Genomic DNA, 230686 nt, shown 5'->3' with positions numbered 1-230686 from the left:
CATTGCCAGTGCGGCCCCTTCTTTGGGGTCGGTACCGGCACCAAGTTCATCCAGCAAGACCAAGCTGTCTTTACTGGTCTGTTTTAGAATGCTGATGATATTGTCCATGTGTGATGAAAAGGTACTCAGATTGGCTTCAATTGACTGCTCATCGCCAATATCGGCAAAGACGTTATCAAACACACCAATCTGGGAGTCTTCATTGGCAGTAATAAACAGGCCTGACTGCCCCATTAACTGCAGGAGGCCGACAGTTTTAATGGTAATTGTTTTACCACCGGTATTCGGCCCGGTCACAATAATCGTATTGTACTGATCGCCAAGTTCAATGTCGTTGGCAACGACTTGATCTCTGGGAATTAACGGATGGCGAGCCTTTCTGAGATTAATAACATTTTTCGGTGATACTTTGGGCATCACACTACCAGTGGCATGAGCAAATTTGGCTTTGGCATTCACAAAGTCCAATTGGCCAACCAAATCCATGTTGGCCAACAACTCGTCACGATGCGGGCGAATTAAATTGGTTAACTCTGCCAAAATCCGCCGAACTTCAGCTCTTTCAGCAAGCTGATCCCGACGCAATTGATTGTTCATTTCGACAACGTTGTTTGGTTCCACATACAACGTTTGGCCAGAGGCACTTTGATCATGAATGATGCCGCCAAATCGCTGCTTATATTCGGCCTTGATTGGCAGGACAAACCTGCCGTCACGAACGGTAATAATCGGCTCAGAAAGGTATTTGGCATCCGATCCCTTAATAAACTTCCCCATTTTCGAACGAATATTACTTTGAGTGGCCGCAATGGTCCGGCGAATTGAACGTAATTGCGAAGAAGCGCCATCCAGAATGCGGCCGTCTTCATCAACCGAAGCCACCATTCGTTTGGTCACTTCAGGCATCAATGTGAGCCGATCGACAATTGAGGGAACGGATTTTAAAGTCACTTCTTCAGCCGCCAAGCCCCTAAAAAATTCAGTGACGACCTGCACAGCGCGTAGTAATTTGGTGATATGAGACAGCTCAGTTCCGCTTAATGACGCATTTTCAATCCGCAGGCGTTTCATATACGGTGCAATATCTGCGAGTTTTGGAATCGGAATTTCTCCCTTTAAGCGGACAATGTCAGCCCCATCGGCCGTCTGTGCCAAGCGTTGAGAAACGGTTTCAAAGGAAGGACTGGGTGTCAATAAATCGACAATTTGTCGGCCACGGTCGGTCGTCAGATATTTGGCCAGCTGCTCCTTGATTTTTCCATACTCTAATGTTTCTAAAACTTTTTCGTTCATACATTAACCTCACTAGAATGTTGATTCCAAATCTGAATCATTTTATCTGAGAGAATCGGTGTTTTTTTCACAATCCACTGGGAAACGTCAAATTGTTGGTACTGTTCTTGAATGCTCTGATCAGGGAACATCAGCAGAAAGTTCAGCAAGATGAAAATGAACAAATACTTGATGAGAAGATCTGCGGCTGCACCCAGTAGTGCGTTCAATTGATGTAATAATGGCAGGCGGGTGATCGGAGATAATAGATCACTCAGCAAACGAACAATCCGCCAAACAAACCCAAAAAGGAAGGCAAAGATCACCCATTTGATAATCAACTCAGCAGTTTGATTGCCGCCGTTTTTAAAAATTGCCTGATTAATAAAGTCAGCAATTGGACTGGTTCCAACGATACTGACGATGGTTGCCGCCAAAAAGCCAATCAGACTTAAGACTTCATTCACGAAACCTCGATGAAGGCCGCGGAAAAAGCCAAATATTAAAATCAGAATGATCCCAATTGTAAAAATCATCTAATGAACCTCTTTACTGTGTGCTTTTTCCTCAACATCAAATTGTTTGGAGATTGCATTAAAGGCAATTAGGATTGCCCGCTGCTCATCAGTGGCAGTTGGCATCGCCTCATGAAGTTGCTTGAGCTGCTCATTTAATAAATCGGACACCGCCTGCATATGATCAACCGATCCCTTACCGACAAGCACGTAATCCTTGCCATCAATGGTTGTTTTGAAGCGACGTTTTTCGTTACTAGACATTACATCACATCCTAAATTCTTTCAATTAAAAAGGACTGAGACTCAACGATGCTTCGCCTCAATCCTTTCGCAATAGGGACAATCTTTAATTATTGATTGTCGTTGCTGTCATCATCCTGATCGTCGCCATCTTTACCCAAGAAGGTGTTCAAAACTGATTCGATCATATCCCATTCTTTGTCAGTTTCAATTGCTTGAAGTTCTCCACCTTGAGGGTCACTTGGATCATCACCCTTTGGCAGTGCATAAGCTTGAATTTCGACTTCTTCATCTTCACCTTTGCCATCTGGATAAATCAGAATGTACGACCGATCAAAGTCCTCTGATTTAAAAGTGAATAATACGTCGTATAAAGTTTCATCGCCGTTTTCGTCGACTAATGTAATTTGTTGTTGTACTGGTTCTTGGTCTGCCATAATTGTTTACCTCGCTATATTTTAGTTAATTTACCATTGCGGTCCAAATAATTCTGAAGTATCAAGCCAGCGGCCAGCTTATCGATCACTTTTTTGCGCTTGGCTCTGGAAACATCTGCTTCTTCTGTCAACATCCGCTGAGCCTCAACAGTCGTTAATCGTTCATCTTCAAAATCAACTGGCAAGTTAAACTTGTCTTCAAGTCGTTTGCCATACTGTTGCGAAGCTTCAGCCCGGGGGCCTAAAGAATTGTTCATGTTTTTGGGAAGGCCGACGACAAATCCATCAACTTGGTACTTTTTAACCAACTCGGAAACCCGATCTAAACCAAATTCCTTGTTGTCCTCGTCGATTCGAATTATTTCAACCCCTTGTGAGGTCCAGCCCAACTGGTCGCTAACAGCAACCCCGACGGTCTTTGAACCAACATCTAAACCCATTAATCTCATTTTTTACCTTTTTTCGTTTCGGTTGGATGATTATCCAAATAGAAACGAACTAACTCTTCGATTATTTCATCACGTTCATGTCGGCGGATAAGATTTCGCGCATCAAGGTTACGTGGAATGTATGCTGGATCGCCAGAAATCAAGTACCCAACAATCTGATTATATGGATTGTAACCCTTTTCTTCCAGTGCTGCATACACAGTCAACAATGTTTCGCGGACGTCTTTTGGCTGATCTTCATTAAAATTAAAAAACATGGTTTTATCTAACGAACTCATACAATTCACCTCTATGACTTAAGGTCATTTGTATTAATTTTAACTGATTATAAGTGAAACTACAATCAAGTAAGCCAATGTAACCGACATGTAACCGTGGTGTAATAATTATTTATTTGCCAACCAATCAACCGCTGCGCTCATCGCTTTATCAAGGCCAGCAGGATCTTTGCCACCAGCCTGAGCCATGTTTGGACGACCGCCGCCGCCGCCTTTAATATTGCCCGCGATCGATTTGATCAGATCACCAGCCTTAATGCCCGCCTTGATCTGTTCATCTGCCACTGCGACAATCAAGTTAGCTTTGTCGCCGCTGCCGGTTCCAAGAACCAAGACGTCAGACAAATGCTTAGAGCGCCAAGTATCAGCTAATTGGCGCAGCTGATCCATTCCGGCATCTTTGATGATTCCGGTGATAATGGAATACTTACCGGCAGTTTTCTTGTCGGCAAAAACATTTTGAGCCTGTTGTCCAGCCAATTTGGCTTCCAGTGACTGTTGTTTTTGGGTAAGATCCTTAATTTCGCCCAGCAGTTGGTCAACCCGTTTGGGTGTGTCTTTAATTTGGGTGACTTTCAAGTCGCCGGCAATTTGTTTCAGTTCCTTTTCATGATCGTTCAGCAACTTGAAAGCATCTTTGGCTGTGACCGCTTCAATTCGGCGGACACCAGCCCCAACTCCGGATTCAGAGACAATCTTGAATAAGCCAATGTCGCGGGTATTGTTAACATGAGTTCCGCCACAGAATTCAACTGAGAAGTCGCCAATGCTGACAACACGTACTTTATCGCCATACTTTTCACTAAATAAGGCAATAGCACCCATCTTTTTACCGGTCTTAGGATCCGTGACAACAGTGTTGACATCGATTTCATTGAAGATTTGGCGGTTAACCATATCTTCAACCTTCTGTAAATCTTCATCCGTAACCTGGCCAAAGTGGTTAAAATCAAATCGCAAATAGTTAGGTTCAACGAGTGAACCAGCTTGTTGGGTGTGTCCACCCAAAACATTTCGCAATGATTGGTCCAACAAATGGGTTGCTGTGTGATTCTTCTCAACGCGACTGTGGAATAATTTGTCAACAATCAAGTGATAGGTCTTGCCCTTTTCGAGGGGTTCCTGAGTTTTTAATGTGTGCAGGTTCTGACCATTGGGTGCATGCTGGACGTCAACGACATCGGCAACCTTGTCTCCCTCTTCATCAAGGACAACTCCCCGGTCAGCAACTTGGCCGCCCATTTCCGCGTAGAATGGTGTTTTGTCAAAGATCACTTCAACAGAGCCACCCTTTGAATGATCGACCAGTTTTTCGTTCTCGACAATTTCCAAAAGCTCGGCGTGATCGACATCCAAGGTATCGTAGCCAACGTACTCGCTTGGATCCTTGATTTCAATTAAGAGATCCCGTTGAACACCCATTGACTTGGCACCACTTCTGGCCTTTCGGGCACGATCTTTTTGTTTTTGCATTTCAACCTCAAAGCCTGGCTTGTCAACGGATAAGCCGGCATCATTGGCCTCTTCTTCAGTCAACTCAACTGGGAAACCATACGTATCGTAGAGTTTGAAGGCAGTTGGGCCATCGATGGTCGTTTGATGATTTGCTTTGGCGTCTTTTACCACTTGATTGAACAGTTTCAAGCCGTCAGTCAGCGTTTCGTTAAACCGATCTTCTTCTGAACGGACAACTTTGGCAATATAATCCTTTTGCTTAAGAACATCGGGATAATATGATTCCAAAGTCTGGCCGACAACTGGAACCAATTTGTATAAGAAAGCTTCGTTGATTCCAAGCCGCTGACCGTTAACGATTGCTCTTCGAATCAAGCGACGGATAACGTAGCCGCGGCCGACGTTGGAAGGCAATGCGCCATCGCCGATAGCAACCGTGATTGCCCGGGCATGATCGGCAATAATTCTGAAGGCTTCGTTATCCTTCTTGTTGGTATCGTATTTCTTATTGTCACTTAATTCTTCAGTCTTGCGAATCATCGGCAAAAAGAGGTCGGTTTCGAAGTTGGTTCGGGCATGTTGGAAAATTGAAACCACTCGTTCAAGACCCATTCCGGTATCAATGTTTTTTCGAGGAAGTGGTTCATAAGTATCTTGTGGGGTGTGATTGAATTGTGAGAACACAATGTTCCAAACTTCCAGCCAGCGGTCGTTTTCACCACCGGGGTAATTTTCCGGGTCATCAGGGGCTAGATTGTCAAAGTCCTTGCCGCGATCATAGAAGATTTCTGAATCGGGGCCGGATGGTCCCTGGCCAATATCCCAGAAGTTATCCTCAATTTCAATGATATGATCAGGCGCAACGCCCACTTTTTCCCAATACATTTTGGCATCTTTATCTTTCGGGTAAACCGTCATATAAAGCTTATCGGGATCCCAGCCGAACCACTTGGGTGAAGTTAACAGTTCATAGGCCCAGGTAATGGCTTCTTTTTTGAAATAGTCACCAACTGAAAAGTTCCCTAACATTTCAAATAAGGTATGGTGCCGGGGTGTTTTACCGACGTTTTCAATATCGTTGGTTCGAATACTCTTTTGTGAACTGGTCATTCGTGGGTTTTTCGGGACAACTGAACCGTCAAAATACTTTTTCATAGTGGCAACACCCGAATTGATCCAAAGCAAAGTTGGGTCATCGACTGGAATGAGTGAGGCACTTGGTTCAATGGTATGGCCCTTTTCCTGGAAAAAATCGAGGTACATCTGTCTGATTTGACCACTGCTTAACTGTTTCATGTTCTCTTCTCCTTTGACAAAATTAAAACACCGTTGCTCACAGAGACGCCCATTGACGCGGTACCACTCTGATTGCAACGATGTTTATCGTTAACCACTTGATCTCTATAACGCAGAGTTGCGTTTGATAATTTAACTTTTAAGAGAGCACCGTTTAATTTTCGTCGCTTTTCTCACCAACCAAAACGTCTCTGAAACAAAAAATTAAACGGCATGTTCTTAACACATCTCAAAGTATACTTTTTTGTGAATATGGTGTCAATACAGACCTATTGATACCGTGAAGAACTATTCTTACGTTGTTTCCGTTTGGCCCGTGCTTCCTCACGTTTAGCAACCCGACGATCCATCTCGTCCTTTCGGGCAATGGTATTTTTAATTCGCCGTTTGTAGCCCGGCTTGATCTTCTTCTTTTTCTTCTTGATCATGCCAATCATCGTTGGATCCAGCTTATCGTGTTTCTTTCGATGAGTCTTTCGACGGTTTCGATCATAAGAATCCACAATTTCGCCGTTCTTAAGGGCTTTCGGCTTGAAATGAATCCCCATATCTTCAAGTTCTTCAACTTCTTTTTCCTCATCAGGAGAATACAACGTAATCGAAGTCCCGGACATCCCGTTTCGGCCGGTTCTACCAACACGATGGATGAAAAATTCCAAATCCTCGGTGGGAATATCATCATTGATAACATCCGATACCCCTTCAATATCAATCCCTCGAGCAGCTAAATCAGTTGCGACAACGAATTGAAATTCGAGGTTTTTGACCCGCTTCATGATTTGCTTACGTTCACGAGGCTTGAGACCGCCATGAATCATCGCAACTTTCAATCCCTGGCCCTTCAAATACTCGGTTAACTCCTCGACTCGTTTGCGGGTATTGGCAAAAATCAGGACCAAATAAGGTTCCCCAATGGTCAGCAATTTATAAATGAGTTGATTTTTGTCCTGCCCCTTCGTCGAAATCAACCAATTATCGATCGTCGGACTGATAATCGTTGACACCGGAATCTCTTCGATAAAAGGATTAACCATATATTTCTTCAAAAAGACGTTGATTTTTTGTGGGATCGTTGCCGAGAAAACCATCATCTGAACATGTTTCCCGAAACTGGCAGCGATGTTATCAACCACATCCAAGAATCCCATGTCCAGAGTCATATCTGCCTCGTCGATAACTAACTGAGAAGCCGTGTGAACATCCAGTCCACCGTTTTGGATCAGATCCCAAATCCGACCCGGAGTGCCGACAACCAGTTGAGGCTGCTCATGTTGAATCTTTTTTTCCTGACGCGCCTTGTCAGTTCCACCAATGTAGGCACCGGTAGAAATTGGTTCTGGTGAGTGCTTAGCCAACTGCTTAGCGGCATCAATGATCTGATAGGCTAATTCCCGGCTGGGGGTGGTGATCACCGCTTGAACCTCATCTTTTGCGGGATCAAGCTGGTTAAAAATCGGCAGCAGAAAAGCATGGGTCTTACCACTACCAGTAGCGGATTGGCCCACGACATCTCTTCCCTGCATGATAACGGGCATCACCTTTTCCTGGACGGGTGTCGGGTGGCTGAAGTTCAGCTCCTTAACGGCATCCAATAAGAATGGCTTTAAATTAAACTCTGAAAAATTACTCATATAATCTCCTACTTGTTTTTGGCGACTAAATCATTCAAATCGCTCACAAATTCCTTGATGTGGGCTTCATCTTCGACAACAGCACCACTTGCGAGTGGATGGCCACCGCCGCCATACTGCTTGGCCAATTCGTTGATTTCTGGTCCTTTAGAGCGCAACCGAATCCGAAAGGAGCCATCTTTTTGTTCGACGAAAATTGCCCAGGAAACCACTTGTTTGATCTTGCCAGGTAATGGCACGACGGCAGAAGTACTTTCGTCCCCTAACTTGAAGGGCTCTAATACTTTATTGGACAAAACCAGATAAGCGGCACCGCTATCAAGAATATTCAGGTTCTCATAAACATAAGCGGACAGCCGTGCCAGTGGAATGTCGATCTCGTCTTCTATTTTGTTGACTTCACTGGTTGAGAAATGATATTCAGCAAGTTTTGAAGCAACTGCCAAAGTATGTGGCGACGTGGAAGGATACATAAATCTGCCAGTATCACCGACGATCCCGGCATAAAGGAGTCGGGCAACTTCATCGGGCAAAGTTAATTGATCACGATTGGCATCATAAAAATCATAAATCAGCTCAGATGTACTTGATGAATCCGGCTCAACCCACATAATGTGACCAAACTGATCGTCGTTTGGGTGATGATCAATCTTAATCAATTCTTTTCCCGTCGTATAACGTTCGTCATCGACACGCGGCTGATTGGCAGTATCAACAACGATCACCAAAGCATCTTTATATTGCTCGTCGGCAATTTCATCGGTGGTTCCCAACCAGGCAAAACTATCATATTGTTTACCAGCACACAGGACTGTCTTATCAGGAAATGACCCCTTAATTAGTTGAGCCAGTCCCATCTGTGATCCGATCGCATCTGGATCCGGCCGTTTGTGACGATGAATAATAATGGTTTTAAATTTTTTGATTTCACTTAATATTTGATCTTGAATTGACATTTTATTTGCTCCATAACTTTATTGTCGAACACTTAAGTATACATTACTTTGTGAATAAGATAAACCGTTGGGGTGGTGAATTAATCAAACAGGTGAAGAACAATGTTCTCGTAAGTTAAATCATCCAGGTTGGTAATGGTGATTCCCAACAGGCGCACCCCTTTTGAAATATCCGGCATATCGACCAGTAAATCGTTGGCAAGGGTAAAGTATTCTTCGGGGCTATTTTTAAGATAGTTATCCATCGTGACCCGCTTGGTAAACGTTGAAAAGTCGGCATACCGGATCTTAAGAACCAATGTTTTACCGTGCTTCTTTTTGTCATCCATTGCCTTGACCACCATCGCAGCAATTCGCTGGAGTTCGTCATCGACTTCGGTTTGTGTGTCAATCGCCGGGCCAAATGTCCGCTCCTTGCCAATCGATTTTCGAACCCGCTGATACTCAACTGGCCGATCGTCAATGCCTCGAGCGCGCTGATAGAGAACGTAACCAAATTTACCAAAGTGCTTGATCAAATCCATCTGCGACCACTGAATCAGATCCTGACCGTTATTGATATTTAATTCATGCATCTTGGGAACGGTCTTTTTCCCGACGCCGCGGAACTTTTCAATTGGCAAACGGCTTAAAAATTCTAATGCATCTCGCTGTCCAATCACTGTAATGCCCACTGGTTTGGCGTAATCAGAGGCTTCTTTGGCGAGAAACTTATTGTAAGATACTCCCACGGAACAGGTTAAGTGGGTGGCATCCCAAATTTCATTTTGGATCATTCGGGCAACTTGAATCGGGTCTGTGAGATGTTTTTTATTATGAGTGACATCCAAATAAGCCTCATCCAAGGCAACGTACTCAATCACTTCCGTGTACTCATGAAAAATCTCGTGGATTTGATTGGAAACTGAGCGGTAAAGATCAAATCCAGAGAACCGAAAAACCGCCTGGGGACAAAGTTCCAGCGCCTTCATGGCACTCATTGCGGAATGCACCCCGAATTGACGGGCCTTATAGTTAGCCGTTGCAACCACTCCCCTGCCGCCGGTTTTGCGCGGATCCTTGGCAACAATCAGGGGTTGAGACTTGAGAGTGGGGTCTTTGCGTTCCTCAATCGACGCATAAAAGGCATCCATATCCACATGGATGATGTTTCTAGCCGATGTTTTCACTGAGATCACCCCAATCAAACGTATGTTCTTTGCCGGGTAAAAAAATGGTCGGGATTCATAAAAATCAACTTCCCAACCGACTTCGTCAAACTATTTGTCTTCCGACTTTGTTTCATCTTTGGTATCAGAATCTTCGGTAGCATCCTGATCGCCCTTTGATGAAGCAGCATCATCTTTGTGATCATCATTTGCAGTAGTAGTTGTATCGTTGTTTGCTGCAGGCGCAGCAACAGCAGGCTGCTTAACCGAAGCAATTGCGCTCAGATCAAATACCAAATAGATACCATCACAATCCAAAGTCACGGTTTTTTCGGCTTCGTTGATTTCGTCAACGACACCATGGAGCCGGCCAATCGTAATCACTTGGTCGCCTTCCTTGATCTTTGAAAGTTGATCCCGACGCTTTTGTTGTTGCTTTCTTTGAGGACGGATCATTAAGAAGTACATCACCGCAAACAAGACAACAATCATTAAAATTGAGTAATAAGATTGATTCAAAATTTTTCACCCACACTTTCCATAGTAATACTTTACCAAATAAGCCCTGAATAGTCTACACCTAAAAGTTTTTTGGATTTGGTTTGTTATAACCATACTGTTCAAAAACTTCTGCCCGCAAGTCCAACAGATTATCGTCCATAATTGCCTGTTGAACCCGTTTCATCAAATGGATTAAATAATAAAGGTTGTGGTAACTGCACAACCGCATCCCAAAAGATTCGTCGGTCTTCATCAGATGACGGATGTATGCCCGGGTGTAGTTGCGGCAGGTGTAACAGTCACAATGATCATCCAACGGTGTGAAGTCACGGGCATACTTGGCATTCTTAACAACCAGTCGGCCATGGGACGTCATCACCGTTCCGTTACGGGCAATTCGAGTCGGCAGAACACAATCGAACATGTCAATGCCCCGAATCACACCGTCAATCAGCGAATCGGTTGCTCCAACGCCCATCAGATAACGCGGCTTATTCTCAGGTAAAAGTGGACTGGTGGATTCCAGGATGCGATTCATTTCCTGTTTGGATTCTCCTACTGACAATCCGCCAATCGAATACCCCGGAAAATCCAGGCTGACCAAATCGCGGGCAGATTGTTTGCGAAGATCTTCAAAGCCGGCGCCTTGGACAATCCCAAACAACCCCTGCCAGTCAGGATTTCGGTGAGCTTTCAGTCCACGTTCTGCCCAGCGACTGGTCCGTTCAACTGACTTTTTGACGTAATCATACGACTCAAAAAATGGTGGACATTCATCAAGGCTCATCATGATATCAGGACCCAAATCATTTTCAATCTGAATCGCCTTTTCGGGAGACAGAAACATTTTTGAACCATTAATTTCATTTTTGAAGGTCACGCCTTCTTCGGTAATATCACGATTTTTAGCCAGTGAAAAGACTTGAAAGCCACCGGAATCTGTCAAAATCCCCTTGTGCCAATTCATGAATTTATGCAGACCGCCGGCCTCTTTGACGATGTCTTCTCCGGGTCTCAACCATAAATGATAGGTGTTCGCCAAAATAATCGTCGACCCCATTTGCTCCAATTCTTCCGGAGCCAGAGTTTTCACGGTTGCCTGGGTGCCAACCGGCATAAACATCGGCGTTTTGAAAGTTCCGTGAGGCGTGGTGATTTCTCCCAAACGGGCCCCGGTGTGCTTCTCCTTTTTAATCAAGCGATAACTTATCGCTGGTTGCATATAATAATCCTCCTAGTGAATGTACATTGCATCGCCAAAACTAAAGAAGCGATATTTCTCGTCAATTGCATGCTGATATGCGTTCAGAATATTTTCCCGTCCGGTAAACGATGCCACCAGCATCACCAAAGTTGATTTAGGCAGATGGAAATTAGTGATAAATGAATCAACCACCCGCCACTGGTATCCCGGTTTGATAAAAATATCCGTCCAGCCGGAGTCAGGGCGAATTTGACCGTCAAACTTAGTTCCGACCGTTTCCAGCGTTCGAATTGACGTAGTTCCGGTTGCCACAATTTTTCCGCTATTATCCCGGACAGCATTCAACGTGGCCGCTGCCTGGTCTGATAAACGGTAAAATTCGCTGTGCATTTTGTGATCTTCAATATTTTCCTCATCAACTGGGCGAAATGTCCCCAAGCCGACATGAAGCGTCAGATAAACCAAATGAACGCCCTTATCTTCGACTTTTTTAAGTAGATCTTTGGTCCAGTGTAAACCAGCCGTGGGAGCGGCAGCCGAGCCCATTTCTTTGGCGTAAACCGTTTGATAACGATCAGGATCATCTAATTTTTCTTTGATGTACGGCGGTAAGGGTGTCTCACCGAGCCGCTCCAGAATTTCGATAAAAATGCCATCGTATTGAAATTCGATTTCCCGGCCCCCGTGATCCAATTCCTTGGTTACAACGGCTTTAAGCTGGCCATCACCAAAATTGATAACCGTGCCGACCTTGGCTTTTTTGGCTGGCTTCATCAAAGTCTCCCAACGGTCGCCCTCAATATTATGAAGCAGCAACACTTCCATGTGGCCGCCGGTATCGGCTTTGACACCGTATATTCGAGCGGGCATGACCTTTGAGTCATTCATCACCAGGGCATCCCCGGGATTCAAATAATCAATGATGTTGTAAAAATGACGGTCCTGCATCTCACCGCTTTCTTTATCCAACACCAGCAGTCGTGATTCATCGCGATCTTTAATCGGCGTTTGGGCAATCAATTCATGTGGCAGATCATAATCAAAGTCTTCAAGGGTATAATTTGTTTTCAAGATTCTAATTCCTTTCGTCCTGAGGTGGCATTGGATAACTCAAATGAGCGTATCCCTTGGGAGTCACAATTCTTCCTCTGGCTGTCCGTTTGATTAAACCGATCTGGAGCAGATAAGGCTCATACATCTCGGCAATCGTGTCGGTTTCTTCGCCAATATTGGCGGCCAGGGTGTTTAAGCCAACTGGTCCACCGTCATAATACTTGATCATTGTCGTCAACAGTTTCAGGTCGGTTGCATCCAACCCTAAGTCGTCGACTTTTAACTTTGCCAACGCGTATCTGACAATTGACAAATCAACTTGGTCTTTGTCAGATACCTGAGCAAAATCTCGAACCCGTTTTAACAAGCGATTGGCGACTCGAGGTGTTCCTCGGGACCGCAAAGCAATCTCATGGGCACCGGAGTCCTCAATATCAATTTGAAAAATATCCGCAGTTCGGCGAACAATATCCTCCAAATCCGTCGCATTGTAATAATTCATGTGCTCTACAATTCCAAACCGATCACGCAGTGGTGCCGACAGCATTCCTGCTTGGGTCGTGGCACCAATCAGAGTGAATGGCGGCAGTGGGAAATGAATTGGGTGGGCGCCTGAACCCTGCCCAACGATAATATCGACAAAAAAGTCCTCCATGGCTGAATAAAGCATTTCTTCAACCACCTTGGGCAGTCGATGAATTTCGTCGATGAACAAGACATCACCAGGCTGAAGTTCATTGAGTAAAGACAATAGATCCCCAGGCTTATCAATGGCAGGACCGCTGGTCGTTCTAATATTAACGCCCATTTCATTGGCAATCACCATCGCCAACGTTGTTTTTCCAAGTCCAGGAGGCCCATAAAGCAGCACGTGGTCTAGTGACTCCTCACGTTGCTTAGCAGCCTTGATATAGACTCTTAACTCGTTTTTAACGTCATCCTGCCCAATGTACTCACTTAAAACTCGGGGACGAAGCGATTTTTCAATGCTGTTCTCATCGGCATCCACATTCTCTGGTGAAACCAATCGATCATCTTTTTCATTGGCCAATGGATCATCTCCTCATCCCTAATGCATTAACAGTTTCAATCCTAAACTTAAGTATTCATCGGTTGACAAATCAGCTTGCTTAACTAAATCCGGCTCGATGGCGGCAATCTGTTTGGCACCATAACCCAGCGCCTCCAATGCCGATAACGCATCGGCCAATTCAGGAGACTTTTCGTTACTGCCAAGCGGTTGGGCCAGCGAAACACCATTAGTTGCAATGTCGTCGAGCTTCCCCTGCATATCCAAAATAATCTGGCGGGCAGTTTTCTTACCAACTCCGGGGAACTTCGTCAAAAACTTGACGTCTTCATTATTAATTGCGGTGATCAATCCATCCCGGTCGTTGCCGGCCAAAATTGCCAAAGCGCTTTTGGGGCCAATCCCGGAAACCGAAATCAACTTTTCAAAGATCTGCTTGTCTTCAATGGTCGCAAAGCCAAACAGCAAGATAGCCGTATCGCTCACTGACTGATAAATATAGACTCTGATGACTTTTTTCTCATCAACATTAAAACGGTACGGGTCTGCGGTATTGATCAAATAACCAACGCCGCCCACTAATAAAACGATGTGGGTGGGTGTGATATCAACAACCGTCCCTTCCAAAAATTCAAACATCAACTTCTCCTCTTCACTAAAACGTATGTTTGCCAATAAATTGTACCATATCTCACTCGGTACTGGGCAACAATCTAGATGATTTCTTGGTCTGTATGATGGGGGTCTTGAATCCGTTTGAACATTTTTTCAATATCCTCATTGGTAAATTTCACCAGAACCGGCCGGCCATGGGGGCAGTTATATGGATTCTCGCACTCAGGCAGCCGTTTCAGTAACGCCTTTGCCTGGAGCTCATCAAGATGATGGTTCGCCTTAATGGCCCGCTTACAGCTCATCATGATGGCCGTTTTTTCGCGGAAGGCGGCCACGGAAATTTTATGATCGGATAAAATCCAGTCAATCATTTCTTTAATGGTGTCTTCTTCCTGCCCGGCCTTAAACCACATTGGGTGCTCACGGACGATGAAACTGTTCTGTCCAAACGGCTCCAAATGAATTCCAAGTTTGTCCAGCAGGTCCAAACGGTCGCTAATCATCAAGAAATCCGAGGTTGAGTAATCGAGCACAATTGGCACCAATAATTTCTGTTGGTCATCAGAAACTTCGCCAATTTGCTTACGGTAAAACTCATAGTTAATCCGTTCTTGAGCTGCGTGTTGATCCACCAGATACATATTATCGGCTGTTTCAGCCACCAGATAGGTGCCATGAATTTGACCAATGTAGTCCAGATGCGGAAAACCGGTTTCCACTACCAGTTCAGACTGCTCAGGCTTGGCACTCGGCTGGTGATTGTCAATCGTTTTTGGCTGGGTTCCTTCAAATGCAGGCAAGCCACTCGGCTCATTTTTAAGAAAGTCATCAAATTGAGCAACTTGTGAGCTGGCAAGGTCGTCTCTGGTTTTGACCACCACCGGCGTTACTTCAGGTTGGGAAATTGAAGGCGTCGTTGGTGTGTCGACGGCAAACAGCGGTGGATTTGTTTGAGCCTGAGTGGCAGTCGAAACATCAAACTGTCTTGGTGCAGCTTGAACCGGCTGTTTGAAATCCCTGGTTGCATCTGGAATCAGCTGCTTGTCTCTTAGCATGTCGTAAATGGCATTGGCAATTAATTTACCAATCATCGGTTCGTCACTAATCCGAACTTCCTGCTTGGTTGGATGAACATTGACATCGATCAAAGCGGGATCGGCGTCAATGTTGATTACGGCAATTGGAAACCGCCCAATCATTAATTTGGAACCATAGCCCGCAATCACCGCTTTGGTTAACGGAAAGTTGCGAATAAAGCGTCCGTTTAAAATCAGTGAAATATAGTTTCGACTTGAACGGGTCAATTCCGGTAAACTCACATACCCACTGACTTTGATGTCCAAATCATTTCCCTTAATTGCCGCCATCTTTGAAACCGTCTTGACACCATAAATTGCGCCCAAAACCTGGCGTAAATCCCCACGTCCGGAAGTTCTTAACAATTCACGGCCGTTACTGATAAATGAAAAAGCAATCTCAGGATGACTCAATGCCAAGCGGTTGACAATGTCTGATATTTTGGAAAGCTCTGTATTCGGTGAACTTAAATACTTCAAACGAGCCGGCGTGTTATAGAACAGTGATGCCACTTCAACAGTGGTCCCTTACCGTGATTCAGAAGCCTTTTGAGTGACAAGCTTGCCGCCTTTGTATTCAACTTCCGTTCCAATCGAACCGGTTGACGTCTTCATCCGAACGTTAGCGACGGAACTGATACTGGGGAGTGCCTCGCCACGGAACCCGAGTGTCCGAACGCGGAACAAATCCCGTTGCTCAGAAATTTTGCTGGTCGCATGTCGTAAAAAGGCCGTCTGAACTTGAGAGCTGTCAATTCCGTTGCCGTCATCGACAACTTTGATCAACTTCAAGCCCGAATTTTCAACGGTGACATCGATTTCCGAACTCTTGGCATCTATTGAATTTTCAACTAATTCCTTAACCACTGATGCCGGTCGTTCAACAACTTCACCGGCGGCAATCTGGTTGGAAAGGATTGTTGGTAGCTTATGAATTTCATTCAAATCAATCACCTTAGTCTCCGTTTATCTTCTGCTGCCATTTGTAAACTTGATTCATCACTTGCATGGGAGTCTTCCCCATCAAGTCCAATTTCTTTAATTGTGACACAACTTCGGCTTGTTTATCATCAATTTGCTCAAGGGGAAATAAAGACGTCTGCTGCTCAGCTGCCTGCTGAGGCGCCTGCTTTGGTGCGGAGGCCGTTTGATGCTCTTTATCGGCCTGTTGCTCAAGGTTGGTTAAAATGTCGTTAGCACGGTGTAATAACCCTTCTGGCAGACCTGCCAATTTAGCCACATGGATTCCGTATGATTTATCGGCAGGGCCCGGCTGAATCTTATGCAAAAAGACCAGTTCGCCATTGGATTCAGTCGCGCCGACATGGACATTTTGCAGGCGTTTGAGAGACTCATCCAAAACAGTTAATTCATGGTAATGGGTTGAAAACAGGGTTTTAGCACCAATGTTGTTATGAACATATTCGATAATTGCTTGGGCCAACGCCATCCCATCGTAGGTTGCAGTCCCCCGACCAATTTCATCAAACAAAATCAAACTGTTGGGAGTGGCATTCTCAATGGCATCGTTGGCTTCTTTCATTTCGACCATGAACGTACTTTGGCCCGAGATTAAATCATCAGCGGCCCCAATTCTAGTGAAAATTTTGTCAAACACCGGCAGTTTGGCATGTTTGGCAGGCACAAAACACCCCATTTGGTTCATGATGACGCATAGTGCCATTTGACGCATATAGGTACTTTTACCAGACATGTTGGGACCGGTAATCAGTAAGATGCTGGTATCTTCGCCCAGATTAACGTCATTTGGGACGTATTGCTGGTGGCCCAAAACCTTTTCGACAACTGGGTGGCGACCGTCTTTGACTTCAACCACATGCTGCGTCGTAAGCGTTGGTCGAACAAATCGGTACTCCTCGCTGACGGCGGCAAAGCTCTGTAAGACATCGATTGACGCTACGGCATCTGCTAAATCCTGAATTCGTTTGATGGATTTTTTAATGTCATCACGGATCTTAACGAATAGCTTGTATTCCAAAGTTTTACTTTGTTCCTGGGCCTCTAAAATCAACGCTTCTTTTTCCTTCAGCTCCGGCGTCGAGAATCGCTCGGCGTTGGCCAGGGTTTGTTTGCGCTGATAACGGTTTGCAGGAATCTTGTCCAAGTTGACCTTGGTGACTTCAATATAGTAACCAAAAACGTGATTAAAACCAACTTTCAAGTTATTAATGCCGGTAATTTTACGTTCTTTCGCTTCCAGTTCAGCCAACCATTTTTGACCGTTATTGGTAGCGTCCCGGTAAGTGTCCAGCTGTTGATTGTAGCCATCCTTAATCACCCCACCATCAGTAACTGAAATTGGCGGTTCCTCGACGATCGCAGAATCAATTTCGTCGACGACATCATCCAATGGAACCAGATTTTTGAGCATATCCTCAAAACTCTTGTCGGCGATTTGCTCCAAAATATATTTAATCTTCGGGACCTGCTTGAGCGAAGCCTTGAGTTGAATCAAATCACGGCCATTGACACTGCCGAAGGAAATCCGACCTGCCAATCGTTCCAGATCGTAAACCTTGATTAACTCGTCTTGGAGTTGATTTCGTTCGAAATAGTGATCCAGTAACACGGCAACTGCATCATGGCGTTGATTAATCAGTTTGCGGTTCACCAAAGGCCGCTCAATCCATTGTTTGAGTTTTCGGCCGCCCATCGCAGTTTTGGTTTGGTCAAGCAGCCACAATAAAGTGCCGGCTTTTTTACCTGTGCGAATATTGCGGATTAATTCCAAATTGTATTGAGAATTGTGGTCGAGTTCCAAAAAATCTGAGGGTTCATAAATCACTGCCCGCTTTAAATGCTGCAGGCTTCTTTTTTGGGTTGCCTGGATATAATCCAACAGGAGTTTGACAACCCGTTTCATCAAGTCGTCATCAACGTCCTGGCTTAAGTAACTGACTGAGGCATTGACCGGCAGAACCGATTGATGGGAAATCAAAATCCCCAACTTTTGAATCGTATCTTGAATTGACTCCGGTAAATCAGTATCAACGACAATTTCCTTAGTCTGTAAAGAAACCAGTTCGTTAACAAATTCAGCCTGTGTGGTTAATTTGGCAACTTTGAGTTCACCAGTGGAAAGATCGGCGTATGAGAAGGCAAACTCATGGTTTTTTTGATCATCCACCACCGCAGTCAGATAGTTATTGGACTTGGCGTTTTCACTGCCAACATCCACCTGCGTACCCGGTGTCACCAATTGAATGACTTCTCGTTTGACCATTCCCTTAGCCAATCGTGGATCTTCCATTTGTTCACAGATTGCGACTTTGTATCCCTGGTCGACTAGAATATCAATATAATTTTGCACCGCTTTGTGGGGCACACCACACATTGGAACCGGATTGGCCGCATTCCGGCTCCGGTTCGTCAAAGTTAATTCCAATAACTGTGAACCCTTGATGGCATCCTCATTGAACATCTCGTAGAAATCACCGAGACGGTAGAACAAAAAAGCATCCGGATACTGGTCCTTGATTTTTTGATATTGCACCATCATTGGAGTTAATTCTTTTTTTGCCAACTGAAAGTCCCCTTAAATTCTCACTGAATTCGATTTCAGTATCGTCTAAACTATTATAAAACACAATTAAATTTGATCATCAGTCATCGACACGGTTTCAATGTGGGTCGCGTGACCGGTCTTATCGTCAATATCGACGAAGCAGCCGGAAATGATTCCCCGACCGGTTTCCATAACTTTAAATCGGGCTGGTCGCTGATCTAAGAAGCGTTGAATCACACTGTCCGGCTGCATGCCCAACATGCCGTCAGCCGGCCCGGTCATCCCGGCATCGGTTAAAAAGGCCGTCTTGCCTTGGAGAATCCGTGCGTCATTTGTTTGAACATGGGTATGTGTCCCCACCACCGCTGAAATTCGGCCGTCCAAATAACGGGCGATTGCTAATTTTTCGCTGGTGGCTTCGGCATGAAAATCCATAAAAATGCAATTGGTCGTCTTTCGAATCTCTTCAACCAGTTCGTCAGCCAGCTCGAATGGATCGTCAAGGTTGTCCATGAAGACGCGCCCTTGAAAATTCAGGACAGCCAACTGTTTGCCGTTGACATTGACCATGGTATACCCTTTTCCGGGTGTTGTTCGCTTGGGAAAATTGTACGGCCGAATCAGCCGTTTAGTATCATCGATGAAGTCGAGAATTTCATTATTGCTCCAAGCATGGTTTCCAAGCGTGACCACATCCACACCATCACTCATCAATTGCTTATAGATACTCAAAGTGATGCCGCGACCCATTGAAGTTGCATTTTCGCCGTTCACTATTGTGACCTGGGGTTTCAGATCCTGCTTGAGTCTTGGCAGATAATTGCCAATCATTGAAACACCCTTGTCGCCAACCACGTCACCGATAAAAAGAATTCGCATGTATTTTTCCTCGATACTTTCTGAATAATATAAAATAATTCTAACATTTATAAAAGAAAAAAGACCAGAGACTCTGATCTTTTATCTTGCGTATTCGACTGAACGAACTTCCCTGATCACCGTTACTTTAATGTGTCCAGGATACTTCATCTCAGTTTCAATCTTTTGTTTGATCTGACGGGCAAGCACAATTGCCTGTGTGTCCGTTATATCTTCGGGCTTTGCAATCACACGGATCTCTCGACCTGCTTGAATTGCGTAACTCTTTTGTACTTCGTTAAAGCTGTCAGTGATCTTCTCAAGACTATCAAGTCGATGAACAAAGCTTTCAAGTGATTCACTGTGTGCGCCTGGACGCGAAATCGCGATCTTTTCCGCAACAGCAACCAACTCAGAAATGATTGTTTCTGGATTGTGGCCTTCTTCATAACCTTTGATAGCATCAATGACAACGGGACTCTCATGATACTTCTTGGCGAAATCAACACCAACCTGTACATGTGATCCCTCAACACCATTATTGGCAGCTTTACCGATATCGTGTAATAATCCTGCGCGTTTAGCTAAAGTAACATCCTCACCTAATTCTGCTGCAAAAGCACCCGCCAACTTGGCGACCTCAATTGAATGACTCAGCAAGTTCTGCCCATGATCAATCTTAAAGTTGAGTTGTCCAACTAATTTGATCATATCTGGGCTCATTGAATGAATCCCAAGGTCGAATAGCGTCTCTTCCCCAATTTCTTGGATACGTTCGTCAAGCTCTTTACGGCTCTTTTCGACCATTTCTTCAATTCGTGCCGGATGAATCCGACCGTCCTTGATTAACTTTTCAAGTGTCATTTTGGCAACTTCTCTCCGAATCGGATCAAAGCCGCTCAGCACAACTGCTTGTGGGGTATCGTCAATGATTAAATCAATGCCGGTCAACGTTTCGAAAGTCCGAATGTTACGGCCCTCACGGCCAATAATTCGTCCCTTCATGTCTTCGTTAGGAAGACTAACAACGGAAACGGTTGTCTCTGAGACAACGTCCGCTGAACTCTGTTGAATAGCTTCAATTATCAGATTTTTGGCATTTTCATCAGCTTCTGTTTGGGCTTGGTAATAACTTTCTTTTACCATCCGAGCCTTTTCGTCAGCCAACTTTTCGCTAGTTTCTTTCAAAATCAGGTCCCGGGCTTCTTCTTGCGTTAAAGCAGCAACTTTCTCAACTTCGGCCTGGCGTTTTGCGATAAGTGAGTTTGCTTCTTCTTGTTGTGTAACTAAATTCTGTTGTTCACGATTAATCTTCTGCTCTTTTCGGTTCAACGAACTTTCACGACGTTCGAAAGCCGTGTCTTTACGATCAAGAGCCTCTTCTCGCTGCAGCAAACGATCCTCTTGTTTTTGAATCTCCGCACGCCGAGTCTTCAGTTCTTTTTCAACCGATGAACGGTAACGGTGGTTCTTCTCCTGAGCTGATAGAGTTGCTTCTTTCACAACCGTCTCAGCCTTCTTCTGAGCTTCGGTCAAAATGTTCTTGGCCGACCCATTGGCGGAGTCAAGATCTTTCTCGTGGATCTTCTTTTGTGCAGACTTGCCGATTACAAAGCTTAAAATACCAACAAAACCAACAACAATTATAGCGATGATTGCGAGGATTATCCCAGCCATGGTCATGGCTTTTCACCTCCAAATCATCAAAAAATGATTATTTGTAAACCAATTAGATGTTATTTGATTATTGACACAATTCTTATTTTAATGTTTGTTAACACTAGTGTCAATCATCTTTACGTTGCGGTTTTTGGTATTTGTATATAACAAGATTTTTGAGTGACCATATTTTCTTTTAAAATGTTTCACAAAAGCCTGCTGTGCCTTGATTAACTCACAAAAAATGGGCATCTCCTCTGAGTGCCCATTAACGAAATCTATTTGCATTTGGTAGTGCCAATTACTTGCCAATATCAAGATCGATGCTATCAGTTTTGGTTTCTTTTGAAGAACCGGTTGCCGATTCCTTTTTGGAATCCTTTTTGTCGGCTTTTTTATCGGTCTTCTTATCGGAACTGGCTTTGTCATCAGAGGTGTCCGAGTCAGTTTCATCAGGAATGTCGTAGGCAGCCCTGACTTTCTTCATCACCTCGTCATACATATCTTGATGTTCTTCAAGATAAGTCTTGGCATTCTCACGGCCTTGACCAATTCTTTCTTCACCATATGAATACCATGAGCCGGACTTGTTAATAATGTCTTTTTCAACAGCCATATCAACCAATTCGCCAGATTGGGATATACCCTTGCCATACATGATATCAACTTCAGCACGTTTAAATGGCGGTGCAACCTTATTCTTAACGACTTTGATGCGGACACGGTTACCAATGATGTTGGTACCGTCCTTAATCTGTTCAGCCCGACGAATTTCGAGTCGAATTGTCGCATAAAACTTCAAGGCACGACCACCGGGGGTAGTCTCCGGATTACCAAACATCACACCAACTTTTTCACGAATCTGATTAATGAAAATGGCAATCGTCTTGGTCTTACTGATCGTTCCAGAAAGTTTCCGGAGGGCTTGCGACATCAGTCGAGCCTGCAGACCAACGTGGGCGTCCCCCATTTCCCCTTCGATTTCAGCTCGGGGAACCAATGCAGCGACTGAATCAATGACAACGATATCAATTGCCCCACTGGTAACCAATGCGTCAGTAATCTGGAGGCCTTGTTCACCAGTATCTGGTTGCGAAAGTAACAGATCGTCAATATTCACACCCAGGTGGGTTGCATAAACCGGATCCAGGGCGTTTTCGGCATCAATGTAGGCAGCTGTGCCGCCGCGCTTTTGAACTTCGGCAACCGCATGAAGCGCCACAGTGGTCTTACCTGAACTTTCAGGTCCATAGATTTCAACGATTCTGCCCCGTGGGTATCCCCCCACTCCCAGCGCATCATCAAGCGCTAATGAACCAGATGGAATTGTGGAAATTTGAGTATCGGCTTTGTCGCCCATTCTCATGATGGATCCCTTACCAAATTCTTTTTCAATATTCTTTAAGGCTTTATCTAAAGCTACTTTTCTTTGGTCAGCCATTAAATTCCTCCCACTATCCTTAACGGAAAAGTTTACTTACTAACTATACTAATGATTATCCAAAAAAGCAATCAAAACGCGAACAAAAGTTCGATTAATTTAATAGCGATGAATCATGTCCAACGCCATCTCCAAGCCGGCCTTGACTGCAGCGGCCCGAATCTGATTTCGATCACCCGTGAAATGAAACTGTTTCGCATAAGTATATTGGGTTCCATAGGCAATGCCAATCCAGACCGTGCCAGCAGGATCGCCTTCCAACGTGTCCGGCCCGGCCACTCCGGTAAAGGATACGCCCAGATCTTTATTCATGATGCTTCGGGCCTGATTTGCCATCCAAATGGCAGTCGGTTCACTCACGACACCATTTTCATCAATTACTTCACTTGGTATCTGCAGTAGTTGTTCTTTAACCTGATTTGAGTATGTGACAAATCCCCCCTCAAAAACTTCTGAGACGCCGGGCACATTACCGAGAGTGCTCTGAAATTCACCGGCAGTTAAACTTTCAGCCGCTGTAATTGTAATGTGTCGGGATAATAGTTCATTTACTAATGTCTCTTCCAATGTCATCTTACTTGCTCCCTCTAGTTCATAAGTACGTTAAATACTTGATTTTTATCTAACAAGACACAAATACCGGAAGACTCATTTTCATGAACCCTCCGGCAGCTGTGATTAAAATGAATCTGAAAATACTGAGCGATTTTTTACAAAGTAATCAATTCCTGAGTAAATCGTGAAGAATAGGCAAATGTATAACAGAATTAAGCCCATTGGAATGTTGACTGCATCAAATAAAACGTTGTTCAAGAACAGTAAAATGATCGCCAGCATTTGAGTGGTTGTCTTGATCTTGCCCGGCCAGGCCGCAGCAATGACTTGACCTTCGTTCTCGACAATGATCAGCCGCAGTCCGGTTACCGCCAATTCACGGCAGACAATAATCGCGGCGACCCATGCCGGAACATCCCCCAGGCCAACTAAAAACAGAAATGCCGTCATTACCAGCATTTTATCTGCCAAGGGATCGGCGAACTTTCCAAAGTTGGTTACCAAATGATTTCGTCTGGCAATCTGACCATCTAAGAAATCGGTTAGAGAGGCGACCACAAAGATAATTGTCGCCCACAATCTGGTCATACTGATCGTGGTTCCCGCCCAAACAACGCTGCCGGAAAAGATTGGGACCGCGAGGATCAGGATAAAGAACGGAATCAGGATGATTCGAAATAGTGTTAATTTATTCGGTAAATTCATGTTAAACCTCCAGCTGACTAATAGCCATTGGTGGTACCGGTATTATTATTCGTACCAGTGCTGCCAGTTGTTGCATTCGTGTTGCCGGTTGTGTCAGTACCAGTCGTTGAGGACGTTCCAGTGGTGCCGGTCGTCCCGGTTGTGCTACTGGTAGTTGAGGCACCCGTCGTGGCACTACTTGAACTAGAGCTGGTTGAAGCAGATGAACTTGGCTTGCCAAACTGCAATGTGACAACTCTCACCTGAGTTGAACCGCCATTTAACGGTGCCGCCAACGTCAACTTCTTGCCGCCCACGGTAATCCGGGTCGCTTCAGCGTTGCCAGTATTAATCGTAACGGTATTGGTCGAGCTTGGAAGCGAGATTGTATGTGAATTACCACTGGTTAATGAAGCTTGCCATAAAGAAGTGCCATCTGCAGAAACCGACGTCCAGGCACTCCCGGAACCGGTTACGGAAATCTTCAGTGGCGTTGTACCGGAAGTTCCGGTGAATCGGTAGGTCAGATTGCTGCCAGAAGCAGTAACCTTCTTAAAGGTAATCCCCTTGGCCTTCTTAGTCGTCTTGGCTTTCTTCGAACTGGAAGCCTTGGAACTGGATGATTTGTCGCCGGAAACGGAAACTTTGCTGGTCTCAATTTGCGTTTTGGCAGTGTTTCGGGTACTTCTGGCCGCAGCCACCCAAATGGCAATCAAAATGATTAAAACGACGACGGACACCGAAATAATCGGAATATAGCGCCGCAGTTTATCATTGCGTTCTTCAACCTTTCGTTGAGCAGATCTCGTCTCAGGGTTGTCATCATTGACCCGATCCACATATTCCGGGTCTTCGGTATCGGGCAATTTAGTATCAAACTGGCTTAGCAGCTCACTTCCGTCCAGACCAACCGAATCGGCATACTGCTTAACAAATGCTCGAACATAAAAATCACCCGGCAAGGCGTCAAAATCATTATCTTCGATCGCAATTAGATAGCGTTTCTGAATCTTAGTGTTCTTTTGTAAATCATCCAGCGTGTAACCTTTGGCCACTCGTGCGTCATGTAGTTTTTTCCCAATTGTTAAATTATCTTTTTCGTCGCTCATACTCATTCTCCATTGAATTTTTTGTATTCTCCACTAAGTATATCATAAGGAAAGCCTTGATTATTTTAAGTAATTCATAAACTATAATTTATCAACTATCCCTTTGGCTGGTCGGAATTTTGAATCATCACTTCTTGAACTGTTGCTTGGTCCAAAAAACTGTGGGCCGCCTCAAAAACATCCCCCAAGGTTAATGATTTGAGAATCTCAACCTCATCATATATTGTAACAGGTTCACCGATAAATCCATCAAACTGGCCACTGATTGCTTCTTCAGAATCCATCATTTCAATGTAGTTGCCAAATAACTCGTTTTTTTGCAACTGAAATTCGGCTTGGAGGTGACCAATCTTGGTTGGAATATCTGCAATGATTTGTTTGAGCCGGTTAATGAGTTCCAATGGCTTATCAGTATCGCCGTTAATCACGGCAAAATGAAAGCCGCGTTCATTTTCAAATTCCCATGAAAACGTGTCATCAATGATTTCATCATGATACAGTTTATCATATTCCACGGAGTTTTCACTCAAAAACAGATCAAACATCACAGAGATGGCGATTTCGTACTTTAGTCCATCCCGGCCTGTTGGTACTTGGTCGCTTCCCCGTAGCCCCAGCGTTATTTTAGGCCTGGAAACATCCATTTTCGTGTGGAGAACGGTTTCTTTGGATGCCTCGGGGAGCGTCAGTCGGCGTTGCAGGTTAATGGGTGCCGGTGTCGATTTTCGCCGTTGATTATCCTCAATCCAGTTCATAACTTCGCTGGGATCGAGTTTGCCGGTGATAAACAGACTCATATTTTCCGGCCGGTAAAAGGTTCGATAAGCCAACTCAACATCTTCCAGGGTAATCTTATCAACCGTCTGAATGTCGCCGGCAATATCGTTTGCCAACACCGAGTTTGGATACAAACTGGCAATCGTTTTAAAGTACGCCTGATTGTCCGGATCATTTTGATACATATTGATTTCTTGATCAATAATTCCCTTTTCCCGTTGGACTTTAGCTTGGGTAAAATATGGAATCTGGACAAAATCCAACAAAATATCCAAATTTTCTTTCACGGATTCGGCAGTTGAGAAGAGGTAATTCGTCTTGGTAAAACTTGTGAAGGCATTCGAACGCGCTCCGGTTTTATTGAACAGCTCAAAAACGTCGTAATCCTTTTTATCGAACATCTTATGCTCCAAAAAATGGGCAATTCCTGCAGGTTGAACGACTTTTTCGCCATTCAGCATGAACTGACTGTCAACGGAGCCATAATTCACCCCCAAAACGGCGGTCGTCTTATTAAACCCTGCTTTGGGTTGGAGATAAACGGTCAATCCATTTGAGAGGGTCTGAACAAATAGTTTTTCATTGTAGTTTGGATAGTCAATCAATTCCATTATGCATCCCCCCTGCTGTTCAACTGATAAATGGCTCGTAAAGTCAACCGTTTGGCAACTTGGGCAATCTGCGAACGCGTCACAGAAGCGACCTGTTGCTCCCATTTGGTATCACTCAAACTAAAGCCCATCATCTGCTGGAGATACTGCTTCTCGATCAATGATCCGAGGTGATCGGCTTCTGAACGATGTTGGTTAATCAATGCCTGCTTGACACCGTCGAGCAATTCATCGGAATACTTCCCGTCGCTGGTCTGCTGCAATTGATCGGCGACCATCTGAATAACGCGATCTTCATCTTTAAAATCAATCCCCGCCTGAACGGTTACCATTCCGACTAATGAATTATAGCCACTATGAATGTCGTAGGCCAAACTGTTCTTTTCACGAACGTTTGTAAATAGCAACGATCTGCTTGACCCACCAAATAACTGATTAAAAATGATGGAAGCAAAGTAATCATCGTCCCCAAAATAGATTGGTAGTTCGTAAGCCATGCTGAGAACTGACTGAGAACCGGCAATCACTTTGGTTCCTTGTTGGACCTGCAATATTGGTGCCGGCACAACTCTTAATTGATAGTCTTCCGGCATTCGATCAGTAAATGAGGCAAATTCTTTAAATCCCGTTACAAGTTGGTCGTCAATTAAATCGCCACCAGCCAAGATGGTAATCTTCGCTGAGTTAAGGACCCATCGATAAAATGTGTACAGCTCTTGAGCAGAAATTTGGCTCATTTCTTGATGACTGCCCATCAGGAAGTGACCATGGTCAGGATCATTTGGGTAATACAAACGTTGAAGCTCCAAGGTTGAGAAGAACTCCTTGTTATCTTGGATCGAATCCAGATAATGAACCATATTCCCTTGATGAATTTGAAAATATGCTTGGTTGAACTGATCGCCTTCAATAAATGGATCCTCAATCATTTCCTTTAGAAATGCCAATATTTCACTAGTTAGCTCACTTTTTGGCGGTAGGTACTTGTCATTGGGAAACGTAATCGACACCTGCAGGGTATGCTGATTGCCATACCTTAAGACAGTCACACCAAAACTGGCCCCGTACATTTTTGACAGTTGGCGGGAAACCAACAACTCACTGTTGTATTGGGCAGAGCAATTTTCCAGCAGTTCAGCCAACAGTGCCAATTTGGCGTAGTTTTGATGTTGGGCCGGAAAGGTGAAATTCATCACCAATTTATTATTTTTGAATTTTGTGGTGGGGATTGTCGTCAAGCTAATCCCTTTTGCAATCTCGTATTTCACTGAGTTTCCTCCTCAATTAGTCACAAATTTTATCATAAAATAAAATCATTAAAATCTCAATATAATCTGCCAATAATAAGGAAAAATAGAGAATTGATCGGCAAAGGATTCGAATACAAAAATGGTCTGTTGACAAATCGTGTTTGCCACAGACTATTGATGATCAAAATTATTTAGCATTCTTAATGAGCGGACTGTCACGATCAGTTCCAAACCACTTCATGTTGATTTTGTGAAGCTCGCCATTTTTGGCTAATCGATTGAGACCTTGATCAATTTTCCGCTTCAAGACCGTATCACCTTTTCGCATGCCGACACCATATTCTTCTTTAGGAAATTCACTGGGAATCGATTTAAAACTGGATTGATTTGGTTGATGTTCCAAATAATAACCGGCATAAATGCTGTCAATCAGCAATCCCTGAATTCGGTTGGCATTCAAATCGATGAACGCGTCTGTAAAAGTGTCGTATAAGATTGGCTCGTGGCCCTTGATCTTATCTTTCAGCAATTTAGGTTGGTTATCAATATCCATGGCCCCTGCCGACCCACTCTGGACGCCGGCGACTTTTCCCTTCATATCTGCGAAACTGTTGATATGTTGATTCTTTTTGGAAACCAATACTTGATCATTAATTAGATAGGGTTCACTGAAAGTAATCTTCTTTGCTCGCTGGGGATTAATAGAGAACCCATTCCAGATAAGATCAATCGTGCCGTTTCGAAGCTCGGTGACGTTCATCGACCAATCAATTGGCTGAAAGTCCACTTTGATGCCGTACTGTTTAAACACGGCACGGGCCAGATCGACATCATAGCCGACAATCTTGCCGCTCTTGGTCTGAAAGCCCATTGGGACAAAACTGTCATCCAGACCAACCACGATTCTTTTTTGCTTGGAAACCGTCGACCACGTATCCGGATTTTCCTGTGAGCCTTGGCGACTGACATAGCGTACCCCGCAACCGGATAACCCAACGGTCACGAGTAGGAGACTGGTAATGAGTAATAATCGTTTCAAAGATTTTAACATTTTACCCCTCCTACTGAATTTGTTTGACCTGCTGAATTTCATCCGCAACGTTTTTAGCAAAATCCATATCATGAGTGACGACGATCTGGGTCATTTCCTGCTTCTTAAGATCCAAGATGATTTGGGCAACTTCATCTCGTAAAGCGGGATCAAGGGCCGACGTTGGCTCATCATAGCAAAGGATCTTCGGTCGCATTGCCAGTGCCCGAACGATTGCGACCCGTTGCTTTTGGCCGCCGGAAAGCTGATAAGGATATAAATTTTCTTTGCCTTCCAAGCCCAAGCGACTCAATAATTCCCGCGCATATTTTTTGACGTCAGCCATCGGTTCTTTTTTGACCATCGTTGGTGCCAAAGTAATGTTTCCCAGGACCGTTAAGTTTGGGAATAACTGATAATCTTGGAAAACTACCCCGATGATTGTGTCTTTTTGAGTCGTATTGGTTGGATCAAACTGAGTGCCATTCCAGTAAAATTCTCCGGTATTCACCGACTCCAAACCGGTAATACAACGTAACAGAGTCGTTTTGCCGGCACCGGAAGGGCCAACAATTGCCATAATTTCATTATCTTTAACGGTCATCGACAAGTCATCAATAATGGTTCGGCTGCCAAATCGTTTGGTTAAATTCTTAATCTCTAACATCGTAATCCCCTCCTAATGCCAAACATTTTCACGTTTCTCGATTAACTTCAACACAATCGTACATACAGCGGTTAATGCCAGATAGATAATCCCGACCAATATCAGCGGCAACAGTGTGACATCCCTGGCCGTTGCGACGTTACCGGCTCGCAGTAAGTCGCCCAACCCGATAACGTAGACCAATGAGGAATCCTTGACCAGGTTAATCACTTCATTACCAATTGATGGCAGAACAATTTTGAAAACCTGGGGAATCACGATCTTTCGAATCGTTTGGCCATAACTCAATCGCAGCACCTTGGCACTTTCAAATTGGCCCTTGGGAACTGATTGGAAACCGCCTCGAAAGATTTCACCGAAATATGCGGTGTAATTCAAGATGAAAGCAAACATGGCAGCATCGTAACGTTGGAACACAATGTGAACAATCGGTAATCCATAAAACACAAAAATTAATTGCAATAGCAGTGGTGTGCCCCGCATAATCCAAACGTAAAAGTTAAGCAGCCAGGTCAGCGGTTTAAATTTTTGGATGAGTCCTAATCCGACTAATGCCCCTAATGGAATTGAACAAATCAATGTCCAGAAGAAAATTGATAAAGTCATTTTGGTTCCAGATAATAAGGCCGGTAAAATTTCTTGTATATATTGAATCATTTGACATCCCTCCATAAAAAAATCCCCTTGAGTACACATTGACTCAAGAGGACGATGGTTTTCGCGGTTCCACCTCAATTCGCAACAGATTCACACCTGCTGCCTCGTGAAGTTTAGTCTTGTTTTAAAATAAAAAATCCTCTTAAGCCATGATGACTTAAGAGGACGATTATTCGCGGTTCCACCTCTGATTCACCTCTCACTCACATGAAAGGCCTCAATGGGTTTAATATGCAACATACTAAACTTCAGCAATAACGTGCTTACCGCTTTTTCCTACTCAGCTTCAGAAAAATGACTCCCAGATGTGACGATTAACGCTCAAATGCTTAACTCCCACCTTGATAAGCTCTCTGTGATTTGACTCATTAATCGGTTCTGATCAACGTCTTTAAAAATCTTTAATTAAGTTAGATTTATAATAATATTAATTCTGCTTCCCGTCAAGGACTTTTATCCTTTACGGAACCAATGACTGACTTTTTGCCAGAATGAAGGCTGCTGTTCATCTTTGATTTCCATCAATGGCACAGATTCACCGACTAGTCGTCGGGCAATGTCTCGATATCCCTGACCAGCAGGGTTTTCCGCTTGAAGAACAACGGGTTCGCCGTTATTGGAAGTGGTGATAACTGCATCATCATCAAAGACAATCCCCAATAGTTCAACCCCTAAATGATGGGTAATTTCATCAACATCCATCACCGAACCGTCTTTCATCATATGTTGACGAATTCGGTTAATAATCAGATGCGGCTGTTCTTGAAGCGGATGCTGCTCCAAGAGACCAACCACCCGGTCAGCATCTCGGACCGCAGAAATCTCAGGAGTCGTCACAATAATGGCACTATCGGCACCAGCAATTGCGTTCATGAAGCCCTGCTCAATTCCGGCAGGACAATCAATTAGGATGAAATCAAAGTCAGGCTTCAATTCATCAACAATTTCGCGAACCTGGTCTTCATTTAGGGCCGTCTTGTCAGTATTTTGAGCTGCCGGCAATAGGTAAAGCAAGTCATCAAACCGCTTGTCTTTGACCAGTGCTTGACTGAGCTTGGCTCGTCCAGCTGCGACATCGACAATATCGTACATAATCCGGTTGTCGAGTCCCAAAACAACATCCAAGTTACGCAATCCAATATCAAGATCCAAAAGAACCACTTTTTTACCGAGCATGGCCAGTGCAGTCCCAATATTAGCAGAAGAAGTGGTCTTACCGACTCCTCCTTTACCTGATGTTATAACGTAAGCCTTACCCATTGATGACTCCTCCTATCTGATTGTAAAACTTGGGATTAATCTGCTTAAGATTCTCAACTTTACCATAATCCAGTACATGCAGATCGTTCACATAAATCACTGTGCCGCTGTTCATTTCACGTTTCATGTCAGCAACTATTTCGAACTGTTCGCCGATCCGGACTTGTTGTGCGTTATGTACATCCCCAATAATCATCTTGTCCTCAAGATCCGGTGCGCCGGCTTGAATAATTCCCTGGACGTTGCCCAGAACAAAAATGTTACCGCCGACAAACAGTTTGCCGCCCTCATGAACCGTGCCGAGAAATAAGACGTCGCCTTGGATGTGAACTTCCTGCCCGTTTCTAATCACCCGATCAACAATGTGGACGCTGGACTGTTCCAAAATCCGATTGGATTCCTCTTTAGTGATCACATCTGACGTAATCTTATGCACTGAAAACGTCGAATAATCCGAAAAGATTTTCTCAAGCTCAGAACGGTCAGCAGCTGGCCATAACCGCATTCCGGTATAAATATCAAAAGCAATGGTTTGCGGATTAGTTGATGCCGTCTGGGTTTTCAAATTATCCAGAAGTTTTCGAAGTGAGGAAAAAATATCCTTTAGATTGGCATTCTCATCCAGAATGATTTCATAACCATCCTTGGTGCCCTTTAATACAGCTGCATCTTGCATTGTCTACTCCCCTTCTTATTGCCTATGAGTCCTATAGAGTGCCTCAACCGGAAAGTAAACAATTGTCAATAACACCAGATTGAGAGCCAGTGTAGGTGCCAATGTGTTAACTAAGAACTGAGCAACGGATGAGTCCGTCTCCCCAATAAAGACATTGGCCATGTATCCTAGGCTAACTAAAACTGTGATTCCTAAAAAATACACCAAAAAGCCACTCATGAAATTTGGTGGCAAAATTTGGTAAACCAATTGGCATAAATAAACGACTAATGGAAAAATAAACACGTATACCCCAAGCAATCCAGTGTAGTACATATCAAAAATAAAGCCAATCACAGCGGACCAGGTGTATAGATGTAATTTTTTGCCATTACCAAAGAAGGCTGCCAAAATCAACCAGAGGACGGTTAAATACGGCACCATCGTGTTGGGATATTTAAACAAAATACCGGACATTGTCTGGCTGATGGAACCATCAAGAAAGAACGCAATGAATTGACCAATTACAAAGTAAACTGCAATGGGAACTTTTCGTTTCACTTAATTGTCCCTCCCATCAATCTCTGATTGCAACTGAAACAACTTCAATGTCGTTTAAGTTGGCAGCCGGTTTAATATAAACTTTTTTGGCAAGGCCATAATCGTCTTGGGTCACTTTTGAAACAGTACCTACGTAAATCCCCTTGGGAATGACGCCCCCAAGCCCACTGGTTGTCACCCGATTGCCAACTGATAATTTGGCGTTCGAAGTAATATTCCCCATGATAATCCGGTTGGCAGCCGAATCATACGAGGTGATAATACCATTAACAACTTTGGAATTATCGCCAAGCACTTGGATGGCAAACCGGTTGGAGTTTTCGGCGGTGTTGGAAATTAAAACCACCTTGCTGTTGGTTTTGTTGACTTCAGCAACTGTCCCGATCAGTCCAGGACCGGCGATCACGGGCATATCCTTCTTAATTCCAGAAGCTTGACCCTTATTAATGATCACCTGACTTGCCCATGATGATGGTGTTCGGGTAATGACAGCTGCGTTAATTTTTTCATATCCGGTCAAAGTGCTGCCGACGTTTAATTGACGTTTCAATTGTTTATTTTCTCGCGACAAAACCTGATCCTTGACCTGTGTTTGGGTCAATTGATCAACTTTTGACTTGAGACGTTGGTTTTCCTGATAAGTGTTCAAAAGATTCTTAGTTGAAACAAATCCGTGATGAATACCGTTCATTGGGGCGGCAACAATCCGATCAGCAAAACCAACAATATCATTTCCAAATTGTTGTACCAACGGCGGTGTGCTCCGCTTGTCCCGAATGGCAACCGACAACGACATTAAACCAAAACTGACGATCAAACAGATTACGACAATCACAAGCTTTCGACTGGAGAAAAATTTTTGCATAATTGCCTCCATTCGTTATTCAATAATGAATCGATATAAACGATTAATTATTGTTTTTTCTTCATTACATTAATGCTCTTTAATGATTCTCCAGTACCGATGGCAACACAATCAAGTGGATCAGATGCAATGGAAACCGGAACCTGAGTGGCTTCCGCAATCACATCAGTAATATTTCTGAGTAATGCGCCGCCGCCTGTCAGAACAATTCCATGATCAATAACATCGGCTGCAATTTCAGGCGATGTTTCTTCAAGGGTTTCCTTAATCGTGGCAATAATGGCCAACACTGATTCGTTAATTGCTTTGTTGACGTCCGTTCCACTAATTTCAACTGTGGTTGGCAAACCGGTTACCAGATCACGGCCACGAACCGGAACGGCTTTGATTTCTTTAGCTTCCTTGGCAGAAGCGGAACCAATATCAATTTTAAGCTGTTCGGAAGTCCGTTCACCAATTAACAAATTGTACTTTTGACGAACATATTGAGCAATCGCTTCGTTAAGCTTGTCGCCGGCCATTCGAACTGAGCGGCTTGAAACAATGCCGCCTAAAGAAATGGTTGCAACGTCAGTCGTTCCACCACCAATATCAACAACCATGCTACCGGTTGGATCCATGACTGGAAGTCCAGCACCGATTGCCGCAGCGAATGGTTCTTCAATGACATAGGCATCTCTGGCACCGGCTACCCGGGTGGCATCAATGACAGCCCGTTTTTCCACGGCAGTAATGCCAGTTGGCACACAAACCATGACGTATGGCTTACCTGATGAGTGTCCCAAGGCTTTTTGAATGAAGTATTTCATCATGGCAACAGTGGTATCGTAATCCGCAATGACACCGTCTTTCATTGGTCGAACAGCTTGGATACTTGCTGGTGTGCGCCCAATCATTGCTCGCGCTTCTGCACCAACGGCGATTACCTCGCCTGTTTTAGTGCTCTTGGCAACCACTGAAGGTTCGCGAAGGACAATTCCTTTGCCCTCGACGTAAACGATCGTATTAGCGGTTCCAAGATCAATTCCTATGTTTTTTTCCCCAAATCCAAACACGTTATCCATCCCTTCGTTGTCTATCAACTAAATTTAGTTCGATTTTTATAGATTTATTTATTATTGTTTAACGAAACAAGTATATCATAACGCGTCCAAAAATAAATAAAATCAAGTGAAACGACGCCCGATTTAATAGATTATTTGAAATTGTGATCGGGATTCAACAAGAACTTTCGAGCATCGGAAATAAAATATAACGATCCGGTAATTAAGAGCATATCATCCGGCGTCAGTTTCCGTCTCAATTCCCTGATTGCGTCTTGCCAATCATCAATAGCGGAAACATTTTCCGGTTGGGTTTTCAGTTGACTTTCCAATTTTTCTGGATTAGCTGCGAGCCGTTTTCCTGGTCCGGCGAACCGGGTCAAGATGATCGATGCATTTTGAACGGTGGCCATCTTGTCCACCATTTTATCAGCCTGCTTGTCTGCCAGAATGCCCATCAAAATATAAATATGGCCCTGGGGAAAATCGTTCTGCAAGGTATCGACAATCAGGTTAACTGCCGAGATATTATGCGCACCATCCAAAACGATGGTCGGCTTGGTGGAAATTTTTTCAAACCGGCCCGCCCACCGTGTTGCTGCAATTCCCTTTTGAATGTTTCTGACATCCACAGCGCGCTTTGTGAGCTGGTGGTAGTCAATGTATGCCTGGATCGCCAACGCAGCGTTGTGAGTCTGATAATCACCAATTAAGGCTGTTTTTAAATCATGCAATTGAAAGTCAGCGGAACTAAAGTCAAATTCTTGATTCCAATTGTGCTCACCGCGATCATTGACCTTAAAATTCTGTCCCAGAATCTGAATCGGGCTTTGCTTGTGCTCAGCTTGGTTCACGATCACCTTGAGCGGTTCGGGGTCAACTCCGCCGACGACTACGGGAACGCCCGGCTTAATAATCCCTGCTTTTTGGAAAGCAATTTTGGACAAAGTATCCCCTAAAATGTGCATGTGGTCCCAGCCAATCGACGTAATAACCGAGACTTTGGGGATAATGACATTGGTTGAATCATACAGCCCACCAAGACCCACTTCAATCAAAACAATATCAGCGTGTCCTTCAGCAAAGTACTTGAACATCATAGCTGTCACAATTTCAAATTCGGTTGGGCCGCCTTCCGGCAACTCGGCGTCAAGTTTGGCAATCGTCGGATAAATTTCCTGAGTGAGTCTTAGAATTTCATCGTCAGAAATGCCGACGCCGTTAACGCTGATTCGCTCATTAAATTTAATCAAAAACGGTGAGGTAAAGCTGCCGACTGTTTTGCCTTCCGCTTGAAACAAGTTCCGTAAAAATGCCAAGGTCGATCCCTTGCCATTAGTGCCGGCAATGTGGATCGCATTGACATGTTTGTCCGGGGCACCCAATTCGTCTAAGAATCGCCGCATCCGTTTTAAGGTTGGAATTTTCTTGAATTTGGTCCGTCCATGAATGAAAGCCAAGGCTTCATCATATGTGTTAATCATTATTTTCTCCTTAAAAAACGTGGGCAAAAATGCGGCTTATAGCCTGGCATGTGCCAGGAAACAGCATTTAGTCCCACGTTTTTAAAAATTTAAGTCAGTTAAATCACTTTACATCTCGCTGGAAATTTGTTGGAGCCGGTCTTTGGCTGCATCCAATTTTGATTGGTAATCAGCCTGCTTGGCCTTCTCTTCAGCAACCACTGCATCCGGCGCGTTCTCCACAAACCGTTTGTTAGCCAGTTTCTTATCTGAACGGGCCACTTCGGCTTCAAATTTATCCACATCTTTTTGAACCCGAGCCTGCTCATCCTTCAAGTCAACCAATTCGGCCAATGGAACAAAGACAGTCGCATCCGTAATCACCGCAGACATTGACAGCTTAGGCGCTTCAATATCTTTGCCAATTTGCAATTCCTGAGTGTGGCAGAACCGGTCAATGTAGTCGCGGTTGGATTCAAAGATTGATTTGAGGGTCTGATTGTCAGTTTGAATTAACATATCAATTGGTGATGACAGCGGTGCGTTGGCTTCATTTCGAATATTCCGCACTGCCGTAATCAAATCAATCAATGACTGCATTTGATGCTCAGAAGTTGGGTCGTCAAATTCTTTGTGGTCCACTGGGTAGTCGGCGGTTACCAGTGACTTGCCAACGTGTGGCATCATCTGCCAAATATATTCGGTGACGAATGGCATGATCGGCTGCAGTAAGCGAAGGGTTTGATCCAAAACGTAAGCCAAAATGTTTTGGGTGTTCTTCTTCAACTTCTCATCGTCACTGTTGAGAGCTTCCTTACTCATTTCGATGTACCAGTCACAGAAATCATTCCAGATGAAGTCATACAAATAACGGTCGGCTTCACCAAAGTTGTACTTCTCGAATAAGTCTGAAACGTGGTTCACAGTAGCGTTCAGTCGACTTAAAATCCATTTGTCAGATAATTGCCACTCGGACTTGTCGGGTAATTCCGGCTTGTCAATCCCATCAAGGTTCATAATAACGTAACGACTGGCATTCCAAATCTTGTTAATGAAATTCCAAGCAGAGTCCATTTTGTCATAACTGAACTTCAAATCTTGGCCAGGCGTCCCACCGATTGACAGGAACCAGCGAAGGGCATCGGCACCATATTTATCAATGACATCCATCGGATCAATACCGTTTCCAAGGGATTTGGACATCTTGCGTCCCTGAGAATCACGGATTAAACCATGAAGTAATACATCTTTAAAGGGTCGTTCATGAGTGAATTCCAAGCTTTGGAAAATCATTCTGGAAACCCAGAAGAAGATGATATCGTACCCGGTCACCAAGGTGTCGGTTGGGAAATAGCGCTTCATGTCTTCTGTATCATCGGGCCAGCCCATGGTTGAAAATGGCCACAGGGCAGACGAGAACCAGGTATCCAAAACATCTGGATCCTGCTCCCAGTTTTCGGCGTCTTTAGGCGCTTCCATCCCAACGTAGATCTCACCGGTCTGCTTGTTGTACCAAGCAGGAATTTGATGACCCCACCAAAGTTGACGGGAAATAACCCAGTCGTGAACGTTTTCCATCCACTGTTCAAAGGTTCCTTCAAAACGGTCGGGGAAAAAGTTGACCTTGTTATTGGTATCCTGGTTCTTAATGGCCTGTTCAGCCAGCGGTTTCATCTTAACGAACCACTGAGTTGACAAACGGGCTTCAACTTGAACCCCAGTCCGTTCAGAATGGCCAACTGAATGGACAATTGGGTCGATTGAGAGCATCAAGCCTTCATCCTGCAAATCCTTGACCATAGCTTTTCTGGCTTCAAAACGATCCATGCCTTTATACTTACCGGCATTTTCGTTCATTGAAGCATCTTCGTTCATCGTATTAATGCGTTGTAAGTTGTGACGATTACCAACCTTAAAGTCATTTGGATCATGGGCTGGGGTGATCTTTACCATCCCTGTCCCAAAGTCAGGGTCAACGTACTGATCGGCTATAATCGGCACTTCACGATTAATCAATGGAACGCGGACTTTCTTGCCAACGATATCTTTGTAACGTTCATCAGAAGGATTAACGGCAACCGCGGTATCACCCATCATCGTTTCGGGACGGGTGGTCGCAATTTCGATGTAATCTTTGCCGTTGAAAGTCGTCCCGTCGGTAAATGGGTATTTAACATGGTAAAAGGCACCTTTATCGTCCTTATGGATCACTTCAATGTCTGACAAGGCGGTTCTTGCTTGCGGATCCCAGTTGATAATGTATTCACCGCGGTAGATCAGGCCTTTATTGTAAAGCGTAACAAAGACCTTACGAACAGCTTTGGACAATCCTTTATCCAAGGTGAATCGCTCACGACTGTAGTCCAGAGAAAGACCTAATTTGGCCCACTGTTCCTTGATGGTTCGGGCAAAATCATCTTTCCATTCCCAAACCTTTTCAACAAACTTTTCTCGGCCCAAATCATACCGGGAAATACCCTGTTTACGCAGCTTGGCTTCAACTTTAGCTTGGGTAGCGATCCCGGCATGATCCATTCCTGGGAGCCATAAAGTATCGTATCCCTGCATTCGTTTGCGGCGGATAATCATGTCTTGAAGGGTTGTATCCCAGGCATGGCCCAAATGCAGCTTTCCGGTAACATTTGGCGGCGGCAACACAATTGAAAATGGTTTGGCCTTTTTATCCCCACTCGGTGTAAATACCCCTTCATCAAGCCATTCATCATATCTGCCCTTTTCGACGGCAGTTGGATCATACTTCGTTGACATTTCGTGCAATTTGTCTGACATAACGTCACTCCTTCCAAAATTCAAATCGTTTTTATGTAATAAAAAAACACCCCATCCTGTAAATTAGGACGAAGTGTTCGCGGTACCACCTAAATTGGGCTGAAAAGCCCCACTTAATATCATAATAACGGTCTGATAATACCGACTCATCTTCAATTGAAGATAAGCAGCTCACAAGCTACCTTCACTCAACGCCCGGTAAAAATCTCACAGCAATGATTTTCTTTCTGAAACCGAAACGTTGGCTACTCTCTTGCTCAACACTTTAATTTAATTTTAATCTTAACTAAATATCTGCTAATCGTCAATACGCTGAGCAACTTTTTTCAAAGCATTTAGTGCATCATCGTAATCAGGCTCATTACCAATTTCCGGAACAATCTGGCGGTAAATAATCTTACCGGTGGCGTCAATAATAAAAATTGTTCGCGCCAACGCACCAAAGTTTGGCAGATAAAGTTTCATTGCGTATCCCAACGAGAGGTTTTCGTCCGACAGCATCTGCAGATTGGCAACTCCCTGAGCAGCGCACCAATTCTTCTGCTGTTCAATCGTATTGTTGGAAACCGTCAAGAACTGGACATCAGGAAACTTATCCGCTTCTTGATTAAACTTGCGGGTTTCAACTGAACAAACCGGGGTATCAATATCCGGAACCGTTGACAGCAGGGTAATTCTGCCAATAATGTCAGCAGTTTTCACCTTATTGCCATCTGCATCCTCAAGTTTAAACTTTGGCAGTTGTTCACCGACTTCGGGTGGATTGCCAAACATACTCTCTTCTTTACCATTGATCGTGATTTTCATAAAAGCACTCCCTTGGTCTAACGACTTTATACATAATGTAGCCTAAACAAACGGAATACGCAAGTCCCCGATCATTAAAGCAGCTCAGCGAAGACGTCCTGGTTTTGGTTTAGGAATTCTTCGCCAGGTTTAATATCGGTAATTTCAATGTTGTCGATTGCTTTTTTCATCAACCCTTCAACATCGATATACTGTTCAAACTTACGTGACTTGGCCAAATCAGGCCGAGTCTTTGGTGCCGGCGGTGTAAAAATCGTACAACAGTCCTCAAATGGCAGAATTGACAGGTCGTAAGTCTTGATCTGCTTGGAAATCTTAATAATCTCCGTTTTGTCCATTGAGACCAGCGGCCGAAGAACCGGCATCGTGGTGACGTCGTTAATTGCCATCATACTCTCTAAAGTCTGTGAGGCAACTTGTCCCAGTGCTTCGCCGGTAAAGACGCCGGTACAATGACGATTTTGAGTAATTTGGGCAGCAATCCGCAGCATCATTCTCCGCTGGATGGTCATCAAATAACCTTCAGGGACCTTTTCCTTGATGGTTTCTTGAATCTCGGTGAACGGTACCTGAATGAACTGAATATTACCCGAGTACTTGCCCAACACTGAGGTTAACTGTTTGGCCTTATTCAGGGCTTGCTCGCCGGTATATGGCGGACTGTAAAAGTGAATCATATCAATTTTGACACCACGTTTCATTGCCAAATACGTGGCAACCGGCGAATCAATTCCACCAGACAGCATCATTGTGGCCCGACCACCGGTACCAACCGGCAACCCGCCGGCACCATGAATCTTTTCTGATGAGAGAAAGGCACCATTCATTCGAATTTCTACTCGAATGGAAATATCGGGGTGTTTGACATCAACCGTGATTCCGGGCACATTTTCGAGAATATAATCGCCTAACTGGTTGTTGATCTGATTGGTATCGTATTCAAAATGTTTATCCTGACGTCGGGTGTTGATTTTGAACGTCGCTCCGTCATGATACTGTTCTTTCACCATTTCAAGGGCGGTCTGCTTGATGATTGCCATATCCTTTTCAAGCCGAACAGAAGGATAGAAATTTTCGATCCCAAAAACACCCTTCAGGCTTTCGATCACCTGCTGGTCATCCTCACCGTTTAAAGCCACATGAAGACGATCCCGTTGCGGTTTGACCTCAAGCTTGGGAAATGGATGGAGAACAGCCCGCACATTCTTGCCAAGCTGCTTAATAAAGTCTTTTTTATTTTTGCCCTTTGTGGACAGTTCGCCGTAACGAACCATAATTTCTGTATAGTGCATAGTTACTCCTAACTTAATTTGTCAAATTCTTCATACAACTGGTCAAATACTTTTACGAATTGTTTGGCTTCATCAAGTGTGTTGTGATCTCCAAGTGAAATTCGAACGGCACTGGTGGCAATATCATCGGGAACCTGCATGGCATTCAACGTGCCGGATTCAGTATGATCCTTTGATGAGCAGGCACTGGTTGTTGAAATGTAAATCCCCTGCTTTTCAAAAGCATGAACGATGGTTTCTCCGCGAACCCCCTTGATTGCAAAACAAAGAATATGCGGGGCAAAAGTATCATCATTCTTAGAAAAAATGGTGACTTTATCAAACTGACTGATGTGATCCATAATCAACTGCTTAATCTGGCGCTCAGTATCAATTGCACTGGGCTCTTTTTCAAGCACCAATCGGATCGCTTTGGCCATGGCAGCAATTCCCGGCAGATTTTCAGTACCGGAACGTTGATTCTTTTCCTGGCCGCCACCGTTCATTAACGGTGCAATTCGACGGCCACGTCGACCATAAATAAAGCCGGTTCCCCGTGGGGCATGGAATTTATGCCCAGAAAATGCTGCAAAGTCAGTTCGGTCATTGAAAATCTGATCCTGAATTCCCTTGCCGAGGCCCTGAACAGCATCGACGTGAAAATGAATTTTCGGGTAGTTCTTCAGCAGTTCGCCCGCTTCTTTGATCGGCTGAATCGTCCCAATTTCATTGTTGACCGCCATAATTGACACCAGCGTTGTATCCGGACGAATTGCCGCTTTCAAATCAGCAATCGAGATCCGCCCCTCATCATCAACCGGTAAATAAGTCACATCATATCCGAGCTGTTTAAGTTGCTCAAAAGAGTTGCGCACTGCTGCATGCTCAACTGAGGTGGTAATCAGATGCTTCCCAAATTCACGTTTTTCAATTGCAGTCCCTTTGATGACCCAATTGTCACCCTCAGTTCCGCCACTCGTAAAGTAGATTTCATCTGGGTGAACGTTTAACAAATCAGCAATCTGTTTTCTGGACTGTTCCAACAGATTAAACGCCTGTTCACCAAAGTTGTGTAAGCTCGATGGGTTGCCCCAAATCTGCTCACTCACTTTGTTATAAGTGTCAAGAACTTCTGGTAAGACTTTTGTGGTGGCACTATTATCAAAATAAATCATTTGAAACCTTCTTCTCTAAATTTATTGGTTCGACTCCAACAAATATAACTCCCACGATGATACACCCAAACTGTGAGTCTCACAAGCATTGTCGCTGGGCAATCAATGATGGAAAACAAAAGGCGAAGCTGTTGGTGAACATTCAGCTTCGTCTCATACGTCATATTATGATTCATCTTCATCGGTTTTTTCTGTCTTTAAATGTTTCTTGGCATTGAAATAATCATCTTTGATCTTGGCAAACATCCCCGACGATTGTTTTTCCAATGCTTTGGAAATGATATTCAAACTCTGCTCATAATCATATTTTTGGTCAAAATACATCTGGGCCGTTTTGCTGGCCGCCGCAATTTCAGAGTTGCTGCCAATAAACCGATTGGCATACTGCATTGTCTGTTCGGCCAAAGCGGCATCATCAATCAACTGGTTGGTCTTTTCATCCAAAGTGTCCATATCCGATTGAATAATTGTTAACTGTTTGGAAATGTCATCGACATCAATCTGCGGCTGATTCATGGCATCGTCCAGGTGATTGATTTCCCTAATGACTGCTGCAAAAGCATCTTGATAATCGTTGGATAGTCCAGGAAGATTGTGATTATCAATTCGCCGTTTGGTATTGCGCATTGCCAAATCAAATTTGGCCAATGCATTTCTGGCTGCCTGCTCTTGCTCTGGCAACTTAACTGTTGCGGAGAATAAATCCTTTTGTTCAGACTCGATCTGACCCAGCTCTTTGATCATGTGAGTTTGGTCGGCGTCAATCGTTGAATAAACAGCCGTCCCATTTTGCATGGCGTTGACTTCATCCTGGTACTTCTTTTCAATGGTGGCAATTTGTTGATCAAATTGATGATTATTCTCAATTTCTTGATGGTTCAAAATATAGCTTTTATTTAATGTTTCAAGCCGCAGCTGCAAGTCGCTGTTCTGTTTACGGACATGTTCGATATATTGGCCGATAATCTTGGTATTCTTCTCGACCTTGGGACGGGCTTGGAATTCTTTGTCGATTGCATCATACAATTTGTCGATCCGGTCGGCAATATCTTGAGTGGCCTTTTCCACTGAATCAACTTCCAAAGTCTTTAACTTATTGGTGTTGACTTTTATCTGATCTGAAATCCCCTTAAGCGTTTCATCGAACTTATCGTTGGGGAAATTATACTGTTTTCCTTTGAGTTCTTTGTAACCACTGGTGATTTCGTCAACCTGCTCAACAAATTCCTTTGAAAGTAGTTGATATAGTTTGGGAATTCGCCCCATATAGGATTCTAATTTGTCAGTCGAATTGTTGAGGTCACTCAACACTTCTTCGGCGCTGTTGGGATCCCCACTCTTGGTAAGTTGCGTAAATTCATCGAAAGTTCCCTCAATGTCCGAGAGCATTTTTTCCAAGCTGTCGATACTCGGGCCAAATGACTCGTTCTTGTTAAGGATGTCCTCTCGCAAGCGTTTGTACTTCTTTTCAAGTTCTTCCAGCGCTAATTTGTGCTGCTTGTTTAAATCATATAGTTGAGCAAGGCCGGCCTGAATTTCTTTTAAGGTGGCGTCGGCGTCGGCGATGGCCTGATTAGCACTCTGCCAGTCACTCTTGGTCTTTAAAAAGTTAATGCCCTTACCGTCTTCTTTGACTGCCGCAATCCCCTCATCAATATTGGGCAGCATTTGGTTCTTGTAGTGCTGATACTTATTGTATAATTGATCATATTTCTTGTGAGATTCACCGGTTAAGTTCATTTTCTTAGCCAGCGCAAACTCATCATCCAACGGAATTTTGTTTAAATCCCGTTTGTTCTCGTAAACATCGGTTGCCATCTTGATTGTTCTTCTTTGGTAGAAAACAAAACCAAGATAACCCGCCCCAACCAACACGATAACTCCAATCAACAAAGTAAGCATTCGATCCCATCCTTCAGAAATAAAGATATATAATTGAACATTATGGTAGTAAAATTGCCCAAAACAATTTAATATGTATGAATAATCAATTAATGTGCTCTAAGTTGAATTATATCATAGTAGGTCCTTTTCACCATATTATTTTTGAAGTGAGGAAAACAATTATGCAAAACGTTACCAATTTAGTGAATCAACAGCTTGATTCACTCTTAGAAAATGAAACAGATTTGATCTCCAACATGGCTAACGCCGCTGCATTGCTCCAAGTCAGCCTCGAAGATATCAACTGGGTCGGCTTTTATCGTTATGTGCCCGCTAACGATGAACTGATCCTCGGCCCCTTCCAGGGAAATGTTGCCTGCATGCACATCAAAAATGGTGATGGTGTCTGCGGAACGGCTCTCAAACAAAAGCATTCACTACGAGTCGCCGACGTTCATCAATTTGCCGGCCACATTGCTTGTGATGCCAATTCCAATTCTGAATTGGTCGTCCCACTGTTTAAAGACGGCAAAGCCCTTGGTGTCTTAGATATTGATTCGCCATCACTCGATCGTTTTTCGAGTGAAGACGAGCAGGTTCTTAACCAGTTTGCCGACATCTTCGTCAAACATGTTGACTTACAGTAGAAATCTTTATAAAATGATGGTTGTGTAAAATAACGCAGCAGTAGACGGTAAGCTCGTCAACATGTTGTTGCCATTCAATTGGTTCTGCAAGTAACTCAATCGGCTGCTTGAGCGAAAGAGCAAAGCAACATGCACGAATACTAAGTCTGCAACGGCTTATTTTACTCCAAAAAAATATTGGAGGATTACTTATGTCAAGATATACAGGTCCAAGTTGGAGAATTTCACGTCGTTTGGGTATCTCTTTGTCAGGTACTGGTAAAGAACTCTCACGTCGTCCTTATGCTCCTGGTGATCACGGTCAAGGCCGTCGTTCAAAACTTTCAGAATATGGTTTGCAATTACACGAAAAGCAAAAGCTTCGTTACATGTACGGACTGACTGAACGTCAATTCAGTAACTTGTTCGTTCGTGCCGGCAAGATCCGTGAAGGTAAGCATGGTGTTAACTTCATGATCTTACTTGAAGAGCGTTTGGATAACATGGTTTATCGTTTAGGTTTGGCCACTACTCGTCGTCAAGCTCGTCAATTAGTAAACCATGGCCACATCACTGTTGATGGCAAACGTGTTGATATTCCATCATATGAAGTTCAACCTGGTCAAGTAATCTCTGTTCGTGAGAAGTCTAAAGACCTCCAAGTTATCAAGGATGCTGTTGAAGCTGTTGTGGGTCGTCCACAATACGTCAGCTTCGATGCAGACAAGCTTGAAGGATCATTGGTTCGTCTTCCACAACGTGAAGAACTTGATGCTGATATTGATGAATCACTGATTGTTGAATACTACAACAAGTTGGGTTAATCATTCAGCGAGCGTTTTGCTTATGCAAAACGCTTTTTTTGTGCCCTCACGATCATGTTATAATTTATAGGATTTGATTTTTAACCATCACAATTTGAGAGGAGGATGAGTATGCAACAACCCCTTGCCTATCGAATGCGACCGACCAAGCTTGAAGAAATTGTCGGCCAGCAGGATTTAGTCGGCCCAGGTAAAATAATCGACCGGATGGTGCGTGCCAAGATGCTGTCGTCAATGATTTTATATGGGCCGCCGGGAACTGGGAAAACCAGCATTGCCAGCGCCATTGCCGGCTCGACCAAATATGCATTTCGAGTTCTCAACGCTGCTACCGACACCAAAAAAGATTTACAGGTTGTCGCCGAGGAAGCCAAGATGAGCGGCACGGTCGTCCTGTTGCTCGATGAAATTCATCGACTCGATAAAACAAAACAAGATTTTCTATTGCCATTACTTGAAAGCGGCTCAATTATTTTAATTGGGGCCACCACTGAGAACCCATACATTAACATCAATCCGGCCATTCGATCGCGAACCCAAATTTTTGAGGTACATCCCCTCACCCCAACTGATATTCAAAAAGCCCTCAATCGCGCGTTAAACGACAAAGAAAAAGGTTTGGGTAATTATCCGGTGTCGATTACCAAAGAAGCGTTAAACTTTTTGGCAACTGCCACTAATGGTGATTTGCGCTCATCGTTAAATGCCTTGGAACTTGCAGTGAAGTCGACACCCAAAAATGATCAGGGAAAAATCGCCGTCACCCAGGCAATCGTCGAGGAATGCCTTCAGCGAAAAGCACTCAATTCCGATAAAAATGGTGATGCCCATTACGACGTCATTTCTGCTTTTCAAAAATCGATTCGCGGCTCGGATACGGATGCAGCCCTACATTATGCCGGCAGATTGATTGAATCCGGTGACTTGGTTTCGATCATGCGGCGATTACTGGTAATTGCCTATGAAGATGTCGGCCTGGCTAATCCAGGAGCATGTCAAAGAACGGTTGCTGCTGTTGACGCTGCGCGTCAACTGGGGCTTCCCGAAGCACGAATTCCACTTGCTAACGCAATCATTGAGCTTTGTTTAAGTCCCAAGTCCAATTCCGCGATGGCCGCAATTGATGGTGCCGTAAGTGACATTCGATCCGGTAACTATGGTGATGTCCCACTGCACCTCAAAGATGCGCATTATCAAGGTGCCAAGAAACTTGGCCGCGGGGTGACCTACAAATACCCCCACGATTTTCCCAACGACTGGGTTAAACAACAATACCTGCCTGATAAAATCAAAAATGCTCAGTATTACCACCCGAAAGAAAACGGTCGAATTGAGGCCGCGTTTAAAGAACAATATGCCAAGCTTAGAAAATCTGCCGGTCATAAATAGCCGGTCATAAATAGTATTGGAGTGTAATAATGATAATTAATATTTTAGTAGCTGTTGCCGTGTTAATTGCCCTATATATTGGCTACTACTTACTTTCCCACCTTCACAAAACCATGTTTAATATTTCAGTTCAAGATGATCCCCGCCTGAAAGGAGCTGCCAAAAACGGCGGCATCATGTTCATCATTTTGGCAGCCTTGGGCGTTCTGGCATTAATCATTCAAAATGATATTCTCATTTTAGTGGTTCTTTTGTGGATGACTGCACATGGTCTGGTTGTTGAATTCGCAATTCTCAACGTCATTAACCATAAACAACGGTAATAGATTTATTCCTTTGTATTTTGCCGAAAGTAAAGTACAATTAAGTTAAACAGATAGAAATGAGGGTGGGCATAATGTTACAACAACAATATAAACAAATTTTGGTCCCAGTTGATGGTTCCTACGAGGCTGAATTAGCTTTTAAAAAAGGTGTAGCAGTTGCGATCCGTAATAATGCATCTCTTCACTTAGTCCACGTTGTTGATACACGTGCATTTCAAAATATTTCAAGTTTTGACACATCAATGGTCGAACAAGTGACCGATACTGCAAAGGAAACTTTGGACAAATACATCGAAGATGCAAAAAAAGCGGGGCTCAACGATGTTGATTACTCAATTGAATATGGTGCACCAAAGACCGTGATTGCCAGAGACATTCCTCAAAACCTCAACATCGACCTCATCATGATTGGTGCAACTGGTTTGAATGCCGTCGAACGACTCTTAATTGGTTCGGTTACCGAATATGTTACCAGAACTGCGGTTTGCGATGTCCTGGTCGTTAGAACTGATTTGGACAATAAGCCGGCAGTTAATCCAAGCAAGCACGTTTAATTTTTCCAATTTCGATCATCAAATTGATTAAAGCAAGCTAAAAAGGCAGTTAAAACAAAAGTCAAATCCTGGTTCTACAATATCTGTTGTTGGTAATAGATTTTTATCTATTACTGATGACAGATTTTTTGTTTATCATTAGAATAAAAAAGCGGACATCTCCCGTCCGTTAACTTGCTCCCACCACAGAATTAAGTCAAGAAAGGAAATGCCCTATGTCAAATGATACTACGAAAATGTTGTTAGGAATAGATGATGAACACTTAATAATTGAGGAAGGACAAGTGGGTGATGATGGAGTGATTCGATTGGTGGGGTCCCTAAACTACACCCCCAAGGCATGCCGCAATTGTGGGATTATCAATGATCACCAAATTATTGGCTATGGTTGGCGGAAGACCACCATTAGATTCGCAAAAACATTGGGCAGCACCGTTATCCTGTGTCTCAATCGGCGAAACTTTCACTGTAAGGCTTGTCATACCAATTTCCTGGCGCAGACGAATGCGGTGCCGAAACACTGCACGATTTCAAATACGACCCGCAAACAATGCTTAGAAAAACTGACCGAACCGGTTTCGCTCAAACACATTGCCGATGAGTTATCCACTTCGGATTCATTCGTTGGTCGGCAGCTCTTGCGCGCTGAACGGGACTTTCAAACCAACTGGCACTATTTACCAAAAGTTCTCCTCATGGACGAAGTTAAAAGCACTAAGAGCGCCACCGACGCGATGAGCTTTGAATTTATGGATGCGGAAACCCACGAATTGATCGACCTGTTACCCTTTAGGACCATCTATCAGCTTCAAAAGTATTTCCAGCATTACGACCAGGCTGCGCGAGAAAATGTGAAAATTATCGTCACCGATATGAACTATACCTATCCCAAATTGGTGGGGCAGATCTTTCCGAACGCCATCGTTGTCATCGATCCGTTCCACTTGGTTAACGCTTTAAATCGAGCTTTTAATAAGACGCGGGTGCGCCTCATGAAAACCCTGGCGACTTCCTCACGCGAGTATCACGCCCTAAAACGCTATTGGAAACTATTATTAACGCCGGAAAATCACCTCAACTACGAAGCTTTCCGTAAGTGGACAAACTTCCCTTATCCAGCGACTGCCACTGATGTGGTTGATGCTTTATTGGACATTGATCCCGAGCTCAAGCAAACTTACAACGTGATGAATCGGTTACGTGAAACCATCAAAAACCGTGATTGGCCCAACTATAATCAAGTATTCCATCACTTAGAGGGCTGCTCGGAAGAGATGTTGGCAACCCTCCAGACCCTAGCGACTCATCATGATGAAATTGGCAATACCTTTACTCACCATTACACCAACGGGCCCTTAGAAGGTTCAAACAACAAGATTAAAGTCATTAAACGCACTGGATTTGGTTACCGAAACTTCTTCAGATTCCGGCTAAGAGTGCTGTTCGCTTTTCGAGTTCATACAAAAAGAGCTCTAATCACCAAGTGATTAGAACTCCAATATTTTGTTCACCAACAACAGTTGACGAAGAACCCAAATCCTTTTGTTTTAACTGCCTTTTTGCAGCTAACATCCTAGCCATCACTTAACAAAGGTCGGATGCCCCTCACTTTTTGCAAGCTCGTTTTTGACCATCTCGACAATATGGGACTGGTTGCGCTTAAGAATTTTCTCAGCCAATTCCGTGTTCCCGCGAAGTTCCGCAATAAACATCGCTGCAAACTGCTTCATAGTGGCCTGGACGACCTATCCTTTGGCATACAGGCATTTTGATTCCAACTCCGCCAGCACGTCCACCTTATAAATCAAATCCTGCTCCGTCAATTCGTGTAAAATTTCATGAATGAGCGGCAGCGCCCGATCATATTTACCCAACTCGGCGTACGCGGCAATAATGTCCACATAGAGGTCAACAATCACGATCATATCGTGCTTGCCGGCCTTTTTGACTTTAGCCAAAATTTTGGCACTGGAATCAATGAACCCTTCGGCGCGATCCAATTTCCCCAGCTTTTGATAAGCCAGACCAATGCCCAAATTGGACCAGGCTTGGTAAAAGGTAAATTCATCAGCGGAATACTGCGTCAATTGAAGATTGAAGTTGAAAATGGCCTCATCAATATCATCATTGATATACAATTCAATGAATCCCCGATAGCAATGATACTTGCCCAACATATATCGGGTATTCAACTTTTTGCAGTCAATCCGACCAATTTGTCTATTAGCGTCGGCATACAAATGATTCCGCATATCGTCTTCAATGTAAGAGAAGACTTTATCACCATATCGCGTATTCTTGGCAACATCGGTAATTTTTAAATCCAGTTTTTGGCAGAGGTTGACCAGAATGTCAACACTGCTGCACGTATTTTGATTTTCGATGGAACTGATGGTTGCTTGGGTACAAATCCCTTCAGCGAGCTGAACTTGGGACATCCCCTTATCTTTTCTTGCCTTTTTGATCAAGGCCCCAGTAATCACCATTGTCATACAACGACTCCCTATAGTTAACATGCTTAACATACAACCTGAGTATCATATTATATTTATAATCGACAATCAAGAAGATTTTTCCTCATTTTTGGTGGGAAATTCCTCATGAAAATCACAAGTGATCAGATGATCATTCACAACGCCAACCGCTTGCAAATAGCTGTACACAGTAATTAAGCCAATCCGTTGGAGGCCCATATTTTTAAAGGCCTTCACAAACTTTTCGGTAAATTTTTGATACATTTTTGGGTCTGGCGCTGCTTTTAGTAAATGATCCAGTGAAACCCCATTAACTGGTCCCCAGGTTGCTTCAACTAACATTTTAGGATTCGGTTGAATGACTTTGGCGTTGGCAATTATCGCACTGACCTTTGCATGATTACGGATAATTCGACGATCTTGACAAAACCGTTCGACATCTGACTGGTCACACTTGGCCAAATAATCCAGGGAAAAGTGGTGAAAGACTTCATCCATTCCCGGTTCAAATTTTAAAATCGTTGAAAAAGACAATCCTGCCTGCATCGTCTCAAGACACAGGGCTTTGAATAGTTTTTGCGGATCCTTTTGTACCCGCCCCCAAATTGTATCGTGATAAACCAATAGTTCAGGGCTGGTAGTTGCCCAAGGGCATCTTTTAACCATCACTACACCTCCTACTATAAACCTACGAAAAAGTCACAAATAATTCTGCAACGAGTTCAAAAGTAGAATCCAACGGTCCCTTTGATAGTTAACCCGTAATTTTTGAAGACGCAGCGCTTGATCGGTGACCTGCCCGGTGATGCCCAGCATTTCCATTCGCATCATTGATAACTGACTATCATCTGTCCAGGAATAGACTGGCCGACCGGTTCTGCCAACCGAGGAAATCAAGAATGGATTGGCGGTCAGATGCTGCAGCGTGTAAAAATCGACCTTGTACTTGCCAATATTACCAAAATTAAGCATAGTCACCAGACCAACATTGATTTGTGGAATCCGTTGTTTAATTTGTCGGAGAAATGGATAACCAACCGAATGAACCCGGTGTGGTAAAACCGTCAGTTGAGAGGCAAACTGTTGGGCAAATCGAGTCCCCATCTGTGGGTCACTGCTGTTAGTTACCTTCAATTCAATGATGAGCGGCTGCTTTAATCGGTTCGCAGTTCGCAGATAATCAGCGAACATATCAACGTGATGGAATCTGGTAATTTCTGCCAGATTGAGGCGGTTAATCTCCTGATCCCCGTGGCCTGGAATTGGCACATCGTTATCATGGGCACAAATAAAGTGATGATCTTTGGTTTCTTGAATATCCATCTCAACAAATGGAAAGTGATAATGGCTGTTACGCTTCAAAGCAGTAATTGTGTTTCCCTGAGCGTTATGATTAATGACCCCGCGGTGAACAATGATCGTGGGATGGCCGACCGGTCGAACGGAAAACGCGGGATTGATCCCGGCAAACAGCGCTGAGAAGATAATCAGACATCCGCCCACACCAGTAATCAGCCCCTTTCCTGTCAGCCGGGCAAACTGAATGCCCAGCAGGCGACCAATCACAACGATTTCGACAAATGGAGCCACCACATCAATCGTTCCTTGTGACAAAAAGAATAGGACGGAATTGGGAAGCAATCTGTTCAACCAGCCCAGCCCAAGAATCAACAGGCAGATGCCAACCAGCATTGAAAATAATAAGAGCAGCTTTTGGCCATACTTTTTCAACGTCATCAATTTAACAGTCTGTTTCAAACCTTGAATTGGATGATCGCCATCCGCAGCAAGCAAGTTCAACGCAAAATGAGAAAAATAAATCCCAACCAGCACTAGGCCAAAATAGCCAACAATGGCCGTCAGCGCAAGCGGATAGCGATTGACTGTCAGCCAGGAAAACTGATTTCCAGAAATCGGCACCGAAAACTTAATGAAATTTGAGAAGCCAAACAGGCCTAATGGCACCAGCAGAACAAACAGGTAAACACCGCTTCCCAGCAACGCCAATAGTGACCACGGTCGGCTCAAAATTGTCTTGTGAACGGTTTGGACGATCCCATAATAAAATAGACCGACCAACAGTAAAAACATCGTCAGCGAACAAAATACCACCGTTGCGAAGCTTTGGTAAGTGTCCAAAAAACGTCTCAACAGCAAAATAAGGACGATCAATGCCCCCGTTAAATAATCATAAAGTTTCGTTTCATTATTCCCCATCAAAAAACTTCCCTACATGCAAAAAAACCGGCAGCAGAATTCTGCGCCAGTTTGATTATGCTATTTGTTAATATTTTGATCGCGTGGTGGCAATGGCTTAAAGTCATATAAGATTTTTGACTGACGTTCAAACTCATCAATGGCGAGTTGGATCAAGCGATCGATTAATTCAGAATATGAAATGCCAGAGGCGGCGAACAGCTGCGGATACAAACTGATGTTGGTGAATCCGGGCAGCGTATTAACCTCACTCATATATGGCTTGTCATCTTTAGAAACCAGATAATCGATCCGAGCCATCCCCTTGAGTCCCAATGCCCGATAAGTCGTCAAGCCCATTTCGGTGATCTGTTGGGCAAGTTCTTCCGAGATGTCCACTGGAACGTCAAATTTAACCTGACTGGCATCAACAAATTTATTGTCGTAAGTATAAAAGGCGTCGTCTTTGGGTACGCGAATGGCCCCAATCTTGGATGCGATTGGATGATCATTACCCAGAATAGAAATTTCCAGCTCTTCCGGCCCCTCAATCGCTTCTTCGATCAGGACTTTGCTGTCGTATCGGAAAGCATCGCGAATCCCTTCGGAATATTCCTCGGCATTTTCAACTTTGTGAATCCCAACAGAAGATCCCTGGTTAGCCGGCTTGATGAACAAAGTCTGTCCCAGTTCATCACTGAGAGAGTCATAGCTGTACTGCTCGGCCGTCAGCGGGGTAATCACTTCATAGCGGGTGGTTGGTACTCCGGCCAGTTTGACAATCTTCTTGGTAATATCCTTATCAAATGACATGGCTGACCCTAAGATCGCCGTTCCCACATATGGTTTGTGCAGGAGACGTAATAGTCCCTGAATCGTTCCGTCTTCACCCAAATTACCGTGAATAATCGGGAAGAAAACGTCAATATCGGATTCTTCAGCCAGGTTGATTATCCGAGCCAAAGGATTCTTGAGGTCCAATTTAGCTAATTCCTGCTTGGCAACCTCGTCTTCCGGTTCTCCGTCGAAAACCCGAGAGGAAGCTTCATGATCCAGGAAGTAGCCGTTCTTAGTCATCAAAAACAAACTCACATCGTAACGTTCTTTATCCATTGCGTCATAAATGTTATGAGCAGAGCGTTTTGAGACATCATGTTCCGAAGAGTTACCGCCAAAAATGAGGCCAATGTGTTGCTTTTTGTGTTTTTCCATGAATTCTCATCCTTTTATAAATTCGTATAGTTTCCAGAAACTTAAGTATATCACGGAACTTCACAGTTGAAAACATTTACAAACGCTTCTCATCACATTTTTAGGTTGAATTCACCGATCACAATTATTCACGTTTTAATTGTTTCTTACTGAACAAGTAGCGGGTGATCAACAACAAGATCACAGAAACGATCAGCATGCTCACAATCATCGGAAATGGATCGTAGGCACCCGTTGCCCGGTATCCGAGGACAAATTTGGCGAAATTGGCAACCCAAGTCATCTGAAAATTGCGATCCAAAATAACCCGAGATGCAGTGTACATCACGGTGATGTAGCCGATGACCGGCGTGGCGATCAAAATGATCCGCTGGACAAATTTAGAGAATAACGTTAGAAAGTTCCCGATAACCATCCCGCTCAAAGCGCCAACGATTAACAACAATCCGCTAAAAATAAAGTTGAACAAAAATGCGACAATTGGGTTATTAAAGTATCCAGCGTACGAGGACATGTAGATGTTGGTGTCTCTGGCATGCCCCAATGGCATCAAGACGGCGTACTGATACACCAAGTTAAAGGTATTGCCGATCAGGATTAACAAGCCATTGACAATGACTTGCGCATTGAAAAAAGTTTCTCGGGAAATCCCGTTTTGAATCAAAAACTTGAAATTTTCATAGGACAGCGTTGAAATAACAAACATATACAGGCCAAACGCCGCTGTCACCCAGGACCCCTGCATCTGATTGGTTAAGGAATAATCATTCAGAGATCCTGAGATGGCAGAAAACAGAAACGGTAGTACCAAAAAGGCGGCAAACAAGAACAGATACATTTCCGCTAAGCCGATAATCTGTCGTCGAAACAGGAATTTGGTGACTTTATTTGTCTTCATTCTTGGCACTCCCCTCATATTGATTGGTTAGGAAAATAAACAGTTTCTGCAGGTCAAAGTTGGACAGCTGGACTGTGTCGGGCAGGATGCGGTCGTCAAGGTCACCATAGACGTAGTTGGCCCGGATGGTGCCCATCATGTCGTGGCCAATGACGTTTAAGCCCTTGGTATATTGCTCGACGTCTTTTTCTGGTCCCACGACCGAATGAGTCTTGGCCAAGACGTCTTCAACCGGCTGGTTTAAAATCACTCGCCCCTGATCCAAGACGATCACGTCGCTGATAATATTGGCAACCTCTTCGATAAGGTGGGTGGAAACGATAAATGTCCGCGGGTTATCGGAATAAGATTGAATCAATTCACTGTAAAAGAGTTCCCGATGGTTGGCGTCCAACCCCAGAACCGGCTCATCCAGCAAGACGTATTTGACTGGGAGGCACAAGGCCAAAATGAGTTTAAAAATCGAGTTGTAACCGGTGGATAATTTACCAAATTTTTGATTGATATCCAAGCCAAATTCTTTGATCAAGTGATCCGCTAATTCATGGTTGAATCCGCCATACAGAGATTCGGAATCCTTGAGAATTTGGGTCAATTTCCAGCCGTCAGCGTAAAGATTGGCCTCGCTCATCAAATACATCAAACCCAGCTTTGAGTCGTTATCGCTGACATCCTCAGAATCAATCTTAACTTCGCCGCTGTCGGCAAAAATCCGGTCGGTAATAATACTGAGCAGTGTGCTTTTCCCGGCACCATTTCGCCCAAGTAAGCCGTAGATTTTGTTGCCGTCAAATGACAAATTAATGTCTGACAAGACGTGCTTAGACCCAAATGATTTCGAGACGTGACTGACTTCCAATACGCTCATTGCTGGTAACCTCTTTTCACTAAATTCAATAACTCATCTTCAGAAATATCCAGATTCTGGGCTTCCCGAACCAGATTTTCGACAAACTCATCAAAAAAGCCATTCCGCTTTTCTACCAAGATTCGCTGCCTGGCGCCTGCCTGGACAAACATTCCCAGCCCCCGCCGTTTTTCGATCAAATTTTTAGCAGCAACGATGTTCATCCCTTTTAAAACAGTCGCCGGGTTGATATGAAACTCCTTGGAAATTTCTGTTGTCGACGGAATCTGGTCGCCTTCAGCAAAGCCTCCCGAAGCAATCGCGTCCTCAATTTGTTCGGCAACCTGGCGGTAGATGGGCTCTGAACTATTAAACTCAAACTTCATATTTATCAACCCATTCTATAATTTCTTTCATTTAACGCTCCACCTTCGTCTTTGGAACCACAATTCGGGAATAAATCAGGACGGTCACGGCAAAGTAAATCAAGTAAAGAACCAAGAAGCCGACTGTCGTCAGTCCAAAGGTTTGGTAGGCGCCACCCATCAATAGACCACTCTTGGCGAACATTTGAAGGCCAAAGGCAACGTCGACAATTCCCAAAATTCCGGGCAGTGCAAACAAGCCCAGGATTTGAACAACGATTGAGTGGTTTAAGACTGATCGACGAGTCCCAATCTTATTGAGCATATCAAAGCGGATCTTGTCACTGGCTGCCCCACTCAAAATCTTAAACATTAAGCAGCTGGCAAGCATGGCCAGAAAGGCAATTCCTAAGAAGATTCCCATAAACTCAAGACTGCCAAAGACACTCTTCAGGGATTGATACATCGTAAACGAACCGCCGACCTGTTCCCCGTTTCGATAGCCGTACTGCTTGGACTGAATGTTGGTAATTTTGGTCAGTGGCGTTGCGGCAGCGTCCATATCATTTGCGCGAACCAACAATAATTGATTGGTCTTGGCATTAATTTGATTGAATGTCTGAGAACTGACCACTTTGATTTGGTAGGCTTTAACCGTTGGTACCTGTAGTCCCCACAGCTCTTGGTATGCCGATGAATCGCTTCGCTTGAACTGGGAAACTTTGGCGGTGAAAGCTTTTGACGCCAGTGTCTTTCGACTCACAAACGCCGCGTACTTCAATGGTTGGCGCTGAAGCTGGTCACTCCGGTAATAAACCCGCTTGGTCGTCGGATCAACTTTTTGTTGGTAAGTGACAGTGGATTTATCTTGAATCTGGCCAACCAGTGAACGCATTTCCTGATTGGGGTTGGTAATAGCAACTGAATAGTAGCCATTTCCAGAAGCTAATTTAGGTACCATGTGTTGAAAACCGGTTCCCACAGTAATTGCGCCTAGTGCCAATGCAAACAGCAGTGAGACAACTGAAAGGATTTTGGTATAATCACGAATTCTAAATTTAAGCTGGGCCAATGTGAAACTGTTCAGGCCCTTGGTGCTCATATTAGAACGTTGAAATGCCTGGAGCAGCATCACAAAAAATGAGTTGAAGACAAAGTAGGTCCCTAGAACAATCGTGATGAGCGCGATTGGAATAGACATGACTTTCAGTTTTTGAATGTCATACATCGCATAATATCCACCGGCCAAGAGAACAACTCCAAGAATTGCTTGAACGCCAAGTGTCAAGGCCTTAGGCTGCTGCCAATCACTTTGTTGTCCGGAACGCAAAAGCTGCAGGGCGGAGGTCTTGGTGAATGTCCTGGCATTTAAGAAACCAGCAACCAGAAACAAAATCGCAAACAGGATAATCGTTGCAATGATAGCTGGCATATAAAATGCCGAGAAATTAGTCAATGACATGTGAATGAGGCTGGCCAGAAAATGGCTGAGCACTTGGGTAAAGCCAATGCCAATGACAATCCCGACAACTGTGGAAATTAAACCGATCGCAATGGTCTCAAGGATGATCAATTTACTGATGACTCCTGATTTGGCACCCAGCATCATGAAGAGTCCATAATCATGTTCACGCATACTCATCAAGAAATTATTCGCGTAAAAAACATATACCAGTGTGATGATTGCCAGTAAGATGGATCCGAAGATGAAAACGATCTTGGCATTTTGTCCCACCGCACTGCTGGTGGTAAATTTATCGTTTGTTGAAATTGCTTCAAACATGTAGAAAATAGCTGTGGTAATGATCATCCCGGAAAACAGAACCAGATAATCTTTCCAACGAGCCTTGATTCCTGAGATTGAAATTTTAAATAACATCGCTAAGCTCCTTTGATTGATTACTGTTCAAATGTACCGAGTTTTTCGAGGATTTCCTGATAGAATTCATTTCTCGGCTTATCGCCGGCGTCTACCTCATCGCCAATTTTTCCGTCTTTGATAAATAAAATTCGTTTACAGAAACTAGCGGAGAACGGGTCATGGGTCACTAAGAGAATTGAGACCCCCTGTTGATTGATGTTCGTTAAGGTGTCCAGTAATTCACGGGCGTTGGTTGAGTCAAGCGCTCCGGTTGGTTCATCCCCAAAAATAATTGACGGATTTGACACTAAGGCTCTGGCAGCGGCGACCCGTTGCTTTTGCCCACCGGATAATTGCGTTGGGTACTTACTCAGCAAGTCATCAATTCCCAACTTGCTGGCGGCTTCCTTGACAGCAGTTTGGATCTTAGCCGCCTTGGCATTTTGAAGCGACAACGGCAAAGCAATATTTTCTTGGGCGGTTAAGGTTTCCAATAAGTTAAAGTCTTGGAAGATGAAGCCCAATTTTTGAGAACGAAAATCTGCCATCTGGTTGGCAGTTAAATGAGTTACGTCTTGGCCGTCAATTTCGACCGAACCGCTGGTTGGTTGATCGAGAGTTGCCAAAATATTTAGCAAAGTCGTCTTTCCGGAACCGGAGGCGCCCATGATTCCGACAAATTCGCCCTCGTTAACCGACAAGCTGATCCCTTTCAGAGCTTCATATGGTTTTGCGCTGTCTTTATCGTAGGTTTTGTGTAAATCTTCTGTTTGAACGATTTTAGTTGTCATAAGTGTTCCTCCGTGTGTTAGTTAATTACTTATGTAACTAACTATATATGCTAAGAATCCGGATGTCAACCAAAAACAAAAAAGCGTGGGCCAATAAGTGGTTAGCTTCCAGAGTATAAGGGGATTACCCGAATATCCGGAATTTGGATGTTTGGGTAATCCCCTTATACGGCCGGAAGCTGCTTATTGGCCCACAGTTCTGCTAGATAACATTCAGCCTCTTAATCGTCTAAAAGCGTTAATTAATCTAGATTATCAGTATTAATGACATTCTGGGTCCCTCGTTCAGTGATGATGGAGACCAAGACGTTATTGATCATTTTCATCCGCTGTTCATCTGTAATCGATGATCCCAAATCCTTTTGCAGCTGGGAAACGGCATCCTCGGAAATCGCCACGGCTCCTTGAACAATAATTTTTCGCGCCGACAAAATGGCGGTTGCTTGTTGTCGCTGCAGCATGGCGTTAGCAATTTCAGTTGCATATGCCAAATGCGTCAACCGGGTCTCAATAATTTGCAATCCGGCGACGTCCAAACGGTCCTGTAATTCTTTTTGTAACGCGACCGACACTTCGGTTGCATTCCCCCGCAAGGTCAATTTGTCTGTACTATCATCAAAACTGTCATACGGATACTGGCTGGCAATATGTCGAATAGCGGACTCACTTTGAATCTCAACGAATTGTTCATAATCTTCCACGCTAAAAATTTCTTTGGCAGAATCAACGACTTTGTAGACAATGACAGCGGCAATTTCAACTGGGTTCCCTTTTGAATCGTTCACTTTGATAATTGAACTATTAAAATTGCGAACCCGCAGTGAAATCGTCTGCTTGCTGGTCAATGGCACGGTCATGAATAATCCGGAAGTCCGAATTGTCCCAATGTAGCGACCAAAGAAGGTCAACACTTTGGCTTCGTTAGGTTGGATAATCGTTAATGAACTTGCAAATAACAGATCCAAAACAATGATGATTGTCCCAAAAACGATTGAGCCAATTGAGCTGCCTTCCCCGCCAATCCAGAGCAGATAACCGCCAACTCCCAGCAAAATCAAGGCAATAATTAAGCCCACATAACCATTAACATGAAATACATTTTTCTCTTTCAAAAAAGCCGCCCCCTATAAACTCGGATTAGTAAACAGGTTCTACAATATCTGTTGTTGGTAATAGATTTTTATCTATTACTGATGACAGATTTTTTGTTTATCATTAGAATAAAAAAGCGGACATCTCCCGTCCGTTAACTTGCTCCCACCACAGAATTAAGTCAAGAAAGGAAATGCCCTATGTCAAATGATACTACGAAAATGTTGTTAGGAATAGATGATGAACACTTAATAATTGAGGAAGGACAAGTGGGTGATGATGGAGTGATTCGATTGGTGGGGTCCCTAAACTACACCCCCAAGGCATGCCGCAATTGTGGGATTATCAATGATCACCAAATTATTGGCTATGGTTGGCGGAAGACCACCATTAGATTCGCAAAAACATTGGGCAGCACCGTTATCCTGTGTCTCAATCGGCGAAACTTTCACTGTAAGGCTTGTCATACCAATTTCCTGGCGCAGACGAATGCGGTGCCGAAACACTGCACGATTTCAAATACGACCCGCAAACAATGCTTAGAAAAACTGACCGAACCGGTTTCGCTCAAACACATTGCCGATGAGTTATCCACTTCGGATTCATTCGTTGGTCGGCAGCTCTTGCGCGCTGAACGGGACTTTCAAACCAACTGGCACTATTTACCAAAAGTTCTCCTCATGGACGAAGTTAAAAGCACTAAGAGCGCCACCGACGCGATGAGCTTTGAATTTATGGATGCGGAAACCCACGAATTGATCGACCTGTTACCCTTTAGGACCATCTATCAGCTTCAAAAGTATTTCCAGCATTACGACCAGGCTGCGCGAGAAAATGTGAAAATTATCGTCACCGATATGAACTATACCTATCCCAAATTGGTGGGGCAGATCTTTCCGAACGCCATCGTTGTCATCGATCCGTTCCACTTGGTTAACGCTTTAAATCGAGCTTTTAATAAGACGCGGGTGCGCCTCATGAAAACCCTGGCGACTTCCTCACGCGAGTATCACGCCCTAAAACGCTATTGGAAACTATTATTAACGCCGGAAAATCACCTCAACTACGAAGCTTTCCGTAAGTGGACAAACTTCCCTTATCCAGCGACTGCCACTGATGTGGTTGATGCTTTATTGGACATTGATCCCGAGCTCAAGCAAACTTACAACGTGATGAATCGGTTACGTGAAACCATCAAAAACCGTGATTGGCCCAACTATAATCAAGTATTCCATCACTTAGAGGGCTGCTCGGAAGAGATGTTGGCAACCCTCCAGACCCTAGCGACTCATCATGATGAAATTGGCAATACCTTTACTCACCATTACACCAACGGGCCCTTAGAAGGTTCAAACAACAAGATTAAAGTCATTAAACGCACTGGATTTGGTTACCGAAACTTCTTCAGATTCCGGCTAAGAGTGCTGTTCGCTTTTCGAGTTCATACAAAAAGAGCTCTAATCACCAAGTGATTAGAACTCCAATATTTTGTTCACCAACAACAGTTGACGAAGAACCAGTAAACAATTACTAATTCAAGTATATAGCGGACGGCTTTTAATTGATATTAATTACTTAACATTCTTCTCAGGTAAAACGGCACCTTTATAGTGATGCAAGATCCATTTTTGAGTCTTGGTTGATTGAAGAACCTTGACTAATTTCTTGATGGCTGGCTTGTTCTGATCACCTTTACGGGTGGCGATGATGTTCACGTATGGTGAATTCCGTTTTTCAATCGCAATTGACTGCTTAATTGGATTCAAGCCGGCACCAACAGCGTAGTTGGCGTTGATGACAACTGCATCTCCTTCACCATTCTTATAAATGGTTGGCAGTAATTTTGGTTCATAGCTGTGCTTGAATTTCAGATGACGTGGGTTTGAAGCAATGTCACTGAAGTTGGCAGAAGTAATGTCAATGCCCTTTTTCAGTGTAATTAAACCGGCGTCTTTGAAGATCTGAAGGATTCGGCCATAATCGGGAACATTGCTGCTGACAATGATTGTGGCACCCTTCTTGAGATCTTGAAGCTTCTTAACTTTCTTCGAGAAAACAGCGATCGGTTCCAAGTGAACACCACCGGCATTGACTAATGTTCCGTGGTTCTGCTTGTTCCAAAGCTTTAGGAAAGGCACATGCTGGAAGTAATTGGCATCCAGTTCGCCGTTGGCCAAAGCCTTGTTAGGCATCGTGTAATCTTGGAAAGTGGTAATCTTCAGATTGACGCCTTCTTTTTTAAGTTCTGGAGCCACGTGGCGCAAAATTTGTGCATGGGGCACGGCTGAAGCACCAATTTTTAATGTGGTCGTCTTTTTGCTGGAATTAGACGATGATGAACACCCCACCAACAAAAAGGCGGTAAAGACAACTGCGAATAAACTCAATAATTTCTTCTTCATTTGAAACCCTCCCAAATATTATAATGTCCGTTTGTCGGTAATCTTGACAAAGACATCGCCGACAAATTGGACGACAAATACAAATAAACAAATGATGACCGTTGCGACTAAGGTCACTGTGTTGTTGCTTGCCTGGAAACCATCTTGATAAGCTAAGTTTCCAAGGCCACCGGCACCAATGGCACCTGCCATAGCGGTGTAGCCAATCAACGAAATGGTGGTAACAGTAGCTCCGGCGATCAATGCCGGCTTGCTTTCTGGTAACAGGACCTTGGTGATAATTTCCCAGGTTGTGGCACCCATAGATTCGGCAGCTTCCAAGACCCCGGAATCAACCTCACGAAAGTAGGACTCAACCATCCGAGCGTAAAAAGGTGCCGCCGAAATAATCAAGGATGGTAACGCGGCCCGCGGCCCAATGATCGTTCCAGCCAATTTCATGGTAATTGGCAGTAACAAAATGATCAGGATGATAAATGGAATTGACCGGAAGATGTTAACGAACAAGCCGACCAGCCAATTGAGAATTCGATAGCCAATGCCCGGCTTGTTGCGAGTCTCGTATAAGATCAGCCCCAAAATAATTCCTAAAATAACAATTGCAACCATTGATAACAGGGTCATCCAAACGGTTTCCCAAGTTGCCGACATCATCGAACCCCAATCGACGTTATGAAACTGGAAGTAAGATTTGAATCCAGTTGAATTAGCCATGATGAATCACCTCCGTTCCAACCCGCATCTTTTTCAGGTATTCCAAGGCATCGTTAATTTGATTGTCATCGCCGACAAATTGCAGATCCAGCGACCCCAACGCGCCTTCTTGAGTTTGATGGATGGCACCGGAAATAATGCTGATGGTTAATTCCGGGAACCGTTTGACAACATCCGAGACAATTGGCAGTTCCGCCTGTGGTCCATGGAAAATCAGTCGGATGATTTGCCCATCAGGATATTTCTTAACCAATTCATCAAGGGTCATCGTGTTGTCACTTTGTTGTGGTGTAAATTCTTCACTGACAAATTTTTTAGTGATTTCTTGTTGTGGATGACGGAAGACCTCAAACACTGATCCGGTTTCAACAACTTTGCCGCTGTCCATAACTGCCACCCGTTCACAAACCTTGGCGATGGCGTGCATCTCATGGGTGATTAATAAAATTGTGAGGTTCATTTCTTTATTAATCTTCAGTAATAAGTCAAGGACTTCATTAGTTGTGTCAGGATCCAAGGCACTGGTTGCCTCGTCTGAAATTAAGATTGTCGGCTCGTTCGCCAAGGCTCTTGCGATGCCAACCCGTTGCTTTTGACCACCGGATAACTCGGAAGGATAGGAATGCTCACGGCCCTCCAAACCAACCAACTTGATCAATTCCTCTGCGCGTTGCTTTCGTTTGGCTTTGGGAACTTTGGCAATCTCAAGCGGTAAAGCAATGTTGTCCAGCACCGTTCGTGACCACAATAAGTTGAAATGCTGAAAGATCATGCCAATTTTTTGACGTTGCTTTCTTAATTGGCTGCCGTGGAGCTTGGAAACATCCGTTCCGTTAATGTCAATTTCACCGGTCGATGGTGCTTCAAGTCCGTCCAGCATTCTCACCAAGGTACTTTTCCCGGCGCCTGAATAGCCGACAATCCCGAAGATCTCACCATCGTTAATCTCAATGTTGACATCATTGACCGCGGTTAGACCGCCATCCTTGGTACTGTACTGTTTGGATACATCTTTAAATCGAATCAATCTTTTCACCCCTTATTAGACAAAAAAAGCTTTTCATCCTCCATAAGTCTTAATTGACTTATGAAAGGACGAAAAACTTCGCGGTACCACCTTTATTCGCGATTGTCTTTCAACAATCGCCTCATGAGTATCTTCATACTCAACGAAATAATGGTCGTTACCCATTATCGGCTTGCAATTGCTCACCGACACATTTTTAACCAAGACCATCTTCAATAACGATGATTGACCCTTTCCCACCAGCCGGGCTCTCTTGACAATCTCTAATTATCTACTCATCTTGTAATTTTTCTATCATCAAACTATCAGTTAGTGTACCTAAAAAAAGTCCTAGCGTCAAGAACTTTTATTTTTGAATCTTAGCAATCCATGAAGTTGCCTTGTCAGTCCCGTTTAATACTGAAGGGTCATTAACGGCATTACTGTTGACAGCAGTCACTTTCCCAGCAACTGGACTTGGAATATCCGAAACGGCTTTGTCAGCTTCAACGTTTAATAAAGTATCGCTGGTGGTTAATTGAGCACCAACCTTTGGAAGGGAAACAAAGGTGATGTTACCCAGTTCGTTCTTGCCTGCTTCGGTCAAGCCAACTGTGACTTCCCCGTTATTTTCTTCAGTCCAATAATATTTTGTATCCATCATTAATTCCACCTTTTCTAAAAATTATGAGAATTCTTTGTCTTCTCCAAACATGTAACTCTTATTATGATACTGCATTGACATAATTAAGCCAATCCCAATCATGTTCCCAATCAACGCCGATCCCCCGGCACTAACGAAGGGCAATGGAATACCGGTCAATGGCAACAGGCCAATACTCATCCCGACATTTTCAAAAACATGAAACAGAATCATCATAATCACGCCAGTGGAAATGTAAGCGTAAAAAACATTCCTCGTATCGAATGTAACCTTAATCATTTGATAAATCAACAGGAAATACAATAAAATCAAAATACAGCTGCCAATAAATCCAAAGTTCTCGCCAATAACCGAGAAAATCATATCAGATTCTCGCACCGGCACATACACATGTGACTGATTAAATCCGGTTCCAAAAATCCCACCAGATCCGATGGCCTTCATACTCTGCCACAGCTGATACCCCTGATTGGAAGTATCGGCTGACGGGTTGAGCCAAGTGTCAACTCGGGCAAACTGGTAGGCTTGAAAACCAAACTTCTCCAACAGATGACGCCCGGACTCCGGAATAACCAAAGCCAAGATGGTTCCGGCAAATCCAAAGATGGTAATCACCGCTGGCAGAATAATCCGCCATGTCACTCCTGAAACGATGATCAAGCCACCTAAGATGGCGAAGAAAACCAACATCGTTCCAAAATCATTTTGCAGCTTTAACAAGACGGCTACCGGAACTGTCCACAGCAACATTTTCCCAATTAATAGGAAATCACTTCGAACAGTCCTGATTGGGTAATTATCGTTATGTTGAACAATCACCCGCCCCATCATCAAAATATAGGCCGGTTTCATCACTTCAGACGGTTGAAAGGTCAACCCAAATAGGGAGAACCAACTTTTGGCACCCGTATTAATGTAATAGGTCCGACTGTATAACACCAAGACACTCGCCAGCAGGGCAATCCCCAGCCAGTAAGTAATCGGGGCAACTTTCCATAACTGCTCGGAATCAAACTGCATAATAATGACAACGGCGATAATTCCGATGACGTACCAAACCAATTGCGAAACCACCTGTCTCATGACGCTGGTAGAACTTGAATCATGGGTGGCTGCAACGTAAATCGATGCCAGCCCAATCAACGCCAGCATTAAGACACAGAAAATAATTCCCCAGTCAATTCGCGATTGGTCGTCTTTAGAGGTTCTGCGACTGCTATCCAAATTAGACCCTCCTCGTTTTCGATCGCCAAATTAATGGTGAAGATGAAAATCTTTGATTAATTGTGTCACACCCTCATCGAAGGTTTTAACATGAAACGCTTCGTCGTGAGTGTTGACTGCTTGAAATTTAGTTTCGCTCAACTGCTTAATTGAGCCAATCAATTTCTTGCCGATAAATAATTCGGAGATCGATTCTCCATTTTGATCCGTTCGATCTTTAATTTCAACGTTGATACTTTTATTTGCTTTACTCATCATATTCTCCTTGTTCAAAGATCATTTCAGGTGCATGGATTTCCGGTATTCATCGCGTGCGTCCTTATTCCGAAAAATGGTAAAGTGATCCGGAACCGGATCATAGCCGCCCTTAACAAACGGATGGCAACGCAGAATTCGGGCAATGCCCATAACGGCCCCCTTGAACGCACCATGCTTTTTAAGGGCAGTTACCATATAACTGCTGCAAGTTGGATAATAACGGCAGGTAGGCGGGAATAAGGGCGAAATAAAGCGCTGATAACCATGAACAAGACTAATCAGAATGTTTTTCACTTTGACTCCTGTTATTTTTGATCTTTTGCCTTCAACTTAGGGTTCTTAATATAGTGCTCCAAAAGGATCCCGGCACCCTTGGCAACATTGTCCAAAGGATTTTCGGAAATAATCACGGGAACTGTTAGCGCATCGGCAATTACTTGATCGATGTTTCTTAATAAGGCACCACCACCGGTCAGCATGATTCCACGGTCAACGATGTCAGACGCCAATTCGGGTGGAATCACTTCGAGAACTTCTTTGGCACCACTGATGATTAATTGAACGGTATCGTTGATTGCTTCAGCGATCTCATTGCTATCAATCGTAACCGCCCGAGGCATCCCGGAAACGGCATCCCGACCACGAACTTCCAACGTTTTAACATCTGAATCGTCTTTCTTAGCGGTTCCAATTTCAATCTTAATCTTTTCAGCAGTATGCTCACCAATAATCAGGTTATGCTTTTGCTTGATATAGCTGGCAATCTCGGTGTTCATCTTATCACCGGCAACTCGAATGGATTTGCTGGCAACAATATCGCCCAGTGAAATGATGGCGATATCACTGGTTCCACCACCCATATCGATGACCATGTTACCACGAGGCTGGAAGATATCCATTCCAGCACCAACAGCGGCCACCTTGGGTTCTTCTTCCAGATAGACTTGTCCGCCACCAGCCTTTTCAGCAGCCTGCATGATCGCATTCCGCTCAATTTCCGTCACGTTGGTTGGTGCACAGATCATAATTTTTGGTTTGGACATAAATCCTTTAACATCCAATTTGTTAATGAAATATGTCAGCATTTCTTCAGTAATATCAAAATCAGAAATAACGCCGTCTTTTAATGGGCGGATCGCACGAATGTTACTTGGCGTCCGACCAACCATCCGATAGGCTTCGGAGCCAACTGCCAAGACTTTACCAGTCCGAGTATCGACTGCGACAACTGATGGTTCGTTCAATACAATTCCCTTCCCGGCAACGTAAATGAGTACGTTGGCAGTTCCTAAATCAATTCCAATGTCTTTTGCCATCTGTGTAGGTTCCTCCTGAAAAACTTTAATCTCAAAAAATAATTATACCACATAAAGTTTGCGTTTCTAATAAGTCTCCAAACAATAAAGGGTTGAGATCAAGTAACGATCCCAACCCCGAAAAATTATGAACGATTCTTGAGCGATTGATTCAAGACGATTGAGTCGTCTTCAACGTTGACTCTTTTAATTTCAGCACCTAAATTAGCGAGCTTCTTGTGGAAATCGTGGTAACCACGATCCAGGTACTGTAAGTTGGTAACGGTGGTATAGCCACTAGCGGCCAAGCCGGCAATCACCAAGGATGCGGCGGCCCGCAGATCGGTGGCCGCAACTTCGGCGCCATTAAAATCAGTTGGGCCATCCATGATGACTGTTCGACCGGAGATCGTATATTGAGCATTCATCCGGCGCAGCTCTTCCATGTGCATGAAACGATTTTCGAAAACGGTTTCAGTCATTGAGCTGCTGCCATTGGCCGTCAACTGTAAAATGGTCATTTGCGGCTGCATGTCGGTTGGAAAGCCGGGATGCGGCATTGTCTTAACGTCAACCGGTTTGAGATTATCGTGGCCGATGACTTGAATGCCATCATCGCTTTCGTTGATGGTAACGCCCATCTCGCGCATTTTGAGAATCAGTGGTTTGTTATGCTCGGGAATAGCACCATCAATCATCACGTTACCACGGGTAACCGCAGCAGCGATCATGAATGTTCCGGCTTCAATTCGATCTTGAACCACCGCGTGATCGGTCCCATGAAGTTCAGGAACCCCTTCCACGCGAATCTGTTCGGTTCCGGCGCCGACAACTTTGGCCCCCATCTTGTTTAAAACGTTAGCCAAATCAACAATTTCCGGCTCGCGGGCAGCATTCTGAATGACTGTTTTGCCCTTAGCTAATGTTGCAGCCATCATAATGTTTTGAGTGGCACCAACGCTTGGAAAATCCAGATAGATTTCAGCGCCGGTAAGGCCATCCGGGGCGTAAGCTTCAACGTAGCCGTCATGCTGTTCGATCCGAGCACCTAAAGCTTCAAATCCTTTTAAATGCAGATCAATCGGTCGTGACCCAATTGCGCACCCACCGGGTAAAGCAACCTTTGCGTGCCCGAGTCGAGCCAAAAGCGGCCCCATGACAACAATTGAGGCACGCATCTTTGAGACATACTCAAAAGGTGCTTCACTGGAGATATCTTTTGAAGCATCAAACGTAATTTCGTTATTGGCTTCATCAAAATCAACCTTCACATTTAAGAACCGCAACACTTTATTCATGGTATACACATCAGACAACAATGGCACATTTGAGATAACCGTCTTTCCCTCACCGGCTAAAATAGTTGCAGCTTGGATTGGTAAAACGGCATTCTTGGCCCCATCAATATGTACTTTCCCTCGAAGTGGCTTACCACCATGTACAATAATTTTTTCCACAAGAACGCCTCCTACATCACTTAATTAGATACATCAAATTCTGAATGTTAAATATTACAGAGAGGAAAAATGAACTGCATGCGTACCCAATCGCAATTGAAACGAGCACGATCAGTAATTTCCCCGGCATTGCCCTCAATGGGATATAACGCTCGATGTGGATTTCTTGAACTGTCCAAAACGCCATAGCGATAAACAAAATGTATGTAATCAATGTAATCAGCGCTTGAATGCCAATCGTATTCATTTGAGTCTTCCCCCAATTCACAGACAACTATATCATAAAGACGCGAACTTGTCTTACCTTTTCGGTTTCTTTTACAAAAATATAAGCAGAATTGCTATCTAATCGGCACATTCGGATAACAATGACTGTATATGATTCCGACCAAACTGGAGAAAAACGCAAACATAAATACATCATTCACAAATCACGATAAAGGAATTCTAACCTGATTCACCGGTAATTTCAAGGATTAACTCCGACTAACCAAAAAAGCTGCTACCCAAATGGGCGCAGCTTTTGAAGTACCATATTCAGTTTCCGGAAACCGCAATCAGAAATAACGGTTATTTCCCGGCAACGTTGATTCGGTTAATTGCACGGCGAAGAGCAACTTGAGCACGATCAAGAGCGGCCTTATCCTGTCGTTGACGGGCTTCGGCAATTCTTTGTTGCGCGTTCTTCTTTGCTTTTTCAGCACGGGCAATATCAATATCATTTTGAGTTTCGGCACTATCAGCCACAATTGTCGCAACGTTGTTTGAGAATTCGATAAAGCCACCGTTGACAGCAATATCGTCTTCCTTGTCGTCGTATTTAACTCGCGTTTCATCAACGTCAAGTGTTGCAATAATCGGAACGTGATTAGCCATAATTCCTAGTTGTCCCGACTGAGTTGAAACAACTATCATACTAGCAGTATGCTCGTAAACTTTTCCATCGGGAGTAACGATACTAACGGTAATAACTGAATTATCAGCCAATTAGAATCCCTCCTTAGTTTGCAGCACGCTGCTTTTCGTTGTCTGATTCCTGTTTCATAGCCTTGGCTTTTTCAACAACATCTTCGATAGGGCCACAGTTACGGAAGGCATCTTCTGGAATATCATCGTATTTACCTTCAAGGATTTCCTTAAAGCCTTTAACAGTATCCTGAACTGATACGTATTTACCAGGTAAGCCGGTAAACTGTTCAGCAACTGAGAAACTTTGAGATAAGAAGAATTGGATCCGACGAGCACGGTTAACAACCGTCTTCTCTTCGTCTGACAATTCATCCATACCAAGAATTGAAATAATATCCTGCAGTTCACGATATCGTTGCAAAACATGTTGGACTTCAGTGGCAACTTCGTAATGTTCTTGACCAACAATTGCTGGATCCAAAGCTGATGATGTTGAAGCTAAAGGATCAACGGCAGGGTAAATACCTTGTTGAGTCAATGAACGTTCCAAGTTGGTTGTGGCATCCAAATGGGCAAATGTCGTTGCAGGAGCAGGGTCGGTATAATCATCGGCAGGCACATAAACGGCCTGGATTGATGTAATGGCACCCTTCTTGGTTGAAGTAATTCGTTCCTGCAGTTGACCCATTTCAGTAGCCAACGTTGGCTGATAACCAACGGCTGATGGAATACGGCCGAGCAAGGCGGAAACTTCAGAACCAGCCTGAGTGAATCGGAAGATATTATCAATGAACAACAGAACATCTTGGCCTTCTTCATCACGGAAGTATTCCGCAATTGTCAAACCAGTCAGGGCAACACGCATACGTGCACCAGGAGGCTCGTTCATCTGACCATAAACCATGGCCGTCTTCTCGAGAACCCCTGACCCTTTCATTTCGTAGTACATATCGTTACCTTCACGAGTCCGTTCACCAACACCAGTAAACACAGAAATACCATTGTGTCCCTGTGCAATGTTGTGAATTAACTCCTGGATCAAAACGGTTTTACCAACTCCGGCACCACCGAACAATCCAACTTTACCACCACGAGTGTATGGTTCCAATAAATCAATCACCTTAATCCCTGTTTCAAGGATTTCAGTTGATGGGTTTAATTGATCATACTTAGGAGCATCGCGGTGAATTGGCCAACGCTCAGCGTCAGGGCCAAATTCTGGGCCGCCATCGATTGGATCTCCAAGAACATTGAATACTCGACCAAGAGTATCTTTACCAACCGGAACACTGATTGAAGATTCGGTGTTTTCAACGTCCATACCGCGACGAAGACCATCGGTTCCATCCATAGCAATTGTCCGAACAACGCCATCACCCAAATCAAGGGCAACTTCGACAATCAAATTCTTGTCTTCGCTGACGTGAATTGCTAAAGCAGTGTTAATTTCTGGTAATTTATCGTCCAAGGAGAATTCAACATCAACAACTGGTCCAATAACTTGTATAACTTTACCAGTAGAACTCATGTTAGTTAATTCCTCCATTCAAATCTTTCTAGTGACTAAGAGCCTCTTGACCACCAGTAATTTCAGTAATTTCAGTGGTAATGGCAGCCTGTCGAGCACGGTTATACTGCAATTCCAATGAGGAAATCAAATCGTCAGCATTATCAGATGCCGACTTCATTGCAGTCGAACTTGAAGCATGTTCTGAAGTCTTGGCATCAAGGATTGCCCCATAAACCAAGCTTTCAGAATACTGTGGTAATACAACATCCAAGACTTCTTTTTCAGAAGGCTCAACATCGTATTCAGCACTCATCGGCTTAACTTCAATGTCCTGGCTGGCAGCTGACGCAATGGCTTCATCATCGATTGGCAGCATCTTCTCAGCTCTGAAACGGGAAATAAGACGGTTAACGAAATGCTCGTAACAAACGTACAATTCATCGAATTGACCTTTATCGTACATTGATGTCACCATCTTGACGATTTGACGAACTTCGTTAAAGGTTGGCACATCGCTAACGCCCCGGTATTCATAAGAAACATTGTCGCCGCGTTTCTTATAAAAGTCGGATCCGGTTCCACCAACAGCGAGAATTTGATAATCATTCGATCCCGAATGCTTCTCAATAAACTCATTGGCTTCACGGATAACGTTACTATTATAACTACCAACCATCCCACGATCAGAGGTGATAATTAAATATGCGCTTCTCTTAGTCTTAGATTGATCTTGATCAGCTGAATGACCTGAGGATTTGTTTAGCCCATCTAAAATGTGAGATTGGGCTAAATGCAATACAACAGATTTGATTTGGCTTGCATATTCCGCATAACTAACCGTATGCTTTTGGATCTGGTTCAGTTTTGCCTGAGAAACCATTTCCATGGCATTGGTAATTTGTCGCGTCTTCTTAGTAGAAGTAATCCGATGTTTAACATCGTTTAGCGAAGCACCCATGTAATCTCACCCTCCTTAAAACTAGTCATTTGAAGCAGCTGATTGATCATCGTTTGATTGTTGATCATCGTGCTTGCTTGGTTGGAAAGTTTGTTCAAAGTCTTTAATTGCAGCATCCATTTTACTTGTATCAGGCAATTGACCGGTCTTAGCGATATCTTCCAACAAATCTTTGTGATTTTGATCGAAGTAATCGAAGATCTCGGTTTGATATCTCAAAATATCATCAATTGCAATTTTATCCAAGAATCCATGGGTTAAGCAGTAAAGAATGACAACCTGTTTTTCAACGGAAATTGGCGAATGAAGTGGTTGCTTCAAAACTTCAACCGTTCGGGCACCACGATTTAATTTGCTTTGAGTTGCTTCATCAAGATCTGAACCAAATTGTGCAAATGATTCCAATTCATGATATGAAGCCAAATCAAGACGCAAAGTACCGGAAACTTTCTTCATTGCCTTAACCTGCGCATCACCACCAACACGAGAAACAGAAGTACCAGCGTCAACGGCTGGACGAACACCAGAATAGAAACTATCGGCATCCAAGAAGATCTGTCCATCGGTAATGGAAATAACGTTAGTTGGGATATAAGCTGAAACGTCCCCTGCTTGAGTCTCAACAATTGGCATCGCGGTCATTGAACCGCCACCCAACTTGTCACTTAACTTAGCAGCCCGTTCCAACAAACGTGAATGGGTATAGAAAATATCACCAGGATAAGCTTCACGACCTGGAGGACGACGAAGAATAAGTGACAGCTCACGATAAGCATCAGCCTGCTTTGATAAATCATCGTAGATAATCAAAACGTGTTGACCCTTGTGCATGAAGTACTCACCCATCGTTGCGCCGGCATAAGGTGCAATGTAAAGCAATGATGCAGGTTCGGATGGCCCAGCTGAAATAACAGTTGTGTAATCCATGGCACCGTACTTTTCAAGGGTACTTACGGCAGTTCGAACAGTTGATTGTTTCTGTCCAATTGCAACGTAAATACATTTCATATTCTGACCCTTTTGGTTCAAAATCGTATCAATGGCAATTGAAGTCTTACCAGTTTTACGGTCTCCAATGATCAACTCACGCTGACCTCTACCAATTGGAATCAATGAATCGATCGCTTTAATACCAGTTTGTAATGGTTCGAAAACAGATTGACGGTCCATAACACCTGGGGCCTTATGTTCAATCGCTTTGTGATCGTCGGCCTTAATTGGACCTTTACCATCGATTGGTTCACCGAGTGAATTAACAACTCGTCCAATCATCTCGTCCCCAACAGGAACTTCCATAATTCGGCCGGTTCTCTTTACAGAATCACCTTCACGGATATTCGTGTCATCACCTAAAATCATGATACCAACATCATTGGTTTCCAGGTTTTGTACCATTCCATAAACGCCGTGGCCGAAGTCGAGCAACTCTCCAGACAACGCATTTTCGAGCCCATGAGCACGAGCAATACCATCACCAACATATGTAACGATACCTGTTTCTTGAACGTCGAGCTCGTTCTTATAGCCTTGTAATTGTTGCTTAATAAGAGCACTGATTTCCTCAGCTTTAATGCTCATAAGTTTCACCTCTTTAAATAGATATCGTTAATTCAACAATAATTCTTTAACTTTATTAATGCGAGTTTGAACACTTCCATCGATAATCACATCGGATGATCGAATCACGATCCCGCCGATGAGTGATTTATCAACTTTGGTATCAAAAATGGCTTTAACCGCACCTACCCGCTTCTCAAACGCTTTTGCCAAACGATCAAGCTGATCGTCATCAAGCGGCGTTGCCGAAACAACTTGCGCCCGGACAATCTTCTTGTCATCTTCGTAAACCTTTTGGAACTGATCAATAATGCTCAGAACCTGTGGGAAACGGCGATAGCTGGCAACAACCTTTAAAAAGTTATTAATAAAGTCTGATGCATTTTGGGTGATAGGAGCCAGCAGAGACTTTTTCTCGTCATCTGAAACTCGAATATCATCGAGAATTTCAATCAACCTTGGATTAGCAGCAAAAATTTTACGTAATTCAAGCAAATCAGCGTAACCAGATTCAAGTTCATTAGAATCACTCAGAACTTCAAACATGGCTTTTGCGTATTTTTTTGAAGCGCTCATATCATCTAATGTCATTTCTGCTTACCCAACCCTTCAATATAAGAGTCAACAAGTCCTTTTTGATCATCTTCGTTTAATTCTTTTGAAATAATCTTGGATGCAATTTCAACAGAAAGACTTGCCACATCTTTTCGAGAATTAGCCAAAGCTTCTTGTCGCTCTTGTTCAATGTCCTTTTCAGCAGAACTCTTAAGATTCGATGCTTCATTTCTAGCATCTTCAACAATCTGTTCTTGTTGTCTTTGTCCATTCTGTTTGGCAGTGTTAATAATGGTATTTGCGTCATCACGCGTTTTGTCTAATTCAGCCTGACGTTTTTGAGCAAGTTCAGCTGCTTTAGTCCGTGATTCCTTGGCAGAATCAATATCATTAACAATCTTGTCTGAACGGTCTTGCATCATCTTCGTAATTGGCTTCCATGCAACGATCTTGACCAACCACATTAAAACAAGAAATGTGATCATGACAAACAGCATATCACCAACATAAAGCTGAGCTCCAACTACTGAATATGAAAACATCAATTGGCACCTCCTTCTTTGTGTATTTGACTAAACCGGTTATTACTTGTTCATAACCAGCAAAGCAACAACGAAGGCGATGATAGGCATAGCTTCAACCAAACCAACACCGATGAACATGTTACTACGCAGTTGTCCGGATAATTCTGGCTGACGTGCCATTCCTTCCAACATCTTAGAAATTAAAATACCATCACCAACAGCTCCACCGATAGCGGCACCGGCCATTGCAATACCTGCAGCAATTGCTCCCATAATTAAAAATCCTCCTTATAGTCTCCAAAAATATTTTTGCTAATCTTCAAGCTCGAGCTTTCGTGAAATGTATACGGATGATAATGTCACAAAAACATAGGCTTGGATACATCCGATAAAGACTGAGAAACCTGTCCAGGCCAATTCAAGAATGAATGAAACGACCCACATAACTGCTCCACCATGCGACATGCCAAGGATTATTCCAAGAAGCATTTCACCTGAAAGGATGTTCCCAAATAGTCGCAATCCCAACGTTAAGAAATTAGTAAACTCTTCGAATAAGTTAATTGGCAGGAAAAATACGAATGGCTTTAAATAATTCTGAAAATGTCCCTTGTAACCTAACTGCCGAATTCCAAGGAATTGTGCAAGCGTTAGAGTCATCAGAGCCAGAGTCATAGTAACAACCGGATCAGAAGTTGGACTTTTGACATATGTTACACCAGAAATGTCGATATGCAAGAAGAGTCCCTGCAAATTCGCAATAATGATGAACATAAACAGAGTAAAGCCCCATAAACCTAGTGTTCTACTTGTTTCACCGGAAATCGAGCTTCGGACAATACCATTGGTAAAGTCCACCGCATATTCTAAAACGTTTTGTGCCTTGCCCGGTTTGATTGTCAAGTGCCTTGATAAAGCATACACCAGAACAAAAACCACACAAGCAGCCAGTAATATCGAAATTAAATTACCAACGTTAAACGTCAGTCCTAAGAATTCAAAAGTAGAAGCAGCTTCTCCCACAAAATCTCACCTCTTTCCTCCACATAATCACGCATGCAAATCAATCTGGTTTTGGTCCAGAAGACAGTAATACCAAAGTGAAACATTGCGATGGTACTGAACACAGACCCGTGTTCAAATACAATTGAAATCATACCACCATTTATTACAAAATTCAAAACAATCTTGACAGGGAAACTTCGCGTGAGCAGTAGTGTTCAACGGCATGCACAACGAATGTCACCCAAGGGTCTTTGATTAGACTTAATTCGTTGGCTATCAAAGCCAGAATCCTTTTGTAAATAAAATAAAAAGCTGACGACAAAATTTTCATTTTGTCTCAGCTTCAATCAATTATTTGGTTCCAAACAAACGGTCACCAGCGTCACCGAGTCCAGGAACAATGTAGCCCTTATCATTTAATTTTTCATCAAGTGCAGCAGTATAGATATCCACATCAGGATGAGCCTTTTGAAGTGCTTTGACCCCTTCCGGAGCAGCTACTAAGCAAACGAACTTGATGTTGGATGCGCCGCGCTTCTTCAAGGCATCAATCGCCATGATTGATGAACCACCAGTTGCAAGCATTGGATCAACGACAAAAATCTGCCGCTGGCCAATGTCTGATGGCAGCTTTACAAAATATTCGTGAGGTTCGAGGGTCTTTTCGTCACGATACATACCGATATGACCAACTTTGGCTGCTGGAATCAAATCAAGCATCCCATCAACCATTCCGATACCTGCCCGTAAGATTGGTACGATGGCGACCTTTTTACCGGAAATCTGCTTCGCATGCGCAATCCCCTCTGGTGTCTCAATATCAACATCTTCCAAAGGCATATCCCGTGAAACTTCAAAAGCCATTAAAGTGGCAATTTCGTTGACGATTTCCCGAAACTCTTTAGTCCCGCAATTCTTGTCCCTAATCATTGACAGCTTGTGTTGAATCAACGGATGATCCATAACTTGAAACTTACCCATTATTTTCCAACTCCTTTTTGTATTCCGAAATAATTGTATCACATATACGCGATCGGAAAGTATACAAAAAGGCTTGAAACCACAATTAGTTTCAAGCCAGTCAAAATTATTGATTAATTGGGTGAGCTGCAGTTAATTGTTCAACTTTGGCAGCGACATCCTTTAAGTTTTGGTCATCATTTGGTTTGTCAATCACTTGTAAAATCAAATTGGCAACCGCTTTGGCATCGTCTTCCTTGAAGCCTCGGGTGGTAATGGCTGGCGTTCCCAACCGCAACCCGCTGGTCTTCGAAGGTGGCAATGGGTCATTTGGAATCGACTCTTTATTAGTGGTGATGTGAACAGTATCCAGCAGGTTTTGCAGCTCTTTACCATTCAATGAGGTCTGCGTTAAATTAAGCGTCATTAAATGATTGTCAGTTCCACCGGTAAGAACGGAGACTGACTTGGAATTCTGGAATACGTCGGCCATTGCTTTGGCATTTTTAATGATCTGCTCGCCGTATTCTTTGAATGCCGGCTGTAAGTCTTCATAAAAGGCCGCCGCTTTTCCGGCAATTACGTGTTCCAAAGGACCACCCTGGCTGCCAGGGAAAACAGCTGAGTTCAGCTTCTTGGCATACTTTTCTTTGGCCAAAATCAAGCCGCCGCGAGGTCCCCGCAACGTCTTATGAGTCGTCGTGGTGACAACGTCTGCAACCGGAACTGGACTTGGATGCAAGCCAACTGCAACCAAACCGGCAATGTGGGCCATGTCAACCATCAGATAAGCGCCAACAGAATCGGCAATATCCCGGAACTTCTGCCAGTCAATGATTCGACTGTATGCGGAGGCTCCGGCAATGATCAGTTTTGGTTGAACGATTTGGGCAATTCTGGCAACTTCATCGTAATCGATCAATTGGGTCTTTGGATCAAGACCATACGAGAAAGAGTCGTAGAGCTTGCCTGAAAAGCTGACTTTGGCACCGTGGCTCAAATGGCCGCCGGCGTCTAATCCCATCCCTAAAATCCGATCACCGGGCTTTAGGAATGCGGCATAAACCTCTTGGTTCGCTTGTGAACCTGAGTGAGGCTGCACGTTGGCATATTCGGCACCAAATAATTCTTTGGCACGGTCAATCGCCAATTGTTCAACAACATCAATGTACTCACAGCCGCCATAATATCTCCGGCCCGGGTATCCTTCAGCGTACTTGTTGGTCAGTACGGAACCCTGAGCGGCACGAACAGCGTTTGATACGATATTTTCAGACGCGATCAGTTCGATATTATGCTCCTGACGGTTCTCTTCGTTGGCAATGGCATCCCAAAGTTCTGGATCCTGCTGTTTATAATCGTAGTTCAACTGCAACACCTCACTAATTTATTTGGTACAAATAAATTATAACTGCTTGAAATGCATTTGCCCAGCTGATTTATTCAAACGATTCATGTAAGCCTCACCAATTCCCTTTGGATCAATTCCTTGGGTAAAAATAATTTTATAGGCAGGGTGGTTATCAAAATCCCGTAATTCGGCAAACAGGTCATGAGCTGCTGTGCGGGCGTCGTTGCCAAGTGAAATCACATCGACATTATCCGGCCAATTAATCGTCTTGATGATGTCATCAAAGGCCATCACCCCAATTGGCTGCGGGTGCTGCTTGATCCAGGCGACCACATCGTGCCAATCATCATCAGGATCGACAATGTAGACCTGAGCATTGGGGGCATAGTGCTTGTACTTCATCCCAGGGGCTTTAGGGGTTTGTTTGGCGCCCACATGGTGGAGTTCATCAATCACCGGTCGATGAATAACGGCCTCAATATCCTCTTTGGTCACAGCACCCGGGCGCAAAATCGACGGGGTTGCCACAGACATGTCAAGAATCGTCGATTCGACACCAACCGTGGTCGGTCCATCATCGACAATTGCGGCAATCTTGCCGTTTAAATCATGATAAACGTGCTGGGCAGTCGTTGGACTTGGCTTGCCGGAAGTATTGGCTGACGGACCAACAATTGGTACGCCGGCCTTTGAAATCAAATCCAGCGTGGTTTGGTTTTTCGGGAACCTGAACGCTGCGGTGTCCAGTCCGCCGGTAACCGATTTGGATAAAGCGTTTGGCTTCAGCTTGAAAATCATCGTCAAAGAACCCGGCCAGAATTTGGCCATCAATGCTTTGGCGTCGTCGGAAAATGGTTGGGTGTATTTTTCGACCATCGCGATGTCAGATACGGTAACGATCAGCGGATTGTCACTGGGACGTCCCTTAGCGGCATAAACTTTCTTAACAGCCGTTTCATTGGTCGCGTCGGCCCCCAACCCATAGACGGTTTCGGTGGGAAATGCCACCAGTTCGCCTTGACGGATAAAGTCCGCCGCTTGGTCTAGTTGCTGCTGTTTTAAAATTAAAGTTTCCATATTATATAGCCTTCATTTCTTTACTTGAATCATTCGCTGATGACCGGAGACATCGTGTTTGGCAATTACTTGAGCGTCGGGCATCGCTGCTTGGAAGATCTCGGTCACAGCCGATTGTTGCTGAAACCCGATTTCCAAGTACAACCTGCCCTTTGAAGTTAAGTGACTCTCCGCATCGGCAGCAATTTGTTTGTAAATAGCAAGTCCCTGATCTTTTGCGTATAGTGCCAAATCAGGTTCGCTTTTGATCACGCTGGCATCCATATAGGACTGCTCATCTTTGGCAATGTATGGCGGGTTTGACACGATGACGTCAAATGACTCATCGATTGCGGCAAAAACATCACTCACCATAAAATGAATTGCCGTGTGATTGGCAATGGCATTTTGCCGAGCCACTTTAATTGCCGGCAGAGAAATATCACTGGCAAATACCTGCCAGTGGGGTCTGGCATGCTTGAGAGCAATCGCAATCGCCCCACTACCGGTACCAATATCCAAGACCTTCAACTTGGAATCCGAGTTGTCTGCCAATATCCAGTCAACCAACTCCTCGGTTTCAACTCGGGGAATCAGCACAGCTGGTGTGACTTTCAATGATAAACCGTAGAAATCTGCCTCGCCAACAACGTACTGTGGCGGCACCCCTTTTAGCAATTGACCGATCGCGTCTTGAAATACTCGCCACTGCTTGACTGGCATCTGAGTGTGGTAATGAATCAACAGATCGGCAGCCGACATCTTAAACAGTTTCTCTAACAAAAAATCGACGTCGTACATGTCAATGTCATTAGATTCCTTAATACGAAAAGAAGCCCACTTCCGGGCTTCAAAGTAGGTCACGTTCTCTTGATTATTCATTGGTTAAATTCTCAAGTTTCTTGGCTTGATCAGAAACAATCAAAGCATCAATAATTTCGTCCAGCTCACCGTTCATGATCCGGTCTAACTTGTTCAAAGTCAAGCCAATTCGATGGTCGGTCACCCGATTTTGCGGGTAATTGTAAGTTCTGATCCGCTCGGACCGGTCACCGGTTCCAATGGCCGATTTACGTTCAGCGTTGTATTGATCCTGTTCCTGTTGGGCATAGTAATCATAAACCCGGGCCTTTAAAATCTTCATGGCCTTCTGGCGGTTCTGCTGCTGGGATCGTTCATCCTGCATCGCAACTACAATGCCGGTTGGCAAGTGGGTCATTCGGACAGCTGAGGAAGTCTTGTTAATATGCTGACCGCCGGCACCAGATGAACGGTAAACATCCACCCGGATATCCTTGGGATCGATATCAATATCAACATCCTCTTCTTCAGGCATCACACCAACCGTCGCCGTGGAAGTGTGCACCCGGCCGGCAGATTCGGTCACCGGCACCCGTTGAACTCGGTGGGCACCGTTTTCATACTTGAGTTTTGAATAGACCTTATCGCCGGTAATCATCAAAACAATTTCCTTGAAACCACCAACTTCAGTTTCGTTCTTATCAATTATTTCCACTTTCCAGCCCTGACGTTCAGCATATTTGGAATACATGCTGAATAAATCGGCAGCAAATAAGCTACCTTCATCACCACCGGCGGCGCCGTGGATTTCCATAATGATGTTTTTGTCATCATTGGGGTCTTTTGGCAGCAGCATGACCTTCATTTGGTCTTCGAGCTTGTCTTTTTCGTCGGTTAGGCTGGTAATCTCATCTTTGACCATCGCTTCAAGATCATCATCAATCTTTTCTCGAAGCATCTCTTTGTCATCATCGAGCTGCTTGCTGACTTTTTGATACTTCTTAAAAGCAGCCACAGTGTCTCGAAGGTCGGCTTCTTCCTTAGATAGTTTCATGAATTTTTGAGTATCGGCAATCACTTCCGGATCACTGATTAACTCGTTTAACTCATCATATCGATCAACGACCGATTGTAATTTGTCGAAAATTTCGTCCATTTAATATTCCTCACTTTTGTTACTTAATAGGTGGATTATAGTAGTGCTTTCTGCAGACCGGATAATAGGATTCGTTGCCACCCATTTGGATTTGTTCACCCTCATACACCGGCTCGCCGTTGTGAAAACGCAGGTTCATGATAGCCTTCTTGCCGCAGAACCAGCAAATGGTTTTCATTTCTTCTATCTTATCTGCGTATAACAGGAGGTATTTGGAACCCTCAAACAAGTTGTTTTGAAAGTCGTTCTTCAAGCCAAATGCCATCACCGGCACGTTCAGCTCATCGACGATCCGGGCCAGTTCCATGACGTGCTTTTTCTTTAAGAATTGTGCCTCGTCAATTAAGATACAACTGGCGTGGGGATTTAGTTCCTGTACCAAATCAAAGACATTGGTATCCTCGCGAATCGGTTCGGCTTTTCGTTCCAAACCGATGCGCGATTCAATCATGCCCTGCTTTTCTCGGGTGTCCAACGCACTGGTCATAATGATAACACTTTTATTTTGCTCTTCATAATTATGAGCAACCTTGATAATTTCGATTGTTTTGCCGCTATTCATTGCACCGTACCGATAAAATAGTTGAGCCAAAATATCCACCTTTTTCCTTAAGAGCTTCTCTTCCATTATACAGAAAAAGTTTTGAAAATCGATAATAATGAGAAAATTCGCCAGCACCCTCATTATTGTAAACCCCTTAAAGAACGAGCGTATATATGTTCAAACAGTTGAGCATATGCTACACTTAATGTTTGATTAGGTTCATTATGTACTTCATTTTAAGGGAGTAAAGTTTATGTCATTAAAAAGTTCAATTGCGACTGCGGCCGGTAAGTCGTCTTACTGGTTTCTGCATACATTTTTCAAGGGCGGCAGTTCGCTTCCCGGTAAAATCACCAAACGGCTCGATCCAGAAATTTTGGCAACCCTGGGCCGTGACTACGACGTGATCGTCATCACCGGTACCAACGGTAAAACGCTGACGACCGCTCTGACGGTTCAAGTACTCAAAGAAAAGTATGATAACATTTTGACCAACCCCACCGGCTCGAACATGGAGCAAGGGATCATTACCACTTTCCTTCATGCACCAAAGTCAAAGGGCAAGCGGCCATTGGCTGTACTGGAAGTCGATGAAGCCAATGTCATCATGGTTACCAAATACATCAAACCAAAAGCATTTGTTTTCACCAACATTTTCCGAGATCAAATGGATCGTTATGGCGAAATCTATACGACCTATAATAAAATTTTGAATGGGGTCGCCTTAGCTCCCAACGCCACCATTATCGCCAATGGTGACGCGCCGATTTTTCATTCAAAACAACTGCCGAACCCGATCGTCTACTACGGCTTCGACAATCAAAAAGATGGCGACATTAAGGCGACGCCCAACACGGACGGCGTTCTCTGTCCCCAATGTCAGCATGTCCTGCACTACCATTTCATCAGCTATTCCAATCTGGGCAAGTACTTCTGCCCCAACTGTGGTTTTGAGCGGCCCGAATTGAATTTTGCGCTGAACAAAATTAACGACTTGACCCCGAAATCATCTACCTTTGAAATCGATGGTGAGCCGATTAAAATTGGGATCGGTGGGGTTTACAACATCTACAATGCCCTGGCAGCTTATTCAGTTGGCCGATTCATGGGAGTCTCCCCTGCTCAGACCAAGAAAGCCTTTGAAAAAGGAAAACGGATCTTTGGCCGCCAAGAAGAGATCAACGTTGACGGCAAGCTGGTGACGCTGATTCTGGTTAAAAACCCCGTCGGCCTCAATCAGGTGATCGACATGATTTCCACTGACAAGGACCCGTTTACCTTCATCGGGCTCCTCAATGCCAATTACGCAGATGGCATTGATACCAGCTGGATTTGGGATGGCGATTTTGAACGACTGCCCAAGATGAACATCAAACAGTTCATTACTGGCGGTGAGCGGTACAAAGATATCACCTACCGCCTCCAAGTTGCCGGAGTCGACCCAAAGAAACACTTGGTTGAACCGGATTTGGACAAAGTTGTCGAAATGATCCCCAAGGCACCAACCAAAAAGGTTTATATCCTCGCAACTTACACCGCTATGCTACACTTAAGAAAAGTATTTGCAGCCAAAGGCTTTATCAAGGGAGGAATGGATTAATGACCTATTCTTTAAACGTCTGTCACCTTTACGGCGATTTGATGAACACTTACGGTGACTTAGGGAACATTTTGGTCCTCAAGTATCTGGCCAACAAAATGGGCGTTGAACTGACGTCTGAAGTTGTCAGCTTGGATCAACCATTTGATCCTGACAAATATGACATCGTCGTCTTCGGCGGTGGCCAAGATTTCGAACAATCAATTATTTCTAAAGATATCCAAACCAAAAAGCAGGCTTTAACCGACTTTATTGAAGATAACGGCTCCGTGGTCGCAATTTGTGGCGGCTACCAATTGTTGGGTCACTACTATATCGGCGCTAACGGTGAAAAGCTGATGGGCATCGGTGCGTTGAATCACTATACCGACAAACAAAAGGACCACCGTTTTATTGGTAACGTCGTGATTGAAAATGAAGAAACCGGCGAAAAGTATCACGGCTTTGAAAATCATCAGGGAATTACCTTCTTGGGTCGCGGTGAACGCCCACTGGGAAAGGTTCTGGAGGGTCACGGCAACAACGGCCAAGATAAGACTGAAGGGGCAATTTACAAAAACGTCTACTGCACCTATTTCCATGGTCCAATTCTTGCCAGAAACAATGATATTGCTAAACACGTTTTGATGAACGCGCTGAAGCGAAAATATCCTGACGCCGATTTAACAGCACAAGAGAATCTGAAAGTTGGCGCAACATTTTAATACAACAATAGGAGTCACAGCATCCGCTGTGACTCCTATTTTGTCTGAATATTATTGATATGCAATCTCGTTTTCTTTCACAAAGGTTCGAATTAGTTGGCTGCGATATGGCAAAAACAACTGGTTGCTTGGATCCGGGTGGACCCGGTTGGACAAAAAGACCAACGCCTTATGCGAATAGCGATCGACCACAATCAGGGTGCCCGTGTAGCCTGTGTGGAGAATGTATGGATGACCATTATAATGACGCAGGATCCAGCCAAACGAACGATTCTTCATGTGTCCCGGCGTTTGGTCAACGAAGAGCTGGTCAACCCAGTCTGCCGGCAGAAAGTTGGGATATTTGACATCGCCCAACAACCACTTTGAAAAATGAATCAGATCGCTGAGCGGCGCAAACAAGCCGGCTGAACCACAGTCAGGACCAAGGATTCGCGCTTTGGGATCGTGAACGGTGCCGCGGATCAAACCCTTACTGGGAATTAATTCGGTCGGGACGACATTGTTAACCTGATCCGGGGTGAATGTCGCTTGGTTTAGTTCCAACGGTCTTAACACAAACTCACTAATCAGCTGTTGAACGGGCTCGCCCATCACCCTTGAAGCAATCCAGCCTAAAAAGATAAAATTGTAGTCTTGATAGTGAATAACTTTGCCGATATCTGAACCGCTTTTCAGGGCCAACAACGCCGGCATCAGTTCCGACTTGGGCAGTTGATTGCGGTTAGGAATATAGCCGACAATGTCTGAGGTATGCGTCAGCAAATGTCTGATGGTGACCTGGGGCGACTGCCATCGAGGAAAATACTTGGTCAAGGAATCATCTAGTGAGATTTTCCCGGAAGCCAGTAGTCGTAAAATTAAATTGGTGGTCCCAATCACTTTGGTCAAGGAGGCTAGATCGTACAATTCACCACTGTGAAGCGGCAATCTTTCCGGTAACAGTTCCTGTTGACCAAAAACGTTTGTTTGAAGGCCATCCCGATCAATAATCGCGTAACTCACGCCGGGGACAATTCCGGCGTCCACAAACTGATGAATTTTTGTGACCGTGTTTGGATAATCCATGGACAGCATCCTTTCGCATTGAGATGCATTCATTGTACCGCTAATCCACAACTGGATAAAGGAGCCCACTGGCGGTTGCTTGAAAACATTTTCCCCACTCTGCTCAGATTTGTTACAATAGGAACGTAGGATTTTTAAGATCGGAGGAAGTTCAAGTGGCAAGTAACTCAGACACAATTTATCACGTCTTATCATACATTAAGGCCCATCCGGATAAAGTATTCACCAAGCCGGACACCTATGACAACGTCGTGGAAATGTACCTTGATGACACCGTTAAATTAGGGAATCCAGAGATTTATTTCCCTGAACAAAAACTCGAGGTTAATCGAATGTCTTCAGATTTTCTGTCAATGTACAGTGATTTGCTGGACTATTTTCATGAGATGACGCAGGTCAAAGACGCCAATTATCACGAATTGTGGATCACCACCTCGCATTTAGTGGACCAACACAAATACCTGGTGGACCTGTCATTTGAATAACCAGCCAAATAAAGGAGACCTTCACTTTGATTAGCACAATGTTTGATGTCATTACCAAGCTGTCGTCTTATGCGATGGTGATTTTTTTCGCCATGTTTGTCTACTTTAAGACCACTGGCAAGCACGGTAAATACCCATACGGCAAGTATGCACTGATTTCGTTGGTGCTGATGGCTGTGTTTGGCACGTTGTTTTTTAATTCCCCCAAAGGAAAAGAAGTCATCAAAAAGGGCAATGCCGAGCAGGCCGAGCGGACCGAAAAGGCCGTGAAAAAGCCGGCTAAAAAGTCGACTCAAAATACTGAAACTGCCGTCAAGAAAGAACTGAACGCCACCCACACGCTTCTATTTGATCATCAAGTCAAGCTGCATGCCAGCCAGAAAGCACTCACAGTGGCCGTTACCGATAAAAGCGATACGACCGAGTCATTTCGGTTAACCACGATTGGTATTTTGAAGGCAATTAAAAAGACCGACTATGACCGTTATGATCAATTCACCATTATCTTCAATCGAAATGTTGGCAACGGTCGGAAACGAACCATTGTCAAAACCATGGTGACCAAACAGACGCTGCGGAAGCTGGATCTCAACAAGCTTGAGACTAATCAGTTAAAATCTAAGGCCGATGATTACTATGAAATTAAATAAACCCTCAATAAAATGAGGCATCCCTCCAAGGAAAAGTTTACCTTGGCGGATGCCTCATTTTTGGTTATTGAGTTAACTGATAACTAGCTTCGATTAGGTCGTGAATTTGCTTTGGATCCACCTGGTTCAACCGAATGGCTAACCAGTTGGTTTTGTTCATATGATAAGCTGGCAGAAACTCCAAACTGGTTTGTCGAAACTCAACTTCTTTGGGATCCAATTTGACATCCAGGATGTCCTCCTTACCCTGCCCATCAAGTCCAAGTTGCGACTTTTCAACCTGCATGACTAAGCCGAACCATTTCCGGTTCTCCTTGTGACGCAGAACGGCAAAGCTCGGATACTTTTTCCACAGGTATTCAGGGTGAACATGATATTTTTCAATCACATAGTTGGTAACATCTTGGTATTTCATTCGTAACCTCTCTGATTAATCAAAGGATTCCAAGTCAAGGATCTGGTAGTCATAGCCCATTTCCTTCACGAATTTTAAAACGTCCTTGGAAGCGACAAAAATTGTTCTGGTGTTGACATTGGGATGGAAGGTCATTGTCTTTTCATCTAAAATGGCCCGATCGAAATAAACATGAATATTCTTCTCGTGATTGTTGATCAATCCAAAAATCGAGACGATCCCCGGCTCCAACCCCATTTGTTCTTTAAGTGATTCCGCTGAGGCCATCTTGATCCGTTTAGTGTTGGTCAAGTCTTGAAATTCATGAAAGTCTAGACGTTTGGCATCGTCCATTACCAACAGGTAAAACTCGGTTTTCTTCTTGTTGGTCATAAACATTGTTCTGTACGAACGCCCTCTTTGCCCTTAATGTACTCATCGGCTTCCTCAGTGGTGTGGGCAGCAGGATGTTCAACAATCTCATAGGGAATTCCCATCTTATCCAGCGTTTCTTTGACTAACGTAAATTGATCCATTAATATCGGCTCCTATCTGCATGAATATGCGTGAATCATTAACCATTTAATTCTAGATCAGCACACTTTGGGTCACTGTGGTGTAAGCAATTTCAATCTGGGACGAGTATGAACGGGTAACGGCTAAAGATCCCCTTCTGCACAGGATGATAGTGGGATTTATGGAATATAAAAAGGTCTGTTACATTGTCTCTGATTAGAGAGAAACATAACAGACCTTGCAAAAGATTGGGTATACTGGGGTCGAACCAGTAAATTACGGATTCAGAGTCCGTTGCCTTACCATTTGGCGAATACCCAATGAATATCACAACTAAATATATTAAAGATTTTTCTGCGTTTTGTCAACTTTATATTTCAGTTTCCTTTGTTGACAAATCTTTCTGATTTAGATACACTATTATAGTGAGTTTGATAGCATTGCCCGCTGGTCAAACTGGTTTAAGACGTCGCCCTCTCAAGGCGGAGTTACGGGTTCGAGCCCCGTGCGGGTGATAATCGTTGATTTGACAAGGATCAGCAAGGTGTTAGCCAATTTTTGGCTAACACCTTTTTTGTTGCAAAATCCGCTAGACAGTTTCAATAAATTGTCTAACAAAAAATGCCACAACAAAAATTTCACACTGATGCAATTTCTGGTTGCAAAAAAAATAAAGAGGTTGGGACATTAATTGCTACGGTGGATTTGATTACCACTTTTGTATTGATACAACGTGCAGCGACGGCCGGCTGAAACCCTGCCTGGCCTACTTGGCGATCGACTGATCCCCAAAAAGCGAGCCACTCCAAAATAGGAATAGCCCGCTTCTTTGCTTAAATTCTGGGATCAAAACGCCTCTCGTCGCACTGTCTAATGTAAATTATCGAATAATTCTGACATATTTAGAGTTACCGGTGATATACCCACCAGCCACACGGTATCGCAAGGCACCGTGCTTCTGTAGATTATGGCCATGGGAGTAATCATAATTGGATACTTTGATGATCTGGCCCTTCTTAATAGTGTGAGGCCGTCCGCTCAAGTTCACGTTCTGATAACGATGAATGGTTGTCTTGGCACGAACCTTCTTAACGGTCCGATGCCGACCCATGTTAACCAGCTTTCGGTTAGCGGTGACATACCTGCCATTCGTCAAGATATAACGGGTGGTCAGATTGTGCTTCACGATCCCTTTAACTTTGAGGATGGTTCCCTGTTGATAACTTTTGACCTTACCAGTCAAGTCTTTGTGCTTATAGGCATTAACCCCTGCCGGAGAAATGACCGTAATGTGTTTGTGCAGAGTAGCGTAATAAATTGGACGGACATATCGCCAATTGTCGGTGATGTAGCCGGTCTTGCCCGCCGTTTTCGATAAGTGGTTGACATCACGGACATGGTAACGCATCTTCCCACTTGTGGAACGAGCATACCCCGTCACCACAAACATTGGCCGGTAAATGCGCGGTTTCTTGATATATTTGGCAATTCGCTGGCCTTTGGTGAAGTTAACCGTTCGATACAAATAGACATTATTAATGGCAGCGACTGCCGCGCCCTTTGTCACCGCGTAATCAGGAAGCTTTGGATTAGTTGGTTGAGTCGGAACCGTTGGCTGCGTTGGTGTGACTGGATTGATGGGGTTGGGCGATGGTGATGGTTGCGGATTTGGCACAGGCTGGGGGGTTGGCAGTGGAGACGGTGTTGGCGTCGGCTGGGTAACCGTCAATTGAACGTCCTTTGAAGCTGACCCATTACTGTAATGGATTGTGTAAACGCCTGGCGTTTTATACAGATTACTCAGGTCTGAGATGATCTTTCCAGAGCTGTCTTTAGCCGTCACCAAAATATCTTTAAAGGCTAGGTCTTTTCCACTGGCATCTTTGGCATTATCAAATGCATCTGCCGGTTTCCATACCTGATTAACGGGGATTGTCAGCTTGCCATACTTGAGATTGAGGGTACTGCTGTCAGTCACGTTGATGGTGAGCTTCCCTCCCAGGGGCTCGTTACCACTTAGCAGCTGATTGGTAACAATGTCGACCGTGTATTGACCAACCTTTGATTTGACGTCATCAAGCGAAACAGTTTTGCCAGTTGCATCTTTGATGGTGTAAGTGTACGGAAGAGCCTGGCCATCGGAATTGACCGCCAAAATTTTACTTTTCAACACATCTTCAGTGAACGCCTGGTTTAAATAAAGATCAATATCCGTCGTCTTCAAGCTGGCCTGATCGGCCTTAATTGTTAAGGTAAATGGTTGTTTCTGATCACCATTCTGATAAGTCAGCGAGTAGGTTCCAGGATCCAGTGCATCAATAGTTGCCTGGGTGACCGGCTGGCTATTGTCATCAGTAATCGTAACAGCAGACTTATCATCGGTTCCATTGTGAGTCGCTAATTGAATCACACTGGTCGGATCCCAATTCTTAGCTTGAAGGCCCTCATATACTGAAGCCGAACTATTAGTCAGGTTCAGCATATATTGATTGATGGGCGTGGTGTCTTGCTGCCAGACATAGGTTTCGTCTTCAGCAGGCCGCTTAGCCACAAAGTCCTCAAGGGTTGGATAGAGCTCGCCCTGTGGATTGTTGACCGTTCCATTGGCACCAACTGCTTGCCATCCTGGACCGGTGGCGTCCTTCAAGGGATCAATGGGGATTTCATCGCCTTTTTGATGCGGCGGGAGAGTGGCCAAAGCTGAATTTTTAAAGGTTGGCCCCAGTTTCAGATTCGATAGTAACGTATCCTCGGAAAACATACTGCCAATAGCCGTGACATTGGTCATGTCAAAGTCTGAAAGGTCCAATGTTTTCAAGGAGTGATTCCCGTAAAACATATCCAGCATATTATCAATCTTAGAAGCTTTCGAATGAGGAAAAGTGATATTCGTTAATACATAATCCCCCCCAAACATGTGATCCGTATTTTTTAATTGAGAAAAATCAAAATTAGAAAGATCGACTTGTTCAAGCTTCCAATCACCAAAAAACAGGCCACTCATCGTGATGACATTGGGTGTCCGAAAGCTGGAGACGTCAATGGATGTTAAATTGCCATCTTGAGCAAACATATAATTCAGCGTTTCGGTTTTTGATGTATCAACGTTTCTTAAGCCGGATATACTTTCAAGATTCCCCAACGCCTCAAAAAATTCATAGGCACCATCCTGTTCAAATTGAAGCGGGCCATCAATCTTAAGCTTTTTAATGCGGTCACGGACCCCATCCTGTTGCCAAGGAAGTGAAAAGTTCTCGTGAATTTTTTTGATCGTGCCGCCATATAAAGTCAGCTGGTCATCCTTAACCGTGTAGGAGACATCTTCGACCTTTCCCGATAGGTCTGGGTTTGCCTGCTCGTCTTTTGAAGGGTCACTCGTGGGAGAAACCACGGCACTATTGGAACTTGGGGCGGCTTTCACCACGTTGGTGGACATTCCCACTCCTAATGAGAGACCGAGAATGGTGCTATATAAATATTTCTTTGCTAGTTTCATAATTAGCCTTCTCACTATCTTGATATTTTGATTTGCGCAACTTCGGTTTGGTGAGCAGTTGTGGACATTTAATGAAAACGCTACTAATTTTAAAATATTGTATCACTTTAACCATTTATGCGGTGACAACTTGCTCATCGCAATGGTCCGTGCTAATAATCCCAATCTTTAAGGGATGAAGTCAGTGTCTTATGCCACCAAACAAAATTCACCGCCCACACCCGTCCTGGTGGTATCATAAATGCATCAAGATTAGGAGGCTTCATCATGGAATTAACGGCAACAGACTATGAAATTTTAAAGGCAATTTATACCGGCCGGGTATCATCCGGCACCCCGGTCAACCACTTCGTCGATTATTGTGACAACGTCATTGGCGGCGATCCCAAGCCACTGGTCGCAGCCGGGTACATCGTGACCGACCACAACGAAATCAATGGTTTAACAGAAAAGGGCACCAAGGCTTACGAAGCCCATGCAGCCCAAGAATCAAACAGCTAACAAAAAGTCATCATTTTGCATCCTTGAGACTCTCTCAAGCAAATGCAAAATGATGACTTTTAATTTAGTGATTTTCTTGTTCTTTTTCGGCAGCTGTCGCATCCGGAATAATCACGGTAAACGTCGTGCCCTCACCCAATTTGGATGAAACCGAAATCTTGCCGCCATGGGACTTCACCAACTGGTGAACAATCGCCAATCCCAGCCCCGACTCACCGTACTTACCGGTTCTTCGTGAGGCATCGGCTTTATAATAACGTTCAAAAATATTTTTTTGCTGATCCTCGGACATGCCAATACCAGTATCGGCAACCTTGATGATGGTCTCGTTGTAACCCCGTTCACCGGTTACGGTAATCGTACCGTGATCAGTAAACTGGATCGCATTGGTCACAATATTGAAGACAATCTGGACAAACCGATCATAATCTGCATAAATTGACAGGTCTTTAGGGGCGTTCAAAACGAGCTTGTCCTGCGATTCTTCTGCTTTACTGTCCAACTGGTCGATGACATTTTCAAGGACCTTAGCAGCGTTAAAATGACGCTTATCGAGCTGAATAGAGTTGGAGCGAATCTTTTCGTAATCCAAATTCTCATTCACCAACCGAATCAGCCGCTGAGTTTCACTGCTCATCAAGTCGATGCTCTTGGCCCTTGACTCCTGGGGAATCACATCGTACTTGATTCCTTCCAAAATGCCCGAGATTGTTGTGAGAGGAGTTCGCATCTCATGTGCCGCATTGGCCAAGAATTCCTGGCGGCGTTCTTCCTGCCGCTGAATTTCATTGTTGGCCTGCTGCAAGGATTGGGTCATGTGGTTGAAATCGACGATCAATTCACCAATTTCATCTTTCCCACCGGGTTTCAAGCGAATCTTGTAATTGCCGTTTGAAACCTGATTGGCCGCACTTCGCAGTTTGCTAATCCGTCGATTCAGCCGTCTGGCGATGAAGTAACTAATGAGCATCGAAATGAGCAACGCCACAAACAGCGCCTTTAACAAATCGCGGTTAATCCGCTTGACGTTGGAGTTAACATCCGAAATAAAGGCACCAACCGTCACGGCGGCCACTAGTTTTTTCTTATAATAGTATGGCTTTAAAACTTCAATCATTGCAGGCCGGGTCTTGCCATTGCTGAGCTTGAAATTCTTATTATTGACCTTGCGAACGATCTGATTGCGCCGCAAATGCTCCCAGTCTTTCTGGGTAATTCGGGGGGCAACGCCGTTATTGGGATAGATCACCTGATCTTGTGGACTGAAGACGGTAAAATGGACCGCTTGGTTCTCCAACAAGGCTTCAGAGTTCTTCAACTTTTCTTCGTCAAAGGTCACTTTGGCCTTATTTTTGGAGCTAATCGTCAGCGATTGTTGAATCAAACTATCCGAATACTTTTCCAAGTTATGCCAGGTTTGGTCATATACAAACGTTTTTGACATGCGGCTAAATGAAAAACCCAGCAATAAAATTGTACAGCCAATTACCAAAAAGAACGCCAATAATTGCTGATAAATCATTTTCATTTCTTCTTGCCCACTTCACTATCATCAAATTTGTAGCCAACGCCCCAAACGGTTTGAATCACCTGGGTGCCAACCTTCTCAATCTTTTGACGCAACTTTTTGACGTGCGCATCAACAGTTCGTTCATCACCATAGTACTCATAATTCCAGACCGTTTCCAAAAGCTGCTCACGGGAAAAGACCTGACGTGGCTTTTGGGCCAACGTCTTTAACAGTTCGAACTCTTTGGGAGTCAGATCAGAAATCCGCTTGTCATCCAAATACACTTCTCGGGTACTGGAGTTCAATTTAAAGTGATCAGTTTGAACGTCAAAGACATTTTTGGCCTTCTCGTCCTCAGATTCCTCCTCAGTTTCAGTGTGAGCCCGTCGCTGCAAGGCTTTGATTCTGGCCACCAAGGTAATTGGGGAAAATGGTTTGGTGACGTAATCGTCTGCGCCCATCTCAAATCCCAAGACCTGATCACTGTCCGAATCACGGGCGGTCAGCATAATAATCGGGACTGTTTGTGACTTGGCCCGAATTTCTTTGGCGACTTCCATTCCGTCTTTTTTAGGTAAATTAAGATCCAGAGTAATCATGTCCCAACTATCAGGATCTTCGTTAAATTTGTCCATTGCCTCAATGCCGTCATAAGCAAATGTGACATCCCAGCCTTCTTTTTGGAAGAACATCTGCATCATTTCCGACACTGATTTGTTATCTTCAATCATCAACAATTTCATTCTAAAACCCCACCTTCAATAACTGATTGCTTCCAAGTTCCCGCGTTTCCAATGCTTTCTTAAATGATTTTGAGAAATCGACTCTAGTTTGCCGGTCCACGGATCGTTGTAGTAGTAAAGTTTTCTGTTAAAACCGGTCAACAAGATCAAGCTGGACTTTAAATTATCGAGGCCGGCAACTTTGACTAAAATCGGTCTTCTGCGCAAAAGCTGCTTATCTAATTTGCGAAAATCAACGCCGTTCAGATCGCGAATTGAGTGGGTTAACGAAATAATTAAGTCACTCAAATCCATTAGGGTTCCCGATTGCGCGTGCCACTTCTCAACTTTGTCTCGGATATCACTGACGTCGACACTAATGCCGGCGCTGTTCAGCAGCATTAAAATCGCCGTACATTGATTATCAATATCGGATTGGGTGGGCTGCTTAATCGGTTCAACGTCCAATCGGCGAAATGTCTTTCGAATATTTCGTTTGGGCAGCCAGCCTTCCAGATCACCACAAGTGAAGTGGTACCAGACTAATTTGTTGAAGAAGCTAATCTCATCAATCAAAAAATCCTGTGCCTTGATGCTGTCCGGAACTTTAATTTTATTTTTTGGATTTACATTTTTTTCGTTACCGTTTGCTAAATACCAATGTTCGCCGGGAATTCTTCTTAGTCGAACGAAGAAACGGCTGGTCTTTTCATTCGCAATGGTTGTTTTTTCCAATCGTCTCACCCCATATATAACCCATTTTACCAATAATTAGAAGAACTTGCTTGGAAAGTCGCAATATTGTTATGATAGTAAAGTATATGATTATAAAATTGATAATGAAAAGGATGGCTTATCTATGTATAAAGGAATTGCGTTCTTTGACCTTGACCATACTTTATTTAATGAACACACGCGTGTTGACGACGAAGTGGCTGACGCGATGCACCAATTAAAAGCAAATCAGGTTCTCCCGGTGATTTCGACTGGCAGAAATTTATTTGAAATCCCCAATACAATGCAAAAGACTGGGATCGACACAGTGGTTTCCGCAAACGGGAGTTACGTTATTTTCGAAGGCCAGCCGGTTTACAAAGCTGTCCTGGAAAAATCTGTTGTTAAGGATTTTGTGGCGTTTGCCAAATCCAACCACGAAGCAACCACGGTTATGAACAGCCAGGGTGCCAAGATTAATTTTATCAATGACATCGTCCGCGGCAATTATAACTTCATTAACTCCCGGATGCCAAACTTGGGCGTGGATGATTTCATCGAGAATCAAGAAGTGATCATGATGCTGATTAACACCAAGGGGCCTGACGAAAGATACATTGACCGGTTCGCCGACACCCTGACATTCTTCAGAAATACCCCGTTTAGCATGGATATTGTTCACAAAGGCAGTTCCAAGAAAAAAGGCATCCAGGAGTTGATTGCCAACGCCAATCTCTCCGGCATCCCAACTTATGCGTTTGGCGACGGCAACAACGACATTCCGATGTTGGATTTCGTTGACCACCCCGTCGTGATGGAAAATGGGCTTCCACAGGTGAAAAAGTATGCCGAGTTTATCACGACCAAGAATACTGATCATGGTATCATTAACGGCCTCAAACATTTTGACCTGTTGTAAGACACAATTCTTCTCAGTTCCCGTGATTTATGATATGATACGTATTGTATCGGGGTCGTTATGGATTCGACGGGTATAGGTTGAGTCTGGATTGCGTTTCGTGCAGCGCCACGTTAAACCGCCCAGTTTATTATAACTGCAAAAAATAATAACAATTCTTACGCTTTAGCTGCCTAATAAGCGCTTAACGTAGATCCTCCTAATCTCGCCCATGGGTTAGATCTGGGTCCTAAATTTAGTGGGCTCACGCAGTTTGCTCCCACCTGAAGTGAACTGAAGAGACTAATCAGGTTAGCCTGCTGTGGGTGCCTTGATTTATGGCGTTTCAGTAGGTGAAATTCAAATAATATATCTATGAACGTAGATATCTAGGTGGCAATATGCTCGGACGCGGGTTCAACTCCCGCCGACTCCATCAATATACTAAAAGGTCAGCCATGACAGTGCACAAAGCATTGTCATGGCTGACCTTTTTATGATTACATTGATTTGGTCATTCAAAGTAGCAATAGAAAAAATAATAAAAGACGAGAAATGTCGTCTTGCAATCGTTAATCAAAACTCTTTCGTACCCGGTTCAAAACAATTAAAATTGCCAAAGCCACAACCGTATACACAGCCCCACTGTATCCCAGAGATTTTAATCCTAAGTGATTGAACAAGACCCCACCGGTTGCAGATCCTACCGCGATTCCTACGTTATTAAAAATCGAAATCAAGGATGAGGCCAAGACCATCGACTGCGGATAGTCTTTTTCAGCCACCGCCAGGTAGAAAATCTGCATTGGTGAGTTCAGCAAGTACATCGTCAGGCCCATGATAATTAAGGCGGCCAGTGCAGCCCACGGCAACCCGAATAACAGCGAAATCGCCAACATGGTCAAAGCTTGAATCACAAACACCGTGACCATTGATTTTAAGCCATCCCGATTCGCCAACCGGCCGCTGTATTGATTACTGAACAACGATGCCAGTCCAAAGACAAACAGAAACGGTGTCACAAAACTGGTTGGAAAATGCAGTCCGGATGTCACAATTGGTCGAAGGTAGGTATAAACAACGTAGACCCCGCCTAAATTAAGAATTGGCAGACAAATCCCCAAGAGAATGCGGGGATCTTTGAAAAGGCTGAATTGTTCACCCAAACTCTTTGCTTTCCCTTGCCGCAAATCTCCAGGCAGCGACAACATGAACATGACCGTAATCATGACTGAGATGAGGACGATTAACCAAAATGCTTAACGCCAGCCGACCTGATCACTAATCCAAGTCCCAATCGGTACCCCAAAAACCGAGGCGACACTGTACCCCGAAAAGACCCAAGAAATCAACCAGGCCCGTTTATCCCGCGGCGCAATAACCGCCGCAAAGGTAATCGCAATTGAAACAGTTATCCCGGCAACCACCGCATTCAGCACTCGGGACAAGGACAGAATAAAGAATGAGTTGGCCAGAGCCGTCATGACATTCGAAACGGTGAAGACACTCAACAACAGCAACATCACCCGCTTGAGTCGATGCTCCCCTACCAGAATCGTCAAAATTGGCGTCACAATCGCGTAAACAATCGCAAACATCGTCACCAAGAAGCCGACGTTGGAAATGCCCACATCAAAAGAATCGGCCAGATCATTGATGATTCCAACAATAATAAACTCGCTCATCCCTAGAATAAATCCAATTGAAATGAGAATGAAGCTTTGCACTTTAAGTGATTTCATGTGTTTCCCCCCCGCGTCAAAAAATTTTATCAAAAACGATTATACATTATCTGGCACTGTGGTTATACCTCAATCGAGCAAACAGTTGCATTTGTCGAAATCAGAGCCCCCGTTCATAGATTTGCTTGCATCTGCCAAGTCAGCCATGCTATAATCATTTCTGGTGCCAAACCACGGTGAGTAAGTAACGATCGGCGCGTATGCGTTCAGAAGGTCGAAGCTGCTTGCCATTTTTTTGTTTTAAGGAACTTTTAAATTCGCATGCCTGGTTTCCTTCCCAGATTGAATCATGATTAAAAATGTTATAATCGTATCGTAAATTGTTTGAGGGGGATTCAACATGCAAAATCAAACACCATCACGATTGCAGCAGAAGCAATCCAAACAAGAACAGAAAAAATCTAAGCACACCAAGTTAATTGTTTGGTTAAGCGTCTTGGTGATTGTCCTGGCCGGTTTTCTTTACGTTGGTCATCAGGTTCACGAATTAACCGACGCTCAGCGGCAAACCAATACAATTTTGGATAAACCAATTAAGAATACGGTCGTGAAGGTTGTGGAACCCAAGCTGCCCGAAGAGGTCCGTCCACAAGTTGTCAAAATCATCCAGGAAGAACCGCTCTATCGCCTGCAGCAGGCAGCCGACAACCCAACGACTTTCCAGCAGATTGCTGACAAGTATCAGGTGCCGGAAACCTACGTCGCCCCTGCCAAGCAGTACTGGTTTAGCCAGCAGAACGACGCGTTGAGATCAGACATCTATCATGCCAAGCTCATGCAGATTATGTCTGAACTACGAGCATTAGATAATTCAAATCAGTAGCATTCAGGGGGAATAATTATGAAATTGAAATCATTTTTGGCCATGATAACCACTGCAGTCGCGCTTGGTCTGGGCATGATGGCATCAGCTCCTGCTACTTTTGCTGATGGCTATCAACGAGTCAAAACGACTTGGCAGAGTTCCCCAAACGTTTTCCAAGTCAAATCCCAATATAAGAATCGTAAAGTCTACCTTTGGAACAGCACGCACACTAAGAAAATCCTTCAATTAAACAATTACCCCAACACCAACTGGTATCGAAATCACACTTATACGTACAGGCATAATGGTAAATTGTCTGTCTACTATGGCATCAATGGCTGGACTCCAAATAATCAATACACCCAAAAAGGAATCGTTTGGCGTGGTTATCTGCGTCCCGGCTATAACACAAATTACAAAGTGTGGAATAACCTACAGCCGGGCAACTTTTCAAATAATCAAGAATATGCCAAATACATTCAGGAATCTCCTTCACAGCATTTCTCTAAAATGGTCTTAAAACTATTTCCAAATACACCATTATCGTGGAAACTAACCAGCGAAAGGGATGCCTTCCCTGTTCAAACCAATCCAACTACTGGGGTTAAGTCGCTTCCTTCATTCACTGATGTTATTGTGTTCCCATCTGTCGACAAATACTTTGACCGGGCGTTCTATAAACAGGACGTTTCCGATCAAAAACGTTTGAAATTGGTTAAGGCCGCACTGGAGAAGGCGGGCTACAATCAAGCCAAACGCAATACCTTAAAGGATTATCAAATTGGCATCTTCTATTTTGACAAACATCATCAAGAAGCCGTTGACCAATACCCAGGGATTGTCCTCGGCAAACCAATCAACAAATAATCGCATCAAATCATCCAGCAGCGTCCATTCATGGCGTTGCTTTTTATCTGCCATCATTTTATCCAATGTCAACTTTCCTCATTTTGAGTTTCTTTATTGAAAAAAACATGTAAAATATTAATAAATCATCATTTTCATAAATACATAAGCATTGGAGCTCAGAACATGAAAAAAATATTCGCACTCGCATTGACCTTAATCGCCGTCATCTCCCTCTCAGGATGTAGCGGTCAGAATAAAAGTTCTTCAGACACGGCAAGTTTTCGGAAGAACTTTCTTCAAGTTAAGAATTTTCAGCTGAAAATTACCAAAACCGCTGTGATTCCAGCTGGTGAGACTGGTAATGAATTTGGCAAGAAACCCATTTTTGCCCTTTGGTACACCATTAAAAACACTGGCAACCATAAAGTCTCGCCAGTGTCTGCCGCTTCCGTGCTCCGCGCCTACCAGCCTGCTAAATCCAAAAAGCAGTTGGTCGCCGCCCCACTTCCGGATCAAGATTTAGCGCCCAAATACAAGGTGGCTATCGAGAAAAATCAATCAGCCAAAGGCTCAATGGCCTGGAATCTGTATGATACCAAATCTCCAATCAAGATCCACGGCGTGAAAGCCGGCACCAACCAAATCATCGGGGTACAAACTTACAGTATTAAATAAGTCGACTTTTCAGCCAAATATCCAAAAAAACAGGACCCCCAACACGCTATCATCTTGCATGTTGGGGGTCCTGTTTTTTCAATTTGCTTTATTGCTGAGCATTAAACTTCGTAAACAGTTTACTGAAGTCGACGGTTCCCAGACCAGTTGCTTGGTTATAAACCTTGCCCGGCTGGCCGGTATAGTACAGATTGGTATTATCCATCGTCGCGTCATCTAAAACATGGAACGGTGTGTCGGATTGAACAGCAAACTTATACAGCTGTGGGTTCCAGAATCCGGCAGAAGTCTTTAAACCACTGTTGATAACAGCACTGGCGCCAGCCATTTGTGGGGCAACAAAGCTGGTTCCGCCTGCATTCATCCAGATGGGAACCTGGGTATTCCCGGCTTTATAAGTAATGTATACGCCATAACCAGTTTTTTCATCAGCGTTCCCGGAAATGTCCGGTACATTTCGTCCCTGATGAGTCCCAGAAATCATTTCAGGATCTGGGTTGACCAAGTAACCACCCTTGGTATATTTCAACATGTTAAATGCGTTGTAAGTGTTGACGCCCGGAACACCAAGCTGATAAGCAGGGGTTGGATTGAGAGTTGAAAAACCACCGCCGCCACCAGGGAAGACAGTTGGCTTGGTAACCGTACCTTGTGAATAGGAATCACCCCAAGCACGCTCCTTTTTAACTTGAACCAATTGGCCGCCAATAATTTTGGTATAAGGCAACGTCGTTCCGCCCACTTGAACGGCATATTCCGAGGTTGGGAATGGCAAGTTGGTTGACTTATTTGCGACTTCATACGGTCCACTGTCACCGGCAGCGTTAAAAATGACTGTTCCTTGAATGGCTGCCTGCTCAAAAACCAGGTTGATAGCATCATTGAATTCTGAAGCTGTTTCACTCAGCCCGCCACGACCGAAGCCATTCAATTCATTACCAAAGGACGAACTGGTCGTCAATTGTTTGTCACGGTTATCACCAATCGCAGTGGCAAATGCGTCCAAATATTGAACATCCGGCGTGGTGTCTCCGTTGCTGGAAACCCCGACATAAGCGTCGATTTGTGCTTGATCAGCAATTCCTCCGGCTTGTTCAACATCCAAACTGGCTTCTTCCTGGGAGGTCACATCATCATTGTTCTTTGGCTTTGGCCCACCAGTATTATCGGTGGTGTAAATCTTGTGAATTCTGGAAACGTCGCTGTTGACCCCCATTTGTTTCCAGTAGTCGGCAACATCACTTGGGTTGAAGTCGTAAGTCACAATCACCCCAAAGCGCTGGCCGGCTCCATGGAGATTCTGGTCGTACAGCTTATTAACCCCATATCGATCAGCAAACTTAGTCGGACCATATTTCTTCGCCAGCTGATTTTGACTGCTGGCGACAATTGGCGTGTCGTCTTCAATTAAGTTATGGGTAAACTTTAACGCCTTCTTGTCGGTCTTCGTTGAAGTCTTTTTCTTGTCAACAAACAATCCCAAGACTGACGCAACTTGACTGGACAGCTTACCAGGCAATTTAGTGCCGGTCACGTCCCAGTCCTTGTTGGTCTTGGCTGGGGTCGCCTTAAAGGCCTTCACCAGATTCTTTTGAGATCCCTGGACTTTCATCACAAAGTTGCCAGGATAAGCCGCCGATTTGAGGTGATATTGACTGAAGTACCTGTTAAAATCAGAAATTTCGGCGTTGGTTCGGCCAAAACGGTCAGCCACCTGTTGTGGTGTTAAGTACTGATGATAATTAGCGGATGTTGGATCTACCGTTTGGCTGACATAAGTATTCATTGCATTACGGTCGCGAACATTAAAGACAACATTCACCGTCACCGGGGTCTGTTTTGCCTTGGCCGAAGCTGTCGTTGAAACTGCCCCCAAAGTTACGAATCCAGTCAGCACTAAGAGTGCACTTTTCCATTTTCCCATAATCTTTGACTCCCCTCATTTATATACAATTAATTATAATTCAATGGTATCCGGCTTGCATGATTGAGGCCTTTTAATCTTTTGTGAATGAAAACAGTCATCTCCAGCATATTTAATCAGTATCAAAATGACACACAAAAGAGGCTAAAACATCAATTGACACTGATGCTTTAGCCTCTCACTTAGCTATAGAACGATTTATTTAACTCCGTGTTGTTTCAAAAAGGCACTCAACGGAACCAAGTCTTCTGCGTAGTAACGTTTCTTGAAGTCGTCAATCGTCTTTTGATCGAATTTATCCGGATCCAAAGTCAATTTTTCAACTGGAATCGGACGCTCGTTGGTAATCTTGACATCGATCAGCACCGGTTTACCGGCCTTGGTCTCTTCAACGGCCTTATCGAAAGCCGGCTTCATTTGATCAACGGATGTCACCGTGATTCCAAGCATCCCTTGAGCTTCGGCGACCTTGGCGAAATCGGTCTGCGGCAAACTAATTCCGAACCACTCGTGACTGTCATCCTCTTGCTCATCTTCAATGAAGCCCAGTGCTTCGTTAGAAAAGACGACGTTGATCACTGGCAGCTTGTAGCCAACTTGGGTGCTCAGGTCCTGCATCACCATAGCTGCGGCACCATCACCGGTCAGGTTGAATACTTGACGATCTGGGTAGCTCAACTTAGCAGCAATTGACCCTGGTAATCCGACGCCCATGGTGGCAAATAATCCGGAAGTAATCCAAGGCTGATGGCCGTTGGTCTTCAACAAACGAACAGCATTTTGGGTAACATCACCAACATCAATGGAGAAGATGGCATCTTTTTCAGCGATCCGATTGATCTCTTTAAATGCCGGTTCGAAACGCAGCTTGCCTTCCGTCCGGTTCATCATATGGTCATTGTATTCGTGCCAATTTGTGACGTTATCAACGTTGGCTGCGTACCAATCTGATGGCTCTTTAGTTTGACCCATATCGATGAATTTCTGTAATGTCTTCTTGGCATCTGCAAGAATGGCAACATCCGTCTTGTGACGTTTGCCAAGCACTTGTGGATTGTTATCAATTTGAATGAATTTAACGTCCGGTTTGAACATGGCTTCTGCAAACGGATAGTTGGAGCCGACAAACAGCATCAAATCAGTTTGCTGTAACGCCTCGTTGGCTGGCTTGGAAGCAACCCGGGCAGCGGAACCCAGTAAGGATTCAAAGTCATAAGGGATAATTTCCTTGCCCAGTGCGGTCGTGATCACTGGAATTTGGAACTTCTGGCAAACTCCATTACCTCATCGGCAGCGCCGTAAGTTCCCTGGCCGACGTACAGGACTGGCTTTTTAGCCTGATCAATCAAGTCCAATGCTTGTTGGACCTGCTCGTCTGAACCGGCACCTAGTTCTGGTTTGGCAAAATTGGCAGCTGAACTATAATACCCATCTGCTGGAATTTCCTTGTTAGCCAAATCATTTGGAATCGTGACGATGGCTGGACCGTGTTGCGCAAACGCCCGACGAATGGCTTCGTCTAAGATGTGGGGCAGACTTTGAGCAGTCATGACGGTTCGAGCATAAACCCCGGCATCCTTAAACCATGGGTTCTCATCGAATTCCTGGAAGAAGTCCTGGTTCATCAGAGCTTGTGGATTTTGACCAACAATCAAGAGAACCGGAACTTTGTCAGCCATTGCGTCATAAGCCCCTTGATACAAGTGAGTGGCACCAGGGCCGGCTGAGCCAAAGGCAACCCCGATGTGACCGGTTAGTTTCGAATCGGCAACGGCAGCCAAGGCACCCACTTCTTCATGACGAACGTGAACATAAGTGATTTTGTCTTTTTCAGCATCTAATGCATACATTAAATTGTTAATGGTTCCGCCTGGGATCCCGTAGATGTGATCAACACCCCAGCTCTCAAGTGTGTGTAATGCAGCAATCCCCGAATTAATTGTTTCAGCCATAATTAAAACCTCCCTGTAAAATAAGTAACCAATTACTGATTAACATCATATTAGTTTTGTGCAATCGAAAATACAATTAAAACGACTTTTTGATTGAAAGCGGTTAATCGGCTATTATAAAAGGATTCCCAAGAGATGATAATATAACTTTCCGGCTATCAAACCATTAAATAATCGTCAAAAAGTAGTTGACGCAGGTATTGCGGTTTGGGTATAGTTAAATGGCACTTTCAACGACCAGCTGAATGCACTTGAAAACTCAGAAGCATCCAGTCATGCTCCTGAGTCATTTTGTCCAAAACTGACGACGCAAAAAGCTGAATACATATTTTGGGGGATTATCATGAATCAAGAAACAAAGTTCTGTTTAAGTTGCGGCAAAGAGATTCCATTTGCTGCATCGTATTGTCCCTACTGTGGCAAACCACAAGTAGGATTGGAAAATCAACCATCGTCACCATCGCCCACTTTAAAGCAACGGACACCCGTGGCAGCATCTCAAAGACAACTTTGGTATAAAAACTGGATGATTTGGGCCATTATCGTATTGGGAGTTGGCCTGGTAATCTGTATCGCCCTATTGAATAGTGCGAAAACAACGGTTGTCATGCAGCCTGCAGCGAGTTCGAAGACCGCTAAGACCAAAGCGAAGGCTAAGAAAAAGGATCCAAACCAAGTCTCTTCAAACCCTCTTATCCATCTGTCAAAAGTTGGGCAATGGAAAAATAGCGAAGTTCCAGGAAAAATTTCCATGACCGGACTAGGAACTAAACCGGATACGACAATCCAAAATGGGCCGCTTTCTGTTAAATTTAAACACGCTGAGATCGACAAAGTTCATGCAAATACAGAAGATCAGCTTGATCAGGCACTGACTTCGTTTAACAAAGATAGTATGCCTAAAGACTACACGCGAATGAAAATTGAGTATGTTGTTACCAATCATTCCACAACAACGATTGACTTTGGCGGAATCAAGCAAATTGTATTTTCCAACGGTTATCAAATAAACTTCGATGACGATGCGATGGCTGATACAGGTTCTGAAGAAGAGTTGGCTCCCCATGCCAAGCGGGTGGAATATGACTTAGTCTTATTATCTGAGTCCACTACGACACTGAAGCCCAAAAGTATTAAGATCATTACAGATGAGTCTGACGATTCAAAATCTTTAGATACAGTTTCTGATGGATCAAGTTTCTCAGAAAGTATCAGTTATCAAGCCTGACTCGTAATAACAAGCATAATAGTCTTTATTTGCACGTAACCTTGAAACACAAAAACCAGCAACGATGAAATAATCATCATTGCTGGTTTTATTTATTATTTAAGAGTAAAGTAGGCCACTATTCTTCAAATAGCTTTCCTGCCTTAGGACCTGGATCCAATGTCCAAATCTTTTCAATGGTAATCACACCGGCACCCTTGGGAGCTGGGAACTTACCTTCTGCCCATTTGGCAGCTTGATCAAAGTAGTCACCGTCCGTGTAGAGTTTCGCCGTTCCACCGAACCGGAATCCTTTTAATGCCTTGGCGTTGGCAACGGCCACAATTGCTTTGCCGTTATTATTGATGTTTGCTTGGGTTTGGCCGCCGGTCATTTCGTTATAAATCAGATGCTCATCATCCAGAACCCGCATCGAAATTTTGGGTCCAACATCTGGATTACCATCTGCATCAACAGTTGAAATATACGATAATTCTCCGGCAATCATGTCTTTCATTGCCTGGTTCAATTTAGCCATCATAACATCTCCCATTAATTTAAAGTAAGCTTATTTTAGTGCCTCACTCCTGAAAGGGCAATCATTTACCCTTTTGGTGTGAAAATGCTGTAATCGCAAAATGACTCAAGAGTCGCTGAAAGATCGTGTGCATCAAGCCTTTCAAAATGAGCCAGCCGACGATCACCCCAAACGTGTTGGTCAACACGTCGTTAATATCGACCCATCTGGACAGCCCGACCGACAGATCCAAAACGAACTGCAGGCTTTCAATGGTCAAGCTGACACTCAACCCGGTCAATAAGACTTTTCGCAGGTTGAACTTTGGCAGCAGCAATCCCAAATACACGCCCATCGGCAGCATCATCACCACATTTTGATAAAAATCAGCAGTGGTACTCCAAAATGGGATCAAATTAATGGGTGCCGAACCGATCATCATCGGTGAGACTTGTTGGGGTCCCACGAACGCGTATGATGTCGGCGCCAAGGTAAGATAGCTCACAACCAAAATATAGATGATTGAAGTGACAATTGTGAACAGTTGGCACCAGGTCAATTGCCTCAAGTTCCTTGATTGAATCTTCAACCAGACCAATACACCAGTAATATTTAATAAATATGGCAACCATTTAATCATCGTCTCCCACCTTTCTTCGAGCAAATTCGTGACTAAATTTCATTTGTTAAATTCATTCTAGAAAGGCGTGGTTAACTGAAACTTAAACCTTAAGCGATCATAATCGGTTTTAGAAAAACGTAATGATCATCCCCTGGTTGCCATTGCCAGTTGTGAATGCTATCTTTACAAGTATCATTATTGACGGAGGCTATCATGGATATTGTTTTAGCAGTTGTCTGGATTTTACTGGCCACAGCGGTGTTTACCATCGTCGTTGGTGCCTTTTATCTCATTTATAAAAATGCCCGCGGCCAGCCGGCACCTTTCAAATGGCGCCACCTGTTCGTCGCCCTGGCAGTATTAAGTCTACTTTTCACTCTTTTTGGCGGCTTAATGTCAATTATTACGAATCTCCAATACGGCAATCCTTGAACCCATGAGGATTGCTTTTTTTATCAAATCGCCGAATAAGACTTTGGATCCTGGATCTGTTATAATAGAAGTAGGTTATATAATTAAATAGTTATACCTAATATAAAAAATGAAGGAGTGTCCTACTTATGGCAACTATTATTTCTGTTTCAGATTTGGCGAAGTTACCTGACTTACAAGCACCGGTGATTACTTTGAATCTTAACTTGCGTAAGCTGTCGTTTGACCAAAGTGAACAACTCCGAGTTAAGAATATGCTGAAAAAAATCCAAAAAGAAGTCGGAGACGATATTGCGCCATTTATTGCCGATGTCAATGACCTGACCCGTGAGCAGCTGCCTTATGAAGGCATGACGGTGATTGCCGATCACCTTGGCAAAAATGTTTATCATTTGATCCGAACCAGTGTCGATGAGCCGGACTATCGAATTGAAGATGCAATTGACTTCCTGTTATTACTCAGTGAAGCACCTAATCAGGATTACACATTGATCGAATTAAACCGTGACAACAGTAAACTCTATCAACTTTCCAACAAGCGGGTCACCGCACTTGATGTCAAAGAGTATCCAGCCAATGTTAAAGAAGCCCTCGGTGAGGAATTGCGTGGCGGTGAACTGAACTTTAGTGCCCGCGGCGGCAACGCCCAATACCACGGTCATAACGAAACCACCCAGGAAAAGAAAATCGACCAGGAACGTTACTACCGGGTCATAATGGACTTCCTAAAGGGAAACGTGGAATTGGCACAACACCAATTCGTCTTGATGGGCCTATCTCAAAATATTAACCTATTCAAGAAAGTCAATAATGGCTTACAACTAGCCGACTTCGAGGTGGATCAGTCCGTTCAAAATGACACCACCACTGAGATTGCCAAATTGGTGAACACGGCCATTGAGACCTACAACCGTGAAAACACAGCTGAAGCCATTACCAAGATATTTAAGGACCAACTATTCACCGACTTCCAGAATATTGAAAATCTCTTAAAGTCCAGAGAAATTCGTCACCTATTCGTTGCTTCCCGTAACGAAATCAAGGCTGCGGATCCAAAGGTTTACACTAAAATCAACCAGATGATTAAGCAGGCATTAGCCCAGGATACCCGTGTGACTGTCGTTAATGACGATCCATCGGTTCCATTAGTCAGTGCGGTTTAACCAACTTCATGAATAATAAAAGGGAACGGCAAAATGCCGTTCCCTTTATTGTTATTGATTAGCCGACAGACGTTCTGAAATATCTGCCGCAATTTTTTCCAGTCGGCCTTCATTTTGGACTTGTGCAATTTTATAGCCCACAAAATATGGTGAGGTCGCATAACGTGGCACAATTTTGCAGTAAAATTTATTGGCCATTTCGTAGAAAAATAAGTTGTACGATGACAGCCGGCCACCCATGTAATCGTTCAACAGATATTTGACAATCACTTGGACAGCATCGGCCAAATCGTCAATATGACCAACTTCGTCGATGGCAATATTGATTTCGACAAACCCAATAATCGGTTGCGTGGATAATGTGATTTCACAGCGCTCATCATGAATCACTTCAACTCCGGTAAAATTACTGATATCAATATTTTGATAAACATCATAATTATCCAATCCGACAATTTGAAAATGTGGATGTCGTAAACTGCCGCCGGATAACGGGCCATAGTTCTTGTACATAATCGTGCTTTGATATTTATTGGACACAATCATTTGGTGCCAACATTTAAACGCAAATTCGAACACTTGACGATTCTGCTCAACTGAATAAGTGGAGGGTCCGCCAAGATGGTCACTGGATTCGATCACCACAGTCTGAAAGGTATCTTCAAGGGTCCGAAACTTATTGACCAGCCAAATTCGATCGTCGTCCTGTGCCAAAATGTTGGTCAAATGCTCAACATCACAAAACGGGCAGTACCCTTCCGGATGGCGAATATTCTCCGGCTTGCCTTGAGCCGCTTGATAATCAAATACTAACGGTTGATTTGCCAATTGATTCACCTGTCTTTCATTGAGAACTTTGTATGTTCATTATATTCGAAAACTGGCCGCGACGGTTAAAAAGTCCACGACTCGCCGCCCAAATAAGTATATAATGTTGTCAATCCAGCCAACATTTAGAACCATCTTGTCAGGGGGAATTTTATGGGAAAACCAATTACAGTTACACTCGCATTAATGAGCACACTGTTGCTATCAGCGTGTGGCACTTCGAATTCAGCCAAAAAACAGGTTGATCATCATTTTGACAGTCAAAAAACCGCCGCCGAATATAAACACGATCGAGAAGCTGAAGGGATCAATCTGGCCAATTTTAATCGGATTAATATTGGCGACATTACCGATGCCGCCTATGGTTCCTCGGAAGACCAAGTCCTCAAACTCTTCGGGACTCCTTCCCACGTTGGCACGGTCACCGTCAACGGCGTCACCAAGAAGACGACGCAGTATACCTGGAAGGATGTTTCTGCGACTTTCCCGGTTGCCAAGGTCAAAGTACAGTTTCTCAATCACAAAGCTGTCGGGAAATCCTATACGCCAGCTGCCAAGCGCAAGCAGCGAATCACTGCCAAATCAAAAATTAACCAGTTGGGTCTTGGAACTACATATCAAGCTGCGATTAATGCGTTGGGCACACCAAACGGCCAGTCGATTATCGGCCAGGGACCGATGTCAGCCAAATACTTACTCTATGTCACCGATAAAAACGGGACGGCGTACGATCTCACATTTACGGATGATAAATTGAACAATAAGTTCAAAACTTCGATATACTAAGGGTGTACATGCCCAAACATTTGATAGGAGGCTGCAAAGATGAAAGTTATCAACGTTGAATTGTCAGTTAAACCAGGGATGCAATCGGACTACGAAGCATTTATTGATGAATTGGTCGATGGCTCCCGTGGCGAAGCAGGCAACGTCAGCTACGACCATTTCAAGAAGCTCCATAGTGACACTGAGTATGAAATTATTGAACATTGGCAGGATGAAAAAGCTGTTGAATTCCACAACAATACGCCCCATTTCCAAAAATTTTTATCCGGGGTTGGCGACTTTTTGACTAAAGATCCTGTGATCATTCGAATGGATTATAACGAATAACGGCTCAAGAGGCTGGGACAAAAGTATACGCTTTTGCCTCGGCCTCTATTTTTGTGATCCCATATTATTTATCAAAAACGTGCGACGACGGCCAGCATGCTTGCCTAGCCTACATGGCAATCGGCTGATCCCGGCCATTTAAGCGCACAGATCAATCATTCCAAAACCAGGAATAATCGATCTGTGCGCTTAAATTCTGGGATCAAAACGCCTTTAGTCCCACTCTTTTTTTGATACCAACCTTTTTCTTTTTAATTTCATTGAAAGCGCTTATAATCGAGGTTAAAGAAATGTAGGAGGTACTAACAGAATGCAAGATGAAAGATGGAATAACCCGTTGTATCAAACCGAAGCTGTGAATGATGAAGGTCTGAACGGCCATGCTTATGTGCCGGATGGCATCAAAGTGGAAACCAGCAGCCCATTGAATTCAAAGCCGGGCACCAACCCGGAACAACTTTTGGGCATGTCTTTGGCCACCTGCTTGGAGGCAACCCTTCAAGCCGTTGAAAGAGAGCATGGTGTCCCCCACACCGCCGAGGTCCACGTCAAAGTGGCTTACATTGGTGAGCGGGCTGAATACCAATTCTTAGTTCACGCTCAGATCATGGTCAAAGGTGTTGACTTTGAAACCGCTGATCAATTTGCACAAGAAGCTGAAAACCGCTGCCCAGTTTCAAAATTACTTAAGAACAGCGGGAACTACACCGCTGAAACAGTTACGAGCTTTGATTAACCCAAAGAGATTGGGACGAAAGGCGATTTGATCCCAGAATTTAACGAATAAACGCAGTTATTCCGGACTTTGGAATGACTGCGTTTATTCGTTAAATGGCCGGGATCAGCCGTTTGTTGCAAGTTTTATCTATATAAAAGTGGTAATGAAGGTTGCAATGAAAACCAGCGTAACAATTAATGTCCCAACCTCTTTGATTGCGATAATGTTCTCAATCTCATCTAAAAAGCTGGTAATGTTTTCAAATAAGCTGTAATATTTAGTTGAAATAATTAATTAACTGTTTAAATTATTCATTAATATTCGGGTATTTAATTGTTTTATGAATTTGCACAATTTGCTAATATTATTTTCATGTTCACATTTTTTACTGTATAATCATTCTAAATGAACTTAATCAAATCTCAGGAGGCTTTCTTTTATGGATAGAAAAATCCCTAATATTATGGGTACTCAACATCCAGATAACGCAGGAGTTCCATTCTTCAAGCACAACGATAATGCATTTGTATCCGCATTTCGTGAAATTGATGAAGCTTACCAAAACTTTTCCAAGCTCGATGCCGATGAGTATATGTGGGACTGGGAAGGCAAACACGCCGATGCATCCGTCATTGACCGTTTGTACTCCGAGCACTACGAATATTTCCAAAAGCATCCCCTTGGCAAAGATAAGTACCTCACTTTCCGTCTGCCAAACATTTGGGAAGAAAAGGGCTACAGTTTGATGCAGGCAATGACCACCATCTTGTCCGCTGAAGACTTTGCTTACGATTTGGGATTCAAGGAACGACCGTTATTCGAAGCTATCTTGCCCATGACCCAATCAGCCGACCAGCTGATTTCCATGGAAGACAAGTTCGCCAGCCTTTCCCACTACAAGTCAACTGAATTTAATACCGGGCACAAAGATTCAGATACTCTGCAAATGATTCCATTGTTTGAAGGATTCGAATCCCAGTTACACGCCCCACAAATCCTGAAAAAATACCTTGAAATGTACAAAGACCACTTTGGCCGTGAATTAAGCTACATGCGGGTCTTCTTGGCGGGATCCGATTCCGCCCTTTCAAACGGTTTCTTGAACAGTATCATTGGGAACAAATTAGCCTTGACCGGCTTGGCAGAATTTGAACAAGAATCTGGCTTGCCGATCTATCCAATTGCCGGAACCGGAAGCACCATCTTCCGTGGCGGCCTATCACCAATGATGATTGACCGTTACCTCGAAGAATTCCCCGGTTTGAAGACGGCAACGATTCAATCGGCATTCCGTTACGATTACCCATTGGATGTGGTTGAACCAGCGATCATCAAACTGCGCGACGGCCTTCAAAAGAGCAAATTTGAAATTATCGATCACGACGACCAAGACATTCTCTTGGAAATCGCTAAAAAAGCCGCTGCAGAATATCACGAAACTTTGGATCCACTCATTAACGACTTACAGCCGGTATTTGATGCCTTTCCAAAGCGTCGGGACCGTCACCAACACGTCGGAATCATCGGTTACTCACGTGACGTTGATGGCTATAAGATGCCTCGTGCGATCACCTTTACCGGTGCCCTGTACTCAGTTGGGGTTCCGCCAGAATTCCTTGGAACTGGCCGCATCTTGAACAAGCTCAGTGACAAAGAACTGAACACCTTAATGAAATACTATCCAAATATCAAACACGATTATGCCCACGTTGCCAAATACTTCAGCAAGGACGCCTTGACTGCTCTTCAAGCCAAGAACCCTGCCTGGAAAGCGGTTGACGAAGATATTGAAGCAGTTGAACGACTATTCGATATTCAGGCCGGCCCACAGACACCTGAACAAGAGAAGCATGCCCAACTAGCCGCTGATCTGGTTAAGATTTCTGATAAAGAAACCAAGACCACCTTAATCAGTCGTCAGGCAATCTTGCGTAAGTTCTTAGGCTAATCACTAAAATTCCAGCTAGTCGGCTGGAATTTTTTTAACCAGACTTTTATACTAAAATTAGTTGAATTTTGAAAGGAGATTTTTTAGATGTTTAAGAAAAGTATCTTGTTGGCGGTAACAGCCCTGGGCCTTGGTGGTCTCGTATCTGTCACTCAATCCCCCGTTTCAAGCGCTGCCAGCATGCCCGGATCCTTGAGTTATCACAAAGCTAATTTTAATGCCAAAATCGGCACCAACTACAAATCATTTAAGCTCACTAATCACGCCCCCAACAGCAGCTACAAAAACATTAAAACCACTTCATGGAAGAAGAGCGGCTTAAAGGCTGGCACCAAAGTCCACGTTGATTTGTACGCCAACCAGGGATTGCAGTTCAACTGGTACCGGATCACCAAATACTCAACCAAGAAGGCCACTAAACACACCAAAGTTCAAAAATATTGGATTTACGGCCAAGCACTGGTACTTCCTAAATCAATCACCAACCAGTTAGCTTTAAGTTACTAAAATTTCTACCGTACCAAGCACCGCTTCCCAATCGAATCGATGTATTAAATTGAGAAGGAATGATTTGATTGAATAAATTTCAAACGACTTCCAGCTGTACCGCATTTTTAGCTGGAAAGAATGCTACAACTGACGGATCGACGATGATTGCCAGAAATGAAGATGCCGGCGGAGGCGTGAATGCCAAGCGCTTTGTGGTGGTGAACCCGACAGATCAACCCAGCGAATACGTTTCGACCTTTAACCAATTTCGGGTTAAGCTCCCAAACAATCCGCTGCGCTACACCGAAACACCCAACGCTGACGTTAGTGATGGCCTCTGGGGCGAATCCGGGATTAACACTGACAACGTTGCCATGAGCTCAACTGAAACCGAATTTACCAACACCACCATGCTGGGGTTGGACCCGCTGGTGGCTGACGGTATCGGTGAAGAGGCCATGCTGACTTGTGTCCTCCCCTACATCCATAATGCCCGTGAAGGCGTCAAACGTCTGAGCGATTTGGTCACCAAATTTGGCACTTGTGAAAGCAACGGCATCGCCTTTTCAGATTCAGATGAGGTCTGGTACTTCGAAACAGTCGGTGGGCACCATTGGGCTGCCGAACGAATTCCGGATGACGCTTATGCGGTCGCACCTAATCAAACCGGCATTCAAGAAATCAACTTTGATGATCCTGACCACTATATGTACAGCGACGACCTGAAAGCATTTGCCGATAAGTATCACTTGAACAAGGCCCGTTCCGGCTTTAACTTCCGTGATATTTTCGGTGAGGACGTTCAAGCGGATCACTACTACAACACCCCGCGGGTTTGGTACGGTCAAAAAATGTTTAACCCGGAAATCCAGCAGAATCCCGAAAGTCGGACAATGCCATTTACCAGAGTTGCCGATCATTTGATTTCAGTTGAAGACATTGCCTTCTTTTTGAGCAGCCACTATCAAGGCACCGAGTTTGATCCTTATGGGAAGACCGGAACTGAAGAATCACGGTTGCGCTATCGACCAATTGGTATGAACCGCAACCAAGAGATACATATCCTGCAAATTCGTCCCGATTTTCCAGCCGAACACGCCGCCATTCATTGGCTGGCCGAAGGTGTCAATGAGTTCAACGCGCCAGTACCATTCTTTGCCAACTGCACTGATACCCCGGATAACTTTAAGCACACGCCGCTGCGAACCACGACAGAAAGCTTTTATTGGCTGAATAAGTTGGTTGCCATGTTGGCTGACCCCTTCTTTGCCGAGCATGATCTCGAAGCAATGACTGCGGTTTCTGAAAGCCGCAAGTTTGGCTTTGCCAACGGCCGGGCTGCAGTGGCGACTGCAGATGCAGAATTTAAAAACATTGCCAAGGACAAGTTACCTGAGTGGCATAATCAGGTTAACGACAAGATCGCTCACGCAATTACTGAGAACGTGAAGGATTTGCTGCATCAATTGCTGTTGCTGCGAGCTGAAAAGATGGTACCAACCTTTGAAAAAGGCGGGGAATTATAACCGGTCCACGACCCGCAATTCGTCAGATAAAGAATCCCCAGCTTAACTGTCAAATCAAAAATGGATTAGCACCCAACAAATCGTTGAGAGCTAACCCATTTTTTTGAATATCATTTCACAGTATTTGTCTTAATCCGATCCAACGGAATTTCCCGTGGTGTGAATGTATCGTTGGTCTGGCCAAGGGTCAAGGCAAATGCCGGCTTAAAACCATCTGGAACGACTCCGCTTGGAATGGATTCCAAACTGGCCATATTATAGTTGGCACCTAATCCCTGATCTTCAGCGGCCAATTCCATGTTGTGAACGATCGCGCCGGCTGAAATCTCATCGGAGGCACTCTCTTCCTTCACTGAAACCACAATCACCGTTGGGGCTTCATAAATGCCAGTCATTTTTGACAAAACAGTTGGATCTTGGATCACCGTCAATCGATAATCATCATAGCGCCCCATCCCAACCGGACTGGCGTTGGCTGCAACCAAAATTTCGTGCAGCTGATCATCGGACACTTGGCCCGAATACTCACGAACTGCTTTACGTGACTGAATCATTTTCAATGTTTCCATCAACTATCACTCCTCCAATTTTGTTTCCACTTCTATTGTAAACGCTTTTTTAGGAAAATGAACCAAACATTTTCACCTGGAAATTTTAGGTTTGTTTGGTACACTCAAGGTATTAATCATCATCAGGAGGTCTCATATGACAAAATATAATTTCCTACAACCAACCCAATTAAGAAACGGTGTCACCATTAAAAATCGCATCGCAATGTCACCGATGACCGAGATGTCCAGTTTTGAAGACGGTTCGATCACCGGAGACGAAATCGACTACTTCCGATTGCGTGCCGGTGGCCCCGGCATGATTATTACCGGCTGCGCCAACGTCAATGATCTGGGCAAAGGCTTTGAAGGCGAACTCAGTGTCGCACATGACAACATGCTGCCCGGGTTGTCGCGGCTTGCCAACGCCTTCAAAATCAATCATACCAAAGCAATTCTTCAAATCTTCAGCGCCGGTCGAATGAGTAACTCGCGGGTACTGCGCGGCCATCAAACCGTCTCTGCCAGCGCGGTCGCTCCACAACGCTTGGGTGCCGAAACCCCTCGGGCGCTTTCCGCTGAAGAAGTTGAGCAGACCATTCAGGACTTCGCCAACGCCACTCAATTGGCCATTGACGCCGGTTTTGATGGCGTCGAACTCCACGGTGCCAACACCTATTTGATTCAGCAATTCTTCAGTCCCCATTCCAACCGCAGAACAGACCACTGGGGCGGCTCCTTGGAAAAACGGATGAACTTCCCTTTGGCGGTTGTTGATGCATGCGCAGCCGTCATCAAGCGTTCTGATAACCCAAAGTTTATCTTGGGCTACCGGATTTCGCCTGAGGAACTGGAAAAGCCTGGTATCAGAATGACCGACACCCTGGCCTTGGTGAAAGAACTCAATCAAAAGCCAATTGATTATCTGCACATGTCATTGGCGGATGCCTGGCAGGGATCAATTGTCGATCGCGATGACCAGCAGCCGCTCTTCGAAAAAGTCCAAGCAGTCCTGGCGGATGATTTACCATTGATGGTTGTCGGCCATTTGGCATCCCCAGCTCAAGTTGCCAAGTTGATTGACGCCGGCGTCCAATTTGCCGCCATGGGCCGTGAGTTGATCCGTGAGCCCAAGTGGGTCCAAAAAGTTGAAGCTGGTGATGAAAAGGCAATTCGCTATACCTTCTCATTGCGGGATTTGGACGAATTAAAGGTAACTCCGCCCCTGCTTAACTTCTTGCGGACTGCGTTTAAGAAGGGCTTCCCGATCTCGACGGATGAGAAGCAAATTCGAATTTAATTTTATTGATTATTATGCCAATGAGCCATTATTTGATAACTGCAAATTCCAACGATTACAATGAATCCCAACCAGGTACAAGCCCACAATACATGTGGTAATGACACATAGTAATCAATCAAAAACATGACGATCGACGCAATAATGATGGTGAAAATATAGACCGTGCGCAATTGCTTCACTCCTATTCAATGTATTTTATAAATTCATTGTCCCCTAAAAATATGAATAAATTGTGAATTGGTAGATTGTAAAATTAATCCGAACGCTGTTCGGGCAAAAAAGATCAGCTTCCTTTAAAATGGTGTTTACCACAAACCCATCTTTTAGGAGCTGATCTTTTGTCTAGTATAACCTATTCCGAACGAATTAAAATCGAAACCTTTTGTGAACTAGGGCTGTCCAATATCCAAATGGGCGTTCGGCTGAACCGATCACCGTCAACAATTTCTTATGAATTATCTCGATGTCAACCTTATCAGGCTGAATTAGCACAAACAGATGCCGAATACAAGCGATCACGATGTGGTCGGAAAACTAAGCTGAGCGATGAGTTAAAGCAAAAAATTCTCAACCATTTACGTCTAAGCTGGTCACCAGGAATGATTGCTCACGAATTTAAACTAGCTACTAAATCTATTTATAATTGGCTAAATCAGGGGAGAATTGATTTCTCCTTGAATGATCTACCTGAACATGGCGTACGCCAACGGCGTAACGTTGACCAACGATCCAAATATAATCAATCTTTGGGGCGATCAATTGAACAGCGTCCCATGATGATTAATCAACGTAATCGCATCGGCGATTTTGAACTAGATACAGTCGTTGGTCCTCGTGGGCATAGTAAGGCAGTTTTATTAACTTTAATCGATCGCAAATCACGGTTCCTTTGGGCATACCGGTTAAAAGATCGGACGACAGCGACTGTTAATGAAGCACTAACTAAGTTCCTAACCACTTTTAATGGTCCGGTGCACAGCTTTACTGTGGACCGTGGCACTGAGTTTAGTGGGCTAGTATCACTTGAATCACAATATGGTATTAAGACCTATTACTGCCATGCTTATACGCCAGCTGAGCGCGGCAGTAATGAACGATTTAATCGGAACTTACGCTATTTTTATCCTAAGGGGACTTATTTTGAGCACATTAGTGCTCAAGGCTTGAAAACCACCTTACTCGAAATTAATCAGAGACCACTTAAAATACTTGACTGGCAAACACCTTATCAGGTCATGCTGACCAATTTGTCAAAAAATTCGGATTAAATTTGCAATCTACCAATTAGCCAAATAAACTGTAACATTTTCCCAATCCCAAGGCCAGCAATCACTTCGGCTCCAGGCTTCATTTATTTAAACTGTTCCCCTTGACGTTTAGAACATATGTTCGTATATTAAACGTATGGGGGTGTTCAACATGATTCGAGACGTTCCACGCGACCAATGGCTCTACAACGACCGCGGCATGGTGAAGTGGCTGGGTTACTTTTTGAGTGACCATACCCAGGATATGGCTGACAAAAAAGTCGACGAGGTCCCGACTCATCGATTGCCGGAACAGGATCCGGAAGTCATCGACCGCGTTTTGCAGGACAGTTGGCAGAATTCCAAACAAATTACCCTTCAATTAAATGATGACGGCTACTTAAACGTTTATAATATAAGTGGCATTGTAATTGGCACTAATGGTGATCTAATCTATCTTCAAACCGACAAGCTGGTGACCATCAATGTCAATGATATTCGCCACGCGAAACTCAAAGAAGGAAGTAAATCAATTTGAAACAGACCATGAGCGTTCCCTGCACCAACAATGAAATCACCATTATGGTTGACTCGATCAACTACCAGTACCTGGCATTACGCCGGGCATCCTTAGACGTTGCCCCACTCGAACAGGTCAACGTCACGTTAACCGACGAAGACGTCGACGGTCACGCCTACTACGAAGTGGCCGGCTTTAGCGTCGCCCAAAAAGCCCAGCTGGCATCCGTTGATTTGGTTCCGGGAGACTACGTCGTCTATCGGGCAGTCCCCGGCAGTGAGCCAAGCATGGTCATTCAATTGGTTAATAAATTTGACCAAGCAAATTAATTGGAGATGACAGTCATGAACAAAGGCACGCAGTTAATCGTAACGGCGATTGCGTCACTTGGCTTTTTGGGAGCAGTAACGACATCAACACAAGCGGCAACCTGGCACAAGGGAACCCCAACAGCACTACGCGGTCACTGGAAAGACAAAACGATTAACATCGGTAAATACTTTGGCATGAAGAAGTTTGATAGCTATGAATCTGTCCGGGTTCGTAAAAGTAGTGTGAATGCCTATTTAACGCAGTCAGCGGGCTGGCACATTACCGATACCAAATGGAAAGCGATTGGTAAAACCGCCTACACCATCGTCGGCAGAAACGAACTGAACAAATTGCACCAGGCCCGATTCACTTTCAAACGAGTTGGTCACGGATACGTTCACGTGTATTATGACGGTAGTAACATTGCGGCAGAAACGCCATTTTCACCGAACTTTTATCGGGTATCTAAGAAAGCTTAATAAAAGCGTGGAATTGCATGATTACAATTCCACGTTTTTATTTATTCTGCGATTAGTGATTAACTATATTCCTATTGCAATTATCCATTATTAAAATTACACTATTTAGAGTTGCTATTTTTCGAAATGCAAAAAATACATATTTGGAAGTCCTGTTAATGTCAAAGCAAAATCGTTATTCGCTCATCATTATGATCTTCGGTGCCTTCTTCGGCATTCTCTGTTCAACGCTCATGAATGTCGCTTTGCCAACCTTTATGAAGGTGTTCGCCATTTCGTCCGGTACGGTTCAATGGATTAGCAACGGCTACACCCTGGTCAACGCGATTATGATTCCGGTCAGTGCTTATCTGACCAAGAAGTTCACATTTCGTTCTCTGTTTATTTTTTTCGTCAGCGTCTTTTTAGTTGGAACGATTTTTGGTGCCTTGGCACCTAATTTCTTCACTCTCATCATCGGCCGCATGATCCAAGCAATCGGTGCCGGAATGATGATGCCCCTGGTAAATACCCTGGCAATCCGCTACGCCGAGCCCGGCAAAAAAGGTGCCGTGATGGGAATCGTCGGCTTGGCATTTAACTTTTCGCCGATCATTGGCCCAACACTTTCCGGTGTTATTTTGAACTATTTCTCATGGCGCTACCTATTCATTTTGGTGCTGCCGTTTATCGTCATTGATTTGGTAATGGCCACGATTGCCCTGCCCAAGATCCCTACTAACCAGGAACCTCAATTTAACACCGAAGGCCTGATGACCATCAGTTTTGGTTTACTGGGACTTCTATGGAGTTTTTCAAACGTTAGTCAGTTCCCTATCACATCTCTAACAGTCTGGCTGCCATTCGTCGTCGGTGTTGTCTTAATCACGATGTTTGCCGTCACTCAAGGAAAATCCGACCATCCGTTTGTTAATTTGGCCGTCTTCAAAAACAGTCAGTTCACCACTGCCACTTTGGTCAACTCACTGATTGTCTCGACGATGTATGGTAATACGATTCTGTTGCCGCTGCTAATCCAAACGATCATGGGTAAGAGTGCCATCATCTCCGGACTCTCTTTACTGCCGGGAGCGCTACTAACTGGTTTTATGTCACCAATCAGTGGCCGGCTGTTCGATCGTTATCCGGTGCGGATCATTGTGACCACGGGTATTCTAATCGATTGTTTTGGTACCATGATGCAGGCATTCATTGACGTTAACGCTTCGGTGCTGATGTTGACAATGGGCCAGACAATCCGCCAGCTTGGACTGGTCTTAATTCTCATTCCAATTCAGACCCAGGCACTATCCTATCTCCCCAATGAACTAATCGCTGACGGGGTCGCTGCCTTCAACACCTTGCGACAAATCGCGGCATCGTTTGGAACGGCCATTATTGTGGCCACCATCAACATTGCCAGTCACTTTTTTGCTGGCCACGCCAATTATCAACAAATGGGCATTCAGGCCGGCTTTACCATGTGTTTAGCCTTCTTGGTCGTCGCGCTCTTTATGTCCCGAAAACTTTACACCAAACAATCACCAAAGCTTCACCGGAAGTCTCAGAGGAACTTATCACACGTCTCGTAACGGAGATGACTTGAGAGGAGGATGGTCATGACTAATTTCATATTCGTGCTCCTGCCCGCTGTCCTTGCTGGGATTGTCCAGGGGGTTACCGGATTTGGCTCAGCAATTGTCTTGATGGTCTTTTTACCGACAATCTTGCCCATCCCCCAAAGTGCCGGGGTCGCATCCCTGATTATGTCGGTTTCCAACATCATGTTGGCTTGGCGTTATCGGCACAGCATCCAATTCAAACGAATCATCTGGCCGTTTGTCGTCTATGCCAGTGTGGCCTTTATGGCATTACAACTAGTCAACTCAATCAATGTCCATTTACTGAAATCCATGCTGGGTGGTCTGTTGGTTGCCCTCTCACTGTACTTTTTGTTCGTCAAATCAGAAGGCCGGAAACATTATCCCATTTATATTGCCATTATCTTTATGATCGTTTCCGGCTTCTTCAACGGCTTGTTTGGAATTGGTGGACCGTTGATGGCGCTCTACTTCCTGTCCTTGGCAGATACAAAAGAGGAATATCTCGCCAGTATTCAGGCTTTCTTCTTGATTGATCAATTGTATATCACAAGTATTCGTTTCTATAACGGTATTTTAGGTTTAATTGACGTCCCCCTCATATTGTTGGGAATCGTCGGTGGCGTGATCGGAACCATGATCGCCAACCGGATTACGGTCCACATGAATATCTCAATGATTCAAAAATGCGTGTTTGTGTTGATTGGGGTCAGTGGCGTCTTTTACCTGGTTCAATGATTCAATCTTTACTGTATGTATAATATAGCGGCCTGCGCTTGGTTGAGACCAGTGCAGGCCGCTATTTTGATGGGATATGATATGAACCTTCAAGCTTTCAAAAAGACAACAAAATAAAAGACTAGGCACAGGACGCCGAGGATGATATATAAAATACCAATGGCTTTCTTATGCCGACCAACCGACTTTTGATCATCGCGGAAAAGATTTCCAGCAACGATTCCTGACCATTTTCCCCTGATCACCATTAAGCCTGCGACAATCAAAAATAGGCCAACACCACATGTTAGTATCCCGCCGATGATATTGGATGGTGTCATTGTGTCTGCCTCCTGTGGGTTTGTTGGCTTTATTATATGCCAGGATGGTGTGGGAGTGTCATTTTTTCTATTTATCACATCGGTTAATATTCGTTCGGATTTCAGCTATTTTAGTCATACATAAAAGGCATCCACCGACAAACTTTCTTGTGCGTTTGCTGTGGGTGCCTTTTTGGTGGGTGGTTCACTGTTATTTGGATAAAATGTGCTCCGACGGGCCAGAGGCTAACTTCTAAGCGCACTTTAATTAAAGTTCCAAACCCAGGAACTTCAATCAAAGTACCCTTAGAAACCGCCTCTCCCGGCCCTCGTCACGCTCTAGCCTTCAGCCTTCTCCGGATGCCCTTGCAGGTAAATAACATGAGTATTCAAGAATTCTTCGATACCATGACGACCATCATCGCCGCCGATACCTGATTCTTTCCAGCCTGAGTGTGAACCATTCATAGCTTCAAAGTTGAATCGGTTGATGTAAGTTTCACCATCTTCGAGTTCGTTGGCAGCACGCATTGCGTTGTCCAAGTTCTCGGTGTAGATTGATGAAGTCAAACCGAAGTCAGAATCATTAGCCATTTCAATGGCATCGTCCAAAGTCTTAAAGGTCAATACTGGCAGTACTGGGCCAAAGATTTCGTCTTGCACAATTTCTGAATCTTGTTTGACGTTGGTGATAACCGTTGGTTCGTAGTAGAAGCCATTTTCGATGTTCAACTTGTGACCACCGGCTGTGACCTTGCCACCAGCTTGAACGGCCCGATCAACCATGCCAGAGACTTTGTCCAAAGCTTCTTGGTTAATCAGTGGACCCATACCAACGTTTTCATCTTTCATAACGTTACCGACAGTGATCTTTGACATCTTGTCTGATAACTTCTTGATGAACTCATCGGCAACATCTTCCTGAACGTAGACCCGTTCACAGTTGTTGCAAAGTTCACCATTGTTATCAACACGTGAGTCAATGATTGATTGAACTGCCAAATCAATGTCAGCATCTTTGCAGACAATGGCTGGTGCTTTACCACCTAACTCCAATGAAACTTTAGCCATGTGGGTTGCAGCACCTGCCATGACCCGTTTACCAGAATCAACAGAACCGGTCAAACTAATAATGCCGATCTTCTTGTTCTTGGTAAGTTCGTCACCAACAACTGAGCCACGACCTGAAATAATGTTGACAACACCCTTTGGAATCCCAACTTTTTCAACAATCTTGGCAAATTCAAGTCCCAAGTTTGGTGTGTCTGAAGATGGCTTCATCACAATCGTATTACCAGTTACCAAAGCTGGACCCATTTTACGGGCAATCAGGAAGAATGGGAAGTTCCATGGTAAGATGCCGGCGGCAACACCGATTGGCTGCTTGGCAATCATGATATTTTCATTCTTGTTGTCGGATTGAAGAATTTCACCTTCATAAGTTCGAGCAGCACTGCCCATGTAATCGAAATAGTCAGCTGAGAACATGATTTCAGTGGTTGCTAATGACTTGATTTTACCTTGCTCTTCTTGGAGCATTTCAACCAAGTGATCCTTCTCGTTACGAATTTCAGTGGCAACATCGTGTAGATATTGACCACGGGTAGCAGCTGGAACTTTCTTCCATGATTTTTCAGATTCGTATGCAGCATCGATGGCTTCTTTGGCCTCTTCACGAGTTGCAGCTGGAACTGTCGAAATCTTCTCACCAGTTGATGGGTTTAAAACAGTAATTTCGTTACCTGACTTTGAATCCATGAATTTTCCGTTAATGTACATTTGATAATGTTTTAATGCAACAGCATTTTGTGCCATAATAGTTGCTCCCTTTCAAGATACCTGTCGAAAACAGTGTAATTGAACGCCATCTGGCAGGAACAAATATTTTTATTGTTTTAATGAAACTTTTGGATGCCTTGATGTGAGTTTGTGGAAACGTGTTACTTACCAGGCTTGTAGTCTTCGTCAATAACCAGTACTGGCTTGATCGTCTTACCACTGACAGAATCAGCGTTAGCTTGGTTAATATCATCGAACTTGTAGAACTTTTCAGTCTTGTCGAAGTCAAACAATCCCATCTTGTAGAACTTGATCAAACGAGGGATATCGACTTGAGGAATTGAGTCACCCATGTTGACACCAACGACTTTCCGGTCGCTGACACATAGATCGTTCCAAGTATCCAGATCAACGTGTTGGTCGGTAACGGCGATTGTTGCAGTGGTGCCGCCTTGTGCCAAGGCCTTGATTGATGCTTCCATGACAGATTTAACACCAGTGGTATCAACCGCATAGTCAACACCATAGCCGTCAGTCAAATCTTGAATAGCTTTAACCGGATCAGTGTCTTTACTGTTAATGGTATCTGTCGCACCTAATTCCTTGGCTAACTTCAAGCGGTCAGGAACGATATCAACGGCAATGACTTTGGTGCAGCCGGAAATTCGGCCGGCCATCATTGCGGCCAGGCCAACGGCTCCAGTACCAAAGACAGCAATGGTTGAACCTGGTTCCGGCTTCAAAGTGTTGAAGACCGTGCCGCTACCTGTGACATAGCCACAGCCAAGAGGTCCTAATTGACGCAAATCCAAGTCCTTATCAACTTTAACCGCGTTACGTTCACGGACAACAGTGGTCGTCGTGAATGAGGATTGGTCAAACATGTCGGCAACTTGGTGACCATTTTCAGTAAAGTGGGCACTACCGTCAGGACGAACACCTGACAAGTTGTTTGCTGCGTAATTCAAGCATTGGGTTGGAATTCCCTTTAAACAGTTGATACAGTTGCCACAGCCATAAAATGACAGAACAACGTGATCACCGGGCTTGAAGTCTTTAACTTCAGGGCCCACTTTTTCAACAATTCCTGATCCTTCGTGGCCAAGAACGATTGGGTAACCAATTTCGGCAGTTCCTTTTCGTAAAGCTTCGTCTGAATGGCAGATCCCACTGGCAACCATATGAACTTGTAAATCGTCAGCCTGCATATCTGCTAATTCGACGTCATCTTTCATTTCGAAGTCTCCGCCTTTTTTGTTAACAACAGCTGCTTTAATTCGCATAATCACATCTCCAAATACTATATTTGTTATTTAGTGAGCAATTGCAAACAACAGAAAAGCAAATGATTATCCAGCGCTTAAATGAGTGCGAATATGTGAATTAATCATTTGCTTTTTTCAACTAACAACCGCTTACAATGCTTATTATAGGCGGCTGAAAATTAATTTCAATACTTCTTTTGCTTTTTATTTGTGAAACGAGCTCGTCAAATCACGAGACCCGTACTCCCACTTTCAGTCTCATAATTTCAAAAAAATTCGAAGGTTGTGAAACACTTACTAAAGTTTACTGCCATTCTCCCTGGGTTGGGTTGTTCAACAACCTGACCCGAATCATCCCGTCAATCTGATTAAGTTCATTTAACAAAGTCTGTGTTTGTTGCTGCGTGATTTCCGCCAAATCGGTATTCACAATCGTATAGCCATAACCGTCCATGGTGTTTCCCATCATTTCTTGAACCGGCAAGTCATAGCGACTCATAATACCGGCAACATCCACCCAGAATGTGTCTCTGGCGTGGAAGAAAAACGTCAGCCGTTGATTACTCATGAACGGCAAATCAACCCGGGGAAAGTTGACCGAGCTTCTGACGGTGCCATATTCCAAAAAGTCCAGCAGGTTCTGCAAAATCAAGTTCGCAGAATGGGTCAGCGCCTCAATCGTATTGCCGCCTAAATGTGGCAGCAGAGTAATCTTTGGATGATCCTGGAGTTCCGTTTTCGGAAAGTCACACACGTAACCGGCAAACTCGTTATGATTCAAGGCCGAGACCACCGCCTGATTATCGACAATCTCGCCGCGGCCAAAATTCAGCAGATAAGCGCTATCCTTCATCATTTCAAATTGCTTGGTAGACAACAGCTGGTTGGTTTGATCGGTCAGCGGGAGTAAAATCACCACAAAATCGGCCTGCTCCAACACTTCATCAATGGTATCCAATTGCTGGACGTGACGTAGATTCTTGAAGCTGCGGTTATAGCCGATAATCTGCATCCCCATGTGGTAGCAGGCATCCGCCAACCGCTGGCCGATCGTTCCCAAGCCAAGGATCCCAAGTGTCCGTCCATAAAGTTCCTCGCCAATAAAATCGCCCCGTTTGGCTTCGGCAGCGGCCTGCAAATCCTCACCCGGGGCAACTTTGAGCTGCTGCATCATTTGAACGGCACCATTCAGCGGACGCAGACATCTGAAAAGGTTTTGAATAATGAGCTCTTTGACGGCGTTGGCGTTAACCCCCGGCGTGTTGAAAACGGCAGTCCCGTTGGCGGTTGCCGCATCGACGTTAATCGTGTTCGTGCCAGTCCCGGAACGGGCGATCAGCAGCAATCGCTTGGATATCAAGCTATCATCAACCTTGGAACTCCGCACTAAAATGGCATCCGGGGTATCGGTGTTGGAGGTACGAAAGACGTCTCCAGCAAAATCGGTCAGGTCAAACCGATCAATAGTCTTTACTTCAAACATTTGTAAGCTCCTTTTAACTAAATAGTGTGAAAACATATTATAATAGTTTTTAGAAATTATTTTGAGAAAGAGGTTGGTCGTATGCATATTGATTTTGTAAAGTTGTCAAAAGATAAACCAACGATTGGAAAAATGACTCAAACCAAGAATACTACATTCGGGGAATGGGTGGAAATAGGAAGCAGCAATTTAATCGATAATAGTTCAATTGGTGATTATACCTACACCGGCCAATATTGTTTTATTCAAAACAGTGACTTGAAAAAGTTCATCAGTATGGCAGCGATGATTCGAATCGGACCGACCAATCATCCCTACGACCGGCCTGCCCAACACATCTTTGCCTATAACGGCGGCGCTTACGGTTTCGATCATCCAGACACCGAATTCTTGGAAAAAAGAACCCACCTGCGGACAACCATCGGCAACGATGTCTGGATTGGCCACGGCGTGATCATCCAAGCTGGCGTGACAGTTGGTGATGGTGCCGTTATTGGTTCAGGTGCCGTGGTGACCAAAGACGTGGAGCCCTACACCATCGTCGGCGGCATCCCTGCCAAACCAATTAAGGATCGTTTCCCTGACGAAATTAAAACCGATATGGAAAAAATTGCCTGGTGGAATTGGTCTAGAGAGGATCTTGAGAAATATTACCTCGATTTCCGGCTGCCGGTGAAAGAATTTATCGATAAACACCTGCCTAATTAACGATAATTTTGCACTTACCTGTTCCCACCAAGCAAATCTTTGCTATAATTAATTGGTATATTCGCAAAGGTACATATTGGAGGAGCATGAGAAATGTCTGAAGAAAAGACTAAGTCCTGTGTCATGTGTGGGAAAACCATCCCGGCATACTCAAACTTTTGTCCATACTGTGGCGCCAAGCAGCCATGGCTTGAAGAAGATGAAGTTCAGAATAAAGATGTTGAACAATTTATGAAGTGGTACCAAAAACCGGTTGGCAAGTTTATCTCACTGGTTGCTGCCGCGCTCGTCATTTATTTTGTCGGCAGTCTATTCACCCTACAGGATGGCCCGGGTCATAAAACGGTGGCTCGTGAACTGAACCAGTATCTGTTCAATGCCCAAGATAAGACGCCCTACGGCAAGAAACCATCCGTTGAAGCCGATAAGAACAAGGGCGTTACCATCAAGGTCAGTCAGAACAGCCAAGCAGTCAAAGAACTCAAGGCTGGTAAGCCCGATAAGTGGAACTATTTGGTTAATCGCTCGCGTAACCGTTCGAAGGCTTTCCACAAGGTTTACGCTAATCAGGCCTACGCTAAGTTCAAAGTAATTGATAAGCATGATAAAAAGAAAGTTTTGCTGAAAGTTGATAGCGGTGATATTAAGTATAATATTGCCGACAAGTATCACAAATAAGCTCGGAACCAAAATTAAAGGCGGTTGTCACATCCCCAAGCAAGGGAATGTGATAACCGCCTTTTGAATTTATTTAGCAATGACAATCTCAGGATTTTCAGCATTCAATTGTTGAAGCTGACCAACAACTCCAAAATATTCTTTGCAGAGACGTTGAATTTCTCTGATGGCAACATCTGAGCGGGCCGACTGATCCTCATTAATCGATTCAATATCGATGATCGGATTGGTGGTGTCCTCGGTCAATTCAGTCCGCTGATTTTCGCGCCAGTTAAAGCAACGACAAACTGCGCCTTTATCGTCCATATAACAAATCTCACCGGGTAAAGCCGGCATATCTTCGGTCTCACCGTATGGCAGGAAGGATTCGCCACCCTTGGCTTCTCCCAGGTGCATGTCCCCAGCAATGGCGTCGACGTTTTCACCACCAACGGAGACTCCGTACTTCAGTGATTGGCTGTTATAAATATCGACTAACGGTGCAATCGGTGAAAATCGTTTTCCGTGACTGACCCGTTTTAATAAGGCCTCAATCGTTGAGCGGGCGCCCTTCTTGGTTTTAAACTTCCGGAATGCTTCCCGCCACTCGGCAACCACCGGATTATCACGGAATGGGTCGACGGTGATAAATTGTTCGGCCGCCTCGGTGCCCTCATCCAGGAGTTTCTGGAAATACGGGTCGTCCTTTTCATTCACGTGATTATCGATGCCATGTAAGGTCATCACGTCAATATGGATGTCTGGAAATAATTCGATGGTTTTGGGATCTAAAATGAATTTTTTCATGAATGCTGGCTCTCTCCTTCAATTGTTCGGCTCATAATGAGGTCGCGTTGGCGGCTCTCGCCCAGCGTGAAGACATGATCGCCAGTTTGTTTGAAACCAAATTTTTGATATAACTGTTGAGCGACAAGATTATGCTCCCAAACGCCCAGCCAAACAGTCGAACGGTGTTTATCTTTTGCCACCGCCAATGCTTGAGCCATCAATTTCGATCCGATTCCCTGCCGTTTGAAAGCTGGCTTAATATAGATGCGTTGAACTTCCAAGGCATGGTTGCCCATCGCTTCTGTCTGGGCATTGCCGACGTTGACCTTCAAATAACCGGCTACTTGGCCATCCACCAAGGCGAAAAAGAAATCGGAATCCGCATCGGTGAGTTCTTGTTTGAGCCGGTCAAGATTATACGATTCATCCAAATACTGATTCACGTTGGCAGGACTATTTTCCGGACCAAACGTGTCAGCAAAAGTCTCTCTGCTGATCTGCTGCAGTTCTGAAAGATCTGCCAAAGTACATTTTCTAATCACAATTGTCACAAGTTCATCCTCAATACTTTCTAAGATTGCCTTTTTTAACATAATGCCAGTCATCGTCAATGTTGGCACTAACTTTATGCAAAAGGCGTTCCAGTTGGTCGGCCTCATCGTCGGTGATGGACTTTAGCGCCACCTGGTTGGAATACTGATTCTCCCGCAAAATATTCGGATAGGTCGCCTGTCCTTTTTCTGTCGGAAACAAGCGCCGAATCTTTTGGTTGGTCGAATCAGGCCGTTTAACCACAAAGTCCTTTGCCGCCAGCTTATCAATTGCTCGGGCAGCCGTGGTTCGGTCGACCTTGATCATTTCTGCCAATTGGTCTTGAAAAATCCCGGGGTGCTCACAAATCCGGGCCAAATATAAATACTGGCCCTTGGTAAGATCAAACCGTTTAAATTCAACGTTGGCAATTGAATCCAAGGCTCTGGCAATCGCACCGATGGGTCGTAAAATCTCTGCCACTTAATCAGCCCTTTCTTGATAGAATTGATTCTAAACTATTTTTGTTGTAAATGCAACATTATTATCAGACTGAAATCTTCGCCCGTCGCTTTTTAATCTGGCGAACCACATATTTCCGCAGCTCTTCAACCAGGAAGATCGGCACCGGAATGCAGAATAAGAAGCCCCATTCTGTGACGTTTAGCGGTCCGGTGTTGAAGACGCCCTGGAGAAATGGAACATACATCAACAGTGCGACTAAGACAACTTCCACGACGATCCCCAAAAGAATGCGGTGATTGCTAAATAATCCAATTGAAAAGACTGATGAAATCTGCGTTCGGCAGTTCATCGCCGCTGCAATCTGGGAGAAGACAATGGCTGCCAATGTAATCGTCGTCGCTTCCGCGTATACCAAACCAGATCCGGCCAAGGGTACTTGAGGCCAGCCATTGACGTGGTTGACAAAGAAGTAGGCAAACGTCGAAATTGCCGAGGCAATCAAGCCGTACCAACCAAAGGCTTTCCAGATAATTGATCGGTTCAACAAGTGACTGTTCAATGGACGGGGCGGCTGATCCATGATGCCTGGCTCGGCTTTCTCGGTTCCCAGTCCCAATGCCGGCAGTAAATCAGTTCCCAAATCAACCGTCAAAATTTGCATAACCGTCAACGGTAATGGCACCAGTCCACGGGTCAACAAGAAGATGACCGATGGAGCGGCTTCGGGAACATTACTAGTGAGTATATATAGAAGGAACTTCTGCAAATTGCTGTAAACGGCCCGACCTTCTTCGATCGCGCTGACAATCGAGGCAAAGTTATCATCGGTCAAAATCATATCGGCAGCGTCTTTTGCAACGTCGGTTCCAGTCACTCCCATCGCAATGCCGATATCCGCACGTTTGAGTGCTGGCGCGTCATTGACGCCATCGCCGGTTGAAGCCACCACGTCACCATTTTTCTGGCACATGGAAACAATCCTAAATTTATGTTCCGGTGCAACCCGGGCAAAAATGACTTCCCCTTTGACGGCTTCCTGCAGCTCGGCATCAGACATCTTATCCAGTTCGGCGCCGGAAATGACTCTGACCTTGTCCGAAGTAATGCCAATCTTAGTGGCAATACTTTTGGCAGTCGTCGGGCTATCACCGGTAACCATGATGATCCGAATGTTGGCCCGTCGACAATTGCGAACAGCATCAAAGATCTCTGGTCGTGGCGGATCTGACATCATTGCCAGCCCAATGAAGACCATCTGCTTCTCAGCACTTTCAATCGTGCAGCTTTCAAGTGACTGCTGACTTAGTGGATCATTTTCATCCACCACCCGATACGAAAACGCCAGGGTTCTTAAGCCTTGTTTGGCGTAATTTTCATTTACCTGCATAATTTTAGCCTGATCATCAGCCGTTAAAGGTCGAATATGACCATTATCTAAGATCCGGTCACAAACGTTTAATTCACTGCCTAACGCCCCTTTGGTATTGATGACCAACTTACCGTCCGCATTTTTAGTGATGACCGACATCAATTTACGGCCAGAATCAAACGGTAATTCTTTTAATCTGGGAAACTTTTGGCGTTCGGCGGCGGCATCAATCCCTGCTTTGCGTGACAGGATCACTAAGCCGGCCTCGGTTGGAGTTCCGAGAATTTTTGATTTTTCACCGGCTTTACCTTCAGTAACCTCGGTATCATTATTGATGGTTGCATTAATCAACAGCTTCTCGAGGTCAGGCTGTCCTGCCAGATCAACCTGGTGGCCATTTAACTGAATCTGCCCATTGGTGACGTACCCGGTTCCAGTGGCGTCGTATTCTTGACTTGGCAGCCACAGATGGTTGATAGTCATTTGATTTTGGGTCAGCGTGCCAGTCTTATCGGAGCAGATAACCGTCGTCTGTCCCAACGTTTCGACACTACTCAGGTTTTTGAGCAGTGCATGTTTTTTCGCCATTCGTTGGGTGCCCTGCGCCAACGATAAAGTTACCGTCGGCAAAAGCCCTTCTGGGATAAAGGCGACAATCATCCCTAATGCAAAAATGAAAGACTTGGTCACCGGATATTTAACGAAGAAAATTGCCAGCAGGAAAAAGGCAACGCCAATCATAATCGCAATAATCGTTAGTTGCCGGGTTAAATGATTGAGCTCCCGTTCCAATGGATAGACGGTCTTTTTCTGTGACTCAGTTAACGTGGCAATGCGGCCGAACTCAGTATCCATTCCGGTTGCCAAGCAGAGAGCTGTCGCAGTGCCGCTGGTACAAATGGTCCCAGCAAAGACGATGTTCTGTTGAGCAAATTCGCCATCGCCGTGTTGGTAAGCGTCATGCTTTTCAACCGGTACCGATTCACCAGTCAAAGAAGATTCGTCAACTTGGAGGTTGGCAGCATTAAACACCCTGGCGTCAGCAGGAATTGAATCCCCCGCTTGAATATCAAAAATATCGCCAGGCACCAGCTGTTCAACTTTAATCTGCTGAGACTTGCCATCCCGACGGACCTTAACATAAGATGGCAGCATTTTCTTCAATGAGTCGGTTGCCTTTTGAGCGGCGTGCTGCTGCCAATATGAAAAGCAACCATTGATGACGTTAACCGCCCAAATGGCAATTCCAAGTTCCAGCATGCCGGCAAACATGGCGATCACACCGGATACCCACAAAAGAATCGCCATCAAAGAGGTAAAGTTTTCCAAAAAGATTAACACTTCGGACTTTCGTTTGCCCTGTCGAATCGTATTTGGTCCATATTTTCCTAAACGCTTCTCGGCTTCTGCCTGCGAGAGACCACCATTACTGGTTTGAAACTGGTTCATCAAATCAGTGGGATCAGCCTTGGCATCATCGTCAATCAGCGTTGATTTATTCTGTTTCATTGTCAAATCACCCCAATTTTTCAAATTGTTGACCTAACCAACTCAATTATATCGCGATTGGAGAGCGTGGTGATGATTCTGTTTTGGTCAAAAAGAAAAAGCCCCCCCTCATCAGGCTGACTTTCGGTGAAACGTGGTTAATTTAAATTTGAACCGGCAGCAGACTTTTCTTTCTTGACTCTGCGAACATTCGTCAAAACTTCTGGCGTGAAGAGACTATCGACCAATGAATCCGGGAGCAGCTGCTTTTGTTTGACGAGTGCTTTGACGGATTGTTGAGTGGCTAATGCTTCCTTAATCAACGCGGTCGTCTTTTCATAGCCCAGCAGCGGTGAAAGCACCGTCGCCGCGATCGATGAGTGTTCGACTTCCTTTCGGCAATATGCTGCATTGACTTTGATGCCGCTGACGCAGTTTTCAACCAGCGTCTCAATTGCCTTGGTCAAATGCTGCTCACCAGTCAAAATACTCTTGAACATGATTGGTTCAAATGCATTCAACTCCAACTGCCCGCTCTCAGCAGCCATTGTAACCGTGACGTCGTTGCCGATGGTTTCAAATGCCACCTGGTTAACAACTTCGGGGATGATTGGGTTGACTTTCCCGGGCATAATTGAGGACCCTGCAGCCTTCTTTGGCAGCTCCAGTTCGTTCAGGCCGGCTTGAGGGCCACTGGAAAGTAGTCGCAAGTCATTGCTGAATTTGGATAAATCAGCAGCTAATGACTTCATGGCCGAAGAAATCGTGGTGAAAGCATCACTGTTTTGAGTGGCGTCCACCAAATCAGCGGCTTGATGCAACGAAAGATGAGAATATTTGTTGAGAATGGGAATAATGGCTGATTCGTATTCAGCGGTCGCGTTAATTCCGGTACCAATCGCGGTTCCGCCCAGGTTGACTTGAGAAAGAACCTTTTGAGCGTGCTTTAATCTTGAGAGATCGCGTTTAAACATTGAAGCATAAGCTGTAAAGGTCCTGCCAAAGGTCGTTGGCACAGCATCCTGCAGCTGAGTCCGACCAACTTTGATTGCTGACGAATATTCTGCGGCTTTATCGGTTAAGGCGTCAACCAAACTGGAAACAGCTGACGTCAATGGCGCCAACCGTTTTAACATCGCCATCTTGCCTGCCGTCGGATAGGTATCATTGGTCGACTGTGACTGGTTAACATCATCGTTGGGCTTGATTACCAAGGGCTCTTTTCCACCCTGGGCGCTTAATTGCATGGCAAGCTGGGCGACGACCTCGTTCACGTTCATATTGGTTGACGTTCCGGCACCACCCTGGATGGCTGGCACGATAAAGGCACTGTAGTCATTTGAGAATAGCAATTGGTTGCAGGCAGCCATAATCAAAGCACTTTTTTCTTTATCCAAGGTGCCGGCCTGCTCGTTAGCCAAAGCAGCGGCCTTCTTAATCTGCAGATAGCTTTGAATGATGGCTGGATCAACTTTTTCGTTGGTGATTGGAAAGTTGTGTTTCGCTCGCAGTGAGTGAATCCCATAAAGGACGTTATCAGGTACAAACATTTCTCCGATGCAATCTCTCTCAATTCTCATTCTATTCCCTCATTTCATGTAATGTTTTGTGACATTTACTTACGGGTATTAATATATACCCATTTTTCAGAAAGTCAACAGTCTTCGTTAAAATTCCTCAAATTACAGGTATACCAATACCTCACATCCTAGTGACACCATTATCAGAATTTTGCGGGAAAATGAGCAAATTTTGGCCGATGTGATATTTGATGACATTAATAGCGATTAAAAAAGGCCGAAACATTGGTTGCTGTTTCGGCCTTTCCAAGTTATTCACTTGCTATCGATTAATCTGTCAATCGTCTGAAAGAGTGGTATCTGACGCCTTCACGAATGCAATTCGGTGATTAAATTGAATCTGATAATAATCATCGGTGCCATGAATGACGTTCTTCGGTGAGTTTGAATTGAAGTGTGAATTGAAGTAATCAGAGGTGACTGTGCCGCCATAAACGTATTTTTGACCTGGCTGCAGTTGATAAATTGGTGTTGGCTTAATGCCGGTAACTTTATTCTTCTTCAAAATACTGTCGCTTGGATAGGCACTGCCATACACCGGCACGGCTTTTGATCCTTTAGCCGTTACGAGCTTCCCAGTGGCATCAGTTGAATTAGCACCGCCCGGATTGTAGAACCAAGCACCTTGACCGCCATAATCAATTTCTGTCCAATCCCCCTGCTGATCGATCTTACTAAATTGTTGGCCGTAAACGGCTTTATCGCCCCAGTCATCCTTTTCAGTGGTGCCGGATTGACCGGAAGAAAAGTCTTTGTCGGCGATCAAATCAGCACTGAAGCTAGGTTGCTCGTAGAGGTAGACAAAATTTGATCCGGCTAGCGGAAGGTTGACCCCGTCATCAGTCACTTTTTGTCCCGAATCGGCCGTCAAATTCGTCTTGTCATTAGGGGTAATGGTGATAATGTGACTATCCGTGCTGCCGTCACTTTTTGATAAATCAACGCCCATTAATTCAAAGTAGTGATTCCAGTTCCAATAAGTTCCAGGATCCCAGTGCATCCCTTTTTGAGCTGCAGGTGTTAAACCGGGCACGTTGTCATGGCCGATAATGTGCTGACGATCCAGCGGAATCTGGTACTTATCAGCCAGATATTTAACCAAGGCTGCTGAGGACTTGTACATGTTTTCGGTGTACCAGTAGCCGCCAACTGCCGCATAACCCTCGTGCTCAATGCCAATTGAATGAGAATTAATGTACCAGTTGCCGGCGTGCCAAGCAACATTTTGCGGTCGAACCATTTCAGCGACTGTCCCTTCGACCGAACTGACAACGTAGTTCGCCGTGGTATACGTCGGTGTCGAGAAGAGTGTCAGTGCTTCTTGAAAACTAGTTTCGGTGTTGTGAATCACGATATAATTAATCTTTTCGTCGTTTGGCCGGTCAGCCAGATCATAGTTTCCGTAGTCGCCTTGATCATCAAAGGTTTTGTATAATGCGGGAATCCATTCAATTGGCAGGCCGGCAGGCCCATCGGTTTGGCCCGATTCACCGGTGGTATCGATTGCTTCATCTTTCAATGCATTCACCTTCTGGGGTGAGATTTTGACGCCGTTATGATTGACGCCTTTTGCCAAAATTTTATAAACGTTGGCGGCGAAGAAATCAGCAGCTGCCTGAGAATCCGACTGGCTGTATTTCTTAACGGCTGCAGACCAACTACCAATATTTGACGTTAGCCCTTTGCCCAAGGATTTCTGATAGGCTGCTAATAAAGCCGCCCCACCATCAATATTGGCAGCTGAATTGGTCTTCAGTTGACCAACACTGTGACCGGTCAATTTGGCAGCTTTTTGCAGCGTATGCAGAGAAGCGGTATTTGGCACTTTAACCGCTTTGGAATCTGAGCCGCTTGGCGTTAAGCCAGTGGTATCAGTCAAATGCATCACACCATAGCCGCCGGCCACACTGGGCTTACCATTGTGGCTATCAAACGCACTTTCATTATAAGCCACCGCTTTAAGCAGATCTACCGGCACCTGGTACTTGGCAGCCGCTCGTTGGAAATCCGTTTCCAGCGAACTGGCCTTTGCATGCACCAATTGTGTATTCAGGCCGATCACCATTCCGACAAATGCGATCACAATGAACAACCAGCGAACTTGCGAAAATAACCCCTCGTGTTTTTTCATGTCGTCACTCCTTGTATGAATATCCACTATTGTAAATAATATTTACAACTAGGATACAACGAATGGCCTCGAAAATATACTTAAAATTAAAAATATTCTAATCAGTAAACTGTTCAATGAATGGAGTTGGTGATGTATATCAGGTAACTATGTATTTTTATCAACTGTCATTCGAAAATAAACTAATCATTTTTTAATTTAATTGACTTCGATTGTATGATTCATTTTCAAATGGGTGTATACTTTTTGAATAAAGATTGTGCTTGGAGGGATTAATTTGAAAACAATCACCAGCAAACTCATATTGGGACTTGGCCTGACACTTGCCATCGGCGCATTTACCCTAACGCCAACCAACACTGAGGCCAAATCAACGACGACTGTAACCAGCAACCAGGCGCTCGTGGCGGATGGCAATTCCCGTAATTACCTGACAACCGGAACAGCACCACTCTATTCAAAAGTGCCGGTCTATAAGAGTGCAAAAGTTGTCACCAAGGCAGCCGTTTTAAAGACCCTTGGCACAACTGCCGATGCCGGGCAAACCTACTTCAGAGGTTATCGGGCAGCTCAGACCTCAAATGGCGACTGGTACCTGAAAGTTGTTTCCTTCGATAAAACCTATCGGGGCTGGATATTTGCCGGAACAACCGATCCGACAATCAATCCCAGTGATGTTTCCGGTGGCTTAAAGGCAACGACGACCTTCCAGGAATCAACGGTGCCAACTTATTTTGCCAACACCACAATGTACTTTACGACACCAAAAGCTTCCACGTTAACCTACGTTGCCCCTGACTATACCCAATATAAAGTGGGGCGCAATCTCAGCGCAACGGCAGACTTTTACAAGGATCCACTGACCGTGACCAAGGTCGGCACCAAGCAAAATAATCGCGATGGCAATGCCACTTACTACTATGTAACAGACGCTGCCCATCCTCAAGTCAATGGCTGGGTTAAGCAAAGTGATGTGACCACTTCAAGATGAGAGTGTGAAAGAGGACGTTTAGTAATTGAAATTTAAGCGCCGCTGGTCGGAAACCGAGTCAGGTTTTCGGGTGGCGGCGCTTAAATTTCAATTACTGTCCTCTTGCACACATTTCATCCAAATAACAGTGAGACACAAGGAAACCGAGTTAGGTTTTTGGCTGGAGAGGCTTAAAATTTAGTTGCTGTCCTCTTTCACACATTTAAGCTAAACAACGGTGGGATTCAGGCGAGTGCGAGCGGTTTTGATTCTAGCCATTTAAGCAATATATAGCAATAATTAGCCGACGTCCCAACATTCATCCTCGGAGTAATATAAAAGATCCAGTTAAAACTGAAATTCAAGCAGTTTTAACTGGATCTAATTTTGGATTGTTTTCATTTGACACAATCATTCACTTTATTAAAACCTTAGGCCAATTCGCCACGATCAATCAGGCGACTGTTCAAAAACTGATAACGTTTGGGATCCCCTATTAATTTGGAGAATGAATAGGGTTCTTTTTCCTGAAGCAAAATGAGCTTAATTAGGTAATTACGCAGAATCCAAGGTTCTTCTTTTTGGCAATTTTTCAAGTTTAAAACGTCCTGAATATGTTCAGGCGTGCTTTTCAAATCAACGGCTGCCATTTGCAAAGTGATCCCTGACAACTCGAAGTTGCCTTGGAGTTCCTGCTTAGTTGCAGCTGCTTCATCTGAAGTTAAGACCATTCTGTCACTTCCTCATCATTGAACTGATTTAAGCATTCTTTGGGAACACTTAAATAGCATGCTAACACATCTCAACTTAACGCACAAATGAAGGCCACTTTTGCTATAATAGAAGTTGCTTCGCTCAATATTTTCATGAAAATTCAATTCACGAAAAGGTCGTTCATGGTACTATATAGTCATTGAATGATTCACTTGATGTGTCAATTCAGATAAAATGTTCAATATTCAACAACTTCTCCAAATATTCATGAGCCTGCTGTTTGTCGGAATCATGATGCTTTAAAAAGATCCATTTTAAAACCAGTACAACCGTCTGACTGCAATGATCGACGATCAATTCAACCGGTAGGCCCGCCTTGGAATAATCAATTGATTTGGTGAGGATTTCCTGCAGCTTATTTTTAAAGTAATTAATAAAACTGTTAACCAGCTGTCCGGAAAAATCATTGTACTGAAGCACGTTATCGAGTAACGTCTGGTTATTTTTGAACACGTCGTAAAGTCGATCAAAATACGTGATCAATGTTCGATCAGCTTTCAATTCGGTCGCCTGATCCACTTCAATTTCTTGGGCAATTACATACCAGCAATACGCTGCCAAGTCGAATTTATCGTCAAAGTAGTTATAAAAAGTCGCCCGGGGAAAATTACTAACCGCACAAATCTCGTTGACACTAATTTTTTCGAACGGCTCTTTGGAGAGAAGCGCGATCATCGTCGTCGAAAATGATTCCAAGGTTCGTTGCGCACCACGCGTTGGTTTCTTTGTTAAGTCATATTTCATGAGCCAGCCTCTGTTTGCATTTATCGAATTTTGTCTAAATTTAAACTAACGCAGCAAAATGTCCCTTGCGTCAGATTCACGCCGAGTTTATCATTTTAATATTGCTTATACAAGTGTCTAAATTTGAACAAGAGAATAATTTTATCACTAGGGAATGAGAGGAAGAATTTTAATGCAGAAATTCAAAGAGAAGCATCTGTTATCACTGATTGTGTGGATTGGCCTAATTTTGGTCGCAATTTTTACGTTGCCAAATATTTCCCAGCTGGTCCATGACAAAGGGACTGTTCAGCTCCCTGCTTCGGTGCAGAGTGAAGTTGCCAATAAGATTGAGAAAAAATATGAGGGCGGCAAAAATGCCAGAACCCTCATCGCCGTTTTCAATAACAAGCACGGCAAGTTGAGTGATGAGCAGACCTTACAGATTCAAGACGCCACCAACGCCGTCAAGAACGACCCGGACCTGCACATTATCTCGGTCACAGCCCCAAGTGACAACCAAGCTGCCAAACAGCAGCTGCAGTCAAAAGACAGTACCACCCAGATGGTCATGATCACCGTGCCGAAAAAAGACAAGGTTCGTGGCCAGACTGATAAAATCTTGGATAAGATTAAAACGCCGGGAATGAGAACGTACGTAACCGGTAGTGACGTCTTAAATGAAGATTTTTCAACGGTTACTGAGCAGGGACTTCAAAAGACCGAAATCATTGCGGCAATCTTCATCTTCATAGTGCTGATCATCGTCTTTCGTTCCTTCTTAATTCCTGTCATTTCATTACTGACAGTCGGTGTCTCCTACCTGCTGTCATTGGACGTGGTCATGAATTTGGCACAACGATGGGATTTCCCAATCTCCAACTTTACCCAAGTCTTTCTGGTGGTAGTTCTGTTTGGAATTGGGACTGATTACAACATTTTATTGTATGACCGCTTTAAAGAGGAAATCCGTAAGGGTCAAGGCGCAACCGACGCCGCAAGAAGTGCGCGGCGGCATGCCGGACGAACCATTCTGTATAGTGGTTCATCGGTCTTAATTGGTTTTGCGGCCTTAGCATTGGCCAAGTTCTCTTTCTACCGTTCAGGCGTTGCGGTCGCTGTCGGAGTTGCCATTCTATTAATGGTTCTGTTGACTCTGAATATGTTCTTCATGTCTACCTTGGGAGAACGACTCTTTTGGCCAAGCAAGAACCTGGCTGCCCATGACCGAAGTTTCCTGTGGAATTTCCTCTCAAAGTTCACCCTCTCACACAGTTTCATTATGGTTGGGATTTTAATCATTGCTGCTTTGCCACTGTTGTTCGTTGGCAGTCAGAAACTCAATTTTAACAGTGCCGATGAATTGCCCAACTCGGTTCAGTCAAAAGCCGGTTATAACATCATTCAGGATCACTACCCTGCTGGGATGTCCGGCCCGACGACCGTCTATATTCAAAACAAGAAACCACTGGATACCCAACAACATTTAGCTGAAATCGACCAATTAACCAGCTACCTGAATTCTGAAGCCGGGGTCAAGAGTGTTGCCTCAGTTACCCGTCCAGGTGGAACAAAAATCAATTCACTGTATCTAAGAAGTCAGCTGGAAAGTCTTACTAATGGCTTAAACCAAGCCAATCAAGGCATCAAGAAAGTTCAAAAAGGTTTAAAGAGTGCCAACGAAAAATTAGCCAACTCAAACACTTCTGAAAGCATCGCCCAAGTTGAGAAATTAGCTGATGGTGCCAGCAAACTAGAGGCCGGTGCCCAACAACTGAGCCAAGGCGTCACCTCATACACTGCCGGTGTCAGCAACTTGGCCAGCGGTTCGCAACAACTCAGCTCAGGCACCTCCAGTCTTCAATCCGGTGTCGGCCGATTGTCAGCTGGCAGTCAACGATTGAACACGGGAATTTCTCAAGTGAGAAGCCAAACCGCTAAGCTAAAGGCGCTTCGTGCCCGGATGGCCGCATTGCAGTCCGGATCAAGACAGTTATCTTCCGGTCTTGGCCGCTTGAATTCACAAGTTGCTCCGTTCTCAAATGGCCTGAACCAGATTACAAGTGGCGCTAGTCGACTGAATTCAAACAGTTCATCACTGGTTTCCGGGGCTCAAAGTGTCGCTAGTGGCAGTTCTCAAGTTAATTCGGGTGTTCAAACATTGAATTCGAAAATGAAAGAGCTCCAGAGTCAGATGCAGGAATTACAAACTGGTTTGACCTCTGCCAATTCAGGATTGGATCAAGTTTCAAGCGGAACCACCACTGTTAACAAATACTTGAAGGAAATGCAAAAGTCTTACTTGGGCAACACCTTCTATATGCCTGCCGCAAGTATCAAGAGTGCGTCATTCACCCCTTCCCTTGACGCATTTATGTCAAAAGACCGGAAGATTACCAAGATTACCGTGGTCCTGAATTCCGATCCAAGTACCACCAAGTCGGCTAACCGGATTCGGACAATCACTCGCGATCTGAATGCCAAAATGAAGGACACCAGTTTGAAAAATGCTAAGGTCGCTATCGGCGGTCAAAGTTCTCAAACTTCTGACCTTCAAAAGATTGCTAATGGCGATTTCTTCCGAACAGTTGTCATCATGCTGGTGGGAATCGGTTTAGCCCTGATGGTGGTTACCCGCTCACTGGTTCAAGCCATTACCATTATTGGCACCTTAATCGTAACCTATATGGGATCACTGCAGATTACCAAATGGCTTTCGGGATATCTGCTGTTCCAGAACATGCTGACTTGGAACACACCGTTCTTTAGTTTCATCATGTTGGTGGCATTAGGAGTCGATTACAGTATCTTCTTGATGATGAGGTACCGTGGTGATGCCGGCGCCATTCCGGATGTCCGTCGACGAATTTTAAATTCGGCAACCATTATTGGGACAGTCGTCATTTCCGCTGCCATCATCTTGGGTGGAACTTTTGCCGCGTTGATTCCGTCAAACGTTTTGACTTTGATTCAAGTTGCGATGACCGTGATTGTTGGGTTGATCATTTTGGTATTGACCTTGCCAATTATCATGTCAGCGATGGTTAAGTGGACTTATCCGTACGTCAACGATAAAATGTATCAAAAGTCCGTTGATAAAGAAGAAAAAGAACATCCAATCAGAAGAAGTAAAGATAAACAATAATTGCATTGTTGAGGCTCGTTGACCAAAGTCAGCGAGCCTTTTTTCTGCTTATTTGACAAAACCGCACTTGGTACGCTATCATTTTTTAGTATAATCTAAAGAATTAGCCAACTTTATCAAAATAATTCTGTTTTTGATCCGGAGACTTTTAGGAGAATTTAAATGAACAAATTGTTGAAGGTTGCTGTTATCACAGCTGCCAGTTTCATTTTCACCGTTTTCGTCAATCATGAGCCTGCTCAAGCTGCTGACACTTATTATCATGTTGGCACCATTCACAGTTCAACGCCGACCAGCTGGCGCGGGAATTGGTATTCATACGTCAACGGGAAGTTCTGTTTGACCCAGATTAACAAGTACTCAGTCACCCAAAAATACAACGGCAAGCAGCACACCCTTTATAAATCCACTTGGAAGGGCTATCGAAAATTAGCTTTTGCTAAAATCTCCGGCACGAACCGGTACACGTTTAACGCCTATGCGACCAAAGCCTATCAGAGTGACCGTGGCTGGCGGAAGACCCACCGAACCGTTGAGGGCCAAAAGATCAGTGTTCTCCGGGATTATTCCGGTGGTGGTGCATTCGTCGATCTTTTCCGCTCGCCGGTCTACAAATCCTATTCCAATCACTAAGGAGTTACTCACATGTCGACAAATCGAATTGTTAATGCTTTATCCTATCTTTCAATTGTTTTCGCACCATTTATTTTTCCACTGATTGTTTGGATCGTCAGCGATAACAATCCAGATATGCACAGCACTGCGAGACACGCGCTTATTTTGCATTTAATCCCCCTTGTGCTGACCATCCTGACCATCCTGGTTGTCGGTATCAGTGGTGTGATTTCCGAAAAGGCCGCCTTTGCTGGATTTCTTTTCCTGGCGCTAATCGCGTTAGTTATCCTGGTGGATCTGGCCATGTTCATTTATAATCTGTATTTAGGAATTAAAATTTTGGTCCAAGATTAACGTTAACCATCCAATAAAGGGATTGCCGCCAAAGCTCAGACTTTGGTTGCAATCCCTTTATTGTATCTGAGACACCGTTGAAATCCAACAATTCAGTTGGGGGAATAAATGTCGATGCCATTTTCTTGATCGCTAATGTAATAGTGCTTTGGTGAGCTTATCACCAGCCATAAAAGATAAAAGTCACCGACACAACCTGCCCCATGAAGGGCTGCCAATGGTAAGAATAATTCGCCAGGAAGCCATCCCAAAAGAAATATCGCAATCAGGACGAGTGAAATGACGATAAATGGGGTCGCCCCAATCCAAATAAATTGCTGCTTGGTATAGAGGGACTTGGGGCTGGAAACGGACAACATGCCACTTTTGAAACCAACTTTAATTTTCCCATTTGGCTTAAACACTTTATAAAGAATCCCGTGCAAAACCTCGTGGATCGTCACAATCACTAATAATGCCACGATCAGCCAAACGAAGTAGCTTTCAGTGAAGTTGACAGTCATTGAGCCGACAATGGGACCAAACAGCCACAGGAAGCCTAAAAAGGCAATAACGGCGACCACATTTAGACCATAAACCAAATTGCGGTTATTGCTAATATCAACGTGTTTATATAAATGCACGATTGTTCACCCCGTTTTGCTATTTATCATCAGTTTAACATATATTAAATCAAAAAATGACTGTTGGCAGGCGATTCCCTGTCAACAGTCATTTGACTTCTTAGTAATAAATAAATACGGGTTCCAAAGTGTGCGTGTTCTTCCACACCTCACCCATTCGCGACGGTGGATTATTCAAACAGCCATGAGAATGGTATTGTGCACGAGCACTTGGATTACCATAGACCGAGGCGGGCTGCCATGGTGAATCGTGCATCCCAACCCCTGAATTGGTCAATGGTTCCCAGTAGCTGACTGGTGATGCATACTTTGAACCATCACTGTTCCTCCCTCTCAAAGTTGCGTGACGCTGCTTGTACATAATGTAAAAGGCGCCTTGAGGGGTTCGGTTACCACCGGTCAACGTTCCAGACATGATTGGAATATTAGCCATCAGCTTGCCGTTTTTATAAACGTATTCGTGAAGGCGCTGCAGGTCAATGGCGACATAGGTCTTACCAGACCCCTTAACACCATAACCGGTTCCGACCGCATAGTGCTTCAAGTTCATTGTGACGGAATGTGATCGGCCAAGATTCTTCATGATATTCTTGGTTAAAGCCGATTGATTAACTTTCCAGCCATAGGTTCCACCAGCATGAACACGAACCCTCTTGCCTTGATGAGTGGTAATCCAAACCGACTTGCCAAGGGTATCGACTTTATTGGCAAATTTTGCCACCCAATTCTTAATCTTGGTTGAATCAAACTTATAGGTCCCGTTAGCAGTTGGGTAACCATTGGCAACCCAGCGTTTGGCAACAAACTTATAGGTCTTATTGTAGGTATTCAACGTGACGGTGTTGTCCAAGATGTTGGCTAACTGTTTCTTCTGTTTGGCAATTTGAGTACTATTCGGCTTGACGTACGCATCTTTAGTCATTTTAACCGAAATCAATAAACTCGATTTTGCCTGCTTCTTAAAGTCTTTGACCATCTTGGCCTTATCCAGAGTGCTTCCCTGCTGGCCAGCTTGAACAACAATTTTGCCATTCTTCAAAATAACTTTTGAATCGATGGTCTGTTTGCGACCGGTATTGATTTGATCAACCCGGTTTTCAAACTTCGGCAGTAACGTCTTCAAGCGGTAGTTGAGTTGCTTGTTGGTTACATCAGACTTGGCACTCAGCTTGGCAGAAGTCATCGCACTCATTGAACTACGGTGTTTGAATAATTTCTTAACATCCTTGGAATTCACATTGATTTTTGAATCCCGAACCACTAAATAATTGCCGTCTTCATCGATATGTGAGGTATTCAACTTCTTGGTTGCCTGAGCGACCGTCAAACCGGAAACATCAACGTCGTTAATTTTGGTGAACTTGAAATGATTTTGAAAATAGAAATGAGAGCCCACGAAGCCACCAAAAAGAACCAACACAAACCCCACCAGGATTCGTGTCCATAATTTTTTCTTAGGCTTTTTAGCGAACTTCTCTTTACGTGACATTACTAATGCCAACCCCCTTTATCTGTCTCTAAGCATATTTTACGAAGTTTTAGCACTTCAATCTAGCAAAAGCTCTCGCCAAATCAATACTTAAACAAATCTTCAGTTTTCTCTCATAATTTTGGATCATAGGGTTTCATGTTACCATTAATCTGACAATTAATTAAGTCCCGATCAGGATTGGCAGCTTGAAAAGGCCATTTGTAGCTGTTGGAATTCCCATTCCAGTCAGAACTGGAGCCACTTTTCAGTCCCAGACAAATCCTTAACTGCCCATTCATTTTTTTCATTCTCCTCAATTGTCAAATCAAGTGCAACACTAAGAATCTATTCTTAGAAGTGGTCTAGTTGCTAAGCTAGTTCAGGCATTAGATCGGCTGGGCAGCGATAGTTCAATGACCGCCGTAGCCGGTTGTTTAAGGTATCTTGAGCCAGCTGAATGTCAATGAGTGAGGCCGAAGCCAAGGATCTGCCCTTCGGGAAGAACTCGCGCAAAAGGCCGTTAGTGTTCTCATTGGTTCCACGTTCCCATGGTGAATAAGGATGGGCAAAGTAGATGTCAGTTCCCTTGACTTGACTCAAGCTTGAGAACTCAGCACCATTATCAAAAGTAATGGTTTTAAAGTGCTCGGTTCCATAGTCATATAAGGTATTCTGGAGGGCTTTCAAGCAAGTGTCGGCATGATAATTGGGAAGTTTAACGATGATCTCTAAGCGACTAACACGTTCAGTCAAAGTCATTAATGCTGGCTCAGATTCAACCCGTTTGCCTTTGACCAAGTCACCTTCCCAGTGTCCAAGCTCTTGACGCGCTTGAACCATGGCGGGACGCTCTTCGATTGAATGGCCCAGATTTTTCTTATTGATTCGATGATGCTTTGCCCCGGGGCATTTAATCCGGCGACGTAGTTTAGCTGGTAGGTCTGAATTGCGGATAACTAAACGCTGGTCATCAATATACCGGTACACCGTCGGTGTTGAGGGGCAGACAAGCCTTGGGTGATCAGTCTTGAATTGGTGGACAAAAGTATCCACACTATGCATCCTGGGACGCGCTTTTAAAGCTGTCACCAAAGCATTACAGAAGGTTTGACAATGATCAAAGAGTCCACGATAACAGCTATTTAGTCGGTGCTTACGATAAATTGCTTCACCAGTTTCTGCCAGATATGACTGTTCAAAGATATGAGTACTAGCGTTAATCTGTGTCGTTGTCCCACGTTTTAATTCACGTGAAATCGTGCTGGGATTACGATGAAGGGCCTGGGCAATCCGGCGGATAGACCAATCTAAGTCCCTTAGGGATTCAATTCGACCACGTTCAGCTAAATTGAGTTGGTGATACTGATTAGATATGATATTCTTAATTCGGGTCATGAAGATACCTCTTTCTTGTTTGTGGTGAATTAAGAATAGGTCTTCATGGCCTTTTTGACTAGTCTGAATAAAGAACTGGTCTAGTAGAGCAGGTGTTGCACTTCAATTTTAAATCGAGGTTTTTTTCATTCTGGAATAATCAAGATCTTATTTACTATTCTTCCGTGAACCTGTATATTAGTCTTAATCTTTATCAGTCGGGAGTGATAGGTATGTCGTTTGAAAAAGTGAAACAGTACTTTAACGAGGTTGGCTTAGCCGATCGCATTAAAGTCTTGGATGAATCCAGCGCAACGGTTATGGAAGCTGCTGAAGCGTTAAATTGTGAACCGGAACATATTGCCAAAACAATGTCGTTCTTGATTGATTCCCACCCACTGCTGGTTGTGTTGGCCGGTGATGCCAAAGTCGACAACAAAAAGTTCAAGGCCGAATTTCACAAGCGCGCCAGAATGATCCCAAGAGATCAAGTTGAAGAATATATTGGCCATCAACCAGGAGGTGTTTGCCCATTTGCTCTCAATCAAGGCGTTAAAGTCTATCTGGACGTTTCCCTTCAGCGGTTTGAATTCATCTACCCTGCGGCAGGTGACACCCACAGCGCAGTCAAATTGTCTGTCGATGAGCTCAGCAAATATGCAAACGCCGACCGTTGGGTTGATGTCGGCAAAGATTGGCCTGCCGGTCCAGAAGTATCGTAAATCAGATGATAACCAGCTCAATATTAAAGTTCAAGAAGTCTATTTTGAGGAGCCTATTATGAAATTAATCGTGGAAAGTTCCAAACCAGCTCGTGGGGCTGCTGCTTACATTCGAATGTCCGTTTTTGTATTGGAGCGCGGAATCGCCTTTCGAGATGAATTCGATGACAAAGATTCCGACAGCATGGTTTATGCGGTCTTATTTGATGACAAAGTGCCAGTCGCGACTTGTCGGTTTGAAACTTACAATGACCACACCCTTAAAGTCGGCAGAGTCGCAACCTTAAAGGAAGCGCGAGGACATGGCTATGGCAGAAAAGTTGTCAGTGCCCTTGAAGACAAGGCCAAACAAATGGGTTTCACTCATTCACTGATTCATAGTGAAATGGACGCCGTCAAATTTTATCAACGCCTGGGTTATGAGATCACGTCCGATGTGTTTTATGAGGACGGCGTGCCTTGTGTTGTGGTGGAGAAGGATTTGTAGTCCCCAGGCTTTGTGGTGCTTATTTTATTTACTGCTCTCTTCGGCCTCTGCGATACGCTCCGACGACCCAGGACCCTATTGTACAAGCAGAAGCAGGCAACGATGAACAAAATACGTTCATCAAGAGCTCCTCGATTCTATTTTGTTTTGTAGGTTACAAGGTTTGATGCACTTATTTTATCTACTGCTCCCTTCGGCCTTTGAGATACGCTCCGACGACCCCGACCCCTAATATATAAGTCAAAGACAGCCCTGATGAACAAAAAACGTTCATCAGGGGTTGTCTTTTGTCCTTTAGCCTACAGGGTTTGTAACGCTCATTATATCTACAGCTCCCTTCAACCTTTGAGATACGCTCCGACGACCCCGACCCCTAACATATAAGCTAAAGACAGCCCCTGATGAACAAAGACCGTTCATCAGGGGTTGTCTTTCACTTATATACCAGGGTCAACCGGGTCTCGTCGCGCTCTTAGTTTTTAAACGAATGAATCGGTGCCGGGATTCTTCCTCCCCTTTGAACGAATTTCGCTGGGCTATTGGTGTTTACCGGCATTACCGGCGCATAGCCGAATATCCCGCCGAAGTCAATTTGCTCTCCGACTTGCTTGCCCTTCGCCGGGATCACCCGCACCGCCGTTGTCTTATTGTTAATCACACCGATAGCTGCTTCATCTGCGATCATCCCACTGATTGTTTCAGCCGGCGTATCGCCCGGAACTGCCACCATGTCCAATCCCACTGAACAAACAGCAGTCATTGCCTCCAATTTTTCCAAATTCAAATTACCGTGCTCAACTGCCTTGATCATCCCACTGTCCTCTGACACGGGAATAAAGGCACCTGACAGCCCGCCAACATGTTCACAAGCCATCACGCCACCCTTTTTGACCGCATCATTCAACAATGCCAAAGCAGCGGTCGTTCCCGGGGCGCCCACACTTTCCAAACCGATTTCTTCAAGAATTTCGGCGACTGAGTCCCCTTGACTTGGCGTTGGCGCCAGCGACAAATCAACGATTCCAAACGGCACGTTCAGCGCTTTAGCAGCCACATTACCGACAAACTGGCCCATTCGAGTGACTTTGAAGGCCGTTTTTTTGATCGTTTCGGAAACCGTGTCAATTGATTCCCCCTTGACCTGTTCAAGCGCCCGTTTAACCACGCCCGGACCACTAATCCCAACATTAATGACTTTATCAGCTTCACCAACGCCATGAAAGGCGCCGGCCATGAACGGATTGTCTTCAACCGCGTTGGCAAAGACCACCAGACTCATACAGCTGACCGGATCGATTTCAGACAAATCTTTAACCACTTGGCCCATTTGTTTGACGGCATCCATGTTAATCCCGGCTCTTGTAGAACCAACATTAACCGAGCCACAAACCCGTTGTGTCTCACTCAAGGCTTCCGGCATCGAAGCAATCAATTTTCGATCACCTGATTGGTAGCCTTTTTGAACCAACGCGGAGAAGCCACCGATCAAATCAACCCCCAGGGTTTCTGCTGCCTTTTCCATTGTCTGCGCATAGGCGACATAATTATCATCGTGACACGCAGCAGCAATCATTGAAATCGGGGTCACAGAAATCCGTTTATTCACAATGGGAATGCCATACTCTGATTCAATTCGATCAGCAACCTTCACCAAATCTTTGGCACTGGTCGTCAATTTATCATAAATCTTTTGCCGGGCCTTAACACCATCGCTATCGATACAGTCAAATAGCGAGATTCCCATTGTGATGGTTCGAATATCAAGTTTTTCTTCAGAAATCATCAGAATGGTCTCTAAAATTTGTTTGGTTTCCATTTTGGCGACCTCCTACAGCTTTTGAATCGCGTCGAATAATTCTTGACGCTGAATATTAATCGATAGGCCGGTCTCATTTGCCAAATCCTGTAAGCCCTGTTTGACAACTTCAAACTGCACATCAGCATCGTTCCATTCGCCCATGAGCATCATGGTAAAATCACCATGCATCAGTGTTTGGGAAATATCGGTAATGTTAACCTTCAAAGTTGCCAACCGTTGAGAAACTTTTGCCACAATGCCAATTTGGTCATGACCAATCACTGTAATAACTGCTTTCATTGTCTGCATCCTTTCAAATTCCGTGAGTTTGGTTATCTATTATTAATTGCATTTATCATACCCGATATTAAGTCACTCGGCAATTTCTAATTCATCCTAATAAATTATGCCTAGAGACAATTTATACTTACAAATAATGCTATAATATAAATTAATTTACAATAAAGGATGGAAAATCACATGGCAACTGAAAAGGAAAAATTTTTAGCGGGTGAACCATACTTGGTGATGGATCCCGAATTAACCAACGACGAAACTAAAGCCCGCCGCTTATGTAAGATGATGAATGAACTGGACGACACTGCCGGTGCGGAAAAAGAGGCCCTGGTCCGCAAACTGTTTGGCTCAGTCGGAAAAGACCCCTGGGTTCAACCGAACTTCCGCTGTGACTTTGGCTACAATATTCACGTTGGCGATAACTTTATTTGTAACTACGATAACGTCATCTTGGATATTGCACCGGTGACAATTGGTAATCACTGCATGCTGGCTCCACACGTGCAAATTTACGCTGCTTATCATCCCCTTGATCCCAAACAACGGGCGAACTTTGTGGGTCTGGGCAAACCGGTGACTTTGGGCAATGACGTTTGGGTTGGCGGCGGATCGGTGATTCTCCCCGGCGTTACGCTTGGCAACAATGTCATCGTTGGCGCTAATTCAACCGTCACCAAATCATTTGGAGATAACCTCATCATTGCCGGCAATCCTGCCCGCGTGATTCGAGAAAATCCCAACAAAGAATAATTAATTTCAAATTTGCTGTTGACAATCAAAATAACAGGGTGTAAATTAATGACAATCATTAAATTCAAATTAAAAAGCGATGAAGAGAAACGTCATTTTCCGTTCGTAATAAGAGAGTTGCTGGTTGGTGCGAAGCAATTTACGTCCTTAGATGATTATCATCTCCGAGCTATGTGATCAAAGTTTTAGTAGATCGCATTGGGTGCACCCATTATTGTGTCAGCGTATCGCGAAAGCTGTACGTGTGAGGTAATGCTAGTAATAGCACTACAAATTAAGGTGGTACCGCGCAATAGGCGTCCTTTTAACTATCCATTTTCGGGTAGTTGGAGGACGCCTTTTTATTTGAATTTAATTAATTATTTAAGGTGGTGAGGACTTATGGAATCGGTGATTAGCAGCTCCAATGAAAACCCTGGTCAGATTCAGATTTTGCAAACACATAATTTTAACCGACATAGTGCCATTGACATAACAACACATATATTTCACGTCACTGAGTGGTCCTCACTGTACATACAGTTGAGGATCCACAGATTAAATACAATTTATGGAGGAAACGCTTATGGATGAACAAGCAACGATGGAATTAACAACTAAGGAAAATGAATTAGCAAACAAATTATTTAACGCTTACGAGACACACAAGCCATTAAAAGAGTCCGACTACGATGGTGTCGTTAAGGATGAAAAGTCAGCCTATCGGGTTCAAAGACGACTAACCCAACTCAAGCAGGAAGACGTTGGCGGCTACAAAGTATCGCTTACCAGTAAGCAAACTCAAGATATGTTTGACTCCGACTCACCACTATATGGTGCCCAGGTTAAGAGCCATTTCCTACAATCCCCAGTTACCCTTCACCGTGGCGAACTCATGGAACCACTTGCTGAAGTTGAAATGCTCTTTACTGCTAAAGAAGATCTCAGCAGCAAAGATTCTTTAGAAGATCTCATGAGAAAGACCAAGGTTGCCCCAGCTGTCGAAGTACCTGATTCACGCTTCAGTGACTGGTTCCCAAGCCTATCCAAATATATGGTCATGTCCGATGCTGCTGTTGGTGGTTACGTCGTCTACGGTGATGAAAAAGATACCAATCTCCTATTTGACAACGTCGATGATCTAGCCAACGTTAAATGTGAACTATTCCATGACGGCAAGAAGCTAAAGGACGGCGCTTCATCAGAAGTGTTGGGCAATCCGTTAAAATCCTTACACTGGCTGGTTGAAAAACTCGAATCACAAGGAATGCCGCTACAAGCTGGTCAACGTGTTTCAAGCGGTACCTTCCTACTACCTGAATCACTCAGCAATGGCGACTGGAAAGCAACCTTTGATAAGGGGCTTGGCGCTGTGTTCTTGAAAGTTGCAGGTGATTAACTCAGATATTTTTTAAGCAGCAAATTAGCGTCTGATTATTTTTGAAATATTGATGAAATTGATGATAATTGATAAAAATGAAATTGAAGCGGCTCTTCTCAAGGCGGAAAACTTGGGAGGGGCGCTTTTTTGTGGAGTTACTGATCTTTTTGGGGTTAGTTCTACCCAGATACAATTTCCTTATACATAAATCAACTTCCTTTTCCCATGTTATTTTGGGCTAGCTTCCACCAGGTTTGTTGCGCTTATTATATTTACTGCTCCCTTCGGCCTTGAAAATGCGCTCCGACGACCCAGGGCCCGGCCACATAAGTGAGGAATGCCAACGATGAACCCAGACCGTTCATCATTGGCATTCCTCACTTATGTTCTGGGCCCTAAACGGGTCTCGTCGCGCTCTGTTTTCAAAATGCGCTCCCCAAGCCAGCTTCCTCCGCTTTATCCAATCACGAGTATTGATGCCCAACCCGCATCAACACTCGTGATTACATAAATGCTCAGAAGCTAACCGGCTTGGTCCGCGCTCTGTTCTTCTTGACACACCAAACAAATGTTCGTATTATATAGATACTCAATAAAACTTTTCCAATCGCAGGTGATCCTTATGCAAACACCTCTTGATAATCCCAGCCTTTTGCCCAGCCACGACATTATGTGCATTGACTGCAAGTCTTTTTTTGCCTCCACTGAGGCCATCAAGCGCGGGGAGCATCCCCTTTCCACCAAAATTGCCGTCATGAGCCGCGAAGAATCCTCCGGTGGACTCATTTTAGCTGCCAGTCCCTACACCAAGAAAAACTTTGGTGTCAAACTGGGGACTCGACGATTTGAAGTCAATGATCAGATGGATATCGAAATGGTGGAACCGCACATGGCCGATTACGTTGCCCTTAACTACCGAATCAACCGCATCTACCGTCAGTTTACCGATGATATTCACTGGTTCCCCTATTCTATTGATGAGAGCTTCATCGATGTCAGCCACAGCCACAAATTATTTGGTTCCAATGCCCAAATTGCCAAATTGATTCAAGACAAAGTTTTTAAAGCAACCGGCATTGTCACGACGATTGGCATCGGACAAAATCCCCTGCTGGCCAAACTGGCCCTGGATAACGCCGCCAAGAAAAAAGAGCCTTGGCAGGCCGAATGGGACTACGCCGACGTCCCCGATACTATTTGGCAGATTCCAGATCTTGCCGATATGTGGGGAATTGGCAGCCACACCGCCGTCAAACTCAATCAGTTGGGCATTTATACCATTAAAGAACTGGCCCACGCCGACGTTAACCTGTTAAAGAAGAAATTTGGTGTCATGGGTGAACAGCTTTACTACCACGCGTGGGGCATTGACTACTCCAACCTTGAGAAGCGTTATCTTCCCCGTTCAGACAATAAAGGTTACGGCAATTCACAGGTATTAATGCGCGACTACACGGAATTGGGTGATCTAAAAACTGTTTTCGGTGAAATTGCCGATCAAGTCGCGACCCGCCTGCGAAAAAACAACGTCGTCGCTGAAGTCGTCAGTATTTTCATCGGGATGGCCACCACAGACAAGCAGGGACGAACCCACTTCTCAGCCCAAATGCACGTTGAACCCACCAACTCAACCAAAAGCATTGCCAATGCCGTCCACTATTTATTGGAAAGTAAATGGGACGGCAGCGCAGTTCGTAACGTCGGGGTTCGTTGCAATCGGCTTTCAAAAAAGCGTGAAACCCGCTTCAGCCTGTTTGAGGATCCCATCACTACCTTGGATAAGGAAAAATTGGAGCAAACCATCGACATTATCCGCAAAAAATACGGTTACAAAGCACTAATCAGAGCTTCGTCCAAAACCAAAGGCGGCACTGCAATCGACCGTGCCGGTTTGGTTGGCGGTCATCAAGCTTAACGATTTATCTCAAGGAGGTCTTCACCATGCTGGCAGAATCAAGAGAACTAATTGACAAGTACCACCAATACTTCAAGCGACTTCCCAACTACCAATACTGGTTGGTGATCGTCGACAACCATTTTAATGACCGCTATTACTTCTTCATTTATAGTCGGAAATTAAAAACCAAGTTGGTCCGCTCACATGAGTTATTAGCGTTGGTTCACGATCCCCACAAATATCAGCAGGTTCTCTCCGACCTTAAAAACATGAGTCATCTAAGCATCGAATACAGGGATACGACCCATCTGGTAGAACCAATGCCGGAGATTACCACTGATAAAATCCACGGTCACAACTTCTGAGAACCTGCCAAGGCCATAAGTAGCAAATTATCAATCGGATATGGTATATTAATGGAAACACTTGCAGCTTTGAGGAGGCACGTTCAAATGAGTCGGGTCGTAAAAAAATTAACGTTGCTGGCAGTCGGACTGCTTTCGTTAGCATTGATGATTGATGTTGCCGCAACCTCGGCTGATGCAAAAACCACAGCGGCAAAAATTGTCCGGGTCACTCCCCAGAAAAGCACAGCCTATCGAGCAGCCAAAGGGATTATTTATGGGGATAAAACGCTAACGCAAAAACTTCACAGCGCTAAAAATTATCCGGAAACGATCTTCTACGCTACTAAACGGGTGACCGTCAGAAAACCGAATGGTAAAACGGCAGTCTACTATTATGTTGCCAATAAAAGCAAAACAATAACGGGGTATATTTGGCACGGCTATTTAACCAAAACGCAAGTGGCAATGTCTCAGAAGTCGCTGATGAAATTGATTAATGCAGCCCCAGATATGAATCCGGATGAAACTATCCTAAGTCTGAAGCCGGTGAACTATGAAACCCATGAAGCTGTTTTTGACTTGGCATATAACGTTTTTCATTTTTCGCCAACCTCAATGTTCAAGGATCATCACGCGTTGATTTACGTGGCCAATCCGGAATTGAACCAGCACGTTCAAAACGCCATGAACAAATGGAATACTGCCTTGGGTGAAACTGTCTTTCAGATGGGAAGCCAAAGCCACTATACCTTAAAGATTTCATTTGGCAGCGGGACAAAAGAAGGCTGGGATGGTCTTTACGACAGCAGGCAAATTTTTATCGATAAAACCCACTATCACGATGCCAAATATCCGCTGGGGTATATCAAACCCAGTCTAGCTGCCAAATTTACGATTGATCAATATTGGGATGGTGTCCTGGCACATGAACTTGGCCATACCCTTGGGCTTGACCACACCGGCTATCAGGCAGACTTGATGTATGCAGCGACCAGTGCCGGCAATATGATTGCCAAATATGCATGGCAGAAGCCGGTCGAAAAATCCATCAATGGATTGGACGGCACCGAAATGGCCACGATCACCAATCGCGATTTGAATCGGGCAAAATTGACCAAACTTCTTGGTTACTGGTAACTATGGAGGCAGGCCAAAGATGCTTGGCTTTGAGTTCCACGATTATCTAAAATAAAGCTGCGCGAACGGCTAATTTTAACGATTTAGGAAAACGAGCGTGGGCAAATAAGCGGTTAGCTTCCAGAGTATAAGGGGATTACCCAAATATCCAGAACTTGGATGTTTGGGTAATCCCCTTATACGGCCGGAAGCTGCTTATTGGCGCACAGTTCTGCTAGATAACATTTAGGCGCAAAACGAGGTTGCTAGTAAACTCTAATCAAATAAATGCAGCTTGGCAATCCGCTGACAAGCTTCGGTAAATCGCGGCTCGTCAATTAATAAGCCCACCCGGACGAAACCTTCTCCGCCCTTGCCAAAACCATTACCAGGGGCGACAGCCACCGCTGCTTGATCCAGCAGTAGATCGGCGAATGATTCGCTGGTATAGCCCTCAGGAACCGGCATCCAGGCATAAAACGAACCGCCGGATGGATAGGGTTCCCAGCCAATTGCCCGAGCAGCCTTGAAAAATTGATTCCGGCGTTTTTCATAGAGGGCAACCAACTCATGAACGGACTGCTGATCGCTATTCAAAGCCGTAATGGCAGCTTTCTGGATGGCTGGGAAGACACTCACGAATAAATGATCTTGAATCAGATTGATGGCTTCAATCATATCGGCGTTCCCGGCCGCAAACCCAATCCGCCAGCCAGCCATATTATAGGATTTAGAGAAAGTGTTCATTTCAATTCCGACTTCTTTGGCACCTGGAGTTTGTAAGAAACTGACCGGTTTTCGGCCGTCAAACCCAATCGCCCCGTAAGCAAAATCCTGCACCACACCAATATGGTTGGTCTTAGCAAAGTTAACCGTCTGCTGATAGAATTCCGGCGTGGCCACAGCTCCGGATGGATTGTTAGGATAGTTGAGATACATCAGCTTAGCCGCATCCACGACTTCGGGTTTAATGGTCCGATAATCAGGCAAAAAGTCGTCTTGTTCACGCAGCGTCACCAGCTCCAGTTTGACTTGTGCCAGTGAAACGCCGGACAGGTAATCGGGATAGCCGGGATCTGGCAGCAGCATTGTGTCCCCCGGGTTCAGCAGTGCAAACGGTAGTTCCACCAACCCAATTTTTGAACCGCCGAGAATGGCGATTTCCTTATCAGGATCTAAAGTGACCCCATATTCACGTTGATAGAAGTTGGCCGCTGCCCGCTTTAGTTCCGGGTCACCTCTGAATTGCGAATATTTATGATTGGCAGGTATGGCGGTTTGCTCCTGCATGGATCTGACAATAAAATCGGGAGTCGGCTGATCCGGATTCCCCCTCCCCCGTTGATGACATCCGCACCGGTGGCTACTTTAGCATTGACCTTCTTGACCAGACCGGCAAAAAATTGTTTCGGCAACTGCTGTAATACATTCGATTCTTCAAATTTCAACTGATTTCCTCCAATGTGGTATGTATAAATGATCATAAAAATGCTAAATGAATTTTAATGATTATTATGATAAACTGCCAAATCAATGTCAACACATTTTCTAATTTAAAATTAACAATTCTCAGTGTTTTACAATGTCACAGCAAGCTTGGCACCGTTTGCACAAATTGGTTAATGCTATACAGATTCACAAATTTCTGGTATTATGTTCTCATTATTATATGTTATGTTTTATTACATATGTCTAGGAGGAATAATTCATGAAGCGCAAAGTGTTAACGGCTTTCGGATTGCTGGCAGCTTTTGCCACGATCTTGTTCTGTCTGGCGCTACCAGGCAGCGAAGCACAAGCTAAGACGTACCAAATCGGGACAGATGTTACTTATCCCCCATTTGAATTTGCCAACAAGGAAAATAAATACGTCGGAATCGATATTGACATTATCAAGTCAATTGCCAAAGAGGAAGGCTTTAAAGTCAATGTTAAGCCGGTTGGATTTAACGCGGCGGTGCAATCCGTTCAATCCGGCCAGCTTGACGGAATTATTGCCGGGATGACGATCACCCCGGAACGAAAAGATAAGTTTGATTTCGGAACACCCTACTATAAGACCGGTGCGGTCATGGCCGTCAAAAAAGGCAGTGACATCACCAGTTTCAAACAACTTAAGGGTAAAAAAGTAGCTCTCAAAACCGGAACGGCCGCTGCGGATTATGCCAATAGTTTGAAGAAGAAGTATGGGTTTAAGACCGTGACGTTCGATGATTCGGATAATATGTATCAAGACGTCACGACCGGCAACTCGGTTGCTTGTTTCGACGACCAACCCGTTCTCCAGTATGGCATTAAACACGGTTTAAAGCTTCAAATTGCCAGCAAGCCTGCTAACCAAGGTTGGTATGGGTTTGGTGTTAAAAAGGGCACTCACAAGGCATTAATTAAGAAATTCAATGCCGGCCTGAAAAAGATTCAAGCGAATGGGACTTACGACAAAATTGTCGGTAAGTATCTGGGAAACGCAAATAATTCCAAAGTAAAAGGCAAAACTTTCGTTATTGGAACTGATGTTACCTTTCCCCCGTTTGAATTTGCCAACAAGAATAACAAATACGTCGGAATTGACATGGATTTAATTCGAGCTATTGCCAACGAACAAGGCTTTAAAGTCAAAATTAAAGCCCTGGGATTCAACGCGGCCGTCCAAGCTGTTGAGTCTGGTCAAGCGGATGGTGTGATTGCCGGAATGTCAATCACCAACGAACGGAAAGCTCAGTTTGACTTTTCCAAACCGTACTTCAATTCTGGAGTTGTCATGGCTGTTGCTAAGAACAGCAAGATTCATAAATTGTCAGAGTTGAAAGGTAAACGGGTTGCGGTTAAAACCGGAACCTCGGGTGCCGATTATGCCAATAGTATCAAAAAGAAATACGGCTTTAAAGTGGTTACATTCGATGATTCCAACAATATGTATCAAGATGTCTCAACCGGGAATTCAGTTGCCTGTTTTGAAGATCATCCAGTTATGCAATACGCAATCAAGCAAGGAACCAAGTTGAAGATTGTCACCAAGCCCGCATTAAATGCACCATATGGCTTTGCGGTTAAAAAAGGTCATAACCAAGCACTTCTGCAGGCGTTTAACCAAGGACTGGCAGATCTGAAGGCCAGCGGCACATATGATAGCATTAAGGCCAAATATTTGGGTGCTGATGAGATTAAGACAGCTGCCAAGACATCTGGCAACAGCGCCGAAGACCGGACGTTTATCGGCTTAATTAAGCAAAATAAAGGTGCCCTATGGTCAGGGCTGCAAGAAACCCTTTGGCTGACAGTGGTATCAATCTTCTTTGCAACCATCTTCGGTGTTTTGGTTGGATTGATGGGCGTGGTGCCTAACAAATTCAGTCAGGGAACTTCGACAACGTTGATTTACCTGTTTAGGGGAATGCCCCTGCTGGTTTTGGCACTGTTCATTTATACTGGAATTCCGAGTTTGACGGGGCAAAAAATTCCTGCCTTTGTCGCCGGGGTCGTGACGCTGACCTTTAACGAAGGTGCGTATATCGCCGCGTTTGTCAAAGGCGGCATTCAAGCCGTCGATCCCGGACAAATGGAAGCCTCGAGAAGTTTGGGGCTCCCGTTTGGAAAAGCCATGCGTAAAGTTATCCTGCCACAAGGGATTCGAATTATGGTGCCGTCGTTTATTAACCAATTCATTATTACTTTGAAGGATACGTCAATCCTATCAATTATTGGTTTGCTTGAATTGACCCAGACCGGTAAAATTATTATTGCGAGAAACTTGGAAGGATTCAAAGTCTGGACAATCGTTGCCGCAATTTATCTGATTATTATTACTGTATTAACTTGGTTATCAAATTGGGTACAAAGGAGAACTAAGGTATGAGCGAAAAAGTAAAAGTCACAAATTTAGTCAAAACCTTTGGTGACAATGAAGTCCTCAAGGGCATCAATCTAACGGTTCAAAAAAATGAAGTGGTCGTTATCATCGGCCCTTCAGGATCTGGAAAGAGTACCCTTCTCCGCAACCTGAATAAGTTGGAGGAACCAACTTCTGGATCGATCGTTATTGACAATGTCGACATTGCCAGAAATGATGTTGATATTAACGCGGTACGGGAAAATATTGGTATGGTGTTCCAGCATTTCAATTTGTTCAAAAACTTATCCGTTGGTGAAAACATTATGTTGGCTCCTGTCGAACTCAAAAAGGAAACCAAGGACCAGGCAGCAGTTCAGGCTAAAAAGTTACTGGAAACCGTTGGCTTACAGGAGAAGTTCGATGCGACAGTTCAATCATTGTCCGGTGGTCAGCAGCAACGAGTCGCCATTGCGCGGGCATTGGCAATGAACCCAGACATCATGTTGTTTGATGAACCAACCTCAGCACTGGATCCCGAAATGGTTGGCGATGTTCTGGCAGTTATGAAGGACTTAGCCAAGCAAGGAATGACAATGGTCGTGGTTACCCACGAAATGGGATTTGCCAAGGAAGTAGCCGACCGGGTCGTGTTTGTAGATGACGGTCAAATCCTTGAAGAAGGTACCCCAGAACAAATTTTTGAACACCCGCAGAATGAACGATTACAGGATTTCTTGAATAAAATTTTGAACGTCTAATAGATTAGATGATTAAATTGATCAGCCCGTTACGAAATATTGGTTCTTCGTCAACTGTTGTTGGTGAACAAAATATTGGAGTTCTAATCACTTGGTGATTAGAGCTCTTTTTGTATGAACTCGAAAAGCGAACAGCACTCTTAGCCGGAATCTGAAGAAGTTTCGGTAACCAAATCCAGTGCGTTTAATGACTTTAATCTTGTTGTTTGAACCTTCTAAGGGCCCGTTGGTGTAATGGTGAGTAAAGGTATTGCCAATTTCATCATGATGAGTCGCTAGGGTCTGGAGGGTTGCCAACATCTCTTCCGAGCAGCCCTCTAAGTGATGGAATACTTGATTATAGTTGGGCCAATCACGGTTTTTGATGGTTTCACGTAACCGATTCATCACGTTGTAAGTTTGCTTGAGCTCGGGATCAATGTCCAATAAAGCATCAACCACATCAGTGGCAGTCGCTGGATAAGGGAAGTTTGTCCACTTACGGAAAGCTTCGTAGTTGAGGTGATTTTCCGGCGTTAATAATAGTTTCCAATAGCGTTTTAGGGCGTGATACTCGCGTGAGGAAGTCGCCAGGGTTTTCATGAGGCGCACCCGCGTCTTATTAAAAGCTCGATTTAAAGCGTTAACCAAGTGGAACGGATCGATGACAACGATGGCGTTCGGAAAGATCTGCCCCACCAATTTGGGATAGGTATAGTTCATATCGGTGACGATAATTTTCACATTTTCTCGCGCAGCCTGGTCGTAATGCTGGAAATACTTTTGAAGCTGATAGATGGTCCTAAAGGGTAACAGGTCGATCAATTCGTGGGTTTCCGCATCCATAAATTCAAAGCTCATCGCGTCGGTGGCGCTCTTAGTGCTTTTAACTTCGTCCATGAGGAGAACTTTTGGTAAATAGTGCCAGTTGGTTTGAAAGTCCCGTTCAGCGCGCAAGAGCTGCCGACCAACGAATGAATCCGAAGTGGATAACTCATCGGCAATGTGTTTGAGCGAAACCGGTTCGGTCAGTTTTTCTAAGCATTGTTTGCGGGTCGTATTTGAAATCGTGCAGTGTTTCGGCACCGCATTCGTCTGCGCCAGGAAATTGGTATGACAAGCCTTACAGTGAAAGTTTCGCCGATTGAGACACAGGATAACGGTGCTGCCCAATGTTTTTGCGAATCTAATGGTGGTCTTCCGCCAACCATAGCCAATAATTTGGTGATCATTGATAATCCCACAATTGCGGCATGCCTTGGGGGTGTAGTTTAGGGACCCCACCAATCGAATCACTCCATCATCACCCACTTGTCCTTCCTCAATTATTAAGTGTTCATCATCTATTCCTAACAACATTTTCGTAGTATCATTTGACATAGGGCATTTCCTTTCTTGACTTAATTCTGTGGTGGGAGCAAGTTAACGGACGGGAGATGTCCGCTTTTTTATTCTAATGATAAACAAAAAATCTGTCATCAGTAATAGATAAAAATCTATTACCAACAACAGATATTGTAGAACCGAAATATTTCGTGACGGGCTTTTTTATCGTCAGTTGACATTTTAGTGTGTCGTTCAATGGCATACACTACGAAAGGATCGTCAGACATTTTCGGATCCTCATATGGGGGTCTCTAGAAGCAAGTCCCCCATCAGTGCTCAAGTTTCTTGATCCTTATTCTAGCTTTAACCAAATCGATCTTCCAGTTCGTCTGTTAACAGATGAGATTCAACTGTATAATAAAAATGAATAGTTGTTCGCATTTTATCGTATTACGACTTATGTGGCCGATTGATTTGGTCAACGAAACATTTTTTGAGGGGGATCACAACGTGAAATCACATCAACATATCCTGCTAACAGCCGTCATATTGATTGCCATAACTGGCGGCTTGGCGGGTTGCAGCGATGGCAGTGGCAGTCATCAGGCCGCCGATCATCACGCATCGCAGGTGGCTACAACCAGTAGTTCTCATGCCACCCAATCAGCAAAAAAAGTTCATACTCATTCACACCACAGTTCAACTGCGTCGGCAAGCCAACAGCACCAAGCCATTTTGAACAAGCTGGTGAGTTATACCAACAAGGAATCCGCCGGGCCGACTGGTGATTATTATTGGACAACTGGAAAAGCTCATTTTAGCCATTTTGCCGGGCTGGCAGCTGGTGACTATCATTTCTCAGCTGATGCCCAAGGCAGATCTGCGACTGCCCGAGCAGTGCTGACTTATTCTGAATATCATCTGTCCCAGGGCGGCCGTCAAGGAGATCCACTGGAACCTCCTGCCTGGCCGGAAAACAAAATGGTATCAATTACCTATGGACTGACGGGGCGGACCTATCATGGCTACCTTTATAATCGGAGCCACTCGATTGGTGACAGTTTGCTGGGGGCCAAATCATATACATCAAACTACAATTTCACAACGGGTACCCGACCGCAAAATGTGGGCGCCGATCAAAATGGTGGAATGCGGGCCACAGAGGAAGCGGCGGAAAATTACTGGGAAGACAACCCCAATACTCACCACGTTATTTATTACCAAACAACTCCCCTGTACAAGGGAAGCGAAACGATGCCCCGTGGATCAATTGTCGATGTCCGATCATCAGATAAATCCTTGAACACGGAAGTTGTGGTTATCAATGACGCTGAAGGTATCCGAATTAATTACCAAGATGGCAGCAACAACGCCAAACAATATCACCGACGCAGCTCGACGATGGCTTATACACATCATCGTTCAACTACTTCGACTGGGAGTTCCAATTCACATCAGAGTGCTACAGCCACAACTACAAATGGCGGTTGGACAATTGCTAGATCCGGAATGGTATTTGTTTCTGATAGTGACAAGTATTATTCTGAGGTCAAGAATCCCAATAATTACCATTACGAGAGTGTTTCTCAAGCAAATGCCAGTGGTGCAACCCAAGCATCGCGTGGTAATCAATATGCTAGACCCTAGCTGAATCAAGATAACTTTGGATTGAAGACGATAATCTTCAATCTTTTTCTTTTAAAAATTGTCGCCGATTATTTATAGATGACCTATTTAAACAAAAAAACGGTAGTGAGGCAATGGTAATGGAGGCTCACTAATTTTCTTACCCTCCCTCACCCAATACATCCTACTATCGTTAATCGGTCCGGTATTGATTGGTAATGACTCGCATTGATCTCTATGTTAAAATGATCACGTAGAATGCTATCCTAAATTAACTTATGAAGGTTGGTGAACGTCCGTGAAATTTTTAATTGTATGTGCATCCGCCTTAACGCTGTGTACGGGTGCCGTTGGTGTCACTCATTATTGTACAACGCCGCATCAATCACAGCCTCGTGTTGAGCGTGGTTGTGGTATGTATCGGTAATTGTGGTTTTGTTCTTGATTCAATTTCAAGTCAATAAAAAAGGAATCATTGATTGATATTCAATGATTCCTTTTTTATTAATATTTGTTAGTGATACCGGAGGTGGGGTTCGAACCCACACGATCTCAACGATCACTGGATTTTGAGTCCAGCGCGTCTGCCAATTCCGCCACTCCGGCAAAATAATATTTGATTGGCCAATACATGGAAAAAGGCGGTAATCGGATTCGAACCGACGATGAAGGTTTTGCAGACCTCTGCCTTACCACTTGGCTATACCGCCATAACTTTGGCTAACCCAACTGGGTTAGCTGGATTCGAACCAGCGCATGACAGAGTCAAAGTCTGTTGCCTTACCACTTGGCTATAACCCAATCAAAAGGCGGTATGTGGGAATCGAACCCACGCGTGTCGGATCCACAAACCGATGTGTTAACCACTTCACCAATACCGCCATAGTATTATTAACAGGGATAGTAGGAGTTGAACCCACACCGACGGTTTTGGAGACCGTAGTTCTACCATTAAACTATATCCCTATAAGATGGAGGGGAGTGGATTCGAACCACCGAACCCGAAGGAGCGGATTTACAGTCCGCCGCGTTTAGCCAGACTTCGCTACCCCTCCATGAATGGCGCGGGACAGAATCGAACTGCCGACACATGCAGCTTCAATGCATTGCTCTACCGACTGAGCTACCGAGCCATTAACCATCTTGAGTATAATAATACCTATGTTGTGCATTCAATTTTCAAATACATAACAACGGTTCGTACGAGACTCGAACTCGTGATCTCCTGCGTGACAGGCAGGCGTCCTAACCAGCTAGACCAACGAACCAATGTTGCTATGGAAATGGAGGATACAGGGATCGAACCTGTGACCTCCTGCTTGTAAGGCAGATGCTCTCCCAGCTGAGCTAATCCTCCATAATGACCCGTACGGGATTTGAACCCATGTTACCGCCGTGAAAGGGCGGTGTCTTAACCACTTGACCAACGGGTCATAAACTTATTATTCGGTTACGGAGAGTAAGGGATTCGAACCCTTGAAACAGGCTTTTACCCGTTTACATCATTTCCAATGATGCTCCTTCGGCCAGCTCGGACAACTCTCCATTAAAAATAATAACTCCGGCAGGCGGGCTCGAACCGTCGACAACCTGATTAACAGTCAGGTGCTCTACCAACTGAGCTATGCCGGAATAATCGCGTGGCAACGTCCTACCCTCGCAGGGGGCGATCCCCCAACTACTCTTGGCGTGCAGAAGCTTAACTTCTGTGTTCGGCATGGGAACAGGTGTATCCTTCTGGCTATCGCCACCACACTATTTTTCCTTGAAAGAACTTCGTTCTCTCAAAACTAGCTAATATTAATTTTCTGCCCTTGAACACCATTTCTACTTGGTTAAGTCCTCGACCGATTAGTATTGGTCCGCTCCGTACATCACTGCACTTCCACTTCCAACCTATCTACCTGATCATCTCTCAGGGGTCTTACTTCCATATAGGAATGGGAAATCTCATCTTGAGGTAAGTTTCACACTTAGATGCTTTCAGCGTTTATCTCATCCATACGTAGCTACCCAGCGGTGCGCCTGGCGGCGCAACTGGTACACCAGCGGTATGTCCATCCCGGTCCTCTCGTACTAAGGACAGCTCCTCTCAAATTTCCTACGCCCGCGACGGATAGGGACCGAACTGTCTCACGACGTTCTGAACCCAGCTCGCGTACCGCTTTAATGGGCGAACAGCCCAACCCTTGGGACCGACTACAGCCCCAGGATGCGATGAGCCGACATCGAGGTGCCAAACCTCCCCGTCGATGTGGACTCTTGGGGGAGATAAGCCTGTTATCCCAGGGTAGCTTTTATCCGTTGAGCGATGGCCCTTCCATACGGTACCACCGGATCACTAAGCCCGACTTTCGTCCCTGCTCGACCTGTCTGTCTCGCAGTCAAGCTCCCTTCTGCCTTTACACTCGTTGAATGATTTCCAACCATTCTGAGGGAACCTTTGGGCGCCTCCGTTACTGTTTGGGAGGCGACCGCCCCAGTCAAACTGCCTACCTGACACTGTCTCCCGCCACGCTGAGTGGCGCGGGTTAGAGTGTTCACACAGCGAGGGTAGTATCCCACCAACGCCTCTGCCGAAACTAGCGTTCCGGCTTCAATGGCTCCTACCTATCCTGTACAAGCTGTGTCAACACCCAATATCAAGCTACAGTAAAGCTCCATGGGGTCTTTCCGTCCTGTCGCGGGTAACCTGCTTCTTCACAGGTATCTTAATTTCACCGAGTCTCTCGTTGAGACAGTGCCCAGATCGTTACGCCTTTCGTGCGGGTCGGAACTTACCCGACAAGGAATTTCGCTACCTTAGGACCGTTATAGTTACGGCCGCCGTTTACTGGGGCTTCATTTCTGGGCTTCGCCGAAGCTAACTCATCCACTTAACCTTCCAGCACCGGGCAGGCGTCAGCCCCTATACGTCATCTTACGATTTTGCAGAAACCTGTGTTTTTGATAAACAGTCGCCTGGGCCTTTTCACTGCGGCTGTGCTTGCGCACAGCACCCCTTCTCCGAAGTTACGGGGTCATTTTGCCGAGTTCCTTAACGAGAGTTCACTCGCTCACCTGAGGATTCTCTCCTCGACTACCTGTGTCGGTTTGCGGTACGGGTAGTTGATGACTCACTAGAAGCTTTTCTCGGCAGTGTGACGTTGGTTGCTTCCCTACTTAAATTTCGGTCCTCATCACCACTTGTCAACCCGCCAAAAAGCATTTGACTCTTTGACTGACTCGTGGCTTGAACATCCCTTTCCAACTGGATGCACAACTTAGCCTCCTGCGTCCCTCCATCGCTCAAACATCATCAACTAGTACAGGAATCTCAACCTGTTATCCATCGCCTACGCCTTGCGGCCTCGGCTTAGGTCCCGACTAACCCTGGGAGGACGAGCCTTCCCCAGGAAACCTTAGTCATTCGGTGGATCAGATTCTCACTGATCTTTCGCTACTCATACCGGCATTCTCACTTCTAAGCGCTCCACCAGTCCTTACGGTCTGGCTTCATTGCCCTTAGAACGCTCTCCTATCACTTGACCGAAGGTCAAGTCCACAGTCTCGGTAATATGCTTAGCCCCGGTAAATTTTCGGCGCGGAATCACTCGACTAGTGAGCTATTACGCACTCTTTAAATGGTGGCTGCTTCTGAGCCAACATCCTAGTTGTCTATGCAACTCCACATCCTTTTCCACTTAGCATATATTTAGGGACCTTAACTGGTGGTCTGGGCTGTTCCCCTTTTGACGATGGATCTTATCACTCACCGTCTGACTCCCGGATAAAAATCAATGGTATTCGGAGTTTATCTGAACTTAGTAACCCATGACGGGCCCCTCATCCAAACAGTGGCTCTACCTCCATGATTCTACGTCCGAGGCTAGCCCTAAAGCTATTTCGGAGAGAACCAGCTATCTCCAAGTTCGTTTGGAATTTCACCGCTACCCACACCTCATCCCAGCACTTTTCAACGTACACGGGTTCGGGCCTCCAGTGCGTTTTACCGCACCTTCACCCTGGACATGGGTAGATCACCTGGTTTCGGGTCTACAGCAACATACTAAAACGCCCATTTCAGACTCGCTTTCGCTGCGGCTCCGGCTTTTAAACCTTAACCTGGCATGTTACCGTAACTCGCCGGTTCATTCTACAAGAGGCACGCTATCACCCATTAACGGGCTCTAACTGCTTGTAGGCACATAGTTTCAGGAACTATTTCACTCCCCTTCCGGGGTGCTTTTCACCTTTCCCTCACGGTACTGGTTCACTATCGGTCACTAGAGAGTATTTAGCCTTGGGAGATGGTCCTCCCGGATTCCGACGACGTTTCACGTGTGTCGCCGTACTCAGGATCCTGAACTGAGGGTCATTGATTTCACCTACGGGGCTATCACCCTGTTTCGCCAACCTTCCCAGATTGTTCGATTATCAACAACTTTGGTAACTCAAATGTTCAGTCCTACAACCCCAATGAGCAAGCTCATTGGTTTGGGCTGTTCCCCGTTCGCTCGCCGCTACTGAGGGAATCGAAAATTTCTTTCTGCTCCTGTGGATACTGAGATGTTTCAGTTCCCCACGTCTACCTCTATACAGCTATGAATTCACTATATAGTAACAGTCGATTAAAACTGCTGGGTTTCCCCATTCGGAAATCTCCGGATCAAAGCTTACGTACAGCTCCCCGAAGCATATCGGTGTTAGTCCCGTCCTTCATCGGCTTCTAGTGCCAAGGCATCCACCATGCGCCCTTTTTAACTTAACCTGTACATCACTACGTGATGCAAAGTTAATTGAGTATTTGCGATTTTTTTCTAGTTAACAAACTCAAAATAACGCGGTGTTCTCGGTTGAAATTATATAAATACAATTTCAAAAAATTATTACAGAAAATTAATATTATCTAGTTTTCAAAGAACCAAGTCTGACACTCTCGTGTCAATGGAGAATAGCGGGATCGAACCGCTGACCCCCTGCTTGCAAAGCAGGTGCTCTCCCATCTGAGCTAATTCCCCATGTTACTCCGGTGATAGCTAACTATCAGGCCGTGGATGGGCCTAAATGGACTCGAACCATCGACCTCACGCTTATCAGGCGTGCGCTCTAACCAGCTGAGCTATAGGCCCAAAAAGCGTAACCACTTTTGAGAGTAGACCTCTCAAAACTAAACAAAACTTTCGACAATGTGCAGGATTCCGTTTTTCCTTAGAAAGGAGGTGATCCAGCCGCAGGTTCTCCTACGGCTACCTTGTTACGACTTCACCCTAATCATCTGTCCCACCTTAGACGGCTGGTCCCCGAAGGTTACCTCACCGGCTTTGGGTGTTACAAACTCTCATGGTGTGACGGGCGGTGTGTACAAGGCCCGGGAACGTATTCACCGTGGCATGCTGATCCACGATTACTAGCGATTCCAACTTCATGTAGGCGAGTTGCAGCCTACAATCCGAACTGAGAACGGCTTTAAGAGATTAGCTTGACCTCGCGGTTTCGCGACTCGTTGTACCGTCCATTGTAGCACGTGTGTAGCCCAGGTCATAAGGGGCATGATGATTTGACGTCATCCCCACCTTCCTCCGGTTTGTCACCGGCAGTCTTGCTAGAGTGCCCAACTGAATGCTGGCAACTAACAATAAGGGTTGCGCTCGTTGCGGGACTTAACCCAACATCTCACGACACGAGCTGACGACAACCATGCACCACCTGTCATTCTGTCCCCGAAGGGAACGCCTAATCTCTTAGGTTGGCAGAAGATGTCAAGACCTGGTAAGGTTCTTCGCGTAGCATCGAATTAAACCACATGCTCCACCGCTTGTGCGGGCCCCCGTCAATTCCTTTGAGTTTCAACCTTGCGGTCGTACTCCCCAGGCGGAGTGCTTAATGCGTTAGCTGCAGCACTGAAGGGCGGAAACCCTCCAACACTTAGCACTCATCGTTTACGGCATGGACTACCAGGGTATCTAATCCTGTTCGCTACCCATGCTTTCGAGCCTCAGCGTCAGTTACAGACCAGACAGCCGCCTTCGCCACTGGTGTTCTTCCATATATCTACGCATTTCACCGCTACACATGGAGTTCCACTGTCCTCTTCTGCACTCAAGTCTCCCGGTTTCCGATGCACTTCTCCGGTTAAGCCGAAGGCTTTCACATCAGACCTAAAAAACCGCCTGCGCTCGCTTTACGCCCAATAAATCCGGACAACGCTTGCCACCTACGTATTACCGCGGCTGCTGGCACGTAGTTAGCCGTGGCTTTCTGGTTGGATACCGTCAAGATGTCAACAGTTACTCTGACACCTGTTCTTCTCCAACAACAGAGTTTTACGAGCCGAAACCCTTCATCACTCACGCGGCGTTGCTCCATCAGACTTTCGTCCATTGTGGAAGATTCCCTACTGCTGCCTCCCGTAGGAGTTTGGGCCGTGTCTCAGTCCCAATGTGGCCGATTACCCTCTCAGGTCGGCTACGTATCATCGCCTTGGTAGGCCGTTACCTTACCAACAAGCTAATACGCCGCGGGTCCATCCTAAAGTGACAGCCGAAGCCGTCTTTTAAACCAAAACCAGGTGGTTTTGGTTGTTATACGGTATTAGCACCTGTTTCCAAGTGTTATCCCCTACTTCAAGGGCAGGTTACCCACGTGTTACTCACCAGTTCGCCACTCGTCTCAATGTTAAATCTTTCAAGTGCAAGCACCTAAAATCATCAACAGAGACGCGTTCGACTTGCATGTATTAGGCACGCCGCCAGCGTTCGTCCTGAGCCAGGATCAAACTCTCATCTTAAATTGTTTAAAATGATAAGCCTGTGATAGCTCATGATTTAAATTTATTATTTGTTTTACGAATTGACTTCGCAAATGTTTGGTTCCAATTCCGAAGAATTGAAACGCCCTGCACATTTGTTTGTCGAAAATTTTGTTCAGTTTTCAAAGGTCTACTTGGTTGTCGGAAGCGCTTGTTTCTCGCTTTTGACAACTATTTAATATTATCAGATATCCGGTTTGAAATCAAGTGATTTTTAACTGATTTTTCAAATGTTAATTGTCACTGGCAGATCAAATGGATAATTGACAACAGAAAATATTCTACCAATTTGTGAAAGCTGGGTCAAGAACTTTCTTCCAAACTAACTAAAAAAGTTCTGGGCATCCCTCATCCAACCACCTTTAGCCCTGGCAAGTGACGTAAATCCGATATTCAATCGGTAATCAGTCCAGTAGTGAATTCTCTTCGGACGAAAGCTTTTTGGCCGGCGAAGGATTTCAAGATTAACATCAGTGCTGCGAGTGGAGAGACTAATTTTGCCAGAATACTCATCAATATCAATAATGAGCGCGGAAACTGTTTGTCCAACCCGAAAGATCTTATAGAGGTCATCCACGAATCCTGTTTGACACTCAGAGATGTGAATCAGCCCCTGCATATGTTCACCAATATCCAGGAATACGCCATAGGGTTGAATACCAGTGACGGTTCCATGGACCTTCATGCCTATCTTAAAACTCATAATAATCATCCTATCTGTAATCTGTTAATAATTGTAGCGTGGATCCCTTGATTTAACAACAAAACTTATTTTTTGTTAAAGGACAGGTAATAACTCGCCAACTTCTCAGGGAATTTGGTAAAATCAATTATAAATTTTCGAAAGGAATGATTACTTGAGCACGCTCATTGATTTTATCTTACACATCGACGATCACCTAATAAATATCGTGAATACATTTGGGAACTCCACCTACCTCATTCTCTTTGGAATGATCTTTATTGAAACAGGCGCAGTCATCTTCCCATTTCTGCCTGGTGACTCACTGCTATTTGCTGCGGCGGCATTATCAGCCAACGTAAACTACGGTTTAAGCATCGGCTTGTTTGTAATCATCTTTTTGGCCGCTTCAATTGGCGGCGATTCACTCAACTTCTTCTTTGGAAACAAATTTGGAGAAATTATTCCCCGAAATCGAATCCTGGGAAAATTTATTAAGGAAAAGGATTTAACCAAGGCCCGGGAGTTCTTTAACAAATATGGGGCAATGGCCATCTTCTTTGGCCGATTCATTCCAATCATCAGAACGTTAATCCCCTTCGTTGCCGCTACGAGTGATTTTCCTTATAAACGATTCATTAAGTATAATCTGATTGCATGTATCTCATGGGTCGCCATCTGTTGTGGTGCCGGCTATTACTTCGGTAACATCCCCGTTGTTAAAGAAAACTTCTCGATGGTCATTATTGGAATCGTCGCGATCTCGCTCATTCCGGCAGTCGTTGGCTATGTTAAAACAAAATTTGCCTCTTCCAAGTAGACAGTAATTTACTTTCAGAATAACTCTTGATATAATTAAAACTGTTGTGGTGAGTTGGCAGAGTGGTAATGCACCGGACTCGAAATCCGGCGAACCGGCTAATACCGGCGCGCAGGTTCAAATCCTGTACTCACCTTATATGACAGTAAGCATCTCAGCGTACCAATGCTGAGATGCTTTTTTGTTTAACTAAGTACGAATTCAAATGTAACAAAAAAGCTCATTGCCACTGGATAACCAGCAGTAATGAACTTGGTTTAATATTTTAGCAAAGTAAAGAAATCATAGTCTTTGACTTTTTCACGGCCTTTAAGATCTGACAACTCAATCAAAAATGCGGTGCCGACAACAATTCCGCCCAACTTCTCTACTAGACGAATAGTTGCATCAATTGTCCCACCAGTGGCCAATAAGTCATCTGTTACTAAGACCCGCTGACCCGGCTTAACAGCGTTGGTTCGTAAGTACAGTGATGATTTACCATACTCCAAGCCATAACTTTCCTCAATCGTTTCACCAGGCAGTTTGTTTTTCTTACGAGCTGGTGAGAAACCAACCCCCAACTTGTAGGCGACTGGACAGCCAACAATGAACCCTCTGGCCTCTGGACCCACAATCATCTGAACGTTCCGTTCCTTGGCAAAATCAACTATCTTGTCGGTTGCTGCCCGATAGACTTCACCGTTTTCAAGTAAAGGTGAAATGTCTCTAAATAGGATTCCGGGTTCCGGAAAGTCCGGATATGATGCAATATATTTTGAAAAATCGATTGGCATATTCTTTCTTCCTTTCATCAAACACCCAAACAGTCCTTGACGAAGCTGACTAATTCATGAGTATTTGAAACCAACAATTTCTTTTCAGCTGCAAGCTGTTCAACTCGAAGATGGTAACTTGGAGCTGTTTTCAAATCACGGGCAGTATAATTCGGATTCAAATTAATCACCCGATCCTGAATCGTAATGAAATCCAACTCCAAAAAGACTTGAACCATAAAAATAATTGTCCGTGCAGAAATGTGTAAGTGCTCTGAAATTTGTTTTAACTGCGTCGCAATATTAACGTTTGAATGTTCTTTAACGAACCTAAACAGTTTAGCATAAGAATTCCGATCTGGCATCCCTATTTTGGAGATAAGTTGTTTTTTGTAAAGATATAGGACCGTGGTTTGTGGTTGGACTTTGGCTAAGAGCTGAACCAAATCGTCAAGCACGTCCGGACAATCAACAATATACAAGCGATTGCCATTAGCCGATGCCTCGGTGACTTGGTCATACATCACAACTTGCGATTGGTCACCCACATATCCTTGCAGCTGTTTTAAGACTTTTTCGTGGAAGAAAACGTAAGTGCCGACTGTCGCAAACATCTTTCGGTGCAGCTCGTGGGTCCGCTCATCGATCACCGGCGGTAATGTCTGCTTCAGATCATCGACCATTAATTGGAGCGTCGTTCGATTATTCCAAGTGTTTTCCCCAATCTCGCCAACCACTTGAACGGCTGCTTGAGAATTTTGAAGCTCAACGGCAGCACTTCCTCGACCAAAGGCAATCGCAGTGAGCCGATTATTGCCTTGAACCAGTGAAAACTTCAGGTGATCACTGGTCTTACCCATTGCCTTTACGTTGGCGAGCTGATCAAATTGGACTTGAAAAATGGGCTTAGGGTTGTCCTGGCCAAACGGTGCCAAAGTTTTGATTTGGTCACATAACACTGCTGTAACCTGAGAGACCGGAATAACGCCGGCAATGGCCAACTTGGGCTTAACAGATAAATCCAATTGCTGCTCTTCCGCAGCTTTTTCCAACTGGTCCTTCAAAACAGGCACTTTGTCCTTCTTGATGGTCAATCCAACTGCAGAATGGTGGCCGCCAAAGCCAATCGTTTGATCGCGAATGGGGTCAATTGCTTTAAATAAATCAAAATTGTCGACACTACGGCCGGATCCCTTAACCTCTTCGCTACCATCGGTGTCGGTCATGACGATTGTCGGGCGCTGATATTTGTCAACCAGTCGACTTGCAACGATTCCGAGAACCCCCTGGTGCCAGTTATGGCCGACGACAACCAGCGTGTGCCGTTGAGAAATGTCGCCACTATCTTCAACGGACTGAACCGCTTCAGTGAAGAACTGGTCGACAAGTGACTTGCGTAAGTCGTTTTGCTGATTGGCAAATTTGGCTAATTCACCTGCGCGATCCTCGTCAAATGTCGATAATAATTCGACCCCGACTGTGGCATCTTTGATCCGACCAAGCGAATTCAAACGGGGAGCAATCCCAAAGCCAATATCTTCTTCGCTAAATCTCCCCAAATCAATGCCGGCTTCCTTAATCAAAGCAAGCAGCCCCGGACGTTGACTATTTGAAATCGCCTGAACACCGAATTTAACAATTGCGCGATTCTCATCACGTAACGATACGACATCGGCAACCGTTCCGATCGCTGTAATATCAATCAGATCAGACGGTACTTCGTCCATCAACGCTTGAGCAACTTTAAAAGCCACGCCAGCGCCACAAAGATCGCCAAATGGGTAAGCATCCCCATTTTCATTTTTTACCCGCGGATGAATAATCGCATACGCATCAGGCAACTTTTCAGGAAGCGAGTGATGATCGGTTACCACCACATCGCAATGCAACTCATTTGCAGCTGCAATCGCTTGATTCCCGGCAACCCCGTTATCAACAGTGACAATCAGTGATGTACCCTTTTGAATAATCTTTTGAAAAGCTTCGACGTTCGGGCCGTAACCTTCAGTAAATCGGTTGGGAATATAATAATCAACGTCAGCACCCAGATCACTCAATGTCTCGTACATAACGGTTGTGCTGGTAATCCCATCTGCGTCATAATCGCCATAGACAGTAATATGCTCCCCATTTTCGACGGCTTGTTGAATTCGTTCAATTCCCTTATGCATATCATGCATCAAAAACGGGTCATGAAAGGCACTGACAGAAGGATTCAAGAAATCCTCGACAACATCAGCACTGGTAATGCCACGCTGAATTAACATTTTAGCGATAAATGGGTCAATATTTGCATCCTTGGCCAACTTGTCAACTACTGACGAATCAGCTGGTTGATCAAGCTGCCACTTATACTTGGAATCAATCATTAAAACACTCTACCTTACTTTTGAGATGATAATTTCTCGGTTAATTTGGCAATCTCATCCTGCAAATCACTGATTTGTTGATCTCGACTACCAATCTCCTGTTTACCCGTCGAATTTTTCAAACGAGTTTCTAATTCTTTGAGATTGTTATTGAGTTCGCCAATCTCGGCGTTTAAATCGTCTTGTCGTTTTTGGCTTTCAGATGCCAATTGCTTATATTGACGATTCTTTTTGACATTCTGAGTCGACGAGAACAGAAAAATAATCAGGGCACCAATTAAGAGACAAATCAAAATCAAAAGTACCAGTGGCACCTGAAATGATGCGAAGCCAAAGTTAACCTCAACAGATTCAAAATTCATCAATGCAAAAATTGCAATGATGATAATCAATATAATGCTGATAATTGTGCTAATTTGCTTTTTCAATCTTATCCCCCCAGAAATGATTCGCTAATGCTTCTCAAACGGGATCTCAATGACATCAAAATCCTTCACAACTTTGGTATTGGGAAATACCGTTTGTGCCTGTTTTTCAAGTTCATGGGCCATTTTACCGGTATAACGGGCAGAAATGTGATTCAACAGCAGCATCTTTGCGCCAGCTTGTTTGGCGATTTGAGCAGCCTGCATATTGGTTGAATGATAATAATTCTTGGCAAGTTTGTTTTCACCCTTGCCAAAGGTACTCTCATGAACCAAGGCATCGGCATGCTCTGCCAGTTTGACGGCGTTGTCAGTTTTTCGGGTATCCCCGATAATCGTGACAATTCGCCCGGGTTGGGCACGACCGATCATTTCTTTACCATCAATCACCCGACCATCCGTCAGCTTAACAGTTTGTCCCATTTTCAACTTGCCATATACCGGCCCGGATGGAATATGCAACTGAGTCAACTTCTCGACCATCAATTCGCCTGGATGATCATGTTCAACAACCCGATAGCCAAAGCTGGTAATCCGATGGTCCAGAGGCGCGGCATAAACAGTAAACTTCTTACCTTCAAAAATTTTGCCATCGGTGTCCTTGGGTAATTCATGGAAATTAATTTTATACGAGAGCCGACTTTCAGAAATCTTCAAACTCACATTGACATATTCTTTAATCCCTTTTGGCCCATATATGTCCAATGGCGTGTTGCCGCCTTGAAACGAGCGACTGCTTAACAACCCCGGCAGGCCAAAAATATGATCGCCGTGCAGATGGCTGATAAAAATTTTTTCAATCTTGCGGGGGCGAATTGTTGAACGAAGAATCTGGTGTTGGGTGCCTTCGCCGACATCAAATAACCACACCGAGTTGATTTCGTCAAGTAACCGTAACGCCAAGCTTGACACGTTGCGAAATTTGCCTGGAGACCCTGCCCCAGTGCCTAAAAATTCAATCTGCATTATTATCGTTTCCTTATTTTTAAAATCGAGTTAGAGTGATTGGCACCTGCCAACCGCTTAAAATCACTTTTCAATTGTATCATAAATCCGTTAAAATAATCATTAGAAGGGAATGGCAGCCATGAATTTAGATGAGTTTTTCCGCGCCAGCAGTACACTAAACCCAAAGTTGACCCTATTAATTTCAGAAGGTCAGCACTTTTTGCCGGTTAATCAGCTGTTAATTGATAAAAATTCGTTATTGTTGGGCAAATCGAGCCCATCTCAGGGTGGATTTGCTACAATAACGTTGGATCAATTCATGACCAGAACCAAACGGCTCTCCCTCAAGACAGATTTAAGAACTTTAAACGACCGCCAATTGATATTTGGGTTTAGAATTGTCAATAAATCAATTGTTTTTTACTAGGAGATAAAAATATGAAAGCAAAAGGATACTTAATCATCATGTTTGCCATCCTGTCGGTTGGATTAGCAGCCTGCGGTGGTAATAAAAGCAATCAAGCAACTGAGAAAAAGTCATTGAGTGCTGATATGTCAAACGAGCCTTCCAGCTCATCAACCAGTTCAAGTTCCAGCCAATCGTGGAGTGATTATCAATACAAAGTTCCCAAATCAGTCCAAAAGAATGCTCACTATGTCAAAAATGGCGACTTGAGCACGAAACATCAATTTACTTTTGACCGTTTTGGGACTCGACAGCAATTAGCCGACGTGACCACCAAACCGGTTGATATCAAAGCTGACAAATTAACTTATAAAGTCAACCAGGTAAGAGTCATCAAGAACACCGCCAAGACGCCGCAAGCTAAAGAGGCCGCCGAACAGGTGCTCAATCTTCGCAGCATTCCAGACACTTACTACACCTTCGTTCTCAATTACACAGTGACGAATCATCACAACTTTGAAATTGCACTAAACGGTGTCAATTATGTTAAAACCAATCAAGGGCAAATGTTGACCACAGCTAATCAATTAACCGACTCGTCTGCCGGCAATAAAATTGGTGCTAATCGAGCCGTCAGCTTTGCGATGACCGGCTACCTTCACAATTATGCGACTCAGCCGGCAACCAAACTCACCATTCAGTTTGGTGCCATCTACACCACCACTCAAAAGAAAGTTGCCCCCTCACCGGATTCAACACTCACCATTAATTTGAAATAAGCCAAAAAAGTTTGAAAGCCTTCAATCCAGCTGCTTGCATGGAATGAAGGCCTTCAAACTTTTATTTTTTACTATAAAAATCGCTAATCGACGTCGCAATGAGATGTGTATAATAAATATTCCCTTTTGGATTGGGATGAACGTTGTCGTTCCAGAACCAATCCCGCCGATTCAAACTATAGCTGTGCCAGTCAATGATATGCATATTCTTATGGCGTTTAGCAGCAGCTCGAATCGTGTGATTAACTTCGGTTTCCCAATTTCTGGTTGGCACGTGAGTCGTTACCCAGAAGATTTGATGCTTGGGTCCAATTGACTTGATAACCGAATTAATCTGGGCGGAAGTCATTGGTGAGTTGGTCCCCAAGTTAATTAAAACGTTAGGTGCCAGCTCGTTTTTATTCTTCATTTGGGTCAAAACCTGCCCAGCCTGCCAAATTTGACGACCAACGGCAGCGGAAACATAGGCATTTTGAAAGACATTTTGAAGATCGTGACTGTTATCAGCTAAAATCGAGTCCCCAATGGCGGTTAACGGTTGTTGATAAACCGTCAGATACTGACGTTTGTTCAGGCCATAGTGTTTGGCGATTTTATACTGCTTAACCGTCAATTTCTTCTTCAGCAGTTTCTTCATCCGCTTTTGATTGGCAGTGAGCTTGGAAGCCTTCTTTTGTTTAGCTAACGCTGCCTTGTTATTTGCATTAGCGGTCTTTTCGTTCTTGGAGATGTTTTCTTCCAGTACATTCTTGGCATCTTTGGTAGGTGAAATTGCACTTCCATATGCCGAAATCCCAATCAGCAAAATTGCTGGTATCAGCCACAATCGTTTCCAGCCGTATTCCGAATTCGGTTGAACAAACTCGTAAATTGACCGACCGAGGTTCCTGTAGCGGTAATGTCTTAACGGTGCTTCAATATATCGATAGGACAGCTCACTAATAATCATAATCAAAGCAATTTCAATGCTTGCATTCATCAGTGGATGGGCAGCAATATTTTGAACTTTGATCTCATAAAAAATCATCACTGGAAATTGATAAAGATAAATTCCGTAGCTTCTGGTCCCCATCCATCTAAACACCGGATTGGTCAGCCAGCGGTTCACGTCCGCTCCCGGATGGGCACAGGCTGCAATCAAGGTTGTCGAAGCGATTGCCATAATGAACATTCCGCCACGATACGTAAACGTGTTTTGACCAGAGAGTTCAAAATACAGGTAAGCAATGATTGCGATTGACACCAGCCCAATAATATTGAGGGTCCAACGCGATCGCGTCGTCACATTTTTCTTCAGATGAGTAGATGGCCAAATAACAGCAAGTAAAGCACCAAAAACGATTGAAAACATTCGCGTGTCGGTGCCGTAGTAAACTCGATTCAACGTATCCGGACCAGTGTACAACAGTCCCATCAAGACACCGGAACCAATTGCCAACACAAGAAGAATATTGGCAATTGTCCGCCGTTTGCGAATAATCAAGACCATCGCGGTTAGAATTAACGGCCATATTAAGTAATACTGGCCTTCAATTGATAAGGACCACAAATGCGTAAACGGTGATTCACCGTTAAACCGGTCAAAATAACTCTGGCCATGGCCGACCTCCCACCAATTGTAAACGTACAGCATATTGGTAGTAATGATTGACCGTAAATTGGTTAATAGTGAGCGTTGAAACAGCGTTATGTATGTGCCGGTTCCCACCAGCATAAACACCAGAGCAGGATACAGCCGTTTCAGACGACGCGCGTAGAATGCCCAAAAATCAATCCGGCCGTTTTGCTCCCACTCTTGTAACAAAAGATCAGTAATTAAATACCCTGAAACGACAAAAAAGGTCGGTACACCCAAGTACCCCCCTTGCAGCTTGTACGGCAGCAAATGGTAAATGATGACACCAACAACCGCCAGTGCCCTGATCCCGTCAAAACCGGATATATAACGGCTGTTTTTAAGCCGTTTGCCTTGTTTTTTTGTTTGAACCTGTTGCATCGAAATATTCCCTGCCCTATATGAATTTGTATTTCCCCAAATAACTACTCAACGTATGTGAATGAGAAGTCCAAAACAGTAACCGTGTCACCATCTTTGGCCCCTGCCTTCCGCAAGGCATCATCAATTCCCATTCCATGCATTTGTCGCGCAAATCGTAACATACTTTGATCATGTTCGGTATCAGTCATCTTGAATAATTTCTCGATTTTATCACCGGAGATAACCCATGACTCATATTCTTTATCGTATTCAATATGGAAATCGCTGGTCTCAGCCGGTTGGTAAGCGTACTCCTTGGTCGTTTCCGCTGGCTGCTCCATGTCTGAAAGCTTGGTTGTATCAAGCAAGTCAGCCGTTCGTCGAACCAGTTCGGTTAATCCCGTATGGGTCACTGAAGAAATCGGAAAGATCTCTCGCGTCTTATCTGCATCTGAATGCTCGGCCAACTGCTGCTTGAAGATTTGAAGATTATCGGCAGAATCGGGTAAGTCCATCTTCGTAGCGACAATAATTTGTGGTCGTTTCAAAATGCGCTCGTCATATTGTTCCAGTTCTTTATTAATTGCCAAATAATCCTCAAATGGGTCACGGCCCTCAAGACCTGACATATCTACCAAATGAAGAATGACTCTGGTTCGCTCGACATGACGTAGGAATTGGAATCCAAGTCCAACACCATTCGAAGCACCCTCAACCAACCCGGGTAAATCGGCAACTGCAAAATCACGGCCGTCATCTAATCTCACCATGCCAAGGTTAGGAACCAAGGTTGTAAAATGATACCCGGCAATCTTTGGCTTGGCGCTAGTGATAACCGATAACAGCGTCGATTTACCGGCGGACGGAAATCCAACCAGGCCGACATCTGCGAGCACCTTTAATTCGAGGCTCAAAGACACTTCCTGACCCGGTTCACCGTTTTCAGCAATTTCCGGGGCTGGATTAGTCGGGCTGGCAAAATGAATGTTTCCACGCCCGCCGCGGCCGGCTTTGGCAACCACTAATTCTTGATCCGGCTTAACCAGATCGCCAATGACTTCGCCCGTAACGGTATTGGTAACCGTCGTTCCCTCGGGAACAGGAATGACCAAATCGTCGGCACTTCGGCCGGTCATTGATTTGTTGGCGCCGTTCCCGCCATTCTTGGCTTTAAACTTTCGGTGGTATCGAAAGTCCATCAAGGTGTTCATACCAGAATCCACCTTAAAGATGACATTGCCACCGCGACCACCGTCACCTCCGGCAGGGCCGCCATTTGGAACATATTTTTCCCGTCGGAAGGCAACCATGCCATTTCCGCCGTTTCCAGCTTTTACATTAATCTTTACTTGATCAACAAACATCTTATCACCATTTAATTAATTCTAATTAATCCCAAGTCGTTAGTTACGTGTTCAATACTCTAGCAGTATACCGAGTTTCCTACATCAGGTCAAAATAATCTTGAGAAGAAAGCCCTTTCGAATCATTTTAATGCGTCAATTTTTTATCTTGATAATTGGTCACTTTTCGTTCTTCATCAATCTTACTCAATGAGAACTTGATTGTTTGCGCCACAGTCTCTGAAATCCCTAATTGACGCAATTCCTCAATTGGGGCATTTGAAATTTTCCTCAGCGATCCGAATTTCCGGAGAAGTTTGTTCCGTGTCTTGGGACCAACACCGGCAATCGAATCCAACCTGGAACTCAATGAGTTCTTTGTATGAACTTTATGATGATAGGTAATCGCAAATCGATGGACCTCATCTTGAATTCGCTGCAGCAGATAAAAGCCCTGACTCTTGGGATCCAACTGCAGTGGCGTGTCATTATCACCAAAAAGCAAATCGGCAGTTTGGTGATGCGTATTCTTAACCATCCCACCAACCGGAATATTCAATCCAAGTTCATTGACCAGGACATCCTTGACGGCGTTCATCTGGATGACCCCGCCATCCATTAAAATTAAGTCCGGCATCTCAGCGTGCTCTTTGAGCAGTCGGGTATACCGCCGGCGGATGACTTCTTTGGTGCTGGCGGCTTCATCTGCGTGATCGACGGTCTTTAATTTGTACTTTCGGTATAAATTCTTATTGGGCTGACCATCAACAAAGACCACCATTGCAGAGACCAGATCGGCTCCTTGAATATGAGAATGGTCAAATGCTTCAATTTTGTGCCCCGGCGCAATTCCCATTGCATCAGTGAGTTCTTTCATGGCCCCGGTCGTCTTGCTCTCATCAAGCTCTAACAGGCGGAATTTCTCCTCTAGGACCATCTGGGCATTCTTACCAGCCATCTCCAATAGATCGCGTTTCTGCCCTCTCTGGGGGGTTCTAACGGGAACATCTTCAACCACGTGACTAATCACATCTGTTGGCAGTGATTTGGGCACCAGAATCTCCTTAGGCAGAATCTGATTTTTCTGCTTATAAAATTGTGAGATAAAACTGACCATTTCTTCTTCAGGATCATCAATGATCGGAAAGAGACGTTTCTCACGTTTCATCAATCGTGATTGACGGATGAAGAAAACCTGAATCGAGAGCCAGCCTTTATCCATATAGTAATTAAAAATATCGCGAGGCGTATTATCGGTCGAAATAATTTTCTGTTTCTCAACGGTAATTTCAATGTACTTGATCAGATCTCGAATTTCTGCGGCCCGTTCATACTCCATCTTGGCAGCTGCTTTTTCCATTCTAGTCGTCAGCATCTGCTTGGCGTGAGACACATTGCCATTCAGAAACGACTTAATCCGTTTAATCTGCTTGGCGTACGTTTCTTCCGGAACCACTTTAAAGCAAGCCCCGAGGCACTGTCCCATATGATAATACAGGCAGGGCCGATTCTGAAATCCGTTGCAGCGGCGCAATGGATAGACCTTCTGCAGAAAGTTAACCGTCTCTTCAGCAGCATAGACGTTTGGATAAGGGCCAAAATAAAAACCGCCATCTTTGAGTAACGTATTGACGATTTTAATCTGAGGGTCCCGTTCATTCGTAATCTTAATGTAGGGGTACCCACCGTTTCCCTGTTTTAATTTGATGTTGAAGTATGGCCGATGCTTTTGAATCAAGGTGATTTCAAGCAGAAAAGCTTCTTTGTCACTCGAAACCACAATGTATTCGAAGTCGGCAATTTCGGAGACCAACCGGGCAGTTTTGCCTTCATGGCTGCTCTTAAAATAAGAACGAACCCGGTTCTTTAAGTTTTTGGCTTTTCCAACATAAATAATCTTGCCGTTAATGTCCTTCATCAGGTAACAGCCAGGCATGTCAGGCAGTAAAGCCAATTTATGTTCGATATATTCACTCGCCAAAAAACTCACTCCTTTCATAATATTCATCTAAAAATTATACATCGAATATATGTTTGGTTCAACCGATGTGTCCCAGAGAGTGTCTGACTTAGAGGGATCAAACCATTCTTTCATCCAACCAACATTCGCGGGATTTTCATAACCATCTGGTATCAATAGATTTTACAAGATTCGACAATGAATTTCATCTATCTGCCTCTTTTTACTTTGAACCAGGGATTGGACCTGATGTTTCTGCCAGGGCAATTTAAACAAGCAAAAAGATCGGCGACAATGAACCACATCTAGGTTCATCTCACCGATCTTTCTAATAGTTAAAAGCCTGCGTCATACATTTTGAATAATCTTTCCGATAAAGTCTTTGGCCCGCTCATTTTGCGGATTGTCAAACAACTCCTCGGGTTTATTTCGTTCCAAAATGTAGCCGTCGGCCATAAACCAAACCTCGTCGGCAACCTCTTTGGCAAATCCCATTTCGTGGGTCACAACAACCATCGTCATCCCTTCTTTCGCCAACTCGTTCATGACTTCAAGAACTTCACCGACCATTTCGGGATCCAAGGCACTGGTTGGTTCATCAAACAACATCACTTCCGGATTCATCGCCAATGCCCGGGCAATTGCCACCCGTTGTTGCTGACCGCCTGAAAGACTGCTTGGATAGGCGTCGGCCTTTTCAGCTAATCCGACCCGATCCAAGAGGTGCATGGCGATCTTTTGGGCTTCATCATCCTTCATGTGTTTAACCCGAATTGGTGCCAACTTCAGATTCTCAATCACCGTCATATTGGGGAATAAATTGAAGCTTTGAAATACCATTCCCATTCGCTCACGCAAGTTGATCAACTGTTTTTCATCAACATGAGTCAGATCGGTTCCTTCAAACTTCACTTCACCGGAGGTCGGTTTTTCCAATAAATTCAGGCAACGTAAAAAGGTACTTTTACCCGCACCGGATGGACCGATTACGCAGATAACTTCGCCGGATTTGACGGTCCCATTGATGTCTTTAAGAATTTCATTGTCACCAAATTTTTTATTTAAATGATTTACTTCAAGAATTTTCTTATCCTGCATGTTTCATCTTCCCTTCAAAATGGTTCAAGACTCTGGTCAATGCAAACGTCATGATGAAGTACAGCAGCATGGCGACGAAAATCGGCATGACACCACGATACGTATCCGCACGAACGATGTTTAATTGATAGATCAAATCGGTCACCCCAATAATCGAAACAATGGAGCTTTCCTTGATCAGGGAAATAAATTCATTCCCCAAAGCCGGCCAAATGTTCTTAAAGGCTTGCGGTAAAATAACAAAACGCATCAGGTCACCCTTTGACAAGCCCAAGCTGGCAGCGGCCTCGGTCTGGCCCTTGGCAACCGAATTGATCCCGCCACGGATAATTTCAGCAACGTAAGCGCCACTATTCAGTGATACGGCAATCATCCCTGAAATCAAAGCTGGAATATTGACGACAACCCCAATTCCAAAGTAAACGAATAAAACTTGAACCATTAATGGCGTGCCTCGAATAAATTCGGTGTAACTAATTGCCAGACCCCGAAGCCATTTCTGTTTGGAAAAACGCATCAGTGCCAGGATAACGCCAATCAGGACCCCAAAGAACGTCGAAACAATCGAGATCAGGATTGTGTACTCAACCCCTTTGGCAAAATACTTCCAATAATGGAACATGGAGGTATTTACTGTATTAACCTTCATATACTTGCCGGCGTCAGCCAGGTACTGTTCGGTGAGGTTCTGTTTTTTAATCTGGTCAATACTCTTATTGACGGCGGCAACTAAACTCCCGGACCCTTTTTTAAAGGCAATCGCAGCGCCAATTTCATTTTTGTTCAAATGATACCCGGATGAAATCATTTTTAGGCTGGGATCATTTTTCACATAAGCTTCGGCACTGGGCTTTTCAATTCCCAAAGCATCAATCTTATGAGTTTTGAGGGCCAGTACCAAGTCGGTTGACTTGTCCATCCCTTTAACGGTGGAATTGGGAATTTTTTTCTTGGCCAGACCATACTGCAAAGTACCGGTCTGGGCACCAATTGTTGCACCCCTCAAATTTTTGGCGCTCTTGTATTTGTTGACATCGCTTGAATTAATCAAGAAACTTTGGCCGCCTGAATAATAGATCTTTGAAAAATCAACACTTTGACGACGAGCTGCAGTTGGGTTAATACCCCCAATTGCCATATCTGCCTTGCCGGTTTGAATCGCCACCAACAATGAATCGAAGTTCATGCTCTTAATCACCAGTTTGACGTGGAGATCTTTGGCCACCTTTTTGGCAACGTCGATATCCATCCCAACGATTTTATCCTTGCCATTTTTATTCACCTGAAATTCGTATGGTGGATAATCGGGACTGGTAACCATAATCAGTTCCCCACGCTGCTTAACTCGTTGCAGTGACGTGTCCGCAGCGGAGGCAGGATTTGAAAATACTGTGGTTAAAGTAAATACAGCGGCAATCATAATCAATGTCTGAATAATTGCTTTAAGACTCTTCTTCATCAAGTTTCCCTCTTCCAAATTTATAATAACCAATACATTACACCCAAAATATATTTTATGCAAGAAAAATCTTAATTAAGTCGTATTTATACATAATTAATACATTTATGCATCAAAAAGTGAGTAATGGCCAACAAATGTGACTTTTGCGGTCAGATTTGCTATAGTTATGACGAAAAGGGTAAGGAGATGAATCTCAATGGCATTAAAGGTCAATCGCCAAAACGACATGGATGCGATGTTCGGCAAGTTTGCCGAAATGGATCCGGAAGATAAAAAGCGTGATAAGTTCTTAAAACACGATAAAAAAGATAAAGATAAAAAACGCAAGAATGAAGAAAAACCGGAAAAGAAGAAGAGATGGTTCTAGTCAGAGTGTGACTAGCAACGGTTGGGGCGGTTTCTAAGGGCACTTTGATTTAAATCCCTGGTTTTGGGATTTGAATTGAAGTGTCCTTAGAAGTTAGCCCCAGTTGCGTCGGAACACGTTTCGATCAGAGTGTGACGAGGGCCGGGAGATGCGGTTTCTAAAGGCGCTTTGATTTAAATCCCTGGTTTTGGGATTTGAATTGAAGTGCCTTTAGAAGTTAGCATCTGACCCGTCGGAACACATTTTAATCAGAGTGTAACGAACAACTGCTTAAGGATCCACCAACAGCATTCTCACCACTCAATCCAATATATACACAATGAAAAACGAGGCGCCGCTGATTCAGCGGTGCCTCGTTTTATTTTTGTCAGAAAATATATATCATTTACACAATAACTATTCGCCAAGTTCCTTCTTGGCATTTTTGATCTGTAGCCGCACTTGGTCAAATCCGGTGCCGCCATATGAATGACGACGTTCAACTGCCACCTCTGATTTAAGGTCGTGATAGACGTCCTCTTGGATTTTAGGTGAAGCTGCCTGTAGTTCCTCTAAGGACATGTCTTGGAGGTTCTGGTGGGTCTCAATGCCCTTTAAAACCAGTTTACCAACGATCCCGTGGGCTTCACGGAAGGGGATCCCCTTGGCAGCCAAATAATCAGCCAGTTCTGTGGCATTGGAAAAGTCATTCTCAGTGGCCTGCTTCATCCGCTCAACGTTGGGTTTGGCGGTTTTTAGCATCCCGTTAAACACTTTTAAGGAAGGCAATAAGGTTTTGACCGTATCAAAAGTCCCCTCCTTGTCCTCTTGAAGATCCTTATTATAGGCCAAGGGTAAAGACTTCATCGTAGACAACAAGCCAATTAAGTGGCCGTATACCCGACCAGATTTACCACGGATTAACTCAGCCATGTCCGGATTCTTTTTTTGGGGCATAATCGAGCTGCCAGTCGTATAAGCATCGCTTAATTCCAGATACTTAAACTCGTGGCTGACCCACATGCTGATTTCTTCACAGAAACGAGACAGATGCATCATTAAAATTGAACTGTTGCTTAAAAACTCCAAAGCAAAATCACGGTCGGAAACAGCATCCAGGGAATTTGGATAAATTTGACCGAAATCCAACTCTTTGGCAGTGTATTCCCGATCAATGGGAAAAGTCGTCCCAGCAAGCGCGGCAGCGCCCAAAGGCATGATGTCCGTATGCTTCATATTGAAAGCAAACCGTTCCTTGTCACGTTTGAGCATCTGATAATAGGCCATCAGATAGTGACCATATGAAATCGGTTGGGCGTGTTGCAAATGGGTATAGCCTGGCATAATGGTCTCAACATTTTTTTCAGCCATCTCAACCAACGTTTTCTGCAACGTCGTGATTTCATCGATGACTTGTGGCAAGCGATTCTTCAAGTATAAATGAAAGTCGGTTGCAACCTGATCGTTTCGTGAACGGGCAGTATGCAGCTTGCCGGCAACGGATCCGATTCGCTCGGTTAATAAAGCTTCGATATTCATGTGAATGTCTTCGTTTTCAACGGTAAAATGCAATTTACCTGCATGAAGGTCCTCTCGGAGTCCGTTGAGGCCGGCGACAATCTGGTCGACATCAGCCGTTGGCAAAATTTTAGTGTGCCCAAGCATTTTGACATGGGCAAGTGAGCCCTCAATATCTTCATCGGCCATTAACTGGTCAAACGAAATTGAGGCCCCAAATTGATCAACCCATTGCGCTGCTTGTTCTTGAAATCGACCACCCCATAGTTTCTTAGTACTCATTTATTTCTTAGCTCCTGTATGTGCAGAATTGTGTTCATGAACCGTCACTTTGTCCTTTAACTGAGACTTGGTAACTGCTTGAACGAACTGTGCGTTCTTATTTTTCAGGGCAACTTGTTGATAAACCTGGGTTGGCAGTCCCCAAAGCTTGATGAAGCCCTTGGCAGCTTCTTGGTCAAATGAATCAGAAGAAGTGTAAGTTGCCAGATCCTTGTCGTAAAGTGAAGAATCTGATTTGCGACCAAGAACCATCACGTTACCTTTAAACAGTTGCAATTTAATGACGCCGTTAACGACCTCTTGTGATTTATCAATGAATGCTTGAATTGAATCCATCAGTGGTGAGAACCACAGTGCATTATAAACAAGTTCACTCAGTTGTTTTTCAATAGTTGGCTTGAAATGGGCCAAGTCACGTTCAAATGTTAAGTCTTCCAGCTCTTTATGGGCTTTTAACAGCACCGTTGCAGCCGGGGCTTCATACACTTCTCGAGATTTGATTCCGACTAGACGGTTTTCAATATGGTCAATTCGGCCAACTCCATTTTCACCGGCAGTTTCATTGAGTTCTTGGATAATGTCAGCAAATTTCATTTTCTTGCCGTTTAATTCAGTTGGAATTCCCTTTTCAAAAGTAATTTCAACTTCAGTGGGGGTATCTGGCGTATTTTCAATTGGATTGGTAATTGCAAATGCATCTTCAGGGGCACTTTGCCATGGATCTTCCAAAATACCGGCTTCGTTTGCACGGCCCCAAATATTGGCATCAATTGAGTATGGTGAGTCCAAATCAATTGGAATTGGAATATTGTGATCCTTTGCGTATTCAATCTCTTGCTCACGTGACCAGTGCCAATCACGAACTGGGCTCAACACTTCAAGCTGAGGATTGAGGCCGTGGATGGCCACTTCAAAACGAACTTGATCGTTTCCTTTGCCGGTACAACCATGGGCAACGGCAACGGCATGCTCTTGATGGGCAATTTGAACCAACGTCTTAGAAATCAAAGGACGTGACAAAGCTGAAATCAACGGGTATGACCCTTCATACATCGCGTTGGCCTTCAGAGCCACAGCAGCATAGTTGTCGGCAAATTCATCCAGGGCATCGATGACGTAAGCCTTAACAGCACCAACGTTCAGTGCCTTTTGCTTGATGAAATCGAGATCTTTTCCTTCACCAACGTTAATGCAGCAAGCGACGACATCGTAACCTTTGTCTTTCAACCAGGCAATTGCAACGGAGGTATCAAGGCCACCGGAGTAAGCTAAAATGACTTTATTATTTTCTGACATATATATTCCCTCTTATCTTCTGAAAAATTCAATGTATTGAGATTAACACCAATATTCATTTAATGCAACTGTTTTTATGTTTTATTCATTATTTGTGAAAATATTATGTCGAATATGCAAATAAGAGGTCATTTTGCCAGAAATTGCTGCAAAAAAAGCAGCCATCTCAAAATGACTGCTTCTAAATTGATCCTTAAATATTCACTTGATTAACGCCACCTGATTGCTCAGGATAACGTTTTTCGAGCCGTTTGATGTTGTCGGTAGCGACCTCATCAAATGGAATGTCGGCCCACTCTGAGATTTGGGACAGGTACCACAAGACGTCCCCCATCTCCTTAACCAATTCATCATGATCGAGCCTCTTGCTTTGAAAAGTATATTTCCGAATTAAGTCAGCAACTTCACCGGATTCTCCGGTGAGTCCCAGTGCACAGTTAGTTAAAACCTGCTCGTTACCCATCAGTGTCCGATTGGCTGCCTTTTGATAGTCATCAAAATTCATCGTTTCATTCTCCCCTCAATCCAACGCCAAATCTCGTTTTTACCCGTTTTTGTCAAAGCGGAGAACAAAATGAGTGGTTCATAGGCATCCAACTGCAGTGTCTTTTTGATCAATGATTCCTGCTTGTTCCATTTCCCGCTGGAGATTTTATCCATTTTGGTCGCAACCGTTAACATTGGAATATTGTAATACTTCAACCAATTATGCATCGAAACATCGTCGTCAGTTGGCGCATGGCGACCATCAACCAGGGTAATGACCCCCCGCAGCTGTTCACGTTTGGTTAAATAGGTTTCAATCATGCGGCCCCATTTTTCCCGACTGGCTTTGGATGCCTTTGCATAACCGTATCCAGGGACATCCACAAAGTACAGCTTATCTTCGATGTTGTAGAAATTCAGGGTTTGAGTTTTCCCCGGCTGACTGGACGTCCGAGCAAATTTGTTGCGATTGATCAACACATTGGTCAGGGAAGATTTACCAACATTTGACCGACCTACCAATGCTATTTCTGGAAATTGTGTATTTGGATATTGTTTTTCTGCGACAGCACTAATCGTAAGGTCGACGTTGTGAACTTCCATGAAACCACTCCTTCAATGAATAAAATGTGTGAATAAAAAAGAAATCTGACAGTAAGCTATCTAAAGTCTACATCAGATTTCTAGGAATTACGATGCTTGTTTTAAGATTAATTCCGGTTCCTTATGATCCGTCACAGTCTCTGGGGTAATGATGACCTTGGAGACATCGTTTCGACTCGGCAGGTCAAACATAATGTCACGCATGACGCCTTCGATGATTGAGCGAAGGCCACGAGCGCCAGTATCACGGGCAATTGCGAGTTGAGCCATCTTCTCCAATGCGCCAGGCGCAAATTCCAGTTCGGCACCATCAAGTTCAATTAACTTCTTGTATTGTTTAACCAAAGCGTTCTTAGGCTCAGTTAAAATGCGAACCAGATCGTGTTCATCAAGCTTATCCAATGCGGTCAAAATCGGTAGACGACCAATGAATTCGGGAATCAAGCCAAACTTCAATAAGTCTTCTGGAATAACCGACTGCATGATGTTTTTGGCATCGACCTTAGCAGCTTCATCTGAGTTGGTACCGAAACCAATTGTCTTATCGCCAAGGCGACTCTTGACAATTCCTTCAATCCCATCAAAGGCGCCACCAACGATAAACAAGATGTTCGTCGTATCAATTTGAATAAATTCTTGTTGTGGATGCTTACGACCACCCTGAGGCGGCACGTTGGCAATTGTTCCTTCAAGAATCTTCAATAAGGCTTGTTGAACACCCTCACCGGATACGTCACGGGTAATTGAAACATTTTCAGATTTTTTGGCAATCTTATCAATTTCATCAATGTAGATAATCCCATGCTCTGCTCGTTCAACGTCATAATCAGCGTTCTGCAGCAGTTTCAGCAGGATATTTTCAACATCTTCACCAACATACCCAGCTTCAGTCAACGTTGTTGCGTCGGCAATGGCAAATGGGACATTCAAAATTTTAGCCATTGTCTGAGCCAGGTAAGTCTTACCTGAGCCAGTCGGGCCGATGATACAAATGTTACTCTTTTGAAGCTCCAAATCATCATCAGGTTCGCTAATCATTTCGTTAACCCGTTTGTAGTGGTTATATACGGCAACGGAAAGTGTCCGCTTGGCATTTTCTTGACCAATCACAAATTCATTTAACTTGTCCAGAATTTGAGCTGGCGTCAAAACTTTGAGTAAATCGTCTGATGATTTTTCAGGTGCCAATTCTTCATCGATGATTTCTTTACATAAATCGATACATTCATTACAAATATAAACGCCAGGACCAGCGACGATCTTTTTCACTTGATCCTGTGTTTTCCCACAAAACGAGCAAGTAATAGGCCCGCTTGATTCATTATCTTCAAACAAATTATTCACTCCTCCATCCGAGATGGACTTTAAATACAATTAGTAGTAATCAACTAAGAGTAACTTTACCATATCACATACAAATTGCAATTAATCGGCTTTATCCTTAAAAAAAGACCCGTCAAAATAACGGGTCTTTTAATTAAGCAAAAAGCTATTTTTCTGAGCTGGCTTCAGTTGAATCCTTTTCAGTTGATTTTGCTTTGGCGTCTTGCTTTGATGAATCAACAATCATATCAATTGCTTGCTTGATTGCAATATCATGTTTCAACATGTCTTCAGTCAAGGCACTGCGAACAGCGTCTTCCTTCATGCCATATTGTTTGGCAAGGTTCTTCACCTCAGCCTTAACATCATCTTCTGATGGCTCAATCTTCTCTTTGGCAACAATTGCTTCAAGAACCAAGTTAGTCTTAACCCGCTTCTCAGCACCGTCAGCAAATTGCTTCTTAAGGTCTTCAGGCTTAGTTCCAGTTAACTGGAAGTACATGTCCTGGTTGATCCCTTGTTGTTGCATGCCAGCAAGATATTGATCCATTTGACGTTGAATATCTTCGTCAATCATAGCTTGCGGGATGTCTTTAACTTCTGCATTATCAGTTGCTTCACTGATTGCAGCGTCTTCGATGGCATCACGAGCTTCAGACTTCTTTTGTGACTTGAGGTCTTCTTTGATCTTTTCCTTCAATTCATCAAGACTGTCAACATCTTCGTCAACATCCTTGGCAAAGTCATTGTCTAATTTAGGCAATTCTTTTGTCTTAACTTCATGAATCTTGGTTTTAAAGATGGCTTCCTTATTTGCTAAATCTTTAGCTTGGTAATCTTTAGGGAAGGTAACCTTTACTTCAACTTCATCGCCGGCTTTGTGACCAATTAACTGATCTTCAAAGCCTGGGATAAATGAGTTTGAGCCCAGTTCAAGAGAATGGTTTTCAGCACTGCCACCTTCAAATGGCTTGCCGTCAATGCTTCCTTCGAAGTCGATAACAACAGTATCGCCCTTCTCAGCAGCCTTGTCTTCTTTAAGAACCAATTCAGCTTGGCTTTCACGCTTCTTTTCCAATTCAGCGTCAACGTCTTTTTGATAGACACGGGTATTTTGTTTAGGCACACTCAAGCCTTTGTAATCGCCAAGCTTAACTTCTGGATTAACGGTAACGTTAGCTTTAATAACCCAAGGCTTGCCCTTTTCCATTGACTCAACGTTAATCTTAGGTTGGTCAACTGGTTCGATCTTAGCGTCTTGAACGGCTTTTTCATATTCGTCAGGCAAGAGAATGTTGAGGGCATCTTCGTACAATGCTTCTTCACCATACATCTTAGTGAAAATCTGACGTGGAACCTTTCCTTTACGGAAGCCGGGTACCCGAATGCTGTTCTTATTCTTTTTAAATGCACGATCTAATCCTGATTTGATTGAATCTGTACCAATTTCGAATGTTAATTCGCCATCATTGGTACCTTTCTTTTCCCATTTTGCAGACATCTTTTTTCCTCCGAGACCAAAAGAATTTTTTACAATTTCATAATTGCATAACATTGTTATTTTAACGTATTAATCATAAAATGTAAAATTAATTTCAAACGAACTAAAAACATAAAAAAAGCTGCGAGGAATTATCCTCACAGCTTAAGTGTGTCTAATGATAAAAACTAGTCGTTAACATCACTAACAACACCGGCACCAACAGTATGGCCACCTTCACGGATGGTAAACTTAGTACCTTTTTCAATGGCAACTGGCTTAGTTAATTCAACTTGGAATGTAACGTTATCACCAGGCATAACCATTTCTACGCCCTTTTCCAATTCGATAACACCGGTAACATCGGTGGTATGGAAGTAGAATTGTGGACGATAGTTTGAGAAGAATGGCGTATGACGGCCACCTTCTTCTTTAGTCAAGATATAAACTTGGCCTTCGAATTTCTTGTGGGTCTGGATTGAACCAGGAGCAGCAAGAACTTGTCCACGGACAACTTGATCACGGTCGATACCACGAAGAAGAACACCAACGTTATCTCCGGCTTGACCTTCATCAAGAGTCTTACGGAACATTTCCAAACCAGTAACAGTTGACTTCAATGGTTCGTCGTTCAAACCAACGATTTCAACTTCGTCACCGACTTTAACAGTACCACGATCGATACGGCCAGATGCAACAGTACCACGACCAGTGATAGTGAAGACATCTTCAACTGGCATCAAGAATGGTTTGCTGTCATCACGTTCTGGAGTTGGAATGTATTCATCAACAACATCCATTAAGTCAAGGATAACTTGTTCTTGTTCCTTGTCGCCCTCAAGTGCTTTAAGAGCTGAACCACGGAGAACAGGAATATCATCACCAGGATAATCGTATTCAGAAAGTAATTCACGAACTTCCATCTCAACCAAGTCAACTAATTCGTCATCATCAACTAAATCAGTCTTGTTTAAGAATACAACGATGTAATCAACACCAACTTGGTGAGCAAGCAAGATATGTTCACGAGTTTGTGGCATTGGGCCATCAGTTGCGGCAACAACCAAAATAGCACCATCCATTTGAGCGGCACCAGTGATCATGTTCTTAATGTAATCAGCATGTCCTGGGGCATCGATATGGGCATAGTGACGCTTTTCAGTTTCGTATTCCACGTGAGCAGTGTTGATAGTTATACCACGTTCACGTTCCTCTGGAGCTGCATCGATATCAGCATAGTCTTCAGCCTTAGCGAGACCCTTTGCAGCCAATACCTTAGTGATTGCAGCAGTCAAAGTAGTTTTCCCATGATCAATATGGCCAATAGTACCAATATTTACATGGGGTTTTGTTCTTTCATAATGTTCTTTTGCCATTAATGAAACCTCCTGTTGTTTTCAAGAATTACATCAATTTCGCATCAATGCATTTCTAAGTGTTATTATACTACATCTTCTGGAAAAGACAAAGTAGTCAATTTTCGAAGAATCCTTAAGTATTATATCGATACTGGTAATGTTTGTAAACAGATTCCCTTTATTTTCCGAAAATAATTCAGTTATATGAGACCAATTTTAATTTCCTGATCATGAATCTGGTTGATCCAAGATAACATTCTTTGCTGCTGTTGTGTCTTGGCGGGCAACGGCTCACCAAACGATTGGGCAATAATTGCCTGTGCCCAGAAGTTGGGTTCAGTCATCACATCATCAAAATAGGGGTAAATATAATTACTCTGAGTGAATAATTCTCTTTCCAGCAAATCCAATTTGATTGGGTCCTTATCAGCAAATTGTTGCTCAACAATTTGAAGAACACGCACAAAAGCATCGATTTTCTCCAATGGTTTTAATTCGTCCAAACTTATCGTATGGGTCTTTCCATCCAACCAGATCAAATCAACGTTTTCAGAAACTTGAGCTTTCATTAATTGTAACAAGACCTGCGTTTTCGAAACCTGCCACCCAAACGGATCATTCAGTAATGTCTTGGCGGCCGACAAATATTCATTTAGTGGCAGATGAAGCGCTGCTTGAACCTCATGAACCTGCTCAGTGACGGAAAGTGCCCCAAGATAGGCAAATTTACGTGACTTCGCCGCCAGCTCGGTTGAATGCTGTTGACGATAATCGTTTTCAGCAGTCACGATTCTTTGCTTCCACTCCCCCTTCTTTGAAGTCGATACCTGGGCAAGCACCTCTCGGGCAGACATGAACAGATTGTTGGCCAAAAGGATCTCCATCGCATGGCCTTGATACCTTGGTTGAGCGATGAAACTCCCGGCAAAATCGGCCACAACTTGTCCGGCATCGGCATATCTTTTCAAATGGTACAACGCATTTGCATACAAATCGTTCAATTCCACGGATTGCGGATATTTTCCCAACAAATGCTCTGCCTTATTTACGACCTGATTATAACGGCCATCCCGCAAATCCTCTTGAGCACTCAACAGGATGACGCGATCGTTTTTTATCATCTCAGTCATCTTTTCCTCCATACCGTGTAGAGATAGAAAACGAGCAATTCAAAAGAATGAATTACTCGCTCAGTTGGCTAATTTTTTTCAGCTGCTTTTTGCTTTTTCTTTGAACGTTTATGGTGTTGGTTAACTTCCATAATAACTGGTAAAATAACCGGTCGCCGCTTGGTTTGTTTATACAGGTAATCACTCAGATCCTCGCGAACGTCCTGCTTAAGGTTACTCCAATCGAACTCTTTGTGTTCAAGGTTGTTGGTAACCGTCTTTTCGATAATCCCGGCGGCGTCCTTCATCAAGTCTTTGTTGGCTTTGACGTAAACAAATCCTCTGGATGTCAATTTGGGAGTGGACACAATCCGCTTCTTTTTGCGGTCAATCGTCACAACTGCTACAAAAATGCCATCTTCCGAGAGTACCTTTCGATCGCGAAGGACAATGTTGCCAATATCACCAATACCGATACCGTCAATCATGGTATCCGCAAGGTCAACTCCCTTGCCCAAATGAATGTCATCTTCTGAAATCGAGATCACATCACCCTTGGCAGGAATAACGATTTGATCATCAGTATAGCCGATTTCTTTGGCCAGTTGAGCATTGGCTTCCAGTAATCGGTATTCCCCTTGGACTGGGATAATATACTTAGGATGTAATAAATTCATCAGCAACTGTAAATCAGCTTGACTGGCATCCCCCGATGAATTCATCTCATCAGAAATCATCTTGACTTCGCCATCGGCACGGTAAACCATGTCACGCGTCTTGGCAACCGTTGTTTCCATGGCAGTTGACGGGGTTGTCGTGATAAAGACCAGATCGCCAGGCTCAATATTAATATCACTTTGTTCTTTATTCGCCATCCGCTGAATCGCTTTGATTGGTTCGCCCATTTTGCCGGTTTGAATGATGACAACTTTATCAGGGGCCATTTTTTTAAGCTCGTCCAGTGAGCTAATCAACAAATCGTCTTCTGGCAGTTTAAGTGTATTCAATCCCATGGCAGTCTTGACAATCCGTTCCAGGTCATGGCCGGTTAAATAGACTCTGCGACCGGTTCTGGCGGCGGCATTGAAGACCTGCTGCATTCTTAAAATGTTTGAGGCGACACCGGCGACAATAATCCGGCTGTTTTGATAATTGAAGGTATCATAAATATATTCTGCGATCTTCTTTTCAGAGGCACTGGGATTTGGGTTCTCAGCATTGCTTGAATCATCAAGTAATGCCAAAACACCCTCATCACCAAGCTGGGTCAACGCTGAATAATTTGTTTGATAGATTGGCGCCGCTGTTTGGTCAAATTTAAAGTCACCGGTATAAACGATGATTCCATTTGATGTATGCAACGCAATCCCGAGTGAACCGGGAATCGAGTGTGTCGTCTTGAAGAAAGTAACCTTAATGTCTTCAAAATCAATTTCACTGCGATCACTGACAACGTGAAAGTCATCGAAGTGCTTAACTTCTTCAGAGTCGGAGACGTTAATTTTAGCGAGTTCAATTGTCATTTCAGATCCGAAGACGGGAACATCGAATTTGCTCAGGAAATAAGAAATTGCGCCAATCGAATCTGCATGGCCATGTGTTAAGAAAACACCGACAATGCGATCTTTATTCTCTTCAAGCCAGCTAAAATCGGGAATAACAACGTCAATTCCCAACAATTCATTTTCCGGGTATTTTAGACCACAGTCCAAAATATAAATACCGCCATTGATATCGACCGCGTACATGTTTTTGCCATTTTCGCGGGCCCCACCAATCGCCATTACTTTGATTTCGTTTTTCATGATTCACCTCAAAAATTAATATGTTCTTTTTTACGTTCGTTTTCAGCTTCTTTTAGTTTAACATATTTTTTGTTGAAACCGAATTTTTCAAAAAACATTGTGCTTTCTTAAAATAATTATGTATAAAAAAAGAACGGATATTATCCGCTCTCCTTGATGTTAATATTAACGACGAAGACCAAGATCCTTGATCAATTGACGATAACGGGTAACATCCTTGTTACGCAAGTATGCCAACAGGTTACGACGATGACCAATCTTCTTCATGAGTCCACGTTGTGAATGGTAATCTTTACGATGAGTACGCATATGATCGTTCAGTTCGTTGATATCTGCGGTTAAGACAGCGATTTGAACCTCTGCTGAACCGGTATCGCCTTCGTGACGAGCAAATTTGTTGATAATTTCGTTCTTCTTAGTCTGTGTAATTGCCATAATGTATAACCACCTTTTTATTTTTTGACGCCAACAACTGAGTATGCGGAAGTGGTACCCGACAAACTAAGTTGAAGGTCTTGTACAACACACAAAAAATAGTATAACGGATTTCTCTGACAAATACAAGCTTACCGCCGATATTCATTGACAGTTTGGCTTGCAATCAGTCGTTGGTTTTTGTATAATGATGCTTGTTGAAATTTAATAATTTTTACTTAGAATAATACTCGGAGGTGAGTCAAATGCCAATTATCAAATCTGCTATCGAACGTGTTAAAACTAACGAAAAAGCACAACGTCGCAACGCTGCACAATTAAGTGCATACCGCACTGCCGTTAAGAAGTTCCAAAAGGCACAAGTTGCCGGTTCTGACGACGTTAAAGATTTATACATTAACGCAATCAGCGCAATTGATCGCGCAAAATCAAAGGGCTTAATTAAAGCTAACAAGGCTGCTCGTGACAAGTCACGTTTAACTTCAAAGTTAGCAAAATAATTCTTTCCTAGTTGTTAGTCAGACTAACAACTTTTTTTGTCCCACAAAAATAGGTTCTTCGTCAACTGTTGTTGGTGAACAAAATATTGGAGTTCTAATCACTTGGTGATTAGAGCTCTTTTTGTATGAACTCGAAAAGCGAACAGCACTCTTAGCCGGAATCTGAAGAAGTTTCGGTAACCAAATCCAGTGCGTTTAATGACTTTAATCTTGTTGTTTGAACCTTCTAAGGGCCCGTTGGTGTAATGGTGAGTAAAGGTATTGCCAATTTCATCATGATGAGTCGCTAGGGTCTGGAGGGTTGCCAACATCTCTTCCGAGCAGCCCTCTAAGTGATGGAATACTTGATTATAGTTGGGCCAATCACGGTTTTTGATGGTTTCACGTAACCGATTCATCACGTTGTAAGTTTGCTTGAGCTCGGGATCAATGTCCAATAAAGCATCAACCACATCAGTGGCAGTCGCTGGATAAGGGAAGTTTGTCCACTTACGGAAAGCTTCGTAGTTGAGGTGATTTTCCGGCGTTAATAATAGTTTCCAATAGCGTTTTAGGGCGTGATACTCGCGTGAGGAAGTCGCCAGGGTTTTCATGAGGCGCACCCGCGTCTTATTAAAAGCTCGATTTAAAGCGTTAACCAAGTGGAACGGATCGATGACAACGATGGCGTTCGGAAAGATCTGCCCCACCAATTTGGGATAGGTATAGTTCATATCGGTGACGATAATTTTCACATTTTCTCGCGCAGCCTGGTCGTAATGCTGGAAATACTTTTGAAGCTGATAGATGGTCCTAAAGGGTAACAGGTCGATCAATTCGTGGGTTTCCGCATCCATAAATTCAAAGCTCATCGCGTCGGTGGCGCTCTTAGTGCTTTTAACTTCGTCCATGAGGAGAACTTTTGGTAAATAGTGCCAGTTGGTTTGAAAGTCCCGTTCAGCGCGCAAGAGCTGCCGACCAACGAATGAATCCGAAGTGGATAACTCATCGGCAATGTGTTTGAGCGAAACCGGTTCGGTCAGTTTTTCTAAGCATTGTTTGCGGGTCGTATTTGAAATCGTGCAGTGTTTCGGCACCGCATTCGTCTGCGCCAGGAAATTGGTATGACAAGCCTTACAGTGAAAGTTTCGCCGATTGAGACACAGGATAACGGTGCTGCCCAATGTTTTTGCGAATCTAATGGTGGTCTTCCGCCAACCATAGCCAATAATTTGGTGATCATTGATAATCCCACAATTGCGGCATGCCTTGGGGGTGTAGTTTAGGGACCCCACCAATCGAATCACTCCATCATCACCCACTTGTCCTTCCTCAATTATTAAGTGTTCATCATCTATTCCTAACAACATTTTCGTAGTATCATTTGACATAGGGCATTTCCTTTCTTGACTTAATTCTGTGGTGGGAGCAAGTTAACGGACGGGAGATGTCCGCTTTTTTATTCTAATGATAAACAAAAAATCTGTCATCAGTAATAGATAAAAATCTATTACCAACAACAGATATTGTAGAACCCAAAAATAGGAGTAAGCAAGGTCGACCGACTTTGCTTACTCCTATTTTTTATTAACTGACACTTTTCATAAATTTCAACACAAATAGTTCAAATAATAATTCGGGTGGGCGCTGGGTTGATTTCATCTGACGTTCAGTATCAACCAGGCCAATATAAGCTTCTCGTAATTGATCGTAATTGAACTTTCTGATCGTCTGCATCGCCAACTTGACCCGATACGGATGCACTTTGAGTGTTGAAGCTAAGTTTCCTTGTGAGTACCCGTGCTTCTGCAGAATCATGACCTGCAGCAACAATCGAAATTGCTGAATTAAAACAGCGTTAATCCGAATTGGTTCATCATTTTCCAGAATTAATTGATGATAAATGTCCATTGACTGTTTGGGATTCTTCGCAAGGACGCTATTAACCAAGTCAAAAACGTTCTGCTCCATGGACTTGCTGACCAATCCATTAACGGATGCAAGATCAATGACTTTCGTATCATTGTTGTACAAAATCAATTTGGGCAAGTCACTCATCATCGCCGTTAGCTTACCACCGGTTAATTCGACCATCCGATCCAATGCATCGTGATCAATTTTGAATCCCGCAGCAGCAATCTTATCCGTGACCAGTTTTTTAATCTCATTTTCACGAAGGTTTCCAATTTCAATGGTGGTGGCGACCTTTTTCAGGGCTTTGGTGACTTTCTTTCTGGAATCCAATTTGTCATACGGGGCAAAGATCACCATAACCGTGGACTCTTCGGGGTGTTTTAAATATTCCAAAAAGTCGTCGATATTTTGATCCAATTTGGACTTCGTACGCATTCCAGTCAAAAAATACGGTCGGTTAATCATGACCAGTCGACGCTCACCGAAAAATGGGACAGAAATGGCATCCTCCACCGCGGCTGAAATCGTGGTATCTTCCATATCGTAATTGCCAATATTCATCGAACGCTCGTTGTCCGGGATGATTTTGACAAAAGCATCCTTAATTCGACCGGCAAGATACTCCTGATCCCCTAAGATCAAATAAACCGGGGCGAGGTTTCCTTGGTTTAACTGTTGAATTAATTGAGAATAGTTCATTATAAATTCCCTTCATGACCGGCTAACACCGTTTCGAAATGACCGGTATTGTTTCGATAGATATATCTTACCACACCGTGTTTTTGGGTATTAAATATTTTAACGTGATGCTGTTTCAATGTGACAAGTGTTTCGTCGTTTGGATGACCATACCGGTTGTTTCGACCGGCAGAAATTAAGGCGATCCGTGGTTTGACGGTAGCAATAAACTGAGGGTCAGAGGATGTTTTACTTCCGTGATGGCCGACTTTAAGAACGTCTGCTGACAAGCCCGGATGCCTTTGAAGCGTGTCCAGCTCTCCTGGGCGGTCCAAGTCCCCCGTAAATAGCCACCGCAAACCGCCTTTTTGAGTACCGATCACCATTGAGTCATGATTCTCACCCTTACCGGCAAGATAGGGATGAAAGATTTGAGCCGGCAAACCTGGTACTTGCGTCTCATCAGTGACAGGGATCACTTTGGTAGATCGACTGCGGTTGGCAATTCTCTTCATAAAACTGGGGTTTTGGTCCATTCCCAAAGGAATAATGATCCGCTTAATTTCCATTTCTTCAATGAATGCCGGCAAATCGCCACAATGGTCCGAATCTTGATGGCTCACACACAGATTGTCAATCTTTGAGATGCCAATACTTTTCAGGTAATTAATCGAGAGTCGCTTAGCTTGGTAGGTTTGAGCACCCTTTTGCCATGGCTGAGTATTGAATTGAACCTTGCCGCCAGTATCAATCAGGGTTACAGAACGGTTAAAGGGCTCCCGAATCAAGAAGCTGTCCCCTTGGCCAATGTCAAACATGGTCACCTCACCATTGAGCGGAAAATGGATCCAACAATACGTCACCAGATAAACAGCTGCCAAGATGCCAATCAATTTGGGTGCCCGAACACGATCAACAACGGCCAATAGCATTGTCACCGCCAACATGATTAGGACAATCGGCAATGCCGGTTTACCAAAGGTCAACATCCCCGGCAAACGGCTCACTGCATTTAACCCATCATTAAAGATGTGCAAAAACATGTCGATCGGCAGAACCAACGTTTCCGCAACCAGTCCGACAATGACGCCAATGATAACCAGCGGAAAGATGACCCGGCCGAACAGCGGCAAGACAATCAGATTAACGGCAACACTTAAGAAATGCCACTCGTAAAGATGAAATAACAAAATCGGCACGGTTAAAAAATTGAGCAAAATCGTTTGCTTAATGTATGAAAGCTTCTCAGAGGCAATTAACCCCAAAGACAATCCATAACTGAGTTGAACCCCCATTAAAAACATCGCCTCGGGTAAAAGAAGCAGGTTAATGATTAATGACCCGCTCCAAATGTCCAGTTGGGAAAGACCGAATTTAAACAACCGATTAAGAATGCCAATGATGGCCATCATCACTGCCCTCAGCAATCCGGGGGATCCGCCAGAGAAGACAAAACAGGCGCCTAAAAAGGTGATTGAGATGATTGATTTTTTAAACCTCGACAACCCCAGCCAAGCCAGCAGCTGGTCGACAATCGAAAGAAAATAGGCCACATGCATCCCTGAAATACTAAAGACATGCAGCAACCCCAGCTTCTTAACCCCCGTCATTTCATCGAAGAAGTTCACCGGCCGATACCCACTAATCAATCCGGTGGCATAGATCCCCAGAGTTTTGGGCAGCTGACTGCAATACTGGTTGAATTTCGAACGAATAATATGAATTCGATCGACAATTGACAGTTTAGCTGGTGGCGGCAGAAGAACGAAATGGTCGACCAAAAAGCAACTTTGAATCTTTTGGTGATGATAATATTTTTCCATATCAAATTGATTCAGGTTGGTTGCCGGCAAAAAAGGGGCTGTTTTCCCACTCACCTTAAGCATCATTGGGTTAATACCGGCTGCTAAACGACGTTGTTGACTACTGGACTTCAATCTGGCATAGAACACCATCTTTTGCTTTGCACCCTCAGGACGGGCAATAAAGCTCAAATTTGCCCCGTTCACTTTGGCGGTATCTGGATAGACTTTAACCACATAATTTTGCTGTGCGACTGGTGCAGAGACCTGTCGATTGGTCAAAAGCCCACCAAAGGCAAAGATCAGGCCAGCAAGGATACATGTACTAACAACCTTAACGTCCCGCAGAAAATAAATTCGCATAATCAGAATGCTTAATAAAGCTGCCGCAATCAGCCGGTTCCCGTACATGGCCATGCTCATCAAAAGCATGACGAGTGCCGGAAAAATGAGCCAGTTTTTATTGATAACTAGTCAGACAAATAGGATCCGAATGGCACTCTATCCATATCGGCTTGAGTTAACTTAATTTTGTTCAATTCAATATTTTTCAACCTAATCAGTTTTTGGGCGTAATCATTATTATGGTAATTTCTGAGGTAATTGATTTTGGTGATTCCAGCCTGAAGTAGCATCTTGGTGCACTGAAGACACGGAAAATCCGTCACGTAGATTTCAGCATTGTCAGTGCTTTCACCGAACTTGGCGCACTGCAGAATGGCGTTCATCTCCGCATGGATGGTTCTCACGCAATGACCGTCTTCCAGGTAACAGCCAACGTCAATGCAGTGATCATCCCCCGCGACGGATCCGTTGTAGCCACCGGCGATAATCCGTTTGTCCCTGACAATGACTGCTCCGACTGACAATCTTTCGCACGTGCTCCGTGAGGCCAGTAAAACCGCCTGCATCATAAAATATTGGTCCCATTTAATTCGCTTATCCATTATCATTCCACCTTCTCTGGTGTAAATCATATCTCAAAAACGCTTTTTGGGCTAGACGCAAATTGATGCCTTCAGATTGGCAAAGGTCTTATCACCAAACCCAGGGACTTCCTTAAGCTCCTCAATGTTTTTGAATTGGCCGTGTGCTTGGCGATAAGCAATGATCTGATCGGCTTTTTTGTCCCCAATTCCGGTTAGCTCTTGGAGCTTGGACTTATCAGCCGTATTCAAATTGATCTGTTGAGACGCTCCTGAAGTTCCGTCCGCCGATGGCGCTGAGTTGTCCGACCCGGAATCTGCTGGAGTCTCAGATGGCGTGGGGCTGGCCGCAACCGTTGACGTGACCGGTGTCCCCTTCTCACCACGAATCGGTACATAAATGACTTGTTGATCGGTCAGTTTCTGGGCCAAATTGATTTTCTTCTTGTCCGCAGACCGATTGTAACCACCAGCCAATTCAATGGCATCGACTACCCGCATATTGCTGCTGACCTGATAAACACCGGGATTCTTCACTGCCCCTTTAACGTCAACATACATTTGTTGATTAGTGCCTGCAGCAACTTGCTTGGGTTGATCACCAGGCGATGAACTCGCGGCCGATCCCGTATCTGAACTTGCACTGGAACTTTGGACAGCAACCGGTTCCTCGGAACTTGCAGTTTCACCGCCTTTACCAATCAACAGCCCACCAATTACAAACATAAAAACAACAATGACTGCTACTAAACCAATTAGTATCTGATAAAGATATTCATCAATAAACTCACGTATCCTATCCATACTGTGCCTCCCTTCTAAAAAATACATACGAAAAAAAGGATTAGATTATCTAACCCTTTTTGATTTTGCTTATTGATTTTTTTCTAAAATTGAGACCGCTTGGGCAAACGTCTTAACGGGAATCACTTTCATTGATGGGGCATATTTTTTCGCCGTTGCTTTTGCCAGTTGATAATTCGTCTGGTGGCCTTCCTCATACTTCAAAATTGTTTTGGTTGGCTTCACATATGGTGCAAGGAAAATTTTCGCATCATGCTTTTTAGCAGTGATGACTTTTTTATCAATTCCACCGATTTCGCCAACGTTGCCCAACCCATCGACCGTTCCAGTTCCAGCAACTTTTTGACCGTGACGCAGATTCTTGTTGGTCAACTGACTATAAATCTGGAGGGCAAACATGAGACCACCGGAAGGCCCGCCAACTTGACCAGGGTGAACCTTAATTGGAATCTTAGGCTTCACTTGAACATCATCGGTCAAAGTGATGCCAATACCTGCCCGATGCTTGGCAATCATGCCAAGTGGCGCCGTGGCTTGATGCAATTTGCCGTGACGTTTATAGGTGACCGTCAGTTTCTGACCATATTTTTGCTGCTTAACATACTTGATGAAGCCCAAGGAACTCTTAAAATGATGCCCATCCAAAGCAACCACCACGTCGCCGACCTTCAGCTTATTTTTAAAGTTGGAATTTTTCATCAAACTCATGACATAAATGCCGGAATACTTAATCTTAACGGCTTTATGGGCTTGATGATAGGCTGTGTAAATGGCGCTATTGATCGATCCGTCCATGTATATTTGTTGGACCTTACTATACTCCTTCATATCTTGGCCACCGGTCACGTCTTCTTCCGGCTCAATCGAATAATATGGGCTGAGCTTGGCATAAAGATAAGTAAATGGTCGGGCTTGAGAGATGCTGACAGACATCAGCATAAACTGACCTTTCTGTCGGTCGGGATGACCTTGGATGTTCACAATTTTACTCAGATTAGCGGCGTCACCAGGTCCCTCAATGTATTTGGGAAGCGGCCACAAAAAGCCGATCGCCACAAAAAGTAAAATGGCAAACCAAATTAAATATTTTTTAACCCACTTTTTCATTAGTTCACCACTCTCTAAAAGCTATTTTATTGTTGATACTTGTCATTCAATGCCTGTGCAACAGGTCCTGGAACAAATTTTGATACATCGCCATGGAACTTAGCGATCTCTTTGATCATACTCGATGAGAGGTCGCGATAGTTGGCCGCGGTTGGGATAAAAATGGTTTGAATATCGTCGGCCAACTTCTCGTTAAGCCCCGCGATTGACATCTCGGAATCCAGGTCACTGCCGCCGCGAACGCCTCTGACTAAGACCGTTGCGCCCAAGGAATGGGCAAGCTGGACGGTCAGCTCTTCAGAGACCACAACGTCGACATTGGGTAACTGATTTAATGCCTGGCGGGCAAACTCAGCCCGCTCCTCATCGGTGAACAAAGCATGTTTGTGGGTGTTAATACTGATAGCAACGTACACCTTGTCAAAAATTCGGCTGGCCCGTTTGATGACATCAATGTGACCGAAGGTGATCGGGTCAAAACTACCTGCATATAAAGCTTTTGTCATTGCGCATTCCCCATTTGATAGTCATAAATCGTCAAATTTGTGAGTCCATAATTTTTTTGCTTGGCTGCGTGAAATCCATCGAGATTGAGCGGCAATTCAGTGTGGTTATCAGTTTCACAAATTACCGTCGCCCCTTCAGTCAATAGATCGAGGCTTTTCAATTCTTCCAAAGTGGTCACGATCTTTTGAAGCTTATAGGGTGGATCCAGAAAAACCTGGTCGAACCGATCCCCATTGGCAGCTAATTGTTTTAAAACCATCTCGGCGTTACCTTTAATCACGGTAAACTGATCTTCAGCGTGAATTTTGGCAATGTTGTCTTTGATTGTTTTGATCGCTTGATACTGTCGATCAACAAGCACAGCACTATCCATCCCTCTGGAAACAGCCTCGATGCCAACTGCTCCCGAACCCGCAAACAGATCCAAGAACCGACCACCATGATAATAGGGCCCGGTCATACTGAATAATGATTCTTTCACCTTATCAGTGGTCGGCCGAGTTTGATCGCTCTTCACCGGGTTTAAGCGGATGCCACCGTATTTTCCTGATACAATCCTCATAGTTTACCTCAACTCTAATAATCTTCGTCAACCGAATCGTCATCGTCCAACTCGGTTTTACCTTCAACTTCTTGGACCAATTCATTCAAATGTGAAGGGACCACCTGCTTAACCCAACTTTGAGAAGCCAATTTTTTAGTAATCTCTTCCTCATCATCTTTGTTCACATAGATCAAACCATAGCGCATCCGTTTGGAGACGTAATACAGTCGGCCATATGACTTCAGATTTCTGGAATGACGAATCGAATGTAAATAAACGATTAACCCGGTCGTGGGTTGAACAGTTAAAGCCATTATGCCATCTCCTCAAATTTAATTTCTGGCAGCGATAAGTGCTTTTCGTTCCATCCGCTGACGACTACTGATATTCAGTACCAGTCCCAAACAAAACGAAAGGGTCAAAATACTTGAACCGCCATAACTGATAAACGGGAAGGTCACACCAGTAATTGGCAGGACCCCCAAAACACCACCCATGTTAAAGAATGTTTGAATACTCATATAAGTTGCAACGCCGTAGCAAACCAGGCTTTGATAAGTATCGTTACTGCGAACACCAATTTGGACTGTTCGCAAAATGATCACTGTCAATAATGCCAACACAATGACAGCCGTAATCGCCCCCAGCTCTTCGGTTAAAATCGACATAATAAAATCGGTGTTGGGCTCAGGCAGATACCCGGTTTTTTGAACACTATTTCCGAGGCCGACACCGAAAAGGCCGCCGTTACTTATAGCGTAATAGGAGTTAACCACCTGTTGACCTGTCCCCTGCGCGTGACCAAAAGGATTGGTAAACGCGACAATTCGTTGCAGTTGATAGGAATGGGAGAACGAATCCGATTTGGCCATTGGTACCAGAATAAATTCAAATGCCAGCACGGCAGCCACCATACAACCATAAATGATTGCCAAAGCTCGTTTCCATGAAAAGCCACTACAGTTAAACAGAATAAAGGCAATTGCCAAATTAATGGCAGCACCACCTGAATCAGGCTGCTTGAGAATCAACGCAATCAAAACGGCGGTAAAGAACAACGGCCATTTCATGTGATTCCACCAGTCCCGAAAAGACAGCGTGATCTCTGGTTGAGCCTTATCAATTGTGTCGGCAAGCCAAATGATCAAAAAGAACTTCACGAACTCGGCCGGCTGGATGTTAATTGGCCCTAAGTGAATCCACCCAGCTGCGCCATTGATGGTTTTGCCAACTAACAGCAGACCAATCAAAACAACAATCAGAGCATACAGTAAGAATTTCAAAAATTTGGGTTTGCGTAAGTACTTAATGTTCATTGCCGTCATCACGCCAACAATAATAACACTAAGGACGACAAAGAATAACTGCTTGATCAGGTAACTCAGCGGACTCCCCCCGTTCTGCAGCGAAATATTTGCGCTGGCAGAATAGACCATCACAACACCGATAATCGACATCACAATATACGGAATAAAAATAACATAGTCGAGATTTTTTAAACGTGCTTTCCCCATTGGTCCAACTCCACTTTTCAAATTATATGTAGGTGCATCGAGCTTTATTATATCATAATTAAAAAACCGGATTCAGAGATTGCTAAACGGTTTAGGGGAATTTAAGAAGTTACAACAAACTCCATTCAATACAAAAGAGCGTGGGACAATAAGCGGTTAGCTTCCAGAATATAAGGGGATTACCCGAACATCCAGAACTTGGATGTTTGGGTAATCCCCTTATATGGCCGGAAGCTGCTTATTGGCGCACAGTTTTGCTAGATAATATTCAGGCGCAAATAGAGGCTGGAACAAAATTTTTAGTTTTGTCCCAACCCCTCCTGATGATTTACTGATTTTAGTTATGACGCTTCTTTTTAGCTTCTTTTTCACGGGTGTTTGAGTTCAAAATTTTCTTTCTCAAACGGATGAAGTGTGGGGTTACTTCACACAATTCATCTTCATTCAAGAATTCAAGTGATTCTTCGAGTGAAAGATGAGTTGGTGTCTTAATCCGGGCCATATCATCTGAACCGGCAGCACGAACGTTGGTCAGGTTCTTACCTTTGGTGATGTTAACAGTGATATCATTCTCACGGTTGTTTTCACCAACGATCATTCCTTCGTAGACTTCGGTACCTGGATCGATTAACAATGTTCCACGGCTTTCGATACCCATCATTGCATAGGTCGTTGCTTTGCCGGCGTTCATTGAAACCAAGGTTCCCTTGGTACGGCCAGGGTTCCAGCCCTTGATAACTGGCATGTATTTCTCGAAAGTATGGTTCAAGATACCATATCCACGGGTTAATGACAGGAATTCAGTTGAATAACCGATCAAACCACGTGATGGTGCCAAGAATGTCAAACGAGTCTGACCATTGTCGGTTGTTTCCATGTTCTGCATGGTACCTTTACGTTGTGAAAGGGTATCAATAATCGAACCGGTATATTCATCCGGAGTATCGATTTGAACGGATTCAAATGGTTCGCACATTGTGCCGTCAATTTCTCGGTAGATAACTTCTGGACGTGAAGCTTGCAATTCAAAGCCTTCGCGACGAAGGGTTTCAACTAAAATTGACAAATGCAGCTCACCACGACCGGAAACAATCCATGACCCGGGTTGGTCGGTATCTTCAACACGTAATGAAACATCGGTGTGAAGTTCACGCTTCAAACGATCACCCAATTGACGGGCGGTCACGAATTTACCGTCTTGGCCGGCAAATGGTGAAGTGTTGGTACCAAAGGTCATTTGCAGTGTTGGGGCATCAATTCTAAGAATTGGTAGTGGCTCTGGATCTTTAGGATCAACCACCGTTTCACCAACGTTGATGTCTTCCATTCCGGAAACGGCAATCAAATCACCGGCTTTAGCGGACTGGATATCTTCCTTCTTCAAACCGAAGAATCCCATTAATTTGGTAACTCGGAAGTTCTGCTTGGAACCATCAAGTTTCATAACAGTAACACTGTCACCAACCTTGATTGTACCGCGGAAGATTCGGCCAATACCGATTCGACCAACGAAGTCATTATAGTCAAGCATTGCAACTTGGAATTGGAGGGGTTCATCTGAATTGTCAATTGGTGCTGGAATGTCTTTAACAATGGTGTCAAAGATTGGCTTCATAGTATGTTCCTGTTTGCTGATATCAGGATCATAACTGGAAGTTCCGTTCATAGCTGACGCATAGACAACTGGAAAATCAAGCTGTTCCTCGTCGGCACCAAGTTCGATGAACAAGTCAAGAACTTCATCCACAACTTCTTGAGGACGGGCACCTTCACGGTCAACCTTGTTAATCACAACGATTGGGGTTAAGTGTTGTTCAAGAGCTTTCTTCAAAACGAAACGAGTCTGAGGCATAGTGCCTTCGAAAGCATCAACGACAAGTAAACAGCCGTCAACCATTCGCATGATCCGCTCAACTTCACCACCGAAGTCCGCATGTCCTGGGGTATCCAGGATGTTGATTTGTTTGTCGCCATATCGAACGGCCGTGTTCTTTGACAGAATGGTGATTCCCCGTTCACGTTCGATCGCATTCGAGTCAAGAGCCCGATCCTCAATTTGTACGTGTTGATCAAGCGTATCTGACTGCTTCAACATTTCGTTAACCAGAGTCGTCTTACCGTGGTCAACGTGGGCAATAATAGCAATGTTACGAATGTCGTCGCGTGTTTTTAATTTAGTATCCAAGTCGTTTGCTTCCCTTCATTTAAATCAAACCGAATATTGTACATCATATTATTCGCATAAAAAAACTGTGACAACTGTCACAGTCCGATCATTGACTTACAATTGTAAGAATGTCTTGATGTGCATTTCGTGTTGCTAACAATACTGGTGTTGATGATAACACATCTAATCGCTGTCCGTCAATAGTTGTCATCTTAAGTCCGGCAGTTTCGCACAGAATTCTGCCTGCCCCAAAATCCCAGGGCTTCAGATAAGAAATGTATCCAACCAATTCACCACGGAGAACGGAAATAATATCAATTCCAGCACTGCCATAAATGCGCATTCCCAAAGACTGTTGGGCAATGTCTACCATATTGTAATCGTTGTGAAGAACCATCGGCCCACTTAGGCCAATTAACCCTTCTCGAAGCGGTGTGTCCTTGACCGGCGGCAGCGGGTGGCCGTTGTCAAATACGCCGATATCCGGTCCGCCAGACAACAAATGCTTACCAATGACGTCCATTACATAGCCAAGGAGGCCTTTGCCGTCCTCATAAAGGGCAATCATGATAGCAAAATGATTCCGCTGCTTGACAAAGTTCATCGTCCCGTCAATTGGGTCCACAATCCAGATCTGTCCTTCTGTTGAATGAACCTGGTCGCCAAATCCCTCTTCACCCAAAATCTTGGCGTTGGAGTCAAATTCACGGATTTTACCGACTAAAAACTTTTCATTTTGTTTATCAATGTTGGTCACCAAATCACGTCGACTGGTCTTAGTATCAACTTCCAGTCGGGTGTCAATTTTTCTTAGAACGTTGTCCCGTGACTCATGCAGCCAACCTTTAACCGTTTTATCAATTTGTTTGAGTTCGTTAATTTCCATCCTATGCCTCACGTACCTTCAAATTAGCTGCCTGCCCATCCTTGGAAAGCTTGATGACTTCGTAGGAATCATATCCGGAACGATTGGCAAATTCCTTCTCCAATTGTTTCTGTTCCATTTTGGCAGGGACCACCTCTTGGAATTTCCGATAAGCTTTGATAAAGTCTGCTCGTTTAATGCCTTCAGCTTCCTCATACGCCTTTTCAATTGCCTCAAAAAAATTAACAACGTCAATAATTTCATCAACATCCAAACCATCAATTAGTGGGTACTCATACCCCTCGGCCATCTTCTTCACTCCGATCATTACCAAGTTGACTTTATTATATGATAGTTGAGGACTTTGTGAAATAGAAAAGGTCGAAGTTATGTGAGTTTTTCATTTCTCGGAGGACTTAACAGATCGTAATTCTGGATAAACAAAAGGATCCAACGATGAACAAGCTTCATTCATCATTGAATCCTTTATTCCGGAATTAACCGGATTAATTAAAACAGAACTTTTTAAATATGAGTTGGGAATCCTAATCCAACATCCGCAGCTTCTTGAACTGGTTCGCTCAAGGTTGGGTGTGGATGAATGGTCAGGGCAATATCCTCAACATTCATGTGACTGTTAACTGCTAAACTTAATTCAGCAACCAAATCACTGGCACCTGGTCCAACAATTTCGCCACCCACGATCGTCTTATCGTCTTTGGTGAAGATCAAACGGACAAATCCGTCGGCTTCATCAAGTGATACGGCACGCGCATTACCTGCGAATGGGAACTTCGAAGTGGAAACTTCAATGTTCTTATCCTTGGCTTGGGCTTGAGTCATACCAACAACGGCGATTTCTGGATCTGAGAAGCAGACTGCTGGAACGCCAACATAATCGTTGGCAGTATTCTTACCGGAAATTGCACCGGCAGCAACTTTGCCTTGGAAGAATGCTTTATGAGCCAATGCAGGACCTGAAGCAATATCACCAATTGCGAAGATATGCTCAGAATCGGTTCTGCCTTGGATATCAGTTTGGACAATGCCGTGATCGTCCAACTTAACCTTGGTGTATTCCAAGCCAAGATCATCGGTGTTAGGACGACGACCAACAGTGACCATGCAGTAATCAGCTTTGATAGTGGTCTGCTTGCCATCTTCTTCGTAGGTAACAGACACGCTGTTGTCATCTTGACTTGAAGAAATTGCTTTGGCACTGGTATGAATATCAACGCCCTTCTTCTTCAAGTTCTTAACAACTAATGAAACCATGTCTTTGGTAAATCCATTCAAGATGGAATCCAATCCTTCAATGATTGTTACATGGGCACCTAAGTTAGCGTATGCACCGGCTAATTCGGTTCCAACATAGCCACCACCGATAACGACAAATTCTTTTGGAATTTCTGGCAGGTTCAAGCCGCCAGTCGAGTCAATCACCCGACCGTCAAACTTGAAACCAGGGATTTCAATTGGATGTGATCCACTGGCAATGATTAAGTTGTCAAACTGAATCGTGGTTCCGGTATCGGCACTCATGAATTGTTGTGGTCCTGTAGGCATTACTCGTAATTGAGTATCACTGTCAAGAACAGCTTCTCCATGAATGATTTCAACTTTGTGCTTGTTAAGAAGCATCTTAACACCACTGGTCATTCGGTCGACAACCTTCTTTTGCTTCCACTCTTGGGTTTTCGCAAAATCGATTGTAGCTGGTTGAGTTGTAATTCCATACGTCGAAGCATCGTTAGCTTCCTGCAGACGATGCCCAGCAGCGATCAAAGCTTTGGAAGGAACACAACCAACGTTTAAACAAACACCGCCAAGTGTATCTGATTTTTCAATCAGGGTTACTTTTTGTCCTAATTCGGATGCACGGATTGCGGCAACGTAGCCACCAGGGCCAGCTCCGATAATTACTGTTTCTTTCTTTTCAACATCAGCCATTATTCGATCATCCTTCCATCAACAGCATTGCTGGATCATGAAGCAATTGATTCATGTAATTCAAAGCATTTTGTGCAAGGGCACCATCAATTAATCTGTGATCGTAGCTCAATGAAAGTTTCAGCATATTGCCTACTTTAATCTCGCCGTCTTCTGGATCAACATATGGTTCCTTGGCAATCTTACCAACACCTAAGATAGCAACTTCAGGTTGGTTGATAACTGGTGTGAACCAGCCACCGCCAATTGAACCAACATTACTGATGGTAATTGAACCACCCTTCATTGTATCTGGGCCAAGCTTATTGTCATAGGCAGCTTGGGTGTTCTCGGTAATTTCTTTAGCAATCTCAAACATACCCTTGGAATCAGCATTTTTGATGTTTGGTACGTACAGACCGTGGTCCGTGTTGGTTGCAATACCGACATTGAAGTAATGCTTGTAAACGATTTCTTGAGTGGTGTCATCGATTGAAGCGTTGAACTCAGGATATTTCTTCATAACGGCAACCAATGCCTTCACAATGTAAGGTAAGAATGTCAAATGAATATCTTGGTCGGCAGCTGCTTGCTTGTACTTCTTACGGTTAGCCATTAATGCACTAACTTCAACGTCGTCAAATGAAGTTACGTGAGGCGCAATGTCCTTAGATGTACGCATTGACTTAGCAATGATCTTACGCATTGGAGACATTGGTTCACGGGTTTCAAGATCAGGTTGATCAGACTTCCAAGGTTTGATAGCTTGACCTGCGGCAGCTTTTGCTTCGCCAGCTGGTGCAGCAGCGGTTGCAGCGGCAGCTGGTGCGGCTGGAGCGGCAGCTGGATTGAAGTTGTCAATGTCAGCTTTGGTGATCTGACCATGATTTCCTGTGGCAGGAACAGCAGTAATGTCAACGCCTGTGTCACGTGCATATTGACGAACAGATGGCATCGCTTTGACAATTGCGTTTGGATTTGAAGCAGCTGGTGCAGCAGTTACTGCGGCTGGAGCAGCGGCAGGTGCTGGTGCGGCAGCCGGTGCAGGTGCTTCTTCTTTAGCAGGAGCTGGAGCAGCTTCTTCTTTTGCAGGTGCAGCTGCTGGTGCGGCATCATCAGGTTCATCAGGAGAACCATCATCAATGACAACTAAAACGTCGCCCTTTTCTGCGGTTTCTCCTTCCTGCTTTTCAATACTCTTAATGGTTCCGGCAACTGGAGATGGCATTTCTTGGACAGACTTATCGTTTTGAATTTCAACTAACGGATCGTCTTCCTTGACGGTATCGCCAACTTTTACATCCCAGGTAGCGATTTCACCTTCAGTAATTCCTTCTCCCATCTCTGGTAGTTTAAACTTATAAGCCATGGGATCTAACTTCCTTTCTGTAACAAATTAGAATTTTAGTAGTTCAAAATTTCTCGTACTTTAGCTTCGATATCATCAGCATTTGGAAGCCAATCATTTTCAGCCATAGCAAATGGGAAGATACTGTCAGGAGCAGAAACACGGCCGATTGGTGCGTCCAATGACATAATGTCGTTTTCAGCAATGTCTGAAGCAACTTTTGCTCCGGCACCAGCCATCTTTTGTGCTTCTTGGGCAATCACTACTTTGTGAGTCTTGTCGATTGAAGCAAAGATTGTTTCATCGTCAATTGGTGATAATGAACGTAAGTCAATAACTTCAACTGAGATGTTCTCTTTTTCTAATTTATCTGCTACTTTAAGTGCTTCGTTAACTTCGGCACTGTAAGCAACAACGGTAATGTCAGATCCTTCACGAACAACATTTGCCTTGTCTAGCGGAACAGTGTAGTGGCCATCTGGAACTTCATCCTTCATTGAACGATAAAGTTTCAGGTTTTCCATGAATAATACCGGGTCGTTGTTTTCAACGGCTGAGATAACCATTCCTTTAGCGTCATAAGGATTTGCAGGAGTTACTACCCGCAGTCCCGGGATGCCAATGAACAAGTTTTCAAGTGAGTCACCGTGAAGTTCGGCAGTATGAGTACCACCACCAAATGGAGTTCTGATTGTGATCGGCATCGTAACGTCGCCCGAGAAACGGAATCGGTTACGTGACATTTGACCACCGACAGAATCAACAGCTTCCATTGTGAATCCCATAAATTGAATTTCTGGGATTGGACGCCAACCGGTTAATGCAAGTCCGATTGACATTCCTAAAATTCCTGATTCAGCAAGTGGGGTATCGAATACTCGGTCTTCACCATATTTATCTTGAAGTCCTTCAGTTGTCCGGAACACACCACCGTTTTTACCAACATCTTCACCAAAAATCAGAGTCTTGGGATCGTCTTGTAATACTTGGTCAAGTCCGTTGGTAATTGCTTTAATATATGTCATTTTAGCCATGATTACTTCGACTCCTTTGCTTCGTATTTCTTAATGTCAGCTGCTACATCTGGGGTTGGAACTTCAAATGTGTTCTTCAAGAAGTCACTAACCTTTTGCTTAGGAGCAGCTTCGGCATCCTTCATTGCTTCCTTGAATTCATCTTTGTATTGAGCAACTAATTTGTCTTCTTTGTCTTGATCCCAAAGTTTCTTGTCAGTCAAAACTTTTCTCAAACGAATTAGTGGGTCTCGGTCGAACCATGGTTTTTCTTGTTCCTTAGTACGGTAACGACTAGGATCATCACCGGCTGAACTGTGGGCACCGAAACGATAAGTCAAGGTTTCAACTAATGCTGGACCATTGCCGGCAACAACAAAGTCACGAGCTTCTTTTGCAACCAAGTAAGTTGCCAGAATATCCATCCCATCAACTTGAACACCAGGAACACCGGAAGCAACACCTTTTTGTGCAAGGGTTTCAGCAGCGGTCTGAGTCTTTCGTGGAACTGAAATTGCCCAGCCGTTGTTTTGAACGAAGAATACTTCTGGAGCTTGGAATGAACTGGCGAAGTTGATTCCTTCATAGAAGTCACCCTGTGAAGTACCACCATCACCGGTAAATGTGTAAGCAACGGTATCCTTCTCACCGTTCTTCTTGATTCCTAATGCAGCACCAGCTGATTGAACATACTGAGCACCAATAATAATTTGTGGGATAAATGCACGTACACCGCGTCGTACGTAGTCATAAGCTTGGTAGTGACCTTTTGACCATAAGTAACCCTCTTTAACGGTTGCACCGTGTTGGATTAATTGTGGTAAATCACGATATGCTGGGAATAGGTAGTCTTGTTTCTTCATTGCGTGGGCAATCCCCATTTCTGAGGCTTCCTCACCGTAAGTAGGAGCATAGAAACCTAATCGACCCTGACGTGAAAAGTTCATTGTTTGTTCATGCAATGCACGTTCCCAAACCATCTTTTCCATCAGCGTAACTAGTTCGTCATCGCTGAATTGGTCAAATAATTCTTGATTAACTATTTTACCGTTTTCATCAATAACTTGAACCGGTTTCTTATATGGATCGCTCATCGTTGATTTGATCTTGGCAAAATCAACAACATGCTTACTCTTTGCTGCCATAGATAACACTTTCCTTTCCTGTAAAGCTAGACTTGTGATGTACAAACTGATCACTTCTAAACCACAAGTTAAATTTAGCATTTTTCAGCAACGTTTGCAAGCCCTTTCATTGTGATGAAACCAACTTTTTTGAATATAATTTTCACTTGACAAATTTTGGGTTGAAACCGCTTGCGGGAGTATACTTTGTGAAATTTCACCCACTTTGTGAATAGTGTTTTTTTCTTAAAATTAAGTTAGAATAGAAGTTATTCAATTAATGCTTAAAATATTTTCGGAGGTCTTTAGCGTGTTTTTAATGAAGGATATTGTACGAGATGGAGACCCGGTTCTCCGTAAACAAGCTCAAAAGGTCAAATTCCCTTTGAGCAAAGAAGATAAACAACTGGCTCATGATCTGATGGAATATCTGGAAGTCAGCCAGGATCCGGAACAGTGTGAAAAGTTAGGTCTGCGTGCAGGCGTCGGCTTGGCTGCCCCACAGGTCGGTGTCTCTGAAATGATGGCCTCAGTGTTGGTTCCAAGTGAAGACGAGGATGAAAAAGATGAACCGGTTTTCAAAGATGTCATTATTAACCCGGTGATCGTGTCGAATTCGGTTCAGCGTGGCGCATTGACAGAGGGCGAAGGCTGCCTGTCCGTTGATAAGGACATTCCCGGCTATGTCCCTCGGGCTGCCAGAATTACCTTAAAATACCAAGACGTTGACGGCAAAGAGCACAAGGTTCGATTGAAAAATTACCCGGCAATTGTCTGCCAGCATGAAATCGATCACCTTCATGGAACACTCTTTTATGATCACATTAATAAGGACAACCCATTTGCCAAAACAGATGACGAAATCTTTGTGTATTGATCGGTGCACTAAATCAGTTGTTCATATGCCGATCTAAGAAATTTCAATAAGCATCCATATTAAAAAATCGAGCAAAAGGAAAAACTTTTGCCCGGTTTTTTTCTTATCCAATTTAATTGTGGCGAGTGGCCTTTCCTGAATTAGATCTGTTTGGTTATGCCTTGTGAACAAATATCAAATGAACTTTTTGTAAGTTACTGGTTCTTTTTCATTGAATTTGTAACAAACCGTTTTACTTATAGACATATTACCCGACAAACTCAACTTAGAGACGCTGACGATCAGCCTTTTGGGTGGCATGATCAGTCCTTGGCATCTGGACGTGCATAAAAGCTGGCATTGTCAATCCGGTGACGGCAATCAGAGCCATCCCAGATATGATGAACACAATTCCGCTTGGAATCTGTTGGAAGACAAATGAATAAAAGACGGTTTCCAAAGGAATTGACATCATATTCAAAGACATTTCGGTAGACGAGACTCTGCCCATCAGTTCAGTCGGAACCGTTTTTTGCATGTAAATACCAAAAGGCGTGTTCATAAAAGCCAGTGACATCCCCACTGCAAACAACATCAACGAGCCCACCAATTGGACCACTAATTGTTCGGGAGCAGCCATCAATAAAGCGCCAACTCCAGCCAACCCCGTACCAATGATGACCATCGTGACAGCTAATATTTTTGCCAAGTGCCTCAATTCTTTCGAGACACTGATGATCAAATTCCCGATCAGCATGCCAAGGGCGTCGGCGGAATTCAAAATCCCCAGCGTCACGTTTCCCAAATGTAAATGTTCCACAATCATAAATGGCAGGCCAACGTTAATGACCGCAAAAATAAAATTCAAAAACAGGGCAATACAGATGAGATACCGTAAAAAGTCGTGGGCCATCAAATAATTTAACCCCAGTTTGAATTTTGCCCACTGGGATTCCTGCGGTGTCTGACTGCTTTTCCTTGGATAGCTCAAATAATGAAAATTCATCGTCAAAAGAATTACCAAGGCAATCACGTGAGCAGTCAGCTGAAAGACGATAAACAGCCTAAAGCCAACTATCACATACAATCCGGCAGCCACAATCGGCGAAAAGGTCGAGGCAAACGATGCCGCAGATTGGCTCAAAGAATTCAATTTTTGAATATGACCCTCGTTGACTAATTCGTGAACCGACGCCATGTAGCCGGAATTCGAAAGATTGACAGATGCGTAATTGATGATCAAAAACCCAATCGTTGGGATTAATTTACCACTGCCATCGAAGTGACCAATTGCGATCGAATAAATCAATAGTGCGCCGATCCGGACGACCAGACTAATAATCAAGAGCCGTTTGTGGGGATAAGTGTCGACCAAGTTGCCAATCGGCACCAACCCGATCAAAGTCACAATCGGCATGATAATCATTGAGAGTCCAAAGCTTAACGACATTCCCGTCGCCCGCAGCAGCATGAGCCCCAGAGCAAATGAAAACATGTCACCACAAAAAGCACTGGTGAAGTTGCTCGATACATCTTTTATAACCTGCATATTTGACTCATGATCACTAATTTCCATTGTCAGCACCCGCTTTAATTTTGATTAACTGAAGCCTACTACCATTATTAAAGCGATAGATGTAAAATGTGTTGCATATATGCCACATTCAAAGCTTGGGAGGCAATCATGAAAACAATCGGGCAGACAGTCAAAATGATTCGACAAATTAAAGGATTCACCCAAAGCGAAGTGTACTCAGGCGTGATGTCACGTTCATTTGCTCATCGCTTTGAAAATGGGGAGAACGACATCAGTGCCGCCAAGTTATTTAAAATTTTAGATAATCTGTCCATTTCAGCCAACGAATTCCGTTTTATCCAAAACGATTATCACGAACCCACTGCAACATCCCTGAAAAGGCGCCTGCTACGGGCCTATAACGGCCACGATCTTCAAACAATGGGCCAAATCATCGCTGAAACGCAAAAAAGCAGCCGCCTCAGTTACAAATCGGTTGCTGCTATGGGTCAAATATTGGTCGTCACTTATTATTCAAAAACATTCACAGTCACTCCGGCAATGGAAAATCTCTGGGACACCCTTTTTGCATCACAGACCTGGACACTTGAAGAAATTAGGCAGGCCCAAATTTTACTGCCAATTGCGGTCAGCCGGCATCAAGAAGCGCTTATTTCCGAGATTGTTGACAGATTTGAAAACAACTGTCGACAATACCTTCAAGCAGTGGATGACCCATTTCATATTGCTGATGAATTAATGGATCTTTATCTTTCTCTTTTTCAAATCGAGCTCAACTTGGCTCAGTATCAATTCGCAAAAGAAATTCTAAACAAAATCCGTCAGGTCAACACCCTGGATTTAAGTTGGAATGGCCGGTTCCAACAACAATTGATCACCGCGGTCTGGCAGCTCTATTTTGGCAGTGAGAAAAAAGGCCTGGCACTGATTGCCAAGCTGGTCGCTGTTGAAAATCTCTATTCCCCGACAGTGGATCATAATCTGCTTGCAATCATCAAAGTACGCAAGCGACTGGCCAAACAGTATCGAAAAGCAAACGCCGTTGACTAGTCCATAATGGTTCAGTGCAGCCGCTTTAAGTCATCCACATATTCAATCGTCGTCACGTTCACCAGGTAGGCAACATCAAAGTGCACCCGATCATCCAGCTGCCAGACATCGGTGACCATAAACGCCGGCCGATCAGCCTGATCGGTATGCGCGTGCATGTGGTGTGTATCACCGTATTGCTCAAGCGTCGTTGCCAAGGCCTTTCGGAAATCGGGAATTGAACTTTCAATTTTTGCCTTGGGCAGATGATATTCAAACGCCATCACACCTCTGCCCCACACTTCGGCAATATCTTCAGATTTAAAATCACTTTCATCAAAGGGCAAAACTGCCTTTTGTTCAACCAGCTGGTTAATCGAAGTTTTCACGGCTTCATTGGCAATCCGCTGTGCCAACGCCAGCCGTTTTCTGCCGGGTCTCGTTACAAAGATATAATGAATCAAATTGTAAACAGCAAATGCTGCGACCAACCCGATGATAATTTGAATAATCAAATCAATGTTCATAACTGAGCCCCATTTCTTTTCATTGATTTAATTTTACCATGCAATGGTGCGAGTTGATTACTTTCATGTTTATATACTTATTTTTTAGATTATGGTAGAATATCGTTATTAGTTGTGTTTTCACAACCACTTGTCCGTAAGGAAACCTCGAGTTTCTGCAAAAAAATTGTATAATTTTAAAGGAGTTTTTTTTATGATTTGGAAGGTTTTATATCAACCCAGCAAGAAGGAAAGCCCTCGCCGGGAAACGACTCATTCACTCTATGTTGAGGCCGACACAGAGGTTGAAGCTCACGCGTTAGTTGAAGACAATACTGATTATGATATTGAATTCATCGAACCCCTCCAAGGAAAGCACTTGGAGTATGAGCAAAGTAGTCCTGATTACAAAGTAACGGAGTTTAATAATAAATGAAAAAACTAAACGTCAAGAATAACGAAGCAGCTATCTATGGCGTTGGTGGTTTGGGTGAAATCGGTAAGAACACTTACGGGATCCAGTTTCAGGATGAAATTATCCTGATTGATGCGGGAATTAAGTTCCCCGAAGATGATCTCTTAGGTGTCGATTATGTTATCCCAGACTATCAGTATCTGGTTGAAAATAAGGATAAGATCAAAGCTTTGGTCATCACCCATGGTCATGAAGATCATATTGGTGGTGTCCCGTATTTGATGAAGGTTTTAAACGTCCCTATTTATGCCGGACCACTTGCGATGGCGCTGATTAAGAATAAATTGGAAGAACACGGCTTGCTAAATTCTGTAGAATTACACGAAATTAGTGACAAGTCGGTTCTCAAGTTCCGAAAAATGAAAGTTTCATTCTTCAGAACCACCCACTCGATCCCTGATACGGTTGGAATTGCCGTTCATACACCGGTGGGCGTGATTGTGGAAACTGGTGATTACAAGTTCGACCTCACACCAGTGACCAACCAGCCGCCTGATCTTCAGGAAATGGCCCGTTTGGGTGCAGAAGGCGTCCTTTGTTTGATGTCTGACAGCACCAACGCTGAAAAGCCAATTTGGACCAAATCTGAAAAGTGGGTTGGAACTTCAATTGCCCACATTTTTGATAATATTGAAGACAGAATCATCTTTGCAACCTTCGCTTCCAACATTTCACGGATTAAAACCGCTTGTGATAATGCCATGGCCCACGGTCGCAAGATTGCCGTCTTTGGGCGCAGCATGGATGCAGCGATAGTGAATGGACGCGAATTAGGTTATCTCGATATTCCTGATGATGCGTTTGTTGATGCACACGAGCTGCAGTCACTGCCAGCTAACAAGACTTTGATCTTGTGTACCGGCTCTCAAGGTGAACCAATGGCTGCCCTTTCACGGATTGCCAACGGTACCCACCGCCAGATTTCAATTCAGCCTGGTGACACGGTTATCTTTTCAAGTAACCCCATTCCTGGTAACACGACCAGTGTCAACAGCGTCATCAACAAGCTTGAAGAAGCCGGCGCCAATGTCATTCACGGTCGGGTGAACAACATTCATACTTCCGGACATGGTGGTCAAGAAGAACAGAAATTGATGCTGCGCTTGATGAAGCCGAAGTTCTTCATGCCGATTCATGGTGAGTACAGAATGCTGAAAATTCATACTGAGCTTGCCGAACAATGTGGCGTGCCGCTTGATCACAGCTTTATCATGCAAAATGGTGATGTACTTGCCCTTTCAAAAGATAATGCTCGTATGGCTGGTCACTTCACTGCCGGAGATGTTTACATCGATGGTAGCGGCATCGGTGATGTTGGCAACGTTGTCTTGCGCGATCGTCAACTGCTTTCTGAGGAAGGTATTGTCGTGGTTGTTGCAACAATCAACTTGGCCAACCAGGAAATCCAATCCGGTCCAGATATCTTGTCACGTGGCTTCGTCTACATGCGAGAATCCGGTGAACTTTTGGATGAAGGCCGACGCCGTGTATTTAAGACCATTCGAAAGTCGATGCGTGCTAAAAAAGCAACCGAGTCTTCAATTAGAAATGCGATTATTGATGATCTTCAAGAATTCCTTTACGACAAGACCGAACGCCATCCAATGATTTTGCCAATGCTCATCATGAATGGTAAAGATTAACAAAACTGAACGTGACTAATTCGAAAACTTGAGAAGCGGATAGATTTTATATTCGATTCTCAAGTTTTTTACATAAAACCATCTGAGTTGGGGGCTCATTCACCAATGAAATATTTCATCATTATCAATTTGCATGCCGGTGGTGCTAACGCCAAAAAGGTTTGGCCGGATATCCAAAAACAACTGGCGGCTGCACATGCCGATTATCAGACACTCTATACCGCCTACCCAAATCATGCTGTTGAACTTGCTGAACAAGCTCTCAGTGAAATTGACACCGCCAACCAAACTGACGCTGTGTTGATTGCCGCTGGCGGCGACGGGACCCTTCACGAAACACTGTTGGGCTGCCAGCACTATTACCGCACCCATCAAAATGATCATCCAGTTCCAATTGCCTTTTTGCCGGTCGGTTCCGGAAATGATTTTGCGCGGGGATTAAAGATTCCTTTGCACTGGGAGAAATCATTGGCTGACATTTTGACCCAATCAGCTGCTAAAACCATCAATGTCGGCCACTACACAGACCTTGATCATCATTCCGAAGGCTTCTTCACCAACAATTTTGGCATCGGCTTTGACGCCACTGTTGTGCACCTCGCAAATCATTCTTCTTTAAAAAGTCACCAATTCTTCGGACAATTTTCATACATGGCGGCTATATTAAACGTGATCATCCACTTTAAAGGGTTCAAGACCGAAATTCTCCCGGGAAATATGCCTAAAGTCACATTCGATAACACATTTTTATTAACCACAACAGATATTCCTTATTTCGGCGGAGGCATCAACATCGTGCCCAGCGCATCAGTGTTCGACGACCATCTGGATTTAGTAGTGGTCGAAAAAACCAGCCTTTGGCAATTGATTTTATTTGTATCTATGATATTTTTAAAGAGACACTTACGGCTTAAATTTATTCATCATTATCATGAAAAAGAGCTGTTTATAAAAACAAATGGTAATCGTTTGGGTCAAATCGATGGCGAAGAACTTGGCGAACGGACTTTTAACCTGAAGCTCGACACGGTTAAATATCCCTTCTGGATTCGGTAAGTTTCTGTACCGCGAAAAACTAACGACGAGGTAATTCTATGTATTCCACCAGCTACCTTTTATTTCAATCATTAACAGCAGTTGCCCTGGGTGACGCGCTTGGATATCCGATTCAACACGATACCCGCCTGAACCCCTTCGATGATCCAATCCATGAGATGGTCGAACACCGGACGAATCAAATCCCAGCCGGCACTTGGTCTGATGATACATCACTATCAATTGCTTCTTTAGTTAGCTTAACGTTTGGATATAATCTTTATGACCTCATGACACGTTATTCGCAATGGGTCCATTTTGGTGATTACACGCCCTTTAATTATGCATACGACGTTGATGAGACCACCAAAGCAGCCATCCAACGCTTTGATACCGGCACCCCACCGGTTTTGTCCGGCGGCACTTTGGATTCAGACAATGACAATACTGCCCTTAAACGGTTGATGCCGTTGGCCTTTTATATTTTAACGAAGAACCAGCAGTACACCTTTAATGAAACCATTGCCGACATGGTTCATGATTACACGGCTACCACCAACCGAACCCCCAAGACATTTATTGGTTCCGGGGTTTTAACCAACGTCATTATCCGCCTGATTCAAAATCCCAACAAATACGCCATGCTAAGGGCCGTTAAGGAAGCCCTGGACTATTACCGCTCAAAAGATCAATTCGCCGCTCAGGTGCCGTTTTTTGAGCAATTAGAGGAGTCTCACTTCCTCCGACAGTCGAGTACGAAGCTAAGGCCCTCCGGCGATGTGATCGCCACCCTCAACGCCGTTTTCTGGTGCCTGATGAATTCGGAACAATATAACGTTGCCGTGTCAAAGGCTGTCAATCTTGGCAGTAACGCCGATACTATCGGTTCAATTACTTCCATGCTGGCATCACTGCTCTTTGCGCCGGTGACGTTCCCTGAAAACTGGCTGTCAAAGCTCCAGGGAAGAAATCAGATTAAAAGTGCGGTGTCAGTGGCGTTACTATCGGACAATTTCTGAAGTCGGGTGGCTGTTGCCCATTAAAATTCAAAAAATAAAAACTGAAAGCCAAAACAAGGCAGATAACGATGAGTGCATTCACCGTTATCTGCCCTGTTTTGGCTTTCTGTGGACCAGTTGGGCACTTGATTGTAACAAAAAAACGGCACCGTCGATAGACGATCCCGCGTCCACACGACCTAGTCTTCCGAAGCATCCATTGCTTCTAAGATCATGTTTAACTGCATGCATTCTTCATTCAAATGCGTCATTTCGTTTCCAAACTGTGGTGTGATTACTTCGGTAGAACTCGTATTCACTGGGGTAGACTTGATCTTGTCTGCTTCTTCGGACTTTAATTGATCAAGCTTCGAGGATGCCTTTTGGTATTCTCTCAGAATTTCTAACTTATTACTCATAGCTATAAACTCCTTTGAACATGAAATTTGAATTTCGAATCGTCAATCCTGATTTCTAACGTGGGAATGTTATCAATTTTTTAACATTTCCTGCTAACGTCTGGATATACTACCAGATAAAATTCGAGAAAGCAACACCCTACTCGCAAAACAGTTTGGAAGAAAAATTAAACTAATACTTAAGATAATTTTTATTTGTATTCCGCTTTGATTTCTTCGGCCGTGGGAATGGAAGGTAAGGCCCCTAAACGTTGAACTGTAATGGATGAAGCCTTTTGAGCATAAACCAAAGCTGCTTCAATATTGGATAAATCTTGGTTAATTTGTGAACTGAAAGCCCCGATAAATGTGTCGCCAGCTGCCGTGGTGTCTTTTGCCTTAACTTTGAATGCCGGCACAAAGCCACTGTCGCTTGGAGTATGATAGTACGCGCCGCGATCGCCCACCGTAATGATCAAGTTATCGATACCCATCTCGCTGAATTTAGCGGCATTTTGATCCATTGAATCAGTATCGTTGACTTCGATACCGGTCAATGTGGCACTTTCGGTTTCGTTGGGAACAATCAAATCGGTGACTTCGAGCAACCCGTAAATGATTTTTGAAGCCGGTGCCGGATTTAAAATCGTGGTCACACCATGTTGTTTGGCCAACTTAAACGCTTCGTAGGTGACTTCCTGGGGCGTTTCAAATTCGGAAATTAAAATATCGGCACTTTTAATCAGGGCTTGGCTGTCGGCGATGACTTCGGTTTTCATGGCTTGGTTAGCCCCACCATAAACCATGATGCTGTTTTGACCCTGGCTGTCCAGAAGAATGACCGCAGACCCGGTCCCATCGACCTGATTGATACCCACATGATCGGTATTAATGCCGTCAAGTTTCAAAGCATCGATCATAAAGATGCCGTTGCTATCATCACCCACTTGCCCAATAAAACTCGTCTGAGCACCGGAACGGGCAGCTGCGACTGCTTGATTGGCCCCTTTACCGCCAGCGGAATTGGTTTTACTCTTGGCACTAATCGTTTCCCCCGGTTTTGGCATTTGGTCAATGTGCAATGTTGTATCAACGTTTAGACTTCCGAGCACAACCACTTTATTTGTCATAATAAGCTCCTCTAAATCCCTTAGTATAGTGTGTTAAAACCTTTAACCAAATTCTATCAAATTTCCTGAAATTTAACAACTATCCCAGTTAGTTAATTGCCCGGACACTCTCTCTTTCTACCAAGGATACCGGCAGGGAAACCTGTTGGATTGGCTCATTATGGTCTTCAATTCGCTTGATGATCATTTGAGCGGCGTTGGTTCCCATTTCAAAAGCAGGCTGATGAACGGTGGTGAGTTTGGGGGAAATGTACTCTCCCAAATCAATGTCATCATATCCAACCACCGAAATGTCACTTGGAATTTTCAAGCCGGCTTCTTCAAGCCCACGATAGACCCCAATGGCAACCTCGTCATTGATCCCAAAAATCGCAGTTGGCTTGGTGGCTAACGCTGCTTTCGTAGCAGCGTAACCCCCTTTTTTGGTCATCTCAGTCGTAATAATTCGGTCTTCAGGAATTGGGGTGCCGTTGTTTTTGTAGGCTTCCACAAATCCAGCCAGCCGTTCCTGAAGATTGAGGGTTGGTTTGGTGGCACAGACAACCGCAACATCAGTATGACCATTCTTGATTAAATAATCGGCTAGTAAAGCCCCGCCCTTTTGATTATTGGCATCAACCCGATCACCCTTAACCACCGGTGCCTGGTCAATTAAAATATAGGGAATGCCGTTTTGATTCAAGATATTATCAATATAATTAATGTCGGACACCGCTGAAGCGATTATCATGCCGTCTGCGGCCCTTCGAACAGATTCGAAGAGATAGTGCGTCTCTTGTGACTGACTGTTGTTAGAGCCAAAAATAAGGGGCACATAGTCCTGTTTAATTGCCTCAGTCTCAATGCCAAGTAAAAATCTGCTAAAGAAAGGGTTATTCATGTTGGGAATGATCACACCGATTGTCCGACCGCTTTTACGAATCAAGCTTTGGGCGTTAAAGTCGGGAACGTAGCCCATTTCCTTTTGCAACTGCTTAACTTTCTCAACGGTCTTACTGCTAAAACGGGCAGCCTTACCATTGAGAATTTGTGAAACCGTTGTCACTGAGACCTGGGCACGAGCGGCTAAATCAGTAATTGTCACTTTCTTTGTCATAATTATTCTCCATTCACGGACAAATGTCTTTGATTAGATTATACCAAATAAAAAGCATTAAACCGGTTTAATCCCAATTTAATGCTTAATTCAAACATGTATGAACAACCTAATAATTATTCTTTAACGATTTTATCAATCTGAGCTAATTCATCGGACGTAAAGTCAAGATTGTTGAGTGCTTTCAGGTTATCTTCCAGATGATTAATCTTCGAGGCCCCAGTAACCACGCTGACAACCGTTGGATCGTGCAAAAGCCAAGCTAATGACATCTGAGCCAGATTTTGGTTCCGGTTCTTGGCAATGTCATTGAGCTCATTTAATTTCTTCACCAACTCGTCTTTACCATGTTTGATGACAAATTCATTACTCCAGTGAATCTTAACGTTATCATCCATGCCGCCTAAATACTTGTCAGTCAAGAGGCCTTCAGCCAATGGCCCGTATGCGACCAGCGCCTTATTATTTTGGCTCAATGTATCCAGCAGACCATCTTCTTCAATACCACGGTTGAGCATATTATAAGATGCCTGATTCACAACGAATGGTGTATGGAGTTCCTTGAAATATTTGATAATTTCAGCGGTTTGGGCGGCATTGTAGTTGGAGATCCCAATGTAGAGCGCCTTTCCGGAACGAACGATCTCATCCAAGGCTTCAGCAGTTTCTTCAAGGCTGGTATTGGGATCAAACCGGTGGCTGTAATAGATATCCACATAGTCCAAGCCCATCCGCTTCAAACTGCCGTCAAGCGCATTAACCAAGGTTTTCTTTGATGAGAAGTTCCCATAAGGTCCGGGCCACATATTAAACCCGGCTTTAGTGGTAATCACCAGCTCATCGCGGTACGGCTTGAGGTTGGCACGGTAAACTTCACCGAACATCCGCTCAGCAGCACCGGCACTTGGGCCGTAATTATAAGCATTATCAAAGCTAAAGATTCCTAAGTCAAAGGCCTTCAAAATGACTTTCTCGCTGTCGCCATAGTTGGCGTCATCGCCAAAGCTATGCCACAATCCAAATGATAGTGCCGGCAGTTGGAGCCCGGAATTTCCAGCTCTGCGTACCACTGCGTTTTCATAACGATCGTCATTTGCCTTATACATAAATTAAACCACCTCGTAAAATATTTTATCTTCCAAACAGCTTACCAACCGATTTGTGATTATGAATCAAGTTAATGGCTTCACCAAATAATTGACCCACGGAAACCACTTCCAGTTTTTCAAATTGGTCAGCTTTGGAAATACTAATTGAATCTGTCACAATAACCTTCTTGATTGGTGAATCCTGAAGCCGCTGTTGGGCATCCCCTGAAAAGACAGCGTGGGTTGCAATCGCAAAGACATCGGTTGCGCCGGCCTTTTTTAAGGTTTCGGCAGCAATTGTCAATTTAAATGCCGTATCGATCATGTCGTCGACAATAATCGCCCGTTTGCCCTTCACGTTCCCGATAACTGATTCGGGAACCGTGGTGGCATCTTCCGGCGACCGGTTGTCAATAATCGCAATCGGCGCACTCAGAAGTTCAGCGAATTTTCGTGCACGCGAAACACCGGTATGGTCCGGTGAAACGACAACAACATCGGAACTCTTGTGGGTTTTAACAAAATAGTCTGCCAACAGCGTATCGGCTTTCAAATGGTCAACAGGAATGTTGAAGAAGCCTTGGATCTGGTCAGCATGCAGATCAAGGGCAACCACGCGATCAACGCCATCCATCTCTAAAAAGGAAGCGACTAATTTGGCAGTAATTGGTTCTCTGGAGCGCGCTTTCCGATCGGCACGTGAATAGCCATAATAAGGAATCACCACGTTGATTGACTTGGCACTTGCCCGACGAACGGCATCCACCATAATCAATAATTCCATCAAATTAGAATTAACGGGATCAGAAACGGATTGGATGATGTAAACTTCATCACCGCGAATACTCTCATCGACGCTAATTTTAATTTCGTCATCGCTAAACTTTTCAACTGTTGACTTGCCAAGCGGCACACCGACTGCTTTACTAATTTCCTCAGCCAAGTGGCGGTTGGAATTCAAAGAAAATAATTTAAGATTGGGATGCGTTTTTGATTCGGCCATGATTTCCTCCAAGTATTCTTCTTTACCTATTTATTTAAATTCTACCATAATTTCGGCTTGAACTTGTTAAGAATTCACTGATAAACCTATGACTTCAAGAAATCGCGGGGAGTGACATCCCCCATGCCAATCATCGGGTCAATCAGATTTTGATTGATAACCGCTGTGGTTAAATGATCGGGCAGATTATCGGCCTTAGCATCATCAGTCTCTTGGGCTGATGGCGTGCCAGTCGGCAATTGCTTTTGATCCTCAGCTTCCGGCTCTCCGTCAGCGCTTTTTGATTGCGGCTGAATGCCAATTGTATCTACCAGCCGTTTGACCAAACTGGTCTGCCGGTTAACCGATACGTTGCGGACACATTGTTCAAAGGCCTCTTTTTCACCCAGCATAATCAAAAAGTCGCTGGCTCGGGTCACGGCCGTATACAGTAAGTTGCGCTGAAGCATCCGGGAGAACTGCCGAACGATTGGTAAAATCACCATCTTGAATTCACTACCCTGAGCTTTATGAATCGACGTGCAGTAAGCCAAGGTGAATTGGGTCCACTCATTCTTCTCATAAGTCACTTCGGTCTCATCAAAATCAATCGTAATCTTATTGGGAACTTGCTGTCCTTTAGGGGCGTCCATCCCCACAATGATCCCAATGTCGCCATTGAAGACGTTATTTTCAGGGTTATTAACCAGCTGGAGCACTTTGTCGCCAATTCGATAAGTGTGTTCTCTGATCGTAACCGACTTTTTACCAGTTGGATCACCCTGCCAGACTTCTTGAACCACGTCATTTAGCCTGTCAATTCCGGCTCGACCGCGATACATCGGTGCCAGAACCTGGACGTCCATCAAGCCGAAGTCTTTTTGCTTGGCACGTTTAGTGACCTGTTCAATGACCGAAGAGATCTGGTACTCGTTACATGGGATAAACGAGCGGTCGGATTGGTTCTGAGTGAAATTTTCCGACAGCTGCCCCCGATGAATATCGTGAGCCAATTGGATAATCGATGAGCCCTTCTCCTGGCGGTAAATTGTATTCAGCTGCATGGCCGGAATCTGCTTAGAAACCAGCAAATCGTGGAATACCTGGCCTGGTCCCACTGATGGTAATTGATCCTGGTCACCAACCAAAACCACCTGCATATGGTTGGGAATTGCCCGAACTAACGACCTGAACAAGTAAGTATCAACCATCGACATCTCATCAATGATTAATAGTGCCCCTTCAATATCCTTCGTACCAGTGGTGTCGTTGGACTCACGGCCGTTCAAACCAAGCAGTCGATGAATGGTGCTGGCTGGCAACCCGGTAGATTCAGTCATGTGCTTGGCGGCTCGACCGGTTGGTGCGGCCAACACGATTGGAAACGGTTTGTCTTTATAGGAATTAATATCCAGTGAATACTCATGTAGTCGGGCAAATGTGTTGACAATGCCGTTGATAATGGTGGTTTTCCCGGTTCCCGGGCCACCGGTCAAAATAAATGCCGGTGACTGGATGGCTTGGACAATCGCGGCAACTTGGGAATCATCATAATTAATATCAAACTGCTTCTCAACGACTCGCAATTGCTTTTTGATCGCATCTTCTTTGAGATGATCTTCATCATCCTGATTTTTGATCACCCGGTTCAAATGATCGGCAATTTGGACTTCGGCGTTGTATAGCCGGGTTAAATAAATGCGGTCTTCTTCGCCGACAACCTTGCCTTCTTTAGCCAGTTCAACCAAACTCTCGGCCAACTTTTTCCCAGGAATCTGCTGCTGGGAATTCCCCTCCAGAAGGCTCGTGGCAGTTTGAATCAATGGGGCGGTTGTGGTATATGTGTCCCCATTTTGAAGGCATAATTCATCAATCGCATACATCAATCCGGCACGAATCCGTTCGTTGGAATCCGGCACAATCCCCAATCGAAGGGCAATGGCGTCGGCTTTTTTGAAGCTGATGCCGTCAATGTCTTCGACTAATTGGTAGGGATTATCAGAAATGATTTTCAAAGCATCTTCATGATATTTTTGGTAAATCGCCGAAGCAATCGCACTCGAAAAACCATAGCTGTTCAGTCCAACAATGGTCTTTTCCAAGTTATCATCGGCGTCAAGATTTTCAATAATTGCCGATCGCAATTTGGCGCTGATGGGAACGTCATCCAAGACACGGTTATCCGCGGTAATCTTTTCAATCGCATCATCGCCAAGAACATCCACCACCCGTTCGGCAGTCTTCTTACCAACGCCGGGGAACTGATCGCCTGATAAATATTTGACGACCCCTTCTCTGGTAGTGGCGATCACACTGGTGTAGTTGCTGGCTTGAAATTGCTTGCCATAACGGGGATGATCGACTAATTTGCCGGTGAAATGATAGCTGTTTTCTTCAACCAAATCGCCAAAGTTCCCGGTGACGACGATTTCGTCTTCCGGCCAATTGACATTGGTCTCCGTAATTTCAACTAAGACGACTTTATAAAAACTGTCATTACTCGAAAAGAAGATCGCCTTTAATCGGCCATCGACATATTGTGGTTCGTGATTATTCTGTTCTGAGCCAAATAAATCTATTGAATGGTCCAAGACGGTCCTCCTTACTCATGCTGACATTTACTTCTTCGGCTTGTCTTTGTTGATCTGGATCACTTTTTCAATATCTTTCAACTTTTGTTGACCCTTTTCAAAATAAGCCGGATCAGCCTGCTTGGCTTTTGCAAAATAGTTTTCAAAATCTTCGCCATTCACCATGGCAACCAGGCCGCGATTAAAGTTGGCTTTGCCGTTTTCAGGCTCTGTTTTCAAGACGATATCGTAAAAGTCCCCCGCTTGGGCAAAGTTACCCAGGGCCAAGAGATTGTCACCAATCATTTGGTTGACGTCAGGGTCATCGTGCCGGGCACTTTGAGCCGATAAAGCAAAGACCATCGCCCGCTTGTTGTCACCCTTGGCCATATAGCTTTGGGCCAGCATAATATAGGATTCGGCCTGAAGCTTTTTGTCTTCGATTTCTTGGAAGATTTTGATGGCTTTATCGTATTCCGCCGCGGCATAGTAGACATTTCCAAGACCAAATTTCAGGGTATCTTTGACGTCTTGGTTGGACTTGTCAAATAAGCCGAGTGCCTTCATTAAAAGCTCTTCGGCCTGCTCGTAATCTTTAGCTTCAACCAGGAACGTCGCTAAATCATAGTAATTGTGATAATTGTCGGGTTCGTGATCCACTTTTTCAACTAGTTTATGAATCGTGGCTTTGGCTTTCGCCTCTTCAGCCTCGCGCTTCTTAGTATATTTACGCTGATTTGCTTGATTTTTTGCTTGTAATTTTTTAATTTTATCTGAATTATTTGCCATATTGTCACCTATACCAAATCTGTCGGGTCTAATTTTTTGTTCAAATAACTGGTGTCGTTCCAATCAATCAGTTGATAGGATTGTCCTTCATCTGTGCTTTCCAAAATCGTCGTGCTGGTGTTTGCCAGGCCGCCGCGTTTTCGTAAATTGGGCAGTCCCACACCCAGCAACGCATTGATCTCAGCGTTAAGCGCAGCCCCGTGACTGACGATCATCACATTTTGATCCGGGTAGGCCTTAACAATTGAAGTGATTGCCGGCGTCATGCGGTTAATCACATCCAAGTAACTTTCCCCACCGATGGCCTTTGGATCGTACAAATCGGGATGGTTGCGGAAGTCCTCAAACTCTTCGGGGTAAGCCTGCTCAACATCGGCAAACTTTTGGCCTTCCATTTTCCCCAAGTGAAATTCTTCCAACCTGGATAAGAGTGAAATATCCGGATGGCTCTTTAATTTGCGGTCAATTCGAGCCGCCGTCACCCGAGCACGCTTAATCGGGCTGGAATAAATGTGGGCAAAATCGGTTTTCTGAAAATGTTTGCCTAACAGATCCATTTCCGTATAACTCTGAGCCAGCAGCGGAGAATCGCCGCCGGCACCCTGATAACGGCTTTCAAGATTCCATTCAGTTTTCCCGTGGCGAACAAAGTACAACTTAGTCAAATGACATTCCTCCAAACTGCTGTTAGCTTCTTACATTATGACAGGAAAACGGTTCGATTTCAAAAGCCTAACGAGATTTATAATGAAAAATTTGTTTTTATTTTGAAGCTCAATTAAAAGTAACAACTGATGATAACGATTATCCAGGAATCACTGTTGCATTTCCTAACAAGCGCAATCAGCCCACAAAAAAAGTTGACGACAATCGTCAACTTTTTCAGATTAAACATATTGTAATTCTTTAGCCTGCTTGTAAGCCGCATCAATAATCGCAGAGCCGAGGCACTCGTCGCCATCATAGAACACAACGGCTTGTCCCGGTGTAATTGCACGAACCGGTGCGTCAAAATCAACGCGAACCGACTGGCCGTCATCACTGATATGAACGGTCACGCCGGTATCTTTTTGACGATAACGGAACTTAGCGGTGCAGTGGAAGTCCTTGCCGCGGTCCAAGTTATTAACCCAGTGAATATCTGAAGCCTCAAGGTAATCGGCATACAACAATGGATTGTGATAACCCTTGCCCACGTATAAAATATTCTGCTTTAAATCTTTGCCGACAACGAACCATGGCTGGTTATCAACACCATCGCCACCAATTCCAAGTCCACGACGCTGACCGATGGTGTAATACATCAAACCATCGTGTTGGCCCTTAACTTCGCCGTCAACGGTCATCATCTTGCCGGGAGTTGCTGGCAGATAGTGACCTAAGAAGTTCTTGAAGTTCTTCTCGCCGATAAAGCAAATACCAACGGAGTCTTTCTTGTCGGCAGTTGCCAAGCCGGCCTCACGGGCAATCTTTCGA

At 44.2% G+C, this 230686-nt stretch carries 209 protein-coding genes, 17 tRNA genes, 3 rRNA genes, 1 other RNA gene, 5 pseudogenes and 2 other annotated features (2 of these 237 cut by a window edge); of the genes and pseudogenes, 61 read left to right on the top strand and 174 right to left on the bottom strand.

The window, feature by feature from the left end; genetic code table 11:
- The 39 genes and pseudogenes from KE627_RS10750 to ezrA form a co-directional block, all read right to left on the bottom strand.
- Nucleotides 1–1293, bottom strand: the 5' portion of a protein-coding gene (locus tag KE627_RS10750; protein WP_056938880.1) for an endonuclease MutS2. It extends 1074 nt beyond the left edge of the window; 1293 of the gene's 2367 nt are visible here — the first part of the coding sequence; its start codon is at nucleotides 1291–1293; the stop codon falls past the left edge of the window.
- Nucleotides 1290–1808, bottom strand: a complete 519-nt coding sequence (locus KE627_RS10745; RefSeq protein ID WP_056938879.1) for a CvpA family protein — start codon at nucleotides 1806–1808, stop codon at nucleotides 1290–1292. The genes KE627_RS10750 and KE627_RS10745 overlap by 4 nt, the downstream gene beginning before the upstream one ends.
- On the bottom strand, nucleotides 1809–2051 hold the full coding sequence (locus tag KE627_RS10740; RefSeq protein ID WP_013727745.1) for a cell division protein ZapA: 243 nt from the start codon (nucleotides 2049–2051) through the stop codon (nucleotides 1809–1811).
- Nucleotides 2052–2140: 89 nt separating this feature from the next.
- On the bottom strand, nucleotides 2141–2467 hold the full coding sequence (locus tag KE627_RS10735) for a DUF1292 domain-containing protein (protein WP_013727744.1): 327 nt from the start codon (nucleotides 2465–2467) through the stop codon (nucleotides 2141–2143).
- A gap of 14 nt (nucleotides 2468–2481) precedes the next feature.
- The gene (gene ruvX / locus KE627_RS10730; protein WP_013727743.1) at nucleotides 2482–2916 is read right to left on the bottom strand and encodes a Holliday junction resolvase RuvX; all 435 of its coding nucleotides are present in this window, start codon (nucleotides 2914–2916) and stop codon (nucleotides 2482–2484) included.
- On the bottom strand, nucleotides 2913–3194 hold the full coding sequence (locus KE627_RS10725) for an IreB family regulatory phosphoprotein (protein WP_013727742.1): 282 nt from the start codon (nucleotides 3192–3194) through the stop codon (nucleotides 2913–2915). The genes ruvX and KE627_RS10725 overlap by 4 nt, the downstream gene beginning before the upstream one ends.
- A gap of 108 nt (nucleotides 3195–3302) precedes the next feature.
- Nucleotides 3303–5945: an alanine--tRNA ligase gene (gene alaS, locus KE627_RS10720; RefSeq protein ID WP_013727741.1), complete on the bottom strand. Its 2643-nt coding sequence runs from the start codon at nucleotides 5943–5945 to the stop codon at nucleotides 3303–3305.
- A 269-nt stretch (nucleotides 5946–6214) separates the two neighbouring features.
- Nucleotides 6215–7576: a DEAD/DEAH box helicase gene (locus KE627_RS10715; protein WP_013727740.1), complete on the bottom strand. Its 1362-nt coding sequence runs from the start codon at nucleotides 7574–7576 to the stop codon at nucleotides 6215–6217.
- Between the two features lie 8 nt (nucleotides 7577–7584).
- Nucleotides 7585–8532, bottom strand: coding sequence for a DHH family phosphoesterase (locus KE627_RS10710; RefSeq protein ID WP_013727739.1), 948 nt, complete (start codon nucleotides 8530–8532; stop codon nucleotides 7585–7587).
- Between the two features lie 80 nt (nucleotides 8533–8612).
- On the bottom strand, nucleotides 8613–9701 hold the full coding sequence (gene dinB, locus KE627_RS10705; protein ID WP_056938878.1) for a DNA polymerase IV: 1089 nt from the start codon (nucleotides 9699–9701) through the stop codon (nucleotides 8613–8615).
- Nucleotides 9702–9791: 90 nt separating this feature from the next.
- Complete coding sequence (gene yajC / locus KE627_RS10700) at nucleotides 9792–10172, bottom strand: preprotein translocase subunit YajC (RefSeq protein ID WP_041805882.1); 381 nt, start codon at nucleotides 10170–10172, stop codon at nucleotides 9792–9794.
- Nucleotides 10173–10260: 88 nt separating this feature from the next.
- Nucleotides 10261–11403, bottom strand: coding sequence for a tRNA guanosine(34) transglycosylase Tgt (tgt, locus tag KE627_RS10695; RefSeq protein WP_056938877.1), 1143 nt, complete (start codon nucleotides 11401–11403; stop codon nucleotides 10261–10263).
- A 12-nt stretch (nucleotides 11404–11415) separates the two neighbouring features.
- The gene (gene queA, locus KE627_RS10690) at nucleotides 11416–12456 is read right to left on the bottom strand and encodes a tRNA preQ1(34) S-adenosylmethionine ribosyltransferase-isomerase QueA (RefSeq protein ID WP_056938876.1); all 1041 of its coding nucleotides are present in this window, start codon (nucleotides 12454–12456) and stop codon (nucleotides 11416–11418) included.
- 4 nt (nucleotides 12457–12460) lie between these two features.
- The gene (gene ruvB, locus KE627_RS10685; protein WP_013727734.1) at nucleotides 12461–13489 is read right to left on the bottom strand and encodes a Holliday junction branch migration DNA helicase RuvB; all 1029 of its coding nucleotides are present in this window, start codon (nucleotides 13487–13489) and stop codon (nucleotides 12461–12463) included.
- A gap of 18 nt (nucleotides 13490–13507) precedes the next feature.
- The gene (gene ruvA / locus KE627_RS10680; RefSeq protein ID WP_013727733.1) at nucleotides 13508–14107 is read right to left on the bottom strand and encodes a Holliday junction branch migration protein RuvA; all 600 of its coding nucleotides are present in this window, start codon (nucleotides 14105–14107) and stop codon (nucleotides 13508–13510) included.
- A 74-nt stretch (nucleotides 14108–14181) separates the two neighbouring features.
- Nucleotides 14182–16113: pseudogene (mutL, locus tag KE627_RS10675) on the bottom strand (DNA mismatch repair endonuclease MutL).
- A gap of 1 nt (nucleotide 16114) precedes the next feature.
- Nucleotides 16115–18703, bottom strand: coding sequence for a DNA mismatch repair protein MutS (gene mutS / locus KE627_RS10670; protein WP_056938875.1), 2589 nt, complete (start codon nucleotides 18701–18703; stop codon nucleotides 16115–16117).
- A 66-nt stretch (nucleotides 18704–18769) separates the two neighbouring features.
- On the bottom strand, nucleotides 18770–19564 hold the full coding sequence (locus KE627_RS10665; RefSeq protein WP_013727730.1) for a TIGR00282 family metallophosphoesterase: 795 nt from the start codon (nucleotides 19562–19564) through the stop codon (nucleotides 18770–18772).
- An 81-nt stretch (nucleotides 19565–19645) separates the two neighbouring features.
- Complete coding sequence (rny, locus tag KE627_RS10660; RefSeq protein WP_014939846.1) at nucleotides 19646–21226, bottom strand: ribonuclease Y; 1581 nt, start codon at nucleotides 21224–21226, stop codon at nucleotides 19646–19648.
- Nucleotides 21227–21503: 277 nt separating this feature from the next.
- Nucleotides 21504–22643: a recombinase RecA gene (gene recA, locus KE627_RS10655; RefSeq protein WP_014939845.1), complete on the bottom strand. Its 1140-nt coding sequence runs from the start codon at nucleotides 22641–22643 to the stop codon at nucleotides 21504–21506.
- A 99-nt stretch (nucleotides 22644–22742) separates the two neighbouring features.
- Nucleotides 22743–23216, bottom strand: a complete 474-nt coding sequence (locus tag KE627_RS10650; protein ID WP_056938874.1) for a CinA family protein — start codon at nucleotides 23214–23216, stop codon at nucleotides 22743–22745.
- A gap of 105 nt (nucleotides 23217–23321) precedes the next feature.
- Entirely contained in the window at nucleotides 23322–23903 is a 582-nt protein-coding gene (gene pgsA, locus KE627_RS10645; RefSeq protein ID WP_014939844.1) for a CDP-diacylglycerol--glycerol-3-phosphate 3-phosphatidyltransferase, read from the bottom strand.
- A 17-nt stretch (nucleotides 23904–23920) separates the two neighbouring features.
- A complete protein-coding gene (locus KE627_RS10640) occupies nucleotides 23921–24991 on the bottom strand; it encodes a helix-turn-helix domain-containing protein (RefSeq protein ID WP_056938873.1) in 1071 nt (356 codons plus the stop codon).
- 95 nt (nucleotides 24992–25086) lie between these two features.
- Nucleotides 25087–26379: an EF-P 5-aminopentanol modification-associated protein YfmH gene (gene yfmH, locus KE627_RS10635; protein WP_056938872.1), complete on the bottom strand. Its 1293-nt coding sequence runs from the start codon at nucleotides 26377–26379 to the stop codon at nucleotides 25087–25089.
- Entirely contained in the window at nucleotides 26379–27647 is a 1269-nt protein-coding gene (gene yfmF / locus KE627_RS10630) for an EF-P 5-aminopentanol modification-associated protein YfmF (protein WP_056938871.1), read from the bottom strand. Before yfmF ends, yfmH begins: the two co-directional genes overlap by 1 nt.
- 169 nt (nucleotides 27648–27816) lie before the next feature.
- On the bottom strand, nucleotides 27817–28680 hold the full coding sequence (locus tag KE627_RS10625; RefSeq protein WP_056938870.1) for an amino acid ABC transporter substrate-binding protein: 864 nt from the start codon (nucleotides 28678–28680) through the stop codon (nucleotides 27817–27819).
- A gap of 10 nt (nucleotides 28681–28690) precedes the next feature.
- Nucleotides 28691–29326, bottom strand: coding sequence for an amino acid ABC transporter ATP-binding protein (locus tag KE627_RS10620; RefSeq protein ID WP_013727721.1), 636 nt, complete (start codon nucleotides 29324–29326; stop codon nucleotides 28691–28693).
- A 12-nt stretch (nucleotides 29327–29338) separates the two neighbouring features.
- Nucleotides 29339–29983, bottom strand: a complete 645-nt coding sequence (locus KE627_RS10615) for an amino acid ABC transporter permease (RefSeq protein ID WP_056938869.1) — start codon at nucleotides 29981–29983, stop codon at nucleotides 29339–29341.
- Between the two features lie 453 nt (nucleotides 29984–30436).
- Entirely contained in the window at nucleotides 30437–31243 is an 807-nt protein-coding gene (gene minD / locus KE627_RS10610) for a septum site-determining protein MinD (protein ID WP_013727719.1), read from the bottom strand.
- On the bottom strand, nucleotides 31236–31919 hold the full coding sequence (locus KE627_RS10605; protein WP_013727718.1) for a septum site-determining protein MinC: 684 nt from the start codon (nucleotides 31917–31919) through the stop codon (nucleotides 31236–31238). The genes minD and KE627_RS10605 overlap by 8 nt, the downstream gene beginning before the upstream one ends.
- 15 nt (nucleotides 31920–31934) lie before the next feature.
- Nucleotides 31935–32459, bottom strand: coding sequence for a rod shape-determining protein MreD (gene mreD / locus KE627_RS10600; RefSeq protein ID WP_014939836.1), 525 nt, complete (start codon nucleotides 32457–32459; stop codon nucleotides 31935–31937).
- A 16-nt stretch (nucleotides 32460–32475) separates the two neighbouring features.
- Nucleotides 32476–33324 carry a rod shape-determining protein MreC gene (gene mreC / locus KE627_RS10595; protein WP_014939835.1) on the bottom strand — a complete coding sequence of 283 codons (849 nt, stop codon included), beginning with the start codon at nucleotides 33322–33324 and terminating at the stop codon, nucleotides 32476–32478.
- Between the two features lie 47 nt (nucleotides 33325–33371).
- Entirely contained in the window at nucleotides 33372–34379 is a 1008-nt protein-coding gene (locus KE627_RS10590) for a rod shape-determining protein (protein WP_014939834.1), read from the bottom strand.
- 140 nt (nucleotides 34380–34519) lie between these two features.
- Nucleotides 34520–35851, bottom strand: coding sequence for a bifunctional folylpolyglutamate synthase/dihydrofolate synthase (locus KE627_RS10585; protein WP_013727714.1), 1332 nt, complete (start codon nucleotides 35849–35851; stop codon nucleotides 34520–34522).
- A 108-nt stretch (nucleotides 35852–35959) separates the two neighbouring features.
- On the bottom strand, nucleotides 35960–38620 hold the full coding sequence (locus KE627_RS10580; RefSeq protein ID WP_013727713.1) for a valine--tRNA ligase: 2661 nt from the start codon (nucleotides 38618–38620) through the stop codon (nucleotides 35960–35962).
- A gap of 61 nt (nucleotides 38621–38681) precedes the next feature.
- Nucleotides 38682–38890 (bottom strand) — a binding site (T-box leader).
- Nucleotides 38891–38917: 27 nt separating this feature from the next.
- Nucleotides 38918–39427, bottom strand: a complete 510-nt coding sequence (tpx, locus tag KE627_RS10575; RefSeq protein ID WP_013727712.1) for a thiol peroxidase — start codon at nucleotides 39425–39427, stop codon at nucleotides 38918–38920.
- 74 nt (nucleotides 39428–39501) lie between these two features.
- A complete protein-coding gene (gene thiI, locus KE627_RS10570) occupies nucleotides 39502–40719 on the bottom strand; it encodes a tRNA uracil 4-sulfurtransferase ThiI (RefSeq protein ID WP_014939831.1) in 1218 nt (405 codons plus the stop codon).
- 8 nt (nucleotides 40720–40727) lie between these two features.
- On the bottom strand, nucleotides 40728–41873 hold the full coding sequence (locus KE627_RS10565; protein WP_013727710.1) for a cysteine desulfurase family protein: 1146 nt from the start codon (nucleotides 41871–41873) through the stop codon (nucleotides 40728–40730).
- Between the two features lie 165 nt (nucleotides 41874–42038).
- The gene (ezrA, locus tag KE627_RS10560; RefSeq protein WP_056938868.1) at nucleotides 42039–43775 is read right to left on the bottom strand and encodes a septation ring formation regulator EzrA; all 1737 of its coding nucleotides are present in this window, start codon (nucleotides 43773–43775) and stop codon (nucleotides 42039–42041) included.
- 164 nt (nucleotides 43776–43939) lie between these two features.
- Between ezrA and KE627_RS10555 the strand changes: the two genes are divergently transcribed.
- From KE627_RS10555 to KE627_RS10530, 6 genes are all read left to right on the top strand, one after another.
- Complete coding sequence (locus tag KE627_RS10555) at nucleotides 43940–44404, top strand: GAF domain-containing protein (protein ID WP_013727708.1); 465 nt, start codon at nucleotides 43940–43942, stop codon at nucleotides 44402–44404.
- Between the two features lie 191 nt (nucleotides 44405–44595).
- On the top strand, nucleotides 44596–45207 hold the full coding sequence (gene rpsD, locus KE627_RS10550; RefSeq protein WP_013727707.1) for a 30S ribosomal protein S4: 612 nt from the start codon (nucleotides 44596–44598) through the stop codon (nucleotides 45205–45207).
- A gap of 111 nt (nucleotides 45208–45318) precedes the next feature.
- On the top strand, nucleotides 45319–46596 hold the full coding sequence (locus KE627_RS10545; RefSeq protein WP_056938867.1) for a replication-associated recombination protein A: 1278 nt from the start codon (nucleotides 45319–45321) through the stop codon (nucleotides 46594–46596).
- A gap of 29 nt (nucleotides 46597–46625) precedes the next feature.
- Nucleotides 46626–46919, top strand: coding sequence for a hypothetical protein (locus tag KE627_RS10540; RefSeq protein ID WP_013727705.1), 294 nt, complete (start codon nucleotides 46626–46628; stop codon nucleotides 46917–46919).
- A 74-nt stretch (nucleotides 46920–46993) separates the two neighbouring features.
- On the top strand, nucleotides 46994–47476 hold the full coding sequence (locus KE627_RS10535; protein WP_013727704.1) for a universal stress protein: 483 nt from the start codon (nucleotides 46994–46996) through the stop codon (nucleotides 47474–47476).
- A 215-nt stretch (nucleotides 47477–47691) separates the two neighbouring features.
- Nucleotides 47692–48963: an ISL3 family transposase gene (locus KE627_RS10530; RefSeq protein WP_035181568.1), complete on the top strand. Its 1272-nt coding sequence runs from the start codon at nucleotides 47692–47694 to the stop codon at nucleotides 48961–48963.
- A 93-nt stretch (nucleotides 48964–49056) separates the two neighbouring features.
- Here KE627_RS10530 and KE627_RS12395 read toward each other — a convergent pair whose 3' ends face one another.
- From KE627_RS12395 to KE627_RS10480, 11 genes are all read right to left on the bottom strand, one after another.
- Nucleotides 49057–49206 carry a hypothetical protein gene (locus tag KE627_RS12395; RefSeq protein WP_240034480.1) on the bottom strand — a complete coding sequence of 50 codons (150 nt, stop codon included), beginning with the start codon at nucleotides 49204–49206 and terminating at the stop codon, nucleotides 49057–49059.
- Between the two features lie 15 nt (nucleotides 49207–49221).
- Nucleotides 49222–49968 (bottom strand): helix-turn-helix transcriptional regulator, encoded by a 747-nt coding sequence (locus KE627_RS10525; protein WP_225427187.1) that lies wholly within the window; start codon nucleotides 49966–49968, stop codon nucleotides 49222–49224.
- Between the two features lie 69 nt (nucleotides 49969–50037).
- Nucleotides 50038–50616 (bottom strand): DNA-3-methyladenine glycosylase I, encoded by a 579-nt coding sequence (locus KE627_RS10520; protein WP_013727702.1) that lies wholly within the window; start codon nucleotides 50614–50616, stop codon nucleotides 50038–50040.
- A gap of 33 nt (nucleotides 50617–50649) precedes the next feature.
- Entirely contained in the window at nucleotides 50650–52167 is a 1518-nt protein-coding gene (locus KE627_RS10515) for a glycerophosphodiester phosphodiesterase family protein (protein WP_013727701.1), read from the bottom strand.
- Between the two features lie 60 nt (nucleotides 52168–52227).
- Entirely contained in the window at nucleotides 52228–53358 is a 1131-nt protein-coding gene (locus tag KE627_RS10510) for a D-alanine--D-alanine ligase family protein (RefSeq protein ID WP_013727700.1), read from the bottom strand.
- A gap of 124 nt (nucleotides 53359–53482) precedes the next feature.
- A complete protein-coding gene (locus KE627_RS10505; protein WP_013727699.1) occupies nucleotides 53483–54256 on the bottom strand; it encodes a hypothetical protein in 774 nt (257 codons plus the stop codon).
- A complete protein-coding gene (locus KE627_RS10500; RefSeq protein WP_013727698.1) occupies nucleotides 54243–55124 on the bottom strand; it encodes an ATP-binding cassette domain-containing protein in 882 nt (293 codons plus the stop codon). The genes KE627_RS10505 and KE627_RS10500 overlap by 14 nt, the downstream gene beginning before the upstream one ends.
- A complete protein-coding gene (locus tag KE627_RS10495; RefSeq protein ID WP_013727697.1) occupies nucleotides 55121–55489 on the bottom strand; it encodes a GntR family transcriptional regulator in 369 nt (122 codons plus the stop codon). Before KE627_RS10495 ends, KE627_RS10500 begins: the two co-directional genes overlap by 4 nt.
- A gap of 31 nt (nucleotides 55490–55520) precedes the next feature.
- Nucleotides 55521–57347, bottom strand: coding sequence for an FtsX-like permease family protein (locus KE627_RS10490; protein ID WP_013727696.1), 1827 nt, complete (start codon nucleotides 57345–57347; stop codon nucleotides 55521–55523).
- Between the two features lie 20 nt (nucleotides 57348–57367).
- Nucleotides 57368–58120: an ABC transporter ATP-binding protein gene (locus KE627_RS10485; protein WP_013727695.1), complete on the bottom strand. Its 753-nt coding sequence runs from the start codon at nucleotides 58118–58120 to the stop codon at nucleotides 57368–57370.
- A 242-nt stretch (nucleotides 58121–58362) separates the two neighbouring features.
- Nucleotides 58363–59232: an SPFH domain-containing protein gene (locus tag KE627_RS10480; RefSeq protein WP_056939278.1), complete on the bottom strand. Its 870-nt coding sequence runs from the start codon at nucleotides 59230–59232 to the stop codon at nucleotides 58363–58365.
- Between the two features lie 180 nt (nucleotides 59233–59412).
- Between KE627_RS10480 and KE627_RS10475 the strand changes: the two genes are divergently transcribed.
- Complete coding sequence (locus KE627_RS10475) at nucleotides 59413–60684, top strand: ISL3 family transposase (RefSeq protein WP_035181568.1); 1272 nt, start codon at nucleotides 59413–59415, stop codon at nucleotides 60682–60684.
- A 99-nt stretch (nucleotides 60685–60783) separates the two neighbouring features.
- Here the strand turns inward: KE627_RS10475 and KE627_RS10470 are convergent, their stop codons facing one another.
- The 24 genes from KE627_RS10470 to KE627_RS10355 form a co-directional block, all read right to left on the bottom strand.
- Entirely contained in the window at nucleotides 60784–61614 is an 831-nt protein-coding gene (locus tag KE627_RS10470; protein WP_013727693.1) for a MetQ/NlpA family ABC transporter substrate-binding protein, read from the bottom strand.
- Between the two features lie 18 nt (nucleotides 61615–61632).
- Nucleotides 61633–62328 carry a methionine ABC transporter permease gene (locus KE627_RS10465; protein ID WP_013727692.1) on the bottom strand — a complete coding sequence of 232 codons (696 nt, stop codon included), beginning with the start codon at nucleotides 62326–62328 and terminating at the stop codon, nucleotides 61633–61635.
- On the bottom strand, nucleotides 62321–63355 hold the full coding sequence (locus KE627_RS10460; RefSeq protein ID WP_013727691.1) for a methionine ABC transporter ATP-binding protein: 1035 nt from the start codon (nucleotides 63353–63355) through the stop codon (nucleotides 62321–62323). Before KE627_RS10460 ends, KE627_RS10465 begins: the two co-directional genes overlap by 8 nt.
- 346 nt (nucleotides 63356–63701) lie before the next feature.
- Nucleotides 63702–63995, bottom strand: a complete 294-nt coding sequence (locus KE627_RS10455) for a glycine cleavage system H family protein (protein ID WP_056938951.1) — start codon at nucleotides 63993–63995, stop codon at nucleotides 63702–63704.
- 24 nt (nucleotides 63996–64019) lie between these two features.
- Entirely contained in the window at nucleotides 64020–65222 is a 1203-nt protein-coding gene (locus KE627_RS10450; RefSeq protein WP_013727689.1) for an FtsW/RodA/SpoVE family cell cycle protein, read from the bottom strand.
- A 30-nt stretch (nucleotides 65223–65252) separates the two neighbouring features.
- Nucleotides 65253–65480 (bottom strand): DUF2969 domain-containing protein, encoded by a 228-nt coding sequence (locus KE627_RS10445; RefSeq protein ID WP_014939816.1) that lies wholly within the window; start codon nucleotides 65478–65480, stop codon nucleotides 65253–65255.
- A gap of 18 nt (nucleotides 65481–65498) precedes the next feature.
- Nucleotides 65499–65774 carry a membrane protein insertion efficiency factor YidD gene (gene yidD / locus KE627_RS10440; protein ID WP_013727687.1) on the bottom strand — a complete coding sequence of 92 codons (276 nt, stop codon included), beginning with the start codon at nucleotides 65772–65774 and terminating at the stop codon, nucleotides 65499–65501.
- A gap of 11 nt (nucleotides 65775–65785) precedes the next feature.
- Nucleotides 65786–66796, bottom strand: a complete 1011-nt coding sequence (gene mreB, locus KE627_RS10435) for a rod shape-determining protein (RefSeq protein ID WP_013727686.1) — start codon at nucleotides 66794–66796, stop codon at nucleotides 65786–65788.
- A 125-nt stretch (nucleotides 66797–66921) separates the two neighbouring features.
- Nucleotides 66922–68232 carry a UDP-N-acetylglucosamine 1-carboxyvinyltransferase gene (gene murA / locus KE627_RS10430; RefSeq protein ID WP_013727685.1) on the bottom strand — a complete coding sequence of 437 codons (1311 nt, stop codon included), beginning with the start codon at nucleotides 68230–68232 and terminating at the stop codon, nucleotides 66922–66924.
- Nucleotides 68233–68248: 16 nt separating this feature from the next.
- Nucleotides 68249–68479 (bottom strand): DUF1146 family protein, encoded by a 231-nt coding sequence (locus KE627_RS10425; protein WP_013727684.1) that lies wholly within the window; start codon nucleotides 68477–68479, stop codon nucleotides 68249–68251.
- Nucleotides 68480–68802: 323 nt separating this feature from the next.
- Nucleotides 68803–69219: a F0F1 ATP synthase subunit epsilon gene (locus KE627_RS10420; protein ID WP_013727683.1), complete on the bottom strand. Its 417-nt coding sequence runs from the start codon at nucleotides 69217–69219 to the stop codon at nucleotides 68803–68805.
- A gap of 13 nt (nucleotides 69220–69232) precedes the next feature.
- Complete coding sequence (atpD, locus tag KE627_RS10415; RefSeq protein WP_013727682.1) at nucleotides 69233–70669, bottom strand: F0F1 ATP synthase subunit beta; 1437 nt, start codon at nucleotides 70667–70669, stop codon at nucleotides 69233–69235.
- A 28-nt stretch (nucleotides 70670–70697) separates the two neighbouring features.
- Entirely contained in the window at nucleotides 70698–71609 is a 912-nt protein-coding gene (locus KE627_RS10410; RefSeq protein WP_013727681.1) for a F0F1 ATP synthase subunit gamma, read from the bottom strand.
- Nucleotides 71610–71630: 21 nt separating this feature from the next.
- The gene (atpA, locus tag KE627_RS10405) at nucleotides 71631–73187 is read right to left on the bottom strand and encodes a F0F1 ATP synthase subunit alpha (protein WP_013727680.1); all 1557 of its coding nucleotides are present in this window, start codon (nucleotides 73185–73187) and stop codon (nucleotides 71631–71633) included.
- 27 nt (nucleotides 73188–73214) lie between these two features.
- Entirely contained in the window at nucleotides 73215–73757 is a 543-nt protein-coding gene (atpH, locus tag KE627_RS10400; RefSeq protein ID WP_013727679.1) for an ATP synthase F1 subunit delta, read from the bottom strand.
- A complete protein-coding gene (gene atpF, locus KE627_RS10395) occupies nucleotides 73754–74263 on the bottom strand; it encodes a F0F1 ATP synthase subunit B (RefSeq protein ID WP_013727678.1) in 510 nt (169 codons plus the stop codon). Before atpF ends, atpH begins: the two co-directional genes overlap by 4 nt.
- 42 nt (nucleotides 74264–74305) lie before the next feature.
- Nucleotides 74306–74518, bottom strand: coding sequence for a F0F1 ATP synthase subunit C (gene atpE, locus KE627_RS10390; RefSeq protein ID WP_013727677.1), 213 nt, complete (start codon nucleotides 74516–74518; stop codon nucleotides 74306–74308).
- 39 nt (nucleotides 74519–74557) lie between these two features.
- Nucleotides 74558–75268, bottom strand: a complete 711-nt coding sequence (gene atpB, locus KE627_RS10385) for a F0F1 ATP synthase subunit A (protein ID WP_013727676.1) — start codon at nucleotides 75266–75268, stop codon at nucleotides 74558–74560.
- 333 nt (nucleotides 75269–75601) lie between these two features.
- The gene (upp, locus tag KE627_RS10380; RefSeq protein WP_013727675.1) at nucleotides 75602–76231 is read right to left on the bottom strand and encodes a uracil phosphoribosyltransferase; all 630 of its coding nucleotides are present in this window, start codon (nucleotides 76229–76231) and stop codon (nucleotides 75602–75604) included.
- A 106-nt stretch (nucleotides 76232–76337) separates the two neighbouring features.
- Nucleotides 76338–77588 (bottom strand): serine hydroxymethyltransferase, encoded by a 1251-nt coding sequence (glyA, locus tag KE627_RS10375; RefSeq protein ID WP_041805616.1) that lies wholly within the window; start codon nucleotides 77586–77588, stop codon nucleotides 76338–76340.
- A gap of 27 nt (nucleotides 77589–77615) precedes the next feature.
- Nucleotides 77616–78638, bottom strand: coding sequence for an L-threonylcarbamoyladenylate synthase (locus KE627_RS10370; protein ID WP_013727673.1), 1023 nt, complete (start codon nucleotides 78636–78638; stop codon nucleotides 77616–77618).
- 12 nt (nucleotides 78639–78650) lie between these two features.
- Nucleotides 78651–79499, bottom strand: coding sequence for a peptide chain release factor N(5)-glutamine methyltransferase (gene prmC, locus KE627_RS10365; protein WP_013727672.1), 849 nt, complete (start codon nucleotides 79497–79499; stop codon nucleotides 78651–78653).
- Nucleotides 79492–80574 carry a peptide chain release factor 1 gene (prfA, locus tag KE627_RS10360; protein WP_013727671.1) on the bottom strand — a complete coding sequence of 361 codons (1083 nt, stop codon included), beginning with the start codon at nucleotides 80572–80574 and terminating at the stop codon, nucleotides 79492–79494. Before prfA ends, prmC begins: the two co-directional genes overlap by 8 nt.
- Before the next feature lie 19 nt (nucleotides 80575–80593).
- A complete protein-coding gene (locus KE627_RS10355; protein ID WP_172874557.1) occupies nucleotides 80594–81166 on the bottom strand; it encodes a thymidine kinase in 573 nt (190 codons plus the stop codon).
- A 205-nt stretch (nucleotides 81167–81371) separates the two neighbouring features.
- On the opposite strand from KE627_RS10355, the gene KE627_RS10350 reads away from it, so the two are divergent.
- Both KE627_RS10350 and KE627_RS10345 read left to right on the top strand, forming a co-directional pair.
- Nucleotides 81372–82718: a Mur ligase family protein gene (locus tag KE627_RS10350; protein WP_013727669.1), complete on the top strand. Its 1347-nt coding sequence runs from the start codon at nucleotides 81372–81374 to the stop codon at nucleotides 82716–82718.
- Nucleotides 82718–83422 (top strand): type 1 glutamine amidotransferase, encoded by a 705-nt coding sequence (locus tag KE627_RS10345; RefSeq protein ID WP_013727668.1) that lies wholly within the window; start codon nucleotides 82718–82720, stop codon nucleotides 83420–83422. Before KE627_RS10350 ends, KE627_RS10345 begins: the two co-directional genes overlap by 1 nt.
- 51 nt (nucleotides 83423–83473) lie before the next feature.
- On the opposite strand, the gene KE627_RS10340 is transcribed toward KE627_RS10345, so the two are convergent.
- A complete protein-coding gene (locus KE627_RS10340; RefSeq protein WP_056938949.1) occupies nucleotides 83474–84490 on the bottom strand; it encodes a serine hydrolase domain-containing protein in 1017 nt (338 codons plus the stop codon).
- Nucleotides 84491–84645: 155 nt separating this feature from the next.
- On the opposite strand from KE627_RS10340, the gene KE627_RS10335 reads away from it, so the two are divergent.
- Complete coding sequence (locus tag KE627_RS10335) at nucleotides 84646–84975, top strand: hypothetical protein (protein ID WP_013727666.1); 330 nt, start codon at nucleotides 84646–84648, stop codon at nucleotides 84973–84975.
- Between the two features lie 26 nt (nucleotides 84976–85001).
- Nucleotides 85002–85625: a hypothetical protein gene (locus KE627_RS10330; protein WP_013727665.1), complete on the top strand. Its 624-nt coding sequence runs from the start codon at nucleotides 85002–85004 to the stop codon at nucleotides 85623–85625.
- A gap of 64 nt (nucleotides 85626–85689) precedes the next feature.
- Here the strand turns inward: KE627_RS10330 and KE627_RS10325 are convergent, their stop codons facing one another.
- The 3 genes and pseudogenes from KE627_RS10325 to KE627_RS10315 all read right to left on the bottom strand — a co-directional run bounded on the left by KE627_RS10325 (nucleotide 85690) and on the right by KE627_RS10315 (nucleotide 86855).
- Nucleotides 85690–86040 (bottom strand): MmcQ/YjbR family DNA-binding protein, encoded by a 351-nt coding sequence (locus tag KE627_RS10325; RefSeq protein WP_056938948.1) that lies wholly within the window; start codon nucleotides 86038–86040, stop codon nucleotides 85690–85692.
- 15 nt (nucleotides 86041–86055) lie between these two features.
- A pseudogene (locus tag KE627_RS10320) lies at nucleotides 86056–86555 on the bottom strand (prolyl-tRNA synthetase associated domain-containing protein).
- 228 nt (nucleotides 86556–86783) lie between these two features.
- A tRNA-Gln gene (locus tag KE627_RS10315) sits at nucleotides 86784–86855 on the bottom strand.
- A gap of 121 nt (nucleotides 86856–86976) precedes the next feature.
- Between KE627_RS10315 and KE627_RS10310 the strand changes: the two genes are divergently transcribed.
- A tRNA-Glu gene (locus tag KE627_RS10310) sits at nucleotides 86977–87050 on the top strand.
- Between the two features lie 365 nt (nucleotides 87051–87415).
- Here KE627_RS10310 and KE627_RS10305 read toward each other — a convergent pair.
- Nucleotides 87416–90031: a DUF5776 domain-containing protein gene (locus KE627_RS10305; protein ID WP_056938947.1), complete on the bottom strand. Its 2616-nt coding sequence runs from the start codon at nucleotides 90029–90031 to the stop codon at nucleotides 87416–87418.
- A 267-nt stretch (nucleotides 90032–90298) separates the two neighbouring features.
- Between KE627_RS10305 and KE627_RS10300 the strand changes: the two genes are divergently transcribed.
- Nucleotides 90299–90532, top strand: a complete 234-nt coding sequence (locus tag KE627_RS10300; protein WP_014939735.1) for a hypothetical protein — start codon at nucleotides 90299–90301, stop codon at nucleotides 90530–90532.
- A 64-nt stretch (nucleotides 90533–90596) separates the two neighbouring features.
- On the opposite strand, the gene KE627_RS10295 is transcribed toward KE627_RS10300, so the two are convergent.
- From KE627_RS10295 to KE627_RS10285, 3 genes are read right to left on the bottom strand one after another with little or no spacing between them, the layout of a single operon-like run.
- Nucleotides 90597–92060 (bottom strand): sensor histidine kinase, encoded by a 1464-nt coding sequence (locus KE627_RS10295; protein WP_056938946.1) that lies wholly within the window; start codon nucleotides 92058–92060, stop codon nucleotides 90597–90599.
- Nucleotides 92057–92785 (bottom strand): response regulator transcription factor, encoded by a 729-nt coding sequence (locus KE627_RS10290; RefSeq protein WP_056938945.1) that lies wholly within the window; start codon nucleotides 92783–92785, stop codon nucleotides 92057–92059. Before KE627_RS10290 ends, KE627_RS10295 begins: the two co-directional genes overlap by 4 nt.
- 15 nt (nucleotides 92786–92800) lie before the next feature.
- Nucleotides 92801–93499 (bottom strand): C39 family peptidase, encoded by a 699-nt coding sequence (locus KE627_RS10285; protein WP_013727659.1) that lies wholly within the window; start codon nucleotides 93497–93499, stop codon nucleotides 92801–92803.
- A gap of 124 nt (nucleotides 93500–93623) precedes the next feature.
- Here KE627_RS10285 and KE627_RS10280 point away from each other — a divergent pair, with 124 nt between their 5' ends.
- Nucleotides 93624–94397, top strand: coding sequence for a Cof-type HAD-IIB family hydrolase (locus KE627_RS10280; RefSeq protein WP_013727658.1), 774 nt, complete (start codon nucleotides 93624–93626; stop codon nucleotides 94395–94397).
- Nucleotides 94398–94448: 51 nt separating this feature from the next.
- Nucleotides 94449–94815: a transfer-messenger RNA gene (gene ssrA / locus KE627_RS10275) on the top strand.
- Between the two features lie 133 nt (nucleotides 94816–94948).
- Here ssrA and KE627_RS12480 read toward each other — a convergent pair.
- Nucleotides 94949–96061 (bottom strand): annotated as a pseudogene (locus tag KE627_RS12480) (MFS transporter).
- A gap of 397 nt (nucleotides 96062–96458) precedes the next feature.
- Here KE627_RS12480 and KE627_RS10265 point away from each other — a divergent pair.
- The 3 genes from KE627_RS10265 (at nucleotide 96459) to KE627_RS10255 (ending at nucleotide 98447) form a co-directional block, all read left to right on the top strand.
- On the top strand, nucleotides 96459–96941 hold the full coding sequence (locus tag KE627_RS10265; RefSeq protein WP_013727656.1) for a hypothetical protein: 483 nt from the start codon (nucleotides 96459–96461) through the stop codon (nucleotides 96939–96941).
- Nucleotides 96942–96959: 18 nt separating this feature from the next.
- A complete protein-coding gene (locus tag KE627_RS10260; RefSeq protein ID WP_013727655.1) occupies nucleotides 96960–97790 on the top strand; it encodes a hypothetical protein in 831 nt (276 codons plus the stop codon).
- A gap of 165 nt (nucleotides 97791–97955) precedes the next feature.
- A complete protein-coding gene (locus tag KE627_RS10255; RefSeq protein WP_013727654.1) occupies nucleotides 97956–98447 on the top strand; it encodes a DUF5067 domain-containing protein in 492 nt (163 codons plus the stop codon).
- A gap of 88 nt (nucleotides 98448–98535) precedes the next feature.
- Here KE627_RS10255 and KE627_RS10250 read toward each other — a convergent pair whose 3' ends face one another.
- On the bottom strand, nucleotides 98536–100371 hold the full coding sequence (locus KE627_RS10250; protein ID WP_056938943.1) for a S53 family peptidase: 1836 nt from the start codon (nucleotides 100369–100371) through the stop codon (nucleotides 98536–98538).
- Between the two features lie 198 nt (nucleotides 100372–100569).
- Nucleotides 100570–102323 (bottom strand): annotated as a pseudogene (spxB, locus tag KE627_RS10245) (pyruvate oxidase).
- Nucleotides 102324–102666: 343 nt separating this feature from the next.
- Between spxB and KE627_RS10240 the strand changes: the two are divergent.
- Nucleotides 102667–103551, top strand: a complete 885-nt coding sequence (locus KE627_RS10240) for a zinc ribbon domain-containing protein (protein WP_056938942.1) — start codon at nucleotides 102667–102669, stop codon at nucleotides 103549–103551.
- A gap of 118 nt (nucleotides 103552–103669) precedes the next feature.
- On the opposite strand, the gene KE627_RS10235 is transcribed toward KE627_RS10240, so the two are convergent.
- A complete protein-coding gene (locus KE627_RS10235; RefSeq protein ID WP_041805876.1) occupies nucleotides 103670–104071 on the bottom strand; it encodes a pyridoxamine 5'-phosphate oxidase family protein in 402 nt (133 codons plus the stop codon).
- Nucleotides 104072–104129: 58 nt separating this feature from the next.
- Complete coding sequence (locus tag KE627_RS10230) at nucleotides 104130–104687, bottom strand: VanZ family protein (RefSeq protein ID WP_013727649.1); 558 nt, start codon at nucleotides 104685–104687, stop codon at nucleotides 104130–104132.
- 195 nt (nucleotides 104688–104882) lie between these two features.
- Here KE627_RS10230 and KE627_RS10225 point away from each other — a divergent pair, with 195 nt between their 5' ends.
- The gene (locus KE627_RS10225) at nucleotides 104883–105101 is read left to right on the top strand and encodes a hypothetical protein (RefSeq protein ID WP_013727648.1); all 219 of its coding nucleotides are present in this window, start codon (nucleotides 104883–104885) and stop codon (nucleotides 105099–105101) included.
- 128 nt (nucleotides 105102–105229) lie between these two features.
- Nucleotides 105230–106264 (top strand): baeRF6 domain-containing protein, encoded by a 1035-nt coding sequence (locus KE627_RS10220; RefSeq protein WP_013727647.1) that lies wholly within the window; start codon nucleotides 105230–105232, stop codon nucleotides 106262–106264.
- Between the two features lie 51 nt (nucleotides 106265–106315).
- Here the strand turns inward: KE627_RS10220 and KE627_RS10215 are convergent, their stop codons facing one another.
- Nucleotides 106316–107092, bottom strand: coding sequence for a DUF4931 domain-containing protein (locus KE627_RS10215; RefSeq protein ID WP_056938941.1), 777 nt, complete (start codon nucleotides 107090–107092; stop codon nucleotides 106316–106318).
- A 153-nt stretch (nucleotides 107093–107245) separates the two neighbouring features.
- On the opposite strand from KE627_RS10215, the gene KE627_RS10210 reads away from it, so the two are divergent.
- The 6 genes from KE627_RS10210 to KE627_RS10185 all read left to right on the top strand — a co-directional run bounded on the left by KE627_RS10210 (nucleotide 107246) and on the right by KE627_RS10185 (nucleotide 112886).
- A complete protein-coding gene (locus tag KE627_RS10210) occupies nucleotides 107246–107878 on the top strand; it encodes a DUF3862 domain-containing protein (protein ID WP_013727645.1) in 633 nt (210 codons plus the stop codon).
- Between the two features lie 39 nt (nucleotides 107879–107917).
- A complete protein-coding gene (locus KE627_RS10205; RefSeq protein ID WP_013727644.1) occupies nucleotides 107918–108205 on the top strand; it encodes a putative quinol monooxygenase in 288 nt (95 codons plus the stop codon).
- 310 nt (nucleotides 108206–108515) lie between these two features.
- Complete coding sequence (locus KE627_RS10200; protein WP_014939716.1) at nucleotides 108516–108941, top strand: OsmC family protein; 426 nt, start codon at nucleotides 108516–108518, stop codon at nucleotides 108939–108941.
- A 421-nt stretch (nucleotides 108942–109362) separates the two neighbouring features.
- Nucleotides 109363–110871, top strand: a complete 1509-nt coding sequence (gene ppcA, locus KE627_RS10195) for a phosphoenolpyruvate carboxylase (protein ID WP_013727643.1) — start codon at nucleotides 109363–109365, stop codon at nucleotides 110869–110871.
- An 87-nt stretch (nucleotides 110872–110958) separates the two neighbouring features.
- On the top strand, nucleotides 110959–111378 hold the full coding sequence (locus KE627_RS10190; RefSeq protein ID WP_056938940.1) for a hypothetical protein: 420 nt from the start codon (nucleotides 110959–110961) through the stop codon (nucleotides 111376–111378).
- Nucleotides 111379–111446: 68 nt separating this feature from the next.
- Nucleotides 111447–112886 carry a C69 family dipeptidase gene (locus KE627_RS10185; RefSeq protein WP_013727641.1) on the top strand — a complete coding sequence of 480 codons (1440 nt, stop codon included), beginning with the start codon at nucleotides 111447–111449 and terminating at the stop codon, nucleotides 112884–112886.
- Between the two features lie 110 nt (nucleotides 112887–112996).
- Here KE627_RS10185 and KE627_RS10180 read toward each other — a convergent pair whose 3' ends face one another.
- On the bottom strand, nucleotides 112997–113455 hold the full coding sequence (locus KE627_RS10180) for a nitroreductase family protein (protein WP_013727640.1): 459 nt from the start codon (nucleotides 113453–113455) through the stop codon (nucleotides 112997–112999).
- A gap of 136 nt (nucleotides 113456–113591) precedes the next feature.
- Here KE627_RS10180 and KE627_RS10175 point away from each other — a divergent pair, with 136 nt between their 5' ends.
- From KE627_RS10175 to KE627_RS10145, 7 genes are all read left to right on the top strand, one after another.
- The gene (locus KE627_RS10175; RefSeq protein ID WP_056938939.1) at nucleotides 113592–114734 is read left to right on the top strand and encodes an NADH-dependent flavin oxidoreductase; all 1143 of its coding nucleotides are present in this window, start codon (nucleotides 113592–113594) and stop codon (nucleotides 114732–114734) included.
- Between the two features lie 341 nt (nucleotides 114735–115075).
- Nucleotides 115076–116005, top strand: coding sequence for an IS30-like element ISLpl1 family transposase (locus KE627_RS10170; protein WP_146971951.1), 930 nt, complete (start codon nucleotides 115076–115078; stop codon nucleotides 116003–116005).
- Nucleotides 116006–116156: 151 nt separating this feature from the next.
- A complete protein-coding gene (locus tag KE627_RS10165; RefSeq protein ID WP_014939712.1) occupies nucleotides 116157–116522 on the top strand; it encodes a hypothetical protein in 366 nt (121 codons plus the stop codon).
- Nucleotides 116519–116833 carry a hypothetical protein gene (locus KE627_RS10160; protein WP_013727637.1) on the top strand — a complete coding sequence of 105 codons (315 nt, stop codon included), beginning with the start codon at nucleotides 116519–116521 and terminating at the stop codon, nucleotides 116831–116833. Before KE627_RS10165 ends, KE627_RS10160 begins: the two co-directional genes overlap by 4 nt.
- A 15-nt stretch (nucleotides 116834–116848) precedes the next feature.
- The gene (locus KE627_RS10155; RefSeq protein WP_013727636.1) at nucleotides 116849–117295 is read left to right on the top strand and encodes a hypothetical protein; all 447 of its coding nucleotides are present in this window, start codon (nucleotides 116849–116851) and stop codon (nucleotides 117293–117295) included.
- Between the two features lie 158 nt (nucleotides 117296–117453).
- Nucleotides 117454–118866, top strand: coding sequence for an MDR family MFS transporter (locus KE627_RS10150; protein ID WP_013727635.1), 1413 nt, complete (start codon nucleotides 117454–117456; stop codon nucleotides 118864–118866).
- Nucleotides 118867–118893: 27 nt separating this feature from the next.
- On the top strand, nucleotides 118894–119613 hold the full coding sequence (locus KE627_RS10145; protein ID WP_013727634.1) for a sulfite exporter TauE/SafE family protein: 720 nt from the start codon (nucleotides 118894–118896) through the stop codon (nucleotides 119611–119613).
- Between the two features lie 89 nt (nucleotides 119614–119702).
- Here the strand turns inward: KE627_RS10145 and KE627_RS10140 are convergent, their stop codons facing one another.
- The 4 genes from KE627_RS10140 to KE627_RS10125 all read right to left on the bottom strand — a co-directional run bounded on the left by KE627_RS10140 (nucleotide 119703) and on the right by KE627_RS10125 (nucleotide 124439).
- Nucleotides 119703–119933, bottom strand: a complete 231-nt coding sequence (locus tag KE627_RS10140) for a hypothetical protein (RefSeq protein WP_056939208.1) — start codon at nucleotides 119931–119933, stop codon at nucleotides 119703–119705.
- A gap of 318 nt (nucleotides 119934–120251) precedes the next feature.
- Complete coding sequence (aldA, locus tag KE627_RS10135; protein ID WP_056939209.1) at nucleotides 120252–121727, bottom strand: aldehyde dehydrogenase; 1476 nt, start codon at nucleotides 121725–121727, stop codon at nucleotides 120252–120254.
- Nucleotides 121728–121852: 125 nt separating this feature from the next.
- Complete coding sequence (locus KE627_RS10130) at nucleotides 121853–122974, bottom strand: NAD(P)-dependent alcohol dehydrogenase (RefSeq protein ID WP_013727631.1); 1122 nt, start codon at nucleotides 122972–122974, stop codon at nucleotides 121853–121855.
- 286 nt (nucleotides 122975–123260) lie between these two features.
- Nucleotides 123261–124439: an NAD(P)-dependent oxidoreductase gene (locus KE627_RS10125; protein WP_013727630.1), complete on the bottom strand. Its 1179-nt coding sequence runs from the start codon at nucleotides 124437–124439 to the stop codon at nucleotides 123261–123263.
- 81 nt (nucleotides 124440–124520) lie between these two features.
- Between KE627_RS10125 and KE627_RS10120 the strand changes: the two genes are divergently transcribed.
- Nucleotides 124521–125147, top strand: a complete 627-nt coding sequence (locus KE627_RS10120; RefSeq protein ID WP_013727629.1) for a DapH/DapD/GlmU-related protein — start codon at nucleotides 124521–124523, stop codon at nucleotides 125145–125147.
- Between the two features lie 93 nt (nucleotides 125148–125240).
- On the top strand, nucleotides 125241–125825 hold the full coding sequence (locus tag KE627_RS10115; RefSeq protein ID WP_056939210.1) for a zinc ribbon domain-containing protein: 585 nt from the start codon (nucleotides 125241–125243) through the stop codon (nucleotides 125823–125825).
- A gap of 69 nt (nucleotides 125826–125894) precedes the next feature.
- On the opposite strand, the gene KE627_RS10110 is transcribed toward KE627_RS10115, so the two are convergent.
- The 6 genes from KE627_RS10110 to KE627_RS10085 all read right to left on the bottom strand — a co-directional run bounded on the left by KE627_RS10110 (nucleotide 125895) and on the right by KE627_RS10085 (nucleotide 134157).
- On the bottom strand, nucleotides 125895–126611 hold the full coding sequence (locus tag KE627_RS10110) for a B3/B4 domain-containing protein (RefSeq protein ID WP_013727627.1): 717 nt from the start codon (nucleotides 126609–126611) through the stop codon (nucleotides 125895–125897).
- The gene (locus KE627_RS10105) at nucleotides 126608–127186 is read right to left on the bottom strand and encodes a GNAT family N-acetyltransferase (RefSeq protein ID WP_153106607.1); all 579 of its coding nucleotides are present in this window, start codon (nucleotides 127184–127186) and stop codon (nucleotides 126608–126610) included. Before KE627_RS10105 ends, KE627_RS10110 begins: the two co-directional genes overlap by 4 nt.
- Complete coding sequence (locus KE627_RS10100; RefSeq protein ID WP_013727625.1) at nucleotides 127155–127607, bottom strand: MarR family winged helix-turn-helix transcriptional regulator; 453 nt, start codon at nucleotides 127605–127607, stop codon at nucleotides 127155–127157. Before KE627_RS10100 ends, KE627_RS10105 begins: the two co-directional genes overlap by 32 nt.
- 64 nt (nucleotides 127608–127671) lie before the next feature.
- Nucleotides 127672–130467 (bottom strand): cation-translocating P-type ATPase, encoded by a 2796-nt coding sequence (locus tag KE627_RS10095; protein WP_146971962.1) that lies wholly within the window; start codon nucleotides 130465–130467, stop codon nucleotides 127672–127674.
- Between the two features lie 137 nt (nucleotides 130468–130604).
- On the bottom strand, nucleotides 130605–132026 hold the full coding sequence (locus KE627_RS10090) for an aspartate ammonia-lyase (protein WP_056939211.1): 1422 nt from the start codon (nucleotides 132024–132026) through the stop codon (nucleotides 130605–130607).
- A 277-nt stretch (nucleotides 132027–132303) separates the two neighbouring features.
- Nucleotides 132304–134157 (bottom strand): N-acetylmuramoyl-L-alanine amidase, encoded by a 1854-nt coding sequence (locus tag KE627_RS10085; protein ID WP_013727622.1) that lies wholly within the window; start codon nucleotides 134155–134157, stop codon nucleotides 132304–132306.
- A 277-nt stretch (nucleotides 134158–134434) separates the two neighbouring features.
- Between KE627_RS10085 and KE627_RS10080 the strand changes: the two genes are divergently transcribed.
- Nucleotides 134435–135148 (top strand): hypothetical protein, encoded by a 714-nt coding sequence (locus tag KE627_RS10080; RefSeq protein ID WP_013727621.1) that lies wholly within the window; start codon nucleotides 134435–134437, stop codon nucleotides 135146–135148.
- Between the two features lie 410 nt (nucleotides 135149–135558).
- On the opposite strand, the gene KE627_RS10075 is transcribed toward KE627_RS10080, so the two are convergent.
- The gene (locus tag KE627_RS10075) at nucleotides 135559–135858 is read right to left on the bottom strand and encodes a DUF2316 family protein (protein ID WP_013727620.1); all 300 of its coding nucleotides are present in this window, start codon (nucleotides 135856–135858) and stop codon (nucleotides 135559–135561) included.
- Between the two features lie 208 nt (nucleotides 135859–136066).
- Nucleotides 136067–136645 carry a TetR/AcrR family transcriptional regulator gene (locus KE627_RS10070; RefSeq protein ID WP_013727619.1) on the bottom strand — a complete coding sequence of 193 codons (579 nt, stop codon included), beginning with the start codon at nucleotides 136643–136645 and terminating at the stop codon, nucleotides 136067–136069.
- 172 nt (nucleotides 136646–136817) lie between these two features.
- On the opposite strand from KE627_RS10070, the gene KE627_RS10065 reads away from it, so the two are divergent.
- The 3 genes from KE627_RS10065 (at nucleotide 136818) to KE627_RS10055 (ending at nucleotide 140738) form a co-directional block, all read left to right on the top strand.
- On the top strand, nucleotides 136818–139769 hold the full coding sequence (locus KE627_RS10065) for an MMPL family transporter (protein WP_013727618.1): 2952 nt from the start codon (nucleotides 136818–136820) through the stop codon (nucleotides 139767–139769).
- Between the two features lie 162 nt (nucleotides 139770–139931).
- Nucleotides 139932–140402, top strand: coding sequence for a hypothetical protein (locus tag KE627_RS10060; RefSeq protein ID WP_013727617.1), 471 nt, complete (start codon nucleotides 139932–139934; stop codon nucleotides 140400–140402).
- A gap of 12 nt (nucleotides 140403–140414) precedes the next feature.
- Nucleotides 140415–140738 (top strand): magnetosome magnetite crystal formation protein family, encoded by a 324-nt coding sequence (locus KE627_RS10055; protein WP_014939694.1) that lies wholly within the window; start codon nucleotides 140415–140417, stop codon nucleotides 140736–140738.
- 92 nt (nucleotides 140739–140830) lie between these two features.
- Here KE627_RS10055 and KE627_RS10050 read toward each other — a convergent pair whose 3' ends face one another.
- The 4 genes from KE627_RS10050 to KE627_RS10035 all read right to left on the bottom strand — a co-directional run bounded on the left by KE627_RS10050 (nucleotide 140831) and on the right by KE627_RS10035 (nucleotide 144227).
- Nucleotides 140831–141361: a DUF3267 domain-containing protein gene (locus KE627_RS10050; RefSeq protein ID WP_013727615.1), complete on the bottom strand. Its 531-nt coding sequence runs from the start codon at nucleotides 141359–141361 to the stop codon at nucleotides 140831–140833.
- Nucleotides 141362–141461: 100 nt separating this feature from the next.
- Nucleotides 141462–142850 (bottom strand): L,D-transpeptidase family protein, encoded by a 1389-nt coding sequence (locus KE627_RS10045; RefSeq protein ID WP_136861268.1) that lies wholly within the window; start codon nucleotides 142848–142850, stop codon nucleotides 141462–141464.
- A gap of 113 nt (nucleotides 142851–142963) precedes the next feature.
- Complete coding sequence (locus KE627_RS10040; RefSeq protein ID WP_162255343.1) at nucleotides 142964–143140, bottom strand: hypothetical protein; 177 nt, start codon at nucleotides 143138–143140, stop codon at nucleotides 142964–142966.
- Between the two features lie 61 nt (nucleotides 143141–143201).
- On the bottom strand, nucleotides 143202–144227 hold the full coding sequence (locus KE627_RS10035; RefSeq protein ID WP_035181582.1) for an IS30 family transposase: 1026 nt from the start codon (nucleotides 144225–144227) through the stop codon (nucleotides 143202–143204).
- A 212-nt stretch (nucleotides 144228–144439) separates the two neighbouring features.
- Here KE627_RS10035 and KE627_RS10030 point away from each other — a divergent pair, with 212 nt between their 5' ends.
- The gene (locus KE627_RS10030) at nucleotides 144440–144928 is read left to right on the top strand and encodes a YbaK/EbsC family protein (protein WP_056939253.1); all 489 of its coding nucleotides are present in this window, start codon (nucleotides 144440–144442) and stop codon (nucleotides 144926–144928) included.
- Nucleotides 144864–145415, top strand: coding sequence for a GNAT family N-acetyltransferase (locus tag KE627_RS10025; RefSeq protein WP_225427185.1), 552 nt, complete (start codon nucleotides 144864–144866; stop codon nucleotides 145413–145415). The genes KE627_RS10030 and KE627_RS10025 overlap by 65 nt, the downstream gene beginning before the upstream one ends.
- A 472-nt stretch (nucleotides 145416–145887) precedes the next feature.
- On the opposite strand, the gene KE627_RS10020 is transcribed toward KE627_RS10025, so the two are convergent.
- Together KE627_RS10020 and KE627_RS10015 are read right to left on the bottom strand one after the other, a co-directional pair.
- Nucleotides 145888–147231: a PFL family protein gene (locus tag KE627_RS10020; protein WP_013727611.1), complete on the bottom strand. Its 1344-nt coding sequence runs from the start codon at nucleotides 147229–147231 to the stop codon at nucleotides 145888–145890.
- 12 nt (nucleotides 147232–147243) lie between these two features.
- The gene (locus KE627_RS10015; RefSeq protein ID WP_013727610.1) at nucleotides 147244–147513 is read right to left on the bottom strand and encodes an ACT domain-containing protein; all 270 of its coding nucleotides are present in this window, start codon (nucleotides 147511–147513) and stop codon (nucleotides 147244–147246) included.
- Between the two features lie 180 nt (nucleotides 147514–147693).
- Here KE627_RS10015 and KE627_RS10010 point away from each other — a divergent pair, with 180 nt between their 5' ends.
- The 5 genes from KE627_RS10010 (at nucleotide 147694) to KE627_RS09990 (ending at nucleotide 153001) form a co-directional block, all read left to right on the top strand.
- Nucleotides 147694–148260 (top strand): sugar O-acetyltransferase, encoded by a 567-nt coding sequence (locus KE627_RS10010; protein ID WP_013727609.1) that lies wholly within the window; start codon nucleotides 147694–147696, stop codon nucleotides 148258–148260.
- Between the two features lie 70 nt (nucleotides 148261–148330).
- Nucleotides 148331–148567: a binding site (T-box leader), on the top strand.
- Between the two features lie 258 nt (nucleotides 148568–148825).
- Nucleotides 148826–149638, top strand: a complete 813-nt coding sequence (locus KE627_RS10005; protein ID WP_014939686.1) for a 2-keto-4-pentenoate hydratase — start codon at nucleotides 148826–148828, stop codon at nucleotides 149636–149638.
- A gap of 604 nt (nucleotides 149639–150242) precedes the next feature.
- Nucleotides 150243–151535 carry a Y-family DNA polymerase gene (locus KE627_RS10000; RefSeq protein WP_056939254.1) on the top strand — a complete coding sequence of 431 codons (1293 nt, stop codon included), beginning with the start codon at nucleotides 150243–150245 and terminating at the stop codon, nucleotides 151533–151535.
- 26 nt (nucleotides 151536–151561) lie between these two features.
- Entirely contained in the window at nucleotides 151562–151882 is a 321-nt protein-coding gene (locus KE627_RS09995) for a hypothetical protein (protein WP_013727604.1), read from the top strand.
- Between the two features lie 87 nt (nucleotides 151883–151969).
- On the top strand, nucleotides 151970–153001 hold the full coding sequence (locus tag KE627_RS09990; RefSeq protein ID WP_056939255.1) for a matrixin family metalloprotease: 1032 nt from the start codon (nucleotides 151970–151972) through the stop codon (nucleotides 152999–153001).
- Nucleotides 153002–153256: 255 nt separating this feature from the next.
- Here KE627_RS09990 and KE627_RS09985 read toward each other — a convergent pair.
- Nucleotides 153257–154428 (bottom strand): annotated as a pseudogene (locus KE627_RS09985) (aminotransferase class I/II-fold pyridoxal phosphate-dependent enzyme).
- 260 nt (nucleotides 154429–154688) lie between these two features.
- Here KE627_RS09985 and KE627_RS09980 point away from each other — a divergent pair.
- Entirely contained in the window at nucleotides 154689–156836 is a 2148-nt protein-coding gene (locus KE627_RS09980; RefSeq protein ID WP_133286493.1) for an amino acid ABC transporter substrate-binding protein/permease, read from the top strand.
- The gene (locus KE627_RS09975) at nucleotides 156833–157570 is read left to right on the top strand and encodes an amino acid ABC transporter ATP-binding protein (protein ID WP_013727600.1); all 738 of its coding nucleotides are present in this window, start codon (nucleotides 156833–156835) and stop codon (nucleotides 157568–157570) included. Before KE627_RS09980 ends, KE627_RS09975 begins: the two co-directional genes overlap by 4 nt.
- An 87-nt stretch (nucleotides 157571–157657) precedes the next feature.
- Here the strand turns inward: KE627_RS09975 and KE627_RS09970 are convergent, their stop codons facing one another.
- Complete coding sequence (locus KE627_RS09970) at nucleotides 157658–158929, bottom strand: ISL3 family transposase (protein WP_035181568.1); 1272 nt, start codon at nucleotides 158927–158929, stop codon at nucleotides 157658–157660.
- A gap of 456 nt (nucleotides 158930–159385) precedes the next feature.
- Between KE627_RS09970 and KE627_RS09965 the strand changes: the two genes are divergently transcribed.
- Entirely contained in the window at nucleotides 159386–160522 is a 1137-nt protein-coding gene (locus tag KE627_RS09965; RefSeq protein WP_013727598.1) for a DNA/RNA non-specific endonuclease, read from the top strand.
- A gap of 500 nt (nucleotides 160523–161022) precedes the next feature.
- Here KE627_RS09965 and KE627_RS09960 read toward each other — a convergent pair.
- From KE627_RS09960 to KE627_RS09875, 18 genes are all read right to left on the bottom strand, one after another.
- Nucleotides 161023–161107: transfer RNA gene (locus KE627_RS09960), tRNA-Leu, on the bottom strand.
- A gap of 33 nt (nucleotides 161108–161140) precedes the next feature.
- Nucleotides 161141–161211, bottom strand: a tRNA-Cys gene (locus tag KE627_RS09955).
- Between the two features lie 19 nt (nucleotides 161212–161230).
- Nucleotides 161231–161302: transfer RNA gene (locus KE627_RS09950), tRNA-Gln, on the bottom strand.
- Nucleotides 161303–161309: 7 nt separating this feature from the next.
- A tRNA-His gene (locus KE627_RS09945) sits at nucleotides 161310–161382 on the bottom strand.
- 14 nt (nucleotides 161383–161396) lie between these two features.
- A tRNA-Trp gene (locus KE627_RS09940) sits at nucleotides 161397–161467 on the bottom strand.
- 6 nt (nucleotides 161468–161473) lie between these two features.
- Nucleotides 161474–161556: transfer RNA gene (locus tag KE627_RS09935), tRNA-Tyr, on the bottom strand.
- A gap of 5 nt (nucleotides 161557–161561) precedes the next feature.
- Nucleotides 161562–161634, bottom strand: a tRNA-Phe gene (locus KE627_RS09930).
- Between the two features lie 61 nt (nucleotides 161635–161695).
- Nucleotides 161696–161769: transfer RNA gene (locus KE627_RS09925), tRNA-Asp, on the bottom strand.
- A 16-nt stretch (nucleotides 161770–161785) separates the two neighbouring features.
- Nucleotides 161786–161858: transfer RNA gene (locus tag KE627_RS09920), tRNA-Val, on the bottom strand.
- Between the two features lie 4 nt (nucleotides 161859–161862).
- Nucleotides 161863–161934, bottom strand: a tRNA-Glu gene (locus KE627_RS09915).
- Nucleotides 161935–161954: 20 nt separating this feature from the next.
- Nucleotides 161955–162046 (bottom strand) — tRNA-Ser (locus tag KE627_RS09910).
- Nucleotides 162047–162060: 14 nt separating this feature from the next.
- A tRNA-Asn gene (locus KE627_RS09905) sits at nucleotides 162061–162133 on the bottom strand.
- A gap of 6 nt (nucleotides 162134–162139) precedes the next feature.
- Nucleotides 162140–162256 (bottom strand): 5S ribosomal RNA (gene rrf, locus KE627_RS09900).
- Between the two features lie 76 nt (nucleotides 162257–162332).
- Nucleotides 162333–165251 (bottom strand): 23S ribosomal RNA (locus KE627_RS09895).
- A gap of 177 nt (nucleotides 165252–165428) precedes the next feature.
- Nucleotides 165429–165501: transfer RNA gene (locus tag KE627_RS09890), tRNA-Ala, on the bottom strand.
- Between the two features lie 37 nt (nucleotides 165502–165538).
- Nucleotides 165539–165612, bottom strand: a tRNA-Ile gene (locus KE627_RS09885).
- A gap of 83 nt (nucleotides 165613–165695) precedes the next feature.
- Nucleotides 165696–167270, bottom strand: a 16S ribosomal RNA gene (locus KE627_RS09880).
- The 16S, 23S and 5S rRNA genes sit together here with 14 tRNA genes alongside, the layout of an rRNA operon.
- A gap of 343 nt (nucleotides 167271–167613) precedes the next feature.
- A complete protein-coding gene (locus KE627_RS09875) occupies nucleotides 167614–167994 on the bottom strand; it encodes a CvfD/Ygs/GSP13 family RNA-binding post-transcriptional regulator (protein WP_013727597.1) in 381 nt (126 codons plus the stop codon).
- A 154-nt stretch (nucleotides 167995–168148) separates the two neighbouring features.
- Here KE627_RS09875 and KE627_RS09870 point away from each other — a divergent pair, with 154 nt between their 5' ends.
- Nucleotides 168149–168793: a VTT domain-containing protein gene (locus tag KE627_RS09870; protein ID WP_056939194.1), complete on the top strand. Its 645-nt coding sequence runs from the start codon at nucleotides 168149–168151 to the stop codon at nucleotides 168791–168793.
- 48 nt (nucleotides 168794–168841) lie between these two features.
- Nucleotides 168842–168929, top strand: a tRNA-Ser gene (locus tag KE627_RS09865).
- 121 nt (nucleotides 168930–169050) lie between these two features.
- On the opposite strand, the gene KE627_RS09860 is transcribed toward KE627_RS09865, so the two are convergent.
- The 4 genes from KE627_RS09860 to rnz are packed head-to-tail and all read right to left on the bottom strand — an operon-like array spanning nucleotide 169051 to nucleotide 173308.
- Entirely contained in the window at nucleotides 169051–169569 is a 519-nt protein-coding gene (locus KE627_RS09860; protein WP_013727595.1) for an adenine phosphoribosyltransferase, read from the bottom strand.
- Between the two features lie 17 nt (nucleotides 169570–169586).
- The gene (recJ, locus tag KE627_RS09855) at nucleotides 169587–171917 is read right to left on the bottom strand and encodes a single-stranded-DNA-specific exonuclease RecJ (protein WP_013727594.1); all 2331 of its coding nucleotides are present in this window, start codon (nucleotides 171915–171917) and stop codon (nucleotides 169587–169589) included.
- Nucleotides 171918–171931: 14 nt separating this feature from the next.
- Nucleotides 171932–172345 (bottom strand): lipopolysaccharide assembly protein LapA domain-containing protein, encoded by a 414-nt coding sequence (locus KE627_RS09850; RefSeq protein ID WP_013727593.1) that lies wholly within the window; start codon nucleotides 172343–172345, stop codon nucleotides 171932–171934.
- Nucleotides 172346–172369: 24 nt separating this feature from the next.
- Nucleotides 172370–173308, bottom strand: coding sequence for a ribonuclease Z (gene rnz, locus KE627_RS09845; RefSeq protein ID WP_013727592.1), 939 nt, complete (start codon nucleotides 173306–173308; stop codon nucleotides 172370–172372).
- A gap of 420 nt (nucleotides 173309–173728) precedes the next feature.
- Between rnz and KE627_RS09840 the strand changes: the two genes are divergently transcribed.
- Nucleotides 173729–174475: a hypothetical protein gene (locus tag KE627_RS09840; RefSeq protein WP_013727590.1), complete on the top strand. Its 747-nt coding sequence runs from the start codon at nucleotides 173729–173731 to the stop codon at nucleotides 174473–174475.
- 61 nt (nucleotides 174476–174536) lie between these two features.
- Here the strand turns inward: KE627_RS09840 and KE627_RS09835 are convergent, their stop codons facing one another.
- From KE627_RS09835 to KE627_RS09815, 5 genes are all read right to left on the bottom strand, one after another.
- Entirely contained in the window at nucleotides 174537–176471 is a 1935-nt protein-coding gene (locus KE627_RS09835; RefSeq protein WP_013727589.1) for an acyltransferase family protein, read from the bottom strand.
- Nucleotides 176472–176515: 44 nt separating this feature from the next.
- Nucleotides 176516–177817 carry a GTPase ObgE gene (gene obgE, locus KE627_RS09830; protein ID WP_013727588.1) on the bottom strand — a complete coding sequence of 434 codons (1302 nt, stop codon included), beginning with the start codon at nucleotides 177815–177817 and terminating at the stop codon, nucleotides 176516–176518.
- A 127-nt stretch (nucleotides 177818–177944) separates the two neighbouring features.
- On the bottom strand, nucleotides 177945–179777 hold the full coding sequence (gene uvrC / locus KE627_RS09825; RefSeq protein ID WP_013727587.1) for an excinuclease ABC subunit UvrC: 1833 nt from the start codon (nucleotides 179775–179777) through the stop codon (nucleotides 177945–177947).
- A 327-nt stretch (nucleotides 179778–180104) separates the two neighbouring features.
- Nucleotides 180105–180854: an amino acid ABC transporter ATP-binding protein gene (locus KE627_RS09820; RefSeq protein ID WP_013727586.1), complete on the bottom strand. Its 750-nt coding sequence runs from the start codon at nucleotides 180852–180854 to the stop codon at nucleotides 180105–180107.
- Nucleotides 180844–182313 (bottom strand): ABC transporter substrate-binding protein/permease, encoded by a 1470-nt coding sequence (locus KE627_RS09815; protein ID WP_013727585.1) that lies wholly within the window; start codon nucleotides 182311–182313, stop codon nucleotides 180844–180846. Before KE627_RS09815 ends, KE627_RS09820 begins: the two co-directional genes overlap by 11 nt.
- A gap of 199 nt (nucleotides 182314–182512) precedes the next feature.
- Here KE627_RS09815 and KE627_RS09810 point away from each other — a divergent pair, with 199 nt between their 5' ends.
- Entirely contained in the window at nucleotides 182513–182683 is a 171-nt protein-coding gene (locus KE627_RS09810) for an SPJ_0845 family protein (protein ID WP_013727584.1), read from the top strand.
- A gap of 396 nt (nucleotides 182684–183079) precedes the next feature.
- On the opposite strand, the gene argH is transcribed toward KE627_RS09810, so the two are convergent.
- The 10 genes from argH to rpsO all read right to left on the bottom strand — a co-directional run bounded on the left by argH (nucleotide 183080) and on the right by rpsO (nucleotide 194357).
- Nucleotides 183080–184462 (bottom strand): argininosuccinate lyase, encoded by a 1383-nt coding sequence (gene argH, locus KE627_RS09805; RefSeq protein ID WP_013727583.1) that lies wholly within the window; start codon nucleotides 184460–184462, stop codon nucleotides 183080–183082.
- Entirely contained in the window at nucleotides 184463–185758 is a 1296-nt protein-coding gene (locus KE627_RS09800) for an argininosuccinate synthase (protein ID WP_056939195.1), read from the bottom strand.
- A gap of 193 nt (nucleotides 185759–185951) precedes the next feature.
- Nucleotides 185952–186263, bottom strand: coding sequence for a nucleoside triphosphate pyrophosphohydrolase family protein (locus tag KE627_RS09795; protein WP_013727581.1), 312 nt, complete (start codon nucleotides 186261–186263; stop codon nucleotides 185952–185954).
- The gene (yihA, locus tag KE627_RS09790) at nucleotides 186260–186847 is read right to left on the bottom strand and encodes a ribosome biogenesis GTP-binding protein YihA/YsxC (RefSeq protein WP_013727580.1); all 588 of its coding nucleotides are present in this window, start codon (nucleotides 186845–186847) and stop codon (nucleotides 186260–186262) included. The genes KE627_RS09795 and yihA overlap by 4 nt, the downstream gene beginning before the upstream one ends.
- Before the next feature lie 87 nt (nucleotides 186848–186934).
- Nucleotides 186935–188182 (bottom strand): ATP-dependent Clp protease ATP-binding subunit ClpX, encoded by a 1248-nt coding sequence (gene clpX, locus KE627_RS09785; protein WP_014939666.1) that lies wholly within the window; start codon nucleotides 188180–188182, stop codon nucleotides 186935–186937.
- Nucleotides 188183–188336: 154 nt separating this feature from the next.
- Nucleotides 188337–189671: a trigger factor gene (gene tig, locus KE627_RS09780; RefSeq protein WP_056939196.1), complete on the bottom strand. Its 1335-nt coding sequence runs from the start codon at nucleotides 189669–189671 to the stop codon at nucleotides 188337–188339.
- A gap of 167 nt (nucleotides 189672–189838) precedes the next feature.
- Entirely contained in the window at nucleotides 189839–191026 is a 1188-nt protein-coding gene (gene tuf / locus KE627_RS09775; RefSeq protein ID WP_013727577.1) for an elongation factor Tu, read from the bottom strand.
- A gap of 182 nt (nucleotides 191027–191208) precedes the next feature.
- Nucleotides 191209–192138, bottom strand: a complete 930-nt coding sequence (locus KE627_RS09770; protein WP_056939197.1) for a hypothetical protein — start codon at nucleotides 192136–192138, stop codon at nucleotides 191209–191211.
- Between the two features lie 68 nt (nucleotides 192139–192206).
- On the bottom strand, nucleotides 192207–193922 hold the full coding sequence (locus tag KE627_RS09765) for a ribonuclease J (RefSeq protein ID WP_013727575.1): 1716 nt from the start codon (nucleotides 193920–193922) through the stop codon (nucleotides 192207–192209).
- 165 nt (nucleotides 193923–194087) lie between these two features.
- Nucleotides 194088–194357 (bottom strand): 30S ribosomal protein S15, encoded by a 270-nt coding sequence (gene rpsO, locus KE627_RS09760; RefSeq protein ID WP_013727574.1) that lies wholly within the window; start codon nucleotides 194355–194357, stop codon nucleotides 194088–194090.
- Between the two features lie 245 nt (nucleotides 194358–194602).
- On the opposite strand from rpsO, the gene rpsT reads away from it, so the two are divergent.
- Nucleotides 194603–194857, top strand: coding sequence for a 30S ribosomal protein S20 (gene rpsT, locus KE627_RS09755; RefSeq protein WP_013727573.1), 255 nt, complete (start codon nucleotides 194603–194605; stop codon nucleotides 194855–194857).
- A gap of 98 nt (nucleotides 194858–194955) precedes the next feature.
- Here the strand turns inward: rpsT and KE627_RS09750 are convergent, their stop codons facing one another.
- The 17 genes from KE627_RS09750 to pdhA all read right to left on the bottom strand — a co-directional run bounded on the left by KE627_RS09750 (nucleotide 194956) and on the right by pdhA (nucleotide 213099).
- Entirely contained in the window at nucleotides 194956–196227 is a 1272-nt protein-coding gene (locus KE627_RS09750; protein WP_035181568.1) for an ISL3 family transposase, read from the bottom strand.
- A gap of 196 nt (nucleotides 196228–196423) precedes the next feature.
- On the bottom strand, nucleotides 196424–197449 hold the full coding sequence (gene holA, locus KE627_RS09745) for a DNA polymerase III subunit delta (RefSeq protein ID WP_013727572.1): 1026 nt from the start codon (nucleotides 197447–197449) through the stop codon (nucleotides 196424–196426).
- Nucleotides 197449–199653: a DNA internalization-related competence protein ComEC/Rec2 gene (locus KE627_RS09740; protein ID WP_311317752.1), complete on the bottom strand. Its 2205-nt coding sequence runs from the start codon at nucleotides 199651–199653 to the stop codon at nucleotides 197449–197451. Before KE627_RS09740 ends, holA begins: the two co-directional genes overlap by 1 nt.
- Nucleotides 199654–199700: 47 nt before the next feature.
- Nucleotides 199701–200177, bottom strand: a complete 477-nt coding sequence (locus KE627_RS09735) for a ComE operon protein 2 (protein ID WP_013727570.1) — start codon at nucleotides 200175–200177, stop codon at nucleotides 199701–199703.
- A 51-nt stretch (nucleotides 200178–200228) separates the two neighbouring features.
- A complete protein-coding gene (locus KE627_RS09730; RefSeq protein ID WP_056938997.1) occupies nucleotides 200229–200960 on the bottom strand; it encodes a ComEA family DNA-binding protein in 732 nt (243 codons plus the stop codon).
- Between the two features lie 69 nt (nucleotides 200961–201029).
- Nucleotides 201030–202067 carry a SepM family pheromone-processing serine protease gene (locus tag KE627_RS09725; protein WP_013727568.1) on the bottom strand — a complete coding sequence of 346 codons (1038 nt, stop codon included), beginning with the start codon at nucleotides 202065–202067 and terminating at the stop codon, nucleotides 201030–201032.
- 26 nt (nucleotides 202068–202093) lie between these two features.
- Nucleotides 202094–202573, bottom strand: a complete 480-nt coding sequence (coaD, locus tag KE627_RS09720) for a pantetheine-phosphate adenylyltransferase (protein ID WP_013727567.1) — start codon at nucleotides 202571–202573, stop codon at nucleotides 202094–202096.
- Nucleotides 202570–203136 carry a 16S rRNA (guanine(966)-N(2))-methyltransferase RsmD gene (gene rsmD, locus KE627_RS09715; protein ID WP_013727566.1) on the bottom strand — a complete coding sequence of 189 codons (567 nt, stop codon included), beginning with the start codon at nucleotides 203134–203136 and terminating at the stop codon, nucleotides 202570–202572. Before rsmD ends, coaD begins: the two co-directional genes overlap by 4 nt.
- A gap of 14 nt (nucleotides 203137–203150) precedes the next feature.
- Nucleotides 203151–203432 carry a YlbG family protein gene (locus tag KE627_RS09710; protein WP_013727565.1) on the bottom strand — a complete coding sequence of 94 codons (282 nt, stop codon included), beginning with the start codon at nucleotides 203430–203432 and terminating at the stop codon, nucleotides 203151–203153.
- An 18-nt stretch (nucleotides 203433–203450) separates the two neighbouring features.
- Complete coding sequence (locus KE627_RS09705; protein ID WP_013727564.1) at nucleotides 203451–204632, bottom strand: FtsW/RodA/SpoVE family cell cycle protein; 1182 nt, start codon at nucleotides 204630–204632, stop codon at nucleotides 203451–203453.
- 337 nt (nucleotides 204633–204969) lie between these two features.
- Nucleotides 204970–206817 (bottom strand): translational GTPase TypA, encoded by a 1848-nt coding sequence (gene typA / locus KE627_RS09700; protein ID WP_013727563.1) that lies wholly within the window; start codon nucleotides 206815–206817, stop codon nucleotides 204970–204972.
- A gap of 88 nt (nucleotides 206818–206905) precedes the next feature.
- Complete coding sequence (locus KE627_RS09695; protein WP_056938998.1) at nucleotides 206906–207685, bottom strand: inositol monophosphatase family protein; 780 nt, start codon at nucleotides 207683–207685, stop codon at nucleotides 206906–206908.
- Nucleotide 207686: 1 nt separating this feature from the next.
- Entirely contained in the window at nucleotides 207687–207974 is a 288-nt protein-coding gene (locus KE627_RS09690; RefSeq protein ID WP_013727561.1) for a UPF0223 family protein, read from the bottom strand.
- A gap of 215 nt (nucleotides 207975–208189) precedes the next feature.
- Nucleotides 208190–209614, bottom strand: coding sequence for a dihydrolipoyl dehydrogenase (lpdA, locus tag KE627_RS09685; protein ID WP_013727560.1), 1425 nt, complete (start codon nucleotides 209612–209614; stop codon nucleotides 208190–208192).
- 7 nt (nucleotides 209615–209621) lie between these two features.
- Entirely contained in the window at nucleotides 209622–210962 is a 1341-nt protein-coding gene (locus KE627_RS09680) for a 2-oxo acid dehydrogenase subunit E2 (protein WP_013727559.1), read from the bottom strand.
- 35 nt (nucleotides 210963–210997) lie between these two features.
- Entirely contained in the window at nucleotides 210998–211975 is a 978-nt protein-coding gene (locus KE627_RS09675; protein ID WP_013727558.1) for an alpha-ketoacid dehydrogenase subunit beta, read from the bottom strand.
- A gap of 2 nt (nucleotides 211976–211977) precedes the next feature.
- Nucleotides 211978–213099, bottom strand: a complete 1122-nt coding sequence (gene pdhA, locus KE627_RS09670; protein ID WP_013727557.1) for a pyruvate dehydrogenase (acetyl-transferring) E1 component subunit alpha — start codon at nucleotides 213097–213099, stop codon at nucleotides 211978–211980.
- Nucleotides 213100–213388: 289 nt separating this feature from the next.
- Here pdhA and def point away from each other — a divergent pair, with 289 nt between their 5' ends.
- Nucleotides 213389–213955, top strand: coding sequence for a peptide deformylase (def, locus tag KE627_RS09665; RefSeq protein ID WP_013727556.1), 567 nt, complete (start codon nucleotides 213389–213391; stop codon nucleotides 213953–213955).
- Nucleotides 213956–214220: 265 nt separating this feature from the next.
- On the opposite strand, the gene KE627_RS09660 is transcribed toward def, so the two are convergent.
- Nucleotides 214221–215510: an MFS transporter gene (locus KE627_RS09660; protein ID WP_056938999.1), complete on the bottom strand. Its 1290-nt coding sequence runs from the start codon at nucleotides 215508–215510 to the stop codon at nucleotides 214221–214223.
- Between the two features lie 108 nt (nucleotides 215511–215618).
- Here KE627_RS09660 and KE627_RS09655 point away from each other — a divergent pair, with 108 nt between their 5' ends.
- Nucleotides 215619–216521 carry a helix-turn-helix domain-containing protein gene (locus tag KE627_RS09655; protein ID WP_056939000.1) on the top strand — a complete coding sequence of 301 codons (903 nt, stop codon included), beginning with the start codon at nucleotides 215619–215621 and terminating at the stop codon, nucleotides 216519–216521.
- 11 nt (nucleotides 216522–216532) lie between these two features.
- On the opposite strand, the gene KE627_RS09650 is transcribed toward KE627_RS09655, so the two are convergent.
- Nucleotides 216533–217027: a hypothetical protein gene (locus tag KE627_RS09650; RefSeq protein WP_013727553.1), complete on the bottom strand. Its 495-nt coding sequence runs from the start codon at nucleotides 217025–217027 to the stop codon at nucleotides 216533–216535.
- 193 nt (nucleotides 217028–217220) lie between these two features.
- Between KE627_RS09650 and KE627_RS09645 the strand changes: the two genes are divergently transcribed.
- From KE627_RS09645 to KE627_RS09630, 4 genes are all read left to right on the top strand, one after another.
- On the top strand, nucleotides 217221–217442 hold the full coding sequence (locus tag KE627_RS09645) for a DNA-directed RNA polymerase subunit epsilon (RefSeq protein ID WP_013727552.1): 222 nt from the start codon (nucleotides 217221–217223) through the stop codon (nucleotides 217440–217442).
- A complete protein-coding gene (gene rnjA / locus KE627_RS09640) occupies nucleotides 217439–219124 on the top strand; it encodes a ribonuclease J1 (protein ID WP_013727551.1) in 1686 nt (561 codons plus the stop codon). The genes KE627_RS09645 and rnjA overlap by 4 nt, the downstream gene beginning before the upstream one ends.
- A gap of 105 nt (nucleotides 219125–219229) precedes the next feature.
- Nucleotides 219230–220180 (top strand): diacylglycerol/lipid kinase family protein, encoded by a 951-nt coding sequence (locus tag KE627_RS09635; protein WP_056939001.1) that lies wholly within the window; start codon nucleotides 219230–219232, stop codon nucleotides 220178–220180.
- 38 nt (nucleotides 220181–220218) lie between these two features.
- A complete protein-coding gene (locus tag KE627_RS09630; RefSeq protein WP_056939002.1) occupies nucleotides 220219–221178 on the top strand; it encodes an ADP-ribosylglycohydrolase family protein in 960 nt (319 codons plus the stop codon).
- A gap of 179 nt (nucleotides 221179–221357) precedes the next feature.
- Here the strand turns inward: KE627_RS09630 and KE627_RS09625 are convergent, their stop codons facing one another.
- The 9 genes from KE627_RS09625 to mnmA all read right to left on the bottom strand — a co-directional run.
- Nucleotides 221358–221576: a hypothetical protein gene (locus KE627_RS09625; RefSeq protein WP_013727548.1), complete on the bottom strand. Its 219-nt coding sequence runs from the start codon at nucleotides 221574–221576 to the stop codon at nucleotides 221358–221360.
- 191 nt (nucleotides 221577–221767) lie between these two features.
- On the bottom strand, nucleotides 221768–222685 hold the full coding sequence (rbsK, locus tag KE627_RS09620) for a ribokinase (protein WP_056939003.1): 918 nt from the start codon (nucleotides 222683–222685) through the stop codon (nucleotides 221768–221770).
- Nucleotides 222686–222773: 88 nt separating this feature from the next.
- On the bottom strand, nucleotides 222774–223781 hold the full coding sequence (gene rbsR / locus KE627_RS09615) for a ribose utilization transcriptional repressor RbsR (RefSeq protein WP_013727546.1): 1008 nt from the start codon (nucleotides 223779–223781) through the stop codon (nucleotides 222774–222776).
- Nucleotides 223782–223897: 116 nt separating this feature from the next.
- Nucleotides 223898–224887: an aldo/keto reductase gene (locus KE627_RS09610; RefSeq protein WP_013727545.1), complete on the bottom strand. Its 990-nt coding sequence runs from the start codon at nucleotides 224885–224887 to the stop codon at nucleotides 223898–223900.
- A gap of 25 nt (nucleotides 224888–224912) precedes the next feature.
- Nucleotides 224913–225872, bottom strand: a complete 960-nt coding sequence (locus KE627_RS09605) for a ribose-phosphate diphosphokinase (protein WP_013727544.1) — start codon at nucleotides 225870–225872, stop codon at nucleotides 224913–224915.
- 86 nt (nucleotides 225873–225958) lie between these two features.
- A complete protein-coding gene (gene recD2, locus KE627_RS09600) occupies nucleotides 225959–228442 on the bottom strand; it encodes an SF1B family DNA helicase RecD2 (RefSeq protein ID WP_056939004.1) in 2484 nt (827 codons plus the stop codon).
- Between the two features lie 27 nt (nucleotides 228443–228469).
- Nucleotides 228470–229210 (bottom strand): tetratricopeptide repeat protein, encoded by a 741-nt coding sequence (locus KE627_RS09595; protein ID WP_013727542.1) that lies wholly within the window; start codon nucleotides 229208–229210, stop codon nucleotides 228470–228472.
- 8 nt (nucleotides 229211–229218) lie between these two features.
- Nucleotides 229219–229875 (bottom strand): histidine phosphatase family protein, encoded by a 657-nt coding sequence (locus KE627_RS09590; RefSeq protein WP_013727541.1) that lies wholly within the window; start codon nucleotides 229873–229875, stop codon nucleotides 229219–229221.
- Between the two features lie 222 nt (nucleotides 229876–230097).
- Nucleotides 230098–230686, bottom strand: partial view of a tRNA 2-thiouridine(34) synthase MnmA gene (mnmA, locus tag KE627_RS09585; RefSeq protein ID WP_013727540.1) — the 3' portion only. The gene runs 536 nt beyond the window's last position; only the last 589 of its 1125 coding nucleotides appear in the window; the start codon falls outside the window, past its right edge; it ends in the stop codon at nucleotides 230098–230100.

This window comes from Lentilactobacillus buchneri, from assembly GCF_018314255.1.
Lineage (GTDB): Bacteria > Bacillota > Bacilli > Lactobacillales > Lactobacillaceae > Lentilactobacillus > Lentilactobacillus buchneri.
Note: the sequence above shows the minus strand (reverse complement) of the source record. Positions and strands in the feature narration are given on the sequence as shown.

What these genes read in the sequence shown, in the direction of transcription:
- lpdA (WP_013727560.1), bottom strand. Translation starts at nt 209,614, where the DNA reads ATGGCTGATGTTGAAAAGAAAGAAACAGTAATTATCGGAGCTGGCCCT.
- KE627_RS09595 (WP_013727542.1), bottom strand. Translation starts at nt 229,210, where the DNA reads ATGGCAAATAATTCAGATAAAATTAAAAAATTACAAGCAAAAAATCAA.
- argH (WP_013727583.1), bottom strand. Translation starts at nt 184,462, where the DNA reads ATGAGTACTAAGAAACTATGGGGTGGTCGATTTCAAGAACAAGCAGCG.
- KE627_RS09630 (WP_056939002.1), top strand. Translation starts at nt 220,219, where the DNA reads ATGTATTCCACCAGCTACCTTTTATTTCAATCATTAACAGCAGTTGCC.
- KE627_RS09765 (WP_013727575.1), bottom strand. Translation starts at nt 193,922, where the DNA reads ATGAAAAACGAAATCAAAGTAATGGCGATTGGTGGGGCCCGCGAAAAT.
- coaD (WP_013727567.1), bottom strand. Translation starts at nt 202,573, where the DNA reads ATGACAAAAGCTTTATATGCAGGTAGTTTTGACCCGATCACCTTCGGT.
- KE627_RS10300 (WP_014939735.1), top strand. Translation starts at nt 90,299, where the DNA reads ATGGAATTAACGGCAACAGACTATGAAATTTTAAAGGCAATTTATACC.
- KE627_RS10165 (WP_014939712.1), top strand. Translation starts at nt 116,157, where the DNA reads ATGATTCGAGACGTTCCACGCGACCAATGGCTCTACAACGACCGCGGC.
- KE627_RS10540 (WP_013727705.1), top strand. Translation starts at nt 46,626, where the DNA reads ATGATAATTAATATTTTAGTAGCTGTTGCCGTGTTAATTGCCCTATAT.
- minD (WP_013727719.1), bottom strand. Translation starts at nt 31,243, where the DNA reads ATGGGTAAGGCTTACGTTATAACATCAGGTAAAGGAGGAGTCGGTAAG.
- KE627_RS10210 (WP_013727645.1), top strand. Translation starts at nt 107,246, where the DNA reads ATGGGAAAACCAATTACAGTTACACTCGCATTAATGAGCACACTGTTG.
- KE627_RS10625 (WP_056938870.1), bottom strand. Translation starts at nt 28,680, where the DNA reads ATGTTAAAATCTTTGAAACGATTATTACTCATTACCAGTCTCCTACTC.
- KE627_RS10230 (WP_013727649.1), bottom strand. Translation starts at nt 104,687, where the DNA reads ATGATTAAATGGTTGCCATATTTATTAAATATTACTGGTGTATTGGTC.
- ezrA (WP_056938868.1), bottom strand. Translation starts at nt 43,775, where the DNA reads ATGCTTACTTTGTTGATTGGAGTTATCGTGTTGGTTGGGGCGGGTTAT.
- KE627_RS10465 (WP_013727692.1), bottom strand. Translation starts at nt 62,328, where the DNA reads ATGGCTAATTCAACTGGATTCAAATCTTACTTCCAGTTTCATAACGTC.
- KE627_RS10085 (WP_013727622.1), bottom strand. Translation starts at nt 134,157, where the DNA reads ATGAAAAAACACGAGGGGTTATTTTCGCAAGTTCGCTGGTTGTTCATT.
- KE627_RS09995 (WP_013727604.1), top strand. Translation starts at nt 151,562, where the DNA reads ATGCTGGCAGAATCAAGAGAACTAATTGACAAGTACCACCAATACTTC.
- KE627_RS10665 (WP_013727730.1), bottom strand. Translation starts at nt 19,564, where the DNA reads ATGCGAATTCTTTTTATCGGTGACGTGGTTGGCGACAAGGGTGTTTCA.
- KE627_RS09970 (WP_035181568.1), bottom strand. Translation starts at nt 158,929, where the DNA reads ATGTCAAATGATACTACGAAAATGTTGTTAGGAATAGATGATGAACAC.
- KE627_RS10040 (WP_162255343.1), bottom strand. Translation starts at nt 143,140, where the DNA reads ATGAAAAAAATGAATGGGCAGTTAAGGATTTGTCTGGGACTGAAAAGT.
- KE627_RS10535 (WP_013727704.1), top strand. Translation starts at nt 46,994, where the DNA reads ATGTTACAACAACAATATAAACAAATTTTGGTCCCAGTTGATGGTTCC.
- KE627_RS09655 (WP_056939000.1), top strand. Translation starts at nt 215,619, where the DNA reads ATGAAAACAATCGGGCAGACAGTCAAAATGATTCGACAAATTAAAGGA.
- KE627_RS10015 (WP_013727610.1), bottom strand. Translation starts at nt 147,513, where the DNA reads ATGAAAGCAGTTATTACAGTGATTGGTCATGACCAAATTGGCATTGTG.
- KE627_RS09635 (WP_056939001.1), top strand. Translation starts at nt 219,230, where the DNA reads ATGAAATATTTCATCATTATCAATTTGCATGCCGGTGGTGCTAACGCC.
- tuf (WP_013727577.1), bottom strand. Translation starts at nt 191,026, where the DNA reads ATGGCAAAAGAACATTATGAAAGAACAAAACCCCATGTAAATATTGGT.
- KE627_RS10190 (WP_056938940.1), top strand. Translation starts at nt 110,959, where the DNA reads ATGTTTAAGAAAAGTATCTTGTTGGCGGTAACAGCCCTGGGCCTTGGT.
- KE627_RS10290 (WP_056938945.1), bottom strand. Translation starts at nt 92,785, where the DNA reads ATGAAATTGTTGATGATTGAAGATAACAAATCAGTGTCGGAAATGATG.
- pgsA (WP_014939844.1), bottom strand. Translation starts at nt 23,903, where the DNA reads ATGAATTTACCGAATAAATTAACACTATTTCGAATCATCCTGATTCCG.
- KE627_RS09810 (WP_013727584.1), top strand. Translation starts at nt 182,513, where the DNA reads ATGGCATTAAAGGTCAATCGCCAAAACGACATGGATGCGATGTTCGGC.
- rpsT (WP_013727573.1), top strand. Translation starts at nt 194,603, where the DNA reads ATGCCAATTATCAAATCTGCTATCGAACGTGTTAAAACTAACGAAAAA.
- KE627_RS09840 (WP_013727590.1), top strand. Translation starts at nt 173,729, where the DNA reads ATGAAAGCAAAAGGATACTTAATCATCATGTTTGCCATCCTGTCGGTT.
- KE627_RS10325 (WP_056938948.1), bottom strand. Translation starts at nt 86,040, where the DNA reads ATGAAATACCAAGATGTTACCAACTATGTGATTGAAAAATATCATGTT.
- KE627_RS10410 (WP_013727681.1), bottom strand. Translation starts at nt 71,609, where the DNA reads ATGGGTGCTTCGCTAAACGATGTTAAACATCGGATTACTTCTACTAAG.
- KE627_RS10525 (WP_225427187.1), bottom strand. Translation starts at nt 49,968, where the DNA reads ATGACAATGGTGATTACTGGGGCCTTGATCAAAAAGGCAAGAAAAGAT.
- KE627_RS10495 (WP_013727697.1), bottom strand. Translation starts at nt 55,489, where the DNA reads ATGAAGTTTGAGTTTAATAGTTCAGAGCCCATCTACCGCCAGGTTGCC.
- rpsO (WP_013727574.1), bottom strand. Translation starts at nt 194,357, where the DNA reads ATGGCAATTACACAGACTAAGAAGAACGAAATTATCAACAAATTTGCT.
- KE627_RS10345 (WP_013727668.1), top strand. Translation starts at nt 82,718, where the DNA reads ATGACCTATTCTTTAAACGTCTGTCACCTTTACGGCGATTTGATGAAC.
- rbsK (WP_056939003.1), bottom strand. Translation starts at nt 222,685, where the DNA reads ATGACAAATAAAGTGGTTGTGCTCGGAAGTCTAAACGTTGATACAACA.
- KE627_RS09740 (WP_311317752.1), bottom strand. Translation starts at nt 199,653, where the DNA reads ATGAGCATGGCCATGTACGGGAACCGGCTGATTGCGGCAGCTTTATTA.
- KE627_RS09625 (WP_013727548.1), bottom strand. Translation starts at nt 221,576, where the DNA reads ATGAGTAATAAGTTAGAAATTCTGAGAGAATACCAAAAGGCATCCTCG.
- KE627_RS10640 (WP_056938873.1), bottom strand. Translation starts at nt 24,991, where the DNA reads ATGAGCGACGAAAAAGATAATTTAACAATTGGGAAAAAACTACATGAC.
- KE627_RS10455 (WP_056938951.1), bottom strand. Translation starts at nt 63,995, where the DNA reads ATGGATACAAAATATTATTGGACTGAAGAAAATAACGGGGAAGTCACA.
- mreC (WP_014939835.1), bottom strand. Translation starts at nt 33,324, where the DNA reads ATGCAAAAATTTTTCTCCAGTCGAAAGCTTGTGATTGTCGTAATCTGT.
- KE627_RS09990 (WP_056939255.1), top strand. Translation starts at nt 151,970, where the DNA reads ATGAGTCGGGTCGTAAAAAAATTAACGTTGCTGGCAGTCGGACTGCTT.
- KE627_RS10615 (WP_056938869.1), bottom strand. Translation starts at nt 29,983, where the DNA reads ATGATTCAATATATACAAGAAATTTTACCGGCCTTATTATCTGGAACC.
- thiI (WP_014939831.1), bottom strand. Translation starts at nt 40,719, where the DNA reads ATGCACTATACAGAAATTATGGTTCGTTACGGCGAACTGTCCACAAAG.
- KE627_RS10305 (WP_056938947.1), bottom strand. Translation starts at nt 90,031, where the DNA reads ATGAAACTAGCAAAGAAATATTTATATAGCACCATTCTCGGTCTCTCA.
- KE627_RS10150 (WP_013727635.1), top strand. Translation starts at nt 117,454, where the DNA reads ATGTCAAAGCAAAATCGTTATTCGCTCATCATTATGATCTTCGGTGCC.
- KE627_RS10555 (WP_013727708.1), top strand. Translation starts at nt 43,940, where the DNA reads ATGCAAAACGTTACCAATTTAGTGAATCAACAGCTTGATTCACTCTTA.
- yihA (WP_013727580.1), bottom strand. Translation starts at nt 186,847, where the DNA reads ATGGAAGTTCACAACGTCGACCTTACGATTAGTGCTGTCGCAGAAAAA.
- KE627_RS10505 (WP_013727699.1), bottom strand. Translation starts at nt 54,256, where the DNA reads ATGAAGACAAATAAAGTCACCAAATTCCTGTTTCGACGACAGATTATC.
- KE627_RS09800 (WP_056939195.1), bottom strand. Translation starts at nt 185,758, where the DNA reads ATGTCAGAAAATAATAAAGTCATTTTAGCTTACTCCGGTGGCCTTGAT.
- KE627_RS09795 (WP_013727581.1), bottom strand. Translation starts at nt 186,263, where the DNA reads ATGAATTTTGATGACTATCAAAAGGCAGCCAATCGGACACTGATGGGT.
- yajC (WP_041805882.1), bottom strand. Translation starts at nt 10,172, where the DNA reads ATGATTGTTGTCTTGTTTGCGGTGATGTACTTCTTAATGATCCGTCCT.
- KE627_RS10295 (WP_056938946.1), bottom strand. Translation starts at nt 92,060, where the DNA reads ATGAAAATGATTTATCAGCAATTATTGGCGTTCTTTTTGGTAATTGGC.
- atpD (WP_013727682.1), bottom strand. Translation starts at nt 70,669, where the DNA reads ATGAGTTCTACTGGTAAAGTTATACAAGTTATTGGACCAGTTGTTGAT.
- KE627_RS09695 (WP_056938998.1), bottom strand. Translation starts at nt 207,685, where the DNA reads ATGGAAATTAACGAACTCAAACAAATTGATAAAACGGTTAAAGGTTGG.
- KE627_RS10485 (WP_013727695.1), bottom strand. Translation starts at nt 58,120, where the DNA reads ATGACAACTAAAATCGTTCAAACAGAAGATTTACACAAAACCTACGAT.
- KE627_RS10070 (WP_013727619.1), bottom strand. Translation starts at nt 136,645, where the DNA reads ATGAAATATGACTTAACAAAGAAACCAACGCGTGGTGCGCAACGAACC.
- pdhA (WP_013727557.1), bottom strand. Translation starts at nt 213,099, where the DNA reads ATGGCAGCAAAGAGTAAGCATGTTGTTGATTTTGCCAAGATCAAATCA.
- KE627_RS10175 (WP_056938939.1), top strand. Translation starts at nt 113,592, where the DNA reads ATGACAAAATATAATTTCCTACAACCAACCCAATTAAGAAACGGTGTC.
- KE627_RS09680 (WP_013727559.1), bottom strand. Translation starts at nt 210,962, where the DNA reads ATGGCTTATAAGTTTAAACTACCAGAGATGGGAGAAGGAATTACTGAA.
- KE627_RS10010 (WP_013727609.1), top strand. Translation starts at nt 147,694, where the DNA reads ATGGCAACTGAAAAGGAAAAATTTTTAGCGGGTGAACCATACTTGGTG.
- KE627_RS09690 (WP_013727561.1), bottom strand. Translation starts at nt 207,974, where the DNA reads ATGGCCGAGGGGTATGAGTACCCACTAATTGATGGTTTGGATGTTGAT.
- KE627_RS09725 (WP_013727568.1), bottom strand. Translation starts at nt 202,067, where the DNA reads ATGAAAAAGTGGGTTAAAAAATATTTAATTTGGTTTGCCATTTTACTT.
- KE627_RS10140 (WP_056939208.1), bottom strand. Translation starts at nt 119,933, where the DNA reads ATGACACCATCCAATATCATCGGCGGGATACTAACATGTGGTGTTGGC.
- KE627_RS10095 (WP_146971962.1), bottom strand. Translation starts at nt 130,467, where the DNA reads ATGAAACAGAATAAATCAACGCTGATTGACGATGATGCCAAGGCTGAT.
- KE627_RS10155 (WP_013727636.1), top strand. Translation starts at nt 116,849, where the DNA reads ATGAACAAAGGCACGCAGTTAATCGTAACGGCGATTGCGTCACTTGGC.
- KE627_RS10120 (WP_013727629.1), top strand. Translation starts at nt 124,521, where the DNA reads ATGCATATTGATTTTGTAAAGTTGTCAAAAGATAAACCAACGATTGGA.
- KE627_RS09705 (WP_013727564.1), bottom strand. Translation starts at nt 204,632, where the DNA reads ATGGGGAAAGCACGTTTAAAAAATCTCGACTATGTTATTTTTATTCCG.
- KE627_RS10445 (WP_014939816.1), bottom strand. Translation starts at nt 65,480, where the DNA reads ATGATGAGTAAAGCAAATAAAAGTATCAACGTTGAAATTAAAGATCGA.
- KE627_RS09875 (WP_013727597.1), bottom strand. Translation starts at nt 167,994, where the DNA reads ATGAGTTTTAAGATAGGCATGAAGGTCCATGGAACCGTCACTGGTATT.
- KE627_RS10490 (WP_013727696.1), bottom strand. Translation starts at nt 57,347, where the DNA reads ATGTTATTTAAAATTTCAATCTCAGGAATCAAGGCTCGTTGGAAAGAT.
- KE627_RS10710 (WP_013727739.1), bottom strand. Translation starts at nt 8,532, where the DNA reads ATGTCAATTCAAGATCAAATATTAAGTGAAATCAAAAAATTTAAAACC.
- KE627_RS10580 (WP_013727713.1), bottom strand. Translation starts at nt 38,620, where the DNA reads ATGTCAGACAAATTGCACGAAATGTCAACGAAGTATGATCCAACTGCC.
- rny (WP_014939846.1), bottom strand. Translation starts at nt 21,226, where the DNA reads ATGACCATGGCTGGGATAATCCTCGCAATCATCGCTATAATTGTTGTT.
- KE627_RS10255 (WP_013727654.1), top strand. Translation starts at nt 97,956, where the DNA reads ATGAAAAAAATATTCGCACTCGCATTGACCTTAATCGCCGTCATCTCC.
- KE627_RS10735 (WP_013727744.1), bottom strand. Translation starts at nt 2,467, where the DNA reads ATGGCAGACCAAGAACCAGTACAACAACAAATTACATTAGTCGACGAA.
- KE627_RS10105 (WP_153106607.1), bottom strand. Translation starts at nt 127,186, where the DNA reads ATGTTAAAAAAGGCAATCTTAGAAAGTATTGAGGATGAACTTGTGACA.
- ruvA (WP_013727733.1), bottom strand. Translation starts at nt 14,107, where the DNA reads ATGTTTGAATTTTTGGAAGGGACGGTTGTTGATATCACACCCACCCAC.
- KE627_RS10225 (WP_013727648.1), top strand. Translation starts at nt 104,883, where the DNA reads ATGGATATTGTTTTAGCAGTTGTCTGGATTTTACTGGCCACAGCGGTG.
- KE627_RS10620 (WP_013727721.1), bottom strand. Translation starts at nt 29,326, where the DNA reads ATGTTAGAGATTAAGAATTTAACCAAACGATTTGGCAGCCGAACCATT.
- KE627_RS09770 (WP_056939197.1), bottom strand. Translation starts at nt 192,138, where the DNA reads ATGACTGAGATGATAAAAAACGATCGCGTCATCCTGTTGAGTGCTCAA.
- KE627_RS10280 (WP_013727658.1), top strand. Translation starts at nt 93,624, where the DNA reads ATGTATAAAGGAATTGCGTTCTTTGACCTTGACCATACTTTATTTAAT.
- KE627_RS09750 (WP_035181568.1), bottom strand. Translation starts at nt 196,227, where the DNA reads ATGTCAAATGATACTACGAAAATGTTGTTAGGAATAGATGATGAACAC.
- KE627_RS10745 (WP_056938879.1), bottom strand. Translation starts at nt 1,808, where the DNA reads ATGATTTTTACAATTGGGATCATTCTGATTTTAATATTTGGCTTTTTC.
- KE627_RS10260 (WP_013727655.1), top strand. Translation starts at nt 96,960, where the DNA reads ATGAAATTGAAATCATTTTTGGCCATGATAACCACTGCAGTCGCGCTT.
- KE627_RS10200 (WP_014939716.1), top strand. Translation starts at nt 108,516, where the DNA reads ATGCAAGATGAAAGATGGAATAACCCGTTGTATCAAACCGAAGCTGTG.
- atpA (WP_013727680.1), bottom strand. Translation starts at nt 73,187, where the DNA reads ATGAGCATTAAAGCTGAGGAAATCAGTGCTCTTATTAAGCAACAATTA.
- KE627_RS10425 (WP_013727684.1), bottom strand. Translation starts at nt 68,479, where the DNA reads ATGAATACGATTGGCATTCAAGCGCTGATTACATTGATTACATACATT.
- KE627_RS10715 (WP_013727740.1), bottom strand. Translation starts at nt 7,576, where the DNA reads ATGAGTAATTTTTCAGAGTTTAATTTAAAGCCATTCTTATTGGATGCC.
- KE627_RS10075 (WP_013727620.1), bottom strand. Translation starts at nt 135,858, where the DNA reads ATGGTCTTAACTTCAGATGAAGCAGCTGCAACTAAGCAGGAACTCCAA.
- KE627_RS10180 (WP_013727640.1), bottom strand. Translation starts at nt 113,455, where the DNA reads ATGGAAACATTGAAAATGATTCAGTCACGTAAAGCAGTTCGTGAGTAT.
- KE627_RS10350 (WP_013727669.1), top strand. Translation starts at nt 81,372, where the DNA reads ATGTCATTAAAAAGTTCAATTGCGACTGCGGCCGGTAAGTCGTCTTAC.
- atpF (WP_013727678.1), bottom strand. Translation starts at nt 74,263, where the DNA reads ATGTTTTCATATTCAGTAGTTGGAGCTCAGCTTTATGTTGGTGATATG.
- KE627_RS09645 (WP_013727552.1), top strand. Translation starts at nt 217,221, where the DNA reads ATGATTTGGAAGGTTTTATATCAACCCAGCAAGAAGGAAAGCCCTCGC.
- KE627_RS09660 (WP_056938999.1), bottom strand. Translation starts at nt 215,510, where the DNA reads ATGGAAATTAGTGATCATGAGTCAAATATGCAGGTTATAAAAGATGTA.
- KE627_RS09820 (WP_013727586.1), bottom strand. Translation starts at nt 180,854, where the DNA reads ATGCAGGATAAGAAAATTCTTGAAGTAAATCATTTAAATAAAAAATTT.
- KE627_RS10000 (WP_056939254.1), top strand. Translation starts at nt 150,243, where the DNA reads ATGCAAACACCTCTTGATAATCCCAGCCTTTTGCCCAGCCACGACATT.
- KE627_RS10025 (WP_225427185.1), top strand. Translation starts at nt 144,864, where the DNA reads ATGCAAACGCCGACCGTTGGGTTGATGTCGGCAAAGATTGGCCTGCCG.
- KE627_RS10520 (WP_013727702.1), bottom strand. Translation starts at nt 50,616, where the DNA reads ATGGTTAAAAGATGCCCTTGGGCAACTACCAGCCCTGAACTATTGGTT.
- KE627_RS09730 (WP_056938997.1), bottom strand. Translation starts at nt 200,960, where the DNA reads ATGGATAGGATACGTGAGTTTATTGATGAATATCTTTATCAGATACTA.
- KE627_RS10115 (WP_056939210.1), top strand. Translation starts at nt 125,241, where the DNA reads ATGTCTGAAGAAAAGACTAAGTCCTGTGTCATGTGTGGGAAAACCATC.
- KE627_RS09860 (WP_013727595.1), bottom strand. Translation starts at nt 169,569, where the DNA reads ATGCCAATCGATTTTTCAAAATATATTGCATCATATCCGGACTTTCCG.
- alaS (WP_013727741.1), bottom strand. Translation starts at nt 5,945, where the DNA reads ATGAAACAGTTAAGCAGTGGTCAAATCAGACAGATGTACCTCGATTTT.
- KE627_RS10060 (WP_013727617.1), top strand. Translation starts at nt 139,932, where the DNA reads ATGAACAAATTGTTGAAGGTTGCTGTTATCACAGCTGCCAGTTTCATT.
- KE627_RS10205 (WP_013727644.1), top strand. Translation starts at nt 107,918, where the DNA reads ATGAAAGTTATCAACGTTGAATTGTCAGTTAAACCAGGGATGCAATCG.
- KE627_RS09980 (WP_133286493.1), top strand. Translation starts at nt 154,689, where the DNA reads ATGAAGCGCAAAGTGTTAACGGCTTTCGGATTGCTGGCAGCTTTTGCC.
- KE627_RS10650 (WP_056938874.1), bottom strand. Translation starts at nt 23,216, where the DNA reads ATGACATTGGAAGAGACATTAGTAAATGAACTATTATCCCGACACATT.
- KE627_RS10545 (WP_056938867.1), top strand. Translation starts at nt 45,319, where the DNA reads ATGCAACAACCCCTTGCCTATCGAATGCGACCGACCAAGCTTGAAGAA.
- KE627_RS10005 (WP_014939686.1), top strand. Translation starts at nt 148,826, where the DNA reads ATGGATGAACAAGCAACGATGGAATTAACAACTAAGGAAAATGAATTA.
- recA (WP_014939845.1), bottom strand. Translation starts at nt 22,643, where the DNA reads ATGGCTGACCAAAGAAAAGTAGCTTTAGATAAAGCCTTAAAGAATATT.
- KE627_RS10605 (WP_013727718.1), bottom strand. Translation starts at nt 31,919, where the DNA reads ATGCAAGATGCAGCTGTATTAAAGGGCACCAAGGATGGTTATGAAATC.
- tpx (WP_013727712.1), bottom strand. Translation starts at nt 39,427, where the DNA reads ATGAAAATCACGATCAATGGTAAAGAAGAGAGTATGTTTGGCAATCCA.
- KE627_RS10265 (WP_013727656.1), top strand. Translation starts at nt 96,459, where the DNA reads ATGCAAAATCAAACACCATCACGATTGCAGCAGAAGCAATCCAAACAA.
- KE627_RS10340 (WP_056938949.1), bottom strand. Translation starts at nt 84,490, where the DNA reads ATGGATTATCCAAACACGGTCACAAAAATTCATCAGTTTGTGGACGCC.
- KE627_RS10045 (WP_136861268.1), bottom strand. Translation starts at nt 142,850, where the DNA reads ATGTCACGTAAAGAGAAGTTCGCTAAAAAGCCTAAGAAAAAATTATGG.
- prfA (WP_013727671.1), bottom strand. Translation starts at nt 80,574, where the DNA reads ATGGACGAAATTTTCGACAAATTACAATCGGTCGTTGATCGATATGAT.
- KE627_RS10220 (WP_013727647.1), top strand. Translation starts at nt 105,230, where the DNA reads ATGGCAACTATTATTTCTGTTTCAGATTTGGCGAAGTTACCTGACTTA.
- KE627_RS10470 (WP_013727693.1), bottom strand. Translation starts at nt 61,614, where the DNA reads ATGAAGAAGAAATTATTGAGTTTATTCGCAGTTGTCTTTACCGCCTTT.
- KE627_RS09735 (WP_013727570.1), bottom strand. Translation starts at nt 200,177, where the DNA reads ATGGATAAGCGAATTAAATGGGACCAATATTTTATGATGCAGGCGGTT.
- KE627_RS10145 (WP_013727634.1), top strand. Translation starts at nt 118,894, where the DNA reads ATGACTAATTTCATATTCGTGCTCCTGCCCGCTGTCCTTGCTGGGATT.
- KE627_RS10370 (WP_013727673.1), bottom strand. Translation starts at nt 78,638, where the DNA reads ATGGAAACTTTAATTTTAAAACAGCAGCAACTAGACCAAGCGGCGGAC.
- KE627_RS09675 (WP_013727558.1), bottom strand. Translation starts at nt 211,975, where the DNA reads ATGGCTAAAATGACATATATTAAAGCAATTACCAACGGACTTGACCAA.
- KE627_RS09710 (WP_013727565.1), bottom strand. Translation starts at nt 203,432, where the DNA reads ATGGCTTTAACTGTTCAACCCACGACCGGGTTAATCGTTTATTTACAT.
- rsmD (WP_013727566.1), bottom strand. Translation starts at nt 203,136, where the DNA reads ATGAGGATTGTATCAGGAAAATACGGTGGCATCCGCTTAAACCCGGTG.
- tgt (WP_056938877.1), bottom strand. Translation starts at nt 11,403, where the DNA reads ATGCAACCAGCGATAAGTTATCGCTTGATTAAAAAGGAGAAGCACACC.
- KE627_RS10725 (WP_013727742.1), bottom strand. Translation starts at nt 3,194, where the DNA reads ATGAGTTCGTTAGATAAAACCATGTTTTTTAATTTTAATGAAGATCAG.
- ruvX (WP_013727743.1), bottom strand. Translation starts at nt 2,916, where the DNA reads ATGAGATTAATGGGTTTAGATGTTGGTTCAAAGACCGTCGGGGTTGCT.
- KE627_RS10565 (WP_013727710.1), bottom strand. Translation starts at nt 41,873, where the DNA reads ATGATTTATTTTGATAATAGTGCCACCACAAAAGTCTTACCAGAAGTT.
- atpE (WP_013727677.1), bottom strand. Translation starts at nt 74,518, where the DNA reads ATGGGAGCAATTGCTGCAGGTATTGCAATGGCCGGTGCCGCTATCGGT.
- KE627_RS09975 (WP_013727600.1), top strand. Translation starts at nt 156,833, where the DNA reads ATGAGCGAAAAAGTAAAAGTCACAAATTTAGTCAAAACCTTTGGTGAC.
- atpH (WP_013727679.1), bottom strand. Translation starts at nt 73,757, where the DNA reads ATGACATTAGATGATATGAGCGCTTCAAAAAAATACGCAAAAGCCATG.
- KE627_RS09815 (WP_013727585.1), bottom strand. Translation starts at nt 182,313, where the DNA reads ATGAAGAAGAGTCTTAAAGCAATTATTCAGACATTGATTATGATTGCC.
- KE627_RS10515 (WP_013727701.1), bottom strand. Translation starts at nt 52,167, where the DNA reads ATGGGGAATAATGAAACGAAACTTTATGATTATTTAACGGGGGCATTG.
- KE627_RS10055 (WP_014939694.1), top strand. Translation starts at nt 140,415, where the DNA reads ATGTCGACAAATCGAATTGTTAATGCTTTATCCTATCTTTCAATTGTT.
- KE627_RS09605 (WP_013727544.1), bottom strand. Translation starts at nt 225,872, where the DNA reads ATGGCCGAATCAAAAACGCATCCCAATCTTAAATTATTTTCTTTGAAT.
- KE627_RS09835 (WP_013727589.1), bottom strand. Translation starts at nt 176,471, where the DNA reads ATGCAACAGGTTCAAACAAAAAAACAAGGCAAACGGCTTAAAAACAGC.
- yfmH (WP_056938872.1), bottom strand. Translation starts at nt 26,379, where the DNA reads ATGGAATTGATTGACTATCCAAACTACAATGAAAAACTATTTGTTCAG.
- KE627_RS10740 (WP_013727745.1), bottom strand. Translation starts at nt 2,051, where the DNA reads ATGTCTAGTAACGAAAAACGTCGCTTCAAAACAACCATTGATGGCAAG.
- prmC (WP_013727672.1), bottom strand. Translation starts at nt 79,499, where the DNA reads ATGAATAATCAAGAGAACGTGACCTACTTTGAAGCCCGGAAGTGGGCT.
- KE627_RS10240 (WP_056938942.1), top strand. Translation starts at nt 102,667, where the DNA reads ATGAATCAAGAAACAAAGTTCTGTTTAAGTTGCGGCAAAGAGATTCCA.
- aldA (WP_056939209.1), bottom strand. Translation starts at nt 121,727, where the DNA reads ATGGCACAAAATGCTGTTGCATTAAAACATTATCAAATGTACATTAAC.
- rnz (WP_013727592.1), bottom strand. Translation starts at nt 173,308, where the DNA reads ATGCAGATTGAATTTTTAGGCACTGGGGCAGGGTCTCCAGGCAAATTT.
- obgE (WP_013727588.1), bottom strand. Translation starts at nt 177,817, where the DNA reads ATGTTTGTTGATCAAGTAAAGATTAATGTAAAAGCTGGAAACGGCGGA.
- KE627_RS10035 (WP_035181582.1), bottom strand. Translation starts at nt 144,227, where the DNA reads ATGACCCGAATTAAGAATATCATATCTAATCAGTATCACCAACTCAAT.
- KE627_RS10020 (WP_013727611.1), bottom strand. Translation starts at nt 147,231, where the DNA reads ATGGAAACCAAACAAATTTTAGAGACCATTCTGATGATTTCTGAAGAA.
- upp (WP_013727675.1), bottom strand. Translation starts at nt 76,231, where the DNA reads ATGGGTAAGTTTCAAGTTATGGATCATCCGTTGATTCAACACAAGCTG.
- rnjA (WP_013727551.1), top strand. Translation starts at nt 217,439, where the DNA reads ATGAAAAAACTAAACGTCAAGAATAACGAAGCAGCTATCTATGGCGTT.
- KE627_RS12395 (WP_240034480.1), bottom strand. Translation starts at nt 49,206, where the DNA reads ATGAAGCAGTTTGCAGCGATGTTTATTGCGGAACTTCGCGGGAACACG.
- recJ (WP_013727594.1), bottom strand. Translation starts at nt 171,917, where the DNA reads ATGATTGATTCCAAGTATAAGTGGCAGCTTGATCAACCAGCTGATTCG.
- holA (WP_013727572.1), bottom strand. Translation starts at nt 197,449, where the DNA reads ATGAACTATTCTCAATTAATTCAACAGTTAAACCAAGGAAACCTCGCC.
- mreB (WP_013727686.1), bottom strand. Translation starts at nt 66,796, where the DNA reads ATGGCAAAAGACATTGGAATTGATTTAGGAACTGCCAACGTACTCATT.
- rbsR (WP_013727546.1), bottom strand. Translation starts at nt 223,781, where the DNA reads ATGACAAAGAAAGTGACAATTACTGATTTAGCCGCTCGTGCCCAGGTC.
- KE627_RS10125 (WP_013727630.1), bottom strand. Translation starts at nt 124,439, where the DNA reads ATGTTTGAAGTAAAGACTATTGATCGGTTTGACCTGACCGATTTTGCT.
- KE627_RS10130 (WP_013727631.1), bottom strand. Translation starts at nt 122,974, where the DNA reads ATGCGAATTAAAGCAGCTGTTGTTAACAAAAAAGGCGGAGACTTCGAA.
- KE627_RS09610 (WP_013727545.1), bottom strand. Translation starts at nt 224,887, where the DNA reads ATGTATAAGGCAAATGACGATCGTTATGAAAACGCAGTGGTACGCAGA.
- rpsD (WP_013727707.1), top strand. Translation starts at nt 44,596, where the DNA reads ATGTCAAGATATACAGGTCCAAGTTGGAGAATTTCACGTCGTTTGGGT.
- tig (WP_056939196.1), bottom strand. Translation starts at nt 189,671, where the DNA reads ATGTCTGCAAAATGGGAAAAGAAAGGTACCAATGATGGCGAATTAACA.
- KE627_RS10585 (WP_013727714.1), bottom strand. Translation starts at nt 35,851, where the DNA reads ATGATTAACACATATGATGAAGCCTTGGCTTTCATTCATGGACGGACC.
- KE627_RS09650 (WP_013727553.1), bottom strand. Translation starts at nt 217,027, where the DNA reads ATGAACATTGATTTGATTATTCAAATTATCATCGGGTTGGTCGCAGCA.
- KE627_RS10065 (WP_013727618.1), top strand. Translation starts at nt 136,818, where the DNA reads ATGCAGAAATTCAAAGAGAAGCATCTGTTATCACTGATTGTGTGGATT.
- ppcA (WP_013727643.1), top strand. Translation starts at nt 109,363, where the DNA reads ATGGATAGAAAAATCCCTAATATTATGGGTACTCAACATCCAGATAAC.
- KE627_RS10110 (WP_013727627.1), bottom strand. Translation starts at nt 126,611, where the DNA reads ATGAAAAAATTCATTTTAGATCCCAAAACCATCGAATTATTTCCAGAC.
- KE627_RS10475 (WP_035181568.1), top strand. Translation starts at nt 59,413, where the DNA reads ATGTCAAATGATACTACGAAAATGTTGTTAGGAATAGATGATGAACAC.
- KE627_RS10090 (WP_056939211.1), bottom strand. Translation starts at nt 132,026, where the DNA reads ATGAGAATTGAGAGAGATTGCATCGGAGAAATGTTTGTACCTGATAAC.
- KE627_RS10250 (WP_056938943.1), bottom strand. Translation starts at nt 100,371, where the DNA reads ATGGGAAAATGGAAAAGTGCACTCTTAGTGCTGACTGGATTCGTAACT.
- KE627_RS10510 (WP_013727700.1), bottom strand. Translation starts at nt 53,358, where the DNA reads ATGGAAAAACACAAAAAGCAACACATTGGCCTCATTTTTGGCGGTAAC.
- KE627_RS10500 (WP_013727698.1), bottom strand. Translation starts at nt 55,124, where the DNA reads ATGAGCGTATTGGAAGTCAGTCACGTCTCGAAATCATTTGGGTCTAAG.
- KE627_RS10235 (WP_041805876.1), bottom strand. Translation starts at nt 104,071, where the DNA reads ATGATGGCTAAATTGAACCAGGCAATGAAAGACATGATTGCCGGAGAA.
- KE627_RS10530 (WP_035181568.1), top strand. Translation starts at nt 47,692, where the DNA reads ATGTCAAATGATACTACGAAAATGTTGTTAGGAATAGATGATGAACAC.
- KE627_RS10030 (WP_056939253.1), top strand. Translation starts at nt 144,440, where the DNA reads ATGTCGTTTGAAAAAGTGAAACAGTACTTTAACGAGGTTGGCTTAGCC.